The 230,686-nt window shown below is 62.9% G+C and carries 204 protein-coding genes, 2 tRNA genes, 3 pseudogenes and 3 riboswitches (2 of these 212 only partly in view); of the genes and pseudogenes, 122 read left to right on the top strand and 87 right to left on the bottom strand.

Annotated features, from left to right (window positions below; translation table 11 throughout):
- Together B5E42_RS05915 and B5E42_RS05920 are read left to right on the top strand one after the other, a co-directional pair.
- Positions 1 to 672: the 3' portion of a rhomboid family intramembrane serine protease gene (locus tag B5E42_RS05915; protein ID WP_242967035.1), read on the top strand. 222 nt of this gene lie to the left of the window's left edge; only the last 672 of its 894 coding nucleotides appear in the window; its start codon lies beyond the left edge, outside the window; its stop codon occupies positions 670 to 672.
- Positions 673 to 805: 133 nt separating this feature from the next.
- The gene (locus B5E42_RS05920) at positions 806 to 1,675 is read left to right on the top strand and encodes a hypothetical protein (RefSeq protein ID WP_087237640.1); all 870 of its coding nucleotides are present in this window, start codon (positions 806 to 808) and stop codon (positions 1,673 to 1,675) included.
- A gap of 21 nt (positions 1,676 to 1,696) precedes the next feature.
- Here B5E42_RS05920 and B5E42_RS05925 read toward each other — a convergent pair whose 3' ends face one another.
- Complete coding sequence (locus B5E42_RS05925) at positions 1,697 to 2,860, bottom strand: nucleotidyltransferase family protein (RefSeq protein ID WP_087237642.1); 1,164 nt, start codon at positions 2,858 to 2,860, stop codon at positions 1,697 to 1,699.
- A gap of 149 nt (positions 2,861 to 3,009) precedes the next feature.
- On the opposite strand from B5E42_RS05925, the gene B5E42_RS05930 reads away from it, so the two are divergent.
- The 3 genes from B5E42_RS05930 to B5E42_RS05940 all read left to right on the top strand — a co-directional run bounded on the left by B5E42_RS05930 (position 3,010) and on the right by B5E42_RS05940 (position 7,005).
- Positions 3,010 to 4,206, top strand: a complete 1,197-nt coding sequence (locus B5E42_RS05930) for an acetate kinase (protein ID WP_087237645.1) — start codon at positions 3,010 to 3,012, stop codon at positions 4,204 to 4,206.
- 790 nt (positions 4,207 to 4,996) lie between these two features.
- Positions 4,997 to 6,349, top strand: a complete 1,353-nt coding sequence (locus tag B5E42_RS05935) for an MFS transporter (RefSeq protein ID WP_087237648.1) — start codon at positions 4,997 to 4,999, stop codon at positions 6,347 to 6,349.
- A gap of 125 nt (positions 6,350 to 6,474) precedes the next feature.
- Positions 6,475 to 7,005, top strand: coding sequence for a cob(I)yrinic acid a,c-diamide adenosyltransferase (locus tag B5E42_RS05940; RefSeq protein WP_087237650.1), 531 nt, complete (start codon positions 6,475 to 6,477; stop codon positions 7,003 to 7,005).
- Between the two features lie 96 nt (positions 7,006 to 7,101).
- Here the strand turns inward: B5E42_RS05940 and B5E42_RS05945 are convergent, their stop codons facing one another.
- Positions 7,102 to 7,839, bottom strand: coding sequence for a M23 family metallopeptidase (locus B5E42_RS05945; protein WP_087237652.1), 738 nt, complete (start codon positions 7,837 to 7,839; stop codon positions 7,102 to 7,104).
- Positions 7,840 to 7,948: 109 nt separating this feature from the next.
- Positions 7,949 to 8,284, bottom strand: coding sequence for a helix-turn-helix transcriptional regulator (locus B5E42_RS05950; RefSeq protein WP_162613918.1), 336 nt, complete (start codon positions 8,282 to 8,284; stop codon positions 7,949 to 7,951).
- Positions 8,285 to 8,589: 305 nt separating this feature from the next.
- Between B5E42_RS05950 and B5E42_RS05955 the strand changes: the two genes are divergently transcribed.
- From B5E42_RS05955 to B5E42_RS05975, 5 genes are all read left to right on the top strand, one after another.
- On the top strand, positions 8,590 to 9,210 hold the full coding sequence (locus B5E42_RS05955) for a TetR/AcrR family transcriptional regulator (protein WP_087237656.1): 621 nt from the start codon (positions 8,590 to 8,592) through the stop codon (positions 9,208 to 9,210).
- A gap of 26 nt (positions 9,211 to 9,236) precedes the next feature.
- Positions 9,237 to 10,901 carry an HlyD family efflux transporter periplasmic adaptor subunit gene (locus B5E42_RS05960; RefSeq protein ID WP_087237658.1) on the top strand — a complete coding sequence of 555 codons (1,665 nt, stop codon included), beginning with the start codon at positions 9,237 to 9,239 and terminating at the stop codon, positions 10,899 to 10,901.
- A gap of 3 nt (positions 10,902 to 10,904) precedes the next feature.
- Positions 10,905 to 11,660, top strand: a complete 756-nt coding sequence (locus tag B5E42_RS05965; RefSeq protein ID WP_087237660.1) for an ABC transporter ATP-binding protein — start codon at positions 10,905 to 10,907, stop codon at positions 11,658 to 11,660.
- Positions 11,657 to 12,883, top strand: coding sequence for an ABC transporter permease (locus B5E42_RS05970; RefSeq protein WP_087237662.1), 1,227 nt, complete (start codon positions 11,657 to 11,659; stop codon positions 12,881 to 12,883). Before B5E42_RS05965 ends, B5E42_RS05970 begins: the two co-directional genes overlap by 4 nt.
- A 254-nt stretch (positions 12,884 to 13,137) precedes the next feature.
- Positions 13,138 to 15,018 (top strand): S-layer homology domain-containing protein, encoded by a 1,881-nt coding sequence (locus B5E42_RS05975; RefSeq protein WP_087238257.1) that lies wholly within the window; start codon positions 13,138 to 13,140, stop codon positions 15,016 to 15,018.
- Positions 15,019 to 15,256: 238 nt separating this feature from the next.
- On the opposite strand, the gene B5E42_RS05980 is transcribed toward B5E42_RS05975, so the two are convergent.
- The gene (locus B5E42_RS05980) at positions 15,257 to 15,544 is read right to left on the bottom strand and encodes a translation initiation factor 2 (protein WP_242967036.1); all 288 of its coding nucleotides are present in this window, start codon (positions 15,542 to 15,544) and stop codon (positions 15,257 to 15,259) included.
- 188 nt (positions 15,545 to 15,732) lie between these two features.
- Between B5E42_RS05980 and sleB the strand changes: the two genes are divergently transcribed.
- Positions 15,733 to 16,344 carry a spore cortex-lytic enzyme gene (sleB, locus tag B5E42_RS05985; protein WP_242967055.1) on the top strand — a complete coding sequence of 204 codons (612 nt, stop codon included), beginning with the start codon at positions 15,733 to 15,735 and terminating at the stop codon, positions 16,342 to 16,344.
- 57 nt (positions 16,345 to 16,401) lie between these two features.
- On the opposite strand, the gene B5E42_RS05990 is transcribed toward sleB, so the two are convergent.
- Complete coding sequence (locus tag B5E42_RS05990; RefSeq protein ID WP_087237668.1) at positions 16,402 to 17,187, bottom strand: HAMP domain-containing sensor histidine kinase; 786 nt, start codon at positions 17,185 to 17,187, stop codon at positions 16,402 to 16,404.
- 276 nt (positions 17,188 to 17,463) lie between these two features.
- Here B5E42_RS05990 and gap point away from each other — a divergent pair, with 276 nt between their 5' ends.
- Positions 17,464 to 18,477: a type I glyceraldehyde-3-phosphate dehydrogenase gene (gap, locus tag B5E42_RS05995; protein ID WP_087237670.1), complete on the top strand. Its 1,014-nt coding sequence runs from the start codon at positions 17,464 to 17,466 to the stop codon at positions 18,475 to 18,477.
- Between the two features lie 143 nt (positions 18,478 to 18,620).
- On the opposite strand, the gene udk is transcribed toward gap, so the two are convergent.
- Entirely contained in the window at positions 18,621 to 19,238 is a 618-nt protein-coding gene (gene udk, locus B5E42_RS06000; RefSeq protein ID WP_087237672.1) for a uridine kinase, read from the bottom strand.
- 81 nt (positions 19,239 to 19,319) lie between these two features.
- Positions 19,320 to 20,363: a selenide, water dikinase SelD gene (gene selD / locus B5E42_RS06005; protein ID WP_087237674.1), complete on the bottom strand. Its 1,044-nt coding sequence runs from the start codon at positions 20,361 to 20,363 to the stop codon at positions 19,320 to 19,322.
- A 133-nt stretch (positions 20,364 to 20,496) separates the two neighbouring features.
- Here selD and B5E42_RS06010 point away from each other — a divergent pair, with 133 nt between their 5' ends.
- The 5 genes from B5E42_RS06010 (at position 20,497) to B5E42_RS06030 (ending at position 25,380) form a co-directional block, all read left to right on the top strand.
- Positions 20,497 to 20,913: a hypothetical protein gene (locus B5E42_RS06010; protein ID WP_242967037.1), complete on the top strand. Its 417-nt coding sequence runs from the start codon at positions 20,497 to 20,499 to the stop codon at positions 20,911 to 20,913.
- A 249-nt stretch (positions 20,914 to 21,162) separates the two neighbouring features.
- The gene (locus B5E42_RS06015) at positions 21,163 to 22,278 is read left to right on the top strand and encodes a site-specific integrase (protein ID WP_087237676.1); all 1,116 of its coding nucleotides are present in this window, start codon (positions 21,163 to 21,165) and stop codon (positions 22,276 to 22,278) included.
- 15 nt (positions 22,279 to 22,293) lie between these two features.
- Positions 22,294 to 22,593 (top strand): SWIM zinc finger family protein, encoded by a 300-nt coding sequence (locus B5E42_RS06020; protein ID WP_087237678.1) that lies wholly within the window; start codon positions 22,294 to 22,296, stop codon positions 22,591 to 22,593.
- Between the two features lie 101 nt (positions 22,594 to 22,694).
- Complete coding sequence (locus tag B5E42_RS06025; RefSeq protein ID WP_204244381.1) at positions 22,695 to 23,987, top strand: ATP-binding protein; 1,293 nt, start codon at positions 22,695 to 22,697, stop codon at positions 23,985 to 23,987.
- 202 nt (positions 23,988 to 24,189) lie between these two features.
- A complete protein-coding gene (locus B5E42_RS06030) occupies positions 24,190 to 25,380 on the top strand; it encodes an IS256 family transposase (protein WP_087237682.1) in 1,191 nt (396 codons plus the stop codon).
- A gap of 171 nt (positions 25,381 to 25,551) precedes the next feature.
- On the opposite strand, the gene B5E42_RS18745 is transcribed toward B5E42_RS06030, so the two are convergent.
- Positions 25,552 to 26,484: a hypothetical protein gene (locus B5E42_RS18745; protein ID WP_141242470.1), complete on the bottom strand. Its 933-nt coding sequence runs from the start codon at positions 26,482 to 26,484 to the stop codon at positions 25,552 to 25,554.
- Positions 26,465 to 28,963: a hypothetical protein gene (locus B5E42_RS18750; protein ID WP_141242471.1), complete on the bottom strand. Its 2,499-nt coding sequence runs from the start codon at positions 28,961 to 28,963 to the stop codon at positions 26,465 to 26,467. Before B5E42_RS18750 ends, B5E42_RS18745 begins: the two co-directional genes overlap by 20 nt.
- Before the next feature lie 450 nt (positions 28,964 to 29,413).
- Between B5E42_RS18750 and B5E42_RS06035 the strand changes: the two genes are divergently transcribed.
- Positions 29,414 to 30,967, top strand: a complete 1,554-nt coding sequence (locus tag B5E42_RS06035) for a recombinase family protein (RefSeq protein ID WP_087237685.1) — start codon at positions 29,414 to 29,416, stop codon at positions 30,965 to 30,967.
- A gap of 56 nt (positions 30,968 to 31,023) precedes the next feature.
- A complete protein-coding gene (locus B5E42_RS06040; RefSeq protein WP_242967038.1) occupies positions 31,024 to 31,821 on the top strand; it encodes a hypothetical protein in 798 nt (265 codons plus the stop codon).
- Between the two features lie 43 nt (positions 31,822 to 31,864).
- On the opposite strand, the gene B5E42_RS06045 is transcribed toward B5E42_RS06040, so the two are convergent.
- The gene (locus tag B5E42_RS06045; RefSeq protein ID WP_087237687.1) at positions 31,865 to 32,752 is read right to left on the bottom strand and encodes a LysR family transcriptional regulator; all 888 of its coding nucleotides are present in this window, start codon (positions 32,750 to 32,752) and stop codon (positions 31,865 to 31,867) included.
- An 837-nt stretch (positions 32,753 to 33,589) separates the two neighbouring features.
- Here B5E42_RS06045 and B5E42_RS06050 point away from each other — a divergent pair.
- From B5E42_RS06050 to B5E42_RS06100, 11 genes are all read left to right on the top strand, one after another.
- On the top strand, positions 33,590 to 34,588 hold the full coding sequence (locus tag B5E42_RS06050) for a hypothetical protein (protein ID WP_242967039.1): 999 nt from the start codon (positions 33,590 to 33,592) through the stop codon (positions 34,586 to 34,588).
- Positions 34,589 to 34,591: 3 nt separating this feature from the next.
- Positions 34,592 to 36,091, top strand: a complete 1,500-nt coding sequence (locus B5E42_RS06055; protein WP_087237691.1) for a DNA mismatch repair protein MutS — start codon at positions 34,592 to 34,594, stop codon at positions 36,089 to 36,091.
- Between the two features lie 157 nt (positions 36,092 to 36,248).
- Positions 36,249 to 36,426: riboswitch (Lysine riboswitch) on the top strand.
- 132 nt (positions 36,427 to 36,558) lie between these two features.
- A complete protein-coding gene (locus B5E42_RS06060) occupies positions 36,559 to 37,377 on the top strand; it encodes a 3-keto-5-aminohexanoate cleavage protein (RefSeq protein ID WP_087237693.1) in 819 nt (272 codons plus the stop codon).
- A 90-nt stretch (positions 37,378 to 37,467) separates the two neighbouring features.
- Positions 37,468 to 38,511: an L-erythro-3,5-diaminohexanoate dehydrogenase gene (locus B5E42_RS06065; RefSeq protein WP_087237695.1), complete on the top strand. Its 1,044-nt coding sequence runs from the start codon at positions 37,468 to 37,470 to the stop codon at positions 38,509 to 38,511.
- A gap of 566 nt (positions 38,512 to 39,077) precedes the next feature.
- Positions 39,078 to 40,331, top strand: coding sequence for a lysine 2,3-aminomutase (gene ablA, locus B5E42_RS06070; protein ID WP_087237697.1), 1,254 nt, complete (start codon positions 39,078 to 39,080; stop codon positions 40,329 to 40,331).
- Between the two features lie 92 nt (positions 40,332 to 40,423).
- Positions 40,424 to 41,989, top strand: coding sequence for a lysine 5,6-aminomutase subunit alpha (locus tag B5E42_RS06075; RefSeq protein WP_087237699.1), 1,566 nt, complete (start codon positions 40,424 to 40,426; stop codon positions 41,987 to 41,989).
- A complete protein-coding gene (locus B5E42_RS06080) occupies positions 41,986 to 42,774 on the top strand; it encodes an OAM dimerization domain-containing protein (RefSeq protein WP_087237701.1) in 789 nt (262 codons plus the stop codon). The genes B5E42_RS06075 and B5E42_RS06080 overlap by 4 nt, the downstream gene beginning before the upstream one ends.
- Before the next feature lie 244 nt (positions 42,775 to 43,018).
- A complete protein-coding gene (locus B5E42_RS06085) occupies positions 43,019 to 43,591 on the top strand; it encodes a hypothetical protein (protein ID WP_141242472.1) in 573 nt (190 codons plus the stop codon).
- Positions 43,592 to 43,836: 245 nt separating this feature from the next.
- The gene (locus B5E42_RS06090) at positions 43,837 to 45,969 is read left to right on the top strand and encodes a 5'-nucleotidase C-terminal domain-containing protein (protein WP_087237705.1); all 2,133 of its coding nucleotides are present in this window, start codon (positions 43,837 to 43,839) and stop codon (positions 45,967 to 45,969) included.
- Positions 45,970 to 46,100: 131 nt separating this feature from the next.
- The gene (miaA, locus tag B5E42_RS06095; protein ID WP_087237707.1) at positions 46,101 to 46,997 is read left to right on the top strand and encodes a tRNA (adenosine(37)-N6)-dimethylallyltransferase MiaA; all 897 of its coding nucleotides are present in this window, start codon (positions 46,101 to 46,103) and stop codon (positions 46,995 to 46,997) included.
- Between the two features lie 122 nt (positions 46,998 to 47,119).
- Entirely contained in the window at positions 47,120 to 47,638 is a 519-nt protein-coding gene (locus B5E42_RS06100) for an HD domain-containing protein (protein WP_141242473.1), read from the top strand.
- A gap of 54 nt (positions 47,639 to 47,692) precedes the next feature.
- Here the strand turns inward: B5E42_RS06100 and B5E42_RS06105 are convergent, their stop codons facing one another.
- Both B5E42_RS06105 and B5E42_RS06110 read right to left on the bottom strand, forming a co-directional pair.
- Positions 47,693 to 48,376 (bottom strand): DUF6198 family protein, encoded by a 684-nt coding sequence (locus B5E42_RS06105; RefSeq protein ID WP_204244382.1) that lies wholly within the window; start codon positions 48,374 to 48,376, stop codon positions 47,693 to 47,695.
- Positions 48,373 to 48,807 carry a MarR family transcriptional regulator gene (locus B5E42_RS06110; RefSeq protein WP_087237709.1) on the bottom strand — a complete coding sequence of 145 codons (435 nt, stop codon included), beginning with the start codon at positions 48,805 to 48,807 and terminating at the stop codon, positions 48,373 to 48,375. The genes B5E42_RS06105 and B5E42_RS06110 overlap by 4 nt, the downstream gene beginning before the upstream one ends.
- A gap of 169 nt (positions 48,808 to 48,976) precedes the next feature.
- A riboswitch (glycine riboswitch) is annotated at positions 48,977 to 49,060 on the top strand.
- Positions 49,061 to 49,185: 125 nt separating this feature from the next.
- Here B5E42_RS06110 and gcvT point away from each other — a divergent pair.
- The 7 genes from gcvT to B5E42_RS06145 all read left to right on the top strand — a co-directional run bounded on the left by gcvT (position 49,186) and on the right by B5E42_RS06145 (position 56,920).
- The gene (gcvT, locus tag B5E42_RS06115) at positions 49,186 to 50,256 is read left to right on the top strand and encodes a glycine cleavage system aminomethyltransferase GcvT (RefSeq protein WP_343214178.1); all 1,071 of its coding nucleotides are present in this window, start codon (positions 49,186 to 49,188) and stop codon (positions 50,254 to 50,256) included.
- 165 nt (positions 50,257 to 50,421) lie between these two features.
- The gene (gene gcvH / locus B5E42_RS06120) at positions 50,422 to 50,802 is read left to right on the top strand and encodes a glycine cleavage system protein GcvH (RefSeq protein ID WP_087237713.1); all 381 of its coding nucleotides are present in this window, start codon (positions 50,422 to 50,424) and stop codon (positions 50,800 to 50,802) included.
- A 1-nt stretch (position 50,803) separates the two neighbouring features.
- Positions 50,804 to 52,111 carry an aminomethyl-transferring glycine dehydrogenase subunit GcvPA gene (gene gcvPA / locus B5E42_RS06125; protein WP_087237715.1) on the top strand — a complete coding sequence of 436 codons (1,308 nt, stop codon included), beginning with the start codon at positions 50,804 to 50,806 and terminating at the stop codon, positions 52,109 to 52,111.
- A complete protein-coding gene (gcvPB, locus tag B5E42_RS06130) occupies positions 52,108 to 53,529 on the top strand; it encodes an aminomethyl-transferring glycine dehydrogenase subunit GcvPB (protein ID WP_087237717.1) in 1,422 nt (473 codons plus the stop codon). Before gcvPA ends, gcvPB begins: the two co-directional genes overlap by 4 nt.
- A 3-nt stretch (positions 53,530 to 53,532) precedes the next feature.
- On the top strand, positions 53,533 to 54,837 hold the full coding sequence (locus B5E42_RS06135) for an FAD-dependent oxidoreductase (RefSeq protein ID WP_242967040.1): 1,305 nt from the start codon (positions 53,533 to 53,535) through the stop codon (positions 54,835 to 54,837).
- A 112-nt stretch (positions 54,838 to 54,949) separates the two neighbouring features.
- Positions 54,950 to 55,222: a DUF6514 family protein gene (locus tag B5E42_RS06140; RefSeq protein ID WP_087237719.1), complete on the top strand. Its 273-nt coding sequence runs from the start codon at positions 54,950 to 54,952 to the stop codon at positions 55,220 to 55,222.
- 312 nt (positions 55,223 to 55,534) lie between these two features.
- Positions 55,535 to 56,920: a sodium-dependent transporter gene (locus B5E42_RS06145; RefSeq protein WP_204244383.1), complete on the top strand. Its 1,386-nt coding sequence runs from the start codon at positions 55,535 to 55,537 to the stop codon at positions 56,918 to 56,920.
- A gap of 56 nt (positions 56,921 to 56,976) precedes the next feature.
- Here B5E42_RS06145 and B5E42_RS06150 read toward each other — a convergent pair whose 3' ends face one another.
- From B5E42_RS06150 to B5E42_RS06160, 3 genes are all read right to left on the bottom strand, one after another.
- Positions 56,977 to 57,453, bottom strand: a complete 477-nt coding sequence (locus tag B5E42_RS06150) for a hypothetical protein (RefSeq protein WP_087237721.1) — start codon at positions 57,451 to 57,453, stop codon at positions 56,977 to 56,979.
- Entirely contained in the window at positions 57,440 to 58,045 is a 606-nt protein-coding gene (locus B5E42_RS06155) for an ECF transporter S component (protein ID WP_087237723.1), read from the bottom strand. Before B5E42_RS06155 ends, B5E42_RS06150 begins: the two co-directional genes overlap by 14 nt.
- A gap of 184 nt (positions 58,046 to 58,229) precedes the next feature.
- A complete protein-coding gene (locus B5E42_RS06160; RefSeq protein WP_087237725.1) occupies positions 58,230 to 58,646 on the bottom strand; it encodes a DUF3842 family protein in 417 nt (138 codons plus the stop codon).
- Positions 58,647 to 58,789: 143 nt separating this feature from the next.
- Between B5E42_RS06160 and B5E42_RS06165 the strand changes: the two genes are divergently transcribed.
- Positions 58,790 to 59,719: an AEC family transporter gene (locus B5E42_RS06165; protein ID WP_242967041.1), complete on the top strand. Its 930-nt coding sequence runs from the start codon at positions 58,790 to 58,792 to the stop codon at positions 59,717 to 59,719.
- Here the strand turns inward: B5E42_RS06165 and B5E42_RS06170 are convergent.
- From B5E42_RS06170 to B5E42_RS06195, 6 genes are all read right to left on the bottom strand, one after another.
- Positions 59,706 to 60,377, bottom strand: coding sequence for a DUF6198 family protein (locus B5E42_RS06170; RefSeq protein WP_087237729.1), 672 nt, complete (start codon positions 60,375 to 60,377; stop codon positions 59,706 to 59,708). The two genes, B5E42_RS06165 and B5E42_RS06170, sit on opposite strands and share 14 nt — an antisense overlap.
- 3 nt (positions 60,378 to 60,380) lie before the next feature.
- Positions 60,381 to 60,800 carry a MarR family transcriptional regulator gene (locus B5E42_RS06175; RefSeq protein ID WP_204244384.1) on the bottom strand — a complete coding sequence of 140 codons (420 nt, stop codon included), beginning with the start codon at positions 60,798 to 60,800 and terminating at the stop codon, positions 60,381 to 60,383.
- 137 nt (positions 60,801 to 60,937) lie between these two features.
- Entirely contained in the window at positions 60,938 to 61,531 is a 594-nt protein-coding gene (gene rbr, locus B5E42_RS06180; RefSeq protein ID WP_087237731.1) for a rubrerythrin, read from the bottom strand.
- A gap of 115 nt (positions 61,532 to 61,646) precedes the next feature.
- Positions 61,647 to 62,906 (bottom strand): ATP-binding protein, encoded by a 1,260-nt coding sequence (locus B5E42_RS19130; RefSeq protein WP_087237733.1) that lies wholly within the window; start codon positions 62,904 to 62,906, stop codon positions 61,647 to 61,649.
- Positions 62,903 to 63,640 carry a LytTR family DNA-binding domain-containing protein gene (locus B5E42_RS19950; RefSeq protein WP_087237735.1) on the bottom strand — a complete coding sequence of 246 codons (738 nt, stop codon included), beginning with the start codon at positions 63,638 to 63,640 and terminating at the stop codon, positions 62,903 to 62,905. Before B5E42_RS19950 ends, B5E42_RS19130 begins: the two co-directional genes overlap by 4 nt.
- A gap of 48 nt (positions 63,641 to 63,688) precedes the next feature.
- A complete protein-coding gene (locus tag B5E42_RS06195) occupies positions 63,689 to 64,759 on the bottom strand; it encodes an alanine/ornithine racemase family PLP-dependent enzyme (RefSeq protein WP_087237737.1) in 1,071 nt (356 codons plus the stop codon).
- Positions 64,760 to 64,882: 123 nt separating this feature from the next.
- Between B5E42_RS06195 and B5E42_RS06200 the strand changes: the two genes are divergently transcribed.
- The 4 genes from B5E42_RS06200 to B5E42_RS06215 are packed head-to-tail and all read left to right on the top strand — an operon-like array spanning position 64,883 to position 67,413.
- Complete coding sequence (locus B5E42_RS06200) at positions 64,883 to 65,263, top strand: GntR family transcriptional regulator (protein ID WP_087237739.1); 381 nt, start codon at positions 64,883 to 64,885, stop codon at positions 65,261 to 65,263.
- The gene (locus B5E42_RS06205) at positions 65,260 to 66,120 is read left to right on the top strand and encodes an ABC transporter ATP-binding protein (RefSeq protein ID WP_087237741.1); all 861 of its coding nucleotides are present in this window, start codon (positions 65,260 to 65,262) and stop codon (positions 66,118 to 66,120) included. Before B5E42_RS06200 ends, B5E42_RS06205 begins: the two co-directional genes overlap by 4 nt.
- Entirely contained in the window at positions 66,117 to 66,764 is a 648-nt protein-coding gene (locus B5E42_RS06210; protein WP_087237743.1) for an ABC-2 transporter permease, read from the top strand. The genes B5E42_RS06205 and B5E42_RS06210 overlap by 4 nt, the downstream gene beginning before the upstream one ends.
- 1 nt (position 66,765) lies before the next feature.
- Positions 66,766 to 67,413 (top strand): ABC-2 transporter permease, encoded by a 648-nt coding sequence (locus B5E42_RS06215; RefSeq protein WP_087237745.1) that lies wholly within the window; start codon positions 66,766 to 66,768, stop codon positions 67,411 to 67,413.
- Positions 67,414 to 67,479: 66 nt separating this feature from the next.
- On the opposite strand, the gene B5E42_RS06220 is transcribed toward B5E42_RS06215, so the two are convergent.
- The 4 genes from B5E42_RS06220 to serC all read right to left on the bottom strand — a co-directional run bounded on the left by B5E42_RS06220 (position 67,480) and on the right by serC (position 71,519).
- The gene (locus tag B5E42_RS06220; protein WP_087237747.1) at positions 67,480 to 68,490 is read right to left on the bottom strand and encodes a hypothetical protein; all 1,011 of its coding nucleotides are present in this window, start codon (positions 68,488 to 68,490) and stop codon (positions 67,480 to 67,482) included.
- Positions 68,487 to 69,023 carry a sigma-70 family RNA polymerase sigma factor gene (locus tag B5E42_RS06225; RefSeq protein ID WP_087237749.1) on the bottom strand — a complete coding sequence of 179 codons (537 nt, stop codon included), beginning with the start codon at positions 69,021 to 69,023 and terminating at the stop codon, positions 68,487 to 68,489. Before B5E42_RS06225 ends, B5E42_RS06220 begins: the two co-directional genes overlap by 4 nt.
- A gap of 163 nt (positions 69,024 to 69,186) precedes the next feature.
- Positions 69,187 to 70,356, bottom strand: coding sequence for a phosphoglycerate dehydrogenase (locus B5E42_RS06230; RefSeq protein WP_087237751.1), 1,170 nt, complete (start codon positions 70,354 to 70,356; stop codon positions 69,187 to 69,189).
- A 77-nt stretch (positions 70,357 to 70,433) separates the two neighbouring features.
- Positions 70,434 to 71,519, bottom strand: a complete 1,086-nt coding sequence (gene serC / locus B5E42_RS06235) for a 3-phosphoserine/phosphohydroxythreonine transaminase (RefSeq protein WP_087237753.1) — start codon at positions 71,517 to 71,519, stop codon at positions 70,434 to 70,436.
- Positions 71,520 to 71,760: 241 nt separating this feature from the next.
- Between serC and B5E42_RS06240 the strand changes: the two genes are divergently transcribed.
- From B5E42_RS06240 to B5E42_RS06285, 10 genes are all read left to right on the top strand, one after another.
- On the top strand, positions 71,761 to 72,117 hold the full coding sequence (locus tag B5E42_RS06240; RefSeq protein ID WP_087237755.1) for a DRTGG domain-containing protein: 357 nt from the start codon (positions 71,761 to 71,763) through the stop codon (positions 72,115 to 72,117).
- Positions 72,104 to 72,526 (top strand): ATP-binding protein, encoded by a 423-nt coding sequence (locus B5E42_RS06245; protein WP_087237757.1) that lies wholly within the window; start codon positions 72,104 to 72,106, stop codon positions 72,524 to 72,526. Before B5E42_RS06240 ends, B5E42_RS06245 begins: the two co-directional genes overlap by 14 nt.
- A gap of 35 nt (positions 72,527 to 72,561) precedes the next feature.
- The gene (locus B5E42_RS06250; RefSeq protein WP_087237759.1) at positions 72,562 to 73,884 is read left to right on the top strand and encodes a [Fe-Fe] hydrogenase large subunit C-terminal domain-containing protein; all 1,323 of its coding nucleotides are present in this window, start codon (positions 72,562 to 72,564) and stop codon (positions 73,882 to 73,884) included.
- Positions 73,885 to 73,958: 74 nt separating this feature from the next.
- Positions 73,959 to 74,291 (top strand): DRTGG domain-containing protein, encoded by a 333-nt coding sequence (locus B5E42_RS06255; RefSeq protein WP_087237762.1) that lies wholly within the window; start codon positions 73,959 to 73,961, stop codon positions 74,289 to 74,291.
- A gap of 258 nt (positions 74,292 to 74,549) precedes the next feature.
- A complete protein-coding gene (locus B5E42_RS06260; RefSeq protein ID WP_087237764.1) occupies positions 74,550 to 75,272 on the top strand; it encodes a PHP domain-containing protein in 723 nt (240 codons plus the stop codon).
- A 381-nt stretch (positions 75,273 to 75,653) separates the two neighbouring features.
- The gene (gene nuoE / locus B5E42_RS06265; RefSeq protein WP_087237766.1) at positions 75,654 to 76,148 is read left to right on the top strand and encodes an NADH-quinone oxidoreductase subunit NuoE; all 495 of its coding nucleotides are present in this window, start codon (positions 75,654 to 75,656) and stop codon (positions 76,146 to 76,148) included.
- A gap of 177 nt (positions 76,149 to 76,325) precedes the next feature.
- Positions 76,326 to 76,865: an ATP-binding protein gene (locus B5E42_RS06270; protein ID WP_087237768.1), complete on the top strand. Its 540-nt coding sequence runs from the start codon at positions 76,326 to 76,328 to the stop codon at positions 76,863 to 76,865.
- Between the two features lie 12 nt (positions 76,866 to 76,877).
- Positions 76,878 to 77,246, top strand: coding sequence for a (2Fe-2S) ferredoxin domain-containing protein (locus B5E42_RS06275; protein ID WP_087237770.1), 369 nt, complete (start codon positions 76,878 to 76,880; stop codon positions 77,244 to 77,246).
- A gap of 15 nt (positions 77,247 to 77,261) precedes the next feature.
- Positions 77,262 to 79,067, top strand: coding sequence for an NADH-quinone oxidoreductase subunit NuoF (locus B5E42_RS06280; RefSeq protein ID WP_087237774.1), 1,806 nt, complete (start codon positions 77,262 to 77,264; stop codon positions 79,065 to 79,067).
- Between the two features lie 15 nt (positions 79,068 to 79,082).
- Positions 79,083 to 80,837 carry an NADH-dependent [FeFe] hydrogenase, group A6 gene (locus tag B5E42_RS06285; protein WP_087237776.1) on the top strand — a complete coding sequence of 585 codons (1,755 nt, stop codon included), beginning with the start codon at positions 79,083 to 79,085 and terminating at the stop codon, positions 80,835 to 80,837.
- 74 nt (positions 80,838 to 80,911) lie between these two features.
- On the opposite strand, the gene B5E42_RS06290 is transcribed toward B5E42_RS06285, so the two are convergent.
- Positions 80,912 to 81,541, bottom strand: a complete 630-nt coding sequence (locus B5E42_RS06290) for a CatB-related O-acetyltransferase (RefSeq protein ID WP_087237778.1) — start codon at positions 81,539 to 81,541, stop codon at positions 80,912 to 80,914.
- Positions 81,542 to 81,778: 237 nt separating this feature from the next.
- On the opposite strand from B5E42_RS06290, the gene B5E42_RS06295 reads away from it, so the two are divergent.
- On the top strand, positions 81,779 to 82,852 hold the full coding sequence (locus B5E42_RS06295) for a Xaa-Pro peptidase family protein (RefSeq protein WP_087237780.1): 1,074 nt from the start codon (positions 81,779 to 81,781) through the stop codon (positions 82,850 to 82,852).
- 322 nt (positions 82,853 to 83,174) lie between these two features.
- Here the strand turns inward: B5E42_RS06295 and B5E42_RS06300 are convergent, their stop codons facing one another.
- Positions 83,175 to 84,050: a DegV family protein gene (locus tag B5E42_RS06300; RefSeq protein WP_087237782.1), complete on the bottom strand. Its 876-nt coding sequence runs from the start codon at positions 84,048 to 84,050 to the stop codon at positions 83,175 to 83,177.
- Positions 84,051 to 84,143: 93 nt separating this feature from the next.
- Between B5E42_RS06300 and B5E42_RS06305 the strand changes: the two genes are divergently transcribed.
- A complete protein-coding gene (locus tag B5E42_RS06305; protein WP_087237784.1) occupies positions 84,144 to 84,740 on the top strand; it encodes a TetR/AcrR family transcriptional regulator in 597 nt (198 codons plus the stop codon).
- A gap of 55 nt (positions 84,741 to 84,795) precedes the next feature.
- Here B5E42_RS06305 and B5E42_RS06310 read toward each other — a convergent pair whose 3' ends face one another.
- The gene (locus B5E42_RS06310) at positions 84,796 to 85,152 is read right to left on the bottom strand and encodes a DUF4180 domain-containing protein (protein ID WP_087237786.1); all 357 of its coding nucleotides are present in this window, start codon (positions 85,150 to 85,152) and stop codon (positions 84,796 to 84,798) included.
- Positions 85,153 to 85,199: 47 nt separating this feature from the next.
- Here B5E42_RS06310 and B5E42_RS06315 point away from each other — a divergent pair, with 47 nt between their 5' ends.
- Together B5E42_RS06315 and B5E42_RS06320 are read left to right on the top strand one after the other, a co-directional pair.
- Positions 85,200 to 86,387: a nucleoside recognition domain-containing protein gene (locus tag B5E42_RS06315; RefSeq protein ID WP_087237788.1), complete on the top strand. Its 1,188-nt coding sequence runs from the start codon at positions 85,200 to 85,202 to the stop codon at positions 86,385 to 86,387.
- A gap of 40 nt (positions 86,388 to 86,427) precedes the next feature.
- A complete protein-coding gene (locus B5E42_RS06320) occupies positions 86,428 to 86,637 on the top strand; it encodes a hypothetical protein (protein ID WP_087237790.1) in 210 nt (69 codons plus the stop codon).
- 59 nt (positions 86,638 to 86,696) lie between these two features.
- On the opposite strand, the gene nagZ is transcribed toward B5E42_RS06320, so the two are convergent.
- From nagZ to B5E42_RS06345, 5 genes are all read right to left on the bottom strand, one after another.
- Positions 86,697 to 87,713 carry a beta-N-acetylhexosaminidase gene (gene nagZ, locus B5E42_RS06325; RefSeq protein WP_242967042.1) on the bottom strand — a complete coding sequence of 339 codons (1,017 nt, stop codon included), beginning with the start codon at positions 87,711 to 87,713 and terminating at the stop codon, positions 86,697 to 86,699.
- 273 nt (positions 87,714 to 87,986) lie between these two features.
- On the bottom strand, positions 87,987 to 90,059 hold the full coding sequence (rnr, locus tag B5E42_RS06330) for a ribonuclease R (RefSeq protein WP_255396990.1): 2,073 nt from the start codon (positions 90,057 to 90,059) through the stop codon (positions 87,987 to 87,989).
- A 100-nt stretch (positions 90,060 to 90,159) separates the two neighbouring features.
- Entirely contained in the window at positions 90,160 to 90,396 is a 237-nt protein-coding gene (gene secG / locus B5E42_RS06335; RefSeq protein WP_343214179.1) for a preprotein translocase subunit SecG, read from the bottom strand.
- A 129-nt stretch (positions 90,397 to 90,525) separates the two neighbouring features.
- Positions 90,526 to 92,292 (bottom strand): FtsX-like permease family protein, encoded by a 1,767-nt coding sequence (locus tag B5E42_RS06340; protein WP_087237796.1) that lies wholly within the window; start codon positions 92,290 to 92,292, stop codon positions 90,526 to 90,528.
- Complete coding sequence (locus tag B5E42_RS06345) at positions 92,282 to 93,049, bottom strand: ABC transporter ATP-binding protein (protein WP_087237798.1); 768 nt, start codon at positions 93,047 to 93,049, stop codon at positions 92,282 to 92,284. Before B5E42_RS06345 ends, B5E42_RS06340 begins: the two co-directional genes overlap by 11 nt.
- Before the next feature lie 220 nt (positions 93,050 to 93,269).
- Between B5E42_RS06345 and B5E42_RS06350 the strand changes: the two genes are divergently transcribed.
- Positions 93,270 to 93,638 (top strand): RidA family protein, encoded by a 369-nt coding sequence (locus B5E42_RS06350; protein ID WP_087237800.1) that lies wholly within the window; start codon positions 93,270 to 93,272, stop codon positions 93,636 to 93,638.
- A gap of 186 nt (positions 93,639 to 93,824) precedes the next feature.
- Positions 93,825 to 95,156: a solute carrier family 23 protein gene (locus B5E42_RS06355; RefSeq protein WP_087237802.1), complete on the top strand. Its 1,332-nt coding sequence runs from the start codon at positions 93,825 to 93,827 to the stop codon at positions 95,154 to 95,156.
- Between the two features lie 39 nt (positions 95,157 to 95,195).
- On the opposite strand, the gene B5E42_RS06360 is transcribed toward B5E42_RS06355, so the two are convergent.
- Complete coding sequence (locus B5E42_RS06360) at positions 95,196 to 95,834, bottom strand: helix-turn-helix transcriptional regulator (RefSeq protein ID WP_087237804.1); 639 nt, start codon at positions 95,832 to 95,834, stop codon at positions 95,196 to 95,198.
- A gap of 336 nt (positions 95,835 to 96,170) precedes the next feature.
- Between B5E42_RS06360 and ssnA the strand changes: the two genes are divergently transcribed.
- The 7 genes from ssnA to arcC all read left to right on the top strand — a co-directional run bounded on the left by ssnA (position 96,171) and on the right by arcC (position 109,059).
- Complete coding sequence (gene ssnA, locus B5E42_RS06365) at positions 96,171 to 97,511, top strand: putative aminohydrolase SsnA (protein WP_087237806.1); 1,341 nt, start codon at positions 96,171 to 96,173, stop codon at positions 97,509 to 97,511.
- A gap of 300 nt (positions 97,512 to 97,811) precedes the next feature.
- Entirely contained in the window at positions 97,812 to 100,808 is a 2,997-nt protein-coding gene (gene ygfK, locus B5E42_RS06370) for a putative selenate reductase subunit YgfK (protein WP_087237808.1), read from the top strand.
- Positions 100,809 to 100,888: 80 nt separating this feature from the next.
- Complete coding sequence (xdh, locus tag B5E42_RS06375; protein WP_087237810.1) at positions 100,889 to 103,465, top strand: selenium-dependent xanthine dehydrogenase; 2,577 nt, start codon at positions 100,889 to 100,891, stop codon at positions 103,463 to 103,465.
- A gap of 193 nt (positions 103,466 to 103,658) precedes the next feature.
- Positions 103,659 to 104,894, top strand: a complete 1,236-nt coding sequence (dpaL, locus tag B5E42_RS06380; protein ID WP_087237812.1) for a diaminopropionate ammonia-lyase — start codon at positions 103,659 to 103,661, stop codon at positions 104,892 to 104,894.
- Between the two features lie 238 nt (positions 104,895 to 105,132).
- Complete coding sequence (locus B5E42_RS06385) at positions 105,133 to 106,545, top strand: YgeY family selenium metabolism-linked hydrolase (RefSeq protein ID WP_087238267.1); 1,413 nt, start codon at positions 105,133 to 105,135, stop codon at positions 106,543 to 106,545.
- A 138-nt stretch (positions 106,546 to 106,683) separates the two neighbouring features.
- Positions 106,684 to 107,880 (top strand): knotted carbamoyltransferase YgeW, encoded by a 1,197-nt coding sequence (gene ygeW / locus B5E42_RS06390; protein WP_087237814.1) that lies wholly within the window; start codon positions 106,684 to 106,686, stop codon positions 107,878 to 107,880.
- 237 nt (positions 107,881 to 108,117) lie between these two features.
- Complete coding sequence (arcC, locus tag B5E42_RS06395) at positions 108,118 to 109,059, top strand: carbamate kinase (protein WP_087237816.1); 942 nt, start codon at positions 108,118 to 108,120, stop codon at positions 109,057 to 109,059.
- Positions 109,060 to 109,368: 309 nt separating this feature from the next.
- Here the strand turns inward: arcC and B5E42_RS06400 are convergent, their stop codons facing one another.
- Positions 109,369 to 109,836 carry a GNAT family N-acetyltransferase gene (locus B5E42_RS06400; RefSeq protein WP_087237818.1) on the bottom strand — a complete coding sequence of 156 codons (468 nt, stop codon included), beginning with the start codon at positions 109,834 to 109,836 and terminating at the stop codon, positions 109,369 to 109,371.
- A gap of 238 nt (positions 109,837 to 110,074) precedes the next feature.
- Here B5E42_RS06400 and hrcA point away from each other — a divergent pair, with 238 nt between their 5' ends.
- From hrcA to rpiB, 7 genes are all read left to right on the top strand, one after another.
- Positions 110,075 to 111,127: a heat-inducible transcriptional repressor HrcA gene (gene hrcA / locus B5E42_RS06405; RefSeq protein ID WP_087237820.1), complete on the top strand. Its 1,053-nt coding sequence runs from the start codon at positions 110,075 to 110,077 to the stop codon at positions 111,125 to 111,127.
- Between the two features lie 16 nt (positions 111,128 to 111,143).
- On the top strand, positions 111,144 to 111,704 hold the full coding sequence (gene grpE, locus B5E42_RS06410) for a nucleotide exchange factor GrpE (protein ID WP_087237822.1): 561 nt from the start codon (positions 111,144 to 111,146) through the stop codon (positions 111,702 to 111,704).
- Positions 111,705 to 111,810: 106 nt separating this feature from the next.
- Positions 111,811 to 113,664: a molecular chaperone DnaK gene (dnaK, locus tag B5E42_RS06415; protein WP_087237824.1), complete on the top strand. Its 1,854-nt coding sequence runs from the start codon at positions 111,811 to 111,813 to the stop codon at positions 113,662 to 113,664.
- 140 nt (positions 113,665 to 113,804) lie between these two features.
- Positions 113,805 to 114,974, top strand: a complete 1,170-nt coding sequence (gene dnaJ, locus B5E42_RS06420) for a molecular chaperone DnaJ (RefSeq protein ID WP_087237826.1) — start codon at positions 113,805 to 113,807, stop codon at positions 114,972 to 114,974.
- 61 nt (positions 114,975 to 115,035) lie between these two features.
- Positions 115,036 to 116,979 carry a phospholipid carrier-dependent glycosyltransferase gene (locus B5E42_RS06425; RefSeq protein WP_087237828.1) on the top strand — a complete coding sequence of 648 codons (1,944 nt, stop codon included), beginning with the start codon at positions 115,036 to 115,038 and terminating at the stop codon, positions 116,977 to 116,979.
- A gap of 231 nt (positions 116,980 to 117,210) precedes the next feature.
- Positions 117,211 to 118,002, top strand: coding sequence for a PHP domain-containing protein (locus tag B5E42_RS06430; protein WP_087237830.1), 792 nt, complete (start codon positions 117,211 to 117,213; stop codon positions 118,000 to 118,002).
- A 14-nt stretch (positions 118,003 to 118,016) separates the two neighbouring features.
- Positions 118,017 to 118,442 (top strand): ribose 5-phosphate isomerase B, encoded by a 426-nt coding sequence (gene rpiB / locus B5E42_RS06435; RefSeq protein ID WP_087237832.1) that lies wholly within the window; start codon positions 118,017 to 118,019, stop codon positions 118,440 to 118,442.
- A 168-nt stretch (positions 118,443 to 118,610) separates the two neighbouring features.
- Here rpiB and B5E42_RS06440 read toward each other — a convergent pair whose 3' ends face one another.
- The 4 genes from B5E42_RS06440 to proB form a co-directional block, all read right to left on the bottom strand.
- The gene (locus B5E42_RS06440; RefSeq protein ID WP_087238270.1) at positions 118,611 to 118,847 is read right to left on the bottom strand and encodes a helix-turn-helix transcriptional regulator; all 237 of its coding nucleotides are present in this window, start codon (positions 118,845 to 118,847) and stop codon (positions 118,611 to 118,613) included.
- A gap of 362 nt (positions 118,848 to 119,209) precedes the next feature.
- Entirely contained in the window at positions 119,210 to 119,536 is a 327-nt protein-coding gene (locus B5E42_RS06445) for a hypothetical protein (RefSeq protein WP_087237834.1), read from the bottom strand.
- A gap of 80 nt (positions 119,537 to 119,616) precedes the next feature.
- A complete protein-coding gene (locus B5E42_RS06450; protein WP_087237836.1) occupies positions 119,617 to 120,864 on the bottom strand; it encodes a glutamate-5-semialdehyde dehydrogenase in 1,248 nt (415 codons plus the stop codon).
- A 137-nt stretch (positions 120,865 to 121,001) separates the two neighbouring features.
- Positions 121,002 to 121,850: a glutamate 5-kinase gene (gene proB, locus B5E42_RS06455; RefSeq protein ID WP_087237838.1), complete on the bottom strand. Its 849-nt coding sequence runs from the start codon at positions 121,848 to 121,850 to the stop codon at positions 121,002 to 121,004.
- Positions 121,851 to 122,022: 172 nt separating this feature from the next.
- Here proB and B5E42_RS06460 point away from each other — a divergent pair, with 172 nt between their 5' ends.
- The 12 genes and pseudogenes from B5E42_RS06460 to B5E42_RS06500 all read left to right on the top strand — a co-directional run bounded on the left by B5E42_RS06460 (position 122,023) and on the right by B5E42_RS06500 (position 134,684).
- Positions 122,023 to 122,514 carry a tRNA (cytidine(34)-2'-O)-methyltransferase gene (locus B5E42_RS06460; protein WP_087237840.1) on the top strand — a complete coding sequence of 164 codons (492 nt, stop codon included), beginning with the start codon at positions 122,023 to 122,025 and terminating at the stop codon, positions 122,512 to 122,514.
- Positions 122,511 to 123,779: a phosphoglycerate kinase gene (locus tag B5E42_RS06465; RefSeq protein WP_087237842.1), complete on the top strand. Its 1,269-nt coding sequence runs from the start codon at positions 122,511 to 122,513 to the stop codon at positions 123,777 to 123,779. Before B5E42_RS06460 ends, B5E42_RS06465 begins: the two co-directional genes overlap by 4 nt.
- 495 nt (positions 123,780 to 124,274) lie before the next feature.
- Complete coding sequence (gene tpiA / locus B5E42_RS06470; RefSeq protein WP_087237844.1) at positions 124,275 to 125,051, top strand: triose-phosphate isomerase; 777 nt, start codon at positions 124,275 to 124,277, stop codon at positions 125,049 to 125,051.
- 117 nt (positions 125,052 to 125,168) lie between these two features.
- Positions 125,169 to 125,273: pseudogene (locus B5E42_RS19515) on the top strand (triose-phosphate isomerase); the annotation flags it as partial.
- Positions 125,274 to 125,390: 117 nt separating this feature from the next.
- A pseudogene (locus tag B5E42_RS19520) lies at positions 125,391 to 125,495 on the top strand (triose-phosphate isomerase); the annotation flags it as partial.
- Positions 125,496 to 125,615: 120 nt separating this feature from the next.
- Positions 125,616 to 125,714: pseudogene (locus B5E42_RS19525) on the top strand (triose-phosphate isomerase); the annotation flags it as partial.
- Between the two features lie 121 nt (positions 125,715 to 125,835).
- Positions 125,836 to 127,356: a 2,3-bisphosphoglycerate-independent phosphoglycerate mutase gene (gene gpmI, locus B5E42_RS06475; protein ID WP_087237846.1), complete on the top strand. Its 1,521-nt coding sequence runs from the start codon at positions 125,836 to 125,838 to the stop codon at positions 127,354 to 127,356.
- Positions 127,357 to 127,613: 257 nt separating this feature from the next.
- Positions 127,614 to 128,915, top strand: a complete 1,302-nt coding sequence (gene eno / locus B5E42_RS06480) for a phosphopyruvate hydratase (RefSeq protein ID WP_087237848.1) — start codon at positions 127,614 to 127,616, stop codon at positions 128,913 to 128,915.
- Positions 128,916 to 129,471: 556 nt separating this feature from the next.
- Positions 129,472 to 130,134, top strand: a complete 663-nt coding sequence (locus B5E42_RS06485) for a methionine synthase (protein WP_087237850.1) — start codon at positions 129,472 to 129,474, stop codon at positions 130,132 to 130,134.
- Entirely contained in the window at positions 130,121 to 132,490 is a 2,370-nt protein-coding gene (locus B5E42_RS06490) for a homocysteine S-methyltransferase family protein (protein ID WP_255396991.1), read from the top strand. Before B5E42_RS06485 ends, B5E42_RS06490 begins: the two co-directional genes overlap by 14 nt.
- On the top strand, positions 132,487 to 134,265 hold the full coding sequence (locus B5E42_RS06495; RefSeq protein ID WP_087237852.1) for a bifunctional homocysteine S-methyltransferase/methylenetetrahydrofolate reductase: 1,779 nt from the start codon (positions 132,487 to 132,489) through the stop codon (positions 134,263 to 134,265). The genes B5E42_RS06490 and B5E42_RS06495 overlap by 4 nt, the downstream gene beginning before the upstream one ends.
- Positions 134,266 to 134,411: 146 nt before the next feature.
- Positions 134,412 to 134,684: an alpha/beta-type small acid-soluble spore protein gene (locus tag B5E42_RS06500; RefSeq protein WP_087237854.1), complete on the top strand. Its 273-nt coding sequence runs from the start codon at positions 134,412 to 134,414 to the stop codon at positions 134,682 to 134,684.
- 130 nt (positions 134,685 to 134,814) lie between these two features.
- Here the strand turns inward: B5E42_RS06500 and B5E42_RS06505 are convergent, their stop codons facing one another.
- From B5E42_RS06505 to B5E42_RS06540, 8 genes are all read right to left on the bottom strand, one after another.
- On the bottom strand, positions 134,815 to 135,528 hold the full coding sequence (locus B5E42_RS06505) for a SprT family zinc-dependent metalloprotease (RefSeq protein WP_087237856.1): 714 nt from the start codon (positions 135,526 to 135,528) through the stop codon (positions 134,815 to 134,817).
- On the bottom strand, positions 135,528 to 138,653 hold the full coding sequence (locus B5E42_RS06510) for an HsdR family type I site-specific deoxyribonuclease (RefSeq protein ID WP_087237858.1): 3,126 nt from the start codon (positions 138,651 to 138,653) through the stop codon (positions 135,528 to 135,530). Before B5E42_RS06510 ends, B5E42_RS06505 begins: the two co-directional genes overlap by 1 nt.
- 12 nt (positions 138,654 to 138,665) lie before the next feature.
- Positions 138,666 to 140,807: a hypothetical protein gene (locus B5E42_RS06515; RefSeq protein ID WP_087237860.1), complete on the bottom strand. Its 2,142-nt coding sequence runs from the start codon at positions 140,805 to 140,807 to the stop codon at positions 138,666 to 138,668.
- Between the two features lie 13 nt (positions 140,808 to 140,820).
- Entirely contained in the window at positions 140,821 to 142,086 is a 1,266-nt protein-coding gene (locus tag B5E42_RS06520) for a restriction endonuclease subunit S (protein WP_087237862.1), read from the bottom strand.
- Positions 142,080 to 144,530, bottom strand: coding sequence for a type I restriction-modification system subunit M (locus B5E42_RS06525; RefSeq protein WP_087237864.1), 2,451 nt, complete (start codon positions 144,528 to 144,530; stop codon positions 142,080 to 142,082). Before B5E42_RS06525 ends, B5E42_RS06520 begins: the two co-directional genes overlap by 7 nt.
- Before the next feature lie 81 nt (positions 144,531 to 144,611).
- Positions 144,612 to 145,889, bottom strand: a complete 1,278-nt coding sequence (locus B5E42_RS06530; protein WP_087237866.1) for a DUF4143 domain-containing protein — start codon at positions 145,887 to 145,889, stop codon at positions 144,612 to 144,614.
- A gap of 123 nt (positions 145,890 to 146,012) precedes the next feature.
- Positions 146,013 to 146,891: a hypothetical protein gene (locus B5E42_RS06535; protein WP_087237868.1), complete on the bottom strand. Its 879-nt coding sequence runs from the start codon at positions 146,889 to 146,891 to the stop codon at positions 146,013 to 146,015.
- The gene (locus B5E42_RS06540) at positions 146,881 to 149,763 is read right to left on the bottom strand and encodes an RNA dependent RNA polymerase (RefSeq protein WP_242967043.1); all 2,883 of its coding nucleotides are present in this window, start codon (positions 149,761 to 149,763) and stop codon (positions 146,881 to 146,883) included. Before B5E42_RS06540 ends, B5E42_RS06535 begins: the two co-directional genes overlap by 11 nt.
- 308 nt (positions 149,764 to 150,071) lie before the next feature.
- Here B5E42_RS06540 and B5E42_RS06545 point away from each other — a divergent pair, with 308 nt between their 5' ends.
- The 5 genes from B5E42_RS06545 (at position 150,072) to B5E42_RS06560 (ending at position 155,437) form a co-directional block, all read left to right on the top strand.
- Positions 150,072 to 151,223 carry an AAA family ATPase gene (locus tag B5E42_RS06545; RefSeq protein ID WP_087237870.1) on the top strand — a complete coding sequence of 384 codons (1,152 nt, stop codon included), beginning with the start codon at positions 150,072 to 150,074 and terminating at the stop codon, positions 151,221 to 151,223.
- A gap of 229 nt (positions 151,224 to 151,452) precedes the next feature.
- Positions 151,453 to 151,779, top strand: coding sequence for a hypothetical protein (locus B5E42_RS06550; RefSeq protein WP_087237872.1), 327 nt, complete (start codon positions 151,453 to 151,455; stop codon positions 151,777 to 151,779).
- Between the two features lie 3 nt (positions 151,780 to 151,782).
- Complete coding sequence (locus B5E42_RS06555; protein WP_087237874.1) at positions 151,783 to 153,294, top strand: relaxase/mobilization nuclease domain-containing protein; 1,512 nt, start codon at positions 151,783 to 151,785, stop codon at positions 153,292 to 153,294.
- 103 nt (positions 153,295 to 153,397) lie between these two features.
- Complete coding sequence (locus B5E42_RS19135) at positions 153,398 to 153,568, top strand: hypothetical protein (RefSeq protein WP_162613919.1); 171 nt, start codon at positions 153,398 to 153,400, stop codon at positions 153,566 to 153,568.
- Positions 153,569 to 153,688: 120 nt separating this feature from the next.
- Positions 153,689 to 155,437 carry a recombinase family protein gene (locus B5E42_RS06560; protein ID WP_087237876.1) on the top strand — a complete coding sequence of 583 codons (1,749 nt, stop codon included), beginning with the start codon at positions 153,689 to 153,691 and terminating at the stop codon, positions 155,435 to 155,437.
- 261 nt (positions 155,438 to 155,698) lie between these two features.
- On the opposite strand, the gene B5E42_RS06565 is transcribed toward B5E42_RS06560, so the two are convergent.
- Together B5E42_RS06565 and B5E42_RS06570 are read right to left on the bottom strand one after the other, a co-directional pair.
- Entirely contained in the window at positions 155,699 to 158,401 is a 2,703-nt protein-coding gene (locus tag B5E42_RS06565; RefSeq protein WP_204244385.1) for a M56 family metallopeptidase, read from the bottom strand.
- Positions 158,398 to 158,781, bottom strand: a complete 384-nt coding sequence (locus B5E42_RS06570) for a BlaI/MecI/CopY family transcriptional regulator (RefSeq protein ID WP_087237878.1) — start codon at positions 158,779 to 158,781, stop codon at positions 158,398 to 158,400. The genes B5E42_RS06565 and B5E42_RS06570 overlap by 4 nt, the downstream gene beginning before the upstream one ends.
- Before the next feature lie 203 nt (positions 158,782 to 158,984).
- Here B5E42_RS06570 and B5E42_RS06575 point away from each other — a divergent pair, with 203 nt between their 5' ends.
- From B5E42_RS06575 to B5E42_RS19310, 4 genes are all read left to right on the top strand, one after another.
- A complete protein-coding gene (locus tag B5E42_RS06575; protein ID WP_087237880.1) occupies positions 158,985 to 159,557 on the top strand; it encodes an inorganic diphosphatase in 573 nt (190 codons plus the stop codon).
- A gap of 94 nt (positions 159,558 to 159,651) precedes the next feature.
- Positions 159,652 to 160,821, top strand: a complete 1,170-nt coding sequence (glf, locus tag B5E42_RS06580; protein ID WP_087237881.1) for a UDP-galactopyranose mutase — start codon at positions 159,652 to 159,654, stop codon at positions 160,819 to 160,821.
- A gap of 11 nt (positions 160,822 to 160,832) precedes the next feature.
- A complete protein-coding gene (locus B5E42_RS06585) occupies positions 160,833 to 161,861 on the top strand; it encodes a glycosyltransferase (RefSeq protein ID WP_087237883.1) in 1,029 nt (342 codons plus the stop codon).
- Positions 161,862 to 161,884: 23 nt separating this feature from the next.
- The gene (locus tag B5E42_RS19310) at positions 161,885 to 162,052 is read left to right on the top strand and encodes a hypothetical protein (protein ID WP_204244386.1); all 168 of its coding nucleotides are present in this window, start codon (positions 161,885 to 161,887) and stop codon (positions 162,050 to 162,052) included.
- A 44-nt stretch (positions 162,053 to 162,096) separates the two neighbouring features.
- Here the strand turns inward: B5E42_RS19310 and B5E42_RS06590 are convergent, their stop codons facing one another.
- The 14 genes from B5E42_RS06590 to B5E42_RS06655 form a co-directional block, all read right to left on the bottom strand.
- Positions 162,097 to 162,708 (bottom strand): single-stranded DNA-binding protein, encoded by a 612-nt coding sequence (locus B5E42_RS06590; RefSeq protein WP_242967044.1) that lies wholly within the window; start codon positions 162,706 to 162,708, stop codon positions 162,097 to 162,099.
- Positions 162,709 to 162,816: 108 nt separating this feature from the next.
- A complete protein-coding gene (locus tag B5E42_RS06595) occupies positions 162,817 to 163,251 on the bottom strand; it encodes a cupin domain-containing protein (protein ID WP_087237887.1) in 435 nt (144 codons plus the stop codon).
- The gene (gene eutH / locus B5E42_RS06600; protein ID WP_087237889.1) at positions 163,244 to 164,335 is read right to left on the bottom strand and encodes an ethanolamine utilization protein EutH; all 1,092 of its coding nucleotides are present in this window, start codon (positions 164,333 to 164,335) and stop codon (positions 163,244 to 163,246) included. Before eutH ends, B5E42_RS06595 begins: the two co-directional genes overlap by 8 nt.
- Before the next feature lie 54 nt (positions 164,336 to 164,389).
- A complete protein-coding gene (locus tag B5E42_RS06605; RefSeq protein ID WP_087237891.1) occupies positions 164,390 to 164,623 on the bottom strand; it encodes a EutN/CcmL family microcompartment protein in 234 nt (77 codons plus the stop codon).
- Positions 164,598 to 164,870 (bottom strand): hypothetical protein, encoded by a 273-nt coding sequence (locus tag B5E42_RS06610; RefSeq protein ID WP_087237893.1) that lies wholly within the window; start codon positions 164,868 to 164,870, stop codon positions 164,598 to 164,600. The genes B5E42_RS06605 and B5E42_RS06610 overlap by 26 nt, the downstream gene beginning before the upstream one ends.
- The gene (locus tag B5E42_RS06615; protein ID WP_087237895.1) at positions 164,867 to 165,490 is read right to left on the bottom strand and encodes a phosphate propanoyltransferase; all 624 of its coding nucleotides are present in this window, start codon (positions 165,488 to 165,490) and stop codon (positions 164,867 to 164,869) included. The genes B5E42_RS06610 and B5E42_RS06615 overlap by 4 nt, the downstream gene beginning before the upstream one ends.
- Positions 165,477 to 166,214 (bottom strand): ATP-binding protein, encoded by a 738-nt coding sequence (locus B5E42_RS06620; RefSeq protein ID WP_087237897.1) that lies wholly within the window; start codon positions 166,212 to 166,214, stop codon positions 165,477 to 165,479. The genes B5E42_RS06615 and B5E42_RS06620 overlap by 14 nt, the downstream gene beginning before the upstream one ends.
- A 3-nt stretch (positions 166,215 to 166,217) precedes the next feature.
- Entirely contained in the window at positions 166,218 to 166,517 is a 300-nt protein-coding gene (gene eutM / locus B5E42_RS06625) for an ethanolamine utilization microcompartment protein EutM (protein ID WP_087238277.1), read from the bottom strand.
- A 374-nt stretch (positions 166,518 to 166,891) separates the two neighbouring features.
- Positions 166,892 to 168,382 carry an acetaldehyde dehydrogenase (acetylating) gene (locus B5E42_RS06630; protein ID WP_204244387.1) on the bottom strand — a complete coding sequence of 497 codons (1,491 nt, stop codon included), beginning with the start codon at positions 168,380 to 168,382 and terminating at the stop codon, positions 166,892 to 166,894.
- 286 nt (positions 168,383 to 168,668) lie between these two features.
- A complete protein-coding gene (gene eutL, locus B5E42_RS06635) occupies positions 168,669 to 169,322 on the bottom strand; it encodes an ethanolamine utilization microcompartment protein EutL (RefSeq protein WP_087237902.1) in 654 nt (217 codons plus the stop codon).
- Positions 169,323 to 169,450: 128 nt separating this feature from the next.
- The gene (gene eutC, locus B5E42_RS06640; RefSeq protein ID WP_087237905.1) at positions 169,451 to 170,335 is read right to left on the bottom strand and encodes an ethanolamine ammonia-lyase subunit EutC; all 885 of its coding nucleotides are present in this window, start codon (positions 170,333 to 170,335) and stop codon (positions 169,451 to 169,453) included.
- A gap of 195 nt (positions 170,336 to 170,530) precedes the next feature.
- Positions 170,531 to 171,895, bottom strand: a complete 1,365-nt coding sequence (locus B5E42_RS06645) for an ethanolamine ammonia-lyase subunit EutB (RefSeq protein ID WP_087237907.1) — start codon at positions 171,893 to 171,895, stop codon at positions 170,531 to 170,533.
- 36 nt (positions 171,896 to 171,931) lie between these two features.
- Complete coding sequence (locus B5E42_RS06650; protein WP_087237909.1) at positions 171,932 to 173,395, bottom strand: ethanolamine ammonia-lyase reactivating factor EutA; 1,464 nt, start codon at positions 173,393 to 173,395, stop codon at positions 171,932 to 171,934.
- Entirely contained in the window at positions 173,395 to 174,486 is a 1,092-nt protein-coding gene (locus B5E42_RS06655; RefSeq protein WP_087237911.1) for a 1-propanol dehydrogenase PduQ, read from the bottom strand. Before B5E42_RS06655 ends, B5E42_RS06650 begins: the two co-directional genes overlap by 1 nt.
- Before the next feature lie 217 nt (positions 174,487 to 174,703).
- On the opposite strand from B5E42_RS06655, the gene hydA reads away from it, so the two are divergent.
- The 3 genes from hydA to B5E42_RS06670 all read left to right on the top strand — a co-directional run bounded on the left by hydA (position 174,704) and on the right by B5E42_RS06670 (position 179,084).
- Positions 174,704 to 176,092, top strand: a complete 1,389-nt coding sequence (hydA, locus tag B5E42_RS06660) for a dihydropyrimidinase (RefSeq protein WP_087237913.1) — start codon at positions 174,704 to 174,706, stop codon at positions 176,090 to 176,092.
- Positions 176,093 to 176,272: 180 nt separating this feature from the next.
- Positions 176,273 to 176,908, top strand: coding sequence for an HAD family hydrolase (locus tag B5E42_RS06665; RefSeq protein ID WP_343214183.1), 636 nt, complete (start codon positions 176,273 to 176,275; stop codon positions 176,906 to 176,908).
- A 574-nt stretch (positions 176,909 to 177,482) separates the two neighbouring features.
- Positions 177,483 to 179,084: a peptide chain release factor 3 gene (locus B5E42_RS06670; RefSeq protein ID WP_087237917.1), complete on the top strand. Its 1,602-nt coding sequence runs from the start codon at positions 177,483 to 177,485 to the stop codon at positions 179,082 to 179,084.
- Between the two features lie 243 nt (positions 179,085 to 179,327).
- Here the strand turns inward: B5E42_RS06670 and B5E42_RS06675 are convergent, their stop codons facing one another.
- The 3 genes from B5E42_RS06675 to B5E42_RS06685 form a co-directional block, all read right to left on the bottom strand.
- The gene (locus B5E42_RS06675) at positions 179,328 to 179,837 is read right to left on the bottom strand and encodes a TIGR04002 family protein (RefSeq protein ID WP_087237920.1); all 510 of its coding nucleotides are present in this window, start codon (positions 179,835 to 179,837) and stop codon (positions 179,328 to 179,330) included.
- A 141-nt stretch (positions 179,838 to 179,978) separates the two neighbouring features.
- Positions 179,979 to 181,730 carry a M56 family metallopeptidase gene (locus B5E42_RS19835; RefSeq protein ID WP_087237923.1) on the bottom strand — a complete coding sequence of 584 codons (1,752 nt, stop codon included), beginning with the start codon at positions 181,728 to 181,730 and terminating at the stop codon, positions 179,979 to 179,981.
- A gap of 2 nt (positions 181,731 to 181,732) precedes the next feature.
- A complete protein-coding gene (locus tag B5E42_RS06685) occupies positions 181,733 to 182,095 on the bottom strand; it encodes a BlaI/MecI/CopY family transcriptional regulator (protein ID WP_087237925.1) in 363 nt (120 codons plus the stop codon).
- A gap of 127 nt (positions 182,096 to 182,222) precedes the next feature.
- Here B5E42_RS06685 and B5E42_RS06690 point away from each other — a divergent pair, with 127 nt between their 5' ends.
- Entirely contained in the window at positions 182,223 to 182,675 is a 453-nt protein-coding gene (locus B5E42_RS06690; RefSeq protein WP_242967046.1) for a hypothetical protein, read from the top strand.
- On the opposite strand, the gene B5E42_RS06695 is transcribed toward B5E42_RS06690, so the two are convergent.
- The 6 genes from B5E42_RS06695 to rd form a co-directional block, all read right to left on the bottom strand.
- Positions 182,617 to 183,210, bottom strand: a complete 594-nt coding sequence (locus B5E42_RS06695) for a molybdenum cofactor guanylyltransferase (RefSeq protein ID WP_087237927.1) — start codon at positions 183,208 to 183,210, stop codon at positions 182,617 to 182,619. The genes B5E42_RS06690 and B5E42_RS06695 overlap by 59 nt on opposite strands.
- A gap of 25 nt (positions 183,211 to 183,235) precedes the next feature.
- Positions 183,236 to 184,645: a cysteine--tRNA ligase gene (gene cysS, locus B5E42_RS06700; RefSeq protein WP_087238279.1), complete on the bottom strand. Its 1,410-nt coding sequence runs from the start codon at positions 184,643 to 184,645 to the stop codon at positions 183,236 to 183,238.
- A gap of 5 nt (positions 184,646 to 184,650) precedes the next feature.
- Positions 184,651 to 185,301 (bottom strand): serine O-acetyltransferase EpsC, encoded by a 651-nt coding sequence (epsC, locus tag B5E42_RS06705; RefSeq protein ID WP_204244391.1) that lies wholly within the window; start codon positions 185,299 to 185,301, stop codon positions 184,651 to 184,653.
- 322 nt (positions 185,302 to 185,623) lie between these two features.
- Positions 185,624 to 186,526: a DDE-type integrase/transposase/recombinase gene (locus tag B5E42_RS06710; RefSeq protein ID WP_242967013.1), complete on the bottom strand. Its 903-nt coding sequence runs from the start codon at positions 186,524 to 186,526 to the stop codon at positions 185,624 to 185,626.
- Positions 186,527 to 186,797: 271 nt separating this feature from the next.
- A complete protein-coding gene (tnpA, locus tag B5E42_RS06715) occupies positions 186,798 to 187,253 on the bottom strand; it encodes an IS200/IS605 family transposase (protein ID WP_141242463.1) in 456 nt (151 codons plus the stop codon).
- A 187-nt stretch (positions 187,254 to 187,440) separates the two neighbouring features.
- Positions 187,441 to 187,599, bottom strand: coding sequence for a rubredoxin (gene rd, locus B5E42_RS06720; RefSeq protein ID WP_087237931.1), 159 nt, complete (start codon positions 187,597 to 187,599; stop codon positions 187,441 to 187,443).
- A 130-nt stretch (positions 187,600 to 187,729) separates the two neighbouring features.
- Here rd and dusB point away from each other — a divergent pair, with 130 nt between their 5' ends.
- The 3 genes from dusB (at position 187,730) to B5E42_RS06735 (ending at position 190,331) form a co-directional block, all read left to right on the top strand.
- Complete coding sequence (dusB, locus tag B5E42_RS06725) at positions 187,730 to 188,707, top strand: tRNA dihydrouridine synthase DusB (protein ID WP_087237932.1); 978 nt, start codon at positions 187,730 to 187,732, stop codon at positions 188,705 to 188,707.
- A gap of 92 nt (positions 188,708 to 188,799) precedes the next feature.
- A complete protein-coding gene (locus B5E42_RS06730; RefSeq protein ID WP_087237934.1) occupies positions 188,800 to 189,396 on the top strand; it encodes a sigma-70 family RNA polymerase sigma factor in 597 nt (198 codons plus the stop codon).
- Positions 189,397 to 189,428: 32 nt separating this feature from the next.
- On the top strand, positions 189,429 to 190,331 hold the full coding sequence (locus B5E42_RS06735) for an anti-sigma factor (RefSeq protein WP_087237936.1): 903 nt from the start codon (positions 189,429 to 189,431) through the stop codon (positions 190,329 to 190,331).
- A gap of 43 nt (positions 190,332 to 190,374) precedes the next feature.
- Here B5E42_RS06735 and B5E42_RS06740 read toward each other — a convergent pair whose 3' ends face one another.
- The 4 genes from B5E42_RS06740 to B5E42_RS06755 all read right to left on the bottom strand — a co-directional run bounded on the left by B5E42_RS06740 (position 190,375) and on the right by B5E42_RS06755 (position 194,606).
- The gene (locus B5E42_RS06740) at positions 190,375 to 191,001 is read right to left on the bottom strand and encodes a DUF4230 domain-containing protein (RefSeq protein ID WP_087237938.1); all 627 of its coding nucleotides are present in this window, start codon (positions 190,999 to 191,001) and stop codon (positions 190,375 to 190,377) included.
- A 45-nt stretch (positions 191,002 to 191,046) separates the two neighbouring features.
- On the bottom strand, positions 191,047 to 191,427 hold the full coding sequence (locus B5E42_RS06745) for a metallopeptidase family protein (RefSeq protein ID WP_087237940.1): 381 nt from the start codon (positions 191,425 to 191,427) through the stop codon (positions 191,047 to 191,049).
- A 2-nt stretch (positions 191,428 to 191,429) separates the two neighbouring features.
- Positions 191,430 to 192,125, bottom strand: a complete 696-nt coding sequence (locus tag B5E42_RS06750) for an aspartate/glutamate racemase family protein (RefSeq protein WP_087237942.1) — start codon at positions 192,123 to 192,125, stop codon at positions 191,430 to 191,432.
- A 315-nt stretch (positions 192,126 to 192,440) separates the two neighbouring features.
- Positions 192,441 to 194,606 (bottom strand): Tex family protein, encoded by a 2,166-nt coding sequence (locus B5E42_RS06755; RefSeq protein ID WP_087237944.1) that lies wholly within the window; start codon positions 194,604 to 194,606, stop codon positions 192,441 to 192,443.
- A gap of 125 nt (positions 194,607 to 194,731) precedes the next feature.
- Here B5E42_RS06755 and B5E42_RS06760 point away from each other — a divergent pair, with 125 nt between their 5' ends.
- The 7 genes from B5E42_RS06760 (at position 194,732) to B5E42_RS06790 (ending at position 202,554) form a co-directional block, all read left to right on the top strand.
- Entirely contained in the window at positions 194,732 to 195,238 is a 507-nt protein-coding gene (locus tag B5E42_RS06760) for an AAA family ATPase (protein ID WP_204244388.1), read from the top strand.
- Entirely contained in the window at positions 195,235 to 196,188 is a 954-nt protein-coding gene (locus tag B5E42_RS06765) for a hypothetical protein (protein WP_087237947.1), read from the top strand. The genes B5E42_RS06760 and B5E42_RS06765 overlap by 4 nt, the downstream gene beginning before the upstream one ends.
- A 93-nt stretch (positions 196,189 to 196,281) precedes the next feature.
- Positions 196,282 to 197,445, top strand: coding sequence for a cation diffusion facilitator family transporter (locus B5E42_RS06770; protein ID WP_087237949.1), 1,164 nt, complete (start codon positions 196,282 to 196,284; stop codon positions 197,443 to 197,445).
- Between the two features lie 107 nt (positions 197,446 to 197,552).
- On the top strand, positions 197,553 to 198,248 hold the full coding sequence (locus B5E42_RS06775) for a response regulator transcription factor (RefSeq protein WP_087237951.1): 696 nt from the start codon (positions 197,553 to 197,555) through the stop codon (positions 198,246 to 198,248).
- On the top strand, positions 198,245 to 199,702 hold the full coding sequence (locus B5E42_RS06780; protein ID WP_087237953.1) for a HAMP domain-containing sensor histidine kinase: 1,458 nt from the start codon (positions 198,245 to 198,247) through the stop codon (positions 199,700 to 199,702). The genes B5E42_RS06775 and B5E42_RS06780 overlap by 4 nt, the downstream gene beginning before the upstream one ends.
- 271 nt (positions 199,703 to 199,973) lie before the next feature.
- Positions 199,974 to 201,212 carry a trypsin-like peptidase domain-containing protein gene (locus B5E42_RS06785; protein WP_087237955.1) on the top strand — a complete coding sequence of 413 codons (1,239 nt, stop codon included), beginning with the start codon at positions 199,974 to 199,976 and terminating at the stop codon, positions 201,210 to 201,212.
- A 184-nt stretch (positions 201,213 to 201,396) separates the two neighbouring features.
- Positions 201,397 to 202,554, top strand: coding sequence for an amidohydrolase (locus B5E42_RS06790; RefSeq protein WP_087237957.1), 1,158 nt, complete (start codon positions 201,397 to 201,399; stop codon positions 202,552 to 202,554).
- Positions 202,555 to 202,646: 92 nt separating this feature from the next.
- Here B5E42_RS06790 and B5E42_RS06795 read toward each other — a convergent pair whose 3' ends face one another.
- The 3 genes from B5E42_RS06795 to B5E42_RS06805 form a co-directional block, all read right to left on the bottom strand.
- Positions 202,647 to 203,501, bottom strand: coding sequence for a zinc dependent phospholipase C family protein (locus B5E42_RS06795; protein ID WP_087237959.1), 855 nt, complete (start codon positions 203,499 to 203,501; stop codon positions 202,647 to 202,649).
- Positions 203,502 to 203,596: 95 nt separating this feature from the next.
- Positions 203,597 to 205,741, bottom strand: coding sequence for a polyphosphate kinase 1 (gene ppk1, locus B5E42_RS06800; protein WP_087237961.1), 2,145 nt, complete (start codon positions 205,739 to 205,741; stop codon positions 203,597 to 203,599).
- Positions 205,731 to 206,645 carry a hypothetical protein gene (locus tag B5E42_RS06805; protein WP_087237963.1) on the bottom strand — a complete coding sequence of 305 codons (915 nt, stop codon included), beginning with the start codon at positions 206,643 to 206,645 and terminating at the stop codon, positions 205,731 to 205,733. Before B5E42_RS06805 ends, ppk1 begins: the two co-directional genes overlap by 11 nt.
- A 210-nt stretch (positions 206,646 to 206,855) precedes the next feature.
- Between B5E42_RS06805 and B5E42_RS06810 the strand changes: the two genes are divergently transcribed.
- Together B5E42_RS06810 and B5E42_RS06815 are read left to right on the top strand one after the other, a co-directional pair.
- Positions 206,856 to 206,942: transfer RNA gene (locus B5E42_RS06810), tRNA-Leu, on the top strand.
- Positions 206,943 to 206,945: 3 nt separating this feature from the next.
- A tRNA-Met gene (locus B5E42_RS06815) sits at positions 206,946 to 207,022 on the top strand.
- A 94-nt stretch (positions 207,023 to 207,116) separates the two neighbouring features.
- Here the strand turns inward: B5E42_RS06815 and B5E42_RS06820 are convergent.
- On the bottom strand, positions 207,117 to 208,517 hold the full coding sequence (locus tag B5E42_RS06820) for a tyrosine-type recombinase/integrase (protein WP_162613920.1): 1,401 nt from the start codon (positions 208,515 to 208,517) through the stop codon (positions 207,117 to 207,119).
- A 119-nt stretch (positions 208,518 to 208,636) separates the two neighbouring features.
- Positions 208,637 to 208,852, bottom strand: a complete 216-nt coding sequence (locus tag B5E42_RS06825; RefSeq protein WP_087237966.1) for a hypothetical protein — start codon at positions 208,850 to 208,852, stop codon at positions 208,637 to 208,639.
- A gap of 310 nt (positions 208,853 to 209,162) precedes the next feature.
- Here B5E42_RS06825 and B5E42_RS06830 point away from each other — a divergent pair, with 310 nt between their 5' ends.
- From B5E42_RS06830 to B5E42_RS06845, 4 genes are all read left to right on the top strand, one after another.
- Positions 209,163 to 209,432, top strand: coding sequence for a hypothetical protein (locus B5E42_RS06830; RefSeq protein WP_141242474.1), 270 nt, complete (start codon positions 209,163 to 209,165; stop codon positions 209,430 to 209,432).
- A 123-nt stretch (positions 209,433 to 209,555) separates the two neighbouring features.
- Positions 209,556 to 209,798 carry a hypothetical protein gene (locus B5E42_RS06835; RefSeq protein WP_087237969.1) on the top strand — a complete coding sequence of 81 codons (243 nt, stop codon included), beginning with the start codon at positions 209,556 to 209,558 and terminating at the stop codon, positions 209,796 to 209,798.
- Positions 209,795 to 210,106: a hypothetical protein gene (locus tag B5E42_RS06840; protein ID WP_087237971.1), complete on the top strand. Its 312-nt coding sequence runs from the start codon at positions 209,795 to 209,797 to the stop codon at positions 210,104 to 210,106. Before B5E42_RS06835 ends, B5E42_RS06840 begins: the two co-directional genes overlap by 4 nt.
- Positions 210,099 to 210,332: a hypothetical protein gene (locus tag B5E42_RS06845; RefSeq protein WP_087237973.1), complete on the top strand. Its 234-nt coding sequence runs from the start codon at positions 210,099 to 210,101 to the stop codon at positions 210,330 to 210,332. Before B5E42_RS06840 ends, B5E42_RS06845 begins: the two co-directional genes overlap by 8 nt.
- Before the next feature lie 280 nt (positions 210,333 to 210,612).
- On the opposite strand, the gene B5E42_RS06850 is transcribed toward B5E42_RS06845, so the two are convergent.
- The 5 genes from B5E42_RS06850 to B5E42_RS06875 all read right to left on the bottom strand — a co-directional run bounded on the left by B5E42_RS06850 (position 210,613) and on the right by B5E42_RS06875 (position 214,028).
- Positions 210,613 to 211,224 carry a sigma-70 family RNA polymerase sigma factor gene (locus B5E42_RS06850; protein WP_087237975.1) on the bottom strand — a complete coding sequence of 204 codons (612 nt, stop codon included), beginning with the start codon at positions 211,222 to 211,224 and terminating at the stop codon, positions 210,613 to 210,615.
- A gap of 78 nt (positions 211,225 to 211,302) precedes the next feature.
- Positions 211,303 to 211,635 carry a hypothetical protein gene (locus B5E42_RS06855; protein WP_087237977.1) on the bottom strand — a complete coding sequence of 111 codons (333 nt, stop codon included), beginning with the start codon at positions 211,633 to 211,635 and terminating at the stop codon, positions 211,303 to 211,305.
- 167 nt (positions 211,636 to 211,802) lie between these two features.
- On the bottom strand, positions 211,803 to 213,428 hold the full coding sequence (locus B5E42_RS06865) for a YfjI family protein (protein WP_087237981.1): 1,626 nt from the start codon (positions 213,426 to 213,428) through the stop codon (positions 211,803 to 211,805).
- Between the two features lie 5 nt (positions 213,429 to 213,433).
- Complete coding sequence (locus B5E42_RS06870; RefSeq protein WP_087237983.1) at positions 213,434 to 213,823, bottom strand: hypothetical protein; 390 nt, start codon at positions 213,821 to 213,823, stop codon at positions 213,434 to 213,436.
- A 4-nt stretch (positions 213,824 to 213,827) separates the two neighbouring features.
- Entirely contained in the window at positions 213,828 to 214,028 is a 201-nt protein-coding gene (locus tag B5E42_RS06875; RefSeq protein WP_141242476.1) for an excisionase family DNA-binding protein, read from the bottom strand.
- A 1,003-nt stretch (positions 214,029 to 215,031) separates the two neighbouring features.
- Positions 215,032 to 215,225, top strand: a riboswitch (cobalamin riboswitch).
- A gap of 161 nt (positions 215,226 to 215,386) precedes the next feature.
- Here B5E42_RS06875 and B5E42_RS06880 point away from each other — a divergent pair.
- From B5E42_RS06880 to B5E42_RS06920, 9 genes are all read left to right on the top strand, one after another.
- Entirely contained in the window at positions 215,387 to 216,394 is a 1,008-nt protein-coding gene (locus B5E42_RS06880; RefSeq protein WP_087237987.1) for an AAA family ATPase, read from the top strand.
- Complete coding sequence (locus B5E42_RS06885) at positions 216,387 to 218,255, top strand: VWA domain-containing protein (protein WP_087237989.1); 1,869 nt, start codon at positions 216,387 to 216,389, stop codon at positions 218,253 to 218,255. The genes B5E42_RS06880 and B5E42_RS06885 overlap by 8 nt, the downstream gene beginning before the upstream one ends.
- Before the next feature lie 10 nt (positions 218,256 to 218,265).
- Entirely contained in the window at positions 218,266 to 222,012 is a 3,747-nt protein-coding gene (cobN, locus tag B5E42_RS06890; RefSeq protein WP_087237991.1) for a cobaltochelatase subunit CobN, read from the top strand.
- Positions 222,009 to 223,103, top strand: coding sequence for a radical SAM protein (locus tag B5E42_RS06895; protein WP_087237993.1), 1,095 nt, complete (start codon positions 222,009 to 222,011; stop codon positions 223,101 to 223,103). Before cobN ends, B5E42_RS06895 begins: the two co-directional genes overlap by 4 nt.
- Positions 223,100 to 224,284: an ABC transporter substrate-binding protein gene (locus tag B5E42_RS06900; protein WP_087237995.1), complete on the top strand. Its 1,185-nt coding sequence runs from the start codon at positions 223,100 to 223,102 to the stop codon at positions 224,282 to 224,284. Before B5E42_RS06895 ends, B5E42_RS06900 begins: the two co-directional genes overlap by 4 nt.
- A gap of 99 nt (positions 224,285 to 224,383) precedes the next feature.
- Positions 224,384 to 225,397, top strand: a complete 1,014-nt coding sequence (locus tag B5E42_RS06905) for an iron ABC transporter permease (RefSeq protein ID WP_087237997.1) — start codon at positions 224,384 to 224,386, stop codon at positions 225,395 to 225,397.
- Positions 225,397 to 226,644: an ABC transporter ATP-binding protein gene (locus B5E42_RS06910; protein WP_087237999.1), complete on the top strand. Its 1,248-nt coding sequence runs from the start codon at positions 225,397 to 225,399 to the stop codon at positions 226,642 to 226,644. Before B5E42_RS06905 ends, B5E42_RS06910 begins: the two co-directional genes overlap by 1 nt.
- A complete protein-coding gene (locus B5E42_RS06915; RefSeq protein ID WP_087238001.1) occupies positions 226,596 to 228,311 on the top strand; it encodes an ABC transporter ATP-binding protein in 1,716 nt (571 codons plus the stop codon). The genes B5E42_RS06910 and B5E42_RS06915 overlap by 49 nt, the downstream gene beginning before the upstream one ends.
- Before the next feature lie 97 nt (positions 228,312 to 228,408).
- Positions 228,409 to 230,109, top strand: coding sequence for an ABC transporter ATP-binding protein (locus B5E42_RS06920; protein ID WP_242967048.1), 1,701 nt, complete (start codon positions 228,409 to 228,411; stop codon positions 230,107 to 230,109).
- Between the two features lie 300 nt (positions 230,110 to 230,409).
- Here the strand turns inward: B5E42_RS06920 and tnpA (B5E42_RS06925) are convergent, their stop codons facing one another.
- On the bottom strand, positions 230,410 to 230,686 hold the 3' portion of the coding sequence (gene tnpA / locus B5E42_RS06925; protein WP_204244376.1) for an IS200/IS605 family transposase. The gene runs 200 nt beyond the window's last position; the window shows 277 of its 477 coding nt (coding positions 201-477); its start codon lies off the right edge, out of view; it ends in the stop codon at positions 230,410 to 230,412.

Genomic DNA, 230,686 nt, shown 5'->3' on the forward strand with positions numbered 1-230,686 from the left:
AACCGCCTCTTTTTCCTGGTCATCTCCCTGTATTTCTACTACATGATCGGCTCGGTGCTGGAGCGGGAGTGGGGCACCGCCAAGTTCAACGTGTTCTACGGCCTGGGCGTGGTGCTCAACATCGTGGTGGGCTTCGTGCTGTACGCCGTCAGCGCCTCCGCCTATCCCGCCGGCCTGCTGGGGTACCTGGTCACCGCCGACATGACCTATGTGAACATGTCCCTGTTCTTCGCCTTCGCCACCCTGTACCCCGACATGCGGGTGCTGCTGTTCTTCATCATCCCCATCAAGATCAAGTGGCTGGCGTGGATTGACGCGGCCCTGTTCGCCTGGAGCATCCTGAGCAGCCTGTTCGGCGTCTTTACCGCGGGCCTCGCCGCCCTGCCCGGCGTGGTGCTCCCCCTGGTGGCCATCCTCAATTACTTCATCTTCTTCTGGGACAACTTCCTCCAGCTCTTCGGCCGGGTGAAGTACCGCACCTCCCGCCAGACGATCAACTTCAAGCAGGCTGCCAAGAAGGCCCAGCAGCAGAAGGGCTACATCCACAAGTGCGCCGTCTGCGGCAAGACCGACACCGACTACCCCAACGAGGAGTTCCGCTACTGCTCCAAGTGCAACGGCTACTACTGCTACTGCTCCGAGCACATCCACAACCACGTGCACATCGAATAAACACCAGGCGGGCGGCCCCAATCGGGCCGCCCCCCTTTTTGTAACCGTTCTGTTGTGGCCTTTCCTCCCCCGATTTTTTATAATCATATCAGGGTATGATTACAGCCCGCAATCAAGGAAGGGAGGATTCGGCATGAAAAAACTGCTCTCCTGCGCCCTGGCGCTGCTGCTGGTGCTGCTCACACCGGCCTCCGCCAACTCCGCCCCCACCCGCAGCGACGGGGACGGGGGCTCCGCCCTGGCGGTGGACGAGGGCTGCCCCGTCACCGTCTCCGCCGAGCAGCTCACCTTCGACATCGGCGGGGAGGGCGGCTGGAACGGCCTCACCGCCCAGGTCACCGCCGTCTACCAGATGGAAAACTCCACGGACGAATCCCTCCCGGTGCAGATGACCTTCTATCTGGAGCAGTACCGCACCTACGGCAGGGAGGGCGCGGAAGCCCTGGACACGGAGGGCTTCTCCATCACCGCCGACGGGGAGCCGGTGGAGTTTGCCTGCGCCAAGGCGGAGGCGGACGCGGAGGATACCGACCGCTTCGCCCTCACCTACACCGTGGACTTCCCCGCCGGGGCCGCCCGGGAGGTGGCGGTGTCCTACCCCAGCCGGGGGCTGGGCCGCAGCGATTGGAGCAGCCACTGGCGGCACACCTTCACCTACCTGCTCTCCCCCGCCCGGCACTGGGCGGACTTCGGCACGCTGGATGTGGCCGTCACCACCCCGGAGTCATCCCCCTACGTGATACAGTCCTCCCTCCCCCTGGAGGAGGCGGGGGAACGGCGCTATACCGCCCACTTCGACAGTCTGCCCGACGGAGAGCTGACCTTTACGCTCTACCCGGAGCCGCGCATCACCCTGGCCGACCGGCTCTCCTCCTACCAGTTTCAGGCCTTCATGGTGATGGGGCTGCCCCTGCTCCTCCTCTTTGCCGGGCTTCCGGCGGCAGCGGCGGTGGTGCTTCTGGTCTGGCTGATCCGCCGGGCTCGGCGGAAAAAGGCGGGGTAGGGGCGGGGCCGATCCCGCCCGTCAGGCCCTCTCCCCCACCACCGGGCTGTGGATCCACTCCGCCCCGCAGGGCCGGGGCGCGGGGAAGCACAGGCCGTACAGGTCGGTGTACCGGGCCTCCGACTCGAAAAGCGTCCGGGCCGGGCCGTCCAGCTCCCTGGCCTGGGCGGGCTTGACGATCACCGGCAGGGGGCAGGTGTCCTTCATTCTCCGCAGCAGCGCCCGCCCCCGGCCGCCCAGGCCCAGCACCCGCACATAGGGGGGCGCGGCGGGGCGCTCCGCCGCCCGCAGGCCCAGGAAGGCCGCCAGGGCCAGCCGCCGCAGCCGGGCGTGGGGGTAGCGCCTGGTCTTGGCCCTGGCGTAGAAATCCTCCAGGCTCACCGCCTCCCGGGCGGCCTTTGCCAGCCGGGAGGGCAGGCCCTCCGCCCCCCCGCCGTCGGGGAGGGCGGCCCAGTCCCCCTCGCCCATGGTGCGCAGGCGGGCCAGCACCGCCCGCTCGATATGCTGCATGTCCGCAAACTCCCCCGACCAGGGGGCGGTGAGATAGGGCGCGGCCTCCGCTCCCCGCCCCGCCCGAAGCAGCCTCCGCAGCTCCGAGGCGGAGGCATACCCCCCGGCGGAGGGGCCGTCGTGGCCCGCCCCCTGCCGGGGGACGGTCAGGGGGCGGATGGTGCTGCCCAGGGCCCTGAGGGAGCGCAGGTACTCCACTCCCAGGTTGTTGTTGGGGGCGGACAGGCAGGCCGCCCCGGCGGCCTCCTGCCGGGCCGCCGGGAAGGACAGGCCCCGCCCCAGGGCGGCGCGCAGCCTTTCCGGGTAGTCCGGAGCGTCCAGGGCCGCCGCCGCCTCTTCCAGCGGGGCCAGCTCCCCCATCTCGCTGCCGAAGGAGAGCACGTCCACCACCCCGGTGGCGGCCAGCAGGGACACCGCCCCCCGGGCGAAGCTCTCCGCCGAGGCCATGGCCCAGGGGGTGGGCAGCTCCACCACCAGGTCGGCCCCGCGGTCTAGGGCCAGGGCCGCCCGCAGCCACTTGTCCGCCAGGGCGCACTCCCCCCGCTGAACCCAGTGGCCGCTCATGACGCACACCACGGGGGCGTCCCCGCCCAGCCGCCGCCGGGTCTCGGCGATGTGCCAGGCGTGGCCCCTGTGGAAGGGGTTGTACTCGGCCACAATGCCCGCTGTCTCCATGGGCTGAACCTCCAAACTCACAAGTAAAAAAATCCGAAGTTTCTTCTAAATTATGGGTTGTCCTTTTACCAAAAAGGGGCTAGAATATAGTTTACTACGGGAAAGACCGGGCGACAAGCCACATTATCATTTAAGGAGAGATTAGTCCCATGAAAATTCTGGTCATCAACGCCGGCAGCTCCTCCCTCAAGTATCAGCTGATGGATCCCGAAACCAAGGAGGTCTTTGCCAAGGGCCTGTGCGAGCGCATCGGCATCGACGGCCGCCTGACCCACAAGGTGCCCGCCAAGGACGCCAAGTATGAGTTCGAGATCCCCATGCCCACCCACGCCGAGGCCATTCAGGCCGTGCTGGACGCCCTGCTGTCCGCCGAGCACGGCGTGATCAAGAGCGCCTCCGAGATCGACGCGGTGGGCCACCGTGTGGTTCACGGCGGCGAGAAGTTCGCCTCCTCCGTGCGCATCACCGACGACGTGATGGCCGCCATCGACGAGTGCATCCCCCTGGCCCCTCTCCACAACCCTGCCAACATCACCGGCATCAAGGCCTGCGAGAAGGTCATGCCCGGCGTGCCCATGGTGGCCGTGTTCGACACCGCCTTCCACCAGACCATGCCCGCCAAGAGCTATATCTACGCCCTGCCCTACGAGTACTATGAGAACGACAAGGTGCGCCGCTACGGCTTCCACGGCACCTCCCACCGCTATGTGTCCGCCCGGGCCGCCGCCATGCTGGGCAAGCCTATCGAGGAGCTGAAGATCATCACCTGCCACCTGGGCAACGGCTCCTCCGTGGCCGCCGTGGACTGCGGCAAGAGCGTGGACACCTCCATGGGCTTCACCCCCCTGGCCGGCGTGCCCATGGGCACCCGCTCCGGCGATCTGGACGCCGGCATCCTGGAGTACCTGATGAACAAGCACGGGTATGACATGAAGGAAATGATGAACATCCTCAACAAGAAGTCCGGCGTGCTGGGCATCTCCGGCGTGTCCTCCGACTTCCGCGACATCGAGAACGCCGCCAACGACGGCAACCAGCGGGCTGCTCTGGCTCTGGAGGCCTTCCAGTACAGCGTGAAGAAGCTGGTGGGCGCCTATGCCGCCGCCATGGGCGGGGTGGACGCCATCGTGTTTACCGCCGGAGTGGGCGAGAACGACGCCAACACCCGCATGAACATCGCCTCCGGCCTGGAGTTCATGGGCGTGAAGATGGACGCCGCGGCCAACAACGTCCGCGGCAAGGAGACCGTCATCTCCGCCGCCGACTCCAAGGTGAAGGTGCTGCTCATCCCCACCGACGAGGAGCTCATGATCGCCCAGGACACCGCCGCCATCGTCAAGGGCTAACGCTTCTTCCACAAAGCGGCAAAGCCGCTTTGTGGAAGAGAGTTGCAGTCCCCTGCGCGCAGAGACAGCCGCCCTTGGCGGCTGTCTCCACACTTGGGGCCTGAGCTGTGTTTTCCCCGAGGCACATGTCCCCGGGGAAAACCGATTTCCCATTTTTTCGCGCTGGCGGCGCGAACTCTGTGAGACAAAGCGGCCCGGAGCTGGTACCAGCTCCGGGCCGCTTTTTTATGCCTTCTATTTTCAACACGCGGGAGGCGTGGTGTTGTTTGTCTGCCCCCACAGCCGGGGGGCAGTATGCAAAGGCGGCCGTTCCTACTGAACAGGCGCGGACGGCCGTTTCCCCGCCCGTTCCCGGCCCTTGGCCTTGCAGCTTCGTCGTTCCTTGGCTGTGATGATAAGATACCACTCTTTTCCGCCCCGGTGGTTGACAAAGTTTAACGTGGGTATGAACGTTTTGTAAAGTCCGCCGCCGGCTCCGGGCGGGGTTCCGCGCCCCCGCGGGGGGTGCCAAATTTCGCGCGCCTCACTTGTGGAAACTGCCGATTCTAGATTTATCAGTCTTCCATTTCCCCTTTTCCGGCCCAAAAGATCCCCCTTCATTTTTTGATAATATGCACAAAAACCAATCACTCACCTCGCCGTTACTGATTACTTTTTGGTAATTTGCTTACTACTTTGTGGGGATTGCAAGAATTCCGTCCTCCGGTTAGAGTATACCTCGCACAGGGCGCCGGACCGCTATCGGCCGTAGGCCGCCGCCCGAAAATCTGACGAGAGAAGAGGGAACAAAATGGCAAAAAAACCGACCAATGACAACAAGACCTCGGTCGTCAACTTCGGCGTGGGCTGGGTCGTTATCATCTACTGTCTGCTGATGTTCTTCCTGTACGTGGGCATGTGCAACGACGGCGCCAACATCACGGCGCCCAACGTGGCCCACCGCCTGGGCCTGGAACAGGGCGACATCATGAACATGAACTCCCTAGCCGGCATCGTGGGCGTGGTGTTCTTCATCATCGTGGGCCAGATCAACAACAAGATCGGCCCCCGCATCACCTCCGGCGTGTGCTGCATCATCTCCGGCATCACCTACATCATCGCCTGCAACGCCCCCAGCATTGCGGTCTACACCATTGCCATGTGCTTCGTGTACGGCAGCATCATGTCCGCCGGCTACGTGGCGGGCGGCACCCTGGTGGCCGACTGGTTCCCCAAGAAGAAGGGCGTGGTCATGGGCTACACCACCATGGGCCACAACTTCGCCTCCGCCTTCTATGTGCAGCTGGTGGCCATCCTGATCGCCCCCGTGTCCACCCAGCTCAGCGCCGGCGGCAATGACTTGGCCAACGTGGGCGAGAACTTCTCCGCCGGCATCGTCCCCATCGGCATCGCCGCCATCGTGCTGGGCATCCTGGGCATGATCTTCATCCGCAACACCCCCCAGGAGCGGGGCATCAACCCCGACAACGTGTCCGACCGGGTGTATGAGACCGAGTACGACACCGTCGACCCGGTGGAGGGCGACGGCGGCTGGACCACCGGCGCGCTGCTGCGGATCAAGGAGCTGTGGCTGGCCGCCATCACCACCGGCTTCTTCCAGATCTGCTCCGTGGGCGTCATGAGCCAGCTGGTCACCCGCAACATCCAGCTGGGCTTCACCCCCCAGGCCGCCATGAACGTGATGACCATCCTGGCCCTGGGCGGCGTGGTGGGCTCCTGGCTCATCGGCATCATCGACGACGCCATCGGCACCAAGAAGACCATGGTGGGCTTCGGCATCTGGTACGCCATCGCCCTGCTGGTCAACTTCGGCGCCGCCGACAGCTCCTCCCCCCTGGTGTACATCTCCCTGTTCATGATCGCCATGGGCATCGGCGGCTCCGCCAACTTCACCACCTCCCTGCCCACCTCCATCTTCGGCCGTCAGGGCTTTGACAAGGTGAACAGCGTCATCTTCCCCATCCAGGGCGCCATCACCGCCCTGTGCTTCCTGGTCAACGGCGTTGTCCAGAAGATGACCGGCGGCGAGATCAAGATGGCCTACCTGGTGTTCGCCGGCGTGGCCCTGGTGAACGTGGTGCTGGTGCTGCTGGTGGACGAGCACCGCTTCAACCGCGACTGGATGGCCGCCCACAAGGGCTGAGCCCTTCCCCAACTCCACAGCGATTCTCCTCAGGAGGCCGCCCGTCGGGCGGCCTCCTGTTTTGGTTGCGCCCGGCCGCTCCGTCTGCTATACTGGCCTTATCCTATCAGAATCGAGGAAGTTTTATGGCAGAGCAGCAGGGTTTGGTACACATCTACTACGGCGACGGCAAGGGCAAGACCACGGCGGCCTTCGGCCTGGCCTTCCGGTGTGCGGGCTGGGGGAAGCGGGCGGTGATCGCCCAGTTCCTCAAGAGCAGCCCCTGCGGCGAGGTGGCGGCGGCGGAGCGCTTTCCCGAGCTCACCGTCCTGCGCAGCAAGGGCATCCACAAGTTCACCTTCCAGATGGATGAGGCGGAGAAGGCCGCCACCGCGGCCGAGTGCGCCGCCCTCTTCCAGCAGGCCGTGGAGCTGGCCCAGGCGCGGGAGGCCCGCCTGCTGGTGCTGGATGAGGTGATCGACGCCACTCATGGCTTTCTCTCCCTGGAGGCGCTGTGCTCCTTCCTGGATCACCGCCCGGCGGGGCTGGAGGTGGTGCTCACCGGCCACAGCCTGCCGGAGCAGCTGGCCGCCCGGGCCCACTACATCACCCGCATGGCCAAGGAGAAGCACCCCTACGACCAGGGCGTCACCGCCCGCCGGGAGATCGAGTTTTAGGAAAAGCAGTGGGCGGGGGCATGGCGCTGCGCCATGCCCCCGCCCACTGTCTCTGGGAAGACCGGAAAGGGAAAGGAAGGGAAGAGAGGAAAACGCTTATTCGGGGAGGTATTCCCCGGGATCCACGGCGGCGCCGTCCAGGGCCATGGCAAAATGCAGATGGCTGGCCAGGGCGCTCTCGGCGATGGCGGTGTCCCCCACCGTGCCCAGCACCTGCCCGGCGTTCACATGGTCGCCCGCCTCCACCATGGCCTCGGCGGCCAGGTTGGCGTAGGTGCTGGTAAGGCCTCCGCCGTGGCTGACGGTGACGACGGTGCCCATCAGGGGATCCTGGCTGACGGCGGAGACGGTGCCGTCCGCCGCCGCGCACACCTGGCTGCCCAGAGCGGCGGCGATGTCCACACCGTCATGGGTGCGCCAGTCGTCCATGGTGGGATTATACATCAGCTCGTCCACGCTGAAGGCGGCGACCAGCTCCCCCCGGACGGGCCAGGTGAAGGACGTGGGGGCCGTCTGGGGCGCGGGCTCCGGGGTCGGCGCGGCGGCGGGGGTCGGCTCGGGGGTGGACTCCGCCGCCGGGGTCGGCACGACCGACGGCCGGACGGCCGCGGGCACCGAGTGCTCCGGCCGGGCGGGTGTGCGCACCGGCGCCGGCGTGGGGGTGACGGTAATCTCCGCCGTGGCCGCCACGGGGGCGTCCGGCCCGTCACGGGTGAGGGAGTCAAAGAGATAATAGCCCGAAATTCCTATTGCGGCGACGCAGAGGAACAGGACTATGTAGAAGCCCTTGCCCTCCAGGAAGTCGCCCACACGCTGGTGGAACGGTTTTTTCATATGATTAGCACCTCCGAGCCCTATTGTGGACAGGCCCGGAGCTGGTTATACATGGAATTCCAAATTTTTTCCGGGGCTTGTCTGGACATCGCCAATGTTCAAACAAGCCCTAGGTGCTCTCCCGGTGGTGATCGGCCAGGGCCCGGAGCATGGCCGAGACCTCCCCCCGGGTTTCCTCCGGCAGGGCGCGGTACAGGGCCAGCAGCTGGGCCTCATCCGCCGAAAGGCCCCGGGCCTGGGGCCTGGACTCCAGCCGGAGCAGCCGGTCGGCGGAGGCGTGGTACAGCCTAAGCAGGGTGGCCAGGGTCTGGAGATCCGGCTCCGAAACCCCGTTCTCATATCCCGAGAGAGTCTTGTTGTTGATTCCGGTCAGCTGCATCACCTGGGTCTGGGTCAGCCCGCGCTTCTCCCGGGCCACCCGCAGGGCAAAGCCAAACTCCTCCATAGCCACACGCTCCTTTTTGTCCATTGTAATCGAAGAAGGAACGGTTCCCCCTCTGATTCTTAAAAATACAGAAATAATAGTTACTTTCTTATTATCAAAGATTTATAATGGAGCCTGCGCCACCGCGCCGGGCCTGTTTTAAGGAATTTTTAATGTTTCCTTCATCCCTGCTTTCATACAATTCTGGTAAGCTGTTCCCCGTCGGGGAAATTGTGAACGAACTGCGAATTTTTGGCCGGCTCCGTTGACATATGACAGGCTGTCGTCTATGATATGTGACAGCTTGTCAGGTCAGGAGGGACGCCATGCCCAGCACAACGTTTTACAATCTGCCGGCGGAGAAGCGGGAGCGGCTCCTGTCGGCGGCCCGGGCGGAATTTGCCCGGGCGCCCTACGAGGAGGCCTCGGTCAACCGGATGATCCGGGCGGCCGGCATTCCCCGGGGCAGCTTCTACATGTACTTTACCGACAAGGAGGAGCTCTTCCGCTTCCTGATGGAGACCTACAGCGGCATGCTGTCGGACTGGATGGGCGCGCAGCTGGCGCGCAACGGCGGGGATCTCTTCGCCGCGTTCCTGGCCCTGTTTGACTTTATCCAGGCCAACCGGGAGAGCGTGCCCTTTCAGGAGCTGGCGGCCATCCTGCACCGGAACCGGCAGATGCAGCCCGGGCTGCTGCTGGAGGGGCTGCGCCCCGGCGCGGTGCTGGAGCGCCTGCGGCCGCAGGTGGATCTCTCCCGGCTGGATCTGCGGGCCGAGACGGATCTGGCGGATCTCTTCCGCCTGCTGGCCATCTCCACCCTCAGCGCGCTGACGGCCGGATGCGCCGGCGGCGGTCGGTCGGATCAGCGGGAGCACCTGGAGCGCGTGTTCAGCCTCCTGCAGCGGGGCGCGGCGGCCAAGCCCGCCCCCTGCTGTGAGTCATAGCAAAGGAAAGAAAAGGAGAAACCACTATGGAAGCAACCCAAGTCAAGCCGGAGGGATCCGCGTCGGCTCCGTCGGCGCCGGAGAAGAAGATTCCCCAGTTCCAGGCACCCAGGAAGAAGCGCAAGTGGGTCAAGCGGCTGATCATCATCCTGGTGATCGTGGCCCTGCTGGCCTTCCTGCTCTCCCGGTGCATGGGCGCGGGGCAGCAGGCCCTCAGCTCCGTCTATCTGCCCTACACCGCCGAGATGCGGGACATGACGGTCTCGGTCTCCGGCACCGGCACCATCGAGCCCATCAGCGCCTACCGGGTGACCAGCCTGGTCAGCGGCGAGATCCTGGAGGCCCCCTTTGAGGAGGGGCAGACCGTCCACAAGGGGGATGTGCTCTTCCGCATCGACGCCGGCAGCGTGGAGAACAACATCCAGCAGCTCCAGCTCAACGTCCAGTCCGCCCAGCTGGCCCTGGACGATCTGCTGGAGACCCAGAGCGATAACCAGAAAAACCGGAATGTCACCGCCGAGGACGGCGGCATCATCACCGAGCTGTATGTGGATCAGGGTGACGCCGTGACGGTGGGCACCGTCATCGCCGACGTGCTGGATCGTGACCACATGAAGCTGGAGGTGCCCTTCCACTCCGCCGACGCGGCCGGCTTCTACGCGGGCCAGCCCGCCGCCGTCATGGTGGACGGCACGGCGGAGCAGCTCACCGGCACGGTGGACTCCATCGCCGCCACCGACAGCGTGGGCCCCGGCGGCACCCTGGTGCGGCAGGTGACCATCCGGGTGGATAACCCCGGCGTCCTCACCGACGCCAGCCGGGGCACCGCCTCTGTGAACGGCCTGGCCTGCGCCTCGGGCAATACCTTTACATACGCCGCCTCCGGCCAGATCACCGCCGAGGCCGCCGGCGATCTGGATGTGCTCAGCATCCGGGAGGGCGACCGGGTGGCCGACGGGCAGGTGATCGGCGTGATTTCGGAGTCCGACCTGGACAGCCAGATCGAGAACGCCCGCATCGCCCTGGAGAATGCCCAGCTCTCCCTCCAGAACGCCCAGCGGCAGCTGGAGGACTACACCATCACCTCCACCATCGACGGTGAGGTGATCGAGAAGAACCTGGACGTGGGGGACAACATGGGCGGCATGACCGGCTCCGGCGCCTCCGCCTCCTACGCCGCGGTGATCTACGACCGCTCCCAGCTCACCTTCGACATGGACATCAGCGAGGAGGATATCAGCCAGATCCGGGTGGGCCAGAAGGTGGAGATCACCGCCAACGCCCTGGACGGCCAGAGCTTCACCGGCGTGGTGGACAAGATCAACATCAACGGCACCACCACCAGCGGCAACACCACCTACCCGGTGACCGTGCTGGTGGACGGCTCCCCGGAGGAGCTCTACCCCGGCATGAACGTGTCCGCCCGGGTGATCGTGGAGGAGGCGGGCAATGTGCTCACCCTGCCTGTGGAGGCGGTGGAGCGGGGGAACACCGTGCTGGTGGCCCTGCCCGGCTGCCTGGACGAGGACGGCAGCATCGCGGACATCACCGCCACCGAGAGCCGCCAGGTGACCCTGGGCCGCAACGACGACAACTACATCGAGATCCTGGACGGCCTGGAGGAGGGCGACGTGGTGCTGGCCCTCAGCCCCCAGGGCTCCAGCCTGATGAGCGCAATGGGGATGGAGTAAGCCATGGAACACCTCATTGAACTCAGGGACGTCTACAAGATCTACCAGATGGGGGACGAGGCGGTTCACGCCCTGGACGGCATCTCCCTGACGGTGGATCCCGGGGAGTTCGTGGCTATCGTGGGCCAGTCGGGCTCCGGCAAGTCCACCGCCATGAACATCATCGGCTGCCTGGACGTGCCCACCTCCGGCACCTATCACCTGGCCGGGGTGGACGTGTCCACCATGGACGACGACCAGCAGGCCGAGATCCGCAACAAGATGCTGGGCTTCATCTTCCAGCAGTACAACCTCATCCCCAAGCTCAACGTGCTGGAGAACGTGGAGCTGCCCCTGCTCTACGGCGGCGTGTCCGCCTCGGAGCGGCACCGGCGGGCCATGGAGGCCCTGGAGCGGGTGGGCCTGGCGGACAAGTGCAAGAACCTGCCCAGCCAGCTCTCCGGCGGCCAGCAGCAGCGGGTGTCCATCGCCCGGGCCCTGGCCGGGAAGCCATCGGTGATCCTGGCCGACGAGCCCACCGGCGCCCTGGACTCCCGCACCGGGCGGGAGGTGCTGGGCTTCCTCCAGAAGCTCAACGCCGAGGGGGACACGGTGGTGCTCATCACCCACGACAACTCCATCGCCGTGAAGGCCAGGCGCATCGTCCGCCTCCAGGACGGCAGGATCATCTACGACGGCGATGCCCACGACCCCCGGGCCGTGGTGCAGCCGGAGGACGAGGCGGCCGCCGGAGAGGCCAGGGAGGTGCTGAACGTATGAACGTGGGCCAATCCTTCCGCCTGGCCATCAAGAGCCTGCTGACCAGCAAGGCCCGGGCGCTGCTCACCATGCTGGGCATCATCATCGGCGTGGCGGCGGTGATCGTCATCGTCTCCCTGGGCACCGGCATGCAGACCTATATGAACAGCCAGTTTGAGCAGGTTGGCGTCAACCTGATCCAGGTCATGGTGTATGAGCAGCCGGGCAACCGCAACGCCGACGCCGACGACTTCTATGAGCTGGCGGAGAAATATCCCCAGTACATCGACTCGGTGACCCCCGCCCTCACCATCAGCGGCATCGTCCGCCACGGTGCCGACGAGTATGAGCGCACCAGCGTCACCGGCGTCAGCGAGACCGTCTACAACCCGGAGACCAGCCAGACCGTCAACGGCGAGCAGCTGGAGGACGGCCGCTTCCTCAGCTATGTGGACGTGGAGCGGAACCAGCACGTGTGCGTGGTCGGCAGCTATCTCAACGAGGCCATGTTCGGCGGCAGGGGCGTGGGGCAGAGCCTCACCATCGGCGGCGTGCCCTTCACCGTCATCGGCACCATGAGGGAGACCGCCGACTCCACCGAGGGCAGCGGCGACGACTTCATCTACGTGCCCTACGGCCTGGCCCCCCAGCTCAACGGGGCGGCGGGCGGCTCCGGCATGAACGGCTATCTGGTGGCCAGCACCAGCGAGGACACCTCCTCCGCCGCCAAGGGCGTCATTGAGAGCATGCTCTTCCGCATCTACGAGGACAGCAGCTGGTACCAGGTCATCACCATGGCCGAGATGATGAGCATGATGGACTCCATGCTGGGGGTGCTCATGACCATCCTGATCGTGATCGCGGCCATCTCCCTGGTGGTGGGCGGCATCGGCATCATGAACATCATGCTGGTGTCCGTCACCGAGCGCACCCGGGAGATCGGCATCCGCAAGTCCCTGGGCGCCAAGGGCAGGGACATCCGGGGCCAGTTCATCATCGAGGCGGGCACCACCTCCGCCATCGGCGGGGTGATCGGCATCCTGCTGGGCATCCTGCTTGCCAACGTGTTCACCGCCGTGGTGGGGATGGTCATGCCCACCGCCGAGGGCTTCGCCGCCATCCCCAGCGCAGGAGGCATCCTGGTGTCCTTCGGCGTCAGCGTGGGCATCGGCGTGCTCTTCGGCTACCTGCCCGCCAACAAGGCGGCCAAGCTCAACCCCATCGACGCGCTCAGATACGACTGAGGCCCACCCTCAGCCTTCCCCCCACAGGGGGGAAGGTGCCCCAGTGCGTACACTGGGGCGGATGAGGGGGCGCTGGTGGATCCTCTCGCTCCGCACCCTCATCAGTCAGCCTGCGGCTGACAGCTTCCCCCTGGGAGGGGGAAGCCTTCCCTGCGGAAAGGCACACCCTTGCCGAATCGGCGCGGATGGTATATGATCAGCTTATCCAGTATACCCGCTTCCACTTTCACGAGCATGAGAAGGAGAAAAGGAAGATGAAACAACGACTGTTATCCGGCCTGCTGTGCGCGGTGCTGGTGCTGGGCCTGCTGCCCGGGCTGGCGCCGGCGGCCCAGGCCGCCGCTCCGGCGGAGGAGGACGCCGCCCAGGTTCTGGCCGCCCTGGACATCATGGTGGGCGACGCCAGCGGCAGCCTCAACCTGGACGCCTCGGTCACCCGGGCGGAGTTCACCAAGATGGCGGTGGCCGCCTCCACCAGCCGGGACGCCGTGGGCGACACCGTGGCGGTGAAGCCCTACCCCGACGTGCCCCAGACCCACTGGGCCGCGCCCTACATCAAGGCCGCCGTGGATCTGGGCCTGGTGCAGGGGGATCTCCACGGCAACTTCAACCCCGGCCGCACCATCACCCTGGCCGAGGGCGTCACCATCGTGCTGCGCCTGCTGGGCTATGAGGACGCCGACTTCACCGGCGTCTGGCCCTCCGGCCAGATGGCCCAGTACCGGGCCCTGGATCTGGACGAGGGGGTCACCGCCGGCCAGGACAGCGCCATGAAGCGCCGGGACGCCCTGTACCTGTTCTACAACCTGATGATCACCAAGAACAAGGAGGGCACCTACTACCTCAACGTGCTGGAGCCCACCCTGAACCTGGTGAACACCGCCGGGGAGCTGGATCGGGTGGCCCTGATCAACTCCGCCATGGAGGGCCCCGTGGTGGCCTCCTCCGGGTGGCAGTCCCAGGTGGGCTTTGACACCGCCTCCGCCACGGTCTACCGCAACGGCGGCGAGAGCACCCTGTCCGCCGTCCAGAACCAGGATGTGGTCTACTGGTCGGAGTCCATGCACACCATCTGGGCCTACTCCAACAAGGTCACCGGCATCTACGAGTCCGCCGCCCCGTCGGCCAGCAATCCCACCTCCGTCACCGTGGCGGGCAAGAGCTATGACATCGAGACCACCGAGGCGGCCTATCAGCTCTCCGACCTGGGCGGCTACCAGGTGGGGGACAGCGTGACCCTGCTGCTGGGCCGCAACGGCGGCGTGGCCGCCGTGGGCGAGGCGTCGCTGGCCCAGGATCTGGTCTACGGCGTGGTTCTCTCCGTGGAGAACACCACCTATGAGGACAGCGACGGCAACAGCTACAACACCCGCACCGCCACCATCTTCGGCACCGACGGCAACACCTACCGCTACCCGGTGGAGAGCCGCAGCCTGGAGGCCGGCGCCCTGGTTCGGGTCACCAACTCCGAGGACGGCGTGGAGATCCGCGGCCTCAGCTCCACCAAGCTCACCGGCCGGGTGAGCTCCGACGGCAAGACCCTGGGCCGGTATACTCTGGCCTCCGATGTGCAGATCATCGACACCTATGAGACCTGCACGCCCATCCAGGTCTATCCCAGCCGCCTGGCCGGGGCCAACCTCACTGGCAGCACCATCCGTTTCTACGCCCTCAACGCCCAGGGGGAGATCAGCCACATGATCCTGGAGGACGCCACCGGCGATCTCCACCAGTACGGCATCATCACCGGCGTCAGCGAGGTCTCCGCCGGCCTGGTCACCAACTCGGCCTACACCTACGACGTGGGCGGCGTGAAGCAGGTCTTCACCTCCGACACCACCATCTACAATCTGAAATCCGACCCCTGCCAGGTGAAGATGGAGAGCGACACCACCGTGGAGCGCCTCTACAACCTGACCGAGGTGGAGGTGGACAGCATCAACGGCAACACCATCGTGGACGCCCAGAACCACAGCTACACCCTCTCCGACAGCGTGGCGGTCTATGTGTACGAGAACAACGAGTACCAGCTGACCAGCCTGGAGCGGGTCAGCGGCGGGGACTACCGGCTCACCGCCTGGTACGACAAGCCGGAGAACGAGGGCGGACGCATCCGCGTCATCCTGGCCCGCTGATACCCTCCAAAATCGGAAAGTTCAGTCTGTCAAAAAACTTCCGCAAAGGAGAGCCTCGCAGAGTTCCTGCGGCCGCAGCCGCAGGAATCAAATGAAAATCCGTCATTTCCGGCGACATGCGCGTCGGAAATGACACCTCTCATGGCGGAAGGGGCGACTTTTTCGTAAGAAATCGAGTCCCTTCCGCCATGCAAGCCTTCTCAAAAAAGTGGCCTTCGGCCACTTTTTTGACTTCTGTTCAGAGCAGCAGGCCTCCCTGGCAGAGGATCGCCGCGCACCAGCACGCCGTGGCCCCCAGGGCCCCGGCGGCGGCATAGACGGGGCCGGGTATGCGCCGCCGCAGGCGGCCGGGGCCGGTATTTTTGCGGACATAGCCGTCGGCCACCCGCCGGGCCTCCTGGAGCACCTGCTCCGCCGTAACACCCTGCCCGAAGGCGTCCTCCTTCAAAATAAAAATGGCCTGCTCGAAAAAGCGGGGATCCGGTTCCTTGACCACAATCACCTGCCGGGAGACACCCTTGACCACCGGAAGCACATCCTTTCCTGTTTTCTTCCAGTATAGCCCCCTTTTCACCGGCCCATTCCGCCGGTGGAAGGAATTGGCGCTCATATCCCGGCCCGGGCCGCCGTAGACTAGTCCAGTGAGAGGAGGCGGCGGGATTGTCCCACAGACGGCGGCTGGCGTGGTCGCTGGCCCTTTTGTTCGCGGTCAACATCGCAGTCATCAGCCTGGCCCAGCAGGCCCAGGCGGCCACCTACCGGCAGGGCTCCACCGGCGAGCAGGTGCGCATCATCCAGACCAAGCTGAAAAACTGGGGCTACTACGACGGCGCGGTGGACGGCATCTTCGGCTCGGGCACCGCCGAGGCGGTGCGGTATTTCCAGCGGAAGAACGGCCTCACCGCCGACGGCATCGCGGGCCCGGCCACCCTGAAGGCCCTGGGCATGTCCACGGGGGGCGGCGGCTCCGGCCAGGAGAGCACCGTGGAGCTGCTGGCCCGGGTGATCTCCGCCGAGGCCCGGGGGGAGCCCTACAGCGGCCAGGTGGCGGTGGGGGCGGTGATCCTCAACCGGGTGGAGCACCCCTCCTTCCCCAACACCGTGGCCGGGGTGGTGTACCAGCCCGGGGCCTTCACCTGCATGGTGGACGGGCAGATTGACCAGCCGGTGGCCGATTCGGCCTACCGGGCCGCCCGGGACGCCCTCAACGGCGCGGATCCCAGCGGCGGGGCCATCTACTACTTCAACCCCAGCACCGCCACCAGCGCGTGGATCTGGAGCCGGCCCCTGATCAAGGTCATCGGCAGCCACCGCTTCTGCGCCTGACAGCCAAAAGGAGGAGACATGGCCGCGGCCATGCCTCCTCCTTTTTTGCGGCTGCTTTCATTCCAGATCCTCAGGCAGGAAGGCCCGGTAGGGCAGCACACCGGACAGCTCCACCAGCACGTCGGAGAAGCCGCCGCTGCCGTCAAAGCCCATGGCGGGGGTTTTCAGCACCTCGCCCTTCTCCGGCGGCCGGAGGGGGAGAGAGACGACGGCGCGGGAGCCCCGCCCCTCCTGCTGCTGAACCACGATGGTGCCCCCGTGGGCCGCGGCGATGCGGCGGGCCACCCGCAGGCCCAGGCCCAGGCTCCCCGGCCGCTGGAGCAGGGTGTTCTCGTCGGTCTCCGGCGTAAAGCCCGCCCCGCTGTCCCACACGGTGATGACCGCCCGGCCGTCCCGCCGGGCCAGGCGCATCCCCGCCCGGCCGCCCTCTCCCGCCGCCCGGAGGGCATTGGAGATCAGGTTGAGCAGCATCCGGCGCAGCTGGGCGGCGTCCCCGTGGGTGAGCAGGCTGCCGTCCTCCTCCTCCCAGGTGAAGCCCACCCCGGCCAGCTCCGCCAGGGCGCTCACCTGCCGCCCCAGCTCCCGGCACATGCCGGCCAGATCCAGGGTGGTCTCCCGCAGGGGCGTATCCTCCTCGGGCAGCTCCAGGTACTCCAGGTTGCCCACCATGCGCATCATGCGGTACAGGCTCTGGTGCAGGATGGCCAGATAGGGGTCGTACTGCGCGCCCCCCTTTTCCTGCACCACCGGGGTGAGCAGCTGCACCGCCGCCGCCAGGTTGTTCATCTGCTGCCGGAGCTGCTCCGCCAGGAGCGGCCCCAGATCCTCCGTCTGAAATGCCAAACGGCTCCCCTCCTTCCGGTCATCCATAGCTTGTGCAGGCCGGCCCTAAATTCCTATGGTAAAGCCAGTATAACAAAATTTGGCTCGAGCCTCAAGCGAAAATGTCGAAATCTGTCGAAACCGCCGCGTTTACCGATACTCCCCCTGTAAATTTATATAGTTTCCCCAGTAAGATTTCGCATTTCCCCCTTTTCAACCGGCGCGGTTTCGTTTATAATGTAGGCGCGCTGAATAAGAGCATCTAAGAATCTATTTAGAACAAAGGAGCGATTCAGTATGAGCATTAAAGTTGGCATTAACGGTTTTGGCCGCATCGGCCGTCTGGTCTTCCGCGCGGGCATCAACCGTCCTGACATCGAGTTTGTCGGCATCAACGACCCCTTCATGACCCCCGACTACATGGCCTATATGCTCCGTTACGATACCATGCACGGCCGCTTCGACGGCACCATCGAGTACACCGACGACGCCATCATCGTCAACGGCAAGAAGGTTCGCTTCTTCGCCTGCATGGATCCCAAGGACATCCCCTGGGGCGAGGCGGGCGCCGAGTACGTGGTGGAGTCCACCGGCGTGTTCCTGACCAAGGAGAAGGCCCAGGCCCACATCGACGCCGGCGCCAAGAAGGTGGTCATGTCCGCTCCCTCCAAGGACGACACCCCCATGTTCGTCTGCGGCGTCAACCTGGACAAGTACACCCCCGACATGACCTTCGTGTCCAACGCCTCCTGCACCACCAACTGCCTGGCCCCCATCGCCAAGGTGCTGCATGAGAACTGGGGCATCACCGACGGCCTGATGACCACCGTCCACTCCACCACCGCCACCCAGAAGACCGTGGACGGCCCCTCCAAGAAGGACTGGCGCGGCGGCCGTGCCGCTGCCGGCAACATCATCCCCTCCTCCACCGGCGCCGCCAAGGCCGTGGGCAAGGTCATCCCCGAGCTCAACGGCAAGCTGACCGGCATGTCCATGCGTGTCCCCACCCTGGACGTGTCCGTGGTGGATCTGACCGTCAACTTGGCCAAGCCCGCCAAGTACGACGAGATCTGCGCCGCCATGAAGAAGGCCTCCGAGGGTGAGCTGAAGGGCATCCTGGGCTACACCGACGAGGACGTGGTGTCCTCCGACTTCCTGGGCGACACCCGCACCTCCATCTTCGACGCCAAGGCCGGCATCGCCCTGACCGACACCTTCGTGAAGGTGGTCTCCTGGTACGACAACGAGATCGGCTACTCCAACAAGGTGCTGGATCTCATTGCCCACATGTACAGCGTGGATCACAAGTAATTTCCCAAAAACCGCAGCAAAAAAGAGGAGGCCGGCGGCCTCCTCTTTTTTGCTGTGCAAACGCATAGCAAAATTGGCCATGTGCCGCTTTCAGCGGCACATGGCCATGAAATCAAAAGCGCGCGGACGGGAAATGGTGCGCGTCAGTTCTGCTCAATGTGGCTCTTGACCCGCTGGATGATCATCTCCAGGGCCACGGCGTTCTTGCCCCCCTCGGGGACGATCAGGTCGGCGTAGCGCTTGGAGGGCTCCACAAACTGCTCATGCATGGGCTTGACGGTGGTGAGGTACTGCTGCACCACCGAGTCCAGAGAGCGGCCCCGCTTCTTCACATCCCGCACGATACGCCGCAGGATGCGCACATCCGCGTCGGTGTCCACGAAGATCTTGATGTCCATCAGCGACCGCAGGACGGGATCCACGAAAATCAGGATACCCTCCACCAGCACCACCTTGGCCGGGCGGACTTCCACCGTCTCGGCGGCCCGGTTGTGGACGGTGTAGTCGTAGGTGGGGCTGTGCACCGTCTCCCCCCGCTGGAGGGCCCGCAGATCCTCCACCAGCCGCTCCGTATCAAAGGCATCCGGGTGGTCGTAGTTGAGCTTGCACCGCTCCTCATAGGGCATCTCGTCGTGCTGCCGGTAATAGTTGTCGTGGTAGAGAATGGACACGTCCTCCCCGAAGCGCTCCTTCAGGCGCAGGGTCAGGGTGGTCTTGCCCGAGCCGGTGCCCCCGGCGATGCCGATAACCATGGTGTTCAATGTTTCCGCCCCCAGTTTCCCCAATTTTCTACAGTATAGCACGCGGCGGCGGGAGGCACAACCCTCCCGCCGCCGCATTTGCTACGGTCTGACCACAATTTTTTTGTCCCCCGGCGGGCACACCCGGCCCACGGCTGCGGCGGTGACGCCAGCATCCGCCAGGCGGCGGAGCAGCTCGCCGGCCCTTTCCTCCGGGATGCTGAGCAGCAGGCCGCCGGAGGTCTGGGGATCGTAGAGGCAGTCCAGCACCGCCTGGGGCACGGCGCTGTCCGCCGCCGCGTCCGGCCCGGCAAAGTCCCGGTTGCGATAGGCCCCGGCGGGGATGATGCCGTCCCGGGCCAGCTCCAGGGCCTGGGGCAGAAGGGGCACTTTCCCGGCCCACACCTCCGCGGTGCGGCCCGAGCCCTCCGCCAGCTCCTTCAGGTGGCCCAGCAGGCCGAAGCCGGTGATGTCGGTGCAGGCATGGGGGCACAGGGGTGCGGCGGCCTGCGCGGCGGCCTTGTTGAGGGCCGCCATCTGCTCCACCAGGGCCCGATAGGCCTGTTCATCCAGCAGCTCCGCCTTGGCGGCGGTGGTGAGGATGCCGGTGCCCAGGGGCTTGGTGAGCACCAGGATATCCCCCTCCCGGGCGCCGGTGTTGGTGAGCACCCGGTTCGGGTGAACCAGTCCGGTGACGCACAGGCCGTACTTGGGCTCCGCGTCCTCAATGCTGTGGCCGCCGGCGATCACCGCGCCGGCCTCCGCCGCCTTGGCCGCGCCCCCCTCCAGAATGGCGCCCACCGCCTCCCGGGGCAGGCAGCCGGGGACGGCCAGCAGGTTCATGGCCAGCCTGGGCTCGCCCCCCATGGCGTACACGTCGGACAGGGCGTTGGCCGCGGCGATGCGGCCGAAGTCATAGGGATCGTCCACCACCGGCGGGAAGAAGTCCACGGTCTGCACCAGGGCCAGCTCATCGCTGAGGCGGTAGACGGCGGCGTCGTCGCTCTCGTCAAAGCCCACCAGCAGGTTGGGGTCAGAGATCCGGGGCAGCCCGGACAACACGGATTTCAGGGCACCCGGCCCCAGCTTGGCCCCTCACCCGCCCGCCGTGGTCATGGCGGTCAGGCGCAGCTTCTCGTACGGCATATCGTCACCCCCTCTCGCGGATTTGTCTCCAGTGTACCCCATTTCGCCCCAAAAGGCAACGGGGAAAGCGCACCCCCGTTTCCATCGGCGCATAGGCTGGAGCGGAAAAATTCAACTTCTGGAGGGGTCACGCATGCAAACAGAACCGAAGGTGTGCTTTTACCTGGGGGCCAACTCCCCCGGCGGCTTCCATTCCCTGTACGACGAGCTGTTCCGCCCGGAGGAGGCCCGGAGCATCTACATTCTGAAGGGCGGCCCGGGCTGCGGCAAGTCCTCCCTCATGCGCCGGGTGGGGGCGGCCATGGAGGAGCACGGCCTGGACGTGGAGTACATCGTCTGCTCCGGCGACCCGGACTCCCTGGACGCGGTGGTGATCCCCGCCCTGAAAACCGCCCTGGTGGACGGCACTTCGCCCCATGGCACAGCACCATTAGGACACCCTGCGAAAAAAGTCAGTATTTGCAAGGGTTTGCAGGATCGGCTTTTGGACGGCACCAGCACCGGGCGTGTTTACTTGGGACACTTTTATTGGACAAGCATTCAAAAATAGGCGTAGCTGCTCAAAAAAAATCAACCCGCTACTGATCGTAACGAGTTGATTTATCAGATTAAGCCTCTGCCATAGGCACGTTCCATCGGCGGCGGGATTCGAACTCACACAGTAATGCACGTAACGGATTTTGAGTCCGCTGCGTCTAACATTTCCATATGGGGCAGCTTAAAAGTGAATATACACGGATTGTAAAGGGGAGTGCGCCTGGCCGTGCTCCCTTGACTTTATCTATTGGGAGGAGAAAAGATGGTTGCAGGACACTTGCAGCAGAAAAAAGGCTATTGGTACATAGTACTCAATTTGCATGACGAAGCCGGGAAACGAAAGACGAAGTGGATCGCCACCCATCTCCCAGTACCGGGCAATCGAAAGCGGGCGGAGGAACTGCTGTTTCAGACCCGGCATCAATACGCAGATTCCAAGGGGGGAAGCGGGCTGCTGTTTGCAGACTATATGCTCCAGTGGCTGGGGACCATGAAAGCAAAAGTGTCCCCCACCACCTATACCAGCTATCGGAATCTGGTGGAAAACAGCATCTGTCCCTATTTTCGAGAGCGGCGCATCACACTGGCCGGGCTGCGCGCTTCAGATATACAGGGATACTACGACGATCTCCTGGCGTCCGGGGTATCGGGCAATACGATTCTCCACCATCACGCCAATATCCACAAGGCTCTGAAAGACGCGGTGCGGCTGGACCTGGTGGACCGGAATGTAGCCGAAATCGTGGAGCGACCGAAGAAAACACCCTATATCCCGCGGTATTACTCACTGGAGGAGGCAAATGAACTGCTGCACAAGCTCCGGGGCCACTGGCTCTGGCTGCCCGTAATGCTGTGCCTGTTCTACGGCCTGCGCCGCAGCGAGGTGCTGGGGATTCAATGGCGGAGCGTTGATTTCTCCGTGGGTACCATCCAGATTCAGCATACCAGGGTCTATCAGGAGGTAGGTGGCCAACAGGTTTCCGTGGGGAGGGATACTATGAAGCAGAAAGCCAGCTGCCGCACACTTCCCATGCCGGAGGAGATCGCCGCCATTTTGCAGGAGGAAAAACGACACCGCTATGGGGAGGAAACTCCGCCGCCAGAGAACTACCTCTGCCTGAATCCGGAGGGAGAGCCCATCGCATCCAACTACCTCAGTCAAAGCTTCAAAGAGTTTCTCCGGGATCACGGTCTGCGGGAGATCCGCCTGCATGACCTCCGGCACACCTGTGCCTCCCTCCTGATCCAGAAGCGGACGCCCCTGATTGAGGTGCAGCAATGGCTGGGACACAGTACGCTGTTCACAACGGCAGACCTGTATGCCCACCTGGAATATGAAACAAAACTGGCCAGCGCACAGACGCTGAAAAAAATTTAACTGGAGGAATATGCCATGACGATTCATGGGATTTTGAAAAGCCTGTCGGCGGAGGATCTGGCACTCACCAAACGGTATTACGAGAGCATCCAGCCCTTTGAAGTCCAGCCCAGCGATACCTATGAATTTGACGCGGAGTTCCCCGCCGAAGACGGGGAGCGCATCATCGCGGAGATCACATTAGACGAAAACGCAGAGATAAAGGATCTGTACTGCACCTGCCGCGCCGGCGGTCTCTGCGTCCATCTGGCGGCGATGATGTACGATATGGAGGAGCGTAAAACGGTCTTTTTCTCCGGGTGCATGCCGAGGTAAAACAGGATAAGCAGAGTTAAGTCAAGGAAAATATTAAAACGACATATTTTTCTTGACTTAACTGCGAATTAAAGATATCCTGTACTCGTGAGGTGAGGAATATGAAGCGCAAGATCGAGGGACAGCTACTTGCCTGGAAACAAAAGACTGCCGACCGCCTGCCGCTGATCGTCAACGGCGCCCGACAGGTGGGAAAAACCTATATTCTCCGCAGGTTTGGCGAGGAACAGTTTAGCAATGTGGTCTATATCAATCTGGAGACGAATCTGACAGTGGCTTCCTATTTCGATGAGAATATCCAGCCTGAGCGCCTGTTGCGGTATCTGGAGGCCTCCACTGGCGAGCACATTATCCCCAGTGAAACGCTGATTATCTTCGATGAGATCCAGTCCTGTGAGCGGGCGCTGACGGCGCTGAAATACTTCTGCGAGGAAACGCCCGAATTTCACATCGCCGCCGCAGGCAGCCTGCTGGGCGTAGCCATCAACCGGCAAAAATATTCCTTTCCGGTAGGCAAGGTGGAAACCATCACCCTCTATCCGCTGGATTTTGAGGAGTATCTCTGGGCCAGGGGCAAGGAATTCCTCTGCAGGGAAATCCGGGCCGCCTATGACTCCATGGAGCCGTTGCCTGATGCCCTGCATCAGGAGGCTATCGAGCTGTATCGGGAGTATCTGCTCATCGGTGGTATGCCGGCTTGCATCAATGCTTTTTTGAAACGAAGGAGTTTTCTGGATGTGCCGCTGGTGCAAAGCGAGATCCTGGACAACTACATCGCGGACATGGCCAAATACGCCAGCAACGCCGACAGCGTGAAGATCCGCGCCTGCTACAACTCCATTCCGGCGCAGCTGGCCAAAGACAACAAGAAGTTCCAATACAAGGTGGTGCAGAAGGGCGGCAGCGCCACGCTGTTCGGGGCCTCTATCGAGTGGCTGAATCTGGCGGGCGTGGTGCTGAAATGCCAGCGCATCAATCAGGCCTTTGAACCCATTGCTGTCTACGCAGACCTCTCCGCCTTCAAACTTTACATGGGCGATGTGGGGCTGCTGACGATGAAATCCGGGATCTCTCAACAGACGGTGCTCTCCGGTGAAGGGAATACCTTTATGGGGGCGCTTACCGAGAACTATGTGGCCCAGCAACTGGCCGCCAAGGGGTATGATCTGTACTATTGGGAAAGCAGCAGTACCGCGGAGCTGGATTTTGTGCTGCAGAAGGGAAATCAGATCATTGGGGTTGAGGTTAAAAAAGGAGAGCATGTCCACTCCCGCAGCCTCAGCGTTTTTGTGAGCAACTATAAGCCTGCCTACTCCATCCGGCTGTCGTTGAAGAACTTTGGAGAGAAGGATGGGTTGAAAGCTGTTCCGCTGTATGCGGTGTTTTGTATATAAGAATGGAGAGACATAGAAGGCGAGGCATCCTGAAAACAGGAAACCTCGCCTTCTATATTTAAACTAAGCTCATAGGATTACTAGTCGAGTAAAAATTCCTAGGTCAGGTAGAATAAATTTCGCAAAAATAAAAAGAGACATGGTTTGCAGATCTCTGGTAGAATGAAGTCGCGACACACCATTCGAAAGGAGACAGCAAACCATGTCCGAGAAAATTGTACAGCTAAACGAAGAAGTTATCAAGGGGCAGCTCAAGGAACTTGTACGCGGAAGTGTAGAGGAAACCCTCAACGAGCTGCTGGAGGCTGAGGCAGAGAAATTGACTCAAGCAGCCCGGTACGAGCGTAATGAGCAGCGCCAGGGCTACCGCAGCGGCCACTACAACCGCAACCTCACCACCACTTCCGGGGATGTCACCCTCAAGGTGCCTAAGCTGAAAGGGATCTCCTTTGAAACGGCTATCATTGAGCGGTATCGCCGCCGGGAAAGCAGCGTGGAAGAGGCTCTCATTGAGATGTACCTGGCCGGCGTATCCGTCCGGCGCGTGGAGGACATCACCGAGGCCCTCTGGGGCAGCAAGGTCTCACCCTCCACCATCAGTGAGCTGAACAAGAAAGCGTATGTCCACATTGAGGATTGGCGGAACCGCCCTCTGCAGGGCGGACGCTATCCGTATGTCTATGTGGATGGGATCTACCTGCGCCGTAACTGGGGTGGAGAGTTTGAAAATGTGGCTATTCTGGTGGCGATTGCGGTCAATGAGGACGGATATCGTGAGGTTCTTGGCGCTGCCGAGGGTATGAAGGAGGACAAAGCCAGCTGGGTCAGTTTCTTCCAGTGGCTGCATAGCCGTGGCCTGGATGGCGTGAAGCTCATTGTTGGCGACAAGTGCCTTGGCATGCTGGAAGCTGTGGGAGAAGTGTTTCCTGAGGCCAAATACCAGCGTTGTACCGTCCACTTTTACCGTAATGTGTTCTCGGTCACACCTCGCTCTAAGGTGAAGCTGGTAGCCAAAATGCTCAAGGCGATCCATGCTCAGGAGAGCAAGAAAGCTGCCCGGGAAAAGGCCAAGGCCGTGGTGGAGGAACTGCGCTCCATGAAACTGAAAGAGGCCGCCCAGAAGGTGGAGAATGGCATTGAGGAAACGCTGACCTATTGCGATTTTCCCAGTGAGCACTGGACCCGTATCCGTACCAATAATGTGATTGAGAGGCTGAACCGAGAGATCCGCCGCCGTACCCGTGTGGTTGGCAGCTTCCCGGACGGCAACTCAGCTCTAATGCTGGTTTGTGCCCGGCTGCGCCATGTAGCCGGTACTCAGTGGGGCAACAAGAAGTACATGAACATGAAGCACCTGGAGGCGACCTTGGAGGATGCCTCCATTGCTGGCTGACTTCATTTACGGCAGAGTCTGCGAACTAAAGTGCGAAAAATTCTTGACACGACCAATTCCTAAGGTAGTGCATTCACCATTTGTATTTGGCTAAAACTTGAAAAAAATCGTTAAGACTATGTATTTCAACTCCTATGTGTACACCTCAGATATAGAGTCGTTTTTTCGGGGCTAATTCCGAAGATTCTTTTTTAAAATAATATCTCTCAATTGCGAAGCATTTATTTTGCCATCATGATACTCGGCAAGATGCTGATTATAATTAATTCTAGGTAATGGTGTTATGATTCTCCCTACAAAGCCAAACTCTTGCCTTAAAGGCTCAAAACCATTATTCAGTTTCTGTAGCATATAATCTAAAAATCTATACTGCAACATATCAGCATATGCGGCTCTATATAGCAGATAACTTTCACTCAAATGTTGATTTGAGTAATTTCTACCATTCCAAAATATTTTCCGTGTACAATTTAGAAACTGAAACTCCAATTGCTTTTGATGTTCAGTAAAGTTATAAATTCCCTCGAGACTTTTATCAAGCGCTAAATTAGTAGTTCCGAGCGTGTCAAATCGAGAAAATTTATTAAGAAGTTGCCGAAAATACGTCTTCTTGAAACCCAAGTCTTTCAAGTAAAAGGGAACAACACTTTGATTATTCACCTTAAACATAATTCGACTTTGTCCATCGGGAGTTTTTGCAAAAAATTTATATACTTTTTTTGCTTTGATACCTTTGGAAACGCAGATTGGAACAAGTCCTATTCCCTGAAGGGTTCCTCTCGAGTCAATCCACTTTACAATTTCCAAATATGCCGTTCCATTCAATATCAAATGATACATGAGCGTGTCCAGTAATTTATCAAAAGAATATCTGAAGAAAGAATAGTCATCAAATGTGAGAAGTTTTTTCAACAAATCATCGGCGGGACTTACATCATAGAATTCATCATGTTGCTCGATTGGGGCAAGCTTAATCGAAAATGACCTACAAAAATCTTCTACAAACATATGTGAATGCATTCCACGTTTATATTTGTAATGATGGTGAAGATATGCTCTAGGTGTTTGTTGCGAGGAGGTAAGTTCATTGTGTATCTGTCTCATGCAAATTCTTCTCCCATTTAGACCGACTTTCATATTGTTTCTCGGAAGGAACATACTGATTAAGGCAAAGGATTAAATACAAATCCTCAACATTATCTGCAAATCCAAGATTTTCAAACGATGTTCCACAAAAAGCTTTTAATAAAGTACTTTCTGTTTTCGGGACTTTGATTCCCCAGTCTTTATATTCGTAATGACAAAGACCGCTCACTCGAATCGAATTAGTAATTCTTTGCACCCAGTTTGTCTGAATCAGGTCGCGGTTTCCAATTCCAAGCATATGGCCTTTTCTGTAAGATAGCATTTCAATTATTTTCGTTAGTATTTCTCTTTTCTTTTCATCTTTGCTTACAAATTCACTTAACTCTGCATCGACTAGCTCCCTCCATTGTCTATTCTTAGAAAACTCACCCCACAATATTGCTAGTCCACTAATAATTGCATATTCTATAAGAGGCGCAGTAACAACATGGAATACGGCACTTTGCTTATGTAGTTCTTTAATTTTTACTACATCTGATCTCACGTATTCGTGGTATAGCAGAACTACTCCAAAGAATCCTGAATATGCAGATTTAAACGATTCGAAATCATCATCCTCAATTGCCACAACCAAATATTCACATAGCTGGTTGTAACAAAAACCCAAGGAATCAGGAAAATCCTCTCGATCCCTCCAATGAGCAAGTGTCGTCTCACCACAACATTTTACCAAATACGGAGGAAATCTTTTTTCTATTTCTTTTCTTCTGGTTAAAAATTGCTTCAAATGGCATTCGTCCCATACGACCGTTGGCTCAAAATGCAGTGCTTCAAGTTTTGGGAAAAAAGTGTTCAGGGTTATCAAAGCCATAGATGCTTTTGAAGACAACTCAAACAAGCGTGAAAGCACTGTTGCTCCTTGCAGATAGCATTTATTTTCGGTCAAACGTTTTCCTACGGAGAAAACATTATTATAAATTTTATCCATTGAGTCAACAACATCATTTAAGTCCTGATAAACCGTATATGCAACAGCTTGTTTTATGTACCAGTCAGGAGTTACCCGTTTTGATTCGATCCTGAGTTCTGCAAAAATGCAATTAAATAAATGCTCTACGAAATGATTGTTGTAGTATCTGTTGTTCGGTTTTAATTGCTCATAAGAACATGCTTCTGTTGCACAGTTTAACAAAGAGTCAATATTTAATTCTCTAAGATATTTATTTATTCCAATGATGATATTTATATATATTCCAATAAATACATCTGCAATTGCAGCGGCCAATATAACGTGATTTTTGTCATCACTTTTAGCACACGCAATACATGCAGGTAGAATTTTTCCTTGCAGATCAACAACACTTTTTGTCCAAAACAATAGGCAGCCACTTTCCGTTGCTTGGCTCGATAACTGGGCGACAATATTTAGATATGAGTAAAGTGTATTAAGGTCATTCTCCGCACACAGCTTTTCAACACAAATATTGTTGATGCGAAGTAAATCTTGCTCAAACCACCATCTGTTTTTTATTCCGCTCATTGCCTGAAGTGATACTCCCGTATTTAGCGCCAGACTGATTTCGGTATCTGTTGCAGTATGCCATTTTTTATACTGTGTCTCTGATCGGTACCAAAAAGAATCATAATAAATTTTTTCTTTAACGCCCCAATAAACACTTATAAGCGCCAAATTGTTATTTATGAAAGAGAGCATAGCGGGGTTTTGGTTAATAGGGTTATCTTTGTTATATGCAGCAATGTCCTGTAGAATCTTAAATTGCTTTGTGCAAATTTTTTGATAGTGGTTTTGAAAATTGGGATCGTTTGAAAAGTGATTATTTACTGATATTTTTCGAATTGCAGAATATATTTCGGGATAAAGATTATCAGAAATGTTAAATGTATTGGATAGCTGATACATTCGGTTTCCAGTAATACTAAATGTGATGATCATCCGGATGGTTAAAAAGAGTAGAGCAATAATTGAGAAATAAGAAAAAGAAATTCCTATAAGGCACCCAAACAGAATAATGACACAAAAGATAATGTATCCTGTTATTTGCTTGATGCATCGGTTAGTTACCACATCTCTTTGGAATGCTGAAGATATTGTTGCTGGAGCATTTGTGTATTTAGATGAATACACCGAGGTCATATTTGAACAGTACAAACCAAGAATTACACCGGCAACACCTATACCACCGATTACGATATCAACTAGAATACTCTCTGACAATGCAGCTATTAATGGATATGTTTGAGTTTTTGCCAATATCTCCATAGCAGACAACAACAACTTGTCACCAACGTATAATACGGCAACTAAGACGAGATTTATAGCAACCTGGACTAACAACGTTCGTATTACTATTCTTGAAAAAGAAGATAACCGTTCCGACGACTCTTTTCTCTCATTCAGTCTAAAAGCAGCTTTCTTAATTTGAAACTTTAAGTTCCTGCATTTTTGGCGAATAAGCCAATACCATTTAGAATTCATAACACGCCTCCGAACTACGGATTCTTACTTGAATATACCACATTTTAGTATTCCACACAATGGAATGACCCAATTCGTTTCTTTAGCTGGAAATGCAATGAAGCCTATATGTATTAGTTCAACTTTGCCCAATTACTATATTTGGAAAGTAGATGTACATCTCGTATATCTACTTTTTCATATCTTACGCCATTAACTCATAGAGTTCCCTGGAGGTGTTTTATGAACGATCCAATATTCATCTTAATCGAGCAGCGACAATCCAGCGACGAGTCCCCGATCAGCACCATCATCCAGCAGGCCATCACAGCCTGGCTTACAAAAGAACTCACCAAATGATCCCTACGCTGCGTTTTGGCGGCGTAGGGATTTCAAATAATTTCTTGCCGTATCACTGCTCTCAGTGCTAAGATGGAAACGAGCAGTTACGCCTTTTAGGAGGTGTGACATATTCTTTGTGCGATCTATACACGACTGAGTAAGGAGGACGAAGACAAGCAGCAGAAGGAATCCGAGAGCATCCAGAACCAGAAGTCCCTGCTGATCCACTACGCCGTGGAGCGGGGGTGGGACATCTACCATATCTATTGCGATGAGGATTACTCCGGGGCCGACAGTCTGCGGCCGGACTTCAACCGGATGATCCGAGCGGCCCAGGAGAAGAAGTTTCAAATCATCCTCTGCAAGAGCCAGTCCCGGTTTACCCGAGACATGGAGCTAGTGGAGAAGTACATCCACGGCCTGTTTCCCCTCTGGGGAGTCCGATTCATCGCCGTGGCCGACAACGCCGACACGGAGATAAAGGGCAATAAAAAGGCCCGGCAGATCAATGGCCTCATCAATGAATGGTACCTGGAGGACCTGTCGGAAAACATCCGCATGGTCTTTGACATGAAGCGGCGGCAGGGGCAGTACATCGGCGGATTCCCCATCTACGGCTACCGGAAGGACCCGGACAACAAGGGGCATCTCCTGGTGGACCCGGAGGCGGCGGAGGTGGTGCGGCAAATCTTCCGCTGGTCCCTGGAGGGTCACGGCAAGCAGAGCATCGCCCACATGCTCAACGACCTGGGGGTGGTTAATCCTACCCGGTACAAGGCAGAGCGGGGCTGGGACAGCAACCACTTCTGCAAGCAGGATTTCGGACTCTGGAACAAAAATACCGTATGGCGGATCCTCCGCAATGAGATCTACACCGGCGTCATGGTGCAGGGGCGGACTAAAAAGGCCAGTTACAAATCCAAGGCTATCATCGTCATGCCCCGGGACCGCTGGTTCCGGGTGGAGGGCACCCACGAGGCCATCATCGACCGGGAGACCTTTGAGACCGTCCAGCGGAATCTGGACATCCGCTCTCGGGAAGACGGTACCGGCATGGTGCACCCTCTGGCGGGCCTTGTGAAGTGCATGGACTGCGGCGGCACCATGAGCAAGACCTCCAACGGGAAAAAGGGGAAAGCGCAGGTATATTATCTTCGCTGTAAGCTTTATGCCGACAGCGGGACAAAGAAGTTGTGTACCCGCCACTCCATTCGGCTGGACCGGCTGATAGAACTGGTTTCCCAACGCATCCGGGACTACATCGGGGCGTACTACCATTTGGAGGAGCTGGAGCTCCCGCTGCCAAAGGACGACCACCGTGAGGCCCTGCTGCAGGAGCAGAAGACCCTGAGTGCCCAGTTGGAGAAGCGGAGCATGGCCCTGAAAAACCTGTACTTGGATAAGGTGTCCGGTGTGCTCAGTGAAGGACAGTTCGTGGAACTGAACCAGGATTTTCTGACGGAAAAAAGCCGCCTGGAGCGGCGGCTGGCCCAGATTGATCAGGAGTTCTCCGAGCAGGAGCAGCCCCGCAATCAGGAAGAGGTCATGGCCAAGGCCCGGGAGTTACTGGAACTTAAGGCCCTCCCCCGGGAGCTGGCGGTGATGCTGATCGAGAAAATCGAGATTGGTGAGCAGGACCCAGAAACAGGCCGGCAAGAGGTCAAAATACACTGGAAATTCTAAGAAATGTGGGGCTCACGCCGAAGCCCTGCGAGGTGTCCTAAAGGGACAATACCCATGTGGTGGAGCCCAAATACCCCGGCCTGGTGGAGGAGTATGTGAACCTGGGGGCGTGCTACGACCGGGAGGGCCTGCAGGGGGTGCGGGACGGGCTGATGGGCTGCATGAAGGGCTACAAGGGCTGCTATCAGCGGGCCTACCGCTGCCTGACGGCGGCGGCCCAGATCGGGGAGGATGTGCGCGCCCTGCTGCTCACCCCGGCGGTGGAGGCCAAGATGGCCAAGCGGGCCCGGGGCATCCTGTCCCGGGAGATCAAGAAGGGGGACGGGGATGCCGGCCGGGCGGTGCGCCGCTTCCTGGGGGCGGTGACCTGGAAGGGCGCCCTGTGCAATTTTGAGACGGTGGAGGCCCTGTGCAGGCGGGTCTACGAGCTGTCCGACCCCTACGGCATGGCCCATCCCATGCTGAGCCAGCTGGCCGCCGGGGCCCTGGCGGCGGGGCACGACGCGATCCTCTGCCCCTCCCCCCTGTATCCCGACCGGCTGGAGCATCTGCTGCTGCCCGGCCTCTCCCTGGCCTTTGTCACCGGCACCCCCGCCCTGCCCTGGCCCAAGCGCCCCTACCGCCGCATCCGGGTGGACGCCATGGCGGACGCGGAGCTGCTCCACCGAAGCCGGGCCCGGCTCAAGTTCTCCCGCAAGGTGTCCGCCGCCCTGGTGGACGAGGCGGTGGACTCCCTGGCCCAGGCCAAGGCCATGCACGACGAGCTGGAGAAGCTCTACAACCCCCACGTGGACTTCGGCCGGGTCTATGAGACGGCGGAGGAGATCATCTCCGCCCTGACCGCCCAGATGTAACAGCGGGCCGCCGCGAAACTGCGGCGGCCCCTTTTTGCCCCGGCTATGCCTCCCCCCACAGCTGGCGGGACACCTGCCGCAGCTCGGCCTCAAAGGCGCTGTCCTTCCGCCAGAGGAAGGTGAACTCGTGGGAGACGCGGCAGTCGGTGAGGGCCACCGGGTACAGCGTCCCTGCCGCCAGCTCCGCCTCCACCGCCCGGCGGTAGAGGAAGGTGATGCCGCAGCCCGCCTTTACCAGCTCCTTGATCACGTAGAGGTCGCTGATCTCCACCACCCGGCCGAAGTCCTCCACCCGGTGGTTGCGCTCCTCCAGCACCCGCTCCAGCACGTCCCGGGAGCCGGAGCCGGGGCTGCGCAGCAGCAGGGTCTCCCCGAACAGGGCGTCCAGGGGGCGGGCCGGGGCGCCGGCCAGGGGGCTGTCCGCTCCACAGACGCACAGGAACTCCTCCAGCGACCAGACAATGTAGTCGTACTCGCTCTTGCGGAAGTAGCCCTCCACCACCGCGAAGTCCAGCTCCCCAGCGTTGAGCTTTTGCAGCAGATTGCGGGTGTTGTCCACCGTCATGTGGAGCTCCACGTCCGGGTTGGCCTTCAGATAGGCCGCCAGCCGGGGCGGCAGCAGATACTCCCCCACCGTCAGGGTGGCCCCGAAGCGGAGGGCCCGCCTTCCCTGGCGGAGATCCGCCAGCTCCCGCTTCAGCTTCTCCTCGTCGTGGCGCATGGTGAGGGCCGCCCGGCGGAGCAGCTCCCCCTCCGGCGTCAGGGTGAGGCGCTTGCTGCGGTAGTCCAGCAGCCTGACGCCATAGTAGGTCTGGAGGTGCTGGATGTGCTGGGTCACCGCCGGCTGGGTGATGTTCAGCTCCTCCGCCGCCCTGGTATAGCTGCCCAGGCGGCATACCGCCAGAAAGGTCTCCATCCGAAAGTCCTGCATGCCCGCTTCCCCCTTTTCTTTTCAGTATACTCCATCCGGCCGCCGGGGGAAAGGGGGGAGTTTTTGCACCGGCCGGTGGAAATGCCATATACCAAATTTGCAGGATTATTTTCTGATGATGCATTTTGAAATTAGTTTCATGCCGTGGGATGTTCTGTGGGGCCCCCACCGAAGCCCAGCGGAGGGAATGAGCTTTCGCGTTTACGCGGAAGAGAACGATCCGCAGCTTGGGCCGACGATGTAGGGGCGACCTGTGGTCGCCCGCTTGCCTGCGTATCCACCAACCCGTGGGGCGCGACGACCTCGGCGCGCCATCCGCCTGCCGGGATGCCCCCGGGGGCGGGCCTGCCCGGCCGGGGCACCGCTTTCTTTCCGAAAGAAAGCGGTGGGAAAGAAAGGGCCGGGGGTGTGCCCCCGGCGTCCCCCCAAACGGGGGCTCATGGCGGCGGTGGGCTGTACGGACAGGGCAAAAACCGGGCGTGCATTGCCGCCCGTTTTATGGGCAGTCACGTTTCAGGCGCTGTCGCACCTTGGGTAGCACGCATCGCGGTTACCCCGCAGGCCCTGGGAGCGTGTGCGCTGTACCGGGTGCGCCCGCCGGGCCGCCGCCGGTGCCATGCCTCTGAAAAAGCATGGCGGTTCCCGGGTGGTCGTTCGAATGCAATTTTGCACCTAACCTTAGCTAATCTTGCAAAATCAACAGGCGCGCAAGACCTGCATCGCCCGGGGTGTCCTTCCCCGGGCGGACTTTTTTCTCCCCATTGACAGAATCCCTGCACGGCTCTTATAATGGCGGTGTCAAAACAACCAGAAACAGCATGGAAGGGAGGCCATGTTTTGAAACATCTGTTAGCGCCGCTGGTGGGGGATGCCTCGCCGGTGACGGTGATCGGCCTGTGCAAGAACGCCGGCAAGACCACCGCCATGCGCCGCCTGATGGCGGAGCTGGGGGAGGAGCGCCTGGGCCTGACCTCGGTGGGCCGGGACGGCGAGGGCACCGACCTGGTGACGGGCACGGAGAAGCCCGACCTGTATGTCAAGCGGGGAGATCTGTTCGCCACGGCCAAGGGGATGCTCTCCCTGTGCGACGCCACCCTGGAGGTGGTGGATCTCACCGACGTGATGACTCCCCTGGGCCCGGTGGCGGTATTCCGCACCCTGTCCGACGGGTATGTCCAGCTGGCGGGGCCCTCGGCGGCCGGGCAGCTGCCCCCCCTGACGAAGCGGTTCCAGGAGCTGGGCGCCCAGCGGGTACTCATTGACGGGGCCGCCGGGCGCAAGTCCCTGGCCGGCGCCGGGGTGGAGGGGGTGGCCCTGCTGTGCACCGGCGCGTCCCTGGATCGGGACATGGAGCTGGTGGTGGCGGAGACCGTCCACACCTGCTGGCTCTTCGCCCGGAAGCGGCCGGAAAACCCGGCCCTGTGCGCCGCCCTGGACGGGCAGGATGCCCGCTTCGCCCTCTTTACCCCAGAGGGGGAGCCGGTGGAGCTGCCCCTGGACGAGACCGGCGGGCCCAAGTGGGCCAAGCTGCCCCGGAAGCCTCTGGTGGTGTGGGCCGGCGGCGGCATCATGGATCCCCTGCTGAAAACCCTGGCCCGGCGGGGGGCCCCCACCACCCTGGTGGCGGCGGACGCCACCCATGTGCTGGCCGGCCGCTCCGCCCTGGAGCAGTTCCTGCGCTGCGGCGGGGAGATGCGGGTGCGCAAGGAGCTGACCATCGCCGCCGTGGCGGCCAACCCCTGGTCGGCCTACGGCTGGCACTTTGAGCCGGACAAGTTTATCGCCGCCCTCCGGGAGGTCATCGACCTGCCGGTGGTCAACGTGAAGGAGGACTGAACCATGGAACTGACCCATGAACTGCGGGAGAACGCGGGCTTTCAGTGGGTGCTGGAGCGCCTGAGCCCCATGTCTCCCTTCGGCAAGCAGGCCGCCCGCAATCCCCGCTGGTACGGCCCCGGCGACGAGGCCGCCCTGGAGGAGGAGCTGGACAACGTGGCCCTGGCCATGGAGCTGTGGGCCGCCGGCGGTACCAGGCCCCAGCCGGTGGACAGCTGCGGCTGCGAGGCCCCCCGGGTGAACCCCGCCGAACTGAAGGACTCCGCCGCCGCCCTGCGGGGGGTGACCCGGTGCCTGCCCCTGTTCCACGACATCCGGGGCTCCTTCGACCGGGATCCCGGCGCGCCCTTCGACCTGGTGGAGCTGTTCGAGCTCAAGCACTTCCTGGTCACCCTGGAGCAGGTAGTGCAGGCCTATGCCAAGATGCCCCCCATGTCCGGCATCGCCTTCCCCTCCCTGGCCGACGCCCTGGAGCTGATGGATCCCGAGGGCCGGCGCCTGCCCACCTTCTCCGTGGTCAACTCCTACCACAACGACCTGGCCCCTCTGCGGGCCGAGAAGGCCAAGCTGGAGAAGGCCATCCGCATGACCCAGGAGGACAAGCGGGGCCCTCTGCTGGAAAAGCGCCGGGTTCTGGCGGTGGAGGAGGATAAGATCGAGCTGGAGGTGCGGCAGATGCTCACCCGGAAGCTCATGGTCTGGAAGGACGCCTTCCTGGCCAACATGGAGGCCCTGGGCCACCTGGATCTGATCGTGGCCAAGGCCAAGCTGGCCCTGCGCTACCACTGCGTTCGGCCCGCCCTCAGCACCGACAAGACCATCTCCCTGAAGGGGGTGAGCCACCCCCAGGTGGCGGAGGAGCAGGCGGAGCGGGGCGAGCAGTTCACCGCCCTGGAGCTGGAGCTGGGCCCCGGCTGCACCGTCATCACCGGCGCCAACATGGGCGGCAAGACCGTGTCCCTGCGCTCCACGGTGCTGTCCCTGCTGCTCTGCCAGTGCGGCTTCTTCGTGTTCGCTCAGTCCGCCCGGCTGCCCCTGTTCGACCGGGTGGAGCTGATTCTGGCCGACAGCGGCCCCGGCGCCGGCGGCCTGTCCTCCTTCGGCAAGGAGGTTCACCTGCTGGATCAGCTGCTCCGCAAGACCAGGGATGAGTTCTTCTTTGTGGCCCTGGACGAGTTCGCCCGGGGCACCAACCCCCAGGAGGGCGCCGCCCTGGCCCGGGCCCTGGTGCGCTACCTGGGCACCCTGGACTGCGTGGCCCTCATGACCACCCACTACGACGGCGTGTCCGACGTGGCCGGGGCCCACTACCAGGTGGCCGGCCTGGTGCGGGAGATCGACGGCGACGAGGGGGACGACCCCCGCAAGCGCATCGCCCGGCGGATGGACTACCGCCTGCTGCCCGCCCCGCCGGGGGCCCCCTGCCCCCGGGACGCCCTGCGGGTTTGCCGGCTGCTTAAGCTGGACGACGCCCTCATGGAGCTGTTCCAGGCCGACCTGTAACTGTTCCGGCGGTAAGTATCCCCGTAACTATTTTGACCGGAAAGAGGGGGGAAATCTCCCTTCTTTCCGGCATTTTTTCACTTAAAAATTTTTTTGGAAAAATTGTTGACAAATTTAACTTGTGGGAGTATAGTGTTCTTGTAAAAAATAAATAATACGCATGGATAGAGGCGCGGAGCGCAAGGTACCGGGACAATGACAAGGGCAGGCGAGCCCGATGTGTCCCGGGAATGTACGTTCCGCCGAAGGGGGACGTGAACCGCACAGCCCTCCCCCTGAGCCGCAGGCTCAGCGCTTGCGGATTGTCATGAGTAACATGAAGCGCTATTTGTGTCTGATCGGAGGCCGGAAGGTGTCCGCAGATGCAAGTAGTGTTTTTTTGTGCATGAAGCGCTATCACGTTCCCTTGGGGTGGATGTTATTCTCTTGGCGGACGGGGTGGCGTTATTTTTACGAGGAGGCGTGTTATGGAAAAGCTCATCATTACCGCGGCCATCTGCGGCGCAGAGGTCACCAAGGAAAACAACCCCGCGGTGCCCTACACCGTGGAGGAGATGGTTCGCGAGGCCAAGAGCGCGTTTGACGCGGGCGCGGCGGTCATCCACGTGCATGTCCGCTGGGACGACGGCACCCCCACCCAGGATCGCGAGCGGTTCCGGGTGATCCTGGACGCCATCAAGGAGGCCTGCCCCGGCGTGATCCTGATCCCCTCCACCGGCGGCGCCACCGGCATGACCCCCGAGGAGCGGCTCCAGCCCACCGAGCTCTTCCCCGAGATGGCCACCCTGGACTGCGGCACCTGCAACTTCGGCGACGATATCTTCGTCAACGACATGCCCACCATGCGGGCCTTCGGCAAGCGCATGATCGAGAACCACATCAAGCCCGAGTATGAGTGCTTCGAGATCGGCCACCTGGACACCATCCTCACCATGGCCAAGCGCGGCGAGGTTCCCGGCGGCCCCATGCAGTTCAACTTCGTGCTGGGCGTGTCCGGCTGCACCCCCGCCACCGCCGGCAACCTGGACTACTTAGTGCGGCAGCTGCCCGCCGGCTCCACCTGGACTGCCACCGGCATCGGCCGCAGCGCCTTCCCGCTGGCCGCCATCGCCATCGCCATGGGCGGCAACGTCCGGGTGGGCTTTGAGGACAATATCTACCTGGGCAAGGGCCAGAAGGCCGCCTCCAACGGCGAGCTGGTGGCCAAGGTGGCCCGCATCGCCCACGAGCTGGGCCGTGAGATCGCCACCCCCGAGGAGGCCCGCAAGATCCTGTCCCTGGCATAACCTAGTTGTTCCAATCTCCCCAACCATATATCGAAAAGACCCCAAATCTCCCCAACCGAACCAAAAAGAACGAAACAGGAGGAACTTGCTATGCAGAAGAAAGGCAACAAGTACGGCACCCATCGCGTGATTGAGCCCAAGGGCCTGCTGACCCAGGCTGCCAAGAAGATCGACAACAACATGGACGAGATCTACTCCAACGAGATCCTGTGCGATGTGTCCGCGCTGAACATTGACTCCGCCTCCTTCACCCAGATCTACGAGGCCTGCGAGAAGGATCTGGCCCGTACCGAGCAGATGATTCTGGACATCGTGAACGAGCGCGGCAAGATGCAGAACCCCGTCACCGGCTCCGGCGGCATGTTCATCGGCACCGTCAAGGCCATCGGCGAGGATCTCCAGGGCAAGATCGACCTGAAGGTGGGCGACAAGATCGCCTCCCTGGTGTCCCTGTCCCTGACCCCCCTGAAGATCAACAAGATCAAGGCCATCCACCCCGAGATCGACCGCGTGGACGTGGACGCCCAGGCCATCCTGTTTGAGTCCGGCCTGTATGCCAAGCTGCCCGACGACATGAGCGAGGAGCTGGCCCTGGCCGCCCTGGACGTGGCCGGCGCTCCCGCCCAGACCGCCAAGCTGGTCAAGCCCGGCGACTCCGTGCTGATCCTGGGCGGCGCCGGCAAGGGCGGCATGATGTGCTGCTACGAGGCCATGAAGCGCGTCGGCCCCACCGGCAACGTGGTGGCCCTGGTCATCTGCCAGGAGGACGCCGACCTGCTCAAGAGCATGAACCTGTGCCACCACGCCATCGTGGGCTCCGCCACCGAGCCTGTGGACGTGCTGGAGAAGTCCCTGGCCGCCAACGGCGGTAAGGAGTACGACATCTCCATCCTGATCGTCAACGTGCCCGCCTGCGAGATGAGCGCCATCCTGCCCGTCCGCGACAACGGCACCGTGTACTGCTTCTCCATGGCCACCGACTTCGCCAAGGCGGCGCTGGGCGCCGAGGGCTGCGGCAAGGACGTCACCATGGTCATCGGCAACGGCTACACCAAGGATCACGCCGCCATCACCCTGGCCGAGCTCCGCGAGAATCCCCAGCTGAAGGAGTACTTCGAGAAGAAGTACCTGTAAGGCAACTGCCCGACTTCCCCAGCTCGGCCCGCGCGTGAGCGCGCCGCGCCCTCTGGCGCGTCCAAGCGTTTTGCGAAGCAAAACCTTGCCGCAGGGGCAATTCACTTGCCCGAGGAAGTCATATCCGGGGCCCCCGCGCAATGGCACATTGCGTGGGGCGCTCCGCGAGAATCCCCAGCTGAAGGAGTACTTCGAGAAGAAGTACCTGTAATCGAAAAAGCGGTGGAGCCGCTTTTTCGAGAGATTGCAGCCCGCCGCGCGCAAGTTTTGCCCGCTAAGGCGGACAAAACTCACACTTGCGGTCTGAGAAGTGTTTTTGACCACGCACATGTCGCGGTCAAAAACGAAATCCTACTTGATTTGTGCCCTGCGGGCACAAACTCTGCGAGGCTTTTATACGTACCATCCACAATCATTTCTTATGTGACATTCCCGCAGCGGCGGCATCACCGCCGGGCGGCTGGGAATTCCTCCTCCCCAACCCTTCCCCGCCGTCCCCGCGGCCGGTTCCGTGTCTGTGGCTTCTAATGTCTCCCCAAATCTGATTTAGAAAGGATGACCTTGTTATGGTAGAGTCCCGCCGTAAGATCCTGTTCCCCAACGTGACCGATGAGGAGTGGAATGACTGGCACTGGCAGGTCAAGAACCGTATCGAGACTCTGGAAGATCTGAAGAAGTACATCGAGCTGACCCCCGAGGAAGAGGAAGGCGTCAAGGCCTGCCTGGGCACCCTGCGCATGGCCATCACCCCCTACTACCTGTCCCTGATCCAGCCCGGTGATCCCCATGATCCCGTCCGTCTGCAGGCCATCCCCACCGCCAAGGAGCTGCATCAGGCCGACTCCGATCTGCTGGATCCCCTGCACGAGGATGAGGACTCCCCCGCTCCCGGTCTGACCCACCGCTATCCCGACCGCTGCCTGCTGCTGATCACTGACCAGTGCTCCATGTACTGCCGTCACTGCACCCGCCGCCGCTTCGCCGGCCAGCACGACGCCGGCCTGCCCGTGGATCAGGTGGATCAGGCCATCGAGTACATCCGCAACACTCCCCAGATCCGCGACGTGCTGCTGTCCGGCGGCGACGCCCTGCTGGTGAGCGACGAGCGCCTGGAGTACATCATCGCCAAGCTGCGTGAGATCCCCCACGTGGAGATCGTCCGCATCGGCTCCCGCACCCCCGTGGTGCTGCCTCAGCGCATCACTCCCGAGCTGTGCAACATGCTGAAGAAGTATCACCCCATCTGGCTGAACACCCACTTCAACCACCCCAACGAGATCACCCCCGAGTCCGCCAAGGCCTGCGCCATGCTGGCCGACGCCGGTATCCCGCTGGGCAACCAGAGCGTGCTGCTGGCCGGCATCAATGACTGCGTCTACACCATGAAGAAGCTGGTCAACGAGCTGGTTCGCATCCGCGTGCGTCCCTACTACATCTATCAGTGCGACCTGTCCATGGGCCTGGAGCACTTCCGTACTCCCGTCAGCAAGGGCATCGAGATCATCGAGGCTCTGCGCGGCCACACCTCCGGCTTCTGCGTGCCCACCTTCGTGGTGGACGCCCCGGGCGGCGGCGGCAAGACCCCCGTTATGCCCCAGTACGTCATCTCCCAGACCCCGCACAAGGTCATCCTGCGCAACTACGAGGGCGTTATCACCACCTACACCGAGCCCGAGCACTACACCGACTGCCAGTGCGACTACTGCACCGGCAAGAAGAAGAAGGAGCTCATGGGCGTGGCCGGCCTGGAGCGCGGTCAGGCGCTGTCCATGGAGCCCGCCAACCTGGAGCGTCATAAGCGCTCCCACCACGAGGAATAATCCGACCTCCTCTCTCATGAGCGGGCCGTCGCGTTGGCGGCGGTCCGCTCCCCCCTCTTTTTCACCTAACCTGAGAATGGAAGTGATATACGTTGGAATCTAAGCTCAACCTTGATTTTAAGCTGGTGGAGCAGGCCCGTGCCCACGCCTCCCGCGTGGCCGATGACACCCAGCGCTTTATTGATGAGCGCACCACCTCCACCGTAGAGCGCACCATCTGCCGCCTGCTCGGCATCGACGGCGTGGACGCCCAGGACGTTCCCCTGCCCAACGTGGTAGTGGATCACCTGATGGACAAGAACGCCCTGTCCCAGGGCGCCGCCTTCTGGATCGGCAACGCCATGGTGGAGACCGGCAAGGATCCCCAGGCCATCGCCGAGGATGTGGCCGCCGACAAGCTGGATCTCACCGCCCTGCCCACCCACGGCGAGGCCGAGATCCACGCCGCCCTGGCCCCCATCGTGGAGAAGAGCCTGAGCAAGATCGCCGCCCGCCGCAAGCGCCGCGAGGACTTCATCGCCGCCCACGGCGGTGAGAAGACCGGCCCCTGGATCTACCTGATCGTGGCCACCGGCAACATCTATGAGGACGTGGTGCAGGCCACCGCCGCCGCCCGACAGGGCGCCGACGTCATCGCCGTTATCCGCACCACCGGCCAGTCCCTGCTGGACTACGTGCCCTACGGCGCCACCACCGAGGGCTTCGGCGGCACCTACGCCACCCAGGAGAACTTCCGCCTGATGCGTGAGGCCATGGACAAGGTGGGCGAGGAGCTGGGCCGCTACATCCGCGTGTGCAACTACTGCTCCGGCCTGTGCATGCCCGAGATCGCCGCCATGGGCGCCTTCGAGGGCCTGGACGTGATGCTCAACGACGCCCTGTATGGCATCCTGTTCCGCGACATCAACATGCAGCGCACCCTGATCGACCAGTCCTTCTCCCGCGCCATCAACGCCTATGCCGGCGTGGTCATCAACACCGGCGAGGACAACTACCTGACCACCGCCGACGCGGTGGAGGAGGCCCACACCGTTACCGCCTCCCAGTTCCTCAACGAGGCCTTCGCCCTCCGCGCCGGCCTGCCCGAGGAGCAGATGGGTCTGGGCCACGCCTTCGAGATCGACCCCGATGTGGAGAACGGCTTCCTGTACGAGCTGGCCCAGGCCGAGATGGCCCGGGAGATCTTCCCCAAGGCGCCCCTGAAGTACATGCCTCCCACGAAGTTCATGACCGGCAACATCTTCCGCGGCCACGTACAGGACGCCCTGTTCAACATGGTCACCGCCCTCACCGGCCAGAAGATCCACCTGCTGGGCATGATGACCGAGGCCATTCACACCCCCTTCCTGTCCGACCGGTTCCTGGCCATCCAGAACGCCCAGTACATCTTCCGCACCATGCACGACCTGGGCAGCGAGATCACCTTCAAGGAAGGCGGCATCATGCAGACTCGTGCCAACGACGTGCTGAAGAAGGCCACCGACCTGCTGGGCCAGATCGAGCAGCTGGGCATCTTCGAGACCCTGGAGCGGGGCATCTTCGCCGACATCAAGCGTCCCCGTGACGGCGGCAAGGGCCTGGACGGCGTCGTGACCAAGGCGCCCGGGTACTTCAACCCCTTCCTTGCGCCCATGATGAAAGGGGGTGCCGGCAAATGAGCTCCGGACTGTATCAAATTCGCGACAAGGATCTTGACACCACCCTGGACCTGACCCGCATCAAGCCCTACGGCGACACCATGAACGACGGCAAGGTTCAGACCTCCTTCACCCTGCCGGTGAAGGACGACGACCGCGGCGCGGCCGCTGCCGTGCTCATCGCCCAGAAGATGGGCCTGGCCGACCCCAACGTGGCCCTGCGCCAGAAGCTGGACGAGAACTTCACCTTCTATGTGGTCTACGGCTCTCTGACCCACACCATCAACTACAATGAGATCGTGGTGCAGACCGTCACCGACGAGACCATGGACATGCACGAGAACGACGAGTACCTGAAGGAGCACCTGGGCCGCAAGATGGTGGTCGTGGGCGCCTCCACCGGTACCGACGCCCACACCGTGGGCATCGACGCCATCATGAACCGCAAGGGCTTCGCCGGCCACTACGGCCTGGAGCGCTACGAGATGGTGGAGGCCTACAACCTGGGTTCCCAGGTGCCCAACGAGGAGTTCCTCCGCAAGGCCGCCGAGGTCAACGCCGACGTGGTGCTGGTCTCCCAGACCGTCACCCAGAAGGACGTCCACATCAAGAACCTGACCGAGCTCATCGAGCTGGCCGAGGCCGAGGGCGTCCGCGACAAGTACATCTTCTGCTGCGGCGGCGCCCGCATCACCCACGCTCTGGCCAAGGAGCTGGGCTACGATGCCGGCTTCGGCGCGGGCACCTATGCCGACGACGTGGCCACCTTCTGCTCCAAGGAGCTGGTTCGCCGTCTGGGCAAGTAATTCTGCTTTCTTCCTCTCTCCTCTTTTTCTTTCAAGCGCGCAGGCGCCGGGCAAAAGCCCGGCGCCTGCGTGCTTCTGTTTCTGACATTCGGCTGTCTTCCGTCTTTTCTATATTATATAAGGTAGGGGCACCATGCCTTTTCCTGAAAATCCGGTCGACAGTTCCCGCCTTCCGTGCTATAATGACCCTGTCCGGCGGAGGACGCCCCCAGCCCCATCTGCCGGCAGGAAAGGAGCTTCTATCATGGGAAACAATCGAATGGGCAGGATTCTCTCCGGCGTGCTGTCTGCGGCCCTGGTGCTCTCCCTGGCCCCCGCCGCCCTGGCGGCAGAGCCCGAGGCCACCGCGGAGCCGGAGGCCACCACCCCCAACTGGGGTGACGGCAACGTATACGTCACCGACCTGGACAAGAGCGGCACCGCCGCCTCCTTTGTGGGCACCGACGGCAGCCCCTACTTCCGGATCCGGGATCTGGCTTACATCTTCACCGGCTCTGAGCACCAGTTCAACGTGGACTGGGTCGACGGCCAGGTGGTGGTCACCACCGGCGCGGCCTATGACGGCGATGTGCTGGAGGTGCCCGCGGACATCTCCGCCGCCGACCGGAATCAGGCCCCGGCGGACATCACCGTGTCTGTGGACGGCCAGGAGCAGACCGTGCCCGCCATCGCCGTGGACGGCCACTACTACCTGACCGTGGAGTCCTTCAACGCCCTGCTGGGCACCGACGCCACCGTGCAGGAGAAGCCCGCCCCGGCTGAGGAGTCCCCCGCTCCCCAGGAGAGCACCGCGCCTGAGGCGGAGAGCGCCGAGTAAGGCCCTCTTCCCGCCATTCCGGTTTCATCGTGTACACAAAAGAGGAGCCCGGCGGCAGCTGCCGCCGGGCCCTTTTTCTGTTGGGAGGCGGTTCGCCCTCCTTTCAAGCCGTGAAATCGCCAGGAGATAAATTTGTGCGTTTTTCACAAAAACTATCGACAACAAAATGGCAGAATGGTATAATTCCTGTGTTGGGGGAGGCCGGACAAGTCTCCCCCCGGGAAAGATGGAAAGGAGCGCAAACCATGAAGCAGAAACGACTCAGCAAACTCCTCTCTGCCGTGTTGTCCGCGGCACTGGTGCTCTCTCTGGCACCCGCCGCCCTGGCGGCGGAGGGGGAGACCCACATCACCATCATCGGCACCTCGGATACCCACGGCAACGTCTGGGGGTACTCCTACGAGGACATGGCCGAGAGCACCGATGACGGCCTGGCCCGCATCTCCACCTATGTCAACCAGGTGCGTGCGGAGAACCCCAACACCATCCTGGTGGACACCGGCGACACCATCCAGGGCACCATCATGACCGACGATCTCTACTCCAAGGACACCGCGAACCACCCGGTGCCCGCCGCCATGAACTACATGGGCTACGACGCCTGGACACTGGGCAACCACGAGTTCAACTTCGGCGTTGACACCCTGAAATCCATCCTGGCTCAGGCCGAGATGCCGGTGCTGGCGGCCAACATCAAGAACGCCGACGGCAGCTATTTCACCGGCGCGGGCTACACCATTGTGGAGCGGGGCGGCGTCAAGGTGGCCGTCATCGGCGTGGACACCCCCAACATCCCCCGCTGGGACGGCACCAAGCAGGGCGTGGAGGAGCTGACCTTTGAGCCCCTGGCCGACGCGGTGAACGAGTGCATCGACGCCATCGGCGACAGCGCCGACGTCATCATGGTCTGTGCCCACGCCGGTCTGGAGGCCGAGTACTCCACCGACGGCTCCGACGCCGGCAAGACCATCCTGGAGCAGTGCCCCGAGGTGGACATCCTCCAGCTGGGCCACACCCACACCACTTATGTGAACAACGACACCATCCCCGTGGGCGAGACCGCCAACAACGCCGGCGAGGTGGTGCGCTATGACCTGACCCTGGACGCCAACAAGGAGATCACCTCCGCCACCGTGGAGACCGTCTCCATGGAGGGCATCGAGCCCGACCAGGGCCTGCGCGACGTGGCCGCCGTCAAGGACGCCCAGGACAAGACCGTGTCCTTCATCCAGGACAACGTGCTGGGCCATGCCGCCGCCGACTTCCAGCCCGCCAACGAGATCGCCGGCATCCCCGCCGGCCGCATCCAGGACACCGCCGTCATCGACCTGATCGGCACCGTCCAGCTGGAGAACTCCGGCGCCGACGTCACCGCCGTGGCCCTGTTCAAGGACACCAGCGATCTGAAGGCCGGTCCGCTGAACTACGGCAACATGTTCGACATCTACAAGTACCCCAACGTGCTCTACACCGTGGAGGTCACCGGCGCCGAGATGAAGGCCTACATGGAGTGGGCCGCCGAGTGCTGGAACCAGTGGCAGCCCGGGGACATCAACATCTCCTTCAACCCCGACAAGGCCGGCTATCTCCACGACCACTTCATCGGCCTGAACTATGAGGTCAACCTGTCCAAGCCCGCCGGTCAGCGCATTGAGAACGTGACCTTCCAGGGGCAGCCCCTCACCGACGACATGCCCCTCACCCTGTGCGTCAACGACTACCGCTACACCGGCCTGAAGAACGAGGGCATCATCTCCGGCGAGAAGACGTGGGAGTCCTCCGCCTCCGTCCGCGACATGCTGGTGGCCTACCTGGCCGAGCACGACCCCCTGGAGCCCGTGGTGGACAACAACTGGAAGATCACCGGCGTGGATCTCCAGCTGGACAACCCGGAGCGTGCCGCTTACATCGAGAAGGTCAACTCCGGCGAGCTGGCCACCCCCTACAACAAGAGCATCAACCTCAACGAGGCCAACAACGTCATCGTCAACGGCCTGCTCTGCTCCGCCGACAGCGCGGTGAGCAGCGGCCTGGGAGACACCACCTTCTACCGCCTGCGTGATCTGGCCGCCGCCTTCCAGGGCACCACGGCCGCCTTCAACGTGGAGTGGAACGGCGGCGTGGTCATCACCAAGGGCGGCGAGTACACCGCCGAGCCCCTGCCCGCCCGTGCCGACGGAACCGCCATTGACTACGCCGACCTGACCGTCACCGTGGACGGCGCGCCGGTGGAGGTCTCCGCCCTGCTGATCGGCGGGAACTACTATGTCTCCGCCGACGGCATCAACACCCTGCTGGGCATCAGCGCCGCCGAGGCCGACGGCGTGCTGACCCTCACCGCCGACGAGGCGGGCGCCGGCAGCGGCAGCGCCGGCTGAGCCATCAGCCCTCAAGCCATCTGAACCGGGCGGCGGGAGTTTCCCGCCGCCCACTTTTTTGCCGCCGGGTTGTCCCGGCGGCGGTTTTATGGTAAGATCATCAGCACAGACGAAGAAAGGAGGTGCCGCCCATGTCTCTGCCCAAGCTGATTGTGGTGCTGGGCACCACCGCCTGCGGCAAGAGCGGCCTGGGGGTGGAGCTGGCCAGGAGGTTTGACGGGGAGATCGTCTCCGCCGACTCCCGGCAGGTGTACAAGGGCCTGGATCTGGGCACCGGCAAGGTGACCGAGGAGGAGATGGAGGGCGTCCCCCACCACATGCTGGACGTGGTGGAGCCCAATCAGCCCTACTCGGTGGCCGACTTCCAGGCCGGGGCCTACGCCGCCATCGACGATATCCTCGCCCGGGGCAGGCGCCCCTTCCTGGTGGGGGGCACCGGGCTGTATGTCCGGGCGGTGACCGAGGGCTTCACCTTCACCGACGCCCGGCCCGACCCCGCCCTCCGGGCGGAGCTGGAGGGGAAAACCACGGAGGAGCTGTACGCCCTGCTGCGGGAGAAAACCGGCGTCACCCTCACCGGCGGGGAGGAGAGCAACCGCCACCGCCTCATGCGCTCGGTGGAGAAGGCCCTGTCCGGCCGGTGGGAGAGCCCGCCGCCGCGGCCCCGGTATGACTGCCTGCTGCTTGGGGTGACCTTCCCCCGGGAGGCGGTGTGCCGCCGCATTGACGCCCGCCTCCAGGCCCGCATCGACGCCGGGATGCTCGACGAGGTGGCAGACCTCCGGGCCAATGGGGCCACCGACGAGTTCCTGGAGGGGCTGGGGCTGGAGTACCGCTACATCCTGCGCTACCTCACCGGGCAGATCACCACCCTGGACGGCCTGAAGGACGAGCTGGGCCGGGCCATCAAGCGCTTTGCCAAGCGGCAGATGGTGTGGTTCAAAAAGGACAGGGACGTGCTGTGGCTGGATATGGAGGGTGACTTTCTCACCCAGGCCGTCCGGGCCGTGGAGGGCTTTCTGGCCTGAGTCCTTCCCCTTTTCTTAAAAAAACTTTACCAAATCCTAAACTTCTCTCCATGGACTCTTTCGTCCCGGGCGGTATACTGGTAGACAGAAACCGGAACGCCCGGGGGAAGGAGTCCATTGCCATGCGGAAGCATCCAAACGAGAGGGAATACTGGGACTGCGTGTCCGAGCTGCTGGCCGACGGCGCCGTGCAGGCCATGCGCCTGCTGCCCCAGCACCGGGCCGGGGTGAGCTGCTTCGACCACAGTGTGCTGGTCAGCCGCATCAGCTGGCGCATCTGCCGCGCCCTGGGGCTGGATGAGCGGGCGGCGGCCCGGGGCGGCCTGCTCCACGACCTCTACCTCTACAACTGGCGGGAGAAGTCCACCCACCCCGGCGTCCGCCACGGCACCGAGCATCCCGCCATCGCCCTGGCCAACGCCCGGGCCCGCTTCCCCCTGACGTGGAAGGAGGCGGACATCATCGCCACACACATGTTCCCCTACACGCCCACCAAATTCTATCACTGTCTGGAGTCGGCGGTGGTGAGCACGGTGGACAAGCTGTGCGCCGCCGCTGAGGTGCTGGGTCTGGTGCGGCCCTGGGCGGAGCGCGTCCCCCTGCCCGCCGCGCCGGAGGCCCGTCAGGGCTGCACGCCGTGAAAAAAGGCCCCGCGCACCCGCTTCTGTGCGGGCGCGCGGGGCCTTTCCGCCCCTTTACGCGGCCTGTCCCTCTGAGGCGCCGGAGCCGTCCCGGTGCTCCAAAACGTGCTGTATGCCTCCATTGAGGCGGCTGTGGAACGTCCGGGCGATCATCCCCACCAGGAGGGCGGAGAGAATGGTGCCCTCCCGCACGCCGGCCAGCCGGTGGTAGAGCAGCAGGCCGAGCACCGCCGCCGTCACCGCCATGGTCACGTCCACCGCCACCTTGGTCTTGCCGAAGTCGGTGTGCCAGGTGGTGGAGATGGCGCTGACGGTACACTCGCCGGGGAGCATCACTACCCCGGCGGCCATCTCCATAAAAACGCCGAAGCCCAGCACCAGGCAGCCCAGGAGCAGGGACAGCACCTGGAGGGGGTAGCCCTGGGGACTGTAGGCGGTGAGCATGGACATGGTCAGGTCGATGAAGCAGGAGAAGCCCAGGGTCACGGGGATCTCCAGCCAGAAATGCCGGGGAAACCGCCGGCGGAGGATCCCCAGCTGGAGCGCCACCAGCAGCAGGTTGAACACCAGGGTAAACATGCCCAGGGTGGGCGCAAAGCCGATGTCCAGCACGTAGGGGATGCTGGTAATCGGGGACGTGCCCAGTCTGGCCTTGGTGATCAGGCTGACTCCCAGGGCGTTGACGAACAGCCCCGCGGTGAAAAAGAGATACCGGCGTATCAGCTCTCCTCTGTTCATTGCAGCGCCTCCCTGTTCTCCGCCAGATGCTCGCACACATGGCGCAGGCCCCGCAGCAGGGCCGCGCCCTCGGCCTCGTCCAGGCCGGAGAGCATCTCCCGGTCGCACGCCTCCAGCACCCGCAGCACCTCCCGCTGCTTCTCCCAGCCGAAGTCCGTCAGGTAGACGTGGAGGGCGCGGCGGTCGCCCCCCTCGGCCCGGCGCTCCACCAGGCCCTTCTCCTCCATCCGGCCCAGCAGGCCGGTGAGGGTGGCCGGGTCGATCTGGCACCCCAGGGCGATGTTTTTCTGCACGCTGCCGTTATGAAGGCCCAGGTAGTTGAGCACCTTGGGCTGCCCCGCCGTCAGGCCGGAGCCGGCCAGCCGGGCCAGGATCCTGCGCTGGAACATGCCCTGGGCGGCCAGCAGCAGGTAGTGAAAGCTGGTATCCATCCTCTGTCCTCCTCAGACTATTTGTATCCAAATGATTTGTATGCAAATAATATAGCAGGAAATCCCCCGCCTGTCAATTGTCCGGATCCGCCAAAAATGTGGTTGACTTTTCCCCTGTGGGCCCGTATACTGATGAGTGTAAAATATGGCATCAACTTCATACCGCCGGATGATGGGGCCGAGAGAGGGCGGGAAACCGCCGCCGAAGGGGCAAGCGCAGGGATCTCTCAGGCAGAAGGATCGGCCCCGGACGGGACTCTGGAAAGCGGACGGCAGTCCGCGCCGACGGGGGCAAAACTCTCAGGCAACCCAACAGAGGCGCATGGCAGAATTGCCATGCGCTTTTTTGCTGTCCAAAATCAGAAGGAGGGAATGGAAATGGAAGGACGCAAGACCCCCCTCTACGACCGCCACACGGCGGCGGGAGGGAAGATCGTCCCCTTCGCCGGGTGGCTGCTGCCGGTGCAGTACAGCGGCGTGATCGCCGAGCACAGGGCGGTGCGCTCCGCCTGCGGGCTGTTCGACGTGAGCCACATGGGGGAGCTGGTGCTGCGGGGCGCCGACGCCCTGGTCAACGTGAACAACCTGATGACCAACGACTTCTCCGGCATGGCGGACGGCCAGGCCCGGTACTCCCCCATGTGCTACGAGGACGGGGGCGTGGTGGACGATCTGATCGTCTACAGGTGCTCGGACACGGCCTATCTGATCGTGGTCAACGCCGCCAACAGGGACAAGGACGCCGGCTGGATCCGCGCCCATCTGACCGGCGACTGCGCCATGGAGGACATCTCCGACCAGGTGGCCCAGCTGGCCCTCCAGGGGCCGGAGGCAGAGTCCATCCTCCGCACCCTGACGGGGGACATCCCGGAGAAGAACTACACCGCCGTGCTCCGCGGCACGGTGGATGGGCGGCCCTGCCTGGTGTCCCGCACCGGGTACACCGGGGAGGACGGGTTTGAGCTCTACTGCGCCCCCGGCGACGCCCCCGCCCTGTGGGACGCCCTGATCGCCGCCGGGGCCGTGCCCTGCGGCCTGGGGGCCCGGGACACCCTGCGGCTGGAGGCCGCCATGCCCCTCTACGGACACGAGCTGTCCCCGGAGATCAACCCCTACGAGGCGGGCCTGGGCATCTTCGTTAAGCTGGACAAGGACGGCTTCATCGGCAAGGCGGCCCTGGAGCAGGCCCGGCCGGTACGCCGCCGCCGGGTGGGCCTGAAGATGACCGGCCGGGGCATCGCCCGGGAGGAGTGCCCGGTGTACGACGGGGAGCGGCAGATCGGCGTGGTCACCTCGGGCACCCACTGTCCCTGGCTGGGCTGTGCCGTGGCCATGGCCCTGGTGGACGCCGATTACAAGGAGCCGGGCACCGCCCTCCAGGTGGACGTGCGGGGCCGCCGGGTGGAGGCCGAGGTGGTCAAGACCCCGTTCTACAAGAGGAATGGATAATTGACAATGGATAATTGATAATTCAGCAGAGCCTTCCCCTCTGCATATTTCCGGTTCTCTGGCAGATCCAAGGCCGGCGGATCTTCCGCTGTATGCCCCGTACCCCATAATTTTCAATTCTCAATTCTCAATTTTCAAAAAAATCAATGGCTGGAGGTTATCACTATGAACATCCCTGATGAGCTGCGCTACACCAAGTCCCACGAGTGGCTGAAGGAGGAGGACGGGATCTATACCGTGGGCCTCACCGACTTCGCCCAGCACGCCCTGGGCGACATCGTCTTTGTCAACCTGCCCCAGGAGGGGGATCCGCTGACCGCCGGAGAGGCCCTGGGCGACGTGGAGTCGGTGAAGGCCGTGTCCGACGTGATCTCCCCTGTGTCCGGCGTGGTAAAGGCGGTCAACGAGGAGCTGCTGGACAATCCCGCCCTGGTAAACGAGGATCCCTACGGGGCCTGGCTGGTTCAGGTGGAGGAGGTTTCCGACGAGGAGGAGCTGCTGGACGCGGCGGCCTACGAGGCCCACTGCGCCGGGGAGGAGGGCTGACATGGGAGGCTATCTGCCCGCCGCTGAGGCGGAGCGGGCCGCCCAGTACGCCGCCCTGGGCCTGGACGGCCCGACGGGGCTGTACCGGGACGTGCCCGATTCCGTATATCTGAAGGAGCCCCTGCACATGCCGGAGCCCAAGTCGGAGCTGGAGGTGCGCCGCATCCTGGAGGGTCTGGCGGAGCAGAACGTCCGCTTCCGCACCATCCTCCGGGGGGCCGGGGCCTACGACCACTACATCCCCGCCGCCGTCAGCCGGATCGCCGCCAAGGAGGCCTTTGTCACCGCCTACACCCCCTATCAGGCGGAGATCAGCCAGGGGGTGCTCCAGTCCATCTTCGAATTCCAGACCATGATCTGTGAGCTCACCGGCCTGGACGCGGCCAACGCCTCGGTGTACGACGGGGCCTCCGCCGCGGCGGAGGCGGTGGCTATGTGCAAAGAGCGCAAGCGCACCCGCGCCGTGATCGCCGCCGCTGCCCACCCGGACGTGATCGCCACCATTCAGACCTACTGCTTCGGCTCCGGCACAGAGGTGGTGCTGGCCCCGGTGAAGGACGGCGTCACCGATCTCACCGGGCTGCTGGACGACGCCACCGCCTGCGTCTACATCCAGCACCCCAACTTCTTCGGCCAGCTGGAGGATCTCCGGGGCTTTGCCGAGGCGGCCCACGCCGCCGGGGCCAAGCTGATCGCCGGGGTCAACCCCGCCACCCTGGGCGTGCTGGAGTCCCCCGGCGCCTGCGGGGCGGACATCGCCGTGGGGGAGGGCCAGCCCCTGGGCCTGCCCCTGGCCTGGGGCGGCCCCTACCTGGGCTTTATGGCCGCCGCTCAGCCCCTCATGCGCAGGCTGCCCGGCCGCATCGTGGGGGAGACCACCGACTCCAGGGGGGAGCGGGCCTTCGTCCTCACCATGCAGGCCAGAGAGCAGCACATCCGCCGGGAGAAGGCCTCCTCCAACGTGTGCTCCAACGAGGCCCTGTGCGCCCTCACCGCCTCCATCTACCTGTCCCTCATGGGCCGGTCGGGTCTGCGGCAGGTGGGGGAGCAGAGCCATGCCAAGGCCCACTATCTGGCGGAGGAGCTGTGTCAGATTCCCGGCGTGTCCCTGCGCTACCCCGGCCCCTTCTTCCACGAGTTTGTCACCGACCTGCCCCAGCCCCGGAAGGTGCTCTCCGCCCTGGAGGAGCAGGGCATCCTGGGCGGCTGGGTGCTGGGGGACGGCCTGCTGTGGTGCGCCACCGAAAAGCAGACGAAAGAGCAGCTGGACGAGGCCGTTTCCATTGTGAAGGAGGTGCTGGGCAAATGAAGCTGATTTTTGAACGCAGCCGCCCCGGCCGGGGCAATGACATCCTGCCCCCGCTGGACGTGCCCGCCGCCCCCCTGCCGGAGGAATACCGGCGGAAGGCTCCTCCCCGGCTGCCCGAGATCGGGGAGAGCGACCTGTCCCGCCACTACCAGGCCCTGTCCCGCCGGGCCTTCGGCGTGTGCGACGGGTTCTACCCCCTGGGCTCCTGCACCATGAAGTACAACCCCAAGCTGGGGGAGGAGATGGCGTCCCTGCCCGGCTTCACCGGCATCCACCCCCTCCAGCCCATCCAGACCATCCTAGGCTGCCAGAAGGTGATCACCCAGGCGGAGTATCTTCTGTGCGAGGTCACCGGCATGGACGCCATGACCTTCCAGCCCGCCGCCGGCGCCCACGGGGAGTTCACCGGACTGCTGCTCATCAAGGCCTACCACCACAGCCGGGGGGACACGGGCCGCACCGTGATCCTGGTGCCCGACTCCGCCCACGGCACCAACCCGGCCTCCGCCGCCATGGCTGGCTTCACCGTGAAGAACATCCCCTCCACGCCGGAGGGCCTGGTGGATCTGGAGGCCCTCAAAGCCGCCTGCGGCCCGGACACGGCGGGGCTCATGCTCACCAACCCCAACACCGTGGGCCTGTTCGAGCGGGACATCCTGGACATCACCGCCATCGTCCACGAGGCGGGTGGCCTGGTGTACTACGACGGGGCCAACCTGAACGCCATCATGGGGGTGGCCCGGCCCGGCGACATGGGCTTTGACGTGTGCCACCTGAACCTGCACAAGACCTTCGCCACCCCCCACGGCGGCGGCGGCCCGGGCAGCGGCCCGGTGGGCGTCAAGGAGTTCCTGATCCCCTTCCTCCCCGGCTCCGCCCTGGGCGGCTACGGCGGGGAGCAGTCCATCGGCCAGGTAAGGGCCTTCCACGCCAACTTCCTGGTGGTGGTGCGGGCCCTGGCCTACCTGCTGCGGCTGGGCAACGCCGGCATCGCGGAGGCCGCCCACACGGCGGTGCTCAACGCCAACTACCTGAAACAGAAGCTGGAGGAGGCGGGCTACACCGCCGCCTTCCCCGGCCTGTGCATGCACGAGTTCGTCCTCACTCTGGAGGGGCTGAAGAAGGAGACCGGCGTGTCCGCCCTGGACGCGGCCAAGGCCATGCTGGACGCGGGGATCCACCCGCCCACCATGTACTTCCCCCTGATCGTCCACGAGGCGCTGATGTTCGAGCCCACCGAGACCGAGACCCCCGACACCCTGGACGAGGCGGCGGCGGTGCTGGCGGAGATCCTCCGCCGGGCAAAGGAGAACCCGGAGGCCCTCCACGCCGCCCCGGTGACCACGGTGATCGGCCGGCCCGACGAGACCGCCGCCGCCCGCCGCCCGGTGGTGCGGTATGCCTTCCCGGAGGGCTGAGCCATGTGGGATCTGATTGTCATCGGCGGGGGGCCCGGCGGCTGCGCCGCCGCCCTCCGGGCCGCCAAAGGCGGCCTGTCCGTGGCCCTGTTCGAGCCCCGGGAGGTGGGGGGCACTTGCCTGAACCGGGGGTGCGTGCCCACCAAGGCCCTGCTCCACGGCGCCGGGCCGGGGTGCGACTGGCCCGCCCTGGCGGAGGAGACGGCGCGGGTGGTGTCCACCCTCCGCGCCGGCCAGGAGAAACAGCTCCAGGCCGCCAGGGTGCAGGTGATCCCCCACCGGGCGGTTGTCACCGGCCCCCACACCGTGGAGGCGGGCGGGGAGACCTATGAGGCCCGGAATATCCTGATCGCCGCCGGCTCCGTCCCCGCCCGGCCCCCATCCCCGGGCTGGACACCCCGGCGTGGTCACCAGCGACGAGCTCTTAGCCGACATCCGCCCCGGAACCGCCTGGTGATCATCGGCGGCGGGGTGATCGGGGTGGAACTGGCCGCCGTTTGGGCCGCCGCAGGGTGCCAGATCACCATCGTGGAGGCCCTGGATCGGCTGGTGGCCAATCTGGATCGGGAGCTGTCCCAGGGCCTGGCCATGGAACTGAAAAAATCCGGCGTGGAGGTGTTCACCGGGGCCTCCGTGTCCCGCATCGAGCCCGGCCCGGCGGTGGTGTTCACCCACAAGGGGGCGGAGCACACCGTCTCCGCCGACACGGTGCTGGCGGCCACGGGCCGGCGGCCCGCCACCGAGGGCCTCTTTGCCGACGGGGCCGCGCCGGAGCTGGAGCGGGGCTTTGTCAGGGTGGACGGGAGCTTCCGCACCTCCATCCCCTCGATTTACGCCATCGGGGACGCCATCGGCGGGGCCATGCTGGCCCACAAGGCGGAGGCCGAGGGGATAGCCGTGGCCGACCTGCTGCTGGGCCGCGCCCCCGTCCGGGGGACGGCCCCCATCCCCTCCTGCGTCTACACCAGCCCGGAGCTGGCCCAGGTGGGCCTCACCGCCGACCAGGCCAAGGCCGGGGGCGTGCCGGTGGTCACCGGCAAGTGCGTGCTGGGGGGCAATGCCCGCACCCTCATCGAGGGGGGCAAGCGGGGCTTTGTGAAGCTGGTGTTCCACAAGGAGACCCGCGCCCTGCTGGGGGCCTGCCTGTACTGCTGCCGGGCCACGGATCTGATCTCCGAGCTCACCCTGGCGGTGTCCCTTGGCCTGACAGCGGAGCAGCTGCTCCGCCCGGTGCGGCCCCACCCCACCTTTGCCGAGGCCGTCAGCCAGGCGGCGGAGGCCGGGCTGGAGGCCCTGGAGCGGGGCTGAGCCCCGCCCCTGTCCCCTTCTGTCGAAACTTGCGCCATTTCCATACTTTACAAATGCTGGAAAATACCATAAAATGGTGTCAAGAAGAACAACAGGAGGGACAGCACACAAGATGAGGGAATTATTGGTGGAGCCCGACCGCCCGGCGGCCGGCGGAGAACTGGAAAACGGCCTGCGCTATTACGTCCTGGTGGACGAGCTGGAGCTGGGTCAGGGCATGCTCTGTGAGAGCTACGGTGTCAAGGTGACCGCCCCGGACGGGGAGGAGGCGTCGGTGCGCAACATCACCGTCCGGCCGGAGCGCATCGACCGCCTGCTGGAGCTGCTCCAGCGCAACCAGGTGCCGCCGGTGGCCCTGCGGGATGTGATCGACGACTGGCTATGATCCCGGAAAAGGCCTCCGGCCTTTTCCGGGAGGGGCCTGCATGGTGGAAGGGCCTCGTTTTCTCCGAAAAAGTCGGCCCTTCCGCCATGAGAGGTGTCCGTTCTGAGGCGCATGTCCTCAGAACGGACAAATTTTTATTTGCTTCGCGCGGCTGTCGCCGCGCGAACTCTGCGAGGCTTTTCCGGGGGCTTTCCGGGGCGGAGCGGCGGGAAAACCCGCCGCTCCGCCCCGTTTTCGTTGACAGTGTCTTGAAAATGGTCTATGATGTTGCGTGGGTCGCTTCCGCGGCCTGTACAAGGAGGTACAAGAGACGTGAAAGAGAGAGAAACCTTTGCATCCCGGCTGGGCTTTGTGCTCATCTCCGCCGGGTGCGCCATCGGCCTGGGCAACGTCTGGCGCTTCCCCTATATCGTGGGTCAGTACGGCGGCGCGGCCTTTGTGCTCATCTACATCGTGTTCCTGCTGATCATGGGGCTGCCCATCATGTCCATGGAGTTCGCCGTGGGCCGGGCCAGCCGGAAGAGCATCACCATGTCCTTCCAGCAGCTGGAGCCCAGGGGCACCAAGTGGCACTGGTACGGCTGGTTCGGCATGGCGGGCAACTACCTGCTGATGATGTTCTACACCACCATCTCCGGCTGGCTGCTGCTCTACTTCTTCAAGCTGGCCTCCGGCCAGTTTGAGGGCATGGACACCACCCAGGTCAGCGAGGCCTTTACCACCATGCAGACCCAGGACGTGGGCATTCAGCTGCTGTTCATGGTGATCGTGGTGGTGCTGGGCATGCTGGTGTGCAGCCGCGGCCTGAAAAACGGCGTGGAGAAGGCCAACAAGGCCATGATGCTCTGCCTGCTGGCCCTGCTGGTGGTGCTGGCCGTCCGGGCCCTCACCCTGCCCGGCGCGGTGGAGGGCCTGAAGTTCTATCTGGTGCCCAACTTCCACAACCTGATGTACGACGCCAACGGGAAATTCCGCCTCTTCGAGGCCATCTACGCCGCCATGGGCCAGTCCTTCTTCACCCTGAGCCTGGGCATCGGCGCCATGGCCATCTTCGGCAGCTACATCGGCAAGGAGCGCCGGCTCTTCGGCGAGTGCATCAACATCGGCGTGCTGGACACCTTCGTGGCCTTCACCTCCGGTCTGATCATCTTCCCCTCCGCCTTCGCCTTCGGGGTGAATCCGGATCAGGGGCCCAACCTGATCTTCGTCACCCTGCCCAACGTGTTCAACTCCATGCCCGGCGGCCGGCTGTGGGGCGCCCTGTTCTTCGTGTTCCTGTTCTTCGCCGCCCTGTCCACCGTCACCGCCGTGTTTGAGAACATCCTGGCCTGCTGGATGGACAAATGGGGCATCTCCCGGGGCAAGGCCGTGGCGGCCAACCTGGTGCTGATCCTGCTGCTCAGCCTGCCCTGCCTGCTGGGCAACAACCTGTGGAGCGCCGTCCGCCCCTTCGGCATGAACTTCATGGATCTGGAGGATTTCCTGGTGAGCAACAACCTGCTGCCCATCGGCTCTGTGATCTATCTGCTGTTCTGCTGCTCCAAGTGGGGCTGGGGCTTCGACAACTTCCTGGCCGAGGTGGACACCGGCAAGGGCGTCCGCTTCCCCGCCCGGTTTCGGGTGTACTTCAAGTACATCCTGCCCTTTGTGGTGCTCATCATCCTCTTTATGGGCTATCTGGACAAGTTCAGCGGCTGACGCTTTCCCGCAGCATGAAATTCCCCCGGAACCGGTTGGGTTCCGGGGGAATTGGTTTATATGCCGCAGGCGCGGAGCTCCTCCGGCAGCAGGCTGCGCAGCCCCACCCGGTAGGCCGGGTGATAGGCCGCCCGGTAGGCCGCCGAGTGGGACACCGGCGGGCAGCCCGCCGCCCGGTAGCCCCGCAGATACTCCGCCAGCGCCGCCGGGGAGAAGGGGAGCAGACCGGCCTCCGCCGCCCGGATCAGCTCCTCCAGGGCCGCCTCCAGCCCCTTCCTGGTGCCGGGACAGGCCGCCGCCGAGCGGACAAACCAGCCGTTGAGAGCCTCCAGGCCCACCCCCCAGGCGTCCAGCCGGGACAGGTGCACCCGCACCACGCCGTTCCCCAGCGCCTCATACAGGGGGCCGGCGGTCTGGGGCACGGCGGCGTACTCCTCCGCCAGCCGCTCCAGGCTCTGGGCCGGGTCGGTGATCAGGTGTCCGCCGCCCAGCACGCTCTGATAGACCAGCTTGACGGCGTCACACGGCTCCATGCGGGGATGCCGCGCGCCGTGTGCCGACAGGAGCGTCCACAGCGGCTCCATTGAGCACCACCCCTCCCCTCTGCAGCGCCATCACCAGGATGGGGATGAGCACGATATGGCAGATGATGCCGGGAATGGCAGAGGTCACCGCCCCGGCCCAGAAGGCGGACAGGGGGAAGGTGGTGCTCTGCAGCCCGGCGAGCACGAACTGGACGCAGCCCCACACCACACGGCCCAGCACCATGGCGCCGATCAGGGACACGTAGATGTAAGCCGGGCGCTTGGGCAGAAGGCGGTAGAGCAGTCCGGAGAAGGCGCCGTAGGCGGCCAGCTCAAAGGCCATGGCGATGGCGGTGAGGATGGGGGGCATGCCGAACAGCAGGTGGCGCAGCAGCGGGGCGATGAATCCCACCGCCAGCCCCCAGGGCCAGCCGCAGACAAAGCCGCACAGCAGCACGGGGATGTGCATGGGGCTCAGGGCGGAGCCGATCTGGGGGATCTGCCCGGTGAGAAAGGGCAGCAGCAGGGCCAGGGCCAGGAACAGGGCGGAGTAGACCAGCCGGCGGAGCCGGTTGGCGTAGGCGCGGGAGACGGTTTTCATGGTGTCATACCTTCTCAGAACACAAAAAAGGTACCGTTTTCCTTGGGAAAACGATACCTTCCTGGTATTCCTTCATGCAGTCTTCATAGATGTCACAGTACCGGGACATGCTGCGCGGGCTCTGGCCCGCCCACCGGCTTCCTGCCGGAATTCTGGTTTATTATACTATTCCCCCGGCGGGCTGTCAAGCCAATTCCTTCAGCACCCGGCCCAGCTCGTCCACGGCGCTGTCCAGCAGGCGGCCCACCGGCATGTCCGCCACCCCGGCCACCAGGTTGTCGCACTGGTTCAGGGGGATGAGAATCCGCCTGGCCCTGGCCTGGGCCACCGCCACCGCCATGGCCGGGGAGATCTCCCCCATCAAGGCGTCGGCGATCACGATGCCCAGCGGCCCCAGGATCACGTCCGCCCGGCGGCAGGCCACCAGCAGGGCGTTCTCCCCCGTGGCCCCCTGGGCCGCGCCCCCCTTGAGCATGGCGGAGGTGGCCAGGCTGTTGGTGCCGATGGCGGTGAGCTCCACCTCCGGGTAGCGGGACAGGATGGCCTTGATGAGCTGCTGCCCGATGCGTCCGCCCTGGCCGTCAATGACTAATACTTCCATGATCGTGCGTCCTCTCTCTGTTTCGTCGTTTCCTCTATTATACCGGCGCGCGGGGCGGCCTGCAAGAAAAATTATTTTCTTTTGGCAGTTTTTGTGGTTTAATGATAGATAAAAGAGATTTTGTTCCATCGGGAGGGATCGGCTTGCTTGACAGCTTTCTGACGGTCACCGGACAGGTGGCCACCTTGTTTCTGATGATGGGTGTGGGCTTTGTGCTGGGGCGGCTGGGCCGTCTCACCGGGGCCGCCCTGGATCAGCTGTCCTTCCTGCTCCTCTACGTGGTCTGCCCCTGCATCATGATTGACAGCTTTCTGGTGGAGCCCACTCCCGCCCTGGTGCGGGAGGTGCTGCTGGGCGGGGGGATTGCGGTGGGCCTCTACGCCCTGACCGTGGCCTTTTCCCTGCTCTTCTTCCGGCGGCAGCCCCCCGATGCCCGGGACAGCCTCCGCTTCGGCGTGGTCTACGGCAACAACGGCTTTATGGGCCTGCCCCTGGTGGAGTCCGTGCTGGGCTCCGGGGCGCTGATCTACGGAGCGCTCTCCCTGGCGGCGTTCAGCCTGACCAGCTGGACGCTGGGCGTGCTGCTCATGGGCGGCCGGAGGGCCTTCTCCCTGAAAAACGCGGTGCTCAACCCCGGGGTGCTGGGCCTGGCGGTGAGCCTGGTGCTCTTCCTCACCGGGCTGCGCTTCCCCTCCCCCATCGCCGGCGCCATCTCCTTTCTGGGGGATTTGAACACCCCGCTGGCCATGGTGGTCATCGGCGCCCAGCTGGCCGCCTCCGACCTGCCCGCCGCCTTCCGGCAGCCTGTGCTCTACCTGGCCTCCCTCCTCCGCCTGGTGGTGGTGCCGCTGCTCACCGCCCTGCTGCTCCTGCCTCTGGGGCTGTCGCCGGGGCTCTACTGCGCCCTGGTGCTCCTGTCCGCCGTGCCCACGGCGGGCACCACCAGCCTCTTTGCCCAGCGCTTCGGCCGGGACACCGCCCCGGCGGTGCAGTTCATCACCCTGTCCACCCTGCTGTCCATTGCCACGCTGCCCCTGTTTGCCGTCCTGGCCCAGGCCCTCAGCGGTCTCTGAGCCCGGAGAGCAGCCGGCGGTTCACCGGCTCCAGCACCCGGTTCATCCGCCGGGCCGCCTGGCCCACCAGCAGGGCGGCGGCCACGGTGCCCTCCCGCACACCGGCGATGTGCCCCAGGAAGAGCAGGGAGAGGACGCAGGCGGTGAGCACCAGGGTCACGTCAAAGATCACCTTCATGGTGCCGAACTTCACCGGCGCCGCCTGGCAAACCGCCAGCACCACCCCCTCGCCGGCCAGGGTGACCACGCCGGCGGTGACCTCCCCGCTGACGCCCACCCCCACCAGGGCGATGCCCGCCAGGCAGAGCAGCCACTGCTGCCAGTAGGCCGCGGGCTGGAGGAAGCCCACCGCCCACACGGCCAGGTCGGTGAGATAGCCGAACACGATAGCCACCGGCAGCTGGAGCAGCTGCACCGGGTCATACCGCCGCCGGAGGATCAGGATCTGGATGAGGATGAACACACAGTGCATGGCGATGGTGGCGGTGCCCACGGTCAGGGGGGTGAACCGGCTGACGGCATAGGGCACGCTGGAGATCGGGGAGGTGCCCAGATTGGCCTGGATGGAGCAGGCCACCCCCAGGGCCATGACAAACAGGCTGACCACCAGGAACAGCCAGCGGCGGAGCAGCTCCGCCGCGCTTTTTTTCGTCCGCACGGCTCACACCTCCCGTCCGGCGGAGCGGCAGAACCGCTCCAGGGCGGCCCGCAGGGCCTCCACCTCGCCCGGGGACATGGCCCGGGTGGCCTCCTCCTCGGCGGCGGCAAACACCCCGTCCAGGGCCGCCGCGGCCTCCCTCCCCCGCTCCGTCAGGGAGACGTAGAGGGAGCGGCGGTTGCCCGGCCGCTGGCGGCGGGTGATCAGCCCGGCGGCCTCCATCCGGGTCAAAATGCTCCCCACCGTGGCCGGCTCGATCTCACAGTAGGCCGCGATGGTCTTCTGATCCCGCTCGCCGAAGCGGTTCAGGTAGTCCAGCACCTTGGGCTGGCCGGAGGTCAGGCCCAGCTCCCCCACCCCGGCCACGATCTTCCGGTTCAGGGTGGTGTGGGCCTTCATCAGTAAGTAGTGCAGGGATTCCATGGGATGTCCTCCATCAATAAGATTTCTAATTATAAGTATTCTTATTATATGAGGCTTTTCCTGCCCTGTCAAGCCCGGTAAAAGGCGCCGGCCGCCCTGTGGGCGGCCGGCGCCTTTTGTCCGGACGGCTTAACGGCTTACTGGAAGGGGGCCATCTCCAGGCGGATGAAGAACCCCTGTGGGTGCCTGCACACGGGGCAGAGGGCGGGAGCCATGGTGGCGTCCACCACCTGGCCGCAGTTGAGGCACATCCACTTCACCTCCACGTCGGAGACAAAGAGCCTGTCCTGCTCCATCAGCTCGGCAAACCGGCCGAAGCGGTCGCCGTGGGTCTTTTCGATGCCGGCAATCATGGAGAAGGTGTGGGCAATTTCCGGGAAGCCCTCCTCCTGGGCGGTTCTGGCGAAGCCGGCGTAGTCGTGGCTGTACTCCTGGTACTCGTTGTGCCGGGCCGAGCGCAGGTGATCCAGGATGTCGGGGAACAGCTCCACAGGGTAGGTGCCGTCCACCTGGAGCGACTGGCCGGACACCTGCTCCAGCAGGTTGTAGAACACCTTGGCGTGGGCCCTCTCCTGGCCGGCGGTGAAGGTAAACACGCTCTCCAGCACGTAGAGGTTCTTCTTCCGGGCCAGCCCGGCGGCAAAGGTGTAGCGGTTGCGGGCCTGGCTCTCGCCGGCGAAGGCCCGCATCAGGTTGAGCCTGGTCTGGCTCTGGTCAAAGGCAACGGACATGGGGATCCCTCCTGTTGATATGGATAGCCAAAGCATACCCATCCGGGAGGCCTTTCATACCCGTATCGCATCGGAACGGGATCCTGCCGTGCCCAATGGGGCGCGCCCCCCTGTATCAGAAGATGATCCGGAGGGTAAACCAGCCGTCCCGGTACTCAAACCGGCACAGGGCCCCGTGCTTCTGGCAGAAGGCGCGGATCGACCGGCTTCCCAGTCCGTGGCCCGTCTTTTCGGAGCGGGGCAGCCCCTCCCCGTCAAAGTCCACCGGCCCGGCGCAGGGGTTGGCTACCTCCAGCATGAGCCCGGGCCGGCTGATGGCCTTGCAGCGGAGCACCCGCTCCCCCTCCGGCAGGGCCTGGCAGGCGTGGATGGCGTTCTCCAGGGCGTTGGCAAAGACCATCGCCAGCTCCGCCTCGTCCACCGGCAGCGTCTCGTCCAGGGTAAGCTCCGCCTCCACCCGGATTCCCTGCCGCCCGGCCTGGCCGAAGCAGGTGGAAAAGACCGCGTCCAGCACCGGCGGGCGACACCAGCGGACGGGCCGGCTCTCCTCCAGACGGGCCTGGGCCGCGCCGATGAGGTTCAGCGCCTCCCCTGTCCGCCCCTGCCGCACCAGCTCCGCCGCCGTGTGCAGCCGGTGCCGCAGATCGTGGCGCTCCAGGCGCACCACCTCCTCCGCCTCCCGCACGGCGTCCATCCGGCTCCGCAGCCCCGCTATCTGGAGGGCGGCCAGCTCCGCGCTGTGCCGGGCCTCTGTCTCCCGCTGGATGCTGGAGAACAGGAACAGCACCACCGAGAAGAACCCGACGATCAGCAGGGAGATGGCCGATTTGAACATTGTGGCCCACATGGTCTCCCCCGCGTAGCCGGGAACCAGGTAGATGACAATGGCATAATACGCGGCCAGAACCAGGCAGATGAGCCCCCACCCCCGGCGGAGCTGGCGGAAGATCCGGAGATACAGCGGCCGGAGGAAGTACCGGACATACGGCACCAGCAGCGCCGTCAGGACGGCATAGGTCAGCAGGAGGGCCCCGCTCCGCCTTCCCGACAGGAGAAACACCAGGGCCGACACGTGCTGCAGCAGCATGGCGAGCATCACCGTGGAGAGCAGCTGGAACACCAGGTGCCACCCCCGGTTCCGGCTGACAAAGGCCATCGTCAGCGCGATGGGGACGTGGTTGAGGGGGGCGTAGAGCCGCACCAGCCAGTCAAAGCCCAGCAGCCGGTCAATCCAGAAGTCCATAACCATCAGCAGAAGGGTGACGCCGTAGACAATGGCGCAGGTCTTCCCGAGGGAGAACCGCCGCTCCAGCAGCAGGAGGAACAGCGTGGCGCCCAGGGCCGTATAGTACAGCATGACCCAGATATTTGTCATAGCCCCCGCCCCTCCAGCCAGAACCGGCCCCAGGCCTCCTTGAAGGCCGCCGCAGCGGCCCGCGGCAGGAAGATCCGGCTCCCGTCGTCCAGCAGGGCGGTGCGCCCCTCCACCCCAGCCACGTGCTGGAGATTGAGCACAAAGCTGGCCCCGCACAGGTGGAAGCGGGGGTCGGCCAGCAGAGGCTCCGCCTTCTCCCGGAAGGAACCCCGGAGGGTGAGGGAGTCCACCACGCCGTCGGTACAGCAGTAGCGCATGACCCGGCCCACCCGTTCCACATAGCGGATGCGCTCCAGGGGTACGCGCCGGGCCCCGCCGCGGGTGGGCACCACCACGGCCTCCTCCCGGCGCTTCCGGAGCTTGTCCACCGCCTGATCCAGCACCCGGAAGAGCCGCTTCTGCTCCACCGGCTTGAGCAGGTAGAAAAAGGCCCTCACGTCATAGCTGTCCACGGCGTACCCGTCGGAGGCGGTCAGGTAGATGATCTCCCCGTCCTCCCCCAGCTCCCGCAGGCGCAGGCCGGTCTCAATGCCGTCGGGCGGCGGCATGATCACGTCCAGAAGGCAGAGCTCAAAGCCGTCCCCCGCCTCCGCCGCCGCCAGCAGGGCCCGGCCGCTGTCAAACCGGGCCACCGTGCCCGTCAGCTCCGGCCGCGCCGCCAGATAGGCCTCCGCCAGCCGGGCCATCCGCTCCAGCTGCTCCGGTTCATCATCGCATACCGAGATGCGCAGCATCGGCAGTCTCCCTCCCTTCCGGTTCTCCGGGCCGCCGGCCCGTCCTTGCTATTTGAGCTGCACCTTCACATAGGCGGAGGTGGTGGCGTCCAGCACCGCCATGTAGCCGCAGCGGAAGTCCATCCAGTCCCCCACGTGAACCTGCCCGGCGCAGTCCTCCACGTCCACGATCAGGTGGTCGGAGCTGGCGCCGATCATCTCCGCCCCCGGCAGGGTGGGGGTGAGGGCGGCCCAGGCCACGTCCTGCTTGCCGGCGGCGCAGATGGCCCGCAGGCGCACCCCCCGGTCGGGGTATTCGGGGATGTCCCCCTTGCCGTCCCGCCCCCGCTCGCCGATGGGCACCGAGGGCTTGCGGCGCAGCTCCACCACCTGGGCCTTGAAGTGGAAGGCGTCCTGGTGATAGCCCTCCAGGAAGCGGTTGCCGGTGGTGTCCTCCCCGTAGAGAATGGCCTCCCCCACCCGCAGGTGGTTGATCTCGCGGGGCAGCAGGCCGTCCTCCAGCAGCTTGAGGGTGCAGGTGGCCCCGCCGGACAGGGTGGTGATGTGGAAGCCGTATTTGCTGTTGAGGTAGTCCCGCAGCTCCACCAGGATCTTCGTGTTCTCTACCGAGGGCAGCACGCTGCCGTAGCAGCCCACGTTGGTGCCCAGGCCCACCAGCTCCACGCCGGGGCAGGCCAGGATCTGGGGGGCGATCTCGTCCAGCTGCTCCATCCCGAACACCCCCTCCCGCAGGTCGCCCACATCGATCATCAGGATGATGGGGTGGATCTTCCCCGCCCGGAGGGCGGCGTCGGACACGGCGCGGATCACCTCGATCTGGCTCTGGAGGCTGCAGTCCGCCCAGCGCACCACGTCCTCCGCCTCGTCCATGGCGGGTATGCGGATAAGCAGGTAGTGCAGGCCGGGTATGGCGGTCTTGGCGGCGGCGATGTTTTTCAGCCGGCTGTCGGCAAAGCGGGTGATCCCGCCGGCCAGGGCCGCCCGGATCACCTCCGGCCGGGCGGAGAAGCCCTTGGTGGCAAAGGCCAGCTCCACCCCCCGGCCGGCACAGAAGTCGTGGAGCTTTCGGGCGTTTTCCGTGATTTTTCGGGTGTCAATCTCTAAAATGGGCGCATACATGGGTGTCTCAGCCCCTTTCTTATTCTGTCTCCAGTTTACCCCGTATTTTCCCTCTTGACAAGAGGGTATGTATGTGTCATACTGTGTATGCTGGATATATACAGTAGAACAAGAAGGTGCACCATGGACATTATCATCAGCAATTCCGGCGGCGTGCCGATCTATGACCAGATCACCCGGCAGATGAAGGGCCTCATCCTCCGGGGGGAGCTGAAGGAGGGCGAGGCCCTGCCCTCCATGCGGCTGCTGGCCAAGGAGCTGCGCATCTCCGTCATCACCACCAAGCGGGCCTATGAGGAGCTGGAGCGGGAGGGCTTCATCAACACCGTGCCGGGCAAGGGGTGCTTTGTGGCGCCCCAGAACCCGGAGCTGGCGCGGGAGGACGCCCTCCGCCGGGCGGAGGAGCATCTCTCCCAGGCGGTGGACATCGCCAAGACCGCCGGCCTCACCCTCTCCGAGCTCACCGAGACCCTCAACCTATTATATGGAGACGAAACGGTATGAAAAACGCATTGGAAGTGTCCCATCTCACCAAGGATTACGGCTCCTTCAAGCTGGACGACGTGTCCTTCACCGTGCCCGGCGGCACCATCATGGGCCTGATCGGGGAGAACGGCGCGGGCAAGTCCACCACCATCAAGTGCATTCTCAACCTGATCCGCCGGGACGGCGGGGAGATCCAGGTGCTGGGGCTGGACAATCTGAGGGATGAACAGGCCGTCAAGGCCCAGGTGGGGGTGGTGCTGGACGAGACCACCTTCCACGACGGCCTCACCGCCCCCCAGGTGGGCAAGATTCTCGCAAAGCTCTACCCCAACTGGGACATGGCCCTCTACCAGCGCTACCTGGACAAATTCGGCCTTGCCGGCAAGAAGCCGGTCAAGACCTTCTCCAAGGGCATGAAGATGAAGCTGTCCCTGGCGGCGGCCTTCGCCGCCCGCCCCAAGCTGCTGATCCTGGACGAGGCCACCTCCGGCCTGGATCCGGTGGTGCGGGACGAGATTCTGGACGAGTTTTTGGACTTCATCCAGGACGAGGAGCACGCCATCCTCCTGTCCAGCCACATCACCAGCGATCTGGAGAAGGTGGCGGACTACGTGACCTACCTGCACAGGGGGAAGGTGGCGGTGTCCGGGGCCAAGGACGAGCTGCTGGACACCTACGGCCGCCTGGTGTGCGCCCGCTCCGACCTGGAGCAGGTGGATCCCGCCCTGCTGGTGGGCGTCCGCACCGGACAGTTCGGCTGCGAGGCCCTGGTAAGGGATAAGCACGCCTTTACCCGCTTCTACCCCGGCCTCACCGTGGATCCGGTGACCCTGGAGGACATCATGGTCTTTACCGTAAAGGGGGATGCCAAATGACCGGCCTGATCTACAAGGACTTCCTGGCCCTGAAGGGCCATCTCAGCACCTATGTGGTGTTCTTCGTCATCTACGGCGGCCTGTGCATCGCGGGGGTGTTCTCCCCCTCGGTGCTGGCCGGCATGGTGGTGCTCATCTCCATCATCACCCCCATGACCACCGTCACCTCCGACGACATCAGCCGCTGGAACCGCTTCGCGGTGGCCTCCCCCGCCTGCCGCCGGGGGGTGGTGGCGGGCAAGTACCTGTTCACCCTGCTGATGGTGCTGCTGAGCGCCGTGCTGGTGGCCGTCCTGCTGGTTGTCCTGGCCCTGGCCGGCGGCCTGGGGGACGGCTCCCTGGCCGAGTACCTGCTGGCCACCCTGGCCTGCGGCGGCATCGCCCTGCTCATGAACGCGGTGGTGCTCCCCCTGCTGCTGAAGTTCGGGGCGGAGAAGGCTCGGATGGTTTCCATGGCCCTGTTCCTGGTGGTCTTTGGCGGTACCGCTCTGGCGGGCCTGGCTGTAGACAGCGGCTTTGCCTTCCCCGCTCCCCCGGCGTGGGTGGTCGCCGCCATCCCCGGCCTGCTGGCCATCCTGTCCGTGGGCGGCTTCGTCCTCTCCTACTTCATCGCCCAGGCCGTCTACGCCAAAAAGGAGTTCTGATATGTGGGGACTGGCATACAAGGATCTGCTGCTGATGCGGCGGTCGCTGTGGTACTACGCCTTTCTGCTGGTGATCTTCACGGTCTTTGTGCTCACCGGCTCCCTGGACGCCTACATCCTGTCCGGCATGGCCATGCTCTTTTCCTATATGGTGCCCCTCAGCTCCTTCAGTCTGGACGAGGCCGCCCGGTGGGGGGAGTTCGCCGCCGCCACCCCGGCCTGCCTTCGGGGAATCGTGGACGGAAAGTACCTGTGCTCCCTGCTGACAGCGGCCGGGGGCGGCGGCGCCGCGGCCCTGCTGATCTGCCTGTGCGCCGCCCTGGGGCGGCTGGGCGACCCCCTGGGGGAGGTGCTCCTGTCCTGCCTGTTCTGCACCGGGCTGGCCCTGGCGATGGAGGCGGTTCTGCTGCCCATCCTCCTCCGCTTCGGCTCCAAAACGGGCGGCTATGCCCTGCTGGCGGTCACCCTCCCGGTGTTCGGCGGCATGCTGGTTCTGTGGCTGCTGGAGCGCAAGGGCCTGCTGGCCCTGCCCGACCTGACCCCCGGCTCGGCCGCCGCCCTGGCCTGGGGGGCCGCCGCCCTGTGCGCGCTGGCCTACGCCGCCTCCTGGCTCATCGCCCGGCGGATTTACAGCACAAAAGAGCTGTAGGGGCGGATATCATCCGCCCGTTCCCAAAAAGCCCCCGGAGGCTTTCCCTCCGGGGGCGCTCTGCGTTTACTGGGGCAGCTCGATGATCCAGTTGAGATCCTCATACCAGTGGTGATCCGGATCCCCCAAGGTGTTCCGCGCGACGGACACGCCGTCGATGCGCACCGCCGCCACCGGCTCGTCCATGTGTTCCGGCTTGATAGCCTCGAACAGCTCGGTGCCGTCCAGATTGAACGTGCCGGACATGTTGCTGCAGGGATAGTTTATCCCGGACTCCCCGATGAAGGTGATGTCAAAGGGCCAGCCATGCCACTCCAGGCTGTCGAAATACGCGGACAGGGATGAACCGTCCTCCGCCACCAGGATGGTAATATCCCCCTCGGGCAGCGTCCAGGTCTGGCTCACCACAGGCGGCGTTTCCGCCAGCACCAGGCTGATGGGGATCTCCCAGCCCTCCGCCATGCCTACTCTGCCTCCTATACGCAGGACGCAGCCTTCGGCGGGCGGCTCGGTCATCCGGCAGGAGACCACGGTAAGTCCCGTCGTCCGGAAGCCCTGCTCCCTGCGGTATCCGTAATAGCTGGTCTCCAAGGCGTCCAGCGTACTGTTAAGGACGATTCCGTGGTACTCATCGAACAGCACCTCTTCCCCGGCGGTCAGGGTCAGGCGGTGGCCCAGAGACCGCTCACCCGGCCGCTGGGTCACATACCAGGGCATCTGCCCCAGGCTGAGGGGGGTGCCCACCTGGATCTCCAATTTCAGCGTTCCGCCCTGGAGGGTACCGTCTATCTGGTAAGTCCAATCCCCCTCCGTCCAGGTGACGGGCTCCTCCAGCACCCAGAGGGTGTCCCCGTCCTCCGTGGTGGCGCCGATGCCCGCGAAATAGCGGTAGACCTCCTGTACTCCCGCGGCCAGGGCCTGGTAATTCACCAGCCCCAGCACCAGGCCCACGCAGGCCGCCAGGGCGGCCAGCCGTTTCAGGGGCACCCGGCCCCGCCGGGGAGGCGTCACCGCCTCCTCTGTCAGCTCCAGCAGGCCCTCCGCCCCCAGCGCCTCGTCCCAGTTGTAATGCGTCATGCGTCTCCCTCCTGTTCCCACAGGCCCAGGCCCTGCCGGGCCAGCAGCCTTTTCAGCTTCCTCCGCAGGCGGCTCACCCGGGCGTCCACCCCGTTGGGGGACAGGCCCAGCACCCCGCCGAGCTCCGCCGAGGGCAACCCGTACACAAACCGCAGGGTGAACAGCCGCCGCTCCTCCCGGCTCAGCTCCCCCAGGGCCCGGCGCAGGCCGTCTCGCACCGCCGCCCCCTCCGCCTCGTCTCCCGCCGTCAGGTGGACGTGATCCTCCAGGGGCTCCTCCGCCCGGGACGCCAGGGCCCGGCGGCGGTCTCTGGCCCGGCTGCGCAGGAGCAGGCACAGCCAGGTCTTTTCGCTGCCCCGCTCCGGATCCCACTTCTCCCGGCCCTCCACAAAGGCCCACACCGCGTCCTGGACGCACTCCTCCGCGTCCTCGGGCCGGCCGGGGAGCTGGGCCGCCGCCACCGCCGTGAGCAGCTTGCCGTACTGCCGGAAGATCCGCTCCGCCTCCCGGTTTTGATCCAGAATGTCCTCCATCCCTTCGCCCCCTTTCACCCTACAGTACGGCCGGAAACGCAAAAACCTGACGCGCCGGGACAAATCTTTTCCCGGCGGACGGCGGCGGGGGCAAGCCCCCCCTACAATGCCTTGCAAAAAACGCGGAGGAACCGGGGTTCCTCCGCGTTTGGTCTGTCCTTTTTTAATGGTTGAGCAGGCGCACCCGCAGCACGCCGTCCAGGGCGCGGATCTCGCTTGCCACGGCGTCGCTGACCCGGCTGCCCACGTCCACCACGGTGTAGGCGTAGTCCTTCTTGGACTTGTTGGTCATGTTCTCCACATTGACCCCGTCCTTGGACAGCACGCCGGTGATGCTGGCGATAGCGCCGGGCACGTTGCGGTGGATGATGCACAGGCGGCACTCGCCGCTCCACGGCTGCACCAGGGTGGGCAGGTTCACCGAGTTGGTGATGTTGCCGTTCTCCAGGTAGTCCCTGAGCTGCTGGGCCGCCATGACGGCGCAGTTCTCCTCGCTCTCGGGGGTGGAGGCCCCCAGGTGGGGGATGGCCACCACGTTCTTGCCCTGGAGGATCTTGTTGTTGGGGAAGTCGGTGACGTAGCAGGCCACCTTGCCGGACTCCAGCGCCGCCAGCATGTCGTCGTCGTTCACCAGGCCGCCCCGGGCCAGGTTGAGGATGCGCACGCCGCCCTTCATCATGTGGAAGGCGTCCTCGTTGAGCATGCCGCGGGTCTCGGCGGTCTGGGGCACGTGGAGGGTGATGTAGTCGCAGTTTTTATAGATGGTCTCCAGATCCATGGCCCGGTGAACCAGCCGGGACAGGGCCAGCGCCCCGTCCACCGACAGGAAGGGGTCGTAGCCGAACACGGTCATGCCCAGCTTGGTGGCGATGTTGGCCACCTGCACGCCGATGGCGCCCAGGCCGATGACGCCCAGCATCTTGCCGGAGATCTCGGGGCCCACGAACTGGCTCTTGCCCTTCTCCACCACCTTCTCCACGTCGGCGCCTCCGCCGGCCTGGGCCCGCACCCAGTCGGCGCCCTCGGTGATCTTCCGGGAGGAGAGGAGCAGGGCGCACACCGCCAGCTCTTTCACCGCGTTGGCGTTGGCGCCGGGGGTGTTGAACACCACGATGCCCGCCTCGGAGCAGCGGTCGATGGGGATGTTGTTGGTGCCCGCGCCCGCCCGGGCCACGGCCCGCAGGGCGTCGGGGAACTGATAGTCGTGCATGTCGGCGGAGCGAACCAGGATGCCGTCCTCGTTCTCCACGTCTCCGCTGATGGTAAAGCGGGTCTGATCCAGCACGGACAGCCCGGCGGGGGAAATTTTATTCAGCGTCTTAATTCGATACATCGTCCTCATGACCTCCCTAGTCATTGTCCGGCTATTCCGGCGGAAAGGGCCGGGCGGATAATATCCGCCCCTACAATTTAATTGTTCTTATCAAACGCCTTGATGAAGTCGCACAGCTTTTCCACACCCTCGGTGGGCATGGCATTGTAGATGGACGCCCGCATGCCGCCCACGGAGCGGTGGCCCTTCAGGTTGGTGAAGCCGGCCTCCACGCTCTCCTTGACGAACTTGGCGTCCAGCTCGTCGTTTCCGGTGCGGAACACCACGTTCATGTCGGAGCGGGAGCCGGGCTCCACGGCACAGGTGAAGAGCCGGGAGCTGTCGATCACGTCGTAGAGCATCTGGGCCTTGGCGTGCTTGATGGCCTCCATGCCCGGGATGCCGCCCTTGGACTCCAGCCAGTCCAGCACCAGGCCCAGCATGTAGATGCACCAGCAGGGCGGGGTGTTGTACATGGAGTCCTTGTCGATCATGGTCTTGTAGTTCATCATCAGGGGGGTGTAGGGCAGCTCATGGCCGGCCAGCTCCTTCCTGATGATCACCACGGTCAGGCCGGCGGGGGCCATGTTCTTCTGGGCGCCGGCGAAGATGATGCCGTACTTGCTCACGTCCACCGGGCGGGAGAGGATGTCGGAGGACATGTCGCACACGATGGGCACGCCGTTCGTCTCGGGGACGTAGGGCCACTCGGTGCCATAGATGGTGTTGTTGGCGCAGTAGTAGAAGTAGCTGGCCTCGGGATCCAGCTTCAGCTGATCCTGCTGGGGGATGTAGGTGTGGTTCCTGTCGGCGGAGGAGGCGGCCAGGTTGATCTGGCCGTATTTCTGGGCCTCCTTATAGGCGATGTTGGAGAAGTTGCCGGTGACGGCGTAGTCGGCCTTGCCGGTCTTGCCGATGAGGTTCAGGGGCGCCATGGAGAACTGGGTGGAGGCGCCGCCCTGGAGGAAGAGGATCTCATACTCCTCGGGCACATTCATCAGCCTGCGCAGCTTGGCCTTGGTGTCCTCGAAGATCTTGACGAACACCTTAGATCGGTGGCTCATCTCCATGACGGACATACCGGAACCCTGGTAGTTGGTGATCTCGGCACCGGCCCGCTCCAGCACCTCCAGCGGAAGCATGGAAGGGCCTGCGGAAAAGTTGTACACGCGCTCGTTTCCCATGATAGACGGCCTCCTTGTCGATCTATGAATTTGTTCCAACGGAGTAGTTCTTTACTCTGTTAAAGAGTATTATATCGGCCCGGCGGGCCGGTGTCAACTGCGCGGATTGCCTAAAACCGACGCGTTCAATGCTAAAACTTTGTGAATATTTCAACGAACCCCTTTGCAAGTCCCAGCGTTTTGTGGTACAATACGTCTGAACCCTTAGTTTAGTTTTCCCAACGGGGAGGAGGATGGGCCCATGAGGCTTTCCGACATCAAGACCATTCTGCGCGCCGAGGTGCTGTGCGGCGCGGAGCATCTGGATCGTGAGGTTTTTTCCGCCTGCGGCAGCGACTTTATGAGCGATGTCCTGGCCTTTGTCAAAAACCAGGCGCTGCTGCTCACCGGCCTGGTGAATCCCCAGGTGGTGCGCACCGCCGACATGGTGGAGATGAAGTGCATTGTGTTCGTCCGCGGCAAGGTGCCCGGCCCGGATATCCTGGCCCTGGCAGAGGAGCGGGACATCGTGGTGATGACCTGCCCCAAGCGCATGTATGAGGCGTGCGGACTATTATATTCCAATGGATTGCGAGGGAACTGTGATGGAGACAATTAGACTGGTTTATCCCGTGGAGGGCGGCGATCTGATTGAAGCCGGCGAGGCCTCCAGCAAGATGAAGCTGACCCTGAAAAAGCTGGGCCTGCCCCAGGATGTGATCCGCCGCGCGTCCATCTGCATGTATGAGGGCGAGATCAACATGGTCATCCACGCCGACGGCGGACAGGCCGAGGTGGAGGTGGATGCCGACCAGATTGTCATCCGCATGGAGGACACAGGCCCCGGCATTCCCGACGTGGAGCAGGCCATGCAGGAGGGCTTCTCCACCGCCGGCCAGACCGCGCGGGAGCTGGGCTTCGGCGCCGGCATGGGCCTGCCCAACATGAAGCGCTACTCCGATGAGATGACCATCGACACCGAGGTGGGCAAGGGCACCACCGTCACGGTCAAGATCAACATCGCCTGAACCATGGGCCTGACAAAGTGAGGTGAGTGGGCTCCATGGCCATGAGACATTCCGTGGTTCTGGACGTGAAGCGCTGCCGGGGCTGCACCACCTGCATCAAGTGCTGCCCCACCGAGGCCATCCGGGTGCGGGGACGGCGGGCCACCATCCTGCCCGACCGCTGCATCGACTGCGGCAGCTGCATCCGCATCTGCCCCCACAAGGCCATCAAATCCGTGGGGGACAGCCTGGATATTCTCAATAACTACCAGTACTGCGTGGCTCTGCCGGAGCCCGCCCTGTACGGGCAGTTCCACCACCTGGACAGCGTGGACATCGTGCTCAGCGCCCTGCTGAAAATCGGCTTCCACAAGGTCTATGAGGTGGCCAAGGCCGCCGAGCTGATCTCCGACTACGAGCGGCAGACCATTACCAGCGGCGTCTCCAAGGCCACCCCCCAGATCTCCTCCTCCTGCCCCACGGTGCTGCGCCTCATCCGGATGCGCTTTCCCAAGCTCATCGGCCACGTGGCCAACACCATCCTGCCCATGGAGCTGGCCGCCATCCTGGCCCGGCGGGAGGCGGAGCAGGAGACCGGCCTGCCGCCGGAGAAAATCGGCGTGTTTGCCATCGTGCCCTGCTCCTCCAAGGTGACGGCCGCCCGCTCGCCGGAGGGGCTGGAGCACCCCGTGCTGGACGGCGCCTTCGCCATCCGGGACATCTACCTGCGCCTGCTGACCCCCATGAAGGAGCTGGAGGAGGTGCTCCCCCTGTCCGAGGCGGGGATCATGGGCATCGGCTGGGCCACCTGCGGCGGCGAGAGCGCCGCCCGGCTGGGCCAGCGCTGCGCCTCGGTGGACGGCATCCAGAACGTGATCCAGATGCTGGAGGGCATTGAGGACGGCCGCCTGCCGGAGGCCGACTTTCTGGAGCTGTCCGCCTGCACCCAGGGGTGCGTGGGGGGCTGCTTCAACGTGGAGAACCCCTATGCCGCCAAGCTGCGGCTCAAGGGGCTGATGAAGGGCCTGCCCGTCTCCCGCAACCGCTTCCGCCTGCCGGAGGAGGAGCGGGACGTGGTGTGCCGGGATAAGGAGCTGCAGTACTTACCCGCCTTTGTGCTGGATCAGGATCGGGGAGTGGCCTTCAGCAAGCTGCTCCAGATCCAGGAGCTGGAGGAACACCTGCCCGGCCTCCACTGCGGCTCCTGCGGGGCGCCCTCCTGCCGGGCCTTTGCCGAGGATGTGGTGCTGGGCCGCGCCTCGGAGGACGACTGCATCTTCAAGGTGCGGGAGCGGATGCGCTCCATGACCGGCAGCAAGGCCGAGGCCGACGACTACCTGCCCCCGCCCTTCCGCCGCCGGCAGGAGCCGGACAAGTAACCCGCCATGCCAACGCCGCCGTGATGCGCCCCGCGCCGCGGCGGCGTTTCGTCATCTGCAAGGAGGTAACCAACATGACCGTCCAGGAACTGACCGGCGCGCTCTCCCTGACCGTTTACCACCTGGAGGCCCCCGACCGCCCCGTCACCAGCGGCTACGCCGGCGATCTGCTCAGCTGGGTGCTGGGCCGGGCGGAGCGGGACTGCGCCTGGCTGACCATCATGTCCAATCAGAACGTGGCCGCCGTGGCCCTCATGGCGGAGGCGGCCTGCGTGGTGCTCACCGAGGGGGTGGCCCCCGACGGTGAGCTGCTCCGCCGGGCGGCGGAGAAGGGGGTCAACCTGCTGGGCACGGAGCTGGACACTTTTACCGCCGCTCACCGCCTGGCGGGGATGCTTAGCCCGTAGGGGACACCCCTTCCGATTCCGCCGCCCAATCCCAGAAAGGTGTTCCGCACGAAATATTACTATGACCTTCACCTTCACTCCTGTCTGTCGCCCCACCCGGCTCCGCCGGGCGGGGGCCCCGTTCTTTCACTTCCTCGGGGCAAGTGAATTGCCCCTTCGGCAAGGTTTTCACTGTCGGCGAAAACGCTTGGACGCGCCATTCGGCGCAAAAGGGCGACAGACACGATGCCGCAGCATAGTCCCAGAAAGGTGTTCCGCATGAAATATTACTATGACCTTCACCTTCACTCCTGTCTGTCGCCCTGCGGCAGCGAGGATATGACCCCCGCCGATCTGGCGGCCATGTGCGCCCTGGCGGGGCTGGACATCGTGGCCCTCACCGACCACAACACCTGCGGCAACTGCGCCGCCTTCTGCCGGGCGGCGGAGGCGCGGGGACTGCTGGCCCTGGCGGGGATGGAGCTGTGCACGGCGGAGGAGATCCATGTGATCTGCCTCTTCCCCGACCCCGCCCGGGCGGAGGAATTCGGCCGGATGGTATACGACCGTCTGCCCCCCATCGCCAACCGCCCGGAGATCTTCGGCCGCCAGCTCTACATGGACGACGGGGACGGGGTGCTGGGGGAGGAGCCCCGGTTTCTGGGCGGCGCCTCCCCCATCTCCCTGGCGGAGGTGCCCGGCCTGGCCGCCTCCTGCGGCGGCACCGCCTTCCCCGCCCACATCGACCGCCCCTCTTTCTCCCTGCTGGGGGTGCTGGGCCTGTGGGAGCCCTCCCTGGGCTTCCCCCTGGCAGAGGTGTCCCGCCGCTGCCCGCCCGAGCTGCGCACCCGGCCGGATCTGGCGGGGGTGCGGCTGATCACCAACTCCGACGCCCACTACCTGGAGCAGGTGTGGGAGGCGGAGCACGCCATGGAGCTGCCCCAGCGCACCCCTGAAGCCGTGCTGGACTGGCTGCGGGGGCCCCATCCCCCATCTGCCTGATGAGAAAGCCGCCCCTCCGTTCCGCCGGACGGAGGGGCGGCTTTTTTGTGAAACCTGCGCAGTCCACAGACCGTTCCCGGCCGTCTCTTTGTGCACAGACAAAACTTTCCCTTTACAAAGCAGGATAGATCTGGTATACTTATTTATATCGTTAAAGTTTTAACAATATCACTGCTTTTTCTTCGCCCCTTTTCCGCTTCGATCCGCCTGCTCCGCCCCTCGGAGCGGCTTTTTTCTACCCATTAAATTAAGTTAGGCTAATTTTTATACTATATAGTTTGCATTTTGTTCCGCTGGAAAGTCTTTACAAATGAAAATTCAAGGCTATAATAGAAAAAAGCAAAACTAAACCACTTGGTTTTAGAAAGGAAGGACGCATCCATGCCAAACTGCAAGACCGTCGTCCCTTACCGCGGCACTCCGGAGCAGGAGGAGCGCCTGCGGCAGGTGATTGCGGAGCACAAGGGGCAGCCCGGGGCCACCATGCCGGTGCTTCAGGCCGCCCAGGAGATCTTCGGCTATCTGCCGGAGGAGGTACAGATCATGGTGGCCGAGGGGCTGGACATCCCCCTGTCGGAGGTGTACGGCGTGGCCTCGTTCTACGCCCAGTTCTCCATGAACCCCAAGGGGCGGTATCAGATCTCCGTCTGCCTGGGCACCGCCTGCTACGTCAAAGGGGCGGCCGCCATCCTCAACGCCGTGGAGCAGAAGCTGGGCATCGTCCCCGGCGCCATCACACCCGACGGCAAGTTTTCCCTGGACTCCTGCCGCTGTGTGGGCGCCTGCGGCCTGGCCCCGGTCATGATGATCAACAACGATGTGTACGGCCGCCTCACCCCCGACCAGGTGGGGCCCATACTTGACATGTACAAGTGAGAAGCGCGGAGCGCCTGGGAGCAGGGCAACAGCGAACCGCGCAGACCGAAAAACAGGCTGGGCGCAGCTCAGCGGCATTTTCGGCGGAGCGGTAAGCAGTTGCCCGTCGCGGAAGGTGCGCAGCGTGACAATGAGAAGCGCGGAGCCGTCGTAAGCAGCCCGAAAAGAGGTAGTCACGTGAAGGAAATCGCCCTGTACGCTCTGGACATCGCCCAGAACTCCATCACCGCCCGGGCCAGACACCTGGACATCGCGCTGGAGGAGGGGCCGGAGGCCATCACCCTCACCATCGCGGACGACGGCACGGGGATGAGCCCCGAGCTGCTCGCCCGGGTGAGCGACCCGTTCACCACCACCCGCACCACCCGCAAGATGGGCCTGGGCATCCCGCTGCTGCGCCTGGCGGCGGAGCAGACCGGCGGGCATGTGTCCATTGAGAGCACCCTGGGCGTGGGCACCACCGTCACCGCGGTCTTTTGCCCCGGCCACATTGACTGTCCCCCGGTGGGGGACATGGCCGGTACGGTCACCCTGCTGGTGCAGGGTGCGCCGGAACTGGAACTGACTTACACACACCGGCGGGGGGACAGGCTCTCCCGCCTGGATACCGGAGAGCTGCGGGCCGTGCTAGGCCCGGAGGTCTCCCTGGCCGAGCCGGAGGTCGTCCTCTGGCTGCGGGACTACTTACAGGAACAGGAAGCGCTGTTAGAAGAATAAGGGGATGAAAGCATGAAAAGTCTGGCGGAACTGCAGGCCATCCGGGACAAGATGCGCCGGCAGATTGATCTGCGGGATTCGGGGGACGACCGGATCCGCGTGGTGGTGGGCATGGCTACCTGCGGCATCGCCGCGGGGGCGCGGCCGGTGCTCAACGCCTTTCTGGAGGAGGTTGCCAAGCGGCAGCTGAACAACGTCACCGTGTCCCAGACGGGCTGCATCGGCGTGTGCCGGCTGGAGCCCATTGTGGAGGTGTATGTGCCCGGGCAGGAGAAGGTCACCTACGTGAAGATGACCCCGGACAAGGTGGCCTCCATCGTCAGTGAGCATTTGGTCAACGGCCGGGTGGTGGAGGAATACACCATCGGCGCGGCGGAATAAGGGAGGGACAGAGACATGAGCTTGATTCGCTCCCACATCCTGGTGTGCACCGGCACCGGCTGCTCCTCCTCGGAGAGCCCCAAGATCATCGCGGAGTTTGAAAAGCAGCTGGCCCTCCAGGGCATGGACAAGGAGGCCCAGGTGGTGCGCACCGGGTGCTTCGGCCTGTGCGCCCTGGGCCCCATCGTCACCGTCTACCCCGAGGGGGCCTGCTATACCCACGTGACGGTGGACGACGTGGAGGAGATCGTCTCCGAGCACATCGTCAAGGGCCGCATTGTCAAGCGGCTGCTCAACAAGAACGAGAGCGTGGAGGGCGGCCCGGCCACCTCCCTGACGGACACCCAGTTCTACAAGCACCAGTACCGCATCGCCCTGCGCAACTGCGGCGTCATCGATCCGGAGAGCATCGACGAGTACATCGCCGTGGACGGCTACGAGGCCCTGGGCAAGATCCTCACCGAGCAGATCCCGCCCCAGCAGGTGATCGACACGGTATTGGCCTCCGGCCTGCGGGGCCGGGGCGGCGCCGGCTTCCCCACCGGAAAGAAGTGGCAGTTCACCGCCGACGCGGTGAGCCCCGACGGGGTGAAGTACGTCTGCTGCAACGCCGACGAGGGCGACCCCGGCGCCTTCATGGACCGCTCCGTGCTGGAGGGCGACCCCTTCTCCGTGCTGGAGGCCATGACCATCGCGGGCTACGCGGTGGGGGCCCACCAGGGCTACATCTACGTCCGGGCCGAGTATCCCATCGCCGTCAAGCGGCTGGAGACCGCCATCCAGCAGGCCAAGGAGTACGGCCTGCTGGGGGAGAACATCTTCGAGTCCGGCTTTGACTTCGATCTGGAGCTGCGGCTGGGCGCCGGCGCCTTCGTCTGCGGCGAGGAGACCGCCCTCATGCGCTCCATCGAGGGCCACCGGGGCGAGCCCAAGACCCGTCCCCCCTTCCCGGCGGTGAAGGGTCTGTTTGACCGGCCCACCCTCCTGAACAACGTGGAGACCTACGCCAACATCACCTGGATCTTCAACCACGGCCCCGAGGCCTATGCCGCCATCGGCACGGAAAAGAGCAAGGGCACCAAGGTCTTCGCCCTGGGCGGCAAGATCACCAACACCGGCCTGGTGGAGGTTCCCATGGGCACCACCCTGCGCACGGTGGTGGAGGACATCGGCGGCGGCGTGCCCGGCGGCAAGAAGTTCAAGGCCGCCCAGACCGGCGGCCCCTCCGGCGGCTGCATCCCCGCCTCCCTCATCGACACCCCCATCGACTACGAGTCCCTGTCCGCCATCGGCTCCATGATGGGCTCCGGCGGCCTGATCGTCATGGATGAGGACAACTGCATGGTGGACATCGCCAAGTTCTACCTGGAGTTCATCGTGGACGAGTCCTGCGGCAAGTGCTCCCCTTGCCGCATCGGCACCAAGCGCCTGCTGGATCTGCTGACCAAGATCACCGAGGGCAACGGCGAGCCGGAGGATCTGGACACCATTGAGGAGCTGTGCGAGCACATCAAGCAGTCCGCCCTGTGCGGCCTGGGCCAGACCGCCCCCAACCCGGTGCTCTCCACCCTGCACCACTTCCGGGAGGAGTTTGAGGCCCACGTGTACGAGAAGCGCTGCCCCGCCGGGGTGTGCAAGGCCCTCATCCAGTACATCGTGGATCCCGCCAAGTGCAAGGGCTGCACCCGCTGCGCCCAGGGCTGCCCCACCGGCGCCATCTCCGGCGCGGTGCGCGCCCCCCACATCATCAACCAGTCCAAGTGCATCAAGTGCGGCGCCTGCATGGATCACTGCCGCTTTGACGCCATCTACAAGCAGTAAGGGAGGGAACGGACAATGGATCAGAACATGGTATCTCTGCGCATCAACGACATCCCCGTCACCGTTCCCGCCGGAACCACGGTGCTGGAGGCGGCCCGCTCCGCGGGCTTCAACATCCCGTCGCTGTGTTTTCTCAAGGACATCAACGAGATCGGCGCCTGCCGCATCTGCGTGGTGGAGGTAAAGGGGGCCAAGAGCCTGGTGGCCTCCTGCGTCTACCCGGTCAGCGAGGGCATGGAGGTGTACACCAACACCCCCCGGGTGCGCAAGTCCCGGCAGCTCACCCTGGAGCTCATCCTGTCCAACCACCGGATGGACTGCCTGACCTGCTCCCGCAGCGCCCACTGCGAGCTGCTCCAGCTGGCCGGCGAGCTGGGCATTGACGCGGTGCGCTACGCCAACGACAACCTGCCCCCCCAGATTGAGGACTCCGCTCCCCATCTGGTGCGGGACAACTCCAAGTGCGTCCTCTGCCGCCGCTGCACCGCCGTGTGCCGCAAGACCCAGGAGGTGGGGGTCATCGGCCCCAACGACCGGGGCTTCAACACCCACATCGGCTGCGCCTTCGACCGGGATCTGGCGGAGGTGGACTGCGTCTCCTGCGGCCAGTGCATCGTGGCCTGCCCCACCGGCGCCCTCAGCGAGAAGGACGACACCGGCCGGGTGCTGGCCGCCCTGGCCGCCCCTGCCAAGCACGTGGTGGTGGGCCCCGCCCCCTCCATCCGGGTCACCCTGGGCGAGTGCTTCGGCATGCCCATCGGCACCAATGTGGAGGGCAGGATGGTCACCGCCCTGCGCCGGCTGGGCTTTGACAAGGTGTTCGACGTGGACACCGCCGCCGACTTCACCATCATGGAGGAGGGCACCGAGTTCCTCAGCCGCCTGAACGGCGGCGGCACCCTGCCCCTGATCACCTCCTGCTCCCCCGGCTGGGTGCGCTACCTGGAGCAGCACGCCCCCGACATGATCCAGAACATCTCCTCCTGCAAGTCCCCCCAGCAGATGTTCGGCTCCCTGGTCAAGACCTACTACGCCGAGCAGATGGGCATCGACCCCCACGACATCGTGGTGGTGTCCGTCATGCCCTGCACCGCCAAGAAGTACGAGGTGCGCCGGGAGGAGCAGCGGCTGCCCAACGGCTGCATGCCGGTGGACGTGTCCCTCACCACCCGGGAGCTGGGCCGCATGATCACCCAGGCCGGCCTGCTCTTCGAGGCCCTGCCCGACGGGGAATTTGACGAGATGCTGGGCATCTCCACCGGCGCGGCCACCATCTTCGGCGCCTCCGGCGGCGTCATGGAGGCGGCGCTCCGCACCGTGGTGGAGCAGGTCACCGGCCAGGGCATGGCCCCCCTGGAGTACCACGAGGTTCGCGGCATGCAGGGGGTCAAGGAGGCCAGCTACGACCTGCCCGGCAGAACCGTCAAGGTGTGCGTGGCCTCCGGCCTGCACAACGTGAAGCTGGTGCTGGACGGCATCCGGGACGGCTCCCTCCAGTACGACTTCGTGGAGTTCATGGCCTGCCCCGGCGGGTGCATCAACGGCGGTGGCCAGCCCATTCAGCACGCCAACGTGCGCAACTTCACCGACATCAAGTCCCTCCGCGCCGCCGCCCTGTACAGGCAGGACGAGGGCATGACCTACCGCCGCAGCCATGAGAACCCCGTGGTGCAGAAGGTCTATGCCGACTTCCTGGGCGAGCCCGGCGGCCACAAGGCCCACGCCCTCCTCCACTGCTCCTACATCAAGCAGAAGCGCTACCGCGTATAACACAAAATGCCCGCCCACGGCCAAGGCCGCGGGCGGGCGCTGTTTTACTCCTGATGGGAAGTTTTCCGCGGGGCTCAGTCCAGCAGCTCCAGCTTCCCCTGCTGGATTGCCGCCAGATTCCGCGCGATGCGCTCCGGCGGCCAGTCCCACCATCGCAGGGCCAGCAGCCTGGAGATGGTCTCCTCCCCGAAGCGCCTGCGGATGGGCCGGGCCGGAACACCGCCCACGATGGTGTAGGGCGGCACGTCCCGGGTCACCACCGCCCGGGCGGCCACCACGGCCCCGTCGCCGATGGTGACGCCGGCCAGGATCACCGCCTCATAGCCGATCCACACATCGTTTCCTACCGTGATGTCCCCCCTGTTGTCCCACGCCGAGGTGATGTCTGCCACGTCCAGCCCCCACTCCTCAAAGAAGATCGGGAAGGGGTAGGTGGACAGGGAGGAGAGGGTGTGGTTGGCGCTGTTGAACAGGAACTTTGCGCCGCAGGCGATGGAGCAGAACTTTCCGATAATCAGGCGGTCGCGGTTGACGGGGTAGTGATAGAGCACGTTGTTGTGCTGAAATTCCCGGGGATCGCGGACAAAATCGTTGTAAATCGTATACTCCCCCACGGAGATGCCCGGGTCTGTCACCACGTCTCGCAGGTAGACGGTCTCCTTGTCCCCGGAACGGGGGTAGATGCTTCTCTCCGGTATCGTCATTGGAATGCCTCCTGTCTCTGCCGCCCCAAGCGGCGGCACATGATTTTTTAGGGGACGATACCGGCAGAGGCAATGCAGCGCTTCACCCAAACCACCTCACTCCGCTGTTGCCTGCCGACCCATTGTACCACGGCCGGCGGGCTTTTTCCACCGACCCGCTGCCAATTCCCCGCTTGCTTTCCGCGGCGGGTGTATTATAATGGAGGACAGAATTCAGAAACAGAAAGGACATGTCCCATGAATCAGCAGAGATTGGCCCGGGTGCTCCGCAACATGGAGCGGGACGGGCTGGAACAGATTGTGGTCACCTCCACCGCGTCGGTGTACTACCTGACTGGGTACTGGGTGGAGCCCATGGAGCGGATGCTGGCCCTGTACCTCCGCGCCGACGGCACCTGCACCCTCTTCGCCAACACCCTTTTCGCCCTGGAGCCCCAGGCGGGGCTGGAGCTGGTGCTCCACCAGGACAGCGACGAGCCCACGGCGGCCCTGGCTGCCGCCCTCCGCCCCGGCAGGCTGGGGGTGGACAAGGCCTGGCCCAGCAAGTTCCTCATCGCCCTTCTGAACGCCCGGCCCGACGTGACGCCGGTGCTGGGCTCCGCCCCGGTGGACGACGCCCGGAAGTACAAGGACGCCGACGAGATCGCCGCTATGCGCCATGCCTCCCGGATCAACGACCAGGTGGTGGAGCAGGTCATCGCCGCCGTGAAAGAGGGCGCGGTGGAGAGCGAGCTGGCCGCCTATGTGGAGAGCCTCTACCGGCAGCACAGCGCCGACCGCTCCAGCGAGGGGCAGCTGGTGTGCTTCGGCCCCAACGGTGCCGACCCCCACCACGGGCCCAACGACACGGTGATCAAAGACGGGGACAGCGTGGTGCTGGACATCTTCATCCCCATCCGCCGCTACTGGTGCGACATGACCCGCACCGTGTTCTTCCGCTCGGTCAGCGACGAGGGCCGGAGGGTCTACGAGACCGTCAGGGCCGCCAACCTGGCGGCGGAGGCCATGATCCGCCCCGGCGTCCCCATGAAGGACATCGACCGGGCCGCCCGGAAGGTGATTGAGGACGCGGGCTACGGCCCCTGCTTCACCCACCGGCTGGGCCACGGCTGCGGCCTGGACTGCCACGAGCCGCCGGACAACAGCGCCTCCAGCCCCGCCGTTGCCGAGCCGGGGATGGTGTTCTCCGTGGAGCCGGGCATCTACCTGCCCGGGAAGCTGGGCGTGCGCATCGAGGATCTGGTGCTGGTCACCGAGGACGGCTGCGAGGTGCTCAACCACGCCTCCAAGGAGCTGCGCGTGGTGGAATAAGCGAAAAGCATCCCCCGGCCTAATGGCCGGGGGATGTCTTGAGACTGTCGAAAAAGTGGCAAAGCCACTTTTTCGAGCAGGATACAGTCCGCCGCGCGCAGGATTTGTCCGCCTGAAGCGGACAAATCCCACACTTGCGGCCTGAGAAGTGTTTTCTCCGACGCACACCCCCCAGGGGGCCCTCTCTTGCCCCTTCGGGGCAATTCACCTTGTGTCGCCGGAGAAAACAGATTCCAATTTTTTCGCGCCTGCGGGCGCGAACTCTGCGAGACTTTTTCGACAGGCTGAGTCCCCTGGCCTCGGGCCAGGGGACTTCTTGATCTCAATCAATAAACTGGATGCCGCCGCCGATCACTCCGTCGCCGATGTAGACGCTGAGGGTGGCGTCCATGGCCCCCTCCCAGCAGTGGACGAAATTGGGGAACCGGGCCCGTATCTTCTCCGACAGCTCCGCCATCTCCGCCGGCGCGCCGCCGTTGGCTACGCCCAGGTTGTACCGCTTGCCGGTGCGGAACTTGCTGCGCAGCAGCTCCACAATCTTGTCCTGCACCTGCTTTCGGCCCCGCACCTTGGCGATGCTCTGGAGCTGGCCGTCCTCGGAGAAGGTGATGATGGGCTTGATGGACAGCATGGTGCCCGCCAGGGCGGTGATGCGGCCGATGCGGCCCCCCCGGCGCAGATACTCCAGGGTGTCCACCGAGAAGAAGGGAAAGGTGTTGTCCACCAGGTGGGGCACCCGCTCATGGATGAGCTTGTCCCAGCCCGCGCCCGCCTGGATCTCCTCCCACAGCTGGAGCACAATGATGCCGATGCCCAGGGAGCCGCTGCGGGAGTCGAACACGGCGATGTCCAGATCGTCCCGCTGCTCGGCCTGCACCCGCACCAGGTTGCAGGTGCCCGACAGGCCGCCGGAGAGCATGACGGCGATCACCTTCTCATAGCCGTCGGCGCGGATCTGATCCAGGGTGTCGCTGACCACGCCCCCCTCAGGCAGGGAGGTGCGGGGCAGCTCCCCCCTGTGGAGGCGGTCGTACACGTCCTGGGCAAAGATGTCCACCCCGTCGGAGAACTCCCCGTCGTCACAGCGGATTTTCAGCGGCACCACGTAGATGGGCTTGCCCTCCCGCATGGCAGGGGTCAGGTCGGCGGTGGAATCGGTGAGCAGCGCGATCTTTTCCGGATTTGACAAGGCAATCATCCTACTCTATAATTAGTACAAGAGCTGCATAACATCGTTATGTCACTATTATAGCGGGCATCTGCCGCCGCGTCAAGGGGAGGAAGGCATAAAATGGACTATCGGGAGCGCCGGAAAGAACAGGCCCGCCAGACGGAGGCGGCCATCCTCCAGGCCGCCCTGGAGCTGGCCCGGGCCAACAGCTTCGACAAGGTGTCCGTCCGGGATATCTGCCAGCGGGCCGGCATCACCACCGGGGCCTTTTACCACCACTTCCGCTCCAAGGAGGACCTGCTCTCCCGGGGGTTCGCCCCCCTGGATCGCCGCATGGAGGAGGCCCTGTCCGGCCACGAGGGGGATCCGCCGCCGGAGCGTCTGTGGCGCATCCTGTCCACCTACGCCGCCTTCATCCAGGATCAGGGGTGGGAGCTGGTGGCCCGCTACTACCAGCGGCGGCTGGACGCCCCCGACGACGCCTCCTCCATGGATCCCACCCGGTACACCCTGCGCTCCATGGTGGACTGCCTGCGGCAGGCGGAGGAGGAGGGGCTGCTCCTCCCCGGCTGGTCGGTGGAGTGGACGGCGGACTTCTTCTTCCGCCACTTCCGGGGCGTGGTGATCGACTGGGTGCTCCACCGGGGCTCCTACCCATTATTGCCCAAGCTGGAACAGGACTATGCCCTGTTCCGGGAGATTTTCCAGACCCGGTAACCCCCGATACGGTCAAAAACCGCCGGGCCGGCGCGGCCCGGCGGTTTTGCCGCTCTCATCCCTCCGTCAGACGGCGGAGCGCCTCCTCCCGGGTGGGGACGAACCAGAAGTGCTCCCCCTGGTTGGACTCATAGATAAAGTCCCGGAGGGGCTTGCTGGTGTAGCGGGAAAAATCCCCGTAGACGGCCATCTTCACCTGGTAGTTGACGAACTTCTGGAGGATCTCCCCCGCCAGGCCGGTGCTGAGGATGAAAAAGTCCTCCGCCACCGCGGCCTTGTCCACCAGCAGGCGGTCGGCCCCCGCGGCATAGCGGGCCGTCATGGCCAGCTCCAGGGCGGACTGGGTGTCCGTGAGCACCGGCTCCGGCCCGGTCAGCTCCGCCGGTCTGTCAAATCTCCCGCGGACAGGCAAGTTCCCGCCGTCTGACGCATATGCCTCTTGGTGGAGGTGATGTGCCCATGTCCAGGCTGCTGTCCAGGGAGCGGGTGCGGGATGCGATGCTGGGCCTGGCCCTGCTGTGCGCCACCCTGGCGCTGATGCTCTACCCCCAGCCCGCCATGGAGGCGGCCAGAAGCGGCCTGCGGCTGTGCTACAACGTGATCATCCCCTCCCTGTTCCCCTTCTTCGTCCTGTCCTCCCTGGTGGTGGAGCTGGGGCTGGCGGGGTATCTGGGGCGGCTGCTGGAGGGGCTGATGCGCCCCCTGTTCCGGGTGGGCGGGGCCTGCGCCTCCGCCGTGGCTCTGGGGTTCATCGGCGGCTACCCGGTGGGGGCCAAGACCGCCATCGGCCTCTATGAGAGCGGCCAGTGCACCCGCACCGAGGCGGAGCGGCTGCTGGCCTTCTGCAACAACTCCGGCCCCGCCTTCATCCTGGGGGTGGTGGGAACCGGGGTGTTCGCCAGCAGCCGGGTGGGTGTGCTCCTCTACCTGGCCCATGCCGCCGCCTCCTGCTGCGTGGGGCTTCTGTTCCGCTTCTACCGCTCCGGGACGGAGCGCCGGTGGACGGCGGCCCGTCCCCAGCCCCAGTTCCGCGCTCCCCGCCTCACCGCCGCCTTCACCGGCTCCATCAAAAACGCCTTCCTCTCCACCCTGAATATCTGCGCCTTCGTGGTCTTCTTCACGGTGGTGATCCAGCTGCTCATCCGCTCCGGCCTCCTGCCGGCTCTGGCGGGGCTGCTGGGCACCCTGTTCACCCCCTTCGGCCTCACCCCGGAGTGGGCCCAGCGGCTGCTCACCGGCGCGCTGGAGCTGTCCACCGGCGTGACCACCCTCATGGGGGACGGCTCCCTCAGCGGGCGGCTGGTGGCCGCCGCCTTCATGCTGGGCTGGGCGGGCATCTCCGTCCACTGCCAGGTGCTCTCCTTCCTGGGGGGCAGCGGCCTGTCGGCGGGCACCTACCTGGCGGGCAAGCTGCTCCACGGCGGGCTGTCCGCCCTGTTCACCGCCGCCCTGGTGCGGCTGTTCCCCCTGGAGGCCCCGGTGTCCGACTACCTGGCCGAGCAGGTGGCGGGCATCGCCGGCATGGAGTTCCACAGCACCCTGGTCATCTCCACCGTCTGCGCCTGGGTGCTCTTTCTGGTGTTTCTCTTCACCGCGGCCGCCGGAGTCCGAAAAGGGCTTGGCAAGGGCCGCCGCTCCGTGCTATAATAGTATTTGCGGAAAGTGGAATCGAGAGAGGGTGGAGTCCATGCTGTTTCAAAAGGATATTGAGCCCCGCTGCGCCTACTGCCAGCGCGGCGCCCAGCTGGAGGACGACAAGATCCTCTGTGTCAAGAAGGGCGTGGTCTCCCCCGGCGGCAGCTGCCGCCGCTTCAAATACGACCCGCTGAAGCGGGTTCCCCCGCCGCCGGTGCTCCCCGACTTCAGCAAGCTGAAGGATGAGGATTTTTCCCTGTAGCCACATCAAAGCGCCCCTGTGCCCTTTTGGCACGGGGGCGCTTTTTTGTAAAGCAGGCGTCAGGAGGAGGCTTCCGTGATCTGCTCCGTGAGGGCCCCGATGCGGGCGTTGAGGGCGTCCACGTCCGGCGTGTCCACCGGCTCGTTGGTCAGGCCGTATTCCGCCTTGAGGGAGAGGATGCGCTTCACACTCTCGTCCAGGCACTCCGGGGAGATGCGGCCGCTGTCCACCGCCTTCAGCAGGGCGTCCCGGGCCGCCGTCAGGTTGTCCGCGCCGTGGCACACCAGCAGCAGGTCGCACCCGGCCTCCACCGCCAGCACGGCGGCCTCCCCCATGCCGTAGGTGTTGGAGACCGCCCCCATGGTGAGATCGTCGGTGCACACCACGCCGTCAAAGCCCATCTCCTCCCGCAGCAGGCCGGTGACCACCCTGTGGGACAGAGAGGCGGGATAGTCGGGATCCACCTGGCTTAAAAGAATGTGGGCCACCATGACGGCGGGGGCGGAGGGGCCGGCCTGTGCGCCGAAATAGTCCTCCTGGTTCAGAACCATATTGAAGGGCACCAGCTCGCTCTGCCACAGCTCCTCCAGGCTCTTGTCCACCACGGGCAGGGCCACATGGGAGTCCACCGAGGTGTCCCCGTGGCCGGGGAAATGCTTCACCACCGGGATCACGCCCCCCTGCTCCTCCATGCTCTCCACCGCGGACATGCCGAAAAAGGCAGTCCACTCCCAGTCATTGCCGAAGGCCCGGTCGCCGATCACCGTGTTGTCGGGGTTAGACCAGATGTCCAGGCTGGGGGCGAAGTCCATGTTGAAGCCGAAGGCGGCGCACTCCTCCGCCAGCAGCGCCCCGTAGGCGGCTCCCACGCCCTCGGTGTCCAGGGTCTGCCCCACGCTCCAGGCGCTGGGGGTGCGCTCCACCTCCGGGGGCATCCGATCCACCCGGCCCCCCTCCTGATCCACGCAGAGGAACAGCGGGGTGTAGTCCCCGTTGAGATCCTTCAGGCCGTTGGTGAGCTCCGCCAGCTGCCCGGCGCTCTCCACGTTGCGGCCGAAGAGGATCACGCCGCCCACCTGGTAGTCCTGGACGGCCTGTACCGCGTCCTGCCCCAGCTGGTGCCCTCGATGCCCGCCACCAACAGCTGGGAGACCTTCTGCTCGTGCTCATGGCCGCCGGCCTCCGCGATGGTCGGGGTGGGGGTGGGCTCCGGCGTGGGCGTGGGGACGGGGCGGCCGCCGGCGTGGTCTCCGCCGCCGGGGTATCGGTGGGCTGGGCCGGTAGGGCGGCGCAGCCGGCGGTCAGAACAAATACAACCAGCAATAGGCCCGCCAGAAGATTCCGTTTTGTCATCGCTTTTTCCGTCCTTTCCGCCCTTTGGGCACGTGCATGGCCCGGCGGTTGCCCCGGTGCTTCTCCCGCCGGGGCGGTCTGGGGGCCTCCTCCCTTTTCTCCCTGCGGGCGGCCCGGGGGAGCGGATCCACGCCGGGGAGGGTGAAGTCGATCTGCCCCGTGGTGGGGTCGGCGGCGGCGCATACCACCTCCAGGGGAGCGCCGAAGGTGTAGGAGGCGCCGCCCCCCTCGCTCACCAGGGTGAGGCGGCTCTCGTCGTACTGCCAGCCCTGGCCGGGCAGGGCCTCCACGGGGAGCAGACCCTCCACCCCGCTGGGCAGCATGACGAACAGGCCGAAGCGGGTGACCCCCGACACCACGCCGGCAAAGGTCTCCCCCAGATGGCCGTGCATGAACTCCGCCATGTACCGCTTTTCGATCTCCCGCTCGGCGGTCTGGGCGGCGATCTCCCGCTGGGAGGACTGCACCGCCGCCTTCTGCACCGCGGCAGCCAGCTTCTTCTCCCGCTGGCCGGTCAGCTTCCCGTCCAGCAGGGCGGTGAGGATGCGGTGAACCATGAGATCCGGATAGCGGCGGATGGGGGAGGTGAAGTGGCAGTAGTACTTGGCCCCCAGGCCGAAGTGGCCCAGGTTCTCCCCGTCGTACCGGGCTTTCATCAGGGCGCGGAGCACCATCATGGACACGGCGGCCTCCTCCGGCTTGCCCCTGGAAGCGTCCAGCAGCTTCTGGAGGGAGGGGCCGTCGGCCTCCTTCAGATCGTACCCCAGGGGGGCCACCATGGTGCGCAGGGCCTCGGCCTTGTCGGGGGAGGGTTTCTCGTGCACCCGGTAGACGCAGGGCTTGTCCAGCTTGTTCAGGTGCTCTGCCACGCACTCGTTGGCGGCGAGCATGAAGGACTCGATCAGGGCCTCGCTGACCCCCTGGCTGTGCACCGCCACGTCCACCGGCGCGCCGGTGTCGTCGCAGATCACATAGCTCTCCTTGGTGTCCAGCTCCAGGGCGCCCCGCCGCCGGCGGCGGCCCTCCAGCACCTTGGACAGGGCGGCCATGTCCTCCAGCATGGGCAGGATGTCCTGATACCGCTCCGCCAACGCCGGGTCGCCGTGGGAGAGCAGCACGTTGCAGTCCTCGTAGGTCATGCGTTCGGTGGTGCGGATCACGCTCTTGGCGATGGTGTGCTCCACCACCTCCCCCTCCGGCGTCAGGGTCATGATGCAGGACAGGGCCAGCCGGTCTGCCCGGGGGTTGAGGGAGCAGATGCCGTTGGACAGCTCCTTTGGCAGCATGGGCACCACCTGGTCGGCAAAGTACACCGACGTGCCCCGCTCCCATGCCTCCAGATCCAGGGCGGAGCCCTGGGTGACGTAGTGGCTCACGTCGGCGATGTGCACCCCCAGCACCCAGCGGCCCCGGCCGTCCTTCTCCAGGCTCACCGCGTCGTCCAGATCCTTGGAGGAGGCCCCGTCGATGGTGATGATGGTCTTGTCCCGGAGATCCAGCCGCCCGGCCTTGGCGGCTTCCTCCACCGCCTGGGGGGCGGCCATGGCCTCGGCCAGCACCGCGTCGGGGAAGTCCCGGCTGATGTCGTTCTGGTAGAGGATGGCGGCCACGGCGCTCTCCCGCTCCCCGGCGGGGCCGAACACCTCCCGCAGGGTGCCCATGGGGGGCAGCTTGGCGCTGCCGAAGCTGGTCATGGCTACGGCGGCCCGATCCCCCGCCCGGACATTGCGGCGCTTGGTGAGCACCTGGATGGGGCCGGGCAGCTTGTCATTGTCCGGCTGGAGCCACAGCTCCCGGTTGTGTCTGGACAGAATGCCGGTGACCGTCTTGTTGGCCCGCCCGGTGACGGCGGACACCCGGGCGGAGCGGCGGCGGCCCTCCCCCTCCTCCTCCAGGGGCTGTATGCGCACCTGGTCGCCGTGCCACGCGCCCCCGTCGGAGCGGGGCGGGATGAACCAGTCGTCCTCCCGGCTCTTTCCGTCCTCCGGCGTCACAAAGCCGAAGCCCCGGCTGGTGGCCTGATAGATGCCGGTGATCTCACCGGCCTGCTTGTCTCTCATATGAAGCATCCTTTCCGCAGTCTGTCTGTTTTCCCTATTGTACCACAAAAAAGCGTCCGGGCATACAAAAAGCGCCCTTCCGGCCGGAAGGGCGCTTTTGTGTTTCGGGTTACAGCAGGCACATCACAAAGGTCAGCACCACAAAGCCGATGGCCACCCACTTGGTCAGCTTGGCCAGCTTGGCGTCCCAGCTCTTGGCCTTGTTCTTGGCCATGAAGGTGTCGGCCACACCGGCGATGGCGCCGGACAGGCCCGCGCTCTTGCCGGACTGCAGCAGCACCACGGCGATCAGGAAGAGGGCGGCGGCCACCACAATAATGCTCAGAACCAGCATGGGAATGTTCACAATACATCGTCCTTTCGGCCCCGTCGGGGCAGTTTGTGCTATTTTGGGTGCGGCAAATCCGCGCGTTTCTCAAACGTGAATTACATGATAGCACATTCCCGCGCCGATTTCAAGGGCTTTTTGCAATTTTCAGCCGCCCCGGGCCAGTCTCCGGCTGGCCCGGCAGGTAGCCAGGAAGTACCCGCCGTACACCACCAGCAGGAGGAGGGCCGCCACGGCGCTGGAGGCGGCGGCGTCCACCCTGCCCACCTCGGCGATCACCTGGTTCACCGCCGTCATGCCCACCGCCGTATGCACCAGCGCCAGGGCCAGGGGGAGGAAAAAGGAGAGGAACACCTGGATGTCCACCGACCGGGCCCGCATGTTCTCCGGCGCGCCCAGCTGGGCCAGAATCCGGTAGCGGGGGGCGTTGTCTGCGGCCTGGGTGAGCTGCTGGAGAGCCAGCACCGCCGCCGAGGCCAGCAGGAACACCACCCCCAGGTACAGCCCCATGAACACCACCAGCACCTTGGTGCCCAGCAGCTCCATCCAGGTCTCCAGCCGGGTGGTGCAGCTGTAGGAACCCAGCTCGCCCAGGGTGGATACCGCCTCCTGGAACCGCGTCTCCGCCGCATTTTTGTCCCCGGCGTAGTCGGCCAGGAAGTACCAGTAGTTGACATAGGCCCCCTGGGCCTCGCCGTCGGCCAGGACGTTCAGGCCCTCCCGCGTCAGGAAGGAGTCCGCCGCCTCCTGGCCCCAGCGGCCGGCAAAGGCGTCATAGACCGACTGGGTAATGGCCTGCCCCGCGTCAGAGCGGAGCACCGGGAAGGCGAGGGAGAAGGAACACTCCGTCTCCGGATCAAAGCCCCCCTCCGCCAGCAGGGCGGGGAGGTCTGCCGGCTCCTCCCCGTCGGGGTAGAACACCAGATTGGCGTCCTGGGGGAGCTCCTCCGCCGCCATCTGCTCCACCGTGTTGTTCAGGCCCACCGCGCTGGCGGTGATGCCGACGGCCAGCAGCAGCATGAGGCAGATCACCGTCATGGAGCGGTAGGTGGTGTTGATGCGGGCGTTGAACTGCCGCAGGACGAACATGTTGAGGTTTTTATAGTAGAGCTTCTTCCGGCTCCGGCACACCCGCAGCAGGAAGCCGGACAGGGAGCGGAAGAACAGCAGGGTGCCCAAACTGCCCAGGCCGATCATCACCCAGAACAGGGCGTCCACCCGCAGGATGCCCCGGGTGAGGAGCATGGCGTAGGCGATGGCAAGCAGAGCCGCCCCGGCCAGGAAGAGAGCCACCGACAACCCCAGGCTCTGGCTTTTCAGCTCCTGGTTCACCCGCTGGGCCTGCATCAGGTCGATGAGCCTGCACCGGGAGACGGCGAAGGCGTGGTAGGCCATCACCAGCAGGAAGATGGCGGCGAAGGCCAGGGCGGTCTTGCCCAGGGAGGGCAGGGAGACGGAGAAGGTGAACATGGTCATGGGCACGGCGAACAGCCCGGCGGTGAAGGCGGACAGGCCCCAGGCCGCCAGCACCCCCAGCCCCAGGCCCACCAGCAGGGCCAGCAGGCCCATGCCCGCCGTCTCCAGCAGCAGGAGCCGGGCCACCTGGCCCCGCCCCATGCCCAGCAGCAGGTAGGTGCCCAGCTCCTTCTTCCGCCGGCGGATGAGGAAGCCGGAGGCGTAGAGGATCAAAAAGGCCAGCACCACCCACACAAAGACGGAGAGCATGCCCACCAGCTCCCGGATGGCCTGGGCGGTGGGGGCGGTGGGCCCGCTGCCCAGGTACTGGAACACCGCCTGGGTCTCCAGGGCGTTGAACACATAGAACAGGCACACGGCGAACACGATGGTGAGGAACCACACCCCGTAGTCCTTCACGCTGCGGCCCACGTTTTTGGCGGCCAGCTTAGAGAACATCGCTCTGGTCACCTCCCAGCGCGGTCACCACGCCGATGATCTCCCGGAAAAAGTCCCGCCGGCTCCTGCTCCCCCGCTCCAGCTGTGAGAAGATGGCCCCGTCCTGGAGGAAGAGGATGCGGTGGCAGTAGCTGGCGGTGAAGGCGTCGTGGGTCACCATGAGGATGGTGGCCGCCCGCTGCCGGTTGAGCACCTCGAACCGATCCAGCAGCAGCTTGGCCGACTTGGAGTCCAGGGCGCCGGTGGGCTCGTCGGCCAGCACCAGGGCCGGGTCGGTGATGATGGCCCGGGCCGCCGCCGTCCGCTGCCGCTGGCCGCCGGAGAGCTGGTAGGGGTACTGGTTCAGGCAGTCCGCCAGGCCCAGCAGCTCCGCCGTCTCCCGCACCCGGCCCTCAATCTCCCCCGGCGGGGTCTTGCGGATGGTGAGGGCCAGGGCGATGTTCTCAAAGGCGGTGAGGGTATCCAGCAGGTTGCAGTCCTGGAACACAAAGCCCAGCCGCTCCCGGCGGAAGCGGGTCAGCTCCCGGGCTTTCATGGCGGTCACGTCCCGGCCCTCCACCCGGATATGCCCCGCCGTGGGGGTGTCGATGGTAGCCACGCAGTTGAGCAGGGTGCTCTTGCCGCTGCCCGACGCGCCCATGACGCCCACAAACTCCCCCTTTGCCACCGTGAAGCTCACGTCATCCACCGCCCGGGTGACGCTGCCCCGCCTGCCATAGTCCCGGCGGAGATGCTCCACCGCTAAAATTGTCTCCATGGTACGACCTCCTCATCTTGGTTGGGAAAATCATACCAGAGAGATCTTAAAAAAAGCTAAATGCCCCCTTACACTTTTGTGAAGGCTTTCCGTCAGGTTTTGGACAGGATTTTTTCCGTCTGGTCTTGATTTATTTTTTAGATGCTTTATAATGGTCTCTGCCAACCCCGCCCCGCAGAGGGGCGAGCGCACCATACCATAGAAACAGGAGGAATTTCCCATGAACGTGATTGATACCAAGAATGCCCCCGGCGCCATCGGCCCCTACTCCCAGGCCTATGAGGTCAACGGCCTGATCTTCACCTCCGGCCAGCTGCCGGTGAACCCCGCCGACGGCACCATCCCCGAGGGCATCGCCGCCCAGGCCGAGTGGAGCTGCAAGAACGTGGGCGCCATTCTGGAGGCCGCCGGCTCCGGCCTGGACAAGGTGGTCAAGACCACCTGCTTCCTGGCCGACATTGCCGATTTCGCCGCCTTCAACGAGGTGTACGGCAAGTTCTTCACCTCCAAGCCCGCCCGCTCCTGCTTCGCCGTGAAGGATCTGCCCAAGGGCGCCCTGTGCGAGATCGAGGCCATCGCCGTCAAGTAATTTCCCCCATAAACCATGCAAAGGCCGCGGAGTCTTCTCCGCGGCCTTTGTCTGTTCTGCACAAAAAACGGCTCGGTTTTTTTCCGCCCGGTTTCGCTTTTTCCCTTGCATCCCCTGCCCAAAAGGTTTATAGTTTGGTTAGCAGAAAATATATTAGTGCTAAAAACTTTTTGTGAGGTAACGGGAATGAACACCAAGCCCACCGGCCAGACCGACGTCGTCTTTCAGTGGCAGGGGATTCCCCAGCCCGGTCAGCTCGTCCCCCTGGGTCTCCAGCATGTGGTGGCCGCCGTGGTGGGGATCATCACCCCCGCCATGCTCATCGCCGACGTGTGCGGCATCACCGGCAGCGACCGCACCCTCATGATCCAGGTGTCGCTGCTCCTCACCGCCCTGGCCACCCTGCTCCAGCTCTTCCCCCTCTTCCGGCGCATCGGCGCCGGGCTGCCCGTGGTCATGGGCATCAGCTTTGCCTACATCCCCACCCTTCAGGCCATTGGCGGCCAGTTCGGCCTGCCCACCATCCTGGGGGCGGAGATTGTGGGCGGTGTGGTGGCCATCGTGTTCGGCCTGTTCGTCAAGTGGATCCGCCCCCTGTTCCCGCCCCTGGTGACGGGCACGGTGATCTTCACCATCGGCCTGTCCCTCTACCCCACCGCCGTGCGCTACATGGCCGGCGGCAGCGGAAGCGAGTGGTTCGGCACGCCCAAGAGCTGGCTGGTGGCCCTGGTCACCCTGGCGGTGGTGGTGTTCCTCAACAACTTCACCAAGGGCATCCTCAAGCTGGCCTCCATCCTCATCGGCATGATCGCGGGCTACCTTCTGTCCCTCTGCCTGGGCATGGTGGATCTGTCCGGCGTGGGCGGCTCGGCCTGGTTTGCCCTGCCCGAGTTCATGCCCTTTGAGATCAAGTTCGTCCCCGCCGCCTGCGTGTCCCTGGGCATCGTGTACGTGGTCAACGCGGTGCAGACCATCGGCGATCTGTCCTCCACCACCATGGGCGGCATGGATCGGATGCCCACCGACAGGGAGCTGTCCGGCGGCATCATCGGCCAGGGGATCATGAGCATCCTGGGGGCCTTCTTCGGCGGCCTGCCCGCCGCCACCTACAGTCAGAATGTGGGCATCGTCACCGTCAACAAGGTCATCAACCGGGCGGTGTTCGCCCTGGCGGCAGTGATCCTGCTGGTGGCGGGGCTCATGCCCAAATTCGCCTCCCTGCTCACCACCATCCCCCAGTGCGTCATCGGCGGCGCCACCATCTCCGTGTTCGCCACCATCACCATGACCGGCATCCGCATGATCACCGAGGGGGGCTTCACCCCCCGCAAGAGCGCGGTGGTGGGCCTGGCCGTGGCCCTGGGCGTGGGCATCACCCAGGTGTCCGGCTGCCTGTCCGGCGCGGGCTTCCCGGAGTGGGTCAGCACCGTGTTCGGCTCCTCCTCCGTGGTGGTCTCCACCCTGGCGGCCATCCTGCTCAACCTGATCCTCCCCAGGGAGAGGGAAGACAAGGCGTAAAAACGGGCCCGGCCGCGCAGGCGGCCGGGCTCTTTTGGTCTACTCCTTTGCCTCGTCGATGTAGCTGTACAGGGTGTACTTGGAGATGCCGAAGTACTTGCACACCTTGTCGCCGCTCTTGGTGATGAGGAAGGCCCCGGTCTCGTTGAGGAACTGGATGGCCTTCACCTTGTCCTCCTTGTTCATCAGGGCCACCGGCTTGCCCACCAGCTTGACGCTCTGCTCAATGAGCTCGTCCAGCAGGTCGGACACGTTGCGGGAGATGGCCTCCGGCTCCTTGCTCTCCTGCTCGGTGGCGGTGAACTGCTTGAGCTGGTTCTCCATGGCCATCATCAGGGTGATGTCGTAGTTGATGCCGAAGATGCCGATGGGCACCCCGTCGTCCCCCCGGATGTAGAGGGTGGTGGACTTGAGGATCTTCCCGTCCCTGGTACGGGTCAGATAGCACAGGTGATCCTTCAGCTGGGCCGGGTCGCCCCGCAGGGCCTCCAGCACCACGTGGGAGGGGCCGTCCCCCACCTTGCGGCCGGTGACGTGGCCGTTCTCGATGGCCACAATGGAGCTCTCCGGATCGTTGGAGGCCAGGTCGTGAACCACCACCTCACAGTTGGGGCCGAACTGGCCGGCGATCCCGCGGGCCAGCTGGAACAGAAATTGCAGTGTGGACGCGTCGGGCATGTGCTCCACCTCTTTCCTCTGGGTTTTGGTGCTACTATTGTATCACGAAGGCGAAATTTTGCAAGAAAAATTATGTAAGCTAAAAATTTTTTAGTTTTTCCAACAAAATCTCTTGCAAGTTGTGCGTTCTTGTGATATGATACAGAAAGAAAGCGGATAAATCTGTACACAGTATACAAAAAACAAGTTGATCATTGGTTGAGCTGCAACGGAGTGCTTCGCGCACGGGCTGAATGGACATGGATTCGGCGGAGGGGCAGCGATGCCGGCCGCCGGAGGTGTCCATTCCAGAGAATGGGCACTTTGTTTTTTGTAATCAAAAAAGGAGGAATTGTCATGCTGCTGGTCGGCAACGGAAAGGTCATCACCCGGGACGAGGCGCTCCCCTATCTGGAGGACGGGGCGGTGCTGCTGGACGGCGAGGCGGTCAGGGAGGTGGGCTCCCTGGCCGAGCTGAAGGCCAAATACCCCGGCGCGGAGTTTGTGGACGCCAGGGGGGGCGTGATCATGCCCGGCCTGATCAACGTCCACACCCACATCTACTCCGGCCTGGCCCGGGGGCTGTCCATCGACGGCTTCAACCCCACCAACTTCTTTGAGGTGCTGGACGGCCAGTGGTGGTACATCGACCGGCACCTGACCCTGGACGGCACCCGGGCCAGCGCCTACGCCACCGTGCTGGACTGCATCCGGGACGGCGTCACCACCATCTTCGACCACCACGCCTCCTTCTGTGAGATCCCCGGCTCCCTGTTTGCCATCAAGGATGTGTGTCAGGAGCTGGGCATCCGGGCCAACCTGTGCTACGAGGTCAGCGAGCGGGACGGCGAGGAGAAGTGCCGCCAGGCCATCCGGGAGAACGCCGACTTCGCCCGCTGGGCCAAAGAGCAGGACGACGACATGATCAAGGCCATGTTCGGCGGCCACGCCCTGTTCACCATCTCCGACAAGACCTTTGAGGAGATGGTCAAGGCCAACGACGGCATGACCGGCTTCCACATCCACGTGGCCGAGGGCATGAACGACGTGTACGACTCCCTGCGCAACTACGGCTGCCGCCCGGTGAACCGGCTGCTCTACAACGGCATCCTGGGGGAGAAGACCATGCTGGGCCACTGCATCCACCTCTCCCCCGCCGAGATGGACATCGTCAGGGAGACAAACACCATGGTGTGCCACAATCCGGAGTCCAACATGGGCAACGCGGTGGGCTGCGCCCCGGTGCTCCAGATGTATCAGAAGGGCATCCTCATCGGCCTGGGTACCGACGCCTACACCCACGACATGCTGGAGAGCCTGAAGGTGCTCCTGCCCATGCAGCGGCACAACACCTGCCAGCCCAACGTGGGCTGGTGCGAGGCCACCGGCATGCTCTTCCAGAACAACGCAAAGATCTGCGCCCGGTACTTCCAAAAGCCCCTGGGCGTCCTCAAGCCCGGCGCCGCCGCCGACGTGATCGTCATGGACTACAAGCCCTTCACCCCCTTCTCCGCCGACAACATCGACGGCCACATGCTCTTCGGCATGATGGGCAAGAACTGCCGCACCACCATCATCAACGGCAGGGTGCTCTACAAGGATCGGGAGTTCGTGGATATCGACGAGGACAAAATCAATGCCTTCTGCATGGAGCAATCCAAAAAGCTGTGGGGTGAACTGAACCACAGAACCTACTAAACATGGTCAGGCATTGATTTTGTCCTCACCAAGCGTTTTGCCACAGGCAAAACCTTGATGCCGGGGCGATTCACTCGCCCCGAGCAGATAAAATCTCTTGGGGGTTCCCGCCCGGCCCGCCGGGCGGGGCAAAATCAACGCTTTCTGCATGGAACAATCCAAAAAGCTGTGGGGTGAACTGAACCACAGAACCTATTGAACAGCGGACGGCGCGCCGGGTCGTCGCGCCCCACGGAGTGCGTTCCGGGAGCCCGCTTCCCCAACCCGTCACACCATTTGATGATATATGGAGGTTTCACCATGAGCGATATTATGAGACCCATGCCCTTTGCCCACCTGATGAACTGGATTCTGGGCGAGTACCGCACCACCCAGTCCATCTTCGGCGTGTCCAAGCTGACCCACCGGGGGGACGGGAAGGCCCTGCCCATCTTTGACGAAAAGATCGAGACCCCCTTCGGCCCCGCCGCCGGCCCCCACACCCAGCTGGCCCAGAACATCGTGGCCGCCTACGCCGCTGGCAGCCGGTTCTTCGAGGTCAAGACCGTGCAGATCATGGACGGCGAGGAGCTGTCCAAGTGCGTCAGCAAGCCCTGCATCACCGCCGCCGACGAGTGCTACAACTGCGAGTGGTCTACCGAACTCACCGTGCCTCAGGCGTTCGCCGAGTATGTGAAGGCGTGGTTTGCCTGCAAGCTGCTGGCCAGGGAGCTGGAGCTGGGCGACCCCGACGGCTTCGTGTTCAACATGAGCGTGGGCTACGACCTCAAGGGCATCCAGAGCCCCAAGGTGGACGCCTACATCGAGGGGATGAAGGACGCCTCTAACACCGAGGTGTGGCAGGCGTGCATGGACTGGGCCCTGGCCAACCTGGACAAATTTGAGAAGGTGGACGAGGCCTATGTGAAGGCCATCACCCCCCATGTTTCCAACTCCATCACCGAGTCCACCCTCCACGGCTGCCCCCCCGACGAGATCGAGCGCATCGCCACCTATCTGATCACCGAGAAGAGCCTGAACACCTACGTCAAGTGCAACCCCACCCTGCTGGGCTACGAGTTCGCCCGCAAGACCCTGGACGGCCTGGGCTACGACTACATCGCCTTTGACGACCACCACTTCCTGGAGGATCTCCAGTGGGAGGACGCGGTGCCCATGTTCCACCGGCTGATGAAGCTCACCGGGGAGCGGGGGCTGGAGTTCGGCGTGAAGATCACCAACACCTTCCCGGTGGACGTGAAGGCCGGGGAGCTGCCCAGCCAGGAGATGTACATGTCCGGCCGCTCCCTCTACCCCCTATCCCTGGCCCTGGCCGCCCGGCTGGCCCGCGAGTTCAAGGGCAAGCTGCGCATCTCCTACTCCGGCGGCGCGGACATCCACTCGGTGCGGAAGCTGTACGACGCGGGCATCTGGCCCATCACCATGGCCACCACCATCCTCAAGCCCGGCGGCTATCAGCGGTTCCACCAGATTGCCGGCGCCCTGGCGGACATCGACTACACCCCCTGGATCGGCGTGGATCCGGCCAGGGCCGCCGCCCTGGTGGAGTCCATCCCCGCCGACGGGCACTATCGCAAGCCCATGAAGCCCATCCCCAGCCGCAAGCTGGAGCAGAAGGTGCCCCTCATCGACTGCTTCACCGCCCCCTGCCGGGACGGCTGCCCCATCCACCAGGACATCCCCGCCTACCTGATGCGGGTCAACGCCGGCAAGTATGAGGAGGCCCTGGAGGTCATCCTCCGCCGCAACCCCCTGCCCTTCATCACCGGCACCATCTGCTCCCACCGCTGCCAGGACAAGTGCATGCGCAACGCCTACGACGAGAGCGTGTACATCCGGCAGCAGAAGCTGAAGGCCGCGGAGGGCGGCTTTGACCAGCTGCTGCCCAAGCTGCGCCCCGGCTCCCCCCTGCCCGGCCGGAAGGTGGCCGTGGTGGGCGGCGGCCCCGCCGGCATGGCGGCCGCCTTCTTCCTGGGCCGCGCCGGGGTGGACGTCACCGTTTTTGAGCGGAAGGACGCCTTGGGCGGCATCGTCCGCCACGTGATCCCAGAATTCCGCATCAGCGGCCAGGCCATCGACAACGATGAGAAGCTGCTCAAGGCCATGGGCGTGCGGGTGAACCTCAACACCGAGGTGAAGGACGTCCACAACCTGTTCACCCTGGGATACTCCCACGTGATCCTGGCCACCGGCGCGTGGCAGAAGGGCAGCGCCGGCCTGGAGTACGGCCAGGAGACCAACGTCATCGAGTTCCTGGAGGCGGCCAAGAAGGCCCCCGACACCCTGCACCTGGGCAGGCACGTGGTGGTCATCGGCGGCGGCAACACCGCCATGGACGCCGCCCGGGCCGCCAAGCGCCTCCCCGGCGTGGAGACTGTCTCCCTGGTGTACCGCCGCACCAAGCGCTATATGCCCGCCGATCAGGAGGAGCTGGAGCTGGCCCTGGCCGACGGCGTGGAGTTCCGGGAGCTGCTGGCCCCCGTGGGCGTGAGAGACGGCGTGCTCACCTGCAAGGTGATGGAGCTGGGCGCGCCCGACGCCTCCGGCCGCCGCTCCCCCGTGGACACCGGCAGGACGGTGGACGTGCCTGCCGATACGGTGATCACCGCCGTAGGTGAGCATGTGGACACCAAGTTTTACACCGAAAACGGCCTGGCTGTGGACAACCGGGGCCGCGCCGTGGTCAATCCCGACACCCTGGAGTCCTCCATCAGGCACGTCTTTGTGGTGGGCGACGGCCAGAAGGGCCCCGGCACGGTAGTGGAGGCCATCGCCGGCGCCACCAAGGCCGTCCAGGCCATCCGCGCCTTTGACGCGGAGGCGGATGTGGACAAGAACGTGAACCCCGACTACCAGAAGCCTCTGGCCAAGCGGGGTGACGTGTGTACCGACTGCGCCAGCTGCGGCGACATCCGCTGCCTGGGCTGCGCCACGGTGTGCGAGACCTGCACCGAGGTGTGCCCCAACCGGGCCAACGTAGCCGTGTGGGTGCCCGGCATGCGGCAGCGGCAGATCATCCACGTGGACGGCATGTGCAACGAGTGCGGCAACTGCGCCACCTTCTGCCCCTATGACAGCCGACCCTATCAGCACAAGTTCACCCTGTTCTGGAGCCAGGAGGACTTCGGGAACAGCGAGAACGAGGGCTTCCTGCCCCTGGAGGGCGGCAAGACCCGGGTGCGCCTGGGCGGGAGCGTGGCGGACTACGACGTGTCCGACCCCGCCTGCGGCCTGTACGACCCCATCCGCCGCCTGATCTGTGCGGTGTACGACAACTACTCCTATCTGCTGGCCTGAGCGCGGCCATGGAGCCCCGGCAAACCGCCGGGGCTCCCGGCGCGCCGCCGGAATGTAACGCTGGAAAAGAGGAACCCGACATGAGCGAGAGCTATACCTTTACCGTCAACGGCGTTTCCCGCACCACCCACAAGGAGGAGCCGCTGCTCCGCTACCTGCGGGACGAGCTGCGCCTCACCTCCGTCAAGGACGGGTGCAGCGAGGGGGCCTGCGGCACCTGCACCATCCTGGTGGACGGCAGGGCCGTCCGCGCCTGCATCCTCACCACCAAAAAGGCGGCGGGCAAGTCCATCCTTACGGTGGAGGGCCTGTCCCCGGAGGAGCAGGAGGCCTTTGTCTACGCCTTCGGGGCGGTGGGGGCGGTGCAGTGCGGCTTCTGCATCCCCGGCATGGTGCTCTCCGGCAAGGCCCTGCTGGACGTCAACCCCAACCCCACCGAGGCGGAGATCAAGAAGGCCATCCGGGGCAATGTCTGCCGGTGCACCGGCTACAAGAAGATCATCGAGGGCATCGCCCTGGCCGGGGCCATCCTCCGGGGGGAGCAGCACATCGACCCGGCCCTGGAGGAGGGTGCGGCCTTCGGCGTGGGCGACCGGGCCTTCCGGGCCGACGTGCGGGGCAAGGTGCTGGGCACCGGGGAGTACTGCGACGATCTGTACCTGGACGGCATGGTGTACGCCTCCGCCGTCCGCTCCCAGTACCCCCGGGCCAGGGTGCTGGACATCGACGCCGGCGCGGCCCTGGCCCTGCCGGGGGTGCTGGCCGTCCTCACCGCCGAGGACGTGCCCCACAACAAGGTGGGCCACATCCAGCAGGACTGGGACGTGATGATCGCCAAGGGGGACGTCACCCGCTGTGTGGGGGACGCCATCTGCCTGGTGGTGGCGGAGACGGAGGAGATCCTGAAGCAGGCCAAGGCCCTGGTGAGGATCGACTACGAGCCCCTGGAGCCGGTGCGCACCATCCAGGACGCCATGGCTCCCGACGCCCCCAGGCTCCACCCCAACGGCAACCTGTGCCAGCAGCGCCATGTGACCCGGGGGGACGCCAAGACCGCCCTGGCGGGCTCCAAGTACGTGGTCACCCAGTCCTACCGCACCCCCTTCACCGAGCACGCCTTCCTGGAGCCGGAGTGCGCCGTGGCCTTCCCCTACAAGGACGGCGTGAAGGTGTACACCTCCGACCAGGGCGTGTACGACACCCGCAAGGAGATCTCCATCATGTTGGGGTGGGAGCCTGAGCGCATCGTGGTGGAGAACAAGCTGGTGGGCGGCGGCTTCGGCGGCAAGGAGGACGTGTCGGTGCAGCACCTGGCGGTGCTGGCCGCCCTCAAGGTCAACCGCCCGGTGAAGGCGAAGCTAACCCGGCAGGAGTCCATCAACTTCCACCCCAAGCGCCACTACATGGAGGGCACCTTCACCCTGGGCTGCGACGAGAACGGCATCTTCACCGGCCTGGACTGCGAGATCTACTTCGACACTGGGGCCTATGCCTCCCTGTGCGGCCCGGTGCTGGAGCGGGCCTGCACCCACTCGGTGGGCCCCTACTGCTACCAGAACACCGATATCCGTGGCTACGGCTACTACACCAACAACCCCCCCGCCGGCGCCTTCCGGGGCTTCGGCGTGTGCCAGAGCGAGTTCGCCCTGGAGTCCAACATCAACCTGCTGGCCGAGAAGGTGGGCATATCCCCCTGGGAGATCCGCTTCCGCAACGCCATCGAGCCGGGGAAGGTGCTCCCCAACGGCCAGATCGCCGACCCCTCCACCGCCCTGAAGGAGACCCTGCTGGCGGTGAAGGACGTGTATGAGCGCAACGCCGGCCACGCCGGCATCGCCTGCGCCATGAAGAACTCCGGCGTGGGCGTGGGCCTGCCCGACAAGGGGCGGGCCAGGCTGGCGGTGCGGGACGGGAAGGTGGAGCTGTACGCCGCCGCCTCCGACATCGGCCAGGGCTGCGCCACCGTGTTCCTCCAGATCCTGGCCCAGGCCACCGGCCTGCCCCGGGAGAAGCTGGTGAACATGGGGGCCAACTCCGAGGTGGCCCCCGACTCGGGCACCACCTCCGGCTCCCGCCAGACCCTGATCACCGGCGAGGCGGTGCGCATGGCCGCCGCCGAGCTGAAGGCGGATCTGGACGGCGCCGACGGGGATCTGTCCGCCCTGGAGGGCCTGGAGTATTCTGCCGAGTTCTTCGACCCCACCGACAAGCTGGGCTCCGACAAGCCCAACCCCAAGAGCCATGTGGCCTACGGCTTCGCCACCCATGTGGTGATCCTGGACGATGACGGCCGCGTCAAAGAGGTGTGGGCCGCCCACGACTCGGGCAAGGTGGTCAACCCCACCTCCATCCAGGGGCAGATCGAGGGGGGCGTGCTCATGGGCCTGGGCTACGCCCTCACCGAGGACTTCCCCCTGAAGGACTGCGTGCCCCAGGCCAGGTTCGGCACCCTGGGCCTCATGCGGGCCGACCAGATCCCCCACATCCACGCCATTTATGTGGAGAAGGAGGAGCTGCTCCCCTTCGCCTACGGGGCCAAGGGCATCGGAGAGATCGCCACCATCCCCACCGCCCCGGCGGCCCAGGGGGCCTACTACGCCCGGGATCACGTGCTGCGCACCTCCCTGCCCATGGAGCACACCTTTTATAAAAAATGACGGCGCGGGCCGCCCTCTGCGGCGGCCCGCACTCCCTGAGAAAACAGTCTTTTTGGCGTAAACCTAAAAATTTTTTAGTATTCCGATATTTTTTTCAGAAACCCCCTTGACAACTGGAAATCCCGTGGTATGATGGTCTTGCAAAACAAAAAATAAGCAATACTTCAAAATAATTTGGAGGCGACAATCCCCCATGAAAGACCAGATCAAGTGGGTGCTCAACCGGATGCCCAAGAGCGACGACCAGCAGCTGTCCATCATGGCCCTGCCCAATGTGGCCAAGGCCCGGTTCTTCCACGGCTCCTTCCCCCAGTACTCCGTCACCCCCCTGGCCCGGCTGGACGGTATGGCCAAGTACCTGGGGCTGGGCGGGCTGTATGTGAAGGACGAGAGCTACCGCTTCGGCCTCAACGCCTTCAAGGTGCTGGGCGGCTCCTTTGCCATGGCCCGGTACATCGCCAGCGAGATGGGCCGTGACGTGTCCGAGATGACCTACGACTACCTGACCAGCGAGGCCTTCCGCAAGGAGTTCGGCCAGGCCACCTTCTTCACCGCCACCGACGGCAACCACGGCCGGGGCGTGGCCTGGGCGGCCAACAAGCTGGGCCAGAAGGCGGTTGTCCACATGCCCAAGGGCTCCAGCCAGTCCCGGTACGACAACATCGCCAGGGAGGGGGCCCAGGTCACCATCGAGGACGTGAACTACGACGACTGCGTCCGCATGGCCGCCGCCGAGGCGGAGCAGACCGAGCACGGCGTGATCGTCCAGGACACCGCCTGGGAGGGCTATGAGGAGATCCCCTCCTGGATCATGCAGGGCTACGGCACCATGGCCAGCGAGGCCGCCGAGCAGCTCCGCCAGTGCGAGGTGAACCGCCCCACCCACGTGTTTGTCCAGGCGGGCGTGGGCAGCCTGGCCGGTGCGGTGGTGGGCTACTTCACCAACCTGTACCCCAGCAACCCGCCCAAGTTCGTGGTGATGGAGGCCAGCGCCGCCGACTGCCTCTACCAGGGCGCCAAGGCCGGGGACGGCTCCCCCCGCATCGTCACCGGCGATCTCCAGACCATCATGGCCGGTCTGGCCTGCGGCGAGCCCAACACCCTCTCCTGGGACATCCTGCGCAACCACGTGTCCGCCTTTGTCTCCTGCCCCGACTGGGTCAGCGCCAAGGGCATGCGGATGCTGGGCGTGCCGGTGAAGGGCGATCCCACCGTCATCTCCGGCGAGTCCGGCGCGGTGGGCATGGGCTGCCTGGACGCCATCATGTGCGACGATACCTATAAGGAGCTGCGGGAGGCCCTGGAGCTGGACCGGTTCAGCCAGGTGCTGCTCTTCTCCACCGAGGGCAACACCGACCCGCTGAAGTTCCGCCGGGTGATCTGGGACGGCGAGTATCCCACCACCGACTCCCCGCAGAAAGACTATTAGTCTTCAAACCCGTGGCAGAGCCGCGGGTTTGAGAAAGGCTGCGGCCTGCCGCGCGCATGATTTGGCTGTTGCCAGCCAAATCACACACTTGCAGGCCGAGAAGTATGTTTTCCGACGCACATGTCGCCGGAAAACATGGTTTCCATATGATTCGCGCCTGCGGGCGCGAACTCTGCGAGGCATCCGCAATGGTTTACACAAATATGGGACATAGATGATGGAGGGCATGGACATGAACATGGATTACGAGAAGATCAAAGCCGCCGCCGCCGGTTATCAGGCCGACATGACCCGCTTCCTGCGGGCTATGATCTCCCACCCCAGCGAGAGCTGCGAGGAGAAAGAGGTGGTCGCCTGCATCAAGGCCGAGATGGAGAAGCTGGGCTACGATGAGGTGGAAGTGGACGGCCTGGGCAACGTGATCGGCTGGATGGGCCAGGGCGACAAGATCATCGCCTTCGACTCCCACATCGACACCGTGGGCGTGGGCAACCGGGACAACTGGATTGCCGACCCCTACGAGGGCTACGAGGACGACGCGGTGATCTACGGCCGGGGCGGCTCCGACCAGGAGGGCGGCATGGCCGCCGCCACCTACGGCGCCAAGATCATGAAGGAGCTGGGGCTGATCCCCGACGGCTATAAGATCATGGTGGTGGGCTCCGTCCAGGAGGAGGACTGCGACGGCATGTGCTGGCAGTACATCGTCAACAAGTTCTTCCCCGCCAAGGGCATCAAGAAGGAGCAGGTGGAGTTTGTGGTGTCCACCGAGCCCACCGACGGCGGCATCTACCGGGGCCACCGGGGCCGCATGGAGATCCGGGTGGACGTCCACGGCGTGTCCTGCCACGGCTCCGCCCCCGAGCGGGGCGACAACGCCATCTACAAGATGGCCGACATCCTCCAGGACGTGCGGGCCCTGAACGAGAACCCCGCCGACGACAGTGTGGAGGTCAAGGGCCTGGTGAAGATGCTGGATCCCAAGTACAACCCCGACCACTACGAGGACGCCCGCTTCCTGGGCCGCGGCACCTGCACCACCTCCCAGATCTTCTACACCTCCCCCAGCCGCTGCGCCGTGGCCGACTCCTGCTCCATCTCCATCGACCGCCGCATGACCGCCGGCGAGACCTGGGACTCCTGCCTCCAGGAGATCCGCGACCTGCCCAGCGTGAAGAAGTACGGCGACGATGTGAAGGTTTCCATGTACATGTATGACCGGCCCTCCTGGACGGGCGAGGTGTACGAGACCGAGTGCTACTTCCCCACCTGGATCAACAAGGAGAGCGCCGCCCACGTCCAGGCCCTGGTGGACGCCCACCACGCCCTGTGGGGCGACGAGCGCATCGGCTACGCCGACGCCGACCAGGCCCGGGACGCCATGCACCTGCGCACCGGTCGCCCCCTCACCGACAAGTGGACTTTCTCCACCAACGGCGTGGCCATCCAGGGCCGGTACGGCATCCCCTGCGTGGGCTTCGGCCCCGGCGCCGAGAGTCAGGCCCACGCCCCCAACGAGATCACCTGGAAGGGGGATCTGGTGACCTGCGCCGCCCTGTACGCCGCCGTGCCCGGCCTGTACAAGGAGGAGAACAAGACCGCCGACGTGTCCCAGTTCCGGGCGGGCAAGACGGACAACGACATCCAGTAATTGAAAATTGACAATGGATAATTGATAATTCTCCGCGCGTAACCGCGGCACAGGAGACGGAACCGGCTGCATAACCGCCCATTTTCAATTCTCAATTATCAATTATCCATTCAAAAAACAGAAAAGGAGATTGCCGCAATGGAAAATCTGCAGAAATATATCGACAAGCTGAACAGCCTGAACTTCAAGGACATGTACGAGGGTGACTTCTTCCTCACCTGGGAGAAGACCGACGACGAGCTCTCCGCCGTGTTCGCCGTGGCCGACGCCCTGCGCAATCTGCGGGAGCGCAACATCTCCACCAAGATCTTCGACTCCGGCCTGGGCATCTCCCTGTTCCGGGACAACTCCACCCGCACCCGGTTCTCCTTCGCCTCCGCCTGCAACCTGCTGGGCCTGGAGGTGCAGGATCTGGACGAGGGCAAGAGCCAGATCGCCCACGGCGAGACTGTCCGGGAGACCGCCAACATGATCTCCTTCATGGCCGACGTCATCGGCATCCGGGACGACATGTACATCGGCAAGGGCAACGCCTATATGCACGAGGTGGTGGACGCCGTCACCGCCGGCCACAAGGACGGCGTGCTGGAGCAGAAGCCCACCCTGGTCAACCTCCAGTGCGACATCGACCACCCCACTCAGTGCATGGCCGACATGCTCCACATCATCCACCACTTCGGCGGCGTGGAGAACCTGAAGGGCAAGAAGGTGGCCATGACCTGGGCCTACTCTCCCAGCTACGGCAAGCCCCTCTCCGTGCCCCAGGGCGTCATCGGCCTGATGAGCCGCTTCGGCATGGACGTGGTGCTGGCCCACCCCGAGGGCTACGAGGTCATGCCCGAGGTGGAGGCCGTGGCCGCCGCCAACGCCGCCAAGACCGGCGGCACCTTCACCAAGACCCACTCCATGGCCGAGGCCTTTAAGGACGCCGACATCGTGTACCCCAAGAGCTGGGCCCCCTTCGCCGCCATGGAGAAGCGCACCGACCTGTACGCCAAGGGCGACAGCGAGGGCATCAAGGCCCTGGAGAAGGAGCTGCTGGCCCAGAACGCCCAGCACAAGGACTGGTGCTGCACCGAGGAGCTGATGAAGACCACCCGCGACGGCAAGGCCCTGTACCTGCACTGCCTGCCCGCCGACATCAACGGCGTCTCCTGCGTGGACGGCGAGGTGGAGGCCAGCGTGTTCGACCGCTACCGCGATCCCCTGTACAAGGAGGCCTCCTTCAAGCCCTACATCATCGCCGCCATGATCTTCCTGGCCAAGGTGAAGGATCCCCAGGCCACTCTGAAGGCCCTGGAGGAGCGCGGCGCCCCCCGCTGGTTCCAGAAATAATCCGAAGCAAGGCTTCTTTCCCGTAACCCTCCCTTCTTCCCGGCCCGCCCGCAAATACGGATTCTGGTATTCTGCGGGCGGGCCCGCTGTTTTCTGAGGGGTTACGTCTCCAATCGCCCTGTAGGGGCGACCTGCGGTCGCCCGCGGGCGGTCACAGACCGCCCCTGCCATCGTGTGCGGCTTTGGGGAAAACACATCCATCTTCCGCCCGTCCAAAACAGGAGGTAATATCCAAAAATGGGTAAACGAATTGTCATCGCCCTCGGCGGCAACGCCCTGGGCAGCAACCTGCCGGAGCAGATGATCGCCGTGAAGCAGACGGCCAGGGCCATTGTGGATCTGATCCAGGAGGGCCACCAGGTGATCATCGCCCACGGCAACGGCCCCCAGGTGGGCATGATCCAGAAGGCCATGGCGGAGCTGACCCGCTCGGAGCCCGACAAGTACATCCCCTGTCCCCTGTCCGTGTGCGTGGCCATGAGCCAGGGCTACATCGGCTACGACCTGCAGAACGCCCTGCGGGAGGAGCTGCTGGATCGGGGCATCTCCAAGGGGGTGGCCACGGTGCTCACCCAGGTGGAGGTGGATCCCGCCGACCCGGCCTTCGCCCACCCCACCAAGCCCATCGGCGCCTTCATGACCCGCGAGGAGGCGGACAGGATGGTGGCCGAGCGGGGCTACGACGTGATTGAGGACGCCGGCCGGGGCTGGCGCCGGGTGGTGGCCTCCCCCCAGCCGGTGTCCATCATCGAGATCGAGTCCATCCGGGATATGGTGAACGCCGGCCTGGTGGTGGTGGCCTGCGGCGGCGGCGGCATCCCGGTGTATAAGACCGAGGGCCACCACCTGAAGGGCGCGGCGGCGGTGATCGACAAGGACTTCGCCTCCTGCGTCCTGGCCCAGCAGGTGGAGGCCGACACTCTGATCATCCTCACCGCCGTGGAGAAGGTGGCGGTGAACTTCGGCAAGCCCGACCAGAAGTGGCTGGACGAGCTCACTCCCGAGCTGGCCCGGCAGTACATCGCCGAGGGCCAGTTCGCCCCCGGCTCCATGCTCCCCAAGGTGGAGGCCGCGGTGAAGTTCGCCGAGAGCGCCCCCGGCCGCTCCGCCCTCATCACCCTGCTGGAGAAGGCCAAGGACGGCGTGGCCGGCCGCACCGGCACCGCCATCCACTGCTGAATACGAAAGACAGACGGCGTACCCGGGCTTTGTCCGGGTACGCCGTCTCAGCCTGTCGAAAAAGTCTTTTCGACAGGCTGCCAAACTTTTTGAAACTTTTTTGAAGTTTCAAAAAGTTGTTTGATCCAACGCGAAAGGGAACCCTGACGGTTCATCTCCGCGCCAAGTGCCGCCGCATTGCGGCGGTTGCGCTCCGAAACGCCCTGCGGGGCAGCCTTTCACACTATCCTTCCCTCCGAATCCTTTGGCTGGAGGGTCTATCGACAGCCTCAGACGGCGTACCCGGGCTTTGTCCGGGTACGCCGTCTGTTACAGCTCCCGCTCCATTCTGATGTCGGAAAGTTGAAACCATTTGTCGGAATACGTTGTGTATTCAAACCCAAACTTCTCGTACAGGCTCAGGGCGGCTTTCAGCTTGTGGTTGGAGGTGAGCACCACCCGCTTCTGCCCGGCGTCCCGGGCGGCCTGGAGGGCGGCCTCCATCAGGGCGTTCCCCACGCCCCGGCCCCGGTATGCCTCCCGAACCCCCAGCTTGAGCAGCTCGCACTGCCCCTCGCCCTGGAGCTCCACCATCACCATGCCCACGATCTCCTCCCCGCAGCGGGCCAGCAGCACCCGGCCCCCGTCGGCCACAAAGCGGTGGGGCTCGGCCAGCATCTCCAGATCCACCGGCTCCAGCAGGTCGTACTCCAGCAGCCAGGGCAGGGAGATGTCCTCCAGCGCCGGCTTGTAGCGCTCCTCAAAGTCGATAATCTCCACGGGCAGTCGCTCTTCCACAGGCCGCCCCTCCTTTGTCTGTATTTTGGGGGCTGCGCCCCTCTGGTTCTCTTATCATATCATTCCGCGCCTGTCCCGTCAACGGCGGTATTCCGGCAGTCCGCCCCCGGGATTGCTTGATTTTCCCTCGTTCACATTTAATTTACAACCGCACCTCTTGACATTTCCCCGGGACAGTGTTACATTATGTTTAGCACTCGAGGAGTATGAGTGCTAAAACTATGAAAGGGTGGCCGGAATGGATTTGACTGAACGGAAAAAACGGATTCTCCGCGCCATCATCGAGAGCTATATCCAGTCGGCGGAGCCGGTGGGCTCCAAGGCTATCGCCTCCTCCATCGGCATGGAGGTGTCCTCCGCCACCATCCGCAACGAGATGGCGGATCTGGAGGCCATGGGCCTGCTGGAGAAGCCCCACACCTCCGCCGGGCGCATCCCCTCTCCCAAGGGTTACCGGCTCTACGTCAACGAGCTGATGGAGGAGCACAAGCTCTCCCTGCAGGAGACCGAGCGCATGAACCAGGCCCTGCGCCTGAAGATGCAGGAGCTTGACCGGGTGCTGGATCAGGCGGGCCGGGTGGTGTCCCGGCTGACCAACTACCCCGCCTTCGCCCTCTCCTCCGGCATGGACAAGGTGACCATCCGGCGCTTTGACCTGCTGATGGTGGAGCACAACGCCTTCATCATTGTGGTGATGACCGACACCAACGTGGTGCGCAACCGGCTCATCCGCCTGCCCTCCGACCTGACGGAGGCCCAGCTGCAGATGCTCAACACCCTGCTGAACACCACCTTCACCGGCCTGACGCTGGCGGAGATCACGCCGGAGCTGATGCGGGTGGCCCAGCACGCCGCCGGCGAGGCCTACGGGCTCATCTCCCTGGTGGTGTCCTTCGCCATGGTGGTGCTGGAGGGCCTGGAGCAGCGCCGGGTGCACACCTCCGGCCTGGCCCATCTGCTGGAGCTGCCCGAGTACCAGAGCCTGGATCGGGCCCAGCCCCTGATGAGCTATCTGTCGGAGGACAGCGATCCCACCCGCTTCCCCGTCCCCAAGGACGACCCCATGAAGATCCTCATCGGCCCGGAGAACGTGGCCGACGCCTTAAAGGACACCAGCGTTGTGGTGGCCAGCTATGACATCGGCGAGGGGATGCGGGGCGTCATCGGCGTGGTGGGCCCCACCCGCATGGACTATGCCAAGATAACCGCACGCCTGTCCTACCTGGCGGAGGGTCTCTCCCGGCTGTTCGGCCAGGGGGAGCTGCCCCAGGGCAGGGACGACGAGAAATAGGAGATGATGACATCCCATGAGCGAGCAGAACGAGAAGAACGTGGAAAAGAAAGAGGCCGCCGCTCCGGAGGCCGCTGACCAGGCCCAGGAGGCCGTCCAGCCCCAGGAGGAGCAGGCCGAGTCCCCCAATCCCCTGCTGGAGGAGCTGGAGACCCTGAAAAAGAACCTGAGCGACCAGGAGGACAAGTACCTCCGTCTGGCCGCCGAGTATGACAACTACCGCCGCCGCAGCCAGAAGGAGAAGGAGTCCGCCTGGGCGGATTCCAAGGCGGAGACCGCCGCCGCCTTCCTGCCGGTGTACGACAACCTGGAGCGGGCCCTGAAGCAGGAGACCGCCGACGAGGCCTTCAAGAAGGGCGTGGAGATGACCATGACCCAGCTCAAGGAGATCCTGGCCAAGCTTGGCATCGAGGAGATCCCCGCCCTGGGCGAGACCTTCGATCCCAACCTCCACAACGCGGTGATGCACGTGGAGGACGAGAGCGCCGGGGAGAACACCATCGTGGACGTGTTCCAGGCCGGCTTCAAGTCCGGGGACAAGGTGATCCGCTTCGCCATGGTCAAAGTGGCCAATTAGAATTGAAACTTGACAATTGAGAATTTCCGGTTTGGAGTTCTAATTTTCAATTATCCATTATCAATTTTGTTAAAAAGAATTTTCTATATATGGGAGGAACTGAATTATGTCTAAGATTATTGGTATTGACCTTGGTACCACCAACTCCTGTGTGGCTGTGATGGAGGGCGGCGAGGCCGTCGTCATCCCCAACGCGGAGGGCAACCGCACCACCCCGTCCGTGGTGGCCTTCTCCAAGGACGGCGAGCGCATGGTGGGCCAGGTGGCCAAGCGCCAGGCCATCACCAACCCCGACCGCACCATCATGTCCATCAAGCGTGAGATGGGCTCCAACTACAAGGTGAACATCGACGGCAAGGCCTACACCCCCCAGGAGATCAGCGCCATGATCCTCCAGAAGCTGAAGGCCGATGCCGAGGCCTATCTGGGCCAGACCGTCACCGAGGCGGTCATCACCGTGCCCGCCTACTTCACCGATGCCCAGCGCCAGGCCACCAAGGACGCCGGCAAGATCGCCGGCCTGGATGTCAAGCGCATCATCAACGAGCCCACCGCCGCCGCCGTGGCCTACGGCGTGGACAAGGAGCAGTCCCAGAAGGTCATGGTGTACGACCTGGGCGGCGGCACCTTCGACGTGTCCATCCTGGACATCGACGACGGCGTCATCGAGGTGCTGGCCACCGCCGGCAACAACCGCCTGGGCGGCGACGACTTCGACAAGTGCGTCATGGACTGGATGGCCGCCGAGTTCAAGAAGGACACCGGCATTGACCTGACGGGCGACAAGGTGGCCATGCAGCGCCTGAAGGAGGCCGCCGAGAAGGCCAAGATCGAGCTGTCCGGCGTCACCTCCACCAACATCAACCTGCCCTATATCACCGCCGACGCCACCGGCCCCAAACACCTGGATCTGACCCTGACCCGGGCCAAGTTTGACCAGCTGACCGCCCACCTGGTGGAGGCCACCAGCGGCCCCGTGAAGCAGGCCATGAGCGACGCCGGCCTGTCCGCCAGCGAGATTGCCAAGGTGCTGCTGGTGGGCGGCTCCAGCCGCATCCCCGCCGTGCAGGACATGGTGAAGAAGCTCACCGGCAAGGAGGGCTTCAAGGGCATCAACCCCGACGAGTGCGTGGCCCTGGGCGCGGCCCTGCAGGGCGGCGTGTTCACCGGCGACGTGAAGGGCCTGCTGCTGCTGGACGTCACCCCCCTGTCCCTGGGTATTGAGACCATGGGCGGCGTGATGACCAAGCTGATTGAGCGCAACACCACCATCCCCACCAAGAAGAGCCAGATCTTCACCACCGCCGCCGACAACCAGACCAGCGTGGAGGTTCACGTGCTCCAGGGCGAGCGGGAGATGGCCCAGTACAACAAGACCCTGGGCCGCTTCAATCTGGACGGCATCGCCCCCGCCCGCCGCGGCGTGCCTCAGATCGAGGTCACCTTCGACATCGACGCCAACGGCATCGTCAACGTGTCCGCCAAGGATCTGGGCACCGGCAAGGAGCAGCACATCACCATCACCTCCTCCACCAACATGTCCAAGGAGGACATCGACAAGGCCGTCAAGGAGGCCGAGCAGTTCGCCGCCGAGGACGCCAAGCGCAAGGAAGAGGTGGACGTGCGCAACCAGGCCGACCAGGTGATCTACCAGACCGAGAAGGCCCTGGAGGACGCCAAGGACAAGATCAGCGCCGACGACAAGGCCAGCGTGGAGGCCGCCCTCAACAAGCTGAAGGAGGCCATGAAGGGCACCGATGTGGAGGCCATCAAGACCGCCACCGAGGAGGCCAGCAAGGCGTTCTATCCCATCGCGGAAAAGATGTACCAGCAGACCGGCGCCCAGGGCGGCGCGCAGCCCGGCCCCGACATGGGCTCTGCCCAGGCCGGCGGCGCCACCAACACCGACCCCAATGTGGTGGACGCCGACTACGAGGTCGTGGACGACGACAACAAGTAATTGATAATTTTTGAATTGACAATTGACAATTCGGGGGCGGGGGCACCTGGGTGCTCCCGTCCTCACGTCCCGCCTTGGGCGGCGGCAATTGTCAATTGTCAATTTTCCATTGTCAATTACGAGTGAGGTGAGAGAAACCAATGCCTGAACAGAAGCGCGATTATTATGAGGTCTTGGGCGTGTCCAAGGGGGCCAGCGACGAGGAGATCAAGAAGGCCTACCGGAAGAAAGCCAAGCAGTACCACCCCGACCTGAACCCCGGCGACAAGGACGCCGAGGCCAAGTTCAAGGAGGTCAACGAGGCCTATGAGGTGCTCTCCGACAAGGAGAAGCGCTCCCGCTACGACCAGTTCGGCCACGCCGGGGTGGACCCCAACTTCGGCGCCGGCGGCCCCGGCGGCGGGTTCGGCGGCTTCGGTGGCTTCGATATGGGCGACATCGACCTGGGCGACATCTTCGGCTCCTTCTTCGGGGGCGGCTTCGGCGGCGGCGGTTCCAGCCGCCAGCGCACCGGCCCCATGAAGGGGGACACCCTGCGGGCCTCGGTCACCATCTCCTTTGAGGAGGCCGCCTTCGGCTGCGAAAAGGAGCTGAACCTGACCCGCACCGAGCCCTGCGACGAGTGCCACGGCACCGGCTGCGCCCCCGGCACCACGGCAGAGATCTGCCCCGACTGCCACGGCAGCGGCCAGATCCGCATCCAGCGGGGCGGCGGGGCCTTTACCTTCGCCACCACCACCACCTGCCCCAAGTGCGGCGGCAGGGGCAAGATCATCCACCAGCCCTGCAAGAGCTGCGGCGGCACCGGCAATGTGCGCAAGCAGCGCCGCATCACCGTCACCATCCCCGCCGGCATCGACAACGGCCAGGCCGTTTCCCTGCGGGGCCAGGGCGGCGCGGGCAAAAACGGCGGCCCGGCGGGGGATCTGCTCATCAGCGTCACCGTGCGGCCTCACCCCTTCTTCAAGCGGGACGGCACGTCGGTGTATCTGGAGCATCCGGTCACCTTCCTCCAGGCCACCCTGGGGGCGGAGCTGGAGATCCCCACCATCGACGGCAAGGTCAAGTGGACTCTGCCCGCCGGCACCCAGCCCGACACCACCTTCCGCCTGCGGGGGAAGGGCATCCCCAGCGTCAACGGCCGCGGACGCGGTGATCAGTATGTCACCGTGAAGGTTCAGGTTCCCACCAACCTGAACCACGAGCAGAAGGAGGCGCTGCGTGCCTATGGCGAAGCCATGGGCGAGATTCCACCCAGTCCGGTGGACAGCGTAAAATCTTTCTTTGACAAAAAGAAGAAGAAGAAATAAAATAGAAGGACGAGCGTATGCCCGTCCTTCTATTTTTTTGATTTCCGAGAGGTGACCGCCTATGAATCCCGTCCACTATCTGGTCTATCTCTTTCCCATCGCCACCCTGCTGGCGCTGTTCGCCTTCTTCTACTGGTACTGGGGCACCCAGCGCGCCCCCCTGGCCAAGCGCCTGATCACGCCTCCCGAGGAGGCGCCCCGGGAGCAGCCCCGCTTCACCTTCGCCGGCAGATGCCATCCCCTGGTGCGGCGGGACGCCATTCCCATCCTCCTCATCACCGCCGTGTATGCCGTCACCGCCTTCGCCCACCTGGGCTCCCTCCGGGCGCCCCAGAGCGCCTGGGACTTCGGCAGCGGGGAGTCGGCCACCTTCTCCCTGCCCGAGGCGGTGCAGGTGTCCCAGCTGTGGTATTACCCCAACCTGGGCACCGGCAAGTACCAGGTGGAGATCTCCGAGGACGGGGTGACCTGGCTCACCCTGTGGAGCCGGACGGAGACGGATGAGGCCGGCAGCGAGGAGACCGTCTATTACTGGGCCGACTCCACCGGCTACGGCGAGAGCTTTGCCATGACCCAGAACTACAACCAGCTCTTCAAGTGGAACGAGCTCACCTTTGAGAACCCCCAGTATATCCGCTACCTGCGCATCACCGGGCAGGCCAACAAGGGCCTGCTGGAGCTGGGGGAGGTTGCCCTGTTCGACATGGCGGGGAACCGGGTGGAGGTGCCCGGCTCGGTCAGCCCCCTGTTTGACGAGCAGGACATGGTGCCGGACAAGCCCACCTACTACGACGAGGCCTATTTTGACGAGATCTACCACCCCCGCACCGCCTGGGAGCACATCCGTGGCATCGAGCCCTACGAGATCTCCCACCCGCCCCTGGGCAAGCTGATCATGGGCATCGGCATCCGCCTCTTCGGCATGACCCCCTTCGGCTGGCGGTTCATGGGCACCCTGTTCGGGGTGGGGATGCTGCCCCTGCTGTACGTGTTCCTGAAAAACCTGTTCGGCCGCACCTCCATCGCCACCTGCGGCACCATCCTGCTGGCGGCGGACTTCATGCACCTGACCCAGACCCGGCTGGCCACCATCGACACCTACGCGTTTTTCTTCATCCTGCTGATGTACTGGTTCATGTACCGCTACCTGACCCTGCCGGCGGGCACCCCCTTCCGGAAGTGCGCCCTGCCCCTGTTCCTGTCGGGGCTGTTCTGGGGCATCGGGGCGGCCTCCAAGTGGACGGTGATCTACGGCTGCACCGGGCTGGTGGTGCTCTACTTCATCGGCCTGTACCAGAAGGTGCGGGACTGGCCGGCGGAGCAGCCCGGCAGGGTGAAGTGGGTCTTCCAGATCCTCGGCTTTTCCGTGCTGGTGTTCGCCGTCATCCCGGCGGCCATCTACACCCTGTCCTACCTGCCCTACGCCATGGCGGAGGGGGACACCAGCCTCACCGGCCTGATCAGCGCCATGTGGGAGAACCAGAAGTATATGCTCTCCTACCACAGCGGCGTCACCGACTCCCACCCCTATTCCTCCCGCTGGTACCAGTGGCTCTTTGACATCCGGCCCATCCTGTACTATATGGACAACGACGTGGCGGGGTACACCACCCGCTTCGCCGCCTTCGTCAACCCGGTGGTGTGCTGGGGCGGCCTGCTGGCGGTGGCCTCCTGCGCCGTGCAGGCCGTGCGCCGCCGCTGCGCCAGGGCCCTGTTTATCTTCATCGGCTACCTGGCCCAGCTGGTGCCCTGGTTCTTCATCGGGCGCATCACCTTCGCCTACCACTACTTCCCCTCCGTGCTCTTCCTGGTGCTGGCCCTGTGCTACGTGTTCCACACCCTGGCAGAGCGGGAGGAGATGGTGAACTGGAAGCCCGCCATGTTCGCCGTCACCGGCGGGGCCGTGGGGCTGTACGCCCTGTTCTACCCCGTGCTGGTTGGCATCCAGATCCCCACCTGGTACAGCAACAATGTGCTGGGGTGGTTCCCGAGCTGGCCGTTTTGAGTGCCTCTAGGGGGGAATTCTTCCCCCCTAGATACAAAACCGCCGCGCCGCCTTCGGCGGCACAGCGATTTTGATACCCCTCTCTCCCCCGCACAGCGGGGGAGGCCCTGGCCGCCACGGCCAGGGGTATCGGTGTGCTCCGCAGGCGCATGTCCTGCTCCGCACTTTCTTTCGACTGATTCCGCCGCCGGGGCGGCGGAACTCTGCGAGGCTTTTTCCGAGGTGTCTGTTATGTATCTCACCGATTACCACACCCACAGCAGTATGTCCTTCGACGGCCACGCCCCCATGGCGGACATCGCCGCCGCGGCGGAGCGGGCCGGGCTGGACGAGCTGTGCATCACCGACCACTGCGACTTTCTGGACGAGCACGGCCGCCCCAACCGGGCCTATGACTGGGACGGGGCCTGCGCCCAGTACCGGGAGGCCCTGGCGGCCTGCAAGCCGGGCTTCACCCTCCGGCTGGGGCTGGAGTTCGGCATGTCCCACCTGGATCCGGCGGCGGCAGCGGCCATCTGCGCCCGGCCGGAGGCGGACTTCATCCTGGGCTCCATCCACAACCTGTGCCCGGAGAAGGGGGGCACCGACCTCTACGTGGTTCCCTACCCCGACGAGGCGGCCTGCTGCGCCGCCCTGGACGACTACTTTGCCTCCATGGCCCTGCTGGCTGACACCGATTTCTACGACGTGCTGGCCCACATCATCTATCCCCTGCGGTATATGGAGGTACCGGTGTCCCTGGAGCCCTATTACGGCCGCATCCGGGCCATCCTGCGCACCGCCGTGGAGAAGGGCCGGGGCATGGAGATCAACACCTGCCGGGGGCACACCATCGGGGCGTGGAAGCCCATTCTGGAGCTCTACAAGTCCTGCGGCGGGGAGATCGTCACCGTGGGCTCCGACGCCCACACCCCCCGGGATGTGGGCAAGGGGGTGGAGGCGGCCTGCGCGCTGCTGTCCGCCTGCGGCTTCCGGTACGTCTGCACCTATGAGAAACGCAAGCCTGTATTTCACAAATTGTAATAGGAGGAGATCACATGATCGCACTGGGCTGTGACCACGGAGGGCTCGCCCTCAAGCGCCACGTGATGGAGTACCTGGACGCCCGCGGGCTGGCGTATCACGACTTCGGCTGCTATACCAATGAGAGCTGCGACTACCCCGACTTCGGCCGGGCCGCGGCGGAGGCGGTGGCCTCCGGCGAATGTGACCGGGGCATCGTCGTCTGCACCACCGGCATCGGCATCTCCATCGCCGCCAACAAGGTGAAGGGCATCCGCTGCGCCCTGTGCAGCGAGCCCCTGTCCGCCGAGATGACCCGGCGGCACAACGACGCCAACATGCTGGCCATGGGCGGCGGGATGATCGGGAACAACATGGCCGACCGGATTCTGGACGCCTTCCTCAACACGGAATTTGAGGGCGGCCGCCACCAGCGCCGGGTGGACAAAATCGAGGGCTGACACGAATTCGCAAAAAACAGCAGCGGTTTGCACCCACGCAAACCGCTGCTATTCTTTTGCCCGCATGGCGTCCACCAGCCGGGACAGGGCCTCCACCTCCCGCTCGGTATGGGCGGTCAAGGATAGCGGAACCTCCCAGCAGGAACTCACGGGAAACGCTTTGCCGCGCTATGGCAGCCCGACAAAAAAATCCTGATATTCGGCATGGAAGATTTCCTTCATTGCGACCAGTTCGCTCACCTTGATGTTCATCCGGTTGGTCTCCAGTTTTGCATAGGTGCTCTTGGAAATATTCAGCCCCATCAACTGGAGTTTTGCCACTGCCTGATCCTGGGTCATGCCAGCAGCTTTCCGCAAGCGCTGGATATTGTGCCCGATATCCAGGTCTGGCCGTATCTTCTGCATAACGACACCCGCAATTCGCAATAAAGAATTTTACAGGTTGAGTTTATCCGGTTCCTCTGTTATAATGTTTCGTAATAACGAATTTTTTAACTGGAGGAACTTGTTTATGATGAAATGGCCTATGTGGGTACGGGTTGTCATTGGAGTCGCTGCGGTTTTGCTCTGCCTGATTTCCGCTCTCTTTCTCCAGCCGTGGATCGGGGAATACGGGCTGTTCCTGATCCTCCCTGGGGCGGTGGTATTTATCTGCCTCAATCCAGAGCTGTGGAGAGGGGAATAGCGGCGGCAGCCCCTCATTTGAATGCGCAACACCCCGGCCCCGGAACCGTTTGGTTCCGGGGCCGGGGTGTTCTGCTTCAGATTCAGAGCAGGCAGCGCCCGCCCTGATCCACATAGTGGGCGTCGGCCCGGACGGTGAGGGCCCGTGGGCCGTCCCCCTCGAAGTACAGGCGGATGCCCTCCACGGCCACGTCCCGGGGCTCCGGCCCCTGGTGGGGCGGCAGGACAACCACCCGGCTCCCCCGCTCCTCGTCCCCCTCCAGGGCCTCCACCCGGACGGCCACCCGCCGACCGGGGAGCACCCCCTCCAGGCGGAGGGCGCACTCCAGCGCCTGCCCGCCGTCGGGGCACAGGGCCCCCAGGCGGCAGACGGTCAGGCCGCCCTCCAGCTCCAGCTGGCGTTCCAGCATGGGAAACCACCTCCATGGGATTCATACGGTGACAAATCCACACCGTATGTAGCGCAGGGGCGGCCCGCTCTATTGTATGCTCACCGGATCTGTCCGGTGCCGTAGACCACATACTTGGAGCTGGTCAGCTCCTCCAGGCCCATGGGGCCCCGGGCGTGCATCTTCTGGGTGGAGATGCCGATCTCCGCCCCCAGGCCGAACTCGAAGCCGTCGGTGAAGCGGGTGGAGGCGTTGACGTACACCGCTGCCGCGTCCACCACGTCCAGGAATCGCTGGGCGGCGAAGTAGTCCCGGGTGACAATGGCCTCGGAGTGGCCGGTGCCGTGGGCGGCGATGAAGTCCACCGCCTCGTCAAAGCCGGACACCACCTTGACGGCCAGGATGTAGTCGCCAAACTCGGTGTCCCAGTCGGCGTCCTCGGCGGGCTTGACGAAGTCCCCCAGGATGGCCCGGGTCTCGGGGCAGCCCCGCAGCTCCACATTTTTGGTCTGGAGCAGCTGCCACGCCATGGGCAGGAAGTCCGGCGCCACCGCCCGGTCTACCAGCAGGCACTCGGCGGCGTTGCACACCGACGGCCGGGAGGTCTTGGCGTTGTGGATGATGCGGGCGGCCATGTCCAGGTCGGCCCCCTCGTGGACATAGACGTGGCACACACCCACGCCGGTCTGGATCACCGGCACACGGGCGTTTTTCACCACGCTCTGGATCAGCCCCGCGCCCCCACGGGGGATGAGCACGTCCAGATAGTCCGTCAGGTTCATCAGCTCGTTGGCGCTCTCCCGGCTGGTATCCTCCACCAGGGCCACGCAGTCCCGGGGCAGGCCGGCGGACTCCAGGGCGTCCCGCAGGACGGCCACAAAGGCCTTGTTGGAGCGGAAGGCCTCCTTGCCGCCCCGGAGGATCACGGCGTTGCCCGACTTCAGGCACAGGGCGGCGGCGTCCACCGTCACGTTGGGCCGGGCCTCGTAGATGATGCCGATGACGCCCAGGGGCACCCGGCGCCTGCCGATGACGAGCCCGTTGGGCCGTGTGTCCATCTTCACCACCTGCCCGATGGGGTCTGGGAGGGCGGCCACCTGCCGCACCCCCTCCACAATGCCGGCGATGCGGCCCTCGTCCAGGGCCAGCCGGTCTACCAGGGCCGGGCGCATGCCGGCGGCCTTCGCCGCCGCCAGATCCTCGGCGTTGGCGGCCAGGATCTCGCCCTGCCTGGCCTCGATGGCCTTTGCCGCCGCCTCCAGAGCGGCGTTCTTGGCGGCGGTGCCCGCCACCGCCAGCACCCGGCCGGCATTCCTGGCCGCCAGGCCCTGGGTCTCCAGTACGGTCATAAAAATCCCTCCTCAGTATGGTTTCTTTCCTGGATAATGGACAATTGGTAATTGAGAATTGATAATGACAGTCGACCGGCCTCGGTGCATGGAGGCCTACCCAGGCCGGGAAACCGTCCATTATCAATTATCCATTGTCAATTATCAATTAACGAAGCGGAGAACCGGGTGCCCACATTCTTCCCGTCCACGATGTCGTACAGGGCCTCCATACGGCTGCCGTTGGCGATCACCATGTCGATGCCCGCCTCCAGGGCCAGCCGGGCGGCGTGGAGCTTGGTAGCCATGCCGCCGGTGCCCCGCCACGTGCCCGCGCCGCCGGCCATGGCCTCCAGCTCGGGGGTGACGGCCTCCACGTGGTGGATCAGCTTCGCGTCCGGGTGGGTGCGGGGGTCGGCGTCGTAGAGGCCGTCGATGTCGCTGAACAGCACCAGCAGCTCCGCTCCGCACAGCCGGGCCACGATGGCGGACAGGGTGTCGTTGTCGCCCAGCACCTTGGCCTGGCCGGTCTCGATCTCCGCCGAGGACACCGAGTCGTTCTCGTTGACCACCGGGATCACCCCCAGCTCCAGCAGGGCCTCAAAGGTGTTGCGCAGGTGCTCCGACCGGATGGGGGACTCCACGTCCTCCCCGGTGAGGAGGATCTGGGCCACGGTGCGGTTGTACTCGGCAAAGAGCTTGTCGTAGATATGTACCATCATGCACTGGCCCACGGCGGCGGTGGCCTGCTTCATCCGCAGCTCGCGGGGCCGCTCCTCCAGCCGCAGCTTCTTGGTGCCGATGCCGATGGCGCCCGAGGATACCAGCACCACCTGATAGCCCATGCCCTCCAGATCCGAGAGCACCCGGGCCAGCTTTTCCATGTTCTGCAGGTTGAGGCTCCCGGTTTCCCGGGTCAGGGTGGATGTGCCCACCTTCACCACCAGCCTGCGGGGGTTCTGCTGTTTCACTTGCTTCACGCTCCTCCTTGGTGTCCCTTTCATCATACCACAGCCGGCCGCTACAATAAAGTGGAAATCCAAACGGACGGCAGAGAAACCTGTCGGAAAGAAAACTGGCTGTTTCAGTACTTTTTTACACTTTTAAGGTTGAAATCCTCCCGGTTTTGGAGTACAATATCGTCCGCTGACCAGGGAGTAAGCGGGAGGAGGCGCGAGGTTGCTCAATATTGTGCTGTTTGAGCCGGAAATTCCCCAAAACACGGGAAATATCGCACGAACCTGCGCGGTGACGGGCACCCGTCTCCACCTGATCAAGCCTCTGGGCTTTGACATCAGCGACAAGGCGGTCAAGCGGGCCGGTCTGGACTACTGGCACCTGGTGGACGTGCGGGTGTATGAAAACCTGGACGACTTCTTCGCCAAGACCGGCGCGGAGGACATCTGGCTGGCCACCACCAAGGCCCCCCGGCCCTATACCCAGGCCGTCTTTCGGGATGAGTGCTACCTGATCTTCGGCAAGGAGACGGCGGGACTGCCGGAGGAATTCCGGCGCGCCCACGCCGCACGCTGCATCCGCATTCCCATCCGGGCGGAGGCCCGGTGCCTGAATCTATCCAACGCGGCCGCGGTGCTCACCTATGAGGCGCTGCGGCAGCTAAACTTCCCCGGCCTCGCCGGGGAGGGCGAGATGAAAGGAGAGGCTCTATGAATTACAACAAGAAAACCGTCAAGGACATCGACGTGGCCGGCAAGAAGGTTCTGCTGCGCTGCGACTTCAACGTGCCCCAGGATAAGGCCACCGGCGCCATCACCGACGACAAGCGCATCGTGGCCGCCCTGCCCACCATCCGCTATCTGCTGGAGCAGAAGGCCGCTGTGATCGCCTGCTCCCACCTGGGCAAGCCCGTGGCCACCTTTGACTCCTATGTGAAGAAGCAGGCCGAGAAGGGCAAGGATCCCGCCTCCATCACCGAGGAGGAGTGGAAGAAGTCCCTGGCCAAGCTGTCCCTGGCCCCTGTGGCCAAGCGGCTGAGCGAGCTGCTGGGCCAGGAGGTCATCATGGCCGCCGACGTGGTGGGCCCCGACGCCACCGCCAAGGCCGCCGCTCTCCAGCCCGGCCAGATCATGCTGCTGGAGAACACCCGCTTTGAGAAGGGCGAGACCAAGAACGACCCCGAGCTGGCCAAGAAGATGGCCTCCATGGCCGAGGTCTATGTGTCCGACGCCTTCGGCGCGGTGCACCGCGCCCACGCCTCCACCGCCGGTGTGGCGGCCTATCTGCCCGCCGTGTCCGGCTTCCTGATCCAGAAGGAGCTGGAGATCATGGGCGGCGCCCTGGCCAATCCCAAGCGGCCCCTGGTGGCCATCCTGGGCGGCTCCAAGGTGTCCTCCAAGATCGGCGTCATCAACAACCTGCTGGACATCGCCGACACCATCATCATCGGCGGCGGCATGTGCTACACCTTCGCCAAGGCCATGGGCGCCAGCGTGGGCAAGTCCCTGCTGGAGAGTGACTGGCTGGACTACTGCAAGGAGATGATGCAGAAGGCCAAGGAGAAGGGCGTCAAGCTGCTGCTGCCCGTGGACGGCCTGGCCGCCACTGAGTTCTCCGCCGACGCCGCGGCCCACCCTGTGGACGGGGTGGACATCCCCGACGACATGATGGGCATGGACATCGGCCCCAAGACCATCGAGCTGTACACCGACGCGGTGAAGAACGCCGGCACCGTCATCTGGAACGGCCCCATGGGCGTGTTTGAGTTCCCCGCCTTCGCCGAGGGCACCCGCGCCATCGCCAAGGCCCTGGCCGAGTCCGACGCCATCACCATCGTGGGCGGCGGCGACTCCGCGGCCGCCGTGGCCCAGCTGGGCTATGCCGACAAGATGACCCACATCTCCACCGGCGGCGGCGCGAGCCTTGAGTTCCTGGAGGGCAAGGAGCTGCCCGGCGTGGCCTGCCTGTTGGATAAGTAAGAAGCGCGGCGCCGTCGCAAGCAGCCCGGATGGACCGGAGCGAGGGTGAGAACCCAGCCCCGCATAGCGGGGCGGTTCGAACCCGAGACGGAGGGAAGCCGGGCGTCGCGAACAGGCGAAGCGTGACAACTCGTGCCGGGCAGCTCCTTCGTCGGGATCCCCGCGCGAGCCCAGCGGCTTTGCCGCGGGTCGCGTGGGGAGAGTTTCCCGGAGAAGCGCCGCCAGTGGCGGAGGAAGCAAGCCGGGAAAAAGAAGCGGCGCGATTGACGGGCCGCTTCGGCCCGGGAATCGCAGTGCCGCGACGGGAGCAAAGGCACAGTGAAAGGATCGAGCTTTCCCGCCAGCGGGGAAGCGAGAGATCTGGAACTTGTGCCGACGAGCCCGGCGTGGCCTGCCTGCTGGATAAGCAAAAGGCCCGCGATTCCATGCCCGGCCGGCAAAGGGGTCGGCCGGTAAAATAAAATACAGAATTGAAGAAAGGGGTTCGTCCTACCCATGAACAGGAGATACCGTAAGACGATTATCGCTGGAAACTGGAAAATGAACAAGACGCTGAGCGAGACCAAGGCCTTTGCCGAGGAGCTCAAGCCCCTGCTGGGCCGCCCCAACTGGTGCGAGGTAGTCCTGTGCGTGCCCTATGTGAACATTCAGGCCGCCGTGCGCATGTTCAAGGAGTGCCGGGTGTCCATCGGCGCGGAGAACTGCCACTTTGAGTCCCACGGCGCCTACACCGGCGAGGTCTCCCCCGAGATGCTCAAGGAGCTGGGCGTCAAGTACGTGGTCATCGGCCACTCCGAGCGCCGCCAGTACTACAACGAGACCGATTTCACCGTCAACAAGAAGGTGCACGCCGCCCTGGAGGCCGGCCTGTACCCCATCGTGTGCGTGGGCGAGAGCCTGGAGCAGCGGGAGCTGGGCGTCACCATGGATCTCATCTCCTACCAGGTGAAGGCCGCCCTGTCCGGCGTGCCCGCCGAGAAGATGCGCCACGTGGTCATCGCCTATGAGCCCATCTGGGCCATCGGCACCGGCAAAACCGCCACCGCCGAGCAGGCCGGCGAGGTGTGCGAGGCCATCCGCACTGTAATCCGCAAGCTGTACGGCGCCCGGGTGGCCCGCAGCGTCACCATCCAGTACGGCGGCTCCATGAACGCCAAGAACGCCCATGAGCTGCTGGCCCAGCCCGACGTGGACGGCGGCCTGATCGGCGGCGCCTCCCTGAAGGCCCCCGACTTCGTGGAGATCGTCAACGCCGCCAATCAGGAGCAGTAAGCCGTCCACGTCGGGCGGCGATACGGGAACCCAACGAGAGCCCAGCGGAGCAGGTCTCGTTGGGAGAGGAGGAGCAAGGGAGCGCAGCGCAGCTTTCGCCGTCAGGCGGAAGCGGAGCAAAGCGGACTTTGCGACGACGTGGACGGCGGCCTCATTGGCGGCGCCTCCCTGAAGGCCCCCGACTTCGTGGAGATCGTCAACGCCGCCAACCAGGAGCAGTAAGCCGTCCACGTCGGGCGGCGATACGGGAACCCAACGAGAGCCCAGCGGAGCGGGTCTCGTTGGGAGAGGAGGAGCAAGGGAGCGCAGCGCAGCTTTCGCCGTCAGGCGGAAGCGGAGCAAAGCGGACTTTGCGACGACGTGGACGGCGGCCTCATTGGCGGCGCCTCCCTGAAGGCCCCCGACTTCGTGGAGATCGTCAACGCCGCCAACCAGGAGCAGTAAGCCGTCCACGTCGGGCGGCGATACGGGAACCCAACGAGAGCCCAGCGGAGCGGGTCTCGTTGGGAGAGGAGGAGCAAGGGAGCGCAGCGCAGCTTTCGCCGTCAGGCGGAAGCGGAGCAAAGCGGACTTTGCGACGACGAGGACGGCGGCCTCATTGGCGGCGCGTCCCTGAAGGCCCCCGACTTCGTGGAGATCGTCAACGCCGCCAACCAGGAGTGAGAAGCGCGGAGCGTGACAGTGAGAAGCGCGGAGCCGTCGGGAGCGTGCCCCCGCAAAGCGGACTTTGCGGCGACGAGTTCGCCCGCCTTGTGTGCAAGAGAAGTTTAGATTCGAGGTTATTATGAGTAAGACACCGACTACCCTGATCATTATGGACGGCTTCGGCCTGTCTGACGAGCGGAAGGGCAACGCCATTGCCGCCGCCAGCAAGCCGAACCTGGACAAGATTTTTGCCGAGAACCCCGGCTGCAGGCTGTCCGCCTCCGGGCTGGACGTGGGCCTGCCCGAGGGACAGATGGGCAACTCCGAGGTGGGGCACACCAACATCGGCGCCGGCCGGGTGGTGTTCCAGGATCTGCCCCGCATCAGCCGTGCCATCGAGGACGGCAGCTTTTTTGAGAACGACGCCTATGTCGAGGCCATGGACGACTGCAAGGAGCGGGACGGTTCCCTCCACCTGATGGGCCTGCTGTCCGACGGCGGCGTCCACAGCCACATCACCCACCTGTTCGCCCTGCTGGAGATGGCCAAGCGCCGCGGCCTGAGCCGGGTGTATGTCCACTGCTTCCTGGACGGCCGTGACGTGCCCCCCGCCTCCGGCAAGGGCTACGTGGAGCAGCTGGCGGCCAAGTGCAGGGAGATCGGCGTGGGACAGATCGCCACCGTCATGGGCCGTTACTACGCCATGGATCGGGACAAGCGCTGGGATCGGGTGCAGCGGGCCTATGACGCTATGACCCGGGGCGAGGGCATCCAGAACCCCGACCCGGTGGACGGCGTGCAGAAGTCCTATGACGCCGGCGTCACCGACGAGTTTGTGGAGCCCATCGTGTGCACCAAGGACGGGAAGGTGAAGGAGGGCGACTCCATCATCTTCATCAACTTCCGCCCCGACCGGGCCCGGGAGATCACCCGCTGCTTTGTGGATCCCGCCTTCACCGACGTGGAGCGGAAGAAGGGCTACTTCCCCGTCACCTATGTGTGCACCACCGAGTACGACGCCACCATGCCCAACGTGCTCATCGCCTTCCCCCACCGGGAGCTGGTGAACATTTTTGGCGAGTATATCGCCCGGCAGGGCTACACCCAGCTGCGCATCGCCGAGACGGAGAAGTACGCCCACGTGACCTTCTTCTTCAACGGCGGGGCGGAGCAGGTCTTCCCCGGCGAGGATCGCTGCCTGATCCCCTCCCCCAAGGTGGCCACCTATGACCTCCAGCCCGAGATGAGCGCCCCCCAGGTCACCGAGGAGGCCGTCAAGCGCATCGAGAGCGGCAATTACGACGTGATCATCCTCAACTTCGCCAACTGCGACATGGTGGGCCACACCGGCGTGTTTGAGGCCGCCGTCAAGGCCGTGGAGGCCGTGGACGACGGCGTGGGCAAGGTGGTGGAGGCCACCTCCCGCATGGGCGGCGTGACCCTGATCACCGCCGACCACGGCAATGCCGAGCGGATGCTGGACGCCGACGGCGTCACCCCCTACACCGCCCACACCACCAACCTGGTGCCCTTCTACATCGTGGGTGCCGACGTGAAGCTGCGGGACGGCCGCCTGGCCGACATCGCCCCCACCATGCTGGACTTGATGGGGCTTGAAAAACCGGCGGAGATGGACGGGGAGACCTTGATCCTGAATTGACAATTGAAAATTGAGAATTGACAATTTGTGTGCTGGCCGGCGTGGCTGCATGGACTTCGTTTTATCTGCCCATGTTCCGATGTGGGAGAATTATCAATTATCCATTATCAATTCTCAATTCCTCCAAGCGGTATCCGGCGGGAGCAAGCTCCCGCCCTACCATAGATCCCCGGCGGGCGGAGGCCCGTCCCCCACACAATCCTACCCCTGCGGGGCGGGGCTTGTCCCCGCCGCCAAGACGAAAGGAGTTTTTACCCATGAAGCAGATTATCGAGATCGTCGACGTCCTGGGCCGCGAGATCCTGGACAGCCGCGGCAACCCCACCGTTGAGGTGGAGGTCTACCTGGAGGACGGCACCGTCGGCCGCGCCGCCGTGCCCTCCGGCGCCTCCACCGGCATCTATGAGGCCTGTGAGCTCCGGGACGGCGACAAGAGCCGTTACCTGGGCAAGGGCGTGCTCACCGCCGTGAAGAACGTGAACACCGAGATCGCCGAGTGCCTGGTGGGCATGAACGTGCTGGATCAGACCGCCATCGACAAGGCCCTCATCGAGCTGGACGGCACCCCCAACAAGACCAAGCTGGGCGCCAACGCCATCCTGGGCGCCTCCCTGGCCTGCGCCAAGGCTGCCGCTGAGAGCCTGGGCACCTCCCTGTACAACTATATCGGCGGCGCCAACGCCAAGGTGCTGCCTGTGCCCATGATGAACATCCTCAACGGCGGCGCTCACGCCACCAACAACGTGGAGATCCAGGAGTTCATGATCATGCCCGTGGGCGCCTGCTGCTTCCGTGAGGCCCTGCGCATGTGCGCCGAGGTGTTCCACCAGCTGAAGAAGACCCTGAAGGAGAACGGCACTCCCGCCGCCGGCGTGGGCGACGAGGGCGGCTACGCCCCCAACCTGAAGAAGGACGAGGACGCTCTGAAGGTCATCGTGAAGGCCATCGAGGAGGCCGGCTACAAGCCCGGCGAGGACTTCAAGATCGCCATCGACGCCGCCTCCTCCGAGTGGTGGAACGAGGAGGAGAAGTGCTATATCCAGCCCAAGTCCGGCAAGAAGCTGACCCAGCAGCAGCTGGTCAACATGTGGAAGAAGTTCGCCGACACCTACCCCATCGTCTCCCTGGAGGACGGCATGGCCGAGACCGACTGGGAGGGCTGGGCTATGCTCACCAAGGCCATCGGCGACCGCGTGCAGCTGGTGGGCGACGACCTGTTCGTCACCAACACCGAGCGGCTCAAGACCGGCATTGAGAAGAAGGTGGCCAACGCTATCCTCATCAAGGTCAACCAGATCGGCACCCTGACCGAGACCCTGGACGCCATCCAGATGGCCAACCGGGCCGGCTACACCGCCATCGTGTCCCACCGCTCCGGCGAGACCGAGGACGCCACCATCGCCGACATCGCTGTGGCCGTCAACGCCGGCCAGATCAAGACCGGCGCTCCCAGCCGCACCGACCGCGTGGCCAAGTACAACCAGCTGCTCCGCATCGAGGAGGAGCTGGGCGACGTGGCTCAGTATCTGGGTATGGGCGCTTTCTTCAACCTCAAATAATTGTGGGAACCTCAAGGGGCCGCTGCCAATGGCAGCGGCCCCGTTTTGTGTCGCCCAGCTCCTCGGGGCCCCGCCTCCGGCGGGGCGGCGCTGTGCGCCGTGAATAGGAATCAGGAACGGGGCCCCCGCACGAGCCCAGCGGCTTTGCCGCGGGTCGTGTGGGGAGAGGAGGAGCAAGGGAGCGGAAGGAGGAATGCCCATGTCTGGGCGTTCCGACTGGAGTGGACTTTGCGACGACGAGGCTCAGTACCTGGGCATGAACGCTTTCTTCAACCTCAAGTAAGAAGAAGCGCGGAGCCGTCGTGAGCAGCCCGGATGGATCGGAGCGAGGGCGAGAACCCAGCCCCGCACAGCGGGGCGGTTCAAGTCCGAGACGGAGGGAAGCCGGGCGTCGCGAACAGGCGAAGCGTGACAATCGAAGGAACCACAAGGGGTCGCTGTCATGGACGGCGGCCCCTTTTTCTGCCAAAGCTCTGTACATTTTCCGCAAAAACAGGTATGATCATATTTATTGTATAAAACCGGCCGAGGCCTGGCCGCCGGGAGGGGTGAAAGGATGGAGCTGAATCTGGAGGAGGCCCTGCGCTATGCAGGGGTGCCGTCCCCGCCGCCGGAGGCGCTGCAGCGGGAGATGGAGGATGTGGCCGCCGGGCTGACGGCGGCCGTCACCCCCCGGTGGCGGTGGCGGCTGTTCGAGCTGGAGCACACGCCGGAGGGACCCCGCCTGCCGGAGCTGGAACTGCTCCTGCCCGGCCGGACGGCGGCGCTCATGCTAAAGGAGTGCACCCAGGCCGCCCTGCTGGCCTGCACTCTGGGGGCGGTGTTTGACGCCAGGCTCCGGGCCGTCCAGGCCCGGGACATGGCAAAGGCCGTCCTGACGGACGGCTGCGGCAGCGCCTGGGTGGAGGCCGGCTGCGACGAAGCGGAGGGGGAGCTCTCCGAGCGCCTGCCCGGCCGCTTTCTCACCGACCGGTTCAGCCCGGGGTACGGCGACCTGCCCCTGTCCCTCCAGCCTGCCATCTGCGGAGCCCTGGACACCCAGCGCACCCTGGGGCTGTATGTGACGGACAGCCATCTGTTAAACCCCGGCAAATCGGTCACCGCCATCGTGGGCGTCGCCGACCGGCCCCAGATGGCCCGGGTGCGGGGGTGCCGCTATTGCTCCATGAACCAGACCTGTCAACTGCGCAAAGGAGGAAAGAGCTGTGGGCTCTCTTGATTTTACCGATAACCTGATCTTTCTGGACGGGGCCATGGGCACCGTCCTCCAGCAGCGGGGCCTGCCCGCCGGCGGGCAGCCGGAGCTGCTCAACCTGACCCGGCCGGAGCTGCTGGAGGAGATCCACCGGGAATACATACAGGCGGGCAGCCGGATCATCTACGCCAACACCTTTGGGGCCAACGCCCGCAAGCTGGCCCCCACCGGCCACGGCGTGGAGGAGGTGGTTACCCAGGCCGTCCGTATTGCCAGGAAGGCGGCGGAGGGCACCGATACCCTGGTGGCCGTGGACATGGGCCCTCTGGGGGAGCTGCTGGAACCCATGGGGAGCCTGTCCTTTGAGGATGCCTACGCCCTCTTCCGGGAGGTGGCGGCGGCCGGAGCCCGGGCCGGGGCGGATCTGGCGGTGATCGAGACCATGACCGACCTGTACGAGGCCAGGGCCGCCCTGCTGGCCGTGAAGGAGAACACCGATCTGCCCGTTTTTGTCACCCTGTCCTTTGAGACCGGCGGGCGCACCTTTACCGGCTGCACCATCCCCTCCATGGCACGGACGCTGGAGGGCCTGGGGGCCGACGCCATCGGCCTGAACTGCTCCCTGGGGCCGGATCTGCTCCTCCCCCTGGTGAAAGAGCTGTGTGAAAGCACCCGCCTGCCGGTGATCGCCAAGCCCAACGCCGGCCTGCCCGACCCGGTGGACGGCCACTACCACATGGATCCGGAGGCCTTCGCCCAGGCCCTGCTCCCCTGCTGGGAGGCGGGTGTGACCATCTTCGGCGGCTGCTGCGGCACCACGCCGGACTACATCCGCCGGGTGCGGGAGGCGCTGGCGGGCAAGCGCCCCGTCCGGCGGGCGTACCGGCCCGTCTCCTTCCTGTGCACCCCCACCGTCCCCCTGCCCATTGACGGGGTGCGCACCATCGGGGAACGGATCAACCCCACCGGCAAGAAGCGGTTCCAGCAGGCCCTGCTGGAGGGGGATCTGGACTACATTCTGGACGTGGGCATCCAGGAGGTGGACGCGGGGGCGGACATCCTGGACGTGAACGTGGGCTACCCCGGCGTGGACGAGGTGGACATGCTCCCCCGGGTGGTCAAGAAGCTCCAGAGCGCCCTGGACGTGCCCCTCCAGCTGGACTCCTCCAACCCCGCCGCCCTGGAGGCCGGTCTGCGGGTGTACAGCGGCAAGGCGGCGGTGAACTCCGTCAACGGCGACCCGGCGGTGCAGGAGAAGATCCTGCCCATCGTGAAGAAGTACGGCGCGGCGGTGGTGGGCCTGGCCCTGGACGAGAGGGGCATCCCCCAGACCGCCCGGGAGCGGGTGGACATCGCCCGCCGCATCCTGGACGCCGCCCTGGCCCACGGCATCCCCAAAGAGGACGTGTGGATTGACTGCCTGACCCTCACCGTCTCCGCCCAGCAGGGGCAGGCCAGGGAGACCCTCGCCGCCCTCCGGGCCGTACGGGAGGAGCTGGGCCTCCAGACCGTGCTGGGTGTGTCCAACATCTCCTTCGGCCTGCCCAACCGCGCCCTGGTCACTGAGACGTTTCTGGTGCAGGCCCTGGAGGCGGGCCTCACCCTGCCCATACTCAACCCCAACCAGAAGGCCATGATGGACGCGGTGGCCGCCTTCCGGGTGCTCTCCGGGGAGGACGAGGGGTGCCGGGCCTACGTGGCCCGCTTCGCCGGGGAGAGCGCCCCGGCGGCGGCCGCCGCCCCCGCCGCCGGCACCGGCATGACCCTGGAGGACGCGGTGATCCGCGGCCTCCGCGCCGACGCGGCCCGGCTGGCGAAGCAGGCGCTGGAGAGCGAGGAGCCCCTGTCCCTGGTGAACAACCGGCTGATCCCCGCCCTGGACACAGTGGGCAGCGGCTATGAGGGGGGCACCCTGTTCCTCCCCCAGCTGCTCAGCGCCGCCCAGGCGGCCCAGGCCGTGTTCGAGGTGCTGAAGGACGCCCTGGCCCGCACCGGCGGCGGCATGGAGCCCAAGGGGGCCCTGGCGGTGGCCACCGTCCGTGGGGACATCCACGACATCGGCAAGAACATCGTCAAGACCGTGCTGGAGAACTACGGCTATCAGGTCATCGACCTGGGCCGGGACGTGCCCGCCCAGGCGATCTGCGACGCGGTGGCGGAGGGGCACATCCCCCTGGTGGGCCTGTCCGCCCTGATGACCACCACCCTGCCCGCCATGGAGGAGACCATCCGGATGCTCAAGGCCCTGCCCGAACCCCCCGCCGTCTTTGTGGGCGGCGCGGTGGTGACGCCGGAGTACGCCCAGCGGATGGGGGCGGACTACTACGCCAAGGATGCGCGGCAGAGCGTGGAGATCGCCCGGGAGGTGCTGGGCGCATGAGCAAAATCGCATATACCCCGGAGCATCCCCTGCTGTTTGACGGGGCCATGGGCACCCTGTTCGCCGCCCTGCCCGGCCGGGCGGGGGAGCGGTGCGAGGGGGCCAGCCTCACCCACCCCGGGGAGATCTCCGCCATCCACCGGGCCTACCTGGAGGCGGGGGCCCGGGCCATCAAGACCAACACCTTCGGCCTGGGGACGGAGCTGGCCCAGGGGAACGAGGCCCTGGCCGGGGAGCTGATCGCCGCCGCCAGCCGCCTGGCCCTGGAGGCCGCCGCTCCCTATGGGGCCCTGGTATTCGCCGATCTGGGGCCCGTCCCCCAGGATCGCCAGGAGGACACGGGAAAGCTCTACATCCGCCAGGCGGAGCACTTTTTGAAGGCGGGGGTGACCCACTTTTTGGTGGAGACCCTGTCCTCCGACGAGGGAGTGGCGGAGCTGGCCGCCTGGCTGGAGGAGCACTGCCCCGACGCCTTCCTGATCGCCTCCTTTGCCGTAGGGGCCGACGGCTTCACCCGGGAGGGCCTGCCCGGCCGGGCGCTGCTGAAGCGCACGGCGGCGCTGCCCGGCGTGGACGGGGTGGGCTTCAACTGCATGTCGGGGCCCCACCACCTGCTCTCCCTGGTGCGGGGGCTGAAGCTGGAGGGAACCATGCTCTCCGTGATGCCCAACGCGGGCTATCCCACGGTGCTGGGCCGCCGCACCGCCTATCAGGGCACGCCGGACTACTTTGCCCAGCAGATGGCGCAGATCCTCCGGGCGGGGGCGGCCATCGTGGGCGGCTGCTGCGGCACCACGCCGGAGCACATCGCCCGCCTGGCCCGGCTGCTGCGGGAGGAACCCGCCGCGCCCGCCGCGGTGGTGTCCGGCCCGGTTCAGGCGCCTGCCCGGGCCCCGGCGGGGACGGATCGGCTGTGGAGCAAGCTGGAGCGGGGGGAGAAGGCCGTGGCGGTGGAGCTGGATCCCCCGGCCAACGACGATATCGCCCCCTTCCTGTCCGGCGTGGGCACCCTGCGGGACGCGGGGGCCGACGTGATCACCATCGCCGACTGCCCTGTGGGGCGTCCGAGGGCGGACAGCTGCCTGCTGGCCTGCAAGCTCAAGCGGGAGCTGGGGGTGGAGCCCCTCCCCCACATGACCTGCCGCGACCGGAACCTGAACGCCATCAAGGCCCTGCTGCTGGGATTGTCCATGGAGGACGTACACAACGTGCTGCTGGTCACCGGCGACCCCGTGCCCAGCGAGAGCCGGGACGAGGTCAAGAGCGTGTTCAACTTCAACTCCCGCAAGCTGGCCCGCTACGTCAGCTCCCTGGGGGAGGACACCTTCTCCACCCCCTTCCGCCTGTTCGGCGCGCTGAACCTCAACGCCCGCAACTTCGACGTGCAGCTCCGCCTGGCCCGGGAGAAGGAGGACTGCGGCATCCGGGGCTTCCTGACCCAGCCGGTGCTGTCCAGGGAGGCGCTGGACAACCTGAAACGGGCCCGGGAGGTTCTGAAGGGCAGGCTGCTGGGCGGCATCTTCCCGGTGGTCAGCTACCGCAACGCCTGTTTTTTGAACAACGAGGTGGCGGGCATCCGGGTGTGTGAGGAGATCATCCGGCTCTACCGGGACAAGAGTCGGGAGGAGGGCGAGGAGATCGCCCTCACCGTCTCCGCCGCCATCGCCAAGGAGATCGCGCCCTTTGTGGACGGCTTCTACCTCATGACTCCCTTCCAGCGGGTGGGGCTTATCGCCCGGCTCCTGGATCGTTTCCGGGCGGACGGCCTCCTCTGAGCGCGCCGGCATCTCTCCCACGGATGCGTGCGTCAAACCCTGTCTGATTCAGCAAAAAATGGCGCACATAGAAATCCGGGCTGGGGCAAAGCTATGTTCGGATTCTCCGAATCCAACAAATTTGCCACAAAAGGAGATGCACCGTTATGTCTAGTTCCAAGAACACCAATTCCAATCAGCCTGTGGTTCCCGGCGCCCGCGAGGCCCTGAACAAGTTCAAGATGGAGGCCGCCAGCGAGGTGGGCGTCAACCTGAAGCAGGGCTATAACGGCGATCTGACCAGCCGTGAGGCCGGCTCTGTGGGCGGCCAGATGGTCAAGAAGATGAGTCCCGTACGAACTGCGAGTTTCAAACGGGCTGACCGAACAGCACTGGGGCATGAAATTGAAGTAAGATACATAGCAACAATCACCGCTTGAGGGAAACGCAAAACTCTCGTCTGACGATAATCTGTCGGACGAGAGTTTTGCGCAATTTCGGCGCTCGCAGGTATAGATATGATTCATGTAAGATAGTTTGTGAAAGGTGAAAAGATAGGGAAAACCTTGATTACTCAAGTTGGCTTGGTAGATAGTCAAGGGTGCTATCATTCAGTCGACGTTTGTGTTCTCTCCAATATGGCATATATTGGTCTAAGATCGCCGTGAATTCAGGACCATGGTTATGAACTTTCAAGTGCGCAAGTTCATGTAAGATTACATATTCTAAACATTCAATCGGTTTTTTTGCTAATTGAAGGTTTAGCCAAATTTTCTTACTGGTAGGGTTACAGGTTCCCCATTTGGTCGTCATATATTTGCTTTGCCAACTGCTACAGTAAAGCCCCGTAGTTTTCTCCCACTTGGGAAGATATTTCGCCACTTCCTGCTTCAAGAGGTTGCGGTACCATTCATTTACGAAGCTTTCTCTCTGCGTTGGACTGCTTTCTTTTCTAACCGTCAGAATAGCCTTGTCACCCGAAAGTGTGAGAACATTGCCTTTGTAGCTGTATTCCACTTGAAGAAAGTACTGCTTACCCCAAACATATAATGTTTCCCCGGACACATACTGCCGCTCGCTTTGACGCGGCTGCTGTTGAAACTTCTCCTGTTGTTTTTTGATCCAGCCGAGTTTTGTCCGAACGAACATCGTAATTGCTTCATCCGTCAGTTGCGTAGGTGCTGATACACGAACCCTGCCGTCCGGTGGAAGCACAGAGAGATGCATATTTTTAATATTTTTTCTGACAACTTCCACAGGAATATTGGAAATAACTATTTGCATCAGTACTCCTCTTGTTCCACAACAATTTGATAAATTCGCTCTACTTCGCTATCGTCATTCAAAAGTTGATAGAGCGCTCGCTTGATTTTATTTGCCTTAACCGGATTATTTCGGAAACCATCGAGCCGCGCCTTGACAATGGCTTTGTGCAGCTTCAAGGCAGTCGCCTCATCTTCTCCGCAATTATCATAGAGCGCCCGCAGTGCGCCATTGGAACGAATACTCTCAGGGTACTTTGTGTTCTCCTCGGGCTTTGCAACATTTTTCGCCAGTTCCATGTATGTGTCCAGCAGCTGCCCGTAGGCAATCACTCCGCGGCGGCGGTCAAGTATCAACTGCTCCAGGATTTCAGACATTTTTGCGTAATAAGCAGGATTGATGACCATTCGCTCAACAACCTTTTTGCGGATGTTGTTCTCAATGGTTTCTGCCGCACTCTCCTGCTCGCCTTTTTGCTCGCTCTTCAGCTTATCTTCCTGCGAGATGATGAAATCAAGCAGGGTAAAGTCATCCATGCTGCCGATCTTTTGCGACTCGCTGGCTGAGATGTAGTTGTCAATCAGATACCGCATACCTGGTTCGTAGGCTTTCAGATCAATAAAATCGCCGCTGGCTCTACCAATCGTGTCACGCAGGTTTACATAGAACGCAACCCTGTCGTCCAATGCACCTTGCTCGGAAACGGTATACCCCAAATCCGTCATGCGAGGCTTCAATTCCGCAAAAGCGCGAATCAAACGTCCGACGAGCTTGTACAGTTTCTCGCGAATGCGGGCAAAGGCTTCGTCCTGATTTTCGTCGCGACCACTTTCACCACAGAAATAGTGAATATAGTCGAGCTCTTTTCTGGGCAATTCGACGCCCTCGCAAAGCTCGTCCAATTCCTCCAGGGTATCAACGAAATACTTTTTCGCTTCTGTAGCTCTATCTTTCAAAAGCCCATCGACATCCTCGGCATCATAGCTTTCAAAGGCACCGGCGGTATACTTGTTCATAGCATCCGCCAAGTCTCCGAACAGTTCCTTGTAATCTACAATATAGCCAAAGTCTTTGCTCTCGCCATCCAGACGATTGACTCGGCAGATTGCCTGGAACAGGCCATGGTCATGCATCGCCTTGTCGATGTAGAGGTAGGTACAGCTGGGGGCATCGAAACCGGTAAGCAGCTTGTCAACTACGATCAGCAGTTTCATGTTTGCAGGTTCGTCCACAAACTTGCGTTTTGCTTCCGCTTCAAAAGCTTCTACTTTTTTGGCAATCTGTGTCTTGTCCTCCGACGGGTCAACGCCAATCATTTTCAGATAAGTGCTGTATTTTTCAAATGTTTCGGTTTCTTCCTCGTCGCTGACAGTATCCGTCCTTAAATCTCCGGCTTGCGGCGTATAAGAAGAAATAACCGCGCATCTCCGGAAACCCTTGCTTTGGAAAATTTCATAGTATCGGCATGCCGAATACACAGAACCGGCCACAAGGATAGCATTTCCGTTTCCATCCATCAGTCGTGCCTTGGTGGCAAAATCAAAGATGATATCATTGGCGATTTGCTCCAACCGGGAGCGAGAGGAGAAAATCTTTTGCAGATTCCCCCAATAAGCTTTGAGTTTTGCTTTTGCTCTGGGGGCCAGACCGACGGTTTTCGCCTCAAACCATGCATCGATTCTGTCCTGAGAGGTCATGCCCTGGGGCACATCTCTGGCCTCGTACCGCAGATCCAGCACAACGCCATCTCGAACACCTTCGTTGAACTTGTAGGTATGGATATATCCGCCGAAGGTTTCCAGACTGGTCTTTTTGTCCTTCTTCAAAAGCGGTGTGCCCGTGAAACCGATAAAGATGGCATCGGGAAGGATTGCCTTCATAGCCTCGTGAAGTTTGCCGGACTGAGTGCGGTGACACTCATCTACAAAAACTACGATATCACCCTTGGCAGAAAAATCCTTGGGCAAAGCGTTTTTCAAATCTTCGATGTATTTTTCGTAATCTGTTTCCGAGCTGTCGCTGCCACGCTTTCCAAATTTATGTACCAGAGAGCACAGAAGCCGGTCATCGAAAGCGTTCAGGTGTTCAAGCAGATCTTTTCCGCTCTTAGTGCGGACGATATTCTCATCCACACCCTTGTAATTCTTTTCAATTTGCTCATCCAATTCCTCGCGGTCGGTAACGACCAATACACGCGCATTGGGATTGTTCTCCAAAATCCACTTAGAGAACCACACCATGGTCAGACTCTTGCCGCTGCCCTGGGTATGCCAGACGATACCGCCGCGCTTCTTGTCCGTCAAACGGTGCTGCGCCCGTTTAATGGCATAGTACTGATTATAGCGGCAGACCTTTTTGATGCCCTTATCGAAGATTACAAAGTTGTGGATCAGATCAAGGAAACGCTTTTTGTAAAACAGAGCAAAAAGCTGTTTTTCCAACTTGCCGGGAATCCCCTCGCAGTATTCCTCAACCTCGATGTCCACAATATCGCGTTCCGTCTGATGCTCGGTAAAGCCGTCGTCTTTCCATTCCAGATAGTGCTTCTCCGGGGTAAGGAGCGTACCATAGCGCAAGCCCTCGCTGTCGTTCCCGGCCATACAGAACTGAATGGTCGTAAAGAAATCTTCGATGAAGTTCGATTTTTGATTGGTCAGATTCTGACGGATGCCGTTGGACACGGACACGCTGCTCTTTTTCAATTCGATTACCGCAAGTGCAATACCATTCACATAGATAACAACATCCGGACGCTTGGTGTTGTTGCTGACAACAGTGACTTCTTCCGCAATATAGAAGTCATTTTTACTGACATCTTCAAAGTCAATAAAATATACCGTCTTAGGGGACTGCTCCACGGACTCCTTGACCTTGGCTCCGTATTTCAGCAGGCTATAGACCTCTTTGTTGGCATGGTACAGACCCTGCTGCAGATTGGTAGAGGTCTTCACCAACGCATCCACGGCATTGGCTGCAAGCTTTTCGGAGTAGCCCTGTTTCAACAGCCAGGCATGCAGCCGCTCCTGCATGATGTTACGGTTTTCACTGTCATGCAGGTTCCCCAGATATGTATAGTGCAGCTTGTCCCGAAAAAATTTGACCACACGGTTTTGCGTTTTGCGCTCGCTGTCACCAATGTTGGGCATTCTGTCACCTTCTTAATCTAAGTGATTGTCTTTTATATACCGTTGAACGAGTTCCATCTTGCGGAGTTCGTTCAATTCTTTGTTAAACGGATTGACCATCCATTTCTTTAACAACCATCCAACTATCGCAGCAAGGGCAAGATCAATAGCGTAGATGTAATCTCCTACATATGTACCGAAGTATGTTGCCTTTGTCCAATCGAAGAACGCAACGGCAAAGTTCCATTTTTCGTCTTTATAAATGAATTGAAGAAGGATAAACAGAACAAAGGCTAATACGAGGAGTGCCAGTAGCACAGGTATTACATATGTCTTGGCAATATACTTGGGCTGTGTTTTTCGCTCTGCATGGGAAAGTATTCTGCCTTGCTTTTGTTTTATCTCCTCGTCCTGCCGTTGAATTGTGCGGTTACTTTCTGTTAACGCAGTATCTTTCTCATCGATTTTGTCTTGTAGCGCTTTCCCTTCGATGCCATATCGTGAAACATCTGCTTGGAGAGCAACAATAGTGGCGTCCTTCTTGCGTAGCTCTTCGTCCAAGTAATTCTGGCTTATTCTCTGGACTTTTTCATAAAGATCCATGTCAGAGGTACTATTCTTGATCACATTCTGGAAGTCATCACTAAAAACAGCTTCGACAAGATGCTCCTGTGCGCTGATATCTTCAGTAATGGAACTAATACCAGACAATATAATGTGAGCATTTTCAGGAGAAACCCGTTTGGATGATGGCCTGATGTTGATAAAGCTCACAAAGCTGTCATAGTCGTTATCTGAGCGGCCACAAGTTTTAAGCAATATCAAGAATAACTGGCTGGGATATACAACAACCGGATATTCGCCGTCAAGTCGGTTCATATCCCAAAGGCGAAGTGCTCTATCAGAGGATGCAAGAAAAATATCCTTATCTGCTGATTTTTCTCGAAGCAACTCTATGTACCGAACAACTGTTGCGTCATGACTATCGCGATTGGAGTAATGGTAGTCATCAGCTAAATAATCCGCCTTGATTCCTTGCTTTACACTTTTAATAGATGCCGAATATCTGTTTCGCACATCCTTGAATTCACCAGAGTGGTATATTGTTCCGGGAATTTTCACATCATCCTCTATGCCAAAATCCTTAATCAGTTTAAGATAAAGCGATTTGATATGTGCAACAAAATACTTCAGAGACATTTGAGAGTGCTCTTGTCTCCAGTTCTCATAAAACGCAAATATGCTGTAGTCTGCAATTTCCTCGTATGCACCAGAATAAATATCGCCCCGGGGATAATATTCCATTTGAGACACATAATAACCAATTGTGTCAAAAAACTCAGTTCTTGTTGAATGGGAAATAAGCAGTTTGAGCTTTGCTTGTTTACACTTGCGAAGAAATGTCGTAACGACATTCTGTCTGGATACACCATTGATCCCCAATGCTCTAAAAATTACATTGGTGTCCAAATAGATTTCACGCCGGCGAATAAAACCTTTCAAGAGACTATTGGGCGAATCTCCGTTAATGAGCAAACAATATTCCAAGCAACAATATACAAGGTTTCCCAACGCTGCGTTTTTAGCAATGTTGTCCCATGCTAAAAAATCATGAACAAGTTGTTTTTCTGCATCGGAAAGGCAGGATACATCCACTGATAACTCACTGCTTGAAAATTGTGTCCCATCTTTCCCCGCCAACAGTACCCGATAAGAGTTGATGTTAGTAGTTGTTAGCTCGTAAAGGTAAACATGTATGGCGCTTTTGCACTTTTCCGGGTTGGCAATTTCCTTTTCCGTGATGAACGCATCAATAAAGCTGTCGATGTTATTTTTCTGTGCTTCTTCACATTCTGAATAAGCTGATTGGGTAAGGCAAACCGCTTTTTCATCGTCTTTTGTAATAGCTTGAAATACCCCTTTGGTTTTTCGAAGTATATTATCAACTTCATCCTCAGAAATGTGGTATTTATAGATTTCTAATAACTTGGAAATGATCTCACTCTTGGTCAAATAATCATTCCCAGTTGCGACAAACATACACTTGATGATTTGGAGTTGAATTTCAGCATCAGACACTACATCGTTGCTTTCCGAATATATGGCTGCAGCAAGACGGAAAATGTCTTTTTGCATTGCAACGTCATTTTTTAAGGGAGCTGATAATACGCTCATTTTTCTCTCTCCTTTACACCAACCTAACCTTTCCCGCCAGGAGTTGTTGCATCATACCCTGCTTGACTTGGCGGTATTTTGCGAGCTTTTGCTCCAATTCCGCAATTTCATCGTCCATATCAGACAGAATACAAGAAATTGCTCGTTGCTCCTCATATTTTGGCACAATCAGTTTTGTCTGTGCGATGCTTGCCTTACTGATAGAAGAAACCTTTGTACCAACAATAAAGGGCAAAAGCTGATCGTGGTAACATGCCGCATTCAGGTAATAGCCCAGAAATTTTACAGCGAAGCGCACTTTCGGTCTGCACAGCAGGGTGTGCTGTCCGGCCAAAACAGGGCATTCCACATTGATAACTTCAAGCGCCTTTCCAACGGTTTCATCTTCCGCGGTATCAGCAATAACAACATCGCCGGATTGCAGATAGCATTTTTCAGCAAAGCGGCTTAGATCAATTTCTTTTTTGATGTACGGAATTTCATTGCTATCGGCACTGATATAGGTTCCAAATTTAGTGAGTATATCGCCATAGTGGATGTTTTTGACCTTGCCGCTAACCGATAGCTGTGCCCTGGTAAAAGCATTGTTGGAGATGAAATCAAATAGGTCACCAAACACAAATGTTTCCCATTCACCAGAGAATCCTGGCAGGCGGTGTTTGCCGGTCAGAAGTTCCTGCATCACCCCCTGCTTAATGGCTTTTTTCTTGGCTATCAGCTTTTCGGTAAGGGCAAGTAGGTGGTCAATATCTGTTAAGACTTTTGCAATTCTTTTTTGCTCGTCTACTGTTTCCGGCAGATAAAACTCTAATGCACACAGTATTTTCTCATTCAATCCTGCCATGGTTGTCCCGTATGAACTTTGTATGAGAAACTGCTTGGTTGATGGACTTTGGAACAAATACAGCATCAAATCAGGGCTGACTATATTTTGATCAAATCTAATCCGAATGCCATCAGATCCCAGAAAGTAACGTTCTAAACCAATAGGAATAAGAGCAGAACGTTCAACGCTTCCCTTGCGTGCAAAAACAATGTCCTTCTCGGATAAGGCATATTTTCTCAACCGAGAATAAGTGCCATCTGTAATGCAAGGAGTTTCGGCTGTTATCCGAATGAATCCTTCTCGAATCTCACGAACTGAAATGATTGGAATCCCATAATCCACAAATTCACTTGCGCTAAGCACTGTTCCAAAGGGGCCTGTTTGAATTGTAGTCTTTGTCCGTGAAATCAACTCGCCTATAGTCCACTTCTTCCATTTTTGAGCATTTACCATACAAATCCCATCCTTTTCAGATGAGCCTTGACCTTGGACTCATAATCAGCAACAGCGGCAGATAGTTCCGGCAGGGTATCCTCATACCGCTCCACCAGTTCCACAATACGGTTGGTCATCTGGTGGGAAGTGGTGACATACAGCGCCTTGATTCCTTCAAAGATGGTGGCATACCATTTGCGGTTTACCAATAGATCCAGAATCTCTTCATCGGTCAGCAAAGCATACTTTGCCCGAACCTTTTCCTCCAATTCGGCGTTCATTTCCTTGACGGCCTTATTCTGCTTGGAAAGGGAATCCGTCAAGTCCACAAATTGCCTCAGTAGCGTATATTCCTCTCCCTTGGGATCAGTCTTTTTCAGCACCTTCAAACGGGCGGCGACAGCTTTAGCGTCTACCTTATCCTTATCGTTGAGGTGTTCTTTCAGATATCCGTCATCGCCGGTCTGCTCCTCCACGAACTCGGCCAGTCTGCTCTGGGTCTCTTCGGCAATGACCTGCGCCTCATTGATTTTCTTGCGTTCGGGGGCAAAGAACACGGACTCAATCAGTGCCCGAGGCAGCAAAACACCCTCCCAACCAATGACCTTTTCCTGCCCCTTTTTCTTGCCGGAGGTGTATTCCCCCATGATGTTTTCCCATGTCCGGGCGACGCCATAGCCGTCCACCGACACAAGATAAACATCGTCGCCCATGACTTCGTGCCAGTAGGAAAGCAGCACTTCGTAGACATCGTACTTATCCACCAGCTCCAGACCATCGAAACAGCCAATCAACTGCTCTGACAGCTCCACGATATAAGGCTTGACTTCCGTATCTTCATCAATGCTCCGGAGGCCGGAATCCACCATCTGCATCCACGCGTCAAATGCATTGTCGATGCGCTCGGCGTAGGCAGAAAACTCAGGGTCGTTATAGACCTCATTGCGGATATTCTCTTTGGGAATGTTCAGCTGATAATAGCCATCCCGCATCTGAGAAAACAGCTTGCTTTTCAGGCCGGGGAACAGCGCCCAATACTTCTTCATGGAATCCACATCCGTCGCAGGAATACCGCCATGTAGATGTCCGTCAATGTCCTGCAAATCTTCCGGAGTGGAACTGTCAATGTAACGGGGGATATTCAGGTTATATTCGTTTTTCTTCTTGATTTCGTCATTGGGGACGAAACGGGCATACTTGGAATCATCTGTGATTTGCTGATTGAATGTGGTGACGATTTTATAGATGTCCCGCTCACGCAGGCGGTTCTTGTTGCCATCCTTAACAAAGTCATGGCTGGCATCAATCATAAAGATACCTTTGCGCTCGGCAGCATCAGCCTTATCGATAATAATAATACAGGCAGGGATGCCGGTGCCATAGAACAGGTTGGCGGGTAAGCCGATAATGCCCTTGATATAGCCCTTATCGATAATGGCCTTACGGATAGTTGCTTCCGCATTGCCACGGAACAGAACACCGTGGGGAAGAATGACCGCAGCCTTGCCAGTGCTTTTCAAGGACTTTAAAATATGGAGTAGCCACGCAAAGTCGCCGTTCTTTTCAGGCGGTCTGTCACCATAGCCATCAAAGCGGCCATAGTCCTTAAGACCATCCGTCCAGTTTTTCAGAGAGAACGGTGGATTGGCCACCGCGAAGTCGAATCGCTTCAGCACCTCATCATCGGAGCCTTCTTCAAAATAGTGGGGTGAAGAGAATGTGTTTCCCGCTTTGATCTCACCTGCAGCTTTATTGTGCAGAACAAGGTTCATCTTGGCAAGGCCAGCGGTCGTCACTTCCTTTTCTTGTCCCCAAATGGCAATCTCAAAGGGCGCTTCATCCGCTGCGCGAATCAGAAGTGAACCGGATCCGCAGGCAGGGTCATACACGGAGTAACCCTCGTCGCGCTCTTCGATGCTGTCGATACCGATCACTTTGGCAAGAATACGGGAGACTTCGGCCGGTGTATAGAACTGGCCCTTGCTCTTGCCACTTTCCGTGGCAAAATGACGCATCAGATACTCATAGGCATCGCCAAGAATATCATCGCCGCCAGCCTTATTCTTTTTAAAATTGAATTCGTCACGCTGGAAAATGGCAATCAAGCCAGTGAGCTTATCCACCATTTCTTTGCCGCTGCCCAACTTGGCCTCATCATTGAAATGGGCATTGTCGATTACGCCTCGGAGATTGTTCTCTCCGGCTTCTGCCAACTTGGCAATGACCTTATCCATTTCTTCACCGATATTTTTATTGCCCTTCAATGCAACCAAATCGTCGAAACTGCCGCCTTCGGGAACCGTAATATCGGCATATTTTACGCCCTTAAACTTGTCCGTAACATATTTCACGAACAGCAGGGTCAGGATATAGTCTTTATACTGAGAGGCGTCCATGCCGCCCCTCAGTTTATCGCAGCTCGCCCAAAGGGAACTGTACAGCTCATTTTTCTTTATTGCCATCTTGGCAAATCCTCCTTGATTCAGGGAATTTCCCCCCAAATGAAAGCTATAAACTTTAAACTTAACTTTGCCAAGTTAGCATTAAGGTTTAAGTGCAGTAATCGGCACAACGAACACCCCATCTGACCGCTGATAAGCGGCATTTGCCATACCGCACAGCACGCAGAGAACCGCAGGAGGCTTTCCCTTAGGATCTTCCGAAATCTGCTTTTTGATCTCCAGCAAGTTAGCTGCAGCAGCGTCAATCTGGTTGGCACCCAGTTTGATTTCAAAAGCGCACCACTGGCCGTCAGGCAGTTCGATGACAGCATCGATTTCCTGATTTTTATAATCCTGATAGTGGTACAGATTTGCCCCGAAAGATTCCGCATAGATTCGAAGGTCACGTTCGCAGAGCGCTTCAAACAGGAAACCGAGCGTCTCCAAATCGCCCATCAGTCCAGCAGGGGTAGCTTTCAGCAAAGCACAGGCCAGAGAAGGGTCGGAGAAGTGCCGCTTTTCAGCCTGTTTAATACGGACGGAGGAACGGATGCCAGATGAGAATGGCGGCTGATTGTCCGTAATAAACAACCGCTTAAAAATATCCAGATAGGCAGACACCGTATTGGAGTCAATATCCTCGTCATCTACTGCCTTAATGTCTTTCATTAAAGTCTTATTGGTGACAGTGGTGCTTTCGTTACGGGCCAGAGAGCGCAACAGCAAGCGCATCTTGGATGTATCGCGCTTCACACCGTCGATGCGGTACACGTCATCGTCGATAACAGCATTGAGATATTCCAAAGGAAGCAGAGCAGCCTGCTCAATAGGCAATCCCAAACTGCCAGGCCATCCGCCGCGAATAATCAGCTCGATCAGTTTTTTCAGATCCATCTCGCCGGTTAATGCAGGGGCCAACTCGCCGTGGCACAGTTTTTCCAAGGAAACCTTTCCGCAGGAATCTCCAGACTCGTATAGGGACATGGGACGCATCCGCAGCTTGGCAATACGGCCTGCACCGCTGTGCAGGATGCCTTTATGGTTCGGAGTAGCAGAACCGGTCAGAATGAATTGTCCTTTTTCCGCAACCTGATCCACCTTGTACCGCACGGCATCCCAAATAGGAGGAACTTCCTGCCATTCGTCGATTAAGCGCGGAGTTTCACCGTCCAGAACCAGAGCAGGAGACAATTCGGCCAGTTGGCGGTTCTGGAAGTTATTGGCGGGATCGCCAATATAGATTTCGCTTTTGCTGTGATAAGAGGATGTCCAGGTCTTTCCACACCACTTGGGACCCTCAATGCAAACGGCGCCAAAGGCCGACAGATATTCCTTAACCTTTGTATCAATAACGCGGGGTTTATAGTTCTGCTTATCCATAAACACTCACCTCGACTATAAACTGAGTCTATTATAGTCCATTCAGCTGAATTTTACAACTACATTCAGTTGGATTTTTGCTTTTCGTTCAGTTGAATTTCCGCCTTCCAACCAATCAACTTTCTATCTCAAGTTTGGTGTATAATCTGCCTTCACCAGGTAACGCCCGATGCCATATCCGGAGTCGCTACGTTCAAACACTTCTTTCGGCAGAGTTGGCAGATACTTTCGCCCGAAAGCTGTACCAAAGCATGCCTCGAAGTTGGTTGTCGGCAGCACGACCCAGTCGGTATCGTCCTGCCTGTGCGCCATGTAATAGAGAACCAGCGCTTTTATGACTTCCAGTGGAATCTCCTTTGGCGTGACCGCACGCAGCTTTTCCAGATACTCCGGCGGCAGCTCATGTTCCGCGTTTTGCAGTGGCCCCAGCTCCAGCGCATCGGCAAGCACATCGTCGAAACGTAGGACCCATGCGCCCTTGGTATTCTCAGAAAACAGCGGCACCTGGAACTGAATCACCTTGCTGCGCCAAGCAGTGTCGAACTTGGCCTCTATGACCTCTGCCTTTGGTATGACCGTCTTGCGAACCTTATCAGGATCGTTCAGCACAAAGCGGGCAAGACGGTGAACATGGCGGTGGAACCAGCCGCTGCCGTCAGCGTCCACCAGTTCAGGAAACATTACATGCAGCTCTTCAAAATGGCTCTTATTCGGCCGCGCCTTTTTGGGCGCGGCTTTTTTGCTGTCCGGAACACTGCACCAGGCACACAGAGCCTTGCGTACATAATCCAGGCGCTCCCTTGGGTCACTGTCGAGAATATTGCCGTCTACATCATGGTACATATACCCGCGGGCGATGATGGTCAGAACTCGGGCCAGACCCTTGAACTCCAAAATGGTGGTAAAGGTGAAGCGGCCCATATAGGCGGTGTCGTTTTTACTCTTGGCGGTATAGCTTACAGCCCCGGTGTAGTCCAGAAATTCCTGCCACTCATTCAGCATAGGACACCTCTAACACATTCTTTTCGATTTGGTCGATCAGCAGCTCCCACAGCAGATCTCGCTTGCTCAACGCAACCACATACTGTACGGCGATACCGGGGCGCACGATTTTGTTCAGTAGTTCGCGGCACTTTTTCGAGACAGGTTCTTTGTAGTCGGCGGAAAAAGAATGCTCCATGTAGGCTTTCATCATAGCGGCAAAATTGGCAGTGTCCGTTTCGCGCAGGAGCTGTTTGCGCTCCAGCGCATTGTTTTCATCGTCAATGTCGCAGACCAGATCGCCCAGGATGCGATAACCGCTCTGCCGGAAGTCAGTCAGCAAATCATAATAGTCGGTCGCTTCCGGCAGGTACTCCGCCAAAAACAATTCCCGTTTGTCTGCTGCCATGAAGGGCCATTGTTGGTCAGAAATGGAATGCCGCAGCGCTGTGATGCGTTCCGGTGGAAACTGACGGAAGAAAGCGTACAGCTCATCGGAGTCATATAAATCTTCTTGTCCTCTGGCATATAGGATGCGCTCGATGTCGCTTTTCTTTTGTCTGTGCCTTACCGGGACGCGGCAGGCGCGGATGCGGGAAAGGCAGCGCTCATAATCTTTCAGCAACTCAGATACAGAGGAAAGAATTTGGGGATCGAGCCGGATCTGCCAACCATCCTCTTGCGCAAAGGTAAACAGTTCTCTGTCCTCTGCGAGGGTAGGTTTGATTCGCGGCGTGTTCTGCTTCAGCTTCCGCGCCAGATAGGGCAGCTTCTCAATGTGGGACTCGACCGTACTCCAGTCCGTCCGTGCAAAGAATGCGTCCAGCTTTTCTTTGTGGGTCGGCTCATACCACGCCCGCCGTGTCTCCTCTGCCTGTTCCGCCAGATATTTATACTGGAGGAATGCACTGCGCTTGACGCGTTTCGTACCGATGTATTCGTCAAGGTCGGGCCTCACACCGCTTTTGGCAGCGTCGATCTCCAGACCGCTGAGAATGGCCAGCGTCTCAATTTCTCTGCGGCAGCGCTTCCGCTCTTCTGGGTCGGCGCTGTCACTGTAAGCAATCACGCTACGGTCCATGGCAGCGTTGCAGATTTGACCGATGCGGGCGGCAAAGGTATTCTCCACCGTGTGGAACTGCTCACGCCAATCGTTGGGGGCAGACGATGGGGCGGACAGGGACGGGATCTTTAGCAGCGGCAGATTGGCGTTGTTGGAAAGCTGCTGATGCACCTCGTATTCATAATTGCGCTTGACACAGCGGTTCAGGATGGGATCGGCAACAGTCTTGATTTGATCACCGTCGTAGTCAGCACCACCCAGACGCTCCGCCGCCAAAGAATCGGCAGACACAAAGACCACATCAGTCAAATGGCCGAGATAATGTTCACGCAGCTCGTCCCCATCTGGATAGACGGAAAGCTGAAGTTCCTCGTTGCGGGCGATGTGTGGATTGCGAAGCAACGTGCAGCTCTCGTCGTGCCCATAAGCGGCGCCGGGTGCATAAAAGCTGTCCTCCGCAAAGAAATCTACAGTGACGGCATCACAAAACACACGCTCTGCGGGCATCTGAAACACGCGGGGAGACATCAACTGGCGCAGCAGTTCCAGCAAATCGCCGGAGAGGAATCGATTATCTCCCGGCACCAATAGGTGACCGATGGCGTAATTCTTCAACAGCGTTTTCGCCTGTGTTTCCAGAGCATCGGTGTAAATGGGTTCGTTGATGAATCGTGGATTTTTGTTCAGTACTGCGGCAAGAATGTACGCGCGGCTTTTGCGCGGTTGACTCAGGCCGTCCAAAAAATACTTTTTGCGGAAATAACTGTTGGCACAGAAATTGTAGTAAGCAGTCTCGGTCGCCTTGGTCAGCCATTGCCGCTTATCTGTTTCCGGGCTGCAGTTCCAACCGTCGGGAAGATCGGCGGGGCGAAATTCCTCTGGCTGAATGGATACCGTGGACAGAAATTGATAGTTCAACGCAACAAGGGATTCAGCATGTTCCTTATTCGTGTTGGTGATATACAGGGCGTGCCGGTATTTACGAAACGCTTTCCAATAGTCCTTCCAGCTCATATCGTTTTCCTGGAGCCAGCGGTCTGCTTTGAACTGGCTACGGGTCAGAATGATATCTACATTCTGGACTGAGTGATTGATGCCCCAAATGTCCTGAATGACCTGCGTTCCGGAACGCTTCAAGAAATCTTTGAAGTCAACCTGGTGGAGCATTCCTTTGATGTAGGGCAGACGAATCTGGAAAGAGGTGTGACAGTGTCGCCCACAGTACGCTTTATCTACTGTCTCTGCGTACTCCTTTGAGATCAACCCAACGCCGTCAAAGCAAGTGATGTTGATATCTTCGATCGTTTCCTCACGATAATATTTTCCGCACTTATCCCCCTCCACCACGGTAATGACAGGCACTCGTTGCATGAGCTTCTTGGGATTATCCACGACGATCACGCGGTGGGGCTTGTCGATTCGGATTCCATCCACCCGTGTGCCGGAGGAAAACATCAAACCGTTGTAGGCGTAGAGTTTACTGAGTTTGCAACGATCCAAGGTCATGTCCAGCATGATACGCTGGCGCATGATTGCATACAGGTCAGCACGAATAAACGACAGCCTGGACTGGCGGCTCATGCTGGCTGAGCGTTCAAAGCTGACGTAGCGGTGGAGACCGCTGCCGAAGTCCAGCGTCACACCTTCAGGGCGGAACATGTCTTTCGCTTTCTCCCGGCGAATCTGCTGCGTGCGGTTGCTGCCCCGTCGGTCAAAGATGCCGGAGAAGTCCATGTAGAAGATCACGTCCGCAAGGTCGGTGACCATTCCCTCTCCTTCGCGTTCCCGGTAGCGGTCGCCGCGGAGCTGACACATCAGCTGAAAGAACATGGCACAGTCATCCTGCTCGTGTTTTGCGCCGGGGATCATACAGTGGTCCGTTGCAGTACGGTTCAACTGAAATGTGTATACACCATTTTCCTCTCTGGCATAGCTCATAAGCGTTCTGGCTGAGAGTTCATAGATCCGGTATTTAGTTTGCGGCATCGTATCACCTCCGTTTTCATTCTGACAGAAGCGCAACCCCCATAATCTACACAGCTACATCATATCACAAAATCGTTCAGATGCAATAAAAATACTGGCCCCACTTTTTTCAGCGAGGTCAGTATTCTATTTCTTTTAAGGAGGTATACCATATGTACAAAAGCAACATCCAACCCCTCAACACCATCGACGGTGAAACCCTGATGAGCATCCCCATGGAGCCACTGAACTTTGTGGTGGACTCGCTCATCTCACAGGGTCTGCACATTCTGGCCGGCGCACCGAAGGTGGGGAAATCCTGGCTTGCGCTTTGGCTGGCAACCACCATTGCCAAGGGAGAACCCGTTTGGAATCTCCAGACAAAGCAGGGCACCACGCTCTACCTCTGCCTTGAAGATTCCACACGCCGCATCCAGAACCGGCTCTTCAGTATCACGGACGAGGTCCCGTCCAGCGTTCGCTTCTGCACCGAAAGCAACATCCTGGAGAAAGGTCTGGAGCAGCAGCTCACCCAGTTCCTCAAAGAATATCCGGACACGGTTCTGATCATCATTGACACGTTGCAGAAAGTGCGCAGCGTGAAAAATGATAACGCCTATGCCAACGACTACCGTGACCTTTCTCTGCTCAAGCGCATTGCAGATCAGCACGGCATTGCCATCCTGCTCGTTCACCATCTGCGCAAGGAGGGTGATGAAGATGTGTTCAACCGCATCTCCGGTACCACCGCCATCAGCGGTGCGGTGGATTCCAGTTTCACACTGGTGGAGGACAAGCGCGGCAGTGGTCGTGCGAAACTCTCCTGCATTGGTCGTGATATTGAATACAGAGAGATAGAGTTGGAACGGAACAAGGATAATGTGTGGCAGCTCATCTGTGACAGCAAGGTCACTCCCGGCGGAAGCATCCCTGCCGCCATCTCTGCATTCATGTCGAACCGTACCGAGTACATCGGCACTCCCACGGAGTTCGCTGAAGAGATCGACCCTGACGGAACGCTGGGGATTACACCGAAGAAAGCAGCGCGGTTGCTCTCTGAAAGCCTTGCAACCCTAAGGCAAATCGGTGTTACCGCCTGTCTGCGCCGCAGCAACGGAAAGCGCATCGTCGAGCTGCACCGTGCCGAAAGTGTCGACACGCCGGGGGTTGACCCTATCGACCCTTGTGAGGCCACAGAAGGCGATTTGTCGGCTGTTTCCGCCTCTGCCGGGTTAAACACTCTACCGCGAAATCTGCCCCGATTTTCCGCCACGTTCGGCGAAACGGTGGAGGTTACGGCAGAGAGGAAAAATTCCCTCCCATAACCGGGCTCCCGCCGAAACCCAGCGAGAGCGGTTTCGGTGGGAAGAGGGCGAACGACAGAACGAACGAGCTTTGCCGCTTGCGGCGGAGCGAGGGATGTGTCGTCCGTGAGGACGACAGCGAGCATCGCCTTTGGCTGTCCACCACCGCCCGGTCGGGCGGCGGCGTACTGCCTTCGGCATCTCCTTTCCGGGCAGAAGCCCGGACCCACTTTATCACGGAGGTATTCATTTGAAGAAAAAAGTCAACCGCACAAAACCAGTTTCATTGACCTTCCGTGTCACGGAAGGTGACGCAGAGCTCATCCGGCGGAACGCAAAGTCCGCGGGGATGGATCTGACAAAGTACCTGACGACATGCGCCGTCGGGAAAGAGATCGTACACATCAACGGTTTCGATGACTGCGCCCGTGCGTTGCGGCGGCAGGGAACGAATCTCAATCAGCTCATCACACTGGCAAACATGGGCAGGATCAGTTCCGTTAATGTTGGTGAAACCTATGAGCTCTATCTGGAGATTCAGAAACTGCTGAAAGAGGTTCTGGAGAGGAAGGTGTGAACCATGGCAACGGTCACACCCATCAACCGTCCGAAAGGACAATGCCGCGCCGGACTGTCTGCTGCATTGGACTACGTCATGCAGGAGAAGAAAACCGAGTTCGAAGGCCGGCAATTGGTTACAGGTGTCAACTGCCAGCCCGAGATCTGCTACACACAGTTCATCAGCACCAAACTTCAGTACGGCAAGTGTGACGGCAAAATGTATTTTCATTTCGTGCAGTCCTTCCACCCGGATGAAAATATCACACCGGAGAAAGCACACGCCGTTGCTCTGGAGTTGGCGCAGCAGTGGAAGGACTACGAAGTCATCGTTGCAACACATACCGATGCGGAGCACATCCATTCCCACTTCATTATCAACTCGGTCAGTTTTGAAAACGGCAGGAAACTGCATTTCGAAAAAGACGATCTGACGCAGCTCCGAAAATTCTCAGATGAGATCTGTATGCGTCACGGCCTGTCCATTTGCCAGCCGAAGAAGCAACAGACCTCGGGAATCAGGCAGGCGGAGTATCACGCGGCGATGCGCGGCGAGAGCTGGAAGGTGGCTCTCGCCATTCAGATCGACGAGTGCATGAAATATGCCGTCAACAAGGAGCAGTTCATTGAACTGATGCAGAGCGAGGGCTATCAGGTCAAGTGGACGGATAGTCGCGCGAATATCACCTACACCACACCCGACGGCAAAAGCTGTCGGGATTTTCGTTTACACGATGAAAAATATTTAAAGGAGAACATGGAATATGAATTCTACATTCGAGCGCAGCAATACACGACCCAGCATGGCGGATATGAAAGCTATGCAGCAAACGGCTCTGAGCCACAATATAGACAAGGCTGGAAATATCCAGAAAGCAGTCACGCTGACAGAGGAGAACTGGACAGGCCTGACCAACGCAGTGGAGCTGACCGGACAGTCCGTTCTGCAGCTCCAGGAGAGTGTGGAGCATCTGCTCACGGACGAGCAGATGGACGCAAAGCTCAAAGCACAGGTGCAAGCTTTGATGGCGCAGCACAGAACAGCAATCTCCGAGATGCAGTTGGAGGTGCAAAAATTGACCGAGAGCAGCACCGAACGCTGGAAGCAGATGGAGAACAGCGCGGAGCGCACTCTGAACAGGATGCAGCGGGATCAGGAAGTGGCGCTGAAGGAGTTCGGGAAACAGGTTGGGAGAGCCAGCGAGGAGTATTCTACCGAACTCTCCAGGGCGAGCGATTCCGTGAAAAGGTTCGCGAGTCGAATCCAGCTGCAGATGTATCTGCCCACCATCATTCTGGTGCTGTGGGAATTGGTGCGGCATCTGTTCTTGCTGGATTGAGTGCCATGGATGCCGACAGCGATGATCCGGAGGAACGGTGCCGTAAGATGGAGGCCAAGACTGCGGCGCAAAATCTCGGCGCGGCAATTGGCCTGGTGGCTGGAGCGGTCATTGCAGCAAACAGACACAAGTCCGCAACAGAACCGGACGATCACACAAACGAACAAACACAAACCTGGCAGCAGACCATGTAACAGTCTGCTGCCTTTCTCATTTTCAGAAAGAGGTGTTACTCAAGACCTGTATTTTTCTTTCCTGTCGGGGCAATAATTTTTACAGCAAAGGAGGTGGGCGGCAGTGACTGCGCAACACATCCAATCACTGGAACAGAAAAAGAGACATGCGGCGGAACAGATCTGGCTTCACTATTACAACCAGACGCTGTTCGAAAAGGGCTTGATCACGGAAACAGAACGAAATCGTATGAAAAATCTGATCAACGGGTTAGCGCCGTCCACCACTAAATAGTTTTCTCGGGGAGCATCACACACGATGCTCCCCCTTTTTCGAAATTCATATTGCTTTATTCATACAGAAATGATATATTGATTATGATAATGATAAAACGAAAAACAAGGAGGCGGAGTCATGGACATCCACACCATCCGAATGATGCTCAAGACACGTTCTATTTACGATATCCCGTTGCGGGTGACCTACTATGCCCGAGTATCGTCCGAGAGTGATGAGCAGCTCAACTCGCTTGGAAACCAGATTGCCTACTACGAGGATCTTATTAGAAAAAATTTGACCTGGACATTCGTCCCTGGGTACATTGATGAAGGCCTCTCTGGCATTTCTACAAAGAAGCGTGAGAACTTCAATCGCATGATTGACGATGCGGCTATGGACAAATTCGATTTGGTGATCACCAAAGAAATCTCAAGATTTGCACGAAACACACTGGATTCCATTCGATTCACACGGCAACTTCTCGGATACGGCGTCGGTGTGTTCTTCCAGAATGATAACATCAATACATTCGACGAGGACTCAGAATTACGTCTGTCCATCATGTCCTCCATCGCGCAGGACGAGTTGCGCAAGCTCTCGAGCCGCGTGAAGTTCGGTCATCAGCAGGCGATCAAATCCAACGTGGTGCTTGGCAACAGCCGCATCTTCGGATATACAAAAGCTGATGGAAAACTGGTCATCGACGAAACCGAAGCACCAATGGTCCGCGAACTCTTCGAGCGCTATGCTACCGGCGAATACTCCATGAAACAGCTTGAAACGATCTTCTGGGATAAGGGCTACCGCAATCATAATGGCAACAAAATCGCCCATACCACCATGTCCAACATGATCGCAAATCCCAAGTACAAAGGCTACTATGTGGGGAACAAGGTCAAGGTCGTGGATATGTTCACCAAAAAGCAGAAGTTCCTCCCACCGGAGGAATGGGTCATGTTCAAGGATGAAACAGGAGAAATTGTCCCCGCAATCGTAACGGAAGAAATTTGGGATCAGGCCAATGCCGTGCTGAAAAAGCGCAGCGAGGATGTAAAAGCACGCCAGGGAATCAGCAACCATGCAAACCTTCTGACCGGAAAACTATACTGTACCCATTGCGGTGCGGCCTACTATCGACGTGACACGGTCGACCGCTCCGGCAACAAAAACAGTAAATGGGTATGTTCCGGCAAAATCAAAAACGGAAGCGACTCCTGTCCGTCCTTTGCAGTGTACGAAAGCGAGATAAAGCCTCTCCTGCTGGAAGTGTTGAGGGATACCGAGGCAGATGCAAAAGCTCAGATTGCGCGATACATGGAACTGTATACCAGTCTGGCAGGCAGCGGTGGGATCACTGAGCAAATTCAAGAACAGGAGCAAATCATTGAACTGACGGAAAAGAAGAAGCAGAAGCTGCTCCAGCTCGCCGCCACCGGAGAAATGAGCGACCGGGATTTCCTGTCTATGAACAAGCAGTGTACTGCTGAAATAGACACAGCAAGAGAACTGCTGGCCGAACTATATGCCCAGCGCGAGTCTGCCGATGATTTGAAAAAGCACCTTGATACCATTCGCCAGGTGCTGAAGGAAGCTGAGCGGGATGCAGTAAAGGGTGTCGTCAACAAAGATTTCGTGGACAAGTTCATCGACAGGATCTTTGCCACCATGGTCGATGAAACGACGATGCAGCTCCAAATAAAGATATTCACCGGTGAAGTCACGGAAAAGTATCTGGCAAATCTCAGAGTTCGCGCAGGTAACATCATTGGTGCAAGCGAGAAGCCAAGCGAAAACGCAGTCGCCGCAATAGCTGTCGCCGACGATAGTCGTACGGGTCAAACGTTCAAGAAGATGATTCAGGCTTACGAGAACGGCATGCAGTAACCATTCTGCCCGGATCGGCCTGTAAATCAGCGGCGGGGCGGAGGAAATTCCTCCGCCCCGCCTCAGCCTGTCGAAAAAGTCTTTTCGACAGGCTGCTGAACTTTTTGAAACTTCAAAAAAGTTTCAAAAAGTTATTTGATCCAACGCGAAAGGGAACCCTGACGGTTCCCTTTCACACTATCCTTCCCTCCGAATCCTTTGGCTGGAGGGTTTATCGACAGTCTCCGTCGGGGCGGAGGAAATTCCTCCGCCCCGCCTTTTTCAAACCGGCTGGAAGTCCAGCGCGTCCAGGGGTACCTCCACGGGGACGGCCCCCTCTCCGCCCCACCAGGTACAGTTCAGCGCCAGGGGAAAGGCGGGTACGCCGGCTCCGTCCGGCAGGAGCAGCTCCACCGTATCCACCTGGCGGCCCAGCAGGGCAGACGCGGCGGCCTTTACATCCGCCGCCTCCATCCGGCCGTCCCGCCAGCGGCAGAGAACCGCCGGATTGTCCAGCCCGTAGTGGAGGTTCAGCACCTCCCGGTCTCCGTCGCCGTCCACATCCAGCTCCCACACCTGCCCGTTGTATTCGGCCAGCAGCTCCGGCTCCCCAGCCTCGTTGATGATGTAGTACTCCACAGGGATGGACTGTATCCCCAGGCCGTAGGTGAGCACAAAGCCGTCGTGGCCCAGCACGCCGGTAAAGGCGTGCGCCTCCACAAGACCGGAATAGGGGTAGCGCAGCTCGGGGCCGTAGTCCGCCGGAAGCTGCCGGAATGGAACAGGCTCCTCCCCGTCCCGCGCCAGCCAGAAGGTGAGCACCCCCTGCTCATCGGGGGCCAGCTCAATGTGATAGTCCCCGCCCCAGCTCCAGGTTGTCTCGCCGTCGTAGCCGGGGAAGGCCTCGTCCCCGATGGGGCCCCGCTCCGACAGGGGCGTGGTGCTGGTCTCCACCACGTCCCGGATGCCGGTGAAGTGGTTCTCTTCGTCAAAGCAGTACCAGGCGGTGCCCTGGTGGAGCTGGTTCTCCGTGTCCACCCAGGCCCAGGAGTACTGGAGGGACAGGCTGTCCTCCGACCAGGCCAGGGGGACGCACCGGGGGAAGGGGTCGGCCAGGGAAGCCAGTCTGTATTCCGGGTGCAGGGTCTCATAGGTGAGGCCCGCCACACCGTCCGGGTGTTCCATTTCCGGATAAAAGGGCCCGATCGGGAAGGCAAAAGACGTCCGGAATCCGTTGCTCACCGTGGCTGCAACCCGCTGGTTATCGGGCGACCAGAGCGGATCAGAGAGCGCGCCTCCGGGGAGTCTGCCGGTGCAGCTGACCTGCCCCAGGGCCACAGGGTGCTCCCCGCTGATGTCGTAGAGCATGCAGTCCGCTCCCGACGGCTGTATGGAGATCAGGCGGGTACCGTCGGGGCTTTCGGTGCGGTCATGGCCCAGCACCAGGGTGTCCCGCACCCCCTCGGCCTCCTCCCGGCTCACCTGGGACAGGTCAAACCACAGGTCATAGATGCCGGTGTCCGGATAGGCCTGGTTCATCAGATAGAAGGTGTGCAGCTCCTCCCGGCCGTCGGAGCGCTCCACCAGCACCTCGTAGGTGTAGAGGGGCCACTGTCTCTCCTCCCATGGCTCCTCCCCCATATATTGCACCTGGGCCGCCGTCAGGCTGACCGCCTCCGTCGGGAGGACGGGATTGCCGTCGTCGTCGGCCATCTCCATACCGTAGGTGGTGACCAGGGCGGCGAAGTCGGGCAGGCGATCCTCCCGCAGCATCCACTCCGGTTCAAAGGGGCTGACGATCATGCCCCAGGCGGGGGGCTGTCCCTCATCCGCGTCCGACAGCTCCACCACAAGGCTTCCGTCTGTTTGAGAGGCCGCCACATACTCCCCAACACCCTGGAGTGTGTAATTCTCCTGGTCAAAAATACCGTTGAGCTGGCCTGGTTCCTCCGCCGGTCTCAGGGAGCAGGCGGCGGCCCCGGCGGAGATCACCAGGGCGGCGGCGCAGATCAGGGCCACTCCCTTTTTCCGCTTCCCACCCGAGGCGACGGACAGCAGCCGCTCCTTCATGGCCGCCCTGCCGCCTTTGAAGTGGGTGGTCAGGGGGGCCCGGGCCTCGATGCCCTCCTCCACCGCGTCCAGCATGGCCGCCCCGTAGGCCGCCCGGAAGGCGGCGTCCTGTCCCGCCACCGCCGCCTCGTCGCAGGATCGCTCCAGATCCCGGTTGGCGGCCCGGGCCATCCCGTGCACCAGGGGGTTGAACCAGTGGAGGGCCCGGGCGAGCAGCAGGAGCAGCTTGTACCACAGGTCGCGGCGGCGGGTGTGGATCAGCTCGTGGCGGAGCACCCCGTCGGAGACGGCCTCCCGCGGCAGGAGGAGCACCGGGTTGACAAAGCCGGTCACCAGGGGCGCGCCCACCGCCGGGCAGATCAGCAGGGCCAGGTTGTTCACCCCCAGCTCCGCCTTCGCCTCCTCAAATCGCGCCAGCAGGGCGGCGTCCTCCGCCGGAGCACCCCAGCGGCGCACCCGCAGGCGGAAGCGGACGTACTTCGCCAGATGCCAGGCCAGGAACACCCCCGCCCCGGCCAGCCAGAGCAGGGCCAGCAGCTGCCCGGCCGTGAGGACGGTGGTGTACCGGTCGGCGGCGGACGGGGCATCCGGCTCCCGCGGGGCGCTGTACGCCGCGCTTTGGGCCTGCTCCGCCTCCAGCGGGGTCATCACCCGGTACTCCGTGCCGCCGGGATTGGTGCGGTGGGTGTCCACCCGCACCAGGGCCTGCCGGGGCGCCGCCTCCACCGTCACCGGGGCCTGGGGCAGGCTCACGTTGAAGGGGATGCACAGGCGGAGGGCGGCCAGCAGCCACACCCAGTAGAAGGCCTTGGCCCGCAGCTTCTCCTTCAAAAGAGGCCGCAGGCCCAGCAGCACGGCCAGCACCACGGCCATGGTGAGGGAGATCTCCAGCACGTCGGCAAAGCGGGCGGTCATGTGCCTCCCCCCTTCCCCATGGCCTCGTCCAGGAAGGCCCGCAGCTCCGCCAGATCCTCCCGGCTGATGGACTGGCTGTCGTACAGGGCGGTGACCAGGCCGGGCAGGCCCTTCCCCTCCAGGAAGGGGGCGTTCTCAAAGGCCACGTACTCCCCCTCGCTCACCAGGGGGGTGTACACGTTCTGCCGCCCCTCCTTGCCGGCGGAGAGGAACCCCCGCTCGGTGAGCCGGGACAGCAGGGTCTGGAGGGCGGACAGGTTCCAGGGCCGCTCCTTCTCCAGCCGGGCGCGGATGGCCCCGGTGGGGGCGGGAGCGGGGAGCCGCCACACCGCCCGCATGACGGACAGCTCCGCCTCGGGCAGACGAACCAGCTTTTTCATGCGCCTCATCTCCTACAAATGTATGTCCTTACAAGGAGAGCATACATCTGTAGGTTTAATTTATCAAGACAAATGTTGTTTTTTCCCCGCCGGACAGCTATAATAAAAGCTGCAATATCTGCAAAATCTCCCGCCCCGGCGCCCGGAGCAAGGCCGGGCCACTTTATCATAGAACGTACTGCAAAGACAAAGGAGAGGTTACTATGTCCAATATCTGGCATGACATCAGCCCCAGCCGCATCCAGCCCGAGGACTTCGTGGCTGTCATCGAGATCCCCAAGGGCAGCAAGAAGAAGTATGAACTGGACAAGGAGACCGGCCTGATCATTCTGGATCGGGTGCTCCACACCTCCACCCACTACCCCGCCAACTACGGCTTCATCCCCCGCACCTACGGCGACGACGGCGACCCCCTGGACGTGCTGGTGCTCTGCTCCGAGGAGATCGACCCGCTGACCCTGGTGCGCTGCTACCCCATCGGGTACATCTCCATGCTGGACAGCGGCAAGAACGACGAGAAGATCATCGCCATTCCCTTCTCCGACCCCACCTACAACACCTTCCACGACCTGATGGATCTGCCCGCCCATATCTTTGACGAGATGGCCCACTTCTTCACCGTCTATAAGTCCCTGGAGGGCAAGGAGACCGTGGCCGGCGACGTGAACGACCGCGCCGCCGCCATCGGCGTCATCCGGAAGGCCATGGATCACTATGCCGAGTGCTTTCTGGGCGGCCCCTCGGCCAAGGAGGGGCTCTACGCCTCCGACCGCTGAATTTTAAGAATATCTTAATCCCTTTTTCGCCCCCTTTTTCTCCGCTCTGTGGTAAACTGGGGGCGTATCTTATGAGAAGAGAGGACGTTGTCCCATGAATCAACCATACGACTGCCTGGTCATCGGCGCCGGGCCTGCGGGCGCCGTGGCCGCCCGGGAGCTGGCCGAGCGGGGCGGCCGGCGGGTGCTGGTGCTGGAGCGCCGGAACCATGTGGGCGGCAACACCTACGACCGCTTCGACGAGAGCGGCGTGCTGATCCACCAGTACGGCCCCCATATCTTCCACACCAACAGCCGGCGGGTGTTCGAGTACCTCTCCCGCTTCACCGCCTGGCGGCCCTACGAGCACAAGGTGGTGGCCAACATCCCGGAGGGGGACGGGCGGCTGGAGTACCCGGTGCCCTTCAACCTGGTGTCCCTGCGGAAGGCCTTTCCGCCGGAGGACGCCCACCGGCTGGAGGACAAGCTCACCGCCGCCTACGGCCGGGAGAAGAAGGTCACCATTCTGGAGCTGCGCCGGAATCCGGATCCGGAGATTGCCGCCCTGGCCGACTACGTCTATGACCACGTGTTTGTCCGCTACACCATGAAGCAGTGGGGGCAGACGCCGGAGGAGATCGACCCCAACACCACCGCCCGGGTGCCGGTCTTCCTGTCCGAGGACTGCCGCTATTTCCAGGACGTCCACCAGGGCATGCCCCTGGAGGGATACACCCCCCTGTTCCAGCGCATGCTGGATCATCCCAACATCACCGTGGAGCTGAACACCGACGCCGCCGCCCGCATGCGCCTGGAGGACGGCAGGGTGTACCTGGACGGGGCGCCCTTTGCCGGCACGGTGATCTACACCGGCGCGGCGGACGAGCTGTTCGGCTGCCGGTACGGCCGGCTGCCCTACCGCACCCTGGACTTCGTGTTTGAGACCCACCCGGTGGACTTCTGGCAGAGCCACGGCACGGTGAACTACACGGTGGATCAGGACTACACCCGCATCACGGAGTTCAAGTACCTCACCGGCCAGGAGCTGCCCGGCGCCACCACCATCGCCAGGGAGTACTCCCGCTCCTACACCGGCGAGGCCGGCCAGGTGCCCTACTACGCCATCATCAATCCGGAGAACAACGCCCTCTACGCCCGGTACGCGGCGGAGGCGGAGCGCTATCCGGACTTCCACCTGCTGGGCCGGCTGGCGGAGTACAAATACTACAACATGGACGCCATCGCCGCCCGGGCGCTGGAGCTGTGTGACGATTTACTGAAATGAGGAAACCGCCCATGTCAAAGCTCATTACCTTCGCCGTTCCCTGCTACAACTCCGCCGCCTATATGGATCACTGCGTCCAGACCCTGCTCACCGGCGGGGAGGACATTGAGATCATCCTGGTGGACGACGGCTCCACCAAGGACGACACCCCCGCCATCTGCGACCGCTACGCCGCGGAGTACCCGGACATCGTCCGGGCCATCCACCAGGAGAACGGCGGCCACGGCGAGGGGGTCAACCAGGGCCTGCGCAACGCCAGCGGCCTGTATTACAAGGTGGTGGACTCCGACGACTGGCTGGACGAGGCGGCCCTCCAGACCGTGCTGGACAAGCTGCGGCAGTTTGCCGCCTCGGAGAATCCGGTGGATCTGTTCATCGCCAACTACGTGTACGAGCACGTGGAGGACAACACCCAGAAGGTCATGCGGTACACCAACGTGTTCCCCCAGAACCGGGTGTTCACCTGGAACGACATCGGCCGCTTCCGCCCCTCCCAGTACCTGCTGATGCACTCGGTGATCTACCGCACCGAGATGCTGCGCGCCTGCGGGCTGGAGCTGCCCAAGCACACCTTCTATGTGGACAACATCTTCGTGTACCAGCCCCTGCCCTCGGTGAAGAGCATGTACTACATGGATGTGGATCTCTACCGCTACTTCATCGGCCGGGCCGACCAGTCCGTCAACGAGAAGGTGATGGTCACCCGGGTGGATCAGCAGGTGCGGGTCACCAAGCTGATGATCGAGAGCCACAACCTGAAAGCCCTCTACTACAGCCAGCCCAAGCTGGCCCGGTACATGATCAGCTACCTGTCCATGATGATGACCATCTCCTCCATCTTCCTCATCATCGACGGCTCCCCCGCCGCCCTGGGCAAGAAGACCGAGCTTTGGGAGTACCTGCGCTCCCACAGCCCGGAGCTGTACCACAAGCTGAAATACCGCTCCATCTCCTTTGTGGGCAACATCCCCGGCTACCAGGGGCGCAAGCTGTCCGTCAAGCTCTACCGCCTGGCCCGGAAGATCTATAAATTCAACTGAGTTGCGTAATGGGGGTATCTGTGATGAAAAACCTTCTCGCAGGCGGCTTCCTGTTCGTGGGCGGGGCAGTTCTGCTCACCGCAGACGGCGCGGTTTCGCCAGTCATCTCCGGTGCGGGCGGGGTTTGCACCATGCTCGGTGTGGGTATCCTGCTCTACTTTCTGTTCAGTAACAACGGAAAATACGAATAACACATGGGAGCGGGACCGCAGATGCGGCCCCGCTCCCATGTTCTCTATTCACCCACCGGCTCCAGCTTCATGACGGACACCTCGTAGGCGGTGCGCACCTCGCTGACGCCGTGATCCACCTTGGTGTAGGCCCGGCTCTGGAGGCGGCCCTCCAGGCGCACCCCGTCCCCCACCTCCAGCCCGCCGCACAGCCGGGCCAGGCCGCCCCAGGCGATGCAGGGCAGGTAGTCCGCCCGGCCGTACCGGCGGTTCACCGCCAGCATCAGGTCGCAGATATCCCGGCCCAGGGGGGTGCGCCGCAGCACCGGCGGCTTGCACAGCACCCCCGCCAGCAGCAGCTGGTTCTCGTCCTCCCCCTCCCAGGGGCGCAGAGCCTTGGCGTAGAGGGTGATCACCAGGCGGCTGCCCTTGCCGCTCTTGTTGTTGAAGGAGCGCACCTCCCCCTCCACCTCCAGGGCCATGCCCGCCGTCACCGGCTGCTCCGCCAGCAGGGGGCGCGGAGCCAGCACGTTGATCCGATCCTCCGAGCCCGACAGCCGCAGCACCGTCAGGGGAAAGGTCTCGTATACCACGCCGTGGCTCTCGTGGGAAACCACCGGCTCCGCCGCCGCCGTGCCCCGCAGCAGCGCCCGGTTCTCATTCCAGCCTGTTTGCATATCCATCCACTCTCCTACCTGGTTTCGGTAACTGTGGCATGTATATGCGGGCCCGTCCCCCCTTATGACGGGGGAAAGCCCGGAACCAGTTCGGTTCCGGGCTTCCTGTTACTGTACGCCGGTCTGGCTCTGCCAGTCCGCCGGATAGACGAAGTAGAGAAACCGGGCGTGTCCGGTGACGGAGAACCGGATGGCGCTGCCCTTGGGGATATAGAGCACCTCCCCCGGCCCGGCGGAGATCTTCTCCCCGCCGATGAGCACATCCAGCCGCCCGCTGACCACGTAGTCCATCTCATCGTAGTGCAGCGTCCAGGGGAAGGTGGTGTCGGTCATCTCCATGATGCCCGCCCCCAGCCGGGGGGACTGCTCCAGGGTAAACAGATCCCGGGTGTACACCCGGTCGCCCGGGTTTCCCGTGTCCATCCGGTGGCGCTCGTCCACCCCCAGGGTTGGCACGGGCACAGATCTTACGCCGTGTCCCCCGCCGCCCAGCTGCTCCAGCAGCACCTGGCGCACCAGCTTCTCCAGCTCCCGCTTATCCACGGTCTTCCCCCCTGTCCTTCCGGGTGAGCAGCATGGCCGCCGCCACGGCGGTGACTCCCCCCACCAGCTTGCCCACAATCATGGGGAAGAGCATGGTGGAATCAAAGCCCGCCGTGAAGCCCAGGTGGTCGCCGAACACGAAGGAGGCGGACACGGCGAAGGCCACGTTGATGATCTTGCCCCGGCGGTCCATGCCGCCCATCATCTGGAACATGGGGATGTTGTTGGCCAGGGTGGCCACCATGCCGGCGGCGGCCACGTCGTTCATGCCCAGCAGGCCCCCCAGCTTCATCAGGGGTCTGCGGAACACCTTGGTGATCACAAACACCAGGGGAAAGGCCCCCGCCAGCACGATGGCGATGTCCCCCACGATCTCCACCCCGTCGGAGATGGGGTTCAGCCCCGGGATCAGGGTGAGGGGGGTCAGCTCCTGGATGATGGCGGCCGCCAGGCCGATGGTGATGATGATGACGATGATCTTCCCGAACACCTGGAAGCCCTTCACCATGCCGCCGGGGATAAGGAACAGCCCCAGGGCGATGAGCACGGCGATGAGCACGATGGGGATCAGGTTGCGCAGCACCATGGTCAGGGGGAAGCCCGCCGCCAGGCCGCCCGCAAAGCTGCCGATGGGCACGGTGACCACGCCCGCCAGCACGCCGGTGGCCAGGTGGGGCCGATCCTCGGCCTGGATGATGCCCAGGCCCACCGGGATGGTGAACACGATGGTGGGGCCCAGCATGGAGCCCACGATCAGGCCGCCGAACTGGCCCGCCTCCTGGGTGAGGGCCAGCTCCCGGGCCAGAGGGGCGCCCCCCATGTCGTTGGCCAGGATGGTGCCGGCGAACATGGCCGGGTCGGCCCCCAGGAACCGGTACACCGGCACCACCACCGGCCGGAGCAGGCTGGCCAGCACCGGCGCCAGGCAGATGATGCCGATCATGGCCAGGGCCAGGGAGCCCATGGCCAGGATGCCCTCTTCGAACTTCTCCCCCAGGCCGAACTTATTGCCGATGATCCGGTCGACGGCCCCCAGGGCCATGAACAGCACCATGAGGTAGACGATAATCTCGTTGATGGACATTGGTATGTCCCCTTTCTTTTGCCTTGCGAAATACGGCGGGGGCAAGCCCCCGCCCTACACGCCGTCAATGATGCCCACGATGGCGGCGTCGATGGGGATCTCTCCCCCCGCCGCCACCCGGGCCGCGCCGCCGGTGGCCACCAGGACGGTCTCCCCCTCCCCGGCCCCTACGCAGTCGGCGCATACCAAGATCCGCTCCCCCACCCGGACGGTCAGAAAGGCCTGCCCCGTCAGGGCGGAGGATTTTTTTGTGGCCCAGACCTTACCGGCCACCTGTCCCAGCAACACAGATTCCCATCTCCCGCAGACGCCGCTCCAGGCCGGCGCATTTCTGATAGATGCCCAGCGGGGCGGTGCGGCGGTAGCGGCGGTACTCCAGGGCTTCCCGCCCCACCCGCACCCGGGCCCCGGCCAGCAGGGCGGCCAGCACCTCGGTCTCCGCCGCCGTCTGGGGGGCGCAGGCGGCCAGGCGGCCCATGGAGGCCACCGGCAGCCAGGTGATCACCAGCGTCCGTCCCCGCCACTCCAGGGTCATTTCAAAATCAGGCCCCGGTCGCCCTTGCGAAATCCACAGGCGTTGGCCTCGTCGTAGTCGATATGCACCACGGTGGAAAATTTGGGGGACACCCGCACCTCCACGTCCTCCAGCACCGCCGGGCGGGCGGTGAAGCACCGCAGGCGCACGGTCTGCTTGTCCGCCACGCCGAAGCGGGCGGCGTCCGCCGGGGTCATGTGGATGTGCCGCTTGGCGGCGATCAGGCCCCGCTCCAGCCGGAGCACCCGGTCGCCGTGGCGGAGGGTGATCCCCGGCGTGCCGGCGATGTCGCCGGACAGGCGCACCGGCGGCGTGATCCCCAGGGCCACCCCGTCGGTGAGGGAGATCTCCACCTGGCTCTCCGGCCGCTCGGGGCCCAGGATCACCACGTTGGGGATGCTCCCCTTGGGGCCCTCCAAAGTGACCCGCTCGGCGCAGGCAAACTGCCCCGGCTGGGACAGCTCCTTCACCCGGTTGAGCTGGTAGCCCGCGCCGAACAGGGCCTCCAGATCGTGCCGGGACAGGTGGACGTGCCGCCCGCTGGCCTCGATCCCGATGGTGAGGCGGGCCACAATCTGCTCCGCCAGGGCGGCGGCGTCTATGGCATTAAGCGTGTGCATAGTGTCCCCCCTTGCATTTGCACATGAGAATCCACAGCAGGGAGGACAGCCGGTTGAGCCCCTGTATGATGTCGTCCCTGGTGACCCCGCCGTCGGCATCCCGGAAGGCGGCGTAGGCCGCCAGCTCGGTCTGCCGGGCCACGGTGCGGGCCCGGTTCACCGCCAGCAGGGCGTGCGCGTCGGTACAGCTGGGCAGAAAGTGGGGCTGCCCCAGGTGCTTGTCCGGGTAGTGGGACACCTCCCGCAGCTGCTCCGCCGTGTAGCCGCACAGGTGGATGGGCCCCACCGGCTCGTCCAGCACGTCGCAGCGGATGAACCGGCGGGTGAAGGCCAGGGCCTCCCCCAGCTCGTCCTCCAGGGCGGTCAGCCCCTCCTCCGCCGCCGCCTGCTGGGCCAGCAGCAGCTCCGCCTCCAGGGCGTCGATCCACCCCCGGAAGGCGATGCGGGGGTGATCCTTGAATACCAGGATATTCCCCCTCAAATGGGTCATGTGCTCGGGCTTGTTGTTCAGGGCCGCGCCGAACAGGGTCTGATATTTGGCGGGGGCCGGCGCGCCGGGGGCGTGCTCCGGGGATTCCCCCTGTGGGTAGACCACCTCCACCTTATGGGCCCGGAGCCAGTCCCGGGCCCCGGGGGTGAGCACCTCCCCCCGGTTCACCACCACCGGGCCCCGGACGCCGTTGTCCGACATGCGGCGCACGTCCTCCTCGGTCAGGAGCGCCATGGCTTACTCCCCGCCCAGCTCGCCGGAGGCGTGGGGCAGGATGTGATCCACCTCGGCGTGGGGCCGGGGGATCACGTGGACGGAGATCAGCTCCCCCACCTTCTCCGCCGCCGCGGCCCCGGCGTCGGTGGCCGCCTTCACCGCGCCCACGTCGCCCCGTACCATGACGGTCACCAGGCCGCCGCCCACCTGCTCCTTACCCACCAGCTGCACGTTGGCGGCCTTCACCATGGCGTCGGCGGCCTCAATGGCCCCCACCAGTCCTCTTGTCTCCACCATGCCCAGCGCGTTTGTGTTTGCCATGCTTCGGTTCCTCCTGTCAGTCGTCTGTTTTGGCTGTTCCGGCTCCCCCGCTGCCTCGGGGGGAGCCGGCTTTGGTTTTTTCGTGTTCCCGCTCCGCCGGGCCTGCTTTTTGGCCGGCTGGGGCGGGTGTTCCGCGGCGTAGCTGCCGGTGCCCGCCCCCCTGTGGGCCGGGGCCGCCAGGGCGGCGGACACGGAGACGTGGGGCGCGCCCCCCGCCTCCCCCGCCGGCTGGCCGTTTCCGGCCTGGACGGGGCGGGCCTTGTCGTCCTCCATCCCCTCCGGCTCCTCCGCCGTCAGGGCGTTGGTCAGGGCCTGCACCTCCTGGAGAATGGCCTCGTGGGGGTTGAGCAGCACGCCGTCGGCGTTGACCTCGCTCATACGCTCAGCCTCCTCGCAATCCGGCTCACCAGTTCATCCAGCAGGCGCTCGTCCACCACGTGGGCGGCGCCCGCCCCGGCAGAGCGGGGCGCGGCGACCCCGGCGCGCCCACCGCTTCTCAGTTCCTCCAGCTCCCGCACGCCCCAGGCCACCCGCTTGATGTTGATGAGATCCAGTGGGCCGATGTTGTTGGAGCTGGACGAGCCGCCCACCGCACCGCACCCCAGGGTGAGGGCGGGGAACAGGCAGGTGGTGGCCCCGATGCCCCCCAGGGAGGCGGGGGTGTTCACCAGCACCCGGCTGGCAGGGACGGCGGCGGCGAAGCGTTTGGCCACCTCCTGATCCTCGGTGTGGATGGCGAAGGTGTGGCCCGCCCCCTCCCACTCCAGGATCTCCACACACCGGCGGAGCACCGCCTCCTCGTCGTCCTCCACGTAGTAGGCCAGGATCAGACCCAGCTTCTCGTTGGAGTAGGGGTAGCCCTTCCCCACGCCGGTCTCTCTCGCCACCAGCACCCGGGCCGTGGGGGGCACCCGGGTGAGGCCCGCCAGCCTGGCCACCGTCTCCACGCTCTTGCCCACGATGGCCGGGTTCATGGTGCCGTTGGGGCGCAGGATGAACCTGGACAGCTGCCGGTGCTCCCCGTCGTCCAGGACATAGGCCCCCTGGGCGCGGAGCTCCGCCGTGACGGCACCCTCCATGGCCCGCTCCACCACGATGGACTGCTCGCTGGCGCAGATGGTGCCGTTGTCAAAGGTCTTGGAGTCCAGAATGCGGCGCACCGCCTGGCGCACATCCGCCGTGCGGTGGATATAGGCCGGGCCGTTGCCCGCTCCCACGCCGATGGCCGGGGTGCCGGAGGAGTAGGCCGCCTTCACCATGGCCCCGCCGCCGGTGGCCAGAATCAGCCGGGTGTGGTCGTGGCGCATGAGGGTGTTGGTGGCCTCCAGGGTGGGGGTGGTGATACAGGAGATGCTCCCCGCCGGGGCCCCGGCGCTCTCCGCCGCCCGGCGCACCACGTTCACCGTCTCCAAAATGCAGTTCACCGCGCTGGGGTGGGGGGAGAAGATGATGGGGTTGCCCGCCTTCATGCAGATCATGGACTTGTAGATCACCGTGGAGGTGGGGTTGGTGGAGGGCACCAGCCCCGCCACGATCCCCACCGGCACGCCGATGTCGATGACCCGCTTTTCCGGGTTCTCCGCCAGAATCCCGTGGGTTTTCTCGTCCTTGATGGCGTCGTAGAGGGTGAGGGCGGCGAAACGGTTTTTCAGCTCCTTGTCCGCCTTTCTGCCAAACCCCGTCTCCTCCACCGCCATGTCGGCCAGCCGCCTGGCGTGCTCCGCCGCCGCGGCGGAGATGGCCGCCGTTATTTTGTCCAGCTGCCCCTGGCTCATGCACGCCAGGATTCCCTGGGCCTTTCTGGCCTGCTGGAGCAGCTCTCTCGTCTCCTGAATGGATTGCAGATCCTTGTCCAAATGGTTCACCTCGCCTTGTTTGGCGGCGGGGGCAAGCCCCCGCCGCAGCCTGTAGAAAAAGCCTAAAGGCTTTTTCTACAGGCTGCCGGACTTTTTGAACTTTCCAAAAAGGTTCAAAAAGCCGTTTGATCCAACGCGAAAGACAACCCTGACGGTTTTCTTTCACACTATCTTTCCCTCCGAATCTTCCCCCAGGAGGGTTCTTCAACGGCTGTGGCGGGGGCAAGCCCCCGCCCTACATCTATTTTCCGCAGAACCTGTTTTCGTAGGGCGGGAGCTTGCTCCCGCCGCCCCGTCAGATTTCGCGGGGCCGGGCCGCCACTGCCTTCACAGCCTCGGCGAACGCCGCGCAGGCGGCGTTGCACGCGCTCTGGGTGCCGGTGAGCAGGCCGCCGCCGAAGTTGGTCTCGCTGGGGGGCTCAAAGAGGGCGGCCAGTTCCACGTCGGAGGCCTTCAGTGCCTCGTCCAGGCCCACCACCGCCTCCAGGGGCGGGGCGATCAGGTAGGCCAGGGCCTCCCCCTCCCGCACATGTGCCGTCTTGGACAGGTAGGTGCCCGTGCGGGAGACGGTGTGTGCGAAATAGATAATGGAGTCGTCCTCGTTGGCGGAGCGGAAGCCCACCCCGCTGTCCATGAACTCCGCGCAGGCCCGCAGGCCGGACTGCACCTCCGCCGGGTTGGGCCCGGCCAGGATGCCGATCACCTCGCCGGCCAGCTTGGTGGAGGCGTTGGCCGCCCCGGCATAGAGGGAGCGGCCGTACACCACCTCCACGGCGGCGGCCTTGGTGGCCTCGTCCAGGGCGCAGTAGGTCACGTCGTCGCTGTCGGCGGTGATGATGCCGATGGAGCGGTACTGGGGCGGCAGGCCCAGCTTCTTCGCCAGCGTCTCGCTGACGTTGGCGATGGTGTGGGTGGCCAGCACCTTGGCGGGGATCAGATCGCCTGTCATACAATCACCTCTTTGTGAATGGATAATGGATAATTGAGAATTGATAATTGGCGGTTATATAGCCGGTTCCGTCTCCTATGCCGCAGTCACGTGCGGAGAATTATCAATTATCCATTGTCAATTTTCAATTATTTCAGATCAATTCCACTTGCCTTTCTTTCCAGCATGGTGTGAATCAACTCCGCAATGTGGGCGCCCGCCTCCACGGCGGTGGTGCCCCCCTTGTGGATGTTGGAGACCACGGTGCGCTTGGACTCGGGTATGCCGATGTGGGGCTTGTAGGTCAGGTAGGCGGACATGGACTCCGCGGTCACCAGGCCGGGCCGCTCCCCCACCAGCATGCACACCACCTCCGCGCCGGTGAGCTCCCCGATGTGGTCGGAGGCCCCCACCCGGCAGTATTTCACAAACAGCACCGGCCCGGCCTCCAGGCCGTAGGTTTTCAATCCCGCCTGGATGGCCTGGAGGCAGTCGGCGGCGTTGGCCTCGATGGCGGCGGAGGACAGGCCGTCCCCCACCACCAGGGCCACCTTGGGGCTCTGGCCCAGGGTCTTTTTGATGATGGCCTGGTTGGCCTCGTCGAAGCGGCGGCCCCTGTCTGGCCGGGTCAGGTACTCGTCCTTGTTCTGGCACAGGGTCTGGACGGGGACAAAGCCGTGTTTCTCCACAAAGCCGTCGTCCACGTGGGAAAATACCGAGTCCTGGGCCGCCGCGTGGTCGGCCCGCATCCGCAGCATGGAGATGGTCTTGTACCGGGCCCCCGCCCGCCCCAGGCCCAGCCGGGCCGGGGTGCGCAGCTTGAGATCCCGGAAGGCGTCGCCGTTTTTCGGGTGCTCCACCAGGTACTGCCGCCGGAGATCGGTCTCGGTGATGTCCTCCAGGCAGCCGGCCGGATCCACATCCGCCGCCGGGGCGGTGGATGCTGCCGGGGCGGTTTTCCCGCCCCCGGCCGGCTGGCCTGCCAGCTCCAGCACCATGCGCTCCACCAGGGAGCGCAGCTCTTGTTCGTTCATATCGTCACCTCTATCGTATCGGCAGGCGAACACAGTTCGCCCCTTCGGAATGAGCGCGGGCAGCGGGGGCAAGCCCCGCCCTGCGGGGTGTGCGTAGGACGCGCCCCACACAGGGGATGTGGACGGGCGGCGCGTCAGGGATGCCGCGCCCTACAAAATATGGGGTGTAGGGGCGGATATCATCCGCCCGCGCTTTCACGCCAGCAGCACCGACGCGTCCCCCGCCAGCTCGGTGAGCCTGCCGTTCTCCACAAAGCCCATCTTCTCCAGCCACGCCTGGAAGGGCGGGATGGCGGTGAGGCCGAAGAGCTCCCGCAGGGCGGCGGTCTCGTGAAAGCCGGTGGTCTGGTAGTTGAGCATCACGTCGTCGCCGTGGGGGATGCCCATGAAGTAGTTGCACCCCGCGGCGGTGAGGAGGACGGCCAGATCCTCGATGTCGTTCTGGTCGGCCTTCATGTGGTTGGTGTAGCAGGCGTCGCACCCCATGGGGATGCCGGTGAGCTTGCCCATGAAATGATCCTCCAGGCCCGCCCGGATCACCTGCTTGGAGTTGTACAGGTATTCCGGCCCGATGAAGCCCACCACCGTGTTCACCAGGAAGGGCGCAAACCGCTTGGCAAAGCCGTAGCACCGGGCCTCCATCACCACCTGGTCGGCCCCGTGGTGGGCCTCGGAGGACAGCTCGGAGCCCTGGCCGGTCTCGAAGTACATGACGTTGGGGCCGGTGGCGTTCCCCTCCCGCAGGGCCAGCTGCCGGGCCTCCTCGATCAGCTTGCCGTCCAGGCCGAAGGCCTCGTTGCCCTTCTGGGAGCCGGCGATGGACTGGAAGATCAGGTCGCAGGGGGCCCCCTTGTACACCGCCTCCATCTGGGTGGTCACGTGGGCCAGCACGCAGATCTGGGTGGGGATGTCCCACCGGCTCTTGATCTCCTGGAACCGATCCAGCACCCGTCGGACGCTCTCCACGCTGTCGTCCACCGGGTTCAGGCCCAGCACCGCGTCCCCCGCCCCGAAGGTGAGCCCCTCCAGCAGGGAGGCCATGATGCCGTCCGGATCGTCGGTGGGGTGGTTGGGCTGGAGGCGGCAGGACAGGGTGCCCGGCAGGCCGATGGTGGTGTTGCAGTGGGCGGTGACCCGGATCTTTTTGGCCGCGTAGATCAGATCCAGGTTGCTCATCAGCTTGGCCGCGGCGGCGATCATCTCCGCCGTCAGGCCACGGCTCACCCGCCGGATGGCGTCGCCGCCGTTCTTCTCGTCCAGCAGCCACTCCCGCAGCTCCGCCACCGTCCAGCCCTTGATCTCGTCGTAGATCTTCTCGTTCACGTCGTCCTGGATGATGCGGGTGACCTCGTCCTCCTCATAGGGGACGGCGGGGTGGTTGCGGAGATCCGCCAGGGTCAGGTTTGCCACCACCACCTTGGCCGCCACCCGCTCCTCGGCGTTCTCGGCGGCGATGCCCGCCAGCCGGTCGCCCGACTTCTCCTCGTTGGCTTTGGCCAGGGCGTCCTTCACGGACTTGAATTCGTAGACGTGCCCCAGCAGCTTGGTCTTGAGTATCATGTGATCGCTCCTTAACGGCGGGGGCAAGCCCCCGCCCTACGATTTCTGAAACGCCAGCGTCTTGATGACCACCGGCAGAACCGCCCCGTTTGCCACGGGCGCGCCGATGTCCAGGTAGTCGCCGGAGTCCACCCCCACCCCGTCCAGGCACAACAGGGGCCCGTCCATCAGGGGGGCCAGGGCCTGCCCCAGCACCTTGGCCTGGTCGGCTTCCACCGCCACGATGGGGACAAATCCCGCCTCTCGCAGGGGGGCGAGCCCGTCGGCCACCCCCCGGGCCAGGGCCTGGATGCGGGAATAGGTGGGGTTATCCTCCCCCCGGAGGGCCAGCACCAGCTGGCTCAGGCCCCCCTCGTCGGCAAACCACCCCAGCTTGTCCCGGATGGATTGCGCCAGGGCGGCGGCGTCCCCCTTCTCCTCCGCTGCCGTCAGCTTGAGGATGGGCAGGTTCTTCAGGGGGAAGGTCATGTCCCGGTAGAAGATGGTGGAGCCGGACAGGTCGGTGGCGTGGCTCCCCGCCCCCACCACCGTGGCCCGGATGGTCTCCGCCCCCCGGAACCGCCCCGCCTGTTGAAAGGCCGGGGAGGCGGCGATGGCCCGCCCCAGCAGTACGCCGATGTCGCCGTAGGCCCTCCAGTCCGCCGGCGGGTTGTCAATGCAGTCGGCCACCCCGCCGGAGAAGGACACCACCGGCACGGCCCGGGGCTCCCACCGGGTGCCCTGGGTGAGGAAGGCATCCATCTTCTCCCGCCCCGGCCGCAGGCCCGCCGCCTGCTCCAGGGCCTCCACCATGGTGCGAAGCACCGGGGCCAAAGATTCCGGCGTGGGGCTATCCCCCACGGCTGGAATCCGGTATGGGGCGGCGGGGGCAAGCCCCCGCCCTGCGTGCTCCAGGTGTCCGGCGGCCCGGGTGATGACCGGCGACACGTAGGTGATTTTCCCGCTGTCCCGCTCCAGCTTGAGCAGGCGCCCGCCCACGTCCAGGCAGCCGGTCTGCACCAACTCCCCGTGAGACCAGAGGGACAGGTTGGCGGTGCCGCCGCCGATATCAAAGTGTAAAATATCTGTGTGATGCTCCTTGGAGTATTCGTCCGCACCCGCACCCCGGGCGGCCAGGATGGACTCCAGGTCGGGCCCGGCGGTGGCCACCACGAAGTCCCCGGCGAAGGCCGACAGGGCGGAGAGCACCTCTCTGGCGTTCTCCTTCCGGGCGGTCTCGCCGGTGATGATCACCGCGCCGGTGGCGATCTCCCCCTTGGCAAAACCGGATTTCCGGTACTCCTCCTCCACGATGGCTTTCACCCCCTGGGCGTCGATCACCACGTCCGACAGCAGGGGGGTGAAGTGGATGGCAGAGCGGTAGAGCACCTCCCGCCGGTTGATGGCCACCCTGGGCACCGAGAAGGGGTTGGCCCGGTTCTCCAGCGTCAGCCGGGAGATCACTAACTGGGTGGTGCTTGTTCCTATGTCGATACCGACAGAAAGCAGGGTCTCCGCCATCACGCCAGCTCCTTCAACAGGGCCTTCACGTCCTCCGCCGGGGCGCTCCGGGGGTTGGTGGGGATGCAGAGATCCCCCAGGGCGGCGGCGGTCAGCTCGTCCAGGGCGGCGTGGAGCTGTCTGGTCTCCACCCCGCAGGCCGCCAGCCGGTCGGGCAGCTTCAGCTGGGCGCGCAGCCGGTTCCACCCGGCGGCCAGAGCCCGGGGATTGGGGGCCAGGCCGCACAGCCGGGCCAGCTGGCCATATTTGACGGCCGCCTCTTTTCCGGCGGCGTTGAAGTGGAGCACGTGGGGAAAGATCAGGGCGTTGAGCCGGCCGTGGGGCACGTGAAATTTTCCGCCCAACGCATGGGCCAGGCTGTGGCACAGGCCCAGCCCGGCGGCGTTGAAGGCCATGCCCGCCAGGTTGGAGGCCAGGAGCATCTGCCGCCTGGCCCGGCTCTCGCCCTTGCTCTCCCAGGCGGGGCGGAGGTTTTCCCAGGCCAGGGTAAAGGCCTTCTCCGCCAAAGCGTCGGAGTAGGGGGAGGCCCCCTTGGCCACGTAGGCCTCGGCGGCGTGGGTGAGCACGTCCATCCCCGTGTCCGCCGTCACCGCCGGCGGCACCCCCGCCAGCAGGGCGGGATCCAGAATGGCCTGGTCGGGAAGCAGCTTGTCGTCCACCAGGGGGTACTTGATCCCCCGCACCGGGTCGGTAAGCACGGCGAAGGAGGTGACCTCCGACCCGGTGCCCGCCGTGGTGGGCACCGCCGCGAAGGTGATCTCCCCCGGGGCCCCCAGCTTTTTGCCAAAGAGCAGCATGGCCTTGGCGCAGTCCATGGGGGAGCCGCCGCCGAAGGCCACCACCGTCCGGGGCTTGAAGTCCGCCAGGGCCCGGGCCCCTTTCGCCACCAGGTCGATGGGTGGGTCGGGCACCACCTGGTCGAAGATCTCCACCGTGCGGCCCTTCAGATGGGCCAGCACCTTGTCCAGCAGGCCGGACTTGGCCAGAAAGCCGTCGGTGATCACCAGCACCCGCTCCCCCGGCAGTTCCTCCAGGGCGGCCAGGGCGCCGGTGCCGAAGGTGATCATGGGCTTGACTGCAAATTGTTCCATGGGCGCCTCCCCTGTTTCTTCCTTGCTGGGGTTAGTATGGCGGCCTTGGGAGAAGTTATGCGGCCGGGCACGGTGTTTTTCCACAAATCCGGGCCCTTCTTTTGGGCACAATCTCCCCTTTACAAGGGCGGGCGGTTGGCGTATGATGGAGATGAAAAAAAGTTTGCCTCAAACACTTTTTATTTGAGGCAGACCAAAACAGACAAGGAGGGGGCCTATGCGCACCATCATCCAGAACGGCACCGTGGTCACCGAGTCCGCCGTCTTTGCCGCCGACGTGCTTGTGGAAAACGGCGTGATCCAGGCGGTGGGGAAAAACCTGGACGCCCGGGGCGCCCAGGTGATCGACGCCGCCGGGAAATACGTCCTGCCCGGCGGGGTGGACGTACACACCCACATGGATCTCCAGGCCGGGGCCCACCGGGCGGTGGACGACTTCTACACCGGCACCGTGGCCGCCGCCTGCGGCGGCACCACCACCATTGTGGATCACATGGCCTTCGGGCCCAAGGGCTGCTCCCTGTGGCACCAGGTGGAGGAGTACCACCGGCTGGCCGACGGCAAGGCGGTGATCGACTACGGCTTCCACGGGGTGCTCCAGCACGTGAACGGTCAGATCCTCCGGGAGATGGGGGAGCTCGCCGACCGGGAGGGCATCACCAGCTTCAAGGCCTATCTGACCTATGACGACCGGCTGGACGACAGCGCCCTGTTCCAGGTGCTCCGGCAGGCCAGGGAGGACGGCCTGGTGATCCCCGCCCACTGCGAGAACGACGGGGTGGTGAACTTCCTGCGGGGCTGGTACAAGTCCCAGGGCCTGACGGCCCCCATCTACCACGCCAGGAGCCGCCCCGCCGGGTGCGAGGCGGAGGCGGTGAGCCGCCTGCTCCACCTGGCCGCCCTGGCCGGGGAGGCGCCGGTGTACGTGGTGCACCTGTCCAGCGCCGCCGCTCTGGCGGAGGTGCGCAAGGCCCGGGCCGCCGGTCAGCGGCACTTCGGGGTGGAGACCTGCACCCAGTACCTCACCCTCACCGAGGATGCCTACGCCGACCCCCAGGAGGGCTTGAAGGCCATTATGTCCCCGCCCCTGCGCACCGGGGCGGACTGCGAGGCCCTGTGGGGCGGGCTGGCCGACGGCTCCATCGACGCGGTAGCCACCGACCACTGCCCCTTCCGCTTCGCCGTGGAGAAGCAGTACGGCGTTGGCGACTTCACCGCCTGCCCCAACGGGGCCCCCGGCGTGGAGGAGCGGCTGCCGGTACTCTACTCGGAGGGGGTGGCAAAGGGCCGCATCACCCTGCCCCAGCTGGTGCGCCTGGCCTGCACCGGGCCCAGCCTGCTCTACGGCCTCTACCCCCAAAAGGGCACCCTTCAGCCCGGCGCCGACGCCGACGTGGTGATCCTGGATCCCAACGGGACGCGCACCCTCACCCAGACCGAGCTCCACTCGGCGGCGGACTACACCTGCTACGAGGGCATGGAGCTGGCGGGGCGCATCGACCTGGTGCTCTCCCGGGGCGAGGTGATCGTACAGGACAACCAGTTCCTGGGCCGAAAGGGCGCGGGCCGGTACCTGAAACGGGGCCGCAGCTGCCTGGCGGAATAGCGGCGGCCGGCTCTGAAAAATCTGTGCCGATGCGGCAGTTTTCTCCACAAAAACCCCGGCGGGAGGCTTGAAAACCCCCGCCGGGGTATGATATAGTATCATGGTATTCTGATGAGCGCCCCATCCTGGCGGATGTGGTTCTTTTTATGATGGGAGGAATCTGCCCTGTTTGACGGACTGCTGTTTGATCTGGACGGAACGCTGTGGGACGGCGTGGACGCCATCTGCGTCTCCTGGAATCAGGCGCTGGAGCGCCTGGCGCCCCAATATGCCGGCACTGTCACCAGGGAGCGGCTCCAGCCCTGCATGGGCATGCTGCTGCCCGACATCCTCAACCGCCTGGTGCCCGAGCTGGATCAGGAGAAGATGCAGCCCGTCCTGGATCAGATCCTGGCGGAGGAAAACCGCTATGTGGCTGAATACGGCGGCATTCTCTTCCCCGGGGAGGAGGAGGTGCTGGCCTCTCTGTCCGGCCGGTACCGGCTCTTTATCGTCAGCAACTGCCAGGACGGGTATATTGAGGCCTTTTTCCAGGCCCACGGCCTGGGGAAGTACTTTGCCGACTTCGAGAACCCCGGCCGCACCGGCCTGCCCAAGGCGGACAACATCGCCCTGGTGGTGGAGCGCAACGGCCTGAAGCGGCCCCTGTACATCGGGGACACCCAGGGGGATTACAACGCGGCGGCCAAATCCGGGGTGCCCTTCCTCCACGCCGCCTACGGCTTCGGGCAGATTGACCGCCCGGTGCCCCGGGCGGAAACCTTCCGGGACATCCCCGCCGCCGTGGCCGCCCTGGAAGCCGAAGACCCCACGTAGAACGCGCCGCCCCAAACCGCGAACCATTTGCTTCCGCATAAACGCGAAAGTTCATCCCCTCCGCCGGACTTCGGCGAGGGCCCAAGCTACCGTGACTGCCTTGATATTTCGGCGGCATAGCACCGATGGCGGCCCGGCGGGCGCACCCGGTACAGCGCAGCGGCCATCAAGGCTTGCCGGGTAATCCCGATGCGTGCCGCCCGGGGCGCGGCAGCGCCTGTAGCGAAGCCACCGGGAAAACGGGCGGCAATGCCGGCCCGGTTCCTGCCCTGTCTGTACAGCCCACCGCCGCCATGAACCCCCGTTTTTGGGGGGCTGGGGGTGAAACCCCCGCCCCTTCTTTCCCCCCATTTCTTCGGGAAGAAATGGGGGCGCCCGCCGCGCAGGCGCGCCCCCGGGGGAGCCCCCGGTAATCGAACGGCGCGTCAAGGATGCCGCGCCCTACGGCTTCGGCTGAGGCCCCATTGGGCGGGCGGATGATATCCGCCCCTACGGGCCTTGCCGGTGAGATAACCGCACCGGCCGCGACATCCCATCAGAAAGCCAAGGACAGAATACAAGGAGGAATTTTACCTTGTCATTATACGAAAAAGAGATTAACCGCCGGCGGACGTTCGCCATCATCAGCCACCCCGACGCCGGCAAGACCACCCTGACGGAGAAGTTCCTGCTCTACGGCGGGGCCATCGCCCAGGCCGGCCAGGTGAAGGGCAAGAAGAACACCCGGGCGGCCACCTCCGACTGGATGGAGATCGAGAAGCAGCGCGGCATCTCGGTGACCAGCTCGGTGATGCAGTTCCAGTACGAGGGCTTCTGCATCAATATTCTGGACACCCCCGGCCACCAGGACTTCTCGGAGGACACCTACCGCACCCTCATGGCCGCCGACAGCGCGGTGATGGTCATCGACGCGGCCAAGGGCGTGGAGGCCCAGACCCGCAAGCTGTTCAAGGTGTGCGCCATGCGGGACATCCCCATCTTCACCTTCATCAACAAGATGGATCGGGAGGCCCGGGACTCCTTCGAGCTGCTGGAGGAGCTGGAGAAGGAGCTGGGCATCGAGACCTACCCGGTGAACTGGCCCATCGGCTGCGGCAAGGAGTTCCAGGGTGTGTACGACCGGGGCTCCAAAAAGATCATCCATTTCACCTCCAACGGGGGCGCCAAGGCGGCCACCGCCACCGAGGTGGAGCTGGGCGACCCCAACCTGGACGGCCTGATCGGGGAGCGGCTGCACCGGCAGCTCACCGACGAGATCGAGCTGCTGGACGGCGCCGCCGCCGAGTTCGATCTGGATCGGGTGCGCCACGGCAAGCTGTCCCCGGTGTTCTTCGGCTCCGCCCTCACCAACTTCGGCGTGGAGCCTTTCCTGGAGCACTTCCTGCGCATGACCACGCCCCCCCTGCCCCGGAAGGCCGGGGATCTGGTCATCGACTCCATGGACGACGACTTCTCCGGCTTTGTGTTCAAGATCCAGGCCAACATGAACAAGGCCCACCGGGATCGGATCGCCTTCCTGCGCATCGTCTCCGGCCGGTTTGACGCGGATAAGGAGGTCTACCACGTCCAGGGCGGCAAGAAAATCCGCCTGTCCCGGCCCCAGCAGCTCATGGCGGCCGAGCGGGAGATCATCGAGGAGGCCTACGCCGGCGACATCATCGGCGTGTTCGACCCGGGCATCTTCTCCATCGGCGACACCCTGTGCGCCCCGGGCAAGAAGTTCCGGTTCGACCCCATCCCCACATTCGCCCCCGAGCACTTCAAGCGGGTGCGCTCTCTGGACACCATGAAGCGCAAGCAGTTTTTGAAGGGCATGGAGCAGATCGCCCAGGAGGGCGCCATCCAGATCTTCAAGACCCCCTACACCGGCATGGAGGAGGTCATCGTGGGCGTGGTGGGCACCCTCCAGTTCGACGTGCTGGAGTACCGGCTGAAAAACGAGTACAACGTGGAGCTCTACATGGAGGGCCTGCCCTACGAGTACCTGCGGTGGATCACCACCGACGACGGGGAGCCCGTCAAGGAGGAGGATCTGATCCTGGGCACCGACGTGAAGCTGGTGGAGGACTACAAGGGCAACCAGCTGCTGCTCTTCGGCTCCCAGTGGGCCGTGGGCTGGACGCAGGAGCGCAACCTCAACCTCACCTTCCACGAGTTCGGCGGCACCCAGTTCTGATGCAAAAATCCCCGGACGGCTGTGCCGTCCGGGGATTCAGCCTGTCGAAAAAGTCTTTTCGACAGGCTGCTGAACTTTTTGAAACTTCAAAAAAGTTTCAAAAAGTTGTTTGATCCAACGCGAAAGGGAACCCTGACGGTTCCCTTTCACACTATCCTTCCCTCCGAATCCTTCGGTGGAAGGGTTTATCGTCAGCCTCAAATCCCCGGACGGCTGTGCCGTCCGGGGATTTTCTTTCCTGCCTTACGCGGCGGAGAAGCGGGCCTTCAGGCCGGAGCGCTCCAGCGCCAGGCCCAGCACCACAAAGAGCACGCCGCTGCCGATGCCCTGCACCAGGGTACCCAGGAACTGGGGCCAGAAGGCGTGGACGCTGCCCATCAGCAGGCAGGCCGCCAGACCGTACGCCGCCGGGGAGAGCAGGCAGGTACCCGCCGCCGCGGCCAGGTTCCGGGGGCAGAGCAGCCGGGGGGATCTGCTGGTGAAGAGCAGGGCCACCACGGCCTTGATCACCAGGGTGGGCACCACCCACATGGGGGCGGTGAGCAGATCCGCCAGCCCGGCTCCCACCATGGCCGCCCCCACGGCATAGGGGGCGGGCAGCAGGCAGGCCGCCAGGTAGATCAGCGCGTCTCCCACGTGGATGTAGCCGCCGGTGGGGATGGGTATGTGGAGCAGGTAGGCGGTCATCACCGCGATGGCCGCCGCGAACAGGGCGGACATGATCAGCAGGTGGAGTCTTTGGGACTGTTTCATGACAGGGGCCTCCCTTTTCTCTGGTTTATGCCTCCATCCTAGCCCCAAACTGACCTTTTGAAAATATTCAGTTTTAATCAATATAACAAGGTCAGTTTCAGCGAACACACACCCCGGACGGCAAAGCCGTCCGGGGTATTTTCATGCGTCCCGGGCCGTGAAGGCGATGGCCCCTGTCACCTCCAGGGGAACGGTGGTGGTCTCCGCGTACCGGAGGTTCCTGGTGCTGCTCCGCACCACCACCCGGTAGCTGCCCGGCGGCAGATTCCGGAACACCCCCCGGGCGCTTCCGCCGGCAAACTCGGGCAGGTACTCCGTGCCGTCCTCCGCCGCCAGGCCCACCTGGACGGCCATGCTGCCCAGGCTCCAGGTGGTCTGGTAACAGAAGTCCGGGGCCTCCTCCGTCAGCACCACGGGCCGCTCCGACACGGCCTGCTCCCCGGGCTGGAGGACATAGGCGAAGCTGCCGGACGCCGTCCACTCCCCCGCCCCCGCCGGCACCTCCGCCGGTTCCCCGTCGGCGCGGAGGCGAAACAGCCAGCGGATGCTCTCCCCCTCCGGCCGGTCATAGCCCACCCCCAGCAGGGCGGCCCCCCGCCGGGTCTCCATCAGCAGATAGAGGGTTCCGTTCTGGTCGAAGGTGTCCAGCCGCCACATACGCGCCACCTGATCCATAGCCTCCTGGGCCCGGCAGGTGAGGGCGTCAAAGAGGGCGTACCGCCGCTCCCGGCTCCAGGAGATCTCCGTGAACTCCCCCAGGTATGTCCATTCGTCCTCTGACGGCGCTCTGCTCAGCAGCTCCCCCGTCCCGGTGACGCTGTATTGGGGCGCGGTTTCCTCCGTGTAGGAGAAGCTGTAGCGCTGATCGGCGTAGAGCATCTCCGCCGTCCGGTAGCTGCGCCCCATGGGATCGCCGGACGCGGGATTGACCGCCAGGGCCGCGATCACCAGGGCGGCGGCTGCGGCGCCCAGCGCCGCGAGCCACCGGGCGGGCTTCTTCCAGCGCAGCACGGTGCGGATGCGGTCTTTGGCATCCCCCGCCCCGAAGGCCAGGGGTGTGGCGGAGGAGGGCCGCCCGGCGGCCAGACGGAGGATGGACTGGGCGTATTCCGCCCGGATGTCCCCCGCCGTCCGGCGGAGCACCGCCTCGTCACAGGAGGCCTCCATGTCCCGACCCGCCAGGGTGAAGGCCACCCACACCAGGGGGTTGAACCAGTGGAGCGCCAGTGCCAGGAAGGCCAGCAGCTTCCACAGGTGATCCAGCCGTTTGATGTGGGTGCGCTCGTGGCGCAGGATATAGCCCCGCTCCCCCTCCCCCAGGCCGGAGGGCAGGTAGATCCGGGGCTTGAACAGCCCCATCACGAAGGGGGTGGAGATGTGGTCGGCCTGGTACACGTTCCCCTCCAGCCGCACCGCCCCCACCAGCCGCCGCCGGAGCCGCCGGTGGGAGATCGCCCCCCGCAGGAGCAGCACCGCCGCCCCGGCCAGCCACGCCGCCGCCAGCCACGGGAAGAGCACCTCCCCAGCCGTGGCGGGCGGTGAGACGCCGTCGGAGGCCGTGACCACATAGCCCCCGCTCTGGACGGGCAGCCCCGCCTCCACCGCCGCCTGAAACTCCGGGGTGTTGTCAAAGAACGTGGCCGTTGTGCCCACATAGTCGTCCGCCCAGCCCTCCACCAGGGCGGCGGCCGCCTCCGGGGCGGGCAGCGGGCTCACCGGGCCCTCCGGCGCCAGGGGGCACAGCAGACGGAAGAGCACCACCGCCCACAGCACGTAGGCGTATTTCCGGGGCGCCCCCGCCAGCCGCAGAACAGCCCGGGCCGCCAGCACCGCCAGGATCACCAGGCCCGCCGTCAGGCTCATCCGGAGCACGGTTGAAAACAGGCCGTCCATCCCTACTCCCCCCTCTGGGCGTCGATCAGGGCCTGGAGGGCCGCCACCTCCTCCTCCGTCAGCCGCTGCCGGGCGGAGAAGGCCGCCAGGAATTTTGGCAGGGAGCCGTCAAAGGCGTCGGCCACAAAGGCCGCGCTCTGCCCGGCGGCAAACTCCTCCCGGCTCAGAAGGGCCCTCACCGTGCCGTTGTCGTTGACAAACAGGCCCTTTTGGCACAGGCGCTTGAGCACGGTATAGGTGGTGGACTTCTTCCACCCCAGCTCCCCCTGGCACAGGCGCACCAGCTCCCCCGAGGGCAGGGGCGCGTTTGCCCAGATCAGGTCGGCGAAGCGGCGCTCCACCTCCCCCAGCCGGTAGTCCTCCATAGGAACACCTCCTTGGTCGATAGCTTGTAGACCTACGATCAGTCTATATATTGTAGACCGTTTTGTCAAGGGTTTTTCCACACATTTTCCGCTCCCCGTGGATAAACTGAGGCAGGGAGGTGGCGGAATGGAGGAAGAGGCGCTGAAGAGGCAGCTTTGCACGGTGGACGGGAGCCTGCTGTTCCTGGGCCTGCTGCTGCTGTCGGTGGGGCTGTCCTACTGGGGGGTGTCCCTCCAGCGGGAGGGGCTGTGCAGAACCCTCCGGAGCGATACAGAAGGGGCGGCAAACCTGCCGGAGGTGTTCCCCATCCGGCTGTGGGCCTCGGCCCTGGTGGTGGGGTGCCTGGGGTTTTTTCTCTGCCTGGCCGTCCGCACTGCGCGGGAGGCCGGAGACGGCGCGGGTGCGGCGTCCGCCCGCACCAACCTGCACGCCTCGGTGCTGGTGTTCCTGGCCGCCCTGCTGCGGCTGGACGATCTGCTGAAAAACGCCCCCCGCCCGGAGTGCCGGGCGGGGGGCGCGCTTACGCGCGGGGGTGAGCCAGCAGCTGCTGGTAGTCCTCCGGGGTATTCAGGTTGGTAAAGGCCCGGTCATCCACCCAGGCACCGGCGTCGAACCAGGTGCAGCGCAACTGGGAGAGGAGGCCCTGTACCCGGAACTCCCCCGCCGCCAGCTGCGCCTCCAGGGCGGGCAGGGCGGTGCGGGCGTAGATGCCGCACAGGGGGTGGCGGCGGCCGGTGCTGTCCACGCACACCAGGGCGTCGCACCCCTCCGGGAAGGCGTCCAGCATGGGTTGGGCCAGGGAGGCGGGCAGCAGGGGCAGATCGCAGGGGACGCAGAACAGGTAGGGCCAGCGGGAGGCGGACAGGGCGGCGTGGAGCCCCGCCAGGGGCCCGGCGCCCGCATAGCGGTCGGCCACGGCGGTGCCGGGGAAGCCCCGGGCCAGGGCCGGGTCGTTGGCGGAGAGATAGAGGTGGGGAAAGCCGTCCAGCGTGCCGGTCAGCCGCTGGAGAAAAGTGCGCCCCTCCAGGGGGAGCAGGGCCTTGCACCGGCCCATCCGGCTGGACTTTCCCCCCGCCAGGATCAGGGCCGCGCAGTCAGAACGGGAAATGGACATGTCTGCCTCCTATCCGCCGGGCGCGCTACACCCGCGTCCAGGTGGTGCCCTCCTTGGTGTCCTTGATCTCCACGCCCATGGATTTGAGCTGGTCGCGGATGGCGTCGGCGGTGCCCCAATCCTTGGCGCGCTTGGCCTCCAGCCGCTTGGCAATGAGGGCCTCGATCTCCTCGGCGCCCTCCACGGGGGCGGCCTGCTGCTCCTTCAGGGCGTCGGCCTTTTTCAGCAGATCCAGGCCCAGCACCTGGTCATAGCTGTCCAGGACGGCCCGCTTGGCGGCGTCGCTCAGGTCGGCCTTGAGCACGTCGTACAGGGCGGTGACGCCCAGGGAGGTGTTGAGATCGTTGCCCACCGCCTCCACAAAGCGGTCTTTGTATTCCTGGACGGCGGCCTGATCCACCTCGCCGTCGGTGCCCAGGGCGGCCACCCGGGCGATGAGCTTGTCGTAGGCGGCCCTGGCGTTGTCCAGGTTCTCCCAGGAGAACACCAGGCCCTTTCGGTAGTGGGACTGGAGGCAGAAGAAGCGGTACACCAGCGGGTCGTAGCCCTTCTCCTCCAGCAGGGAGACGGTGAGGAACTCGCCGCTGGACTTGCTCATCTTGCCGTGGCTGGTGTTCAGGTGGTGGACATGCATCCAGTACTTGCACCAGGGGTGGCCCAGGTAGGCCTCGGACTGGGCGATCTCGTTGGTGTGGTGGGGGAAGGCGTTGTCGATGCCGCCGCAGTGGATGTCCAGGTGCTCCCCCAGGTACTTCATGGAGATGCAGGAGCACTCGATGTGCCAGCCGGGATAGCCCACGCCCCAGGGGGAGTCCCACTTGAGGGCCTGATCCTCAAACTTGGACTTGGTGAACCAGAGGACGAAGTCGTTCTTGTTGCGCTTGTTGGCATCCTCCTCCACGCCCTCCCGGACGCCCACGGCCAGATCCTCCTCGTCGTGGTCGTTGAACACGTAGTATTTCTCCAGCTTGGAGGTGTCGAAGTACACGTTGCCGCCGGCGAAGTAGGCATAGCCCTTGTCCATCAGGGCGGAGATGACCTTGATATAGTCGTCGATCATGCCGGTGGCGGGCTGCACCACGTCGGGGTATTTGATGTTCAGCTTCTTGCAGTCGGAGAAGAAGGCGTCGGTGTAGAACTGGGCGATCTCCAGCACGCTCTTGTGCTCCCGCTTGGCGCCCTTGAGCATCTTGTCCTCGCCGGTGTCGGCGTCGGAGGCCAGGTGGCCCACGTCGGTGATGTTCATCACCCGCGTCACGTCGTAGCCGGCGTAGCGCAGCAGCTTCTCCAGCGCGTCCTCCATGATGTAGCTGCGCAGGTTGCCGATGTGGGCGAAGTGGTACACCGTGGGGCCGCAGGTGTACATGGACACCTTGCCCGGCTCATGGGGGATAAACTCCTCCTTCTTGTGGCTCGCGGAATTGTACAGATAGATGGTTTTCATAGATTCTGACTCCTTGCCTGTTCATCCAATAGTTGTTCCAGCCATTCCAGCCGGGAATTGAGGGCCTGCAGTTCCTTCTGCACCGGGTCGGTGACGTGGATCTGATCCACCTGGCCGGCATAGTCCACCTTCTCCCCGGCGATGCGCACCACCCGGGCGGGCACGCCCACGGCGGTGGCGTCGGAGGGGATCTCGCTGAGCACCACCGCGTTGGAGGCGATGCGGGAGTTGTCCCCCACCTTGAAGGGGCCCAGCACCTTGGCCCCGGCGGACACCATCACGTTGTTGCCCAGGGTGGGGTGGCGCTTCCCCTGATCCTTGCCGGTGCCGCCCAGGGTGACGCCGTGGTAGATCAGGCAGTCGTCGCCGATCTCCGCCGTCTCGCCGATGACGATACCCATGCCGTGGTCGATGACGAACCGGCGGCCGATCTTGGCCCCGGGGTGGATCTCGATGCCCGTCCAGAACCGGCTCCACTGGCTCACCAGCCGGGCCAGGAAGAACAGCCGGTGCCGGTAGAGGCAGTGGGCCAGCCGGTGGTACAGCGTGGCGTGCACGCCCGGATAGAGCAGGAAGATCTCCAGCCGGCTCCGGGCCGCAGGGTCGCGGGCCTGATAGGCCCGCAGGGTCTCTCCCAATCGTGTCAGTCCAAGCACCCCCCAGAATACAAAAGCGCCTCCCGTGCCCAAAGGCACGAGAGGCGACGTTGATCGCGGTTCCACTCTCATTTCTCACTCAGGGGCCGGTAACGGGGCCAGGCCGGGGGCCGTCGGCCCTCTGCGCTCCCGGACGCACATTCTCCAGTTACCCCCCGGGCCCGCTTTCAGCCGGTGACGGGCCCTCTCTGTCGGGTGCTCGCTGGATACTATTTCCGTTCCTCGCGCGATTCACTGTTCCAGTATATTATCACGTTCCATCCGATGTGTCAAGGCGGGCGCCGGGCCGCCCGGGTCGAAATGTGTAGGTTTGTCAAACATATTGGACAGTGAATTCGTTCGGAGAAAGCCAACTAAGCGGTCTCATAGGGAAGTTGTTGGAGCGGCGGTTGTGGGCAGCGAGCTGTCTGGCGAAGTCCTCCAGCGAGTAAAAGCTGCGGCAGGAATAGAAGCGTTTCTGATCCTCGCGGTGGCTGCGCTCCACTTTACCGTTGTGGCGAGGTGTATAGGGGCGGATGAGCTTGTGGCGGATACCCAGATGGGCGGCGGTGGTCTCAAACAAAGTAGGGAGATCCCGCTTGCTGCTGGAGAAACGATTGGTAAATTCAAAGCCATTATCCGTCTGGACGCATTCCACGCGGATTCCGCGGCGCGCATACCACTTGAACAACTTTTTCAGAAAATCCGCAGAGGAATAGGTGGACTGCTCCGGGTAGGCAGCCAGGAAGCGCAAGCGTGTGAACTCGTCAATAGCAGTGTATTGGTACAGGCGCAGCTCAGGGTCTGTGATACAGCGGCGGGGAACCACCTTCACATCTACCTGAACCCGCTGGCCGGGATAGGTCATCTGCTGGTAGGGCTTTGGCTTGTAGGCCGTTTTCTTCTCTTTAGGTGAGAACAGCCCCAGCTTTCTCATCACCCGGAACAGGCTCTCTGGGCGGCGGGTGTAGCCTCGCTGCCGCAGCCGGTGCCACAACTCCACCATACCCAGATTCGGATTGCGGCGGCGCATATCCCGGATCAGTTTTAGTTCTGCTTCTGTGTGCTGGTTTGGATGGCTGTGGGGCCGCCGGGACTGGCAAACCAGGGATTCTGCTCTGCCGTCCCAGCGTTTCTTCCAAAAGTAGATATACGACCGGCTTTTGTTATACTTCCGGCTTGCCCGGCTGACGCCGTATTTCTCCGCGTACTTCATCAGGGATTGCCGATATGCCATGTCCTGTGTTATACTCTTGCTCATGAAGGATATGGCCCCCTCTCGTCAAGTTGTTGTCTGCAACTCCAACTTTAACCGATGAGGCCTTATCCTTCATCCTTTTTTATTCTTCTGTCCAATATGTATTGTACTCCTACAGGCGCCGGGCCGCCCGGGTCGAAATGAACACATCCACCAGCGAAGCTGGTGGTTGTCACTGTGCGGGCATAGCCCTTTGTTCCTCGCGGACGCGTGCAACGCGTAATACGGTCTGCCAGCTGCGTGAGGACTGCTACTTGCCGCCCGTAAACGGGCCACTAGATGGAATTCTCAGTTGCTCTCCCATCTCGTCCTCTTTTAGCTGGTTCCTCACATACTCCGCAATTCGGCTCTCATTTTTCCCCACCGTATCCACGTAGTACCCTCTACACCAAAATTCCCGGTTTCGATACTTGTATTTCAACTCGCCGAATTGCTCATACAGCATTGTGCTGCTCTTCCCTTTCAGATACCCCATAAAGTGCGACACCGAGATTTTCGGCGGTATCTCTACAAACAAGTGAATATGGTTGGGGCACGCTTCCGCCTCTATGATTCTTACCCCTTTCCACTCGCACAGCCGCCGCAGTATCTTCCCTATTGCTGCTTTCTTTTCTTTGTAAAATACTTTCCTACGGTACTTCGGCGCAAATACAATATGATATTTGCAATTCCATCGCGTATGAGATAAACTATTGATGTCATTCAGTCCCATCTGAATGCCCTCCCTTTGCTATTCTTTGTGCAGTTGGCAGACCGCACTTTCATTATAGCAAAGGGAGTTTTTCTATCTTCTTTATCGCCATAGGCTTTTTTCTACCACTCGCCTAGCGAGTGGTTTTGGGATACAAAAAAGCCCCGGAGCGGTCTGTTCCGCTCCGGGGCCCGGTCTCGGCTTACTGCTTGGAGAAGTGCTCCTTCTTCACGCCGCACAGGGGGCACACCCAGGTGTCGGGCACCTGCTCCCAGGGGGTGCCGGGGGCCACGCCGTTGTCGGGATCGCCCTCGGCGGGGTCGTACACATAGCCGCAGATGTCGCAGACGTACTTATCCATCGTAAAAACTCCTTTTGTCTATATTGTTAGGATTGCCGGAACGCGGCCATTCCATACCTTGCCGAAGCGCCGTCTTTGTGGTATGATACGCTCAACCGCGCAAACTAGTTATATCACATCGGGGGATACCGTGAAAATAGGCAAAATCAACATAAATACAAGGCTGGCTTTGGCTCCCATGGCCGGAGTGACCGACCTGGGCTTCCGGACGGTGTGCCGGGAGCTGGGGGCGGGCTACACCGTCACCGAGATGGTCAGCGCCAAGGCCCTGTGCTATCAGGACAAAAAATCCATTCCCCTGCTCCAGCTGGGGGAGGGGGAGCACCCGGCGGCGGTGCAGCTCTTCGGCAGCGACCCGGCCTGCATGGAGCAGGCCGCCGGCATCGCCGCCGAGAAGTCGGGGGCGGACATCATCGACATCAACATGGGCTGCCCGGTGCCCAAGGTAGCCAACTCCGGCGACGGCTCGGGGCTGATGCGCACGCCGGAGCTGGCGGTGAAGGTGGCCGAGGCGGTGATCCGGGGGGCGGGGGGCCGCCCCGTCACCGTGAAATTCCGCCTGGGCTGGGACAAGGGCTCCATCAACTGTGTGGAGTTCGCCCAGGCCATGGAGGAGGCCGGGGTGGCCGCCGTGGCCGTCCACGGCCGCACCAAGGTGCAGATGTACGCCGGCCGGGCCAACTGGGACTACATCCGGGCGGTGAAGGAGGCGGTGAATATCCCCGTCATCGCCAACGGCGACGTGTTCGAGCCGGAGGACGCCCCCCATATCCTGAGATACACCGGGGCGGACATGGCCATGATCGGCCGGGGCTGCTTCGGCAACCCGTGGATCTTCCAGCGGGCCCAGGCCGCCCTGGAGGGGAAAGAGATTCCGCCCCTGCCGCCCCTGGCGGAGCGGTGCGACACGGCGGTGCGGCAGTTCCGCCTCTCCGCCGGGCAGAAGGGGGAGCACATCGCCTGCCTGGAGGCGCGGAAGCACTACGCCTGGTATCTCAAGGGCGTGCCCTACGCGGGCTATTACAAGGAACAGATCAGCAAAATCTCCACCCTGGAGGACATTGACCGCATCACCGCGGGCATCAAGCGGGATCTGAGAGATTCATAAGCGGCGCGTCAGGGATGCCGCGCCCTACAGGACGGAAAGACGGAATTCCTTCGAGAGTGCGGAGGGGCATCACACCGGGAGGTGAGAAAGGCGTGACAGAGGAACAGGGGCTGGTACAGCGGGCCCGTGCCGGGGACGAGGACGCCTTCGCCGCCCTGGTGGAGGCCAACCAGAAGCGCATCTACCACCTGACCCTGCGCATGACGGGCAACCCGGACGACGCGCTGGAGCTGAGCCAGGAGGCCTTTCTCAACGCCTGGCGGGGGCTGAAGAAATTCCAGGGGGAGAGCTCCTTCTCCACCTGGCTCTACCGGCTGGCCAGCAACGCGTGCATCGACTTCCTCCGGCGGGAGAAGCGGCGGGCGGGCCTGTCCATGACCGTCTCCCTGGACGATGAGGAGGAGGCCCGGCAGGCCGAGCTGCCCGACGAGCGGTACAGCCCCCACCGGCAGGCGGAGCAGCGGGAGCTGCGGGACACCCTGCGGGCGGGCCTGGCCGCGATGACGGAGGAGCACCGGCAGGTGCTGGTGCTGCGGGAGCTGGAGGGCCTGTCCTACGGGGAGATCGCCTCCCTGCTGGGCGTGGAGGAGGGCACCGTCAAGTCCCGCATCGCCCGGGCCCGGCTGGCCCTGCGGAACTATTTGACGAAACAGGGGAACTTTTTCGGAGAAACGCCGTCTAAAGGCTGACAGGCAAATCGGATGGAAAGGAGGGAGACGGCATGACGGACTGTGACAAGGCCCTGGAGCTCATCAGCGCCGGGCTGGACGGGGTGCTGACCCCGGAGGAGAAGGACTGGCTGGAGAAGCATCTGGAGCACTGCCCGGCATGCCGGGCGCTGGACGCCGACCTTGCGTCCCTGCACCAGCTCCTCCCCACCCTGGCACCCGAGCCCCCGGCGGAGCTGAAGGAACGGGTCATGGACGCGGTGCGGGCGGAAAAGACCGTCGCCTTCCCCGATCCGGCGCAGAAAAAGCCCCGTCTGCGGTGGAAGGCCTGGGTCTCCGTGGCGGCGGTGGCCGCCCTGGTCTTCCTCGGCGGACGGGCCGCCCTGCCCGCCCTGAACAGCGGCGGCACCTCCCTGCCCGCGACGGCAGACGCCCCCGCCGGGACGGAGCTTCCCGCGGCAGATGCCGCCCAGGCGCCGGAGGCCGCTCTCCAGGAGGCCCCTGCCGCGGAGGTTCCCGCCTCGAAAGCGCCCTCGGCGGAGACCCCTGCCGCACAGGCTCCTTCTGCGGAGCAGCCCTCTGGGGGAACCTCTTCCGCAGAGGCGGCCACTCCCCGGGCGGGCAGCAAAACCAGCGGCGGAACCGGCAGTACGGAGCGGATGGCGGAGCCCGGCGGCACCGCCCAGCCGAAGACGGATACGGCCGGCGGAGAGGCGGGGATCACCACCATGATGATCGATCCCGCCGCGGCCCAGCTGGACGAGGCCGGGGCGCTGGAGGCCCTGCTGTCCCACCTGGGCCTGACGGAGGCCGACGGGGCGGGCTTCTCCCCCCTGGGCCTCAGCGGGGACGGGACGGCCTGGCGCTTCCAGCGGACAGAGGACGGCACGGTCTACGCCGTCCCCCTGGACGGCGGGGAGATCACCCAGGAGCCGGCGGCAGAGCAGGCAGAATAAAAAATCCCGGTATGCGGCGCATACCGGGATTTTTTTGTACTTTTTATTGATCCACAAAACGGAGTGTGTACTGCGACAGGTCGTATTCCCCGGCGAAAAAGCCGGTGAGGATGGTCTCCGCGTTGGCCCGGGCGTTGTCCAGCAGGCCGTTGGCCACGGCGTTCTCCTGGGCCGACGCCTGGAGAGCCTTCATGGCCTCGTTGTTCTCCTCCAGGCTGATGCGGCGGAAGATGCTCTCGTTTTCCACATAGACCCGGAAGGAGTTCAGGTCGATCTCGCTGCTGAGAATCCGGATCTCCGGCAGGCGGACGGTGATGGTGTCCTCTCCCACCGTCCAGTCGATGTCCCCGAAGTCCAGGCCCGCCTTGATCACCACGTCGTAGCTGTAGACGTACTTACTCTGGGTAAAGGGGATGGTGAGGCCGAAGAGCTCCCGGGCGCCCTCGGTCACGTTCACCTCGGTGCAGTAAGCCGCCTGGGTGGCCAGCTCACCGATGTCCTCAAAGCCCAGCCTGGTGAGCTTGTTCCCGGACACCAGCACACTGCGCACCCCGACGCCCGCCCCGAACACGGCCGCGAGAATTGCTATCGTCAGAATGATTTTGACGGGAATGTACCGGAGAAAGCCCGGCCCTCCCCGGTGTTTGACCGCACCGCTCTGCTCCTGCATGGGCGTGCCTCCTTTTTCTTTCTCTCTGGGCAGGTGCGCCGGGCGTCACTCCTCCCGCTCGGCCCGGAACTCCTCCATGAACTGCTCGTCCTTGATCTCCAGGCCCCGCTCCCCGGCCCGGCCCTCGATATGGTGGGTGAACTCGTGGGCCAGGGTGGTGTACAGCTCGTCCTCCCAGTCCTCCTCCGTCCAGTCCTCCAGCCTGGCCAGGGCGGCGAAGGAGCCGTAGTAGAGGTTGATGTATTTGCCCATCATGTCGTTGCAGTACTCGCCCATGATGTAGAGCTCGCCGGGCTCCCCTTCGGGATCCTCCTTGGCCTCGGGCAGCAGGGAGATGCCCCCGTTGAGCTCCTCGTAAAACTCCGGCGGGAACTCCTCCGCCATCTCGTCCAGCAGATCGCCCGCCTGCTCAAAGCTGAGAATCACGGTTACTCCCCCTCCAGGGCCCGCTCCACCGCTGCGGCGGCGTGGAGCACGGTGGTGTCGAACAGGGGCACCCGGGTGTCCTCCGGCCTGAGCAGCAGGCCGATCTCGGTGCAGCCCAGAATGGCCGCCTGGGCCCCCTGGGCGGCCAGGGCCTCGGTGACGGCCTTGAACTTCTCCCGGGACTGGGGCAGAATTTTGCCCACGCACAGCTCGTCAAAGATGATGCGGTTGAGCTCCGCCCGGTCGCCGGCATCGGGTATGAGCACCTCAATCCCCGCCGAGGCCAGCTTGTCCTTGTAGAAGTCCTGCTCCATGGTGTACCGGGTGCCCAGCAGGGCGGCTTTGTGGATGCCCCTGGCCAGCAGGGCCCGGGCGGTCACCTCCCCGATGTGGAGCAGAGGCACGGAGATGTGGGCCTGCACGTCTCCGGCCACCTTGTGCATGGTGTTGGTGCAGATGAGGATGAAGTCCGCCCCGGCCCGCTCCAGCCCGGCGGCGGCCTGTCCCAGAATCTCGCCGCTGCGGGCCCAGTCGCCGCTGGACTGGCACTTCTCGATCTCGTCAAAGTCCACGCTGTGGAGCACGATTTTGGCGGAGTGGAGCCCGCCCAGCTTCTCCTTCACGGCCTCGTTGATGAGCTGGTAGTAGGTCACCGTGCTCTCCCAGCTCATGCCGCCCAATAGTCCGATGGTTTTCACGGAAAGCGCCTCCTTGGTGATTATGGTATGTCGAGGGGCGGGGCAGGCCCCCGCCCTGCAAGACCGCCCGCCGCGGCCCATTGCCCGGCTTTGCGGGCGACCGCAGGTCGCCCCTACTGGGGCTTCCTCATGGTGAGAGAAATCCGCTTCTTCTTTTCGTTATCCCCACGCGGCCCAGGCCGCGCGGGGGCCCCTTTATTTGACTCAAATCGCCCGAAATGAATTCGGGCGATTTCAAGGTTCCGGCCAGTCGGCCGGAACGCTTGGCGCGGCGTCAGCCGCGTCCCGTCTGCGGCGGATCCCACCGCCGCCTGTTCAGCCCTTGGGCTTCTTCATGGTGAGAGAAATCCGCTTCTTCTTTTCGTCTACCTCCAGCACCCAGACGGTGACGATATCCCCCACGGCGCACACCTCGGAGGGGTGGCGCACCCGCCGGGGGGCGCCCAGCTGGGAGATGTGCACCAGCCCGTCCTGGTGGACGCCGATGTCCACGAACACGCCGAAGTCGATCACGTTGCGCACCGTACCGGTGAGCTCCATACCCGGCTTGAGATCCTTCATCTCCAGCACGTCGGTACGCAGGATGGGCTTTGGCAGCTCGTCCCGGGGATCACGGCCGGGCTTCATCAGCTCGGCCACGATGTCCCGCAGGGTGGGCACGCCCACGCCGCAGGCCTGGGCGGCCTGCGCCTCGCCCTGCTCCTTCACCCGCTCCCGCAGGGCGCCGATGCCCCCGGCGGCCACGTCAGACAGGGAGTAGCCGCACAGGGAGAGCAGCTTTTCCGCCGCCTCATAGCTCTCCGGGTGGACGCCGGTGTGATCCAGCACGTTCTTGCTCTCCGGCACCCGCAGGAAGCCGGCGCACTGCTCAAAGGCCTTGGGGCCCAGCTTGGGCACCTTGAGCACCTGCCTCCGGGCGGTAAAGGCCCCATTCTCCTCCCGGTAGGCCACGATGTTTTTGGCGGTGGTGTTGTTCAGCCCCGCCACGTAGGACAGCAGGGGGGCGGAGGCGGTGTTCAGATCCACCCCCACGGCGTTGACGCAGTCCTCCACCACGCCGGAGAGGGTCTCGTCCAGCCGGGCCTGGGGCATGTCGTGCTGGTACTGGCCCACGCCGATGCTCTTGGGGTCGATCTTCACCAGCTCGGCCAGGGGATCCTGGAGCCTCCTGGCGATGGACACGGCGCTTCTCAGGTTCACGTCGAAGTCGGGGAACTCCTGGGCCGCCAGCTTGGAGGCGGAGTACACCGAGGCCCCCGCCTCGTTGACGATCATGTAGCTGACGCCGCCGCCCACCTGGCGGATGAGCTCCACCGTCATCTGCTCGGTCTCCCGGCTGGCGGTGCCGTTGCCGATGGCGATGTGGGCCACCCCGTGCTTTTTGATGAGCCGGGCGAGCACGTCGATGGCCTCCTGCTTTTTCCGCTCGCTGAAGGTGGGGTAGACCACCGCCGTGTCCAGCACCTTGCCGGTGCCGTCCACCACCGCCACCTTGCAGCCGTTGCGGTAGCCCGGATCCAGGCCCATGGTCACCTTGCCCTTCACCGGCGGCTGCATGAGCAGAGGCTTCAGGTTGAGGGCAAAGTTGTGGATGGCCCCCTCGTCGGCGTTTTCTGTCAGGAGATTGCGCATCTCCCGCTCCACCGAGGGGAAGATCAGCCGGTCGTAGGCGTCCTCGGCGGCGGCGCGGACAAAGGCCATGGCGGGGGCGCCGGGGCGGAGCACCGCCCGGCGGATGGGGATCAGGGCGGCCTCCCGATCCATCTCCACGCTTACCTTTAAGATCTCCTCCCGCTCGCCCCGGTTGATGGCCAGCACCTGGTGGCCCATGGCCCGGTTCAGGGGGGACTTGAAGTCGTAGTAGAGGCGGTACACCGTGTCCTCCGGCTCCTTGGCCGCGGCGGCGGAGACCAGATATCCCTTCCGCCACACCAGCTCCCGCAGACCCTTGCGGATGTCCGCGTCATCGGAGATCCACTCGGCGATGATGTCGCTGGCCCCCTGGAGGGCGTCCTCCACGCTCTCCACGCCCTTCTCGGCGTCCACATAGTCCACGGCGGCCTCCTCCGGGGCAGGGCCGTCCCCCTCCTGGGCGTAGAGCAGCTGGGCCAGGGGCTCCAGCCCCTTCTCGCGGGCCACAGTGGCCCGGGTGCGGCGCTTGGGTCTGTAGGGCCGGTAGAGATCCTCCACCTCCGCCAGGGTGGCGGCGGCGTCGATGGCGGCGGACAGCTCCTCGGTCAGCCTGCCCTGGCCCTCGATGGCGGACTTGACCTCCTCCCTCCGCTTGTCCAGGTTGCGCAGGTATTGCAGCCGGTCGGCCAGGGTGCGCAGGGCGGTGTCGTCCATGGCGCCGTGGAGCTCCTTGCGGTAGCGGGCGATGAAGGGGATGGTGTTGCCCTCGTCGATGAGGCGCACCACGTTCTCCACGTGCTCCGGAGACTTGTCCAGCTCCTTGGCCAGGATCTGTATGATGGGTTCCATAGGATGCTCCTTTGTTCAGATGAGATAGGAATATTTTACGCGATTTCAGGCCATAAGTCCAGCCGATTTCCTTGCGCTTTTGGTTCGCATATCGTAGAATATGGTCTGAGAGAGGGGGCGGGACGGTGAAAACCCTGTATCTGATCGGCGGGCCCATGGGCGTGGGCAAGACCGCCGCCGGGCAGGCGCTGAAACTGCTGCTGGACAACAGCGTGTTTCTGGACGGGGACTGGTGCTGGGACATGCACCCCTTCCGGGTGACGGAGGAGACCAAGGAGCTGGTGCTGGGCAACATCGCCCTTCTGCTGAACCGGTTCCTCCGCTGCTCCGCCTGCGACCACGTGATTCTGGCCTGGGTGCTCCACCGGCAGGAGGTTCTCGACGCCCTGCTGGAGCAGGTGGACACCGCCGGGTGTGCCGTGCGGCCCATCTCCCTGGTGTGCCGGCCGGAGGTGCTGCGCGCCCGCATCGGGGCGGACATCGCCGCCGGGCGGCGGGACGCCGGCGCGGCGGAGCGGGCCCTGGCCTACCTGCCCCTGTACCGGGAGCTGCATACCCGACACATCGACACCTCAGAGCTGACGCCGGAGCAGGCGGCCCGGCGGATTTTGGAAAGGAGCCAACGGACATGAATGAGCGGCTGAACGAGATCAACAGGGAGCTGAAGAAGCTGAACGAGGCCCTGGCCCGGCAGAGCCAGCTGGAGGCCCAGCTGAAGGATCTCCAGGAGCAGCGGGCGGAGCGGGAGCAGCGGGTGATGGACACCAGCCGCGTGTTCTGGGAGGAACAGGAGGACGTGGACAAGCTGGAGAAGGGGGGCCTGCGCTCCCTGCTGCTCTCCATCACCGGCGACAAGGAGGCCCGCCTGTCCCAGGAGCGGCGGGAGGCCCTGGCGGCCAAGCTCCAGTACGACCAGGCCCAGCGGGATCTGGAGGACATCGACGGGCGCATCAGAGCGGTGCTGGGGGAAAAGGACAGCCTGCGCATCGACCGCATCCGGCGGGACGCCCTGCTGGAGGAGAAGGGGGAGCTGCTCAAGCAGATGGGCGGGGAGGCCGGCGCCCGGCTCACCGAGCTGGATCAGCGGCTGGACGAGCTGGAGAGCCAGCGCCGTGAGGTGGGGGAGGCCATCTCCGCGGGCCGCTCGGCGGAGACGGCCCTGTCCTCCGTGCTGAACAGCCTGGACAGCGCCGAGGACTGGGGCACCTGGGACATGTTCGGCGGCGGCCTGCTGTCCACCATGGCCAAGCACGAGCACCTGGACGACGCCCAGGCGGGCATCGGCTACGCCCAGAACTGCCTGTCCCGGTTCCGTACCGAGCTGGCCGACGTGCAGCACATGGAGATCCCCCAGGTGCATATTGGGGAGTTCGCCACCTTCGCCGACTACTTCTTCGACGGCCTGTTTGCCGACTGGTACGTCCAGTCCCGCATCAACGACGCCCAGCGTGGGGTGGAGGCGGTGGACTCCCGGGTGTGTGAGGCCCTGAACCGCCTGCAGTGGATGGATCAGAACCTGGCGGGGGAGCAGCGGGGCCTGGAGGAGGAGCGGCAGAGGCTGCTCCGGGACGCGGGAGGCTGAGACCGCCGCCCTCCCTCCCCTTGACGGGGCGGCCCCGCCGTGGGATAATGTTAGGAAACCTGAATTTGATTTCCTGAATTTGGAGGATGCGGCATGGGACTGGTGCGGCTGTTCATCAAGGACTGCGACAATGTGACGGATCCGGCGGTGCGGGAGAGGTACGGCATCCTGTCCGGGACGGTGGGGATTGCGCTCAACCTGCTGCTGTCGGCGGGAAAGCTGTTCGCCGGGCTGATGACCGGCTCCATCTCCATCACGGCGGACGCCTTCAACAACCTGTCCGACGCGGGCTCGTCGGTGGTGACCCTGGTGGGCTTCAAACTGGCGGGGCAGAAGGCCGACGACGGCCACCCCTTCGGCCACGGCCGGATGGAGTATCTGGCCGGCCTGCTGGTGAGCCTGATGATCCTGCTGGTGGGGGTAGAGCTGGGCCGCTCCTCCATCGGCAAGATCCTCCACCCGGAGGCGGTGGACTTCTCCCTGGTGTCCACCGGCATCCTGGCGGCCTCCATCCTGGTGAAGCTGTGGATGGGGCAGTTCAACCGGGGCCTGGGGAGGAAAATCGGCTCGGCGGCCATGGCGGCCACCGCCGCCGACTCCCTCTCCGACGCGGTGGCCACCGCCGCCGTGCTGGCGGGCACCCTGGTGAACCGCTTCGCCCACGTGAACATCGACGGCTGGGTGGGCCTGGCGGTGGCGGTGTTCATCCTCCGCTCCGGTTGGGGGGCCGCCAAGGACACCATCAACCCCCTGCTGGGAGAGAGCCCCGATCCGGAGCTGGTGAAGCAGCTGCGCGACCTAGTGCTCTCCCATCCCCAGGTGGTGGGCATGCACGACCTGATCATCCACGACTACGGCCCCGGCCGGCGGCTGTGCTCCTTCCACGCAGAGGTGCCCCAGGACGCCGACATCCTGGACGCCCACGACGCCATCGACCACATCGAGCGGGAGATCAAGGAGAAATTCGGCATTGAGACCACGGTGCACATGGATCCCATCGCCACCGCCGACGAGAAGGTCAACCAGCTGCGGCGGCAGGTGGCCGACCTGGCCCGGGTGGTGGAGCCGGAGATGACCATCCACGACTTCCGGGTGGTGCGGGGCCCCACCCACACCAACGTGATCTTCGACGCGGTGGTGCCCCACAAGTGCCGCCTCACGGACGAGGAGGTGCTCCAGCGCCTGCGCCGGGCGGTGAGCGCCCTGGATCCCACCTATCAGGCGGTGATCCAGATCGACCGCGCCTATGTGGAGTAGGCGGGCGCCGCTTTTACAAAATATTCATCCATGCCGGGCCGAAGGGCTGTATAATAGGGACTCAGGAATGATTCCGCCGGGAATCGCATAGAAAAGGACGGTGCGCTATGGCGAAAAAGGTTCTGATTGTGGAGGACGACACCAATATTGCGGAGCTGCTCCACCTCTATCTGGAGAAGGAGGGCTTTGAGACGGTGGTAGCCAACGACGGCGGCAAGGGCGTGGAGCTGTTCCGCTCCTTCCACCCCGACCTGGTGCTGCTGGACATCATGCTGCCGGTGATGGACGGCTGGTCGGTGCTCAAGAAGATCCGGGAGAGCGACAAGACCCCGGTGATCATGCTCACCGCCAAGGGGGAGACCCAGGACAAGGTGGCCGGCCTGGAGGGGGGCGCCGACGACTACATCGTCAAGCCCTTCGAGATGAAGGAGGTGCTGGCCCGCATCCACGCGGTGCTCCGCCGCTTCGGCGGGGACGAGAACGGCACCGGGGAGAAGAAGCTCTCCTTCGACAAGCTGGTAATCAACCTGGACTCCTACGAGCTGCTGGTGGACGGCAAACGGGTGGATACGCCCCCCAAGGAGCTGGAGCTGCTCTACCACCTGGCCGCCTCCCCCAACCGGGTGTTCACCCGCAACCAGCTGCTGGACGAGGTGTGGGGCTTTGACTACTTCGGCGACTCCCGGACGGTGGACGTGCACATCAAGCGCCTGCGGGAGAAGCTGGAGGGCGTCAGCGACCAGTGGAGCCTCAAGACCGTCTGGGGCGTGGGCTATAAGTTCGAGGTCGTGAGTCCCCAATGAAAAGCCTGTACGGCCGGCAGTTCCTGCTGACGGCGGGGATGATTCTCATCTCCTTTGCCCTGCTGGGCACCTCCTTCATCGCCCTGACCTACCGCTACACCATCCAGGACACCCGGGATTCCATGGAGCGCAACGTGGGACGGGTGGCGTCCTTCACGGCGGATGCCCAGCTCCGGGGCATCGGCCTGCAGAACGCTGTGTACCAGAGCTATATTGCCAACATCGCCGAGATCTCCGGCGCGGTGGTGGTCATCACGGAGGCCGACGGTTCCCTGGTGCTCTATGCCGACGGCACCGGGGACGGCGGCAAGGCCGACCAGTCCGCGGGGCAGGTGCCCCAGTCGGTGACCGACACGGTGTTGAAGGCCGGCAGCTACAGCGGCATGAGCACGTTGGGCGGCATGTTCCCGGAACGGCGCTTTGTGGCGGGCACACCCATCACGGCCACCACCACCGGCGCCCTCACCGGCCAGAGCCAGCAGATTGTGATGGGGGTGGCCTATATGGTGGCCAAGACCTCCGACATCACCGAGCTGTGGCAGGCCTTTATCTCCATCTTCTTCTTCACCGCCGTGGTGGTGCTGTGCATCTCCTTCATCACCAGCTCCATCACCTCCCTGCGCCTGACCAACCCTCTGAAAGAGATCGCCGAGGCCACCCGGAAGTTCGGCCACGGGGAGTACGAGGCCCGGGTGCGGGGCTATGAGAGGCGCAGGGACGAGGTGGGAGAGCTGGCCGAGGCCTTCAACGCCATGGCCGACTCCATCGCCAAGAGCGAGGAGAAGCGTAGCGAGTTCGTGGCCAACATCTCCCACGAGCTCAAGACCCCCATGACCACCATCGCCGGCTTCTCCGACGGCATCCTGGACGGCACCATCCCGCCGGACAAGGAGCGGGCGGCCCTCCAGACCATCTCCTCCGAGACGAGGAGGCTGTCCCGCCTGGTGCGGCGGATGCTGGACCTGTCCCGGCTCCAGTCGGCGGAGAACATCACCGCCCAGGAGCAGTTCGACGTGTCCGAGGTGATGCTGCGGGTGCTGGTGAGCCTGGAGAACAAGATCAACGCCCGCCATCTGGATGTGGACACCCAGCTGCCCGACGGGGCGGTGGAGGTGTGGGGGGATCCCGACGCCATCACACAGGTGTGCTACAACCTGCTGGACAACGCCATCAAGTTCTCCGACGAGGGGAGCACCATGGGCATCTCCATCACCACCAAGGGGGGCAAGGCCCACGTGGCGGTGCGCAACCAGGGGCAGACCATCCCCCCCGACGAGCTGGCCATGATCTTCGACCGCTTCCACAAGAGCGACAAGTCCCGCAGCGTGGATCGGGACGGGGTGGGCCTGGGCCTGTATATCGTCAAGACCATCCTCAACAACCACAAGGAAAACATCAGCGTCACCAGCCAGGACGGCGTCACCGAGTTTGTGTTCACCCTGACCCTGGCATAAGTCGAAAAAGCGGCGATGCCGCTTTTTCGAGGAGGGCTGCGGCCCCCTGCGCGCAAGGTCTGGCCGCCTGTGGCGGTCAGACCTCACACTGTGGGGCCGGGAGGTGTTTTTCCCGATGCGCATGTCACCGGGAAAAACGATTTGGATTTGATTCCGCCGTCTCCGGACGGCAGAACTCTGCGAGGCCCCCCGGGAAGCAGCCTCTGGCACCATAGAAGAGCCGGATTCGTTACGCCGGCACAAGTCGAAAAACGGCGAAAAGGAGGCCCCTATGCGCGGCTATTATTACGACCAGCAGGCGGGGGCCCCATCTCCCCCGCCCCGCACCCCGCCGCCGCCCCGGCGGCCCGGACGGCGGCGGGGCGGCCTGGCGGCCGTCCTGCTGATGCTCCTGTTCAGCGCCCTGCTGGTGGGGGCCGGAGCTCTGCTGGGCCTGTGGGAGGGCTCCGCGCCGGAGGCCCTCTTCCGGGATGAGCCCAGCTTCCGCGCCCCCTATTCCCAGGAGACGGAGGTGCCTCAGCCGGCGGAGACCACCGTGGAGCGGGCCCCCACCGGGGACGGCACCACCCTCACCATCTCCCCCCTGCCCGACGGGGAGGCCCACAGCCTCCAGGAGATCTATCAGGAGTGCATCGACTCCATCGTCAGCATCCGGGGCTATCTGGACAGCGGCATGAATCTGGGCACCGGCGTCATCCTGTCCGCGGACGGGTACATCATCACCAACTCCCACGTGATTGAGGGCAGCAGCCGGCTGGAGGTGGTGCTCCAGGACGAGCGGGTGTTCGACGCCCTGCTGGTGGGGCGGGACGTTCCCAGCGATCTGGCGGTGCTGAAAATCGACTGTGACGGGCTCTCCCCCGCCCAGTTTGGGGACTCCTCCCTGCTGGTGGTGGGGGATCCGGTGGTGGCCATCGGCAACCCCCTGGGGGAGGAGCTGCGGGGCACCATGACCGACGGCATCATCTCCGCCATCAACCGGGACGTGAATGTGGACGGGTACACCATGTCCCTGCTCCAGACCACGGCGGCCCTGAACTCGGGCAACTCCGGCGGCGCGCTGATCAACGACCACGGCCAGGTGGTGGGCATCACCAACCTGAAAATGGAGGGCTATGACAGCACGGTGGAGGGCCTGGGCTTCGCCATCCCCACCACCACGGTGAAGGAGGTGGTGGACGCCCTCATCGCATATGGTCAGGTGGAGAACCGCCCCACCATCGGCATCACCGGCTACACGGTGACGGCGGAGATGGCCGCCGGCTTCGACGGCCCCCAGGGCGTGGCGGTGCAGACCGTGCGGGAGGGCTCCGACGCCCAGATGCAGGGCATCCTCCCCGGCGACATCATCGTGGAGGCCAATGGGGAGACCATCACCACCATGGAGCAGCTCCAGGCCCTCAAGGACAGCATGTCCGTGGGGGATGTGCTCTCCCTGCGCATCTGGCGCTCCGGCCACTATCTGGAGCGGGATGTGACCCTGGTGGATCAGTACACCCTGGACGAATAGCCCCCCGCGGGAAAAAGAAGGGGCGCCCCCTCGGGGGCGCCCAAGTCAGAGATGTGTGCGGGAGAATGGAATTTGCAGGGGTAATTGGACTCACACTCGCCTATTGGATAAGCTGTGAGGTAACTATACCGCATTTTCCATAAATTGTCAAACAGAACTTTTGTCGAAAGAGAGGAAACGGCCCATGCTCATTCAAAACGGGGTGGTACACCCCATGGACGCCCCGATGATCCCCCGGGGCTTTGTGCTGCTGGAGGGGGACAAGATCGCCGCCGTGGGGCCCATGGAGGCCCTGCCCGCCGGATACAGCGGTGAGGTGCTGGACGCGGAGGGGGGGCACATCCTCCCCGGCTTCATCGACGCCCACTGCCACCTGGGCCTGTTCGGGGACGCCCTGGGCTTTGAGGCCGACGACGGCAACGAGTCCACCGACCCCTGCACCCCCCAGCTGCGGGCCGTCGACGGGGTGAACCCCCTGGATCGGGGCTTCCGGGAGGCCCGGGAGGGGGGCGTGACCACGGTGCTCACCGGCCCCGGCTCCGCCAACCCCATCGCCGGGCAGTTTGCCGCCCTCAAGACCGACGGCCGCTGGGTGGACGAGATGGTGGTCAAGGCCCCCATTGCCATGAAATTCGCCCTGGGGGAGAACCCCAAGTCGGTGTACAACGACCGGAAGGAGACCCCGGTGACCCGCATGGCCACAGCGGCCATCATCCGGGAGAACCTGGCCAAGGCCCAGGAGTACCAGGACAAGCAGTCCAAGGCGGAGGAGGATCCCGACGAGGACGTGCCCGACTACGACGCCAAGCTGGAGGCCCTGGCCCCCGTGGCCACCGGCGCCCTGCCCGCCCACTTCCACGCCCACCGGGCCGACGACATCGCCACCGCCGTGCGCATCAGCGGGGAGTTCGGCCTGAAGCTGGTGGTGGTTCACGGCACCGAGGGCTATCTGGTGCCCGAGCTGCTGGCTCAGGCCAATGTGCCGGTGATCACCGGCCCGTGCCTCACCGACCGCTCCAAGCCGGAGCTGGTGGGCCAGACCCTGTCCAACCCCGCCAGGCTCCGCGCCGCCGGGGTGAAGGTGGCCATCTGCACCGACCACCCGGAGACCCCCATCCAGTACCTCCCCCTCTGCGCCGCCATGGCGGTGCGGGGCGGCATGGAGCCGGAGGACGCCCTGGCCGCCATCACCCGGGACGCCGCCGAGATCGCCGGCATCTCCAAGCGGGTGGGCACCCTCACCCCCGGCAAGGACGCCGACGTGGTGGTCACCAGCGGCCACCCCTTCGACTGGAACGGGGAGATCCGGGCCGTGTTCCTCAGCGGGAAGCGGGTCAGATAGGCTGACCGCTTCCGCCCGGCGGAATCAAAAACCGGCAGGCACTTTCGTGCCTGCCGGTTTTTCGGCGTTTCCGCCTGCGGCTCTGCTGTCCGTTAAGTAACCGTGAGATGCCTGGTTCGTCCGGAGGGCCAGGAGATGCGCTGCGTGGGGCGGGGCGGGTTGCCCTTGAAGTCCCGGTCAAACCAGTGGGGGACGGTGGTCTCCTCCTCGATGGCGCGGAAGAAGGCGGTGAGCTGCTCCGCCGTCTCCGGGACGGCGGCCTCCAGCAGCTGATCCAGATCCGCGTTGCTCTCCGCCGCGGAGGGGTGGGGCTCCTCCTTCAGGGCGATGCCCTTGGCGGAGGGGATGGGCAGCATATGGCTCACCGCGCCGATCACCTTGCCCCGCACCCGCCCGTTGGAGCGGGCCAGGAAGCTGGAGTAGAAATTCATGGAGCGGTAGGCCCGGCGCATCTGCTCCGGGGAGGCGTGGACAAAGGCCATGGAGGCCGCCTCCCAAACCGCCCTGTCCGCCGGGCTGTCCGGCAGGTGGGCCTTTTCCGAGGCGTCCAGGCCGTCCCGCTCCATGAGCATGCGGTCGTACTCCCCCTCGATGGCCATGTGGGAGATGGGGCCGTCGGCGGCCCGGCTGTCCACATAGCCGTGACAGGCGCTGTCCAGGGCCAGGTGGCAGAGGAAGCCCGCCCCATAGCCGGCGGCCATGGGCACGCCGTCCTCAATGGCCTGGCGGAGCCGCTCCGCCGCGGGCAGGGCGGAGGCCCGGTGCATGCGCACCCCCTCCCGCCGCACCCCGTTGGGCCGGATGGGGTGGTAGAAGAACAGGGGATCCGGGCCCAGGCAGCCCAGGTGGAAGGCCGCCTCCTCCCTTCCGATGCGTCCGGCCAGCTCCCGGGGCAGCTCCTCCAGGACTTTATCGCCGAATTTCAGGTGCGCGTAATAATTGGGCATGGTTGCGTAGTTGCCTCCTTGTGCGTCCGCAGGGATTTACTCACTACCCACATTATAGCACACAGATCAAGGGGAGGAAGCGGAAATTTTACAATTTACCGGCGGAAGCGGCCCAGCAGGCGGCCCAGCAGGCCGTTCCGGCTCTCCGGGACTGGGGCGGGCCGGGCGGCGGCGGAGGCGGCCTCCAGCTCCGCCTCCTCCATGAGGGCGGCCTGGGCGTCCACCGCAGGGGCCCCCTCGACCCGGGGCACCGGAGTATAGGTGCCCTCCACCCCCAGGTTGCGGGCCTTCACGTTGTCGGAGCAGTAGAGCTCCACATAGTGCTTGATCTGCCGGCGCACGGCGGGGTCGGTGACGGGGCAGGCGATCTCCACCCGCCGCTCGGTGTTCCGGGTCATGAGGTCGGCCGAGCCGATGTACACGCTGGTCTCCGCCCCCGCGCCGAAGGCGTAGATGCGGGGATGCTCCAGGAAGCGGCCCACCACGGAGAACACCCGGATATGGTCGGTGAGCCCCGGCACCCCCGGCCGCAGGCAGCAGATGCCCCGCACGTTGAGGGTGATGGGCACGCCGGCCTGGCTGGCCTGGGCCAGCTTGTCGATGAGCTGCCGGTCGGTGACCGAGTTGACCTTGATGAAGATGCGGGCCTTCTCCCCCCTTCTGGCCTTCTCAATCTCCCCGTCCATCAGCTCCAGCAGCCGGGGCTTGAGGGAGTGGGGGGCCACCAGCAGCTGCTGGTACTCCCCGTCCAGGTTGGAGGTGGACATGTTCTGGAAGAAGGCCGCCGCGTCGGCCCCGATGGCGGGGCTGGCGGTCATGAGGCAGAAGTCGGTGTACAGCCTGGCGGTCTTTTCGTTGTAGTTGCCGGTGCCGATCTGGGTGATGTGCTGGATGCGGCCCTTCTCCCGGCGGGTGATCAGGCAGATCTTGGAGTGAACCTTGTAGTGCTCAAAGCCGTAGAGGATGGTGCACCCCGCCTCCTCCAGCCGCTGGGCCCAGGCGATGTTGGCCTGCTCGTCAAAGCGGGCCCGCAGCTCCATGAGCACCGTCACGTCCTTGCCGTTCTCGGCGGCGGCGGCCAGGTACTCCACCAGCTTGGCGGTGGAGGCCAGGCGGTAGATGGTGATCTTGATGGACAGCACGCTGGGGTCGTTGGCCGCCTCCTTCACCAGGCGGAGGAAGGGTTCCATGGAGTGGTAGGGGTAGAACAGCAGGGCGTCCCGCCGGAGAATCTGGGGGATCATCTTCTCCCCCTTGTGGAGCCAGGCCGGCCACTGGGGGGTGTACTTGGGGTAGCACAGGGCAGCGGCGCTCTCCGGGGGCAGCTTCCCCTCCAGGGCGTAGACGTAACCCATGGACAGGGGCGCCTTGGAGACGAACACGTAGTCCCGGGTCAGCTCCAGCCTGGGGCACAGGTAGTCCAGCAGCTCGTCGGAGGGGCTGCCCTGCACCTCCAGCCGCACCGGCGCCAGGCGGGAGCGCTTTTTCAGCACCTTGAGCATGTGGGCCCGGAAATCCTCCCCCACGTCGTAGTCCTCGTCCTCGGGGCTGATATCGGCGTTGCGGGTGACGGCGATGACGTGCTTCTCCTCCACCTGGTAGTTGTCAAAGAGGGTGTCGGCAAAGGCCATGATGATCTGCTCGGTGAGCAGGTAGCGCAGCCCCCGCTCCTCCAGCTGGTAAAAGGCGGGCAGGGCCCGGGGTATGGGCACCAGGCCGAAGCGCCGCTCGCCCCCCTGCCGCAGGGTGAGCACCACCGTCAGGCTCTTGGAGGGCAGGTGGGGAAAGGGGTGGTGGATATCCACCACCAGGGGGGAGAGGACGGGGGCGGCGTAGTCCTTGAACCACCGCTCCACCTGCTTGCGCTCCTTGCCGTCCAGTTCGTCCACCGTCAGGGAGCAGATGTTGCAGGCCCGCAGCCGCTTCTCCAGCTGGGAGACGATCTTGTCCCGCTGCTTGTACAGGGCGGGCACCGCCTTGCAGATGGCCTGGAGCTGCTCTGCGGGGGTGAGGCCGCTCTTGCTGTCCACATGGTGCTCCTTGGACAGGGCCATGTCGGAGATGGAGCCCACCCGGATCATGAAGAACTCGTCCAGGTTGCTGGTAAAGATGGCGGCGAATTTCAGCCGCTCGAACAGGGGGACGGTCTCGTCCCTGGCCTCGGCGAGCACCCGCTCGTCAAACCGCAGCCAGGACAGCTCCCGCTCCTGGGTGTACCGGGTATCCACTTCATTCGTCATGATTTTCCACTCCCATCACACGCTGGAGCAGGTAGCCCTCCCGCACGCCGCAGGCGCTGACCGAGATGGTCTCCACCCCATAGCTCTTCACCACCGCATTGAGGATCACCAGGCCGGGCAGGATGGTGTGCACCCGGTCGGGGGCGGTGCGGAGAATCTGCCGCAGGGTGCCCTGATCCCCCTTTTTCAGCTCCTTGTAGAGGCTCCGCAGCTCCTCCGCCGGAATCACCCGGTTGGCCGGATCCGCGCCGGAGCAGGCATTATACAGCTTGGCCGCCGCCCGGATGGTGCCGCCCACGCCCGTCAGATGGGCGCAGTGCACCCCGGCGGTGCGGGCCCGCTCCAGCTCGCTCTCCACCCGGTTCCGCAGGGCCCGCCGCTCCTCCCTGGTGGGGAACAGGCCGGAGACATAGTCGGTAAACAGGGACAGGGAGCCCATGGGCAGGCTGCACCCGGAGGTGATGGCGCAGTTCTCATAGGCCACCAACTCGGTGGAGCCGCCGCCGATATCAGCCAGCAGGCCGGCCGCCGGAGCGCCGCCCCCCACCGTGGCCCCCAGGAAGGACAGGGCCGCCTCGTCCGCGCCGGAGAGCACTTCCACCCCCACGCCGGTGACCGCCCGGATGGTGTCCAGGGCCTCCTCGGTGTTGACGATGTTGCGCAGGGGCGCCGTACCGAATACGTGGAGCTCCTTGATGTCAAAGTTGTCCAGCAGGGCCTTGTACCCCGCCAGCACCCGGCAGGCCACCAGGATGCCGCTGTCGGAGAGCACGCCCTCCTTAATATATCCGGCCAGGCCGGCCATCTCCTTCTTGTTCATCAGCAGCTTGAAGCGCCGCCCCTCCCAGTGGTAGATGGACAGGCGCATGGTGTTGGAGCCCACGTCCACAATTCCGCATTTCATGGTTGCACACCTCACAGTTCAAGTCCTTATAGTTTATACGCTTTGCGCCGAAACCGCAACGGATTTTACCAAAGCTTTACGACAAAACCCGCCCTTTTCTCCTCCCCCGCCCGCCACGCCCCGGCGGGCTGAAATTTAGGGCTTGACAAATCCATTCCGTTGTCATATAATAATCAAGCACTCAAAAAACGCGAGACTGGAGCCCTCCACGCCGGAGTGGCGGAATTGGCAGACGCCCGGGACTTAAAATCCCGTGGGAGTAATCCCGTGCCGGTTCGACCCCGGTCTCCGGCACCATATCGCGGGGTAGAGCAGTTTGGTAGCTCGTCGGGCTCATAACCCGGAGGTCGAAGGTTCAAATCCTTCCCCCGCAACCATAAGAAACCCTGTAGCCGCAACGGTTACAGGGTTTTCTTTTTATTTCCAGATGGTAGCCCGAGCGGGCGTTTAGCGCACATTTGGCGCACAGCGTTATCCGCTGGCCTTTTTCTGTGCGGGTCTGAGCATCACGTCGGCAAGGCACTCACTGGCCTGTTCATCCGCCTGCCGGATGATGTGGGAATAGATGTCAGTGGTGGTGCTTACCTTCGCGTGGCCCAGGCGCTTGGAGACGGCCACCACGTCCTTCCCCTCGCTGATCAGGATGGAAGCCATAGTATGCCGGAACGCATGGGGGTTGATGTGGGGAAGGTCGTGCCGCATGGAGAACTTGCGCAACCATGCCGTTATGCTGTCGGGAATCATCGGCTCCCCGTTGTCCTTCACAAACAGGAAATCGGTGTCGTGCCAGCGGTCGCCGTTTTTTAGGCGCTGCTCCAGATACCAGCCGCGATATTGCTTCAATAGGTTCATGGTCTCGGTGGGCAACTTGATAAAGCGGACGGTGCTGGTTTTGGTGGTGTCCTCGTATATGCCCCGCTTGGGAGAATATAGCAGATTGATGTCAATGCGGATCTGACTGTTTCCGAAGTCCACCCGGCTCCACCGCAGCCCCATCACTTCACCCCGGCGGCATCCGGTTATCAGCAGGAGGTGGGTAATCACCTTCCACTTCAATGGCTCACACTCCAGGGCCTCCCGGATACGGATAACGTCCTCCACCTGGAAGTAATTCACCTCTTTGGCCGTCGCCTTTGGCGGTGTGGCCTTTGACGCCGCATTATATGGCACCAGCATTTCCCGTTCCGCCTGGGCCAGTATAGTTCGGATAAGCCGGTGGTGCTCCAGGATTGTTTTGCTGGACAGGCTGGAGTTTTCTTTTTCCACCTGGAACAGCTTGCCCACATCCTGCCCCAGCACTTGGGCGATTGCCTGGGCGGTGGGCAGTTCAACCCGCTTCCCCTGACAGGCCGCCGTGATTGTAGCAGGAGACACCCCCGCCGCCTCTGCGGCCTTTGCCCGGCTCACCCCCTGCTTTTTGAGCATGGCCGAGAGGTCGACAACCGTGTGGGCCTTGTCAGCTCTGCGGCTTACCCCGTCCTCTCCCAGGGCCTTGTAAAAGGCGTTGAGGTGCTGCGGGCGGAGGTCTACCAGCTTTATGTGGCCGATTGCTGGTATAATGCGCTCCATCAATTCCCCATACCGTTCCAGGGTGCGGTATTTATCCCCGGCCCGCTCCTTCAGCTCCAGCACATACTTTGCATACTCGGCGAAGGTCTGGCGGTTGTCAGCCTGGAAACCCAGTTCGATTTCCCGCTCAAACTCAAAGGCCACCCGCTGCACTTCCTTCTCCATCTGCCGCTCTGTCATGGGGCGCTCTGGTGCCCAGGTCTTATAATGCCGGATCTGCTTCCCGGTCATATCCCGGCCCTTTGTGACGGTGATCTTGAAGCTGGTGCCGGTCTTGCCGTCTATCCTCTTGATATTTGCCATAGAATCCTCCTTGTCCATCCGCGCCCGGTATGGTACAATAAGGACGCGGTTTTGATTCTTTTGTCGGGTCTGAATCGCTCTTGCCGCCTTTGGTGTTCGCTGCACCAGGGGCGGCTTTTTCATGTTCCGTCCTCTTTGGCCCCACCAGCGGCTTTATCCCGTTCCATAGTCTCGTCTATGGCCCGGTTGATAAAGCCCGTGGTGCTCTCTCCCTGGGCCTCTGCGTGGGCCTGGACGGCGCTGCGCCGCTCCGGGGTCATTCTAATTTCTACCCGTGCAAACTTTTCAATGTAGTTCTTCTGTGCCCGCTTTTGGGCCTCTGTCTTTTCTCCCATGTTGGCCTCCTTCCTGGGGGGCGGGAAATTTCCGGCACCTCTCCCATCATGTCTGTATTATATCACAAAAAGCAACCTACCGGTAGATACAATCTCCACAAATCTACCGGTAGACATTCGTACATTCCGCCGATTGATATCTACCGGTATATATGCTATAATTCATAATGTCAAGAGGGACAGGCGAAGGTGGACGATAGAATCAAGACCACCACGCAAGAGCGGAACGGGATACCGTCAGTCACCCCCGGGAGGGTGCAGGTAACGCCCACCGCCGCCAGGCCCACCAGAAAACAAGGAGGTAAACAGCATGAGCACTGCCGAACTAGAAATGAAGATCCGGGAGCTGCGCCAGCTCCAGCAGTTGATTGAGGAGGCCCAGACAGAGGCCGAGGGCATCCGGGACGCTATCAAGGCCCACATGGGCGCACAGGAGGCCATTAAGGCCGGAGAGTACACGGTGACGTGGAAGCCCGTCAAAACCGCCAGAATCGACACCACGGCCCTGAGAGCGGCCCTGCCGGAGGTGGCGGCCCGCTTCACCCGTACCAGCACCACCCGCCGCTTCTGCGTGGCATAAATGAAAGAGCCCTTACACGGCCACCCTTCCACAAGCGCCGTATAAGAGCCCACAACCACCCCGGAGGGGGTCAAGGGCATTGTACCACGGCCCCCTCCAGATTTCAAGATGGAGGAGATACCAATGGATATGATAATCGACGGGCAGAACTACCCAATCACGGGCGCAATTGAGGATGAAGCACTGGGGCCCATTCCCATTATAGACTTGCATCTGATGAGTGATTATGACTGGCACGTTAGCTGTCTAAAAAGCCGCCTGGAAAACCCGGATATGTATCGGCGTGTGCTCGGTGAGGATGTAGATTCCGTGATTGCCAAGCTGCAAGCTGCCATAGCCAAATGCAGAGAGGCGGTGGCGGTATGATTACATTCCCCGTCACACCGGAGGCGTTCACAGCCTACCAGGAGCAGCTTGCCGAGCGAGAGCTGATGGAGCGAGAGCGGGAGGCCACGGCCGCATGGGTAGAGGGCTTCAACCTCAGTTACGAAGACGGCTTGGAGCAAGACACCGACGCGCTGGAGGATTCACTTGCTAAAATGGACGAGCTGATCACACGGAGGGACAATAGCCCTGCGGTGCGGGATATTCTCCGAGTATGCCGCCGGTGGATCATAACCGCCTGGAAGCAGGGCTTCCATGACGCAGAGGAAAGGAGCCTAGCAGATGGATGATAACTTACTAACCGCGCTGTACCATGCCGCCAGCAGCGAGGAACCGGACACGATGGACGGCCCCAGCCTGTGCGACTACTACCAGCGCAGGAATGAGACAGAACACACCCGCCGCGCCCTGGTGGACGCTGTGGGCGACGATGTGGACGTGGATAGCTACGGGGTGGCTATGGAGTGCCAGGGCTTTATAAACGGCTTCCGGCTGGCTCTGGGGCTGTGCAGGTGAAGGAAAGGGGCTGCCCACACGGGCGGCCCCTTTTTCTGTGGATCTGCTCAGAGTGGGAAAAGGCTGCCCCCGCCGTTCCCTCCGGTCATGTCCCCCGCTCCGGAAGAAGGGGGGGCCTTTTTAGGGTGTCTGAAATGACCGGATGCTCAGGGTTCGCTCTAGCTTCGCTCGTTGTTCGTTCCCTTTTTAGGGGCTCGGAAATCTCGGAGTTCCTCCGGAGTTCGTTCCCCCTTTTTTAGGGCCTGTAAAATGTGAGGATCTTCGCGGCCTCCTCACGGCTTTACCGATAGTCCCGCAACGTTTTGGACACCCTGGGGTGACGCAGCGCCCGCAGGGCTGCCGCCTCCAGCTTGCGCACCTCCTTCTCCGGTACGCCGGTAGCCGCCGAGATTTCCGCCGTGGTCTGGTTCATCCAATACCGCCGCTGGATTTCCTCTCTCTGGCCCTCTGGAAGCCCCTCCACGGCCCTGTGAAGGGTATCCCATACTCCGACACCCTCCAGGACTTCCGCCGCCTGTGTGTCTGGTATTACGTCGGCCAGGGTGAGGGTATCGTCCTCGTCTCCGACTGGTGCCTCCAGACTGAGGGCCCGGTCAAGCGGGTCTAGGCGGTCGCGCTGTGTGCGCTGCCCTGTGGACTCTGTAAACGCCGCTTTGAGCCGCAGCCCGTACCACGTGAGGAACTGCCCCGCCTCCGCTCTCCAGCCCTCCAGCGCGTCCAGGAGCGCCAGGAAGGCCGATTGCTCCAAGTCCTCCAGTGTCACACCACCCCGGCCCAGATACACCCACCGGCGGGCCTGCTGGAGCGCAAAGCGCCGCACCTGTCCCCACAGCTCCATGACCCTGTCCCGTTTTCCCGCTCGGATCACCGCCACCAGCTCCTCGTTGGTCATTGTCCTGCCGCCCCTTTCGTGGTAGAATGTGGGTGACAGGTTCACACTCCCACACGGGGCCGCTTCGGCGGCTCTTTTTTATGTGTCTATTTTCTGCGCTTTTTGGTACATTTCCATCCAATCACATATCTGCATGGTCACCAGCCAGCCGGAGCGGTTGCGGCGGTGGAACACAGCGGGCGCTCCATCCCGGAAGCGGTCAGCATCCCGGACGGCCTGGGCCATTGCCTCCGGCACGTTCAGCCGCTCATTGCGCTTGCACTCAATATGGACACCAGAGAGGCCCACAAGGTCAGGCGTGGCCCCATAGCTCACAGCCTGCCCCGGCTGCACATCGTACCCGTACCCCTGGAGGAGCTGGGCAAGCTCCAACTCACCCGCACGGCCCTTGCGCTGGCTTGCTCTACCCATTGGGATCTCCGTTCAGTTCGTTGCTGATTACCTCCAGATGCTCCGCAATTTCTTCCAATGCCTGCGCGATCTTCACCAATACGTTGTATATAGGGTCATTCACTGTTTCGCCGTCTCCTTTGATTTTTATCCTGCGTATCCTGTGGAAAGCATGGAAATGATGGAATTTATGCCGCATCATTTCCATTGTTTCCATCGTTTCCAGCTATAGCCGGGTTGATAAAATATGCTGTTTGCGTCCGATTGTTATACCCGACATCGGTTTCAATTTCCCGGAGGTATCTGCGCTCTACCAGAATATTCAAGGCTGCTTCCATGTCCTCCGCTTTACCAAATTTCCCACGGCATAGCCGGGTCAGCTCCGAGCGGGTTACCTTGCTCAACTGGGCAGAGGACAGCCGCTTTAGAATATACTTTGCATCCGCTTGGCTCTCGTCCGCCCCCATGAGCTGGTATGCGGCCTCTGCATGGCTGGAAAAAAACTCCCCCAGTCTGGTTGCTCCGGCCATCGTCTCTGCACTAATGGGGATTTCTGTGGGGTTTCCCATGCACTCGGCGGCGTGCATCAATGCCGCGATGCGGACAACGGCCCCGGTAAGCTTGCCCCCCCAGTCTCGCATGAACTCCCATTCGTTGCCCAGTTTCTTCTCTATGTACTCCTGATAGCTCTTGCGTATCTCGTCAGCCTCCTGGGAGAGCCGGATAATACCACTCCCCTGATTACTCAGGATCCGGCGCACAAACGCCCGGTATTCCTCCCTCACGTTGTCAGGAATAGGCGGCGGGGAAATTGCCCGGTGTCCTACTTTTGATTTACAGACAGCATACAGGAATCTCCCGCACAACCCGCGCCCCCGGAATGTGGAGTTACCGATTACGCCGTTCAAAACGTCCGGCTGGATGGTCAGCATCATGGTCAGGCGCGGGGCTTTTATGTGGTTTGCTTTCCGCCCGATCCGGTCAACGGTAATCGGATCACCAGAATGGCCCTTTAGGTATATATCAAAATTGGCCCCCTTTTCATATCGCCCCGACATGCTGTCAAATACCCCGCCCTCTGCGGAGCACACAGTAATACAGCCGCCTTGTGCGTCCATAATATCCACCAGCTTCTCCGGCGTGGTGTCGTCTGCCAGGAGTCGGAAGGGGTGCTTGTCCTTAAACTCCGCAAGCTGCGCGGACAGCTCCAGGGCTTCCTCCCGCATTTCTTCGAAGTTTGTTTTGTTTTTGGCGGCGCTGTTCTTGGCCGCCTCCAGGGCCTTTTCCAGCAAAGCTCGCTCGGTCTGGTTCTGCGCAATCTCGGCGGCCTCTGCCGTTCTGACCTCGGCCTCATATTCATAGATTGGTTTATTCAGCGCAGAGATTACCGCGCTCTTTCGCTCACCAGGGGGTGCAACCGCAGAGGTGTAGAGGCAAAGCGGTTCTTGCCAGTCTCGGGTAACTTCAACCTCATGTCTTCTCTGAAATGCCGTTGCCAGAACGCCGAGCGACAAAGTACCGCCCATCTCCTCCGGGGTCTGTGTGCTCTCGGCCAGACACTCCACAAAGGCCCCCAGCGGGCCGGGAAGCGCATCCACCGGGAAATCCGGGGTCTGGATTTCCTCAAAGGGGATCGGCCTCTCCCAGCCCGTGGGGCGCGGGCCAAAAGCCTCCAAAGGATTACCGCCCCTGTCCACAATGGCCTTTGCAGCATCCGCCATCTCCTGGTAAGTGAAATCGTTTCGGCTTCTCAGCGACTCCACATCGTCCAGCGTAAAGCCGAGTTCAAGTAAATAGTTGAGGGGATCACCCAATGGTATCACCCCTCTGCCCGTTCAATGGCCCGGGCGGACTTCATAATCTCACCGGCCCTGTGGCGCATGGAGCGGACGCAGGCGGCCCTTTCGTGCTCTGTGGCGGGTAGATAGTAGCCTGTGACATTATCCGCCAGAATGGGCACCCCTTCGTGCCGCTCCCGCTCGATCATCAGGCGCACCGTGCGCCCATCTAACCCGGTCAGCTTCTCCAGGTGACGGCGTGGAATTGCGTTCTCCTGCCCATAGCTGAGAAGATCCGCAATTTTCCGTTGACCGCCGGGGCCCTGGGTGGTATGCTTTTGGTGGGAAACGTCGCCTTTCCAGTGATTTTCCCGCCCGGCCTGCTCCGGTGTTGCAGCACTGGAGTGGGCCATCTTCTTTACTTCTGCCATGTGCTCACCCCCTCAAAGCCGCAGCACCATCCGACGGGGAAAACAGGAACTCCTCCAGCCTGTCCAGATCCAGCAGATATTTCCGCCCTGCTCTTGAACTGGGGATTTCCCCTGCAATCACCTTCCGTCTGATTGCCGTCTTGGTCAAAGCTGTGTCCGGGTCAATGGCCCTGACATACTCGGCGGCCTGGTCAATCGTTCTCATTCGCATTTTAACACACCCTTTCATGAAGTCGAACGCGCGTTCGCGTCCTCTAATATTATTATATCTATTAGGGCAAATGTCCGCAACCTATACTATATTAATAAAGAAATGCGCATAAATTTTTGCACAATATGCCGCTAGGAGCAGGTGCGAACCGCTACGACCGGAAATCTGTAAATAAATTTCACAAAAGGTCAGAATATACAATATTTTCACAATAAATATGAGTAGTCTGTAACTCAATAAATTGCTTTTCTCTGTTTTTACCAGAGGGCCTTGTGAGGAAACATGAAATGTCCCTGTTCAGCCGGCCCAATCATCTGTTTTGGCGCACATTTGGCGCACAAGGACATGAAAAAACGCCGCAGTCTATGAAAGGCTACGGCAAGAGTAAACCCGCAAAGCATTGAAATATCAGGGATTATGAGAAGCTGTGATAAAAGGTAAAATGAGGAAATCTCACCTCATAACCCGGAGGTCGGAGGTTCAAATCCTCCCCCCGCAACCATAAAAGTACCGTATTCCGTTGGAATGCGGTACTTTTTTTCACTTTTTCGACCACTTGTTTTTTGCGTTTCTAACACTTTTCTAACACAACGTCCTGTGAAATGGTCTGCGGCAGCGGCAATTTGCTGATGTCGAGCCTATATCCTCTGAAATTGATGTTGTCCTAAGGAGTGCTAGATTGCCGTATATCCTCTTATTGAAACTCCCCTCCCACGCGGCTCAACACTGCCCAAATGTACGCGTCATGCACTACGCTGAAAACAGCGCACGTGGCTGCGACAACTGGCACTCCTGGTCCATAATTTCTACGAGTGAATACACCTGACAACTTCTGGTCAAAAGCGGATTATGATGTCCGCCTGCAAAAGATATTTGATGGACGCCTGTGACAGGCCGAATATGCTGTTCGCCCATTCTCGAGCTGGCGAAATCCATCTAAAAAGAAATTAGCAATTGACAATGAATGAAATGGAGAATACAATCAAGATATCAAAAGTAAAATAGCAAGCGCACAGGTGTGCCCTCTCCTTCGGGAGAGGACAGAAAAGGGAAGCCGGGTGAAACTCCCGCACAGGGCCGCTGCTGTAATTGCGGAGTCCCGCCAAGAATGCCACTGGTAGAGAATACCGGGAAGGCGGCGAGGATGAGGATGCATGAGTCAGAAAACCTGCCTGCTGCGTGCACAGAAATGCTCTTCGGATCTCAGGAGCCAGTGTGCGGCAGAGGAATCCCCTTCCCATAGGCGAGGTGGATTGTTTGCAGGCATATGCCGGGATTGGAGCATGCTCCAATCCCGGCTTTTTATATGTTATGGTACATGCAGTTTGATGGAGAAAGGCGGGTCATGCCCAATGGAACGATATGAATATCCCTTTGCGGCAATCGTAGGACAGGAGAAACTGAAAACCGCGCTGCTACTTAACTTGGTAGATCCCCGCCTCGGCGGTGTGCTTATCCAGGGAGAGAAAGGGACGGCCAAGTCTACAGCGGTACGCGGTTTGGCGGCGCTGATGGATGAGGTGGAAGTAACCGAGGGGTGCCCCTTCCACTGCAGAATAGACGGAGAAATGCTGTGTGATGAATGCCGCACCAAACCGGACAGACATACGGCACGCTATCGAAGACGGGTGGTGGAGCTCCCGGTAAGCGCCACAGAGGATCGGGTAGTGGGTACTCTGGATCTGGAACGGGCGCTGAAAGAAGGGGTGAAGGCATTTGAGCCCGGGCTGCTGGCTCAGGCAAATGGGAACATCCTCTATGTAGACGAGATCAACCTGTTGGAGGACCACATCGTAGATGTGCTGCTGGATTCCGCCGCGATGGGGGTAAATACCGTGGAACGGGAGGGGGTCTCCTACAGCCACCCGGCCCGCTTTATTCTGGTAGGCACCATGAACCCGGAGGAGGGAGATCTCCGCCCCCAGCTGTTGGATCGTTTCGGCCTGATGGTGGAGGTGCACGGCGAGCCGGAAGCGGAGGCCCGCAAGGAGGTCGTCCGCCGGCGGCTGGCCTTTGAGACAGACCCAGCCGCATTCTGTGCGTTCTATGAGCCAGAGCAGGAGAAACTGCGGCGGCGCATCGCGGCGGCGCAGGACCGTCTGTCTCAAGTGGCTCTTCCCGAGGCGCTCTTTGACACGGTGGCGCGTGTCTGCACTGCGCTCCAGGTGGACGGCCACCGCGCGGACATCACCATGCTCAAGACGGCACGGGCCTTGGCCGCCTTGGATGGACGACAGGAGGCAGCCGAGGGAGATCTGCGGCAGGCGGCAGAGCTGGCCCTGCCCCACCGGCTGCGCCGGGCTCCCTTTGAGCAGGGGGGCGGCGCCGAACTTAACTGGGGGGAACTGTTCCATGGATAGAGCCCGATATCCCTTCTCCGCCGTGGTGGGTCAGGAGCGGGCAAAGCAGGCGCTTCTCTGCCTGGCTGTGGAGCCCCGCATCGGGGGCGTACTGCTGTGCGGAGAAAAAGGGACGGCTAAGTCCACCCTGGTGAGGGCCATGGGTGGGTTGGAGGGCGTACACCTGGTGGAGCTACCTGTGAGCACCACGGAGGACATGCTTTTGGGCGGCGTGGAGCTGGAGACGGCGGTGCGCACTGGCCGGCGGCAATTCCAACCCGGTCTGCTGGCTCGGGCCGACGGGGCAGTGCTGTACGCCGATGAGATCAATCTGCTTCCCGCCGCTCTGAGCGGTGCCCTGCTGGACACCCTGGAGAGCGGGGTGTGCCGGGTGGAGCGGGACGGCATTTCCCATACCTGTCCCGCCCGATTTTCTCTGGTAGGAACCATGAATCCGGAGGAGGGGATCCTTCGGCCTCAACTGCTGGACCGCTTTGGCATCTATGTTGCGGTAATCGGAGAGACAGAGCCGGAGTCCCGGAAAGAGGTGGTCCGCCGCGCTCTGGCTTTTGAGACAGATCCCGTCGGATTTCGCGCCCAATGGGCCAGGCAGGAGGCGCGGCTGTCCGAGACAGTGGCCTCCGCCCGTGCGCTCCTGCCGCAGGTATCTGTGGGAGAGGCGGAGGAGCAGGCGGCCTGTCTGTTGGCGCGGCAGGCCAATGCCGCCGGGCACCGGGCGGAGCTATCCATTCTGCACACAGCCCGTGCTCTGGCCGCACTTGCGGGACGGACATATCTAAACATGGACGATCTCCATACGGCGGCGGAGCTGGCCCTGCCCCACCGTCGGCGGGAGGGGTGCGAAACGCCGCCATCCCGGAAGGCGGAGGCGCCAGCCCCCCAGGAGCCGCAACCGGACAGCAGCTCCCGGGACAGAGGAGGTTCAGTGGAGGACGTCCAGCCTCCGGCGGAAGATTTACCGCCGGACAGGGCACAGCCTCCTGCACCGCATTCTCAGCAGGGCCAGTCCCGGGAAAGGCTGGAGCAGGGGGAAGAGGTCTATGAGGTGCGCGCCCTGCTCACGGGCCGGGCTGACCGCTTGGCTCGGAGAGGCAGCGGACGGCGCAGCAAGACCCGCTCCGCCACCCGGCGGGGGCGGGCCGTGGGCGACCGCATTCCACAGGGAAAGGCAGAGGATCTGGCGATAGGCGCTACGCTGAGGGCCGCCGCACCCTACCAGCAGGTCCGCGGAGGAGGAGCGGCTGGGCTGGTTCTTCTGCCCTCTGATTTTCGGGTGAAGGTGCGGGAAAGCCGTGTCGGCGCGGATATCGTGTTTGCCGTGGACGCCAGCGGCTCCATGGGGGCGGCCCGGCGGATGAAAGAGGTCAAGGAGGCGGTGCTCTCCATGCTGATGGATTCCTACCAAAGGCGCGACCGGGTAGGGCTGGTGGCCTTCCGGGGCGGAGAGGCGTCCACACTGCTGGCGCTTACGCGCAGTGTGGAGCTGGCCCAGCGGGAGCTGCAATTTCTCCCCACCGGCGGCCGTACCCCGTTGGCGGCCGGACTGGAGGAGGCGCGCCGCCTCCTGGAGCTCCAGCGCCGCCGGATGAAGGAGTCCCTGCCGCTGCTGGTCCTAATCACAGACGGGCGGGCCAATTTCAGTCGGGGCGGAGACCCGGTGGAGGAGGCCATTCAGGCGGCCAGGAGGGTAGCTGAGTCCCACATTCCTGCCGTGGTTATCGATACAGAGCGTCAGTTTGTCTCCCTAGGGCTGGCGGCCCGGCTGGCTCAGGAGATGGGTGCGCCCTGCTACCGGGTGGAGGAGCTGCGGGCCAGGCCCCTGGCGCAGCTGGTACGCGGACACAGTCCGGCGGCGGGTTGAGGAGGCTTTTATGGTAAAGCTGCTTTTTGTGCTCATGAATGAATATCGGCTCTGGGCCCTGCCCCAGGCCCTGACCGCGCTGGAGCGCCGGTATCCCGGTTTAGTGGAGGGATGGGTTTACTCTGTGCGGGAGGTCAACGCTGATGCCGCACTGGAGCGGGCGCTTTTGGATGACGCTGCGCGGGCGGATATGGCCTTTCTGGCTTCCCACGGCTCTATCCAGAACCTCTGCTGTTTTTCGCGGCTTTGGAAAACGCTGGAGGGGCGACCGGTCTATTTTACCTCCACCATGGGGGATGAACTGGCCGAGCTGCTCCCCGAACTGGGCCTGGAGCCGTCGCTCTACGCCGCGCTGGACGCTTATTACCAGGCCGGAAGCCCGGAGGATCTGGAGGAGCTGATGCTCTGCGCTGTCAACGGGCGATTTGGAGGCGGCTATCCGCTCCGCCCCCCGACCCCTCCCCGAGGGCAGGGTGTGTATACCCTGGAGGGCTTTCTGCCGCCGGAGTCCGAAGAGCGTTACCGAGCGCAGATGGCCGCAGAGACCCGGCCGGTGATCGGTGTGCTGATCCATGACCATTATGCCAAGACCGGAAATCTGGAGCACGTGGACGCCCTGCTGCGCGCGATCCAGGCCCGGGGGTACGTCCCTTTCGCCTTGGCGGATTCTTTTGCGGCCGACCATGGGGCGGAACGGGGCATGCTCTACCGGATGGAGCGTGCTTACCGAAGGGAAGACGGCACACCCATCCCGGCAGCGCTGGTGGTGTCCTACGGCTTCAGCCTGACCACCCTGTCCGGACGCGAGGCGCGAGCGGGTCAGGTTCCCTCCAGCGTATTTGAGGACTGGGGCCTTCCGGTGATTCAGGGCCTTACCACTTATTTCAGCGCGGATGAATACCGCCGGGACATCCGGGGGCTGGATCTGGTCTCCCTGCCCGTGTGCGTCTACCAGCCGGAGTTTGACGGGCAGCTCATTTCCGTGCCCTATGCGGTGACAGAGCGGGTGGCAGACGGGAGAAAGGTATGCCGTCCTCTGCCTGACCGGGTGGAGCGGGTGGCAGAGCTGGCCTGCCGATGGGCGGGACTGGCCAGGAAGCCCATGGCGGAGAAGAAGCTGGCCATTATCCTCCACAACATGCCGCCCCGAAACGACACCATCGGCAGCGCCCATGGCCTGGACACGCCGGAGACGGTATTCCGGGTGATCCGCGCTTTGGAGGCGCGGGGTCTGCAGACGGAGCACCCCTTCACGGATGGGGCCGAGATCATCGACCGCATCCGGGCTGCGGTGACCAACGACAGCCGGTGGCTCTCCCCGGAGGCCGCGCTGGAACGGGCGGCGGCAACGGTGCCGGCGGCGCAGTATCAAGCGTGGTTTGACCGCCTCAACCCCGAGACCCGGTCGCAGATGAAGGAGAGCTGGGGGCCCGCCCCTGGTACCGTCATGGTATCCGGCGGACAGATCATTATCCCAGGCATCCGCAACGGCAACCTTTTCGTGGGGCTGCAGCCTCTGCGCTCCGCCCCGGAACAGGCGGAGGAGCTCTACCACAGCACCGACAGCACACCGCCCCATTCCTATCTGGCCTTTTATCGCTGGGTGGACGAGGTGTTTGGGGCAGATGCGGTGCTCCATGTGGGCACCCACGGCACCCTGGAGTGGCTTCCGGGCAAGGAGATCGGGCTGTCCTCCGGCTGCTTTGGAGACATCTGTATCGGCGGCATACCCCATCTGTACATCTACAATATCAGCATACTGGGTGAGGGCATGCAGGCAAAGCGGCGCTCCTACGCCTGCATCCACGACCACCTGATCCCCTCCATGGATGACTCGGACACCTATGGCGGGCTCACAGATCTGGATGAGGCTATTGACGGCTATTATCACGCCAGGCAGGCCAGACCCGCCCAGGTGCCGGCGCTTCTGGAGCGAATTTTTACGCTGGCGGAGGAACTGAAGGTGGCCACAGATCTAAAGCTGAGCCGGGCGGATCTGGAGGCAGACCCGGAGACGGGCGTGGGGTGTCTCCACCGCTGGGTGAGCCGCATCAAGACCTCTCTGGTGCGGGATGGGCTGCATATTTATGGGCAGGCCCCCGAGGGGACGCAATTGGACAATCTGGCGCGGGCCCTGGTTCGGGTGCCCAACGGCGGAGTGCCCGCTCTGGAGGATAGCATCCTGCTGGCTCAGGGCTGGGAGCCGGGGGAGCTGCGGGCCGCGCCAGAGCGTATCTTCCCCGACGGGCGCACCGCCCTGCGCATCCGCGACGGAGCGGTGGAGACGGCGCGCCGGCTCTTTTCCAGCCTGGCGGGACAGGGGTACCGGCCCGATTCGGTGGCAGGGATTCTGGCGTCGGAGGATTTTCCGGGAGACACAGCTCCATTGGCAGGGACGTTGGATTTTGTATGCCGTCAAGTGGTGCCCCGGCTGTGCCAGACCACGGACGAGATGGAGCTGCTGCTGGCGGGCGTCGAGGGGCGGTTCATTCCGCCGCTGCCCGGAGGCAGCCCATCCCGAGGAAATGTCCACATCCTGCCCACCGGCCGGAATTTCTATGCCATCGATCCGGCGGCCGTCCCCAGCCGGGCCGCCTGGGCGGTGGGGCAGACACTGGCGGAGCAGGCCATTGCGGCCTACCGCACTCAGAAGGGGGAGCCCTGGCCGGAGAGCGTGGCCATTGTGGTCTACTCCGACGAGTGCATGAAAACCCATGGCGAGGACATCGCAGAGGTGTTCGCCCTGATGGGTGTGCGTCCCCTCTATCTGGGGCAGACCGACAAGGTGGTGGGGGTAGAGCCCATCCCTCTGGAGGAATTGGGCCGTCCTCGCATCGATACTGTGCTACGCATCAGCGGCCTGTTCCGTGATACCTTCCCCAATGTGGTGGAGTTGGTGGAGCGGGCGGTGTTGGCTGTGGCCAGCCTGGACGAGAGCCCGGAGCAGAACTTTATCAAAAAACATACCGACCAGGAGCGGGAGCGGCTGGTCGCCCAGGGCCTGAGCAAAAACGAGGCGGCGGAGCAGGCAACTTTGCGGGTGTTCGGCTGCCCGCCCGGCACCTATGGGGCGGGAGTGAGCAAGGCAATTCACAGCCAGAACTGGGAGAGCTGGACAGACCTGAGCCAGATCTATACCCTCTGGAGCGCCCACGGATACAGCAGCCGCTTTCACGGACAGGCCATGCCGGAGCTGTTCCGCAGCCGGCTCTCCTCTGTGGGGGTGACCATCAAAAACGAGTCCTCGGTGGAGATCGATATGCTGGACAGCGATGACTTTTACAGCTACCATGGCGGCCTGATTGCCTGCGTCCGGGACTGCAGCGGTCAGAAGCCTGTCTCCGTGGCGGGACTCACCGCCGACCCCGCCAGGCCGGAGACCTCCGACGTGGAGACTGAACTGGCCCGGGTCATGCGCAGCCGTATTCTCAACCCCAAATGGCTGGAGGGGCTCAAGCGCCACGGCTACAAGGGCGCCCAGGAACTCTCCACCACCTTTGACACCTTCTTCGGTTGGGACGCGTCCGCAGAGGTGGCGTCTGACTGGATGTATGACGCCATGGCCCGGCAGTTCCTCCTGGATAAGGAAACCCGGCAGTGGATGGAGCAGGTCAACGACGCAGCGGTGCTCCAGATGAGCGAGCGATTCCTGGAAGCTTACCAGCGGGGCATGTGGCAGGCGGGCGAGGAGGAGCTGCGGGCCATCCAGCGCATCTATATGGACATGGAGGGCGTCATGGAGGATGGATACCAATGAAGGCGGGGCTGGACACCCTGGTTCTGCGCCTTACCAACCGCTGTAATCTGAGCTGCGCCTACTGCTACGCTGAGGGAGAACCGGCGGGGGCGGATCTGCCGCCGGAGCTGGCAGTAAAAGCGGTCTCCCTGGCCTGCCCGCCGGGTGGGAGCCTGCATATTCAGTTTACCGGCGGGGAGCCCCTGCTTTGTTGGGATACGGCGGCGCAGGTGCTGGACTTCGGGCGGGCCACCGGGCGGCAGATCCAAGCCTCCCTTCAGACCAACGGCACCCTGCTTACCCCGGAGCTCTGCCAGGAGCTGAAGGCAAGACAGGTAGCGGTAGGTGTGAGTCTGGACGGTGTAGCCGCGGACAACGCCGCGCGTTTCTTCCCCGGGGGCTCCCCCTCCTTCCCGGCCGCAGTTCAGGGGCTTCAGGCTCTGGCAGAGGCCGGTATGGTGGTCAATCTGACCGCAGTGGTAACGGCAGTCAATGTGCAGAACCTGGATCGGCTGCTGGAGTTTGCGCTCTGGTGCGGCAATATCCACGGAGTAGGATTGGACCTGGTGCGGCCCCAGGGCCGGGGCGCGGGGGCGGAGCTATTTCCTTCTCCACAGGCGCTGGAGGAGGGCATGAGCCGCCTACTGGCACGATACGACCAGCTGGCCGGTCTTGGTCGGCCGGTGCGGCTCAAGGAACTGGAGCGGCTGCGCCTGCTTCTGCGCACAGGGCGGCGGAGAGACTGCTATTGCAATGCCCAGACGGGCCGCTCTCTGGCGGTGACTCCGGACGGCTGCCTGTGGCCCTGCTCCGCTCTGGCCGGCGTGGATGGATGCCTTCTGGGGCAGTCAGATGCGGGGGCATGGCCGCCGCAGCGGCCTTGCCCCGGGTTGGAGCCGCCGGAGGTATGTACCCGCTGCCCTGCCTTTGGGCTCTGCGGCGGGGGATGTCCTGCCGCCCGGCTGGCCGGCTTTTCTCAGCTGGACTGCCAGATGCACCGGAAGATGCTGGAGCACGCCTGCCGACTGGAGGGGAAGCTGGAGTTGTGGAATACGTGGCAGAACACGTTTCCAGATAGAGAAAACCCATATCATGAGGAGGAATTGGAATGAAACAACATCTGCACCGGATGGCGGGGCTCTGCCTGGCCGTCACCCTATTGCTGACCGCAGCGGGCTGCGGTCAGCAGGCCGTTCAGGAGAGCACCACCCCCTCTCCCGTGGTGGAGACAACTGCAATGGATAAAAACGACTTGACCGTCGTGCGAAGCATGGAGCTCCAGTACGCCAACAATTTTTCGGTGGACTACTGTGCCAACGGCTGCAAAATCATCACTGACGGTGCGGGCCAGAAGTTCCTGTGGCTGCCAGAGGGGGGCGAAGTCCCGGATGATACGGGGGACATGACGGTGCTTCAGGCTCCGCTGACCAAGCTGGGCTGCTTTTCCACCACCCATGCCACCCTGTTCCATGCCATCGGGGCGCTGGATAAGGTCAGTCTGGTGACCACCGATAAGGACAAGTGGTACATCGAGCAGGTGGCTCAGCAGATGGAGGACGGCACCACCACTTACGTGGGCAAGAACTCCGCCCCCGACTATGAGCTCATCAGCGCCGCCGCCCCTCAGATCATCCTGATTTCTGCAAACACCATGCACGGCAGTGACGAGGTGCTGGCCAAGCTGGATGAGCTGGGCATCCCCTACATCGCGGACAGCCAGCATCTGGAGAACCATCCGCTTGGCCGGGTGGAGTGGGTCAAGCTGGTGGGCGCCCTGCTGGACATGGAGGCGGAGGCAGATGCCTACTTTGACGAGGAGGTGCAGCGGGTGAACGCCGTGGCCGAGAGCGTGGCCGGGGAGAGTGAGCACCCCTCCATCCTCCAGACCTATATCTTCAAAGGAACCGTCTATGTGCGCAACGGCGGCGACTACGTCAACAAGATGCTGGAGCTGGCCGGCGGCACCTATCCCTTCGCCGAGCTGGAACCCGACCAGGGCGGTAATACCAAGATGACGGTGGAGGAGTTCTATCAGGGAGCGGTGGATGCCGATATTCTGATCTATGACAATACCAGTGACGTCAGCGTCTCTACCGTGGCCGATATTCTGGCCAATGGCGACTATCTGGGCGACATGAAGGCCATCCAAGAGGGCAACGTCTGGGGGATCCAGAAAAACTACTGGCAGTCGGCCGATGACGTGGCCACCATGATTGAAGATCTTGCAACCATCATCTATCATCCGGAAAACGCGGATCAGCTCCACTATTTCTACAAGCTGCCCGCAGAATAAGCGGCGGAGCCCGACCGTTTGGTCGGGCCCTGCCGGGAGCCGTCTGCCGCAGTGGGGGACGGCTCCCGACAGGGAAACGCACGGGAGGGAGAGAGGAACATGAAACAAAGCACCCGAAATGTCGTAGGCTTCGCTGTTCTGGCGGTTCTGCTGGCCGTCTTGTTCTACTGGAACATCAACACTGGTTCGGTTCATCTGAGCCTGGAGCGTATTTTTACCCTTCTCCGCTGGGGCAACGACGGCTCTATGGAGGGCAACATCCTGTGGAAGATCCGCCTGTCCCGCCTGCTGGGTGCGGCGCTTCTGGGTGGGGCACTGTCCATCGCAGGCTTCTTGCTCCAAACCTTCTTCAAAAACCCGATTGCAGGCCCCTTTGTGCTGGGGATCTCGTCCGGCTCCCGCCTGTTTGTGGGTTTTTTTCTTCTGGCTGCTACCCCCATTGTAACGGGGAATTTTTCTCCCTATGTGATCTTCCTGGCGGCCTTCGCGGGGGCACTGGCCGCCATGGCCCTGGTGCTGGCCGTGTCCAGCCGGGTGCAGAATCTGGCCATGCTGCTGGTTATCGGTATGATGATCGGGTACATCTGCGATGCGGGCACGGACTTTATGATCACATTCGCTGAGAGTAATCAGCTCCAGAATTTCACGGTCTGGACGATGGGCAGTTTTTCCGGCCTGACCTGGGCCACATTGGGGGCATCCGCCCTCATCACCTTCCCCACGGTGCTTCTGGTGTTCCTCCTGTCCAAGCCCCTGGGGGCTTACCTGCTGGGGGAGAGCTATGCCAAGAGCATGGGGGTCAACATCAAGGGGTTCCGCGTGGCACTGATCCTCCTGTCCAGCATCCTGTCGGCCTGCGTAACCGCCTTTGCCGGTCCCATCTCCTTTGTGGGCATCGCCGTGCCCCATATCACCCGCATGCTCTTTCGCACATCTCGGCCCATGGTGCTCATACCGGCCACCTTTCTCACAGGAAGCGTATTCTGCCTGGCCTGTGACCTCATTGCCCGCACGGCGTTTGCCCCAACGGAGCTCACCATCAGCACCGTCACCTCGGTGTTGGGCGCCCCTGTAGTCATCTGGCTTATGATCAAGCGCAGGAGGAACAGCTGATGTATTTTGAAACACAGAAGCTGTCGGTGGGCTACCACCGGCAGCCCCTCATCAAAGACATTGACATTGGTATCTGGCAGGGGGGTATCCTCTGCCTGATCGGTCCCAACGGCTCGGGGAAATCCACCATCCTGCGCAGCATCACGCGGCATCTGGCCAAGCTGGGAGGGGTGGTCACCATCGGCGGCGGCGATCTGGACAAGATGAGCGACAAGGAGCTGGCCCGCCATGTGTCGGTGGTGCTCACCGACCGGGTGGAGCCGGATCTCATGACCTGCTGGGAGGTGGTGGCGGCCGGGCGCTACCCCTACACCAACCATTTTGGAAAGCTCTCGCAGGAGGATCAGCGCATTGTGGAGGAGTCTATGAAGCGGGTGAATGCACTGGATCTGCGGGAGCAGCGGTTTACCGAACTCAGCGATGGACAGAAGCAGCGGGTGCTGCTGGCCAGAGCTCTATGCCAGCAGCCGGAGGTTATTGTCCTGGATGAGCCCACCAGCTATCTGGACATCCGCCATAAAATTGAACTGCTGAACATCCTCCGGGAAATGACCGCCGGCCGGGGACTGTCCGTGGTGCTCTCCCTCCACGAGGTGGACCTGGCCACCAAGCTGGCCGATGTGGTGGTGCTGGTGAAGGACAATGCCATCTTCCGCTGCGGCGCGCCGGAGGATGTACTGAATGACAGCATCATCCGGCAGCTCTACGGCATTCACGACGGCACCTTCAATCTGCTCCTGGGGAGTGTAGAGCTCTGCGGCGCGGCGGGGAACCCCCGCGTGTTCGTGGTGCCCGGAGAGGGCAGGGGAGCCCCCTGCTTCCGGGCCCTTCAAAAGCGGGGGATCCCCTTTGCCACAGGAATTCTCCAGCGGTGCGACGTGGACTGTGCAGTGTCAGAAACCCTTGCGGCCCGCCGATATACGGCGGATAGTTTCTCTCCGCCGGCCTCGGACACTCTGCGTGCCGCTATCGCGGCGGCCTGCGGCTCCGCCTGTGTGGTGGACAGCGGTGCTGCGATAGGCGCCTATAACCAGGAAAATATGGAACTGCTGCGGGCGGCGGCAAAGGCCGGTGTGCCGATTCTCACCCTGCGCCGGGAGGCGCTGAAGGTCCTGGGGGCCGCGCGCCGCTTCGACACCGTCAGAGCTTTGGCCGATGAAGCGGCCCGGCTTGTGTCTACGGGAAAGGGGGGAGCATCTTGTCCCTCATCTGGTGCTATCTCAGACGCTATCGCTGGTACTGCCTGACGGCCCTCCTGTTTGTCCTGATTGAGGCAAACTGTGAACTGCTGCTGCCGACGCTGATGGCGCGAATGATCGACGAGGGCGTGCGATCAGGGCAGATAGACCGCATCCTAGAGCTGGGCGGCTGGATGGCCGGGGCTGCCATAGGCGGCATTGTGTGCGTGCTCGTGCGCAATCTCTGCTCCGGGACGGCTTCCCAGCGGTTTGGGGCGGATCTCCGACGGGGACTGTTTGCCAAGTGCCTTCATCTCACGGAGGGCGGCGTGGATCAGGTGGGGAGCGGTTCTCTGGTGACCAGGATGTCCAGCGACTGTGACCAGCTCGCCAAATCGGTAAACTCCGCCCTGCGCATTGGCATCAAGGCGCCTGTCCTGTGCGTCGGCAGCGTAGCCTACGCCATGGGACTGGACGCGGGCTTGAGCTGGATTGTCCTTGCGGTGGTTCTGGCGGTGACGGCGCTCATTGCGGGCTATGTGGTGCAGAGCAGCCGGCGCTTCCGCCGCGTGCGGGATGCCATGGATCAGGTCAATGCGACTGTGCAGGACTTCCTGCGGGGTATCCGTTTGATCCGCGCCTTGGGACGGGAGGAGTCGGAGACCCGCCGTTTTCAGGTGTGTAGCGCGGAACTGGAGGAAGCGGGCATTCACCTTCAGCTGCTATCCGCCTGGTTTGCCCCGCTGGTCACCCTCACCGTAAATCTCGGCACGGTTGCAGTGCTGTGGGCGGCGGGGACTTGGGAGGTGGAGGTGGGTACCGTATCCGCTTTTGTCACCTACATGACCCAGATGCTCACCTCCCTGATGACCCTGGTGGATGTATTCAAACTTCTCATACGGGCGCAGACCTCGGCGCAGCGGGTGGAGGAGGTGCTTCAGCTTCCGGAGGAAGAAGATCCGGCACAGCCAGAGCACATGGGGGCAGAGGAGCCGGTGCTGGAACTGCGGCATGTGACCTTCGCGTATCCCGGCGGCAGCGGAGTCCCCGCCCTGCGCGATGTTTCCTTCTCACTGCGGCGGGGTGAGCGGCTGGCTGTGGTGGGCCCCACTGGCGCGGGGAAATCCACTCTGGCCTGGCTCTGTGCCAGGCTCTATGAGCCGCAGTTGGGAGAGATACGGCTGGGCGGGCGGCTGCTAAGCTGTCTTCCACTGGAACAGATTCGACGGCAGGTGGCGGTGGCCGCCCAGAAAAGCGCCCTGTTTTCCGGCACGGTTCGGGACAATCTATCCATGGGAGACCGGAGCGCGGGGGAAGATCAGCTCTATGCCGCTCTGGAGGCCGCCCAAGCGGCTGATTTCGTAAAAGATGCCGGCGGACTGAGCGCCCGGCTGGACCAGGGGGGCGCCAACCTCTCAGGCGGGCAGCGGCAGCGCCTCTCTCTGGCCAGAGCCCTGCTCAGGGAGAGCGCAGTGTTGATCCTGGATGACTGCACCAGTGCGCTGGACCCTGGAACGGAACATAAGGTTCTCGCCGGCATCGGGAGAAACCCCAACCAGGCGGTGCTCCTCATTACACAGAAAATACGCGCCGCCAGCGGGATGGATCGGATTCTGGTACTGGAGGAAGGTTGGCAGGCAGGGCTGGGAACCCATGAATTTCTGATGGACAGCTGCCCTGCCTACCGCGAACTCTGGACCTCCCAGGCTTTGGAGGTGAACACAGATGGCACATAGCGGGCGGGCGGCCGGGGGGCCGCCCCTGCCACCACAGCGGCGAAGTCTTCAGCAGCGATTCGGGCCCCACGCAAAGGCCAGGAACGGACGGGGCACCGTGCGCCGACTGCTGGCGCTCTATGCCCGGTGGAAAAGGGAACTTATTCTGGTGGTAGGCCTCACCGTGCTCTCCACCGTTGCATCCCTTGCAGTGCCCTATCTGCTGGGGCTGGCGGTGGACTGCTTCCGGGTGGGCGGAGTGGACAGAACTGCACTGGCGGCGCTACTGGTTCTCCTGGTGGGAGTGATAGCGGCACAGTGGCTTGGCAACTGGGGACGCCGCCGCTGGATGGAGATTATCTCCCAGAGAATGGTGACCCAAATCCGCCGGGATTGCTTTGCCAAATTGGGGAAGCTTCCCCTGTCCTACTTTGACCGACACCCCCACGGGGATACGATGAGCCGACTGGTCAGCGACGCCGACAATGTCAGCACCGTGGCCGCAGAGTCTGTGACGCAGCTGTTTTCCAGCTTGCTGACAGTGGCGGGCGCATTGACCATTATGGTCTTCCTCAGTCCTCTGCTCACATTGGTGGCGTTGGCAACGGTACCAGTGATCGCCCTGTGTACACGCCTCATCTCGCAGCGAAGCCGGACGCTCTACCGCAGGCAGGCCGATGAGCTGGGGCGCCTGAGCGGTCTGGTACAGGAGACGCTGTCCAACGGACGTACAGTCAAGCTCTACCACCGGCAGGCAGAGGTGCTGGAGCAATTTGACCATATAAACGAAGTGCTGTGCACCACCTCAGTAAAAGCACAGGTATGCGCCGGACTGCTCAGCCCCTTGGTAAATATGGTCAACCATTTGGGGTTTGCCCTGATTGCCTGTACCGGCGGTGTGCTGGCCCTTCACGGGGTGGTGCGGATTGGCCTGGTAGTAAGCTTTTTGGGCTATTCCCGGCAGTTAGGGCGGCCGCTTAACAGCATCGCAGCCCTTTTTTCCAGTATCCAGCAGGCCGTGGCTGGGGCGGAACGCCTCTTCGATATCCTGGATGAACCTGAGATGCCAGCAGATGCCCCTGAGGCCGTCTCTCCCCAAACGGTACGGGGAGAGGTGGCTTTTGAGGACGTCTCTTTTTCCTATGAGCCGGAGAAGTCCGTGCTGGAGCATGTGAGCCTCCGGGTTGAGGCCGGGGAAGTGGCTGCATTTGTGGGAGAGACCGGCGCGGGTAAGAGTACGCTGATCAATCTGTTGACCCGGGCCTATGAACCATCGGCAGGGGTAATCCGGCTGGACGGCATTCCTCTGGAGCAATACAGCCGCGCGAGCCTAGGCCGGTGCTTCTCTGTGGTGCTCCAGGATACGGCCTTTTTCCGGGGCACAGTATTGGAAAACCTGCGATATGCCCGGCCGGAGGCCACAAAGGACGAGGTTATGCAAGCGGCGAAGCTGGCCAACGCACACGGTTTTATTCAGCGCCTCCCGCAGGGATACGATACCATCATCTCAGGTGCAGCAGAGGAGCTTAGCCAAGGGCAGCGTCAGCTACTTGCAATCGCCCGGGCTCTGGTAAGCCAGGCGCCTATCCTGATTCTGGATGAGGCCACCAGCAACGTGGATACCACTACCGAGCGTCGTATCCAACAGGCAACCATGCGTCTGCTGAAGGGCCGAACCTGTTTCCTGATTGCGCACCGCCCCTCCACGATCCGCCGTGCCGACCGCATTTTTGTGGTGGGGAAGCAGGGAATCATGGAGTCCGGTACGTATGATGAGCTGATGAAAAAGCGTGGAGTTTATTGGAGCATGCTCCAATAAACCAATTGTTTTGAATATGGTTTATGACTGACACGCTGTGAGCTCTTTTGAACGTAGAGCCCATTTAATAGCACTTTTTGTCCTTTACGACGCAGATTTTGAAGTGGGGCTGACGTCTTAACACAGAGCAGAAAAAATCCAGGCGGAGCGGAGACCACATGACCTCTAGTCAAAACCTCCGGCTAAGCCGGAGGCTTGAGTAGGCCCTATAAGGGCCTGATACGGACGAAGCCCCTTAAGGGGCCCCGAAAGGTTTGCCGACTGCATTTCTTTCTCGGGCTACCCCTTAAGGGGTTCCTTTTATGCCTTCCTGTTCTCGCGACCCGTAAACGGGTCAACAAACTCTTTCAGGCCTATCTGGTCTGCTATTTGATCCGATGCCAGTTGGTTTCGGATATACTCTGCTATTTGCTTTTTATTCCGTCCCACTGTATCCACATAATATCCTCTGGCCCAAAAGTGCCGATTTCCATACTTATACTTCAAATTTGCATGCCGATCAAATATCATCAGACTACTTTTCCCTTTCAAATACCCCATAATCTGTGATACGCTGTACTTGGGTGGGATACTTATC

Source organism: Flavonifractor sp. An10, from assembly GCF_002161215.1.
In the GTDB taxonomy this organism is placed as follows: domain Bacteria; phylum Bacillota; class Clostridia; order Oscillospirales; family Oscillospiraceae; genus Flavonifractor; species Flavonifractor avistercoris.

Coding starts and splice junctions, on each gene's coding strand:
- B5E42_RS05920 (WP_087237640.1), top strand. CDS start 806: ATGAAAAAACTGCTCTCCTGCGCCCTGGCGCTGCTGCTGGTGCTGCTC.
- B5E42_RS05925 (WP_087237642.1), bottom strand. CDS start 2,860: ATGGAGACAGCGGGCATTGTGGCCGAGTACAACCCCTTCCACAGGGGC.
- B5E42_RS05930 (WP_087237645.1), top strand. CDS start 3,010: ATGAAAATTCTGGTCATCAACGCCGGCAGCTCCTCCCTCAAGTATCAG.
- B5E42_RS05935 (WP_087237648.1), top strand. CDS start 4,997: ATGGCAAAAAAACCGACCAATGACAACAAGACCTCGGTCGTCAACTTC.
- B5E42_RS05940 (WP_087237650.1), top strand. CDS start 6,475: ATGGCAGAGCAGCAGGGTTTGGTACACATCTACTACGGCGACGGCAAG.
- B5E42_RS05945 (WP_087237652.1), bottom strand. CDS start 7,839: ATGAAAAAACCGTTCCACCAGCGTGTGGGCGACTTCCTGGAGGGCAAG.
- B5E42_RS05950 (WP_162613918.1), bottom strand. CDS start 8,284: ATGGAGGAGTTTGGCTTTGCCCTGCGGGTGGCCCGGGAGAAGCGCGGG.
- B5E42_RS05955 (WP_087237656.1), top strand. CDS start 8,590: ATGCCCAGCACAACGTTTTACAATCTGCCGGCGGAGAAGCGGGAGCGG.
- B5E42_RS05960 (WP_087237658.1), top strand. CDS start 9,237: ATGGAAGCAACCCAAGTCAAGCCGGAGGGATCCGCGTCGGCTCCGTCG.
- B5E42_RS05965 (WP_087237660.1), top strand. CDS start 10,905: ATGGAACACCTCATTGAACTCAGGGACGTCTACAAGATCTACCAGATG.
- B5E42_RS05970 (WP_087237662.1), top strand. CDS start 11,657: ATGAACGTGGGCCAATCCTTCCGCCTGGCCATCAAGAGCCTGCTGACC.
- B5E42_RS05975 (WP_087238257.1), top strand. CDS start 13,138: ATGAAACAACGACTGTTATCCGGCCTGCTGTGCGCGGTGCTGGTGCTG.
- gap (WP_087237670.1), top strand. CDS start 17,464: ATGAGCATTAAAGTTGGCATTAACGGTTTTGGCCGCATCGGCCGTCTG.
- B5E42_RS06010 (WP_242967037.1), top strand. CDS start 20,497: ATGCAAACAGAACCGAAGGTGTGCTTTTACCTGGGGGCCAACTCCCCC.
- B5E42_RS06015 (WP_087237676.1), top strand. CDS start 21,163: ATGGTTGCAGGACACTTGCAGCAGAAAAAAGGCTATTGGTACATAGTA.
- B5E42_RS06020 (WP_087237678.1), top strand. CDS start 22,294: ATGACGATTCATGGGATTTTGAAAAGCCTGTCGGCGGAGGATCTGGCA.
- B5E42_RS06025 (WP_204244381.1), top strand. CDS start 22,695: ATGAAGCGCAAGATCGAGGGACAGCTACTTGCCTGGAAACAAAAGACT.
- B5E42_RS06030 (WP_087237682.1), top strand. CDS start 24,190: ATGTCCGAGAAAATTGTACAGCTAAACGAAGAAGTTATCAAGGGGCAG.
- B5E42_RS18745 (WP_141242470.1), bottom strand. CDS start 26,484: ATGAGACAGATACACAATGAACTTACCTCCTCGCAACAAACACCTAGA.
- B5E42_RS18750 (WP_141242471.1), bottom strand. CDS start 28,963: ATGAATTCTAAATGGTATTGGCTTATTCGCCAAAAATGCAGGAACTTA.
- B5E42_RS06045 (WP_087237687.1), bottom strand. CDS start 32,752: ATGCAGGACTTTCGGATGGAGACCTTTCTGGCGGTATGCCGCCTGGGC.
- B5E42_RS06055 (WP_087237691.1), top strand. CDS start 34,592: ATGGAACTGACCCATGAACTGCGGGAGAACGCGGGCTTTCAGTGGGTG.
- B5E42_RS06060 (WP_087237693.1), top strand. CDS start 36,559: ATGGAAAAGCTCATCATTACCGCGGCCATCTGCGGCGCAGAGGTCACC.
- B5E42_RS06065 (WP_087237695.1), top strand. CDS start 37,468: ATGCAGAAGAAAGGCAACAAGTACGGCACCCATCGCGTGATTGAGCCC.
- ablA (WP_087237697.1), top strand. CDS start 39,078: ATGGTAGAGTCCCGCCGTAAGATCCTGTTCCCCAACGTGACCGATGAG.
- B5E42_RS06080 (WP_087237701.1), top strand. CDS start 41,986: ATGAGCTCCGGACTGTATCAAATTCGCGACAAGGATCTTGACACCACC.
- B5E42_RS06085 (WP_141242472.1), top strand. CDS start 43,019: ATGGGAAACAATCGAATGGGCAGGATTCTCTCCGGCGTGCTGTCTGCG.
- B5E42_RS06090 (WP_087237705.1), top strand. CDS start 43,837: ATGAAGCAGAAACGACTCAGCAAACTCCTCTCTGCCGTGTTGTCCGCG.
- miaA (WP_087237707.1), top strand. CDS start 46,101: ATGTCTCTGCCCAAGCTGATTGTGGTGCTGGGCACCACCGCCTGCGGC.
- B5E42_RS06100 (WP_141242473.1), top strand. CDS start 47,120: ATGCGGAAGCATCCAAACGAGAGGGAATACTGGGACTGCGTGTCCGAG.
- B5E42_RS06105 (WP_204244382.1), bottom strand. CDS start 48,376: ATGAACAGAGGAGAGCTGATACGCCGGTATCTCTTTTTCACCGCGGGG.
- B5E42_RS06110 (WP_087237709.1), bottom strand. CDS start 48,807: ATGGATACCAGCTTTCACTACCTGCTGCTGGCCGCCCAGGGCATGTTC.
- gcvT (WP_343214178.1), top strand. CDS start 49,186: ATGGAAGGACGCAAGACCCCCCTCTACGACCGCCACACGGCGGCGGGA.
- gcvH (WP_087237713.1), top strand. CDS start 50,422: ATGAACATCCCTGATGAGCTGCGCTACACCAAGTCCCACGAGTGGCTG.
- gcvPA (WP_087237715.1), top strand. CDS start 50,804: ATGGGAGGCTATCTGCCCGCCGCTGAGGCGGAGCGGGCCGCCCAGTAC.
- gcvPB (WP_087237717.1), top strand. CDS start 52,108: ATGAAGCTGATTTTTGAACGCAGCCGCCCCGGCCGGGGCAATGACATC.
- B5E42_RS06135 (WP_242967040.1), top strand. CDS start 53,533: ATGTGGGATCTGATTGTCATCGGCGGGGGGCCCGGCGGCTGCGCCGCC.
- B5E42_RS06140 (WP_087237719.1), top strand. CDS start 54,950: ATGAGGGAATTATTGGTGGAGCCCGACCGCCCGGCGGCCGGCGGAGAA.
- B5E42_RS06150 (WP_087237721.1), bottom strand. CDS start 57,453: ATGGAGCCGTGTGACGCCGTCAAGCTGGTCTATCAGAGCGTGCTGGGC.
- B5E42_RS06155 (WP_087237723.1), bottom strand. CDS start 58,045: ATGAAAACCGTCTCCCGCGCCTACGCCAACCGGCTCCGCCGGCTGGTC.
- B5E42_RS06160 (WP_087237725.1), bottom strand. CDS start 58,646: ATGGAAGTATTAGTCATTGACGGCCAGGGCGGACGCATCGGGCAGCAG.
- B5E42_RS06175 (WP_204244384.1), bottom strand. CDS start 60,800: ATGGAATCCCTGCACTACTTACTGATGAAGGCCCACACCACCCTGAAC.
- rbr (WP_087237731.1), bottom strand. CDS start 61,531: ATGTCCGTTGCCTTTGACCAGAGCCAGACCAGGCTCAACCTGATGCGG.
- B5E42_RS19130 (WP_087237733.1), bottom strand. CDS start 62,906: ATGACAAATATCTGGGTCATGCTGTACTATACGGCCCTGGGCGCCACG.
- B5E42_RS19950 (WP_087237735.1), bottom strand. CDS start 63,640: ATGCTGCGCATCTCGGTATGCGATGATGAACCGGAGCAGCTGGAGCGG.
- B5E42_RS06195 (WP_087237737.1), bottom strand. CDS start 64,759: ATGTATGCGCCCATTTTAGAGATTGACACCCGAAAAATCACGGAAAAC.
- B5E42_RS06200 (WP_087237739.1), top strand. CDS start 64,883: ATGGACATTATCATCAGCAATTCCGGCGGCGTGCCGATCTATGACCAG.
- B5E42_RS06205 (WP_087237741.1), top strand. CDS start 65,260: ATGAAAAACGCATTGGAAGTGTCCCATCTCACCAAGGATTACGGCTCC.
- B5E42_RS06210 (WP_087237743.1), top strand. CDS start 66,117: ATGACCGGCCTGATCTACAAGGACTTCCTGGCCCTGAAGGGCCATCTC.
- B5E42_RS06215 (WP_087237745.1), top strand. CDS start 66,766: ATGTGGGGACTGGCATACAAGGATCTGCTGCTGATGCGGCGGTCGCTG.
- B5E42_RS06220 (WP_087237747.1), bottom strand. CDS start 68,490: ATGACGCATTACAACTGGGACGAGGCGCTGGGGGCGGAGGGCCTGCTG.
- B5E42_RS06225 (WP_087237749.1), bottom strand. CDS start 69,023: ATGGAGGACATTCTGGATCAAAACCGGGAGGCGGAGCGGATCTTCCGG.
- B5E42_RS06230 (WP_087237751.1), bottom strand. CDS start 70,356: ATGTATCGAATTAAGACGCTGAATAAAATTTCCCCCGCCGGGCTGTCC.
- serC (WP_087237753.1), bottom strand. CDS start 71,519: ATGGGAAACGAGCGCGTGTACAACTTTTCCGCAGGCCCTTCCATGCTT.
- B5E42_RS06240 (WP_087237755.1), top strand. CDS start 71,761: ATGAGGCTTTCCGACATCAAGACCATTCTGCGCGCCGAGGTGCTGTGC.
- B5E42_RS06245 (WP_087237757.1), top strand. CDS start 72,104: ATGGAGACAATTAGACTGGTTTATCCCGTGGAGGGCGGCGATCTGATT.
- B5E42_RS06250 (WP_087237759.1), top strand. CDS start 72,562: ATGGCCATGAGACATTCCGTGGTTCTGGACGTGAAGCGCTGCCGGGGC.
- B5E42_RS06255 (WP_087237762.1), top strand. CDS start 73,959: ATGACCGTCCAGGAACTGACCGGCGCGCTCTCCCTGACCGTTTACCAC.
- B5E42_RS06260 (WP_087237764.1), top strand. CDS start 74,550: ATGAAATATTACTATGACCTTCACCTTCACTCCTGTCTGTCGCCCTGC.
- nuoE (WP_087237766.1), top strand. CDS start 75,654: ATGCCAAACTGCAAGACCGTCGTCCCTTACCGCGGCACTCCGGAGCAG.
- B5E42_RS06275 (WP_087237770.1), top strand. CDS start 76,878: ATGAAAAGTCTGGCGGAACTGCAGGCCATCCGGGACAAGATGCGCCGG.
- B5E42_RS06280 (WP_087237774.1), top strand. CDS start 77,262: ATGAGCTTGATTCGCTCCCACATCCTGGTGTGCACCGGCACCGGCTGC.
- B5E42_RS06285 (WP_087237776.1), top strand. CDS start 79,083: ATGGATCAGAACATGGTATCTCTGCGCATCAACGACATCCCCGTCACC.
- B5E42_RS06290 (WP_087237778.1), bottom strand. CDS start 81,541: ATGACGATACCGGAGAGAAGCATCTACCCCCGTTCCGGGGACAAGGAG.
- B5E42_RS06295 (WP_087237780.1), top strand. CDS start 81,779: ATGAATCAGCAGAGATTGGCCCGGGTGCTCCGCAACATGGAGCGGGAC.
- B5E42_RS06300 (WP_087237782.1), bottom strand. CDS start 84,050: ATGATTGCCTTGTCAAATCCGGAAAAGATCGCGCTGCTCACCGATTCC.
- B5E42_RS06305 (WP_087237784.1), top strand. CDS start 84,144: ATGGACTATCGGGAGCGCCGGAAAGAACAGGCCCGCCAGACGGAGGCG.
- B5E42_RS06315 (WP_087237788.1), top strand. CDS start 85,200: ATGTCCAGGCTGCTGTCCAGGGAGCGGGTGCGGGATGCGATGCTGGGC.
- B5E42_RS06320 (WP_087237790.1), top strand. CDS start 86,428: ATGCTGTTTCAAAAGGATATTGAGCCCCGCTGCGCCTACTGCCAGCGC.
- rnr (WP_255396990.1), bottom strand. CDS start 90,059: ATGCTTCATATGAGAGACAAGCAGGCCGGTGAGATCACCGGCATCTAT.
- B5E42_RS06340 (WP_087237796.1), bottom strand. CDS start 92,292: ATGTTCTCTAAGCTGGCCGCCAAAAACGTGGGCCGCAGCGTGAAGGAC.
- B5E42_RS06345 (WP_087237798.1), bottom strand. CDS start 93,049: ATGGAGACAATTTTAGCGGTGGAGCATCTCCGCCGGGACTATGGCAGG.
- B5E42_RS06350 (WP_087237800.1), top strand. CDS start 93,270: ATGAACGTGATTGATACCAAGAATGCCCCCGGCGCCATCGGCCCCTAC.
- B5E42_RS06355 (WP_087237802.1), top strand. CDS start 93,825: ATGAACACCAAGCCCACCGGCCAGACCGACGTCGTCTTTCAGTGGCAG.
- B5E42_RS06360 (WP_087237804.1), bottom strand. CDS start 95,834: ATGCCCGACGCGTCCACACTGCAATTTCTGTTCCAGCTGGCCCGCGGG.
- ssnA (WP_087237806.1), top strand. CDS start 96,171: ATGCTGCTGGTCGGCAACGGAAAGGTCATCACCCGGGACGAGGCGCTC.
- ygfK (WP_087237808.1), top strand. CDS start 97,812: ATGAGCGATATTATGAGACCCATGCCCTTTGCCCACCTGATGAACTGG.
- xdh (WP_087237810.1), top strand. CDS start 100,889: ATGAGCGAGAGCTATACCTTTACCGTCAACGGCGTTTCCCGCACCACC.
- dpaL (WP_087237812.1), top strand. CDS start 103,659: ATGAAAGACCAGATCAAGTGGGTGCTCAACCGGATGCCCAAGAGCGAC.
- B5E42_RS06385 (WP_087238267.1), top strand. CDS start 105,133: ATGGATTACGAGAAGATCAAAGCCGCCGCCGCCGGTTATCAGGCCGAC.
- ygeW (WP_087237814.1), top strand. CDS start 106,684: ATGGAAAATCTGCAGAAATATATCGACAAGCTGAACAGCCTGAACTTC.
- arcC (WP_087237816.1), top strand. CDS start 108,118: ATGGGTAAACGAATTGTCATCGCCCTCGGCGGCAACGCCCTGGGCAGC.
- hrcA (WP_087237820.1), top strand. CDS start 110,075: ATGGATTTGACTGAACGGAAAAAACGGATTCTCCGCGCCATCATCGAG.
- grpE (WP_087237822.1), top strand. CDS start 111,144: ATGAGCGAGCAGAACGAGAAGAACGTGGAAAAGAAAGAGGCCGCCGCT.
- dnaK (WP_087237824.1), top strand. CDS start 111,811: ATGTCTAAGATTATTGGTATTGACCTTGGTACCACCAACTCCTGTGTG.
- dnaJ (WP_087237826.1), top strand. CDS start 113,805: ATGCCTGAACAGAAGCGCGATTATTATGAGGTCTTGGGCGTGTCCAAG.
- B5E42_RS06425 (WP_087237828.1), top strand. CDS start 115,036: ATGAATCCCGTCCACTATCTGGTCTATCTCTTTCCCATCGCCACCCTG.
- B5E42_RS06430 (WP_087237830.1), top strand. CDS start 117,211: ATGTATCTCACCGATTACCACACCCACAGCAGTATGTCCTTCGACGGC.
- rpiB (WP_087237832.1), top strand. CDS start 118,017: ATGATCGCACTGGGCTGTGACCACGGAGGGCTCGCCCTCAAGCGCCAC.
- B5E42_RS06440 (WP_087238270.1), bottom strand. CDS start 118,847: ATGCAGAAGATACGGCCAGACCTGGATATCGGGCACAATATCCAGCGC.
- B5E42_RS06445 (WP_087237834.1), bottom strand. CDS start 119,536: ATGCTGGAACGCCAGCTGGAGCTGGAGGGCGGCCTGACCGTCTGCCGC.
- B5E42_RS06450 (WP_087237836.1), bottom strand. CDS start 120,864: ATGACCGTACTGGAGACCCAGGGCCTGGCGGCCAGGAATGCCGGCCGG.
- proB (WP_087237838.1), bottom strand. CDS start 121,850: ATGATGAAAGGGACACCAAGGAGGAGCGTGAAGCAAGTGAAACAGCAG.
- B5E42_RS06465 (WP_087237842.1), top strand. CDS start 122,511: ATGAATTACAACAAGAAAACCGTCAAGGACATCGACGTGGCCGGCAAG.
- tpiA (WP_087237844.1), top strand. CDS start 124,275: ATGAACAGGAGATACCGTAAGACGATTATCGCTGGAAACTGGAAAATG.
- gpmI (WP_087237846.1), top strand. CDS start 125,836: ATGAGTAAGACACCGACTACCCTGATCATTATGGACGGCTTCGGCCTG.
- eno (WP_087237848.1), top strand. CDS start 127,614: ATGAAGCAGATTATCGAGATCGTCGACGTCCTGGGCCGCGAGATCCTG.
- B5E42_RS06485 (WP_087237850.1), top strand. CDS start 129,472: ATGGAGCTGAATCTGGAGGAGGCCCTGCGCTATGCAGGGGTGCCGTCC.
- B5E42_RS06495 (WP_087237852.1), top strand. CDS start 132,487: ATGAGCAAAATCGCATATACCCCGGAGCATCCCCTGCTGTTTGACGGG.
- B5E42_RS06500 (WP_087237854.1), top strand. CDS start 134,412: ATGTCTAGTTCCAAGAACACCAATTCCAATCAGCCTGTGGTTCCCGGC.
- B5E42_RS06505 (WP_087237856.1), bottom strand. CDS start 135,528: ATGCAAATAGTTATTTCCAATATTCCTGTGGAAGTTGTCAGAAAAAAT.
- B5E42_RS06510 (WP_087237858.1), bottom strand. CDS start 138,653: ATGCCCAACATTGGTGACAGCGAGCGCAAAACGCAAAACCGTGTGGTC.
- B5E42_RS06515 (WP_087237860.1), bottom strand. CDS start 140,807: ATGAGCGTATTATCAGCTCCCTTAAAAAATGACGTTGCAATGCAAAAA.
- B5E42_RS06520 (WP_087237862.1), bottom strand. CDS start 142,086: ATGGTAAATGCTCAAAAATGGAAGAAGTGGACTATAGGCGAGTTGATT.
- B5E42_RS06525 (WP_087237864.1), bottom strand. CDS start 144,530: ATGGCAATAAAGAAAAATGAGCTGTACAGTTCCCTTTGGGCGAGCTGC.
- B5E42_RS06530 (WP_087237866.1), bottom strand. CDS start 145,889: ATGGATAAGCAGAACTATAAACCCCGCGTTATTGATACAAAGGTTAAG.
- B5E42_RS06535 (WP_087237868.1), bottom strand. CDS start 146,891: ATGCTGAATGAGTGGCAGGAATTTCTGGACTACACCGGGGCTGTAAGC.
- B5E42_RS06540 (WP_242967043.1), bottom strand. CDS start 149,763: ATGTTCTTTCAGCTGATGTGTCAGCTCCGCGGCGACCGCTACCGGGAA.
- B5E42_RS06545 (WP_087237870.1), top strand. CDS start 150,072: ATGTACAAAAGCAACATCCAACCCCTCAACACCATCGACGGTGAAACC.
- B5E42_RS06555 (WP_087237874.1), top strand. CDS start 151,783: ATGGCAACGGTCACACCCATCAACCGTCCGAAAGGACAATGCCGCGCC.
- B5E42_RS06560 (WP_087237876.1), top strand. CDS start 153,689: ATGGACATCCACACCATCCGAATGATGCTCAAGACACGTTCTATTTAC.
- B5E42_RS06565 (WP_204244385.1), bottom strand. CDS start 158,401: ATGACCGCCCGCTTTGCCGACGTGCTGGAGATCTCCCTCACCATGGCC.
- B5E42_RS06570 (WP_087237878.1), bottom strand. CDS start 158,781: ATGAAAAAGCTGGTTCGTCTGCCCGAGGCGGAGCTGTCCGTCATGCGG.
- B5E42_RS06575 (WP_087237880.1), top strand. CDS start 158,985: ATGTCCAATATCTGGCATGACATCAGCCCCAGCCGCATCCAGCCCGAG.
- glf (WP_087237881.1), top strand. CDS start 159,652: ATGAATCAACCATACGACTGCCTGGTCATCGGCGCCGGGCCTGCGGGC.
- B5E42_RS06585 (WP_087237883.1), top strand. CDS start 160,833: ATGTCAAAGCTCATTACCTTCGCCGTTCCCTGCTACAACTCCGCCGCC.
- B5E42_RS19310 (WP_204244386.1), top strand. CDS start 161,885: ATGAAAAACCTTCTCGCAGGCGGCTTCCTGTTCGTGGGCGGGGCAGTT.
- B5E42_RS06590 (WP_242967044.1), bottom strand. CDS start 162,708: ATGCAAACAGGCTGGAATGAGAACCGGGCGCTGCTGCGGGGCACGGCG.
- eutH (WP_087237889.1), bottom strand. CDS start 164,335: ATGTCCATCAACGAGATTATCGTCTACCTCATGGTGCTGTTCATGGCC.
- B5E42_RS06610 (WP_087237893.1), bottom strand. CDS start 164,870: ATGACCCTGGAGTGGCGGGGACGGACGCTGGTGATCACCTGGCTGCCG.
- B5E42_RS06615 (WP_087237895.1), bottom strand. CDS start 165,490: ATGCACACGCTTAATGCCATAGACGCCGCCGCCCTGGCGGAGCAGATT.
- B5E42_RS06620 (WP_087237897.1), bottom strand. CDS start 166,214: ATGGCGCTCCTGACCGAGGAGGACGTGCGCCGCATGTCGGACAACGGC.
- eutM (WP_087238277.1), bottom strand. CDS start 166,517: ATGGCAAACACAAACGCGCTGGGCATGGTGGAGACAAGAGGACTGGTG.
- eutL (WP_087237902.1), bottom strand. CDS start 169,322: ATGACAGGCGATCTGATCCCCGCCAAGGTGCTGGCCACCCACACCATC.
- eutC (WP_087237905.1), bottom strand. CDS start 170,335: ATGAACGAACAAGAGCTGCGCTCCCTGGTGGAGCGCATGGTGCTGGAG.
- B5E42_RS06645 (WP_087237907.1), bottom strand. CDS start 171,895: ATGATACTCAAGACCAAGCTGCTGGGGCACGTCTACGAATTCAAGTCC.
- B5E42_RS06650 (WP_087237909.1), bottom strand. CDS start 173,395: ATGGCGGAGACCCTGCTTTCTGTCGGTATCGACATAGGAACAAGCACC.
- B5E42_RS06655 (WP_087237911.1), bottom strand. CDS start 174,486: ATGGAACAATTTGCAGTCAAGCCCATGATCACCTTCGGCACCGGCGCC.
- hydA (WP_087237913.1), top strand. CDS start 174,704: ATGCGCACCATCATCCAGAACGGCACCGTGGTCACCGAGTCCGCCGTC.
- B5E42_RS06675 (WP_087237920.1), bottom strand. CDS start 179,837: ATGAAACAGTCCCAAAGACTCCACCTGCTGATCATGTCCGCCCTGTTC.
- B5E42_RS19835 (WP_087237923.1), bottom strand. CDS start 181,730: ATGGACGGCCTGTTTTCAACCGTGCTCCGGATGAGCCTGACGGCGGGC.
- B5E42_RS06685 (WP_087237925.1), bottom strand. CDS start 182,095: ATGGAGGACTACCGGCTGGGGGAGGTGGAGCGCCGCTTCGCCGACCTG.
- B5E42_RS06690 (WP_242967046.1), top strand. CDS start 182,223: ATGGAGGAAGAGGCGCTGAAGAGGCAGCTTTGCACGGTGGACGGGAGC.
- B5E42_RS06695 (WP_087237927.1), bottom strand. CDS start 183,210: ATGTCCATTTCCCGTTCTGACTGCGCGGCCCTGATCCTGGCGGGGGGA.
- B5E42_RS06710 (WP_242967013.1), bottom strand. CDS start 186,526: ATGGCATATCGGCAATCCCTGATGAAGTACGCGGAGAAATACGGCGTC.
- rd (WP_087237931.1), bottom strand. CDS start 187,599: ATGGATAAGTACGTCTGCGACATCTGCGGCTATGTGTACGACCCCGCC.
- B5E42_RS06735 (WP_087237936.1), top strand. CDS start 189,429: ATGACGGACTGTGACAAGGCCCTGGAGCTCATCAGCGCCGGGCTGGAC.
- B5E42_RS06740 (WP_087237938.1), bottom strand. CDS start 191,001: ATGCAGGAGCAGAGCGGTGCGGTCAAACACCGGGGAGGGCCGGGCTTT.
- B5E42_RS06755 (WP_087237944.1), bottom strand. CDS start 194,606: ATGGAACCCATCATACAGATCCTGGCCAAGGAGCTGGACAAGTCTCCG.
- B5E42_RS06765 (WP_087237947.1), top strand. CDS start 195,235: ATGAATGAGCGGCTGAACGAGATCAACAGGGAGCTGAAGAAGCTGAAC.
- B5E42_RS06770 (WP_087237949.1), top strand. CDS start 196,282: ATGGGACTGGTGCGGCTGTTCATCAAGGACTGCGACAATGTGACGGAT.
- B5E42_RS06775 (WP_087237951.1), top strand. CDS start 197,553: ATGGCGAAAAAGGTTCTGATTGTGGAGGACGACACCAATATTGCGGAG.
- B5E42_RS06780 (WP_087237953.1), top strand. CDS start 198,245: ATGAAAAGCCTGTACGGCCGGCAGTTCCTGCTGACGGCGGGGATGATT.
- B5E42_RS06785 (WP_087237955.1), top strand. CDS start 199,974: ATGCGCGGCTATTATTACGACCAGCAGGCGGGGGCCCCATCTCCCCCG.
- B5E42_RS06790 (WP_087237957.1), top strand. CDS start 201,397: ATGCTCATTCAAAACGGGGTGGTACACCCCATGGACGCCCCGATGATC.
- B5E42_RS06795 (WP_087237959.1), bottom strand. CDS start 203,501: ATGCCCAATTATTACGCGCACCTGAAATTCGGCGATAAAGTCCTGGAG.
- ppk1 (WP_087237961.1), bottom strand. CDS start 205,741: ATGACGAATGAAGTGGATACCCGGTACACCCAGGAGCGGGAGCTGTCC.
- B5E42_RS06805 (WP_087237963.1), bottom strand. CDS start 206,645: ATGAAATGCGGAATTGTGGACGTGGGCTCCAACACCATGCGCCTGTCC.
- B5E42_RS06820 (WP_162613920.1), bottom strand. CDS start 208,517: ATGGCAAATATCAAGAGGATAGACGGCAAGACCGGCACCAGCTTCAAG.
- B5E42_RS06825 (WP_087237966.1), bottom strand. CDS start 208,852: ATGGGAGAAAAGACAGAGGCCCAAAAGCGGGCACAGAAGAACTACATT.
- B5E42_RS06830 (WP_141242474.1), top strand. CDS start 209,163: ATGAGCACTGCCGAACTAGAAATGAAGATCCGGGAGCTGCGCCAGCTC.
- B5E42_RS06835 (WP_087237969.1), top strand. CDS start 209,556: ATGGATATGATAATCGACGGGCAGAACTACCCAATCACGGGCGCAATT.
- B5E42_RS06840 (WP_087237971.1), top strand. CDS start 209,795: ATGATTACATTCCCCGTCACACCGGAGGCGTTCACAGCCTACCAGGAG.
- B5E42_RS06845 (WP_087237973.1), top strand. CDS start 210,099: ATGGATGATAACTTACTAACCGCGCTGTACCATGCCGCCAGCAGCGAG.
- B5E42_RS06850 (WP_087237975.1), bottom strand. CDS start 211,224: ATGACCAACGAGGAGCTGGTGGCGGTGATCCGAGCGGGAAAACGGGAC.
- B5E42_RS06855 (WP_087237977.1), bottom strand. CDS start 211,635: ATGGGTAGAGCAAGCCAGCGCAAGGGCCGTGCGGGTGAGTTGGAGCTT.
- B5E42_RS06870 (WP_087237983.1), bottom strand. CDS start 213,823: ATGGCAGAAGTAAAGAAGATGGCCCACTCCAGTGCTGCAACACCGGAG.
- B5E42_RS06875 (WP_141242476.1), bottom strand. CDS start 214,028: ATGAGAACGATTGACCAGGCCGCCGAGTATGTCAGGGCCATTGACCCG.
- B5E42_RS06880 (WP_087237987.1), top strand. CDS start 215,387: ATGGAACGATATGAATATCCCTTTGCGGCAATCGTAGGACAGGAGAAA.
- B5E42_RS06885 (WP_087237989.1), top strand. CDS start 216,387: ATGGATAGAGCCCGATATCCCTTCTCCGCCGTGGTGGGTCAGGAGCGG.
- cobN (WP_087237991.1), top strand. CDS start 218,266: ATGGTAAAGCTGCTTTTTGTGCTCATGAATGAATATCGGCTCTGGGCC.
- B5E42_RS06895 (WP_087237993.1), top strand. CDS start 222,009: ATGAAGGCGGGGCTGGACACCCTGGTTCTGCGCCTTACCAACCGCTGT.
- B5E42_RS06900 (WP_087237995.1), top strand. CDS start 223,100: ATGAAACAACATCTGCACCGGATGGCGGGGCTCTGCCTGGCCGTCACC.
- B5E42_RS06905 (WP_087237997.1), top strand. CDS start 224,384: ATGAAACAAAGCACCCGAAATGTCGTAGGCTTCGCTGTTCTGGCGGTT.
- B5E42_RS06910 (WP_087237999.1), top strand. CDS start 225,397: ATGTATTTTGAAACACAGAAGCTGTCGGTGGGCTACCACCGGCAGCCC.